160 protein-coding genes and 1 pseudogene are annotated in these 193643 nt (G+C 56.4%); 65 read left to right on the forward strand and 96 right to left on the reverse strand.

The window, feature by feature from the left end; translation table 11 throughout:
• Positions 1 to 288 precede the first annotated feature (288 nt).
• Complete coding sequence (locus LAO21_08675) at positions 289 to 2793, forward strand: ABC transporter permease (protein MBZ5552778.1); 2505 nt, start codon at positions 289 to 291, stop codon at positions 2791 to 2793.
• A gap of 1005 nt (positions 2794 to 3798) precedes the next feature.
• Here the strand turns inward: LAO21_08675 and LAO21_08680 are convergent.
• The 3 genes from LAO21_08680 to LAO21_08690 all read right to left on the reverse strand — a co-directional run bounded on the left by LAO21_08680 (position 3799) and on the right by LAO21_08690 (position 7293).
• The gene (locus LAO21_08680; GenBank protein ID MBZ5552779.1) at positions 3799 to 4224 is read right to left on the reverse strand and encodes a putative toxin-antitoxin system toxin component, PIN family; all 426 of its coding nucleotides are present in this window, start codon (positions 4222 to 4224) and stop codon (positions 3799 to 3801) included.
• Positions 4221 to 4526 carry a type II toxin-antitoxin system Phd/YefM family antitoxin gene (locus LAO21_08685; protein MBZ5552780.1) on the reverse strand — a complete coding sequence of 102 codons (306 nt, stop codon included), beginning with the start codon at positions 4524 to 4526 and terminating at the stop codon, positions 4221 to 4223. The genes LAO21_08680 and LAO21_08685 overlap by 4 nt, the downstream gene beginning before the upstream one ends.
• Positions 4527 to 4800: 274 nt before the next feature.
• Entirely contained in the window at positions 4801 to 7293 is a 2493-nt protein-coding gene (locus LAO21_08690; protein MBZ5552781.1) for an ABC transporter permease, read from the reverse strand.
• Positions 7294 to 8225: 932 nt separating this feature from the next.
• On the opposite strand from LAO21_08690, the gene LAO21_08695 reads away from it, so the two are divergent.
• Positions 8226 to 10853 carry a serine/threonine-protein kinase gene (locus LAO21_08695; protein ID MBZ5552782.1) on the forward strand — a complete coding sequence of 876 codons (2628 nt, stop codon included), beginning with the start codon at positions 8226 to 8228 and terminating at the stop codon, positions 10851 to 10853.
• 278 nt (positions 10854 to 11131) lie between these two features.
• Here LAO21_08695 and LAO21_08700 read toward each other — a convergent pair whose 3' ends face one another.
• The 7 genes from LAO21_08700 to LAO21_08730 all read right to left on the reverse strand — a co-directional run bounded on the left by LAO21_08700 (position 11132) and on the right by LAO21_08730 (position 21039).
• Positions 11132 to 13972 (reverse strand): TonB-dependent receptor, encoded by a 2841-nt coding sequence (locus LAO21_08700; GenBank protein ID MBZ5552783.1) that lies wholly within the window; start codon positions 13970 to 13972, stop codon positions 11132 to 11134.
• Positions 13973 to 14195: 223 nt separating this feature from the next.
• Complete coding sequence (locus LAO21_08705; protein ID MBZ5552784.1) at positions 14196 to 14516, reverse strand: hypothetical protein; 321 nt, start codon at positions 14514 to 14516, stop codon at positions 14196 to 14198.
• A 122-nt stretch (positions 14517 to 14638) separates the two neighbouring features.
• Complete coding sequence (locus LAO21_08710) at positions 14639 to 15301, reverse strand: isoprenylcysteine carboxylmethyltransferase family protein (GenBank protein MBZ5552785.1); 663 nt, start codon at positions 15299 to 15301, stop codon at positions 14639 to 14641.
• Positions 15302 to 15551: 250 nt separating this feature from the next.
• Positions 15552 to 17483 (reverse strand): alpha/beta hydrolase, encoded by a 1932-nt coding sequence (locus tag LAO21_08715; GenBank protein MBZ5552786.1) that lies wholly within the window; start codon positions 17481 to 17483, stop codon positions 15552 to 15554.
• A 40-nt stretch (positions 17484 to 17523) separates the two neighbouring features.
• Positions 17524 to 18591, reverse strand: a complete 1068-nt coding sequence (locus LAO21_08720; GenBank protein ID MBZ5552787.1) for a hypothetical protein — start codon at positions 18589 to 18591, stop codon at positions 17524 to 17526.
• Entirely contained in the window at positions 18592 to 18966 is a 375-nt protein-coding gene (locus tag LAO21_08725; GenBank protein MBZ5552788.1) for a GntR family transcriptional regulator, read from the reverse strand.
• A 135-nt stretch (positions 18967 to 19101) separates the two neighbouring features.
• Entirely contained in the window at positions 19102 to 21039 is a 1938-nt protein-coding gene (locus LAO21_08730; GenBank protein ID MBZ5552789.1) for a winged helix-turn-helix domain-containing protein, read from the reverse strand.
• A 310-nt stretch (positions 21040 to 21349) separates the two neighbouring features.
• Between LAO21_08730 and LAO21_08735 the strand changes: the two genes are divergently transcribed.
• Entirely contained in the window at positions 21350 to 22039 is a 690-nt protein-coding gene (locus tag LAO21_08735; protein ID MBZ5552790.1) for a hypothetical protein, read from the forward strand.
• A 395-nt stretch (positions 22040 to 22434) separates the two neighbouring features.
• Here LAO21_08735 and LAO21_08740 read toward each other — a convergent pair whose 3' ends face one another.
• The 5 genes from LAO21_08740 to LAO21_08760 form a co-directional block, all read right to left on the reverse strand.
• Entirely contained in the window at positions 22435 to 22812 is a 378-nt protein-coding gene (locus LAO21_08740) for an ACT domain-containing protein (protein ID MBZ5552791.1), read from the reverse strand.
• A gap of 422 nt (positions 22813 to 23234) precedes the next feature.
• Entirely contained in the window at positions 23235 to 24752 is a 1518-nt protein-coding gene (locus LAO21_08745; protein MBZ5552792.1) for a hypothetical protein, read from the reverse strand.
• A 408-nt stretch (positions 24753 to 25160) separates the two neighbouring features.
• The gene (locus LAO21_08750; protein ID MBZ5552793.1) at positions 25161 to 28484 is read right to left on the reverse strand and encodes a CHAT domain-containing protein; all 3324 of its coding nucleotides are present in this window, start codon (positions 28482 to 28484) and stop codon (positions 25161 to 25163) included.
• Positions 28485 to 28529: 45 nt separating this feature from the next.
• Positions 28530 to 29501, reverse strand: a complete 972-nt coding sequence (locus tag LAO21_08755) for a hypothetical protein (GenBank protein MBZ5552794.1) — start codon at positions 29499 to 29501, stop codon at positions 28530 to 28532.
• A gap of 34 nt (positions 29502 to 29535) precedes the next feature.
• A complete protein-coding gene (locus tag LAO21_08760) occupies positions 29536 to 30147 on the reverse strand; it encodes a hypothetical protein (GenBank protein ID MBZ5552795.1) in 612 nt (203 codons plus the stop codon).
• Between the two features lie 381 nt (positions 30148 to 30528).
• Between LAO21_08760 and LAO21_08765 the strand changes: the two genes are divergently transcribed.
• Positions 30529 to 30954 (forward strand): methylated-DNA--[protein]-cysteine S-methyltransferase, encoded by a 426-nt coding sequence (locus LAO21_08765; GenBank protein ID MBZ5552796.1) that lies wholly within the window; start codon positions 30529 to 30531, stop codon positions 30952 to 30954.
• 131 nt (positions 30955 to 31085) lie between these two features.
• Here the strand turns inward: LAO21_08765 and LAO21_08770 are convergent, their stop codons facing one another.
• Both LAO21_08770 and LAO21_08775 read right to left on the reverse strand, forming a co-directional pair.
• Positions 31086 to 31667, reverse strand: coding sequence for a carbonic anhydrase (locus LAO21_08770; protein MBZ5552797.1), 582 nt, complete (start codon positions 31665 to 31667; stop codon positions 31086 to 31088).
• Positions 31668 to 31874: 207 nt separating this feature from the next.
• Positions 31875 to 32288 (reverse strand): cupin domain-containing protein, encoded by a 414-nt coding sequence (locus tag LAO21_08775; GenBank protein ID MBZ5552798.1) that lies wholly within the window; start codon positions 32286 to 32288, stop codon positions 31875 to 31877.
• Between the two features lie 334 nt (positions 32289 to 32622).
• On the opposite strand from LAO21_08775, the gene LAO21_08780 reads away from it, so the two are divergent.
• The 3 genes from LAO21_08780 to LAO21_08790 all read left to right on the forward strand — a co-directional run bounded on the left by LAO21_08780 (position 32623) and on the right by LAO21_08790 (position 38181).
• Positions 32623 to 34026 carry a hypothetical protein gene (locus tag LAO21_08780; protein MBZ5552799.1) on the forward strand — a complete coding sequence of 468 codons (1404 nt, stop codon included), beginning with the start codon at positions 32623 to 32625 and terminating at the stop codon, positions 34024 to 34026.
• A gap of 368 nt (positions 34027 to 34394) precedes the next feature.
• Positions 34395 to 35795, forward strand: a complete 1401-nt coding sequence (locus tag LAO21_08785; GenBank protein ID MBZ5552800.1) for a hypothetical protein — start codon at positions 34395 to 34397, stop codon at positions 35793 to 35795.
• A gap of 262 nt (positions 35796 to 36057) precedes the next feature.
• Positions 36058 to 38181, forward strand: a complete 2124-nt coding sequence (locus LAO21_08790) for a sigma-70 family RNA polymerase sigma factor (GenBank protein ID MBZ5552801.1) — start codon at positions 36058 to 36060, stop codon at positions 38179 to 38181.
• A 239-nt stretch (positions 38182 to 38420) separates the two neighbouring features.
• Here LAO21_08790 and LAO21_08795 read toward each other — a convergent pair whose 3' ends face one another.
• Both LAO21_08795 and LAO21_08800 read right to left on the reverse strand, forming a co-directional pair.
• Positions 38421 to 38585 (reverse strand): zinc ribbon domain-containing protein, encoded by a 165-nt coding sequence (locus tag LAO21_08795; protein ID MBZ5552802.1) that lies wholly within the window; start codon positions 38583 to 38585, stop codon positions 38421 to 38423.
• 270 nt (positions 38586 to 38855) lie between these two features.
• Positions 38856 to 39320, reverse strand: coding sequence for a hypothetical protein (locus LAO21_08800; protein ID MBZ5552803.1), 465 nt, complete (start codon positions 39318 to 39320; stop codon positions 38856 to 38858).
• Positions 39321 to 40400: 1080 nt separating this feature from the next.
• Here LAO21_08800 and LAO21_08805 point away from each other — a divergent pair.
• Both LAO21_08805 and LAO21_08810 read left to right on the forward strand, forming a co-directional pair.
• Entirely contained in the window at positions 40401 to 41735 is a 1335-nt protein-coding gene (locus tag LAO21_08805; GenBank protein ID MBZ5552804.1) for a hypothetical protein, read from the forward strand.
• A 403-nt stretch (positions 41736 to 42138) separates the two neighbouring features.
• Positions 42139 to 43290 carry a hypothetical protein gene (locus tag LAO21_08810; protein ID MBZ5552805.1) on the forward strand — a complete coding sequence of 384 codons (1152 nt, stop codon included), beginning with the start codon at positions 42139 to 42141 and terminating at the stop codon, positions 43288 to 43290.
• Between the two features lie 361 nt (positions 43291 to 43651).
• On the opposite strand, the gene LAO21_08815 is transcribed toward LAO21_08810, so the two are convergent.
• A complete protein-coding gene (locus LAO21_08815; GenBank protein MBZ5552806.1) occupies positions 43652 to 44287 on the reverse strand; it encodes a hypothetical protein in 636 nt (211 codons plus the stop codon).
• 213 nt (positions 44288 to 44500) lie between these two features.
• On the opposite strand from LAO21_08815, the gene LAO21_08820 reads away from it, so the two are divergent.
• From LAO21_08820 to LAO21_08830, 3 genes are read left to right on the forward strand one after another with little or no spacing between them, the layout of a single operon-like run.
• On the forward strand, positions 44501 to 45508 hold the full coding sequence (locus LAO21_08820; GenBank protein MBZ5552807.1) for an NAD-dependent epimerase/dehydratase family protein: 1008 nt from the start codon (positions 44501 to 44503) through the stop codon (positions 45506 to 45508).
• 47 nt (positions 45509 to 45555) lie between these two features.
• Positions 45556 to 46389 (forward strand): OmpA family protein, encoded by an 834-nt coding sequence (locus LAO21_08825; GenBank protein MBZ5552808.1) that lies wholly within the window; start codon positions 45556 to 45558, stop codon positions 46387 to 46389.
• 24 nt (positions 46390 to 46413) lie between these two features.
• The gene (locus LAO21_08830; GenBank protein MBZ5552809.1) at positions 46414 to 47202 is read left to right on the forward strand and encodes a hypothetical protein; all 789 of its coding nucleotides are present in this window, start codon (positions 46414 to 46416) and stop codon (positions 47200 to 47202) included.
• Between the two features lie 27 nt (positions 47203 to 47229).
• Here LAO21_08830 and LAO21_08835 read toward each other — a convergent pair whose 3' ends face one another.
• A complete protein-coding gene (locus LAO21_08835; GenBank protein ID MBZ5552810.1) occupies positions 47230 to 47652 on the reverse strand; it encodes a hypothetical protein in 423 nt (140 codons plus the stop codon).
• Between the two features lie 326 nt (positions 47653 to 47978).
• On the opposite strand from LAO21_08835, the gene LAO21_08840 reads away from it, so the two are divergent.
• Positions 47979 to 48695 carry a hypothetical protein gene (locus tag LAO21_08840; GenBank protein ID MBZ5552811.1) on the forward strand — a complete coding sequence of 239 codons (717 nt, stop codon included), beginning with the start codon at positions 47979 to 47981 and terminating at the stop codon, positions 48693 to 48695.
• A 38-nt stretch (positions 48696 to 48733) separates the two neighbouring features.
• On the opposite strand, the gene LAO21_08845 is transcribed toward LAO21_08840, so the two are convergent.
• Together LAO21_08845 and LAO21_08850 are read right to left on the reverse strand one after the other, a co-directional pair.
• Positions 48734 to 50101 carry a hypothetical protein gene (locus LAO21_08845; protein ID MBZ5552812.1) on the reverse strand — a complete coding sequence of 456 codons (1368 nt, stop codon included), beginning with the start codon at positions 50099 to 50101 and terminating at the stop codon, positions 48734 to 48736.
• Positions 50102 to 50337: 236 nt separating this feature from the next.
• The gene (locus LAO21_08850; protein MBZ5552813.1) at positions 50338 to 52140 is read right to left on the reverse strand and encodes a hypothetical protein; all 1803 of its coding nucleotides are present in this window, start codon (positions 52138 to 52140) and stop codon (positions 50338 to 50340) included.
• Between the two features lie 1030 nt (positions 52141 to 53170).
• Here LAO21_08850 and LAO21_08855 point away from each other — a divergent pair.
• The 3 genes from LAO21_08855 to LAO21_08865 are packed head-to-tail and all read left to right on the forward strand — an operon-like array spanning position 53171 to position 57188.
• Positions 53171 to 55705, forward strand: coding sequence for a hypothetical protein (locus LAO21_08855; GenBank protein MBZ5552814.1), 2535 nt, complete (start codon positions 53171 to 53173; stop codon positions 55703 to 55705).
• 10 nt (positions 55706 to 55715) lie between these two features.
• Positions 55716 to 56204 carry a hypothetical protein gene (locus tag LAO21_08860; GenBank protein MBZ5552815.1) on the forward strand — a complete coding sequence of 163 codons (489 nt, stop codon included), beginning with the start codon at positions 55716 to 55718 and terminating at the stop codon, positions 56202 to 56204.
• On the forward strand, positions 56205 to 57188 hold the full coding sequence (locus tag LAO21_08865) for a glycyl-radical enzyme activating protein (GenBank protein MBZ5552816.1): 984 nt from the start codon (positions 56205 to 56207) through the stop codon (positions 57186 to 57188).
• A 284-nt stretch (positions 57189 to 57472) separates the two neighbouring features.
• On the opposite strand, the gene LAO21_08870 is transcribed toward LAO21_08865, so the two are convergent.
• Together LAO21_08870 and LAO21_08875 are read right to left on the reverse strand one after the other, a co-directional pair.
• Positions 57473 to 59434 (reverse strand): M56 family metallopeptidase, encoded by a 1962-nt coding sequence (locus tag LAO21_08870; GenBank protein ID MBZ5552817.1) that lies wholly within the window; start codon positions 59432 to 59434, stop codon positions 57473 to 57475.
• Positions 59431 to 59805: a BlaI/MecI/CopY family transcriptional regulator gene (locus LAO21_08875; protein ID MBZ5552818.1), complete on the reverse strand. Its 375-nt coding sequence runs from the start codon at positions 59803 to 59805 to the stop codon at positions 59431 to 59433. Before LAO21_08875 ends, LAO21_08870 begins: the two co-directional genes overlap by 4 nt.
• A gap of 597 nt (positions 59806 to 60402) precedes the next feature.
• On the opposite strand from LAO21_08875, the gene LAO21_08880 reads away from it, so the two are divergent.
• Positions 60403 to 61470: a hypothetical protein gene (locus LAO21_08880; protein ID MBZ5552819.1), complete on the forward strand. Its 1068-nt coding sequence runs from the start codon at positions 60403 to 60405 to the stop codon at positions 61468 to 61470.
• Positions 61471 to 61594: 124 nt separating this feature from the next.
• On the opposite strand, the gene LAO21_08885 is transcribed toward LAO21_08880, so the two are convergent.
• The 10 genes from LAO21_08885 to LAO21_08930 all read right to left on the reverse strand — a co-directional run bounded on the left by LAO21_08885 (position 61595) and on the right by LAO21_08930 (position 75565).
• Positions 61595 to 64462, reverse strand: coding sequence for an aconitate hydratase (locus LAO21_08885; protein ID MBZ5552820.1), 2868 nt, complete (start codon positions 64460 to 64462; stop codon positions 61595 to 61597).
• Positions 64463 to 64485: 23 nt separating this feature from the next.
• Positions 64486 to 65466 (reverse strand): SpoIIE family protein phosphatase, encoded by a 981-nt coding sequence (locus tag LAO21_08890; protein ID MBZ5552821.1) that lies wholly within the window; start codon positions 65464 to 65466, stop codon positions 64486 to 64488.
• Positions 65467 to 65867: 401 nt separating this feature from the next.
• Positions 65868 to 69023 carry an efflux RND transporter permease subunit gene (locus LAO21_08895; protein ID MBZ5552822.1) on the reverse strand — a complete coding sequence of 1052 codons (3156 nt, stop codon included), beginning with the start codon at positions 69021 to 69023 and terminating at the stop codon, positions 65868 to 65870.
• Positions 69020 to 70228, reverse strand: coding sequence for an efflux RND transporter periplasmic adaptor subunit (locus LAO21_08900; GenBank protein MBZ5552823.1), 1209 nt, complete (start codon positions 70226 to 70228; stop codon positions 69020 to 69022). The genes LAO21_08895 and LAO21_08900 overlap by 4 nt, the downstream gene beginning before the upstream one ends.
• Before the next feature lie 236 nt (positions 70229 to 70464).
• On the reverse strand, positions 70465 to 71073 hold the full coding sequence (locus tag LAO21_08905) for a TetR/AcrR family transcriptional regulator; helix-turn-helix transcriptional regulator (GenBank protein ID MBZ5552824.1): 609 nt from the start codon (positions 71071 to 71073) through the stop codon (positions 70465 to 70467).
• A gap of 312 nt (positions 71074 to 71385) precedes the next feature.
• A complete protein-coding gene (locus LAO21_08910; protein MBZ5552825.1) occupies positions 71386 to 72036 on the reverse strand; it encodes a hemolysin III family protein in 651 nt (216 codons plus the stop codon).
• 189 nt (positions 72037 to 72225) lie between these two features.
• Entirely contained in the window at positions 72226 to 73701 is a 1476-nt protein-coding gene (locus tag LAO21_08915; protein ID MBZ5552826.1) for a DUF4173 domain-containing protein, read from the reverse strand.
• A gap of 96 nt (positions 73702 to 73797) precedes the next feature.
• Complete coding sequence (uppS, locus tag LAO21_08920) at positions 73798 to 74529, reverse strand: di-trans,poly-cis-decaprenylcistransferase (GenBank protein ID MBZ5552827.1); 732 nt, start codon at positions 74527 to 74529, stop codon at positions 73798 to 73800.
• 24 nt (positions 74530 to 74553) lie between these two features.
• Positions 74554 to 74961 carry a transcriptional regulator gene (locus LAO21_08925; GenBank protein MBZ5552828.1) on the reverse strand — a complete coding sequence of 136 codons (408 nt, stop codon included), beginning with the start codon at positions 74959 to 74961 and terminating at the stop codon, positions 74554 to 74556.
• Complete coding sequence (locus LAO21_08930) at positions 74951 to 75565, reverse strand: hypothetical protein (GenBank protein MBZ5552829.1); 615 nt, start codon at positions 75563 to 75565, stop codon at positions 74951 to 74953. Before LAO21_08930 ends, LAO21_08925 begins: the two co-directional genes overlap by 11 nt.
• A 256-nt stretch (positions 75566 to 75821) precedes the next feature.
• On the opposite strand from LAO21_08930, the gene LAO21_08935 reads away from it, so the two are divergent.
• Positions 75822 to 76904 carry a redoxin domain-containing protein gene (locus LAO21_08935; protein ID MBZ5552830.1) on the forward strand — a complete coding sequence of 361 codons (1083 nt, stop codon included), beginning with the start codon at positions 75822 to 75824 and terminating at the stop codon, positions 76902 to 76904.
• 61 nt (positions 76905 to 76965) lie between these two features.
• Here LAO21_08935 and LAO21_08940 read toward each other — a convergent pair whose 3' ends face one another.
• The gene (locus LAO21_08940; protein ID MBZ5552831.1) at positions 76966 to 78453 is read right to left on the reverse strand and encodes an amino acid decarboxylase; all 1488 of its coding nucleotides are present in this window, start codon (positions 78451 to 78453) and stop codon (positions 76966 to 76968) included.
• Between the two features lie 372 nt (positions 78454 to 78825).
• On the opposite strand from LAO21_08940, the gene LAO21_08945 reads away from it, so the two are divergent.
• The 3 genes from LAO21_08945 (at position 78826) to LAO21_08955 (ending at position 81072) form a co-directional block, all read left to right on the forward strand.
• The gene (locus LAO21_08945) at positions 78826 to 79584 is read left to right on the forward strand and encodes a hypothetical protein (GenBank protein ID MBZ5552832.1); all 759 of its coding nucleotides are present in this window, start codon (positions 78826 to 78828) and stop codon (positions 79582 to 79584) included.
• Positions 79577 to 80125 (forward strand): reverse transcriptase-like protein, encoded by a 549-nt coding sequence (locus LAO21_08950; GenBank protein MBZ5552833.1) that lies wholly within the window; start codon positions 79577 to 79579, stop codon positions 80123 to 80125. Before LAO21_08945 ends, LAO21_08950 begins: the two co-directional genes overlap by 8 nt.
• Before the next feature lie 167 nt (positions 80126 to 80292).
• Complete coding sequence (locus tag LAO21_08955; GenBank protein ID MBZ5552834.1) at positions 80293 to 81072, forward strand: hypothetical protein; 780 nt, start codon at positions 80293 to 80295, stop codon at positions 81070 to 81072.
• A 138-nt stretch (positions 81073 to 81210) separates the two neighbouring features.
• Here the strand turns inward: LAO21_08955 and LAO21_08960 are convergent, their stop codons facing one another.
• On the reverse strand, positions 81211 to 82263 hold the full coding sequence (locus tag LAO21_08960) for a glycosyltransferase (protein MBZ5552835.1): 1053 nt from the start codon (positions 82261 to 82263) through the stop codon (positions 81211 to 81213).
• Positions 82264 to 82575: 312 nt separating this feature from the next.
• On the opposite strand from LAO21_08960, the gene LAO21_08965 reads away from it, so the two are divergent.
• On the forward strand, positions 82576 to 83478 hold the full coding sequence (locus LAO21_08965) for a glycosyltransferase family 2 protein (GenBank protein MBZ5552836.1): 903 nt from the start codon (positions 82576 to 82578) through the stop codon (positions 83476 to 83478).
• A complete protein-coding gene (locus LAO21_08970; GenBank protein ID MBZ5552837.1) occupies positions 83471 to 83980 on the forward strand; it encodes a dTDP-4-dehydrorhamnose 3,5-epimerase family protein in 510 nt (169 codons plus the stop codon). Before LAO21_08965 ends, LAO21_08970 begins: the two co-directional genes overlap by 8 nt.
• Positions 83981 to 84127: 147 nt before the next feature.
• On the opposite strand, the gene LAO21_08975 is transcribed toward LAO21_08970, so the two are convergent.
• The 3 genes from LAO21_08975 to LAO21_08985 all read right to left on the reverse strand — a co-directional run bounded on the left by LAO21_08975 (position 84128) and on the right by LAO21_08985 (position 87830).
• On the reverse strand, positions 84128 to 85735 hold the full coding sequence (locus LAO21_08975; GenBank protein MBZ5552838.1) for a zf-HC2 domain-containing protein: 1608 nt from the start codon (positions 85733 to 85735) through the stop codon (positions 84128 to 84130).
• Positions 85735 to 86361, reverse strand: a complete 627-nt coding sequence (locus LAO21_08980) for an RNA polymerase sigma factor (GenBank protein ID MBZ5552839.1) — start codon at positions 86359 to 86361, stop codon at positions 85735 to 85737. Before LAO21_08980 ends, LAO21_08975 begins: the two co-directional genes overlap by 1 nt.
• Before the next feature lie 68 nt (positions 86362 to 86429).
• A complete protein-coding gene (locus LAO21_08985; protein ID MBZ5552840.1) occupies positions 86430 to 87830 on the reverse strand; it encodes an amidase in 1401 nt (466 codons plus the stop codon).
• A gap of 817 nt (positions 87831 to 88647) precedes the next feature.
• Here LAO21_08985 and LAO21_08990 point away from each other — a divergent pair.
• The 3 genes from LAO21_08990 (at position 88648) to tsaD (ending at position 91736) form a co-directional block, all read left to right on the forward strand.
• Positions 88648 to 89007, forward strand: a complete 360-nt coding sequence (locus LAO21_08990; protein MBZ5552841.1) for a hypothetical protein — start codon at positions 88648 to 88650, stop codon at positions 89005 to 89007.
• 544 nt (positions 89008 to 89551) lie between these two features.
• Complete coding sequence (gene mtnA, locus LAO21_08995) at positions 89552 to 90607, forward strand: S-methyl-5-thioribose-1-phosphate isomerase (protein MBZ5552842.1); 1056 nt, start codon at positions 89552 to 89554, stop codon at positions 90605 to 90607.
• 40 nt (positions 90608 to 90647) lie between these two features.
• Positions 90648 to 91736, forward strand: coding sequence for a tRNA (adenosine(37)-N6)-threonylcarbamoyltransferase complex transferase subunit TsaD (gene tsaD / locus LAO21_09000; GenBank protein ID MBZ5552843.1), 1089 nt, complete (start codon positions 90648 to 90650; stop codon positions 91734 to 91736).
• Positions 91737 to 91765: 29 nt separating this feature from the next.
• Here tsaD and LAO21_09005 read toward each other — a convergent pair whose 3' ends face one another.
• Entirely contained in the window at positions 91766 to 92170 is a 405-nt protein-coding gene (locus tag LAO21_09005; protein ID MBZ5552844.1) for a DUF309 domain-containing protein, read from the reverse strand.
• Positions 92171 to 92366: 196 nt separating this feature from the next.
• The gene (locus LAO21_09010) at positions 92367 to 92780 is read right to left on the reverse strand and encodes a hypothetical protein (protein ID MBZ5552845.1); all 414 of its coding nucleotides are present in this window, start codon (positions 92778 to 92780) and stop codon (positions 92367 to 92369) included.
• A 418-nt stretch (positions 92781 to 93198) separates the two neighbouring features.
• Between LAO21_09010 and LAO21_09015 the strand changes: the two genes are divergently transcribed.
• The 7 genes from LAO21_09015 (at position 93199) to LAO21_09045 (ending at position 99617) form a co-directional block, all read left to right on the forward strand.
• Positions 93199 to 93873, forward strand: a complete 675-nt coding sequence (locus tag LAO21_09015; GenBank protein MBZ5552846.1) for a site-2 protease family protein — start codon at positions 93199 to 93201, stop codon at positions 93871 to 93873.
• A gap of 127 nt (positions 93874 to 94000) precedes the next feature.
• Positions 94001 to 95002 (forward strand): tryptophan--tRNA ligase, encoded by a 1002-nt coding sequence (gene trpS, locus LAO21_09020; GenBank protein ID MBZ5552847.1) that lies wholly within the window; start codon positions 94001 to 94003, stop codon positions 95000 to 95002.
• A 14-nt stretch (positions 95003 to 95016) separates the two neighbouring features.
• A complete protein-coding gene (locus LAO21_09025) occupies positions 95017 to 95811 on the forward strand; it encodes a segregation/condensation protein A (protein MBZ5552848.1) in 795 nt (264 codons plus the stop codon).
• An 87-nt stretch (positions 95812 to 95898) separates the two neighbouring features.
• Positions 95899 to 96594: an SMC-Scp complex subunit ScpB gene (gene scpB / locus LAO21_09030; protein ID MBZ5552849.1), complete on the forward strand. Its 696-nt coding sequence runs from the start codon at positions 95899 to 95901 to the stop codon at positions 96592 to 96594.
• A 178-nt stretch (positions 96595 to 96772) separates the two neighbouring features.
• Positions 96773 to 97510, forward strand: coding sequence for an rRNA pseudouridine synthase (locus tag LAO21_09035; protein ID MBZ5552850.1), 738 nt, complete (start codon positions 96773 to 96775; stop codon positions 97508 to 97510).
• A gap of 182 nt (positions 97511 to 97692) precedes the next feature.
• Complete coding sequence (locus LAO21_09040) at positions 97693 to 98133, forward strand: CoA-binding protein (GenBank protein ID MBZ5552851.1); 441 nt, start codon at positions 97693 to 97695, stop codon at positions 98131 to 98133.
• A 164-nt stretch (positions 98134 to 98297) separates the two neighbouring features.
• A complete protein-coding gene (locus LAO21_09045; GenBank protein ID MBZ5552852.1) occupies positions 98298 to 99617 on the forward strand; it encodes a diguanylate cyclase in 1320 nt (439 codons plus the stop codon).
• Positions 99618 to 100123: 506 nt separating this feature from the next.
• Here the strand turns inward: LAO21_09045 and LAO21_09050 are convergent.
• From LAO21_09050 to priA, 8 genes are all read right to left on the reverse strand, one after another.
• Positions 100124 to 100711: a hypothetical protein gene (locus tag LAO21_09050; protein MBZ5552853.1), complete on the reverse strand. Its 588-nt coding sequence runs from the start codon at positions 100709 to 100711 to the stop codon at positions 100124 to 100126.
• Positions 100712 to 100738: 27 nt separating this feature from the next.
• Positions 100739 to 102523: a hypothetical protein gene (locus tag LAO21_09055; GenBank protein MBZ5552854.1), complete on the reverse strand. Its 1785-nt coding sequence runs from the start codon at positions 102521 to 102523 to the stop codon at positions 100739 to 100741.
• A 47-nt stretch (positions 102524 to 102570) separates the two neighbouring features.
• Positions 102571 to 103002: an FtsX-like permease family protein gene (locus LAO21_09060; protein ID MBZ5552855.1), complete on the reverse strand. Its 432-nt coding sequence runs from the start codon at positions 103000 to 103002 to the stop codon at positions 102571 to 102573.
• Between the two features lie 4 nt (positions 103003 to 103006).
• The gene (locus tag LAO21_09065; GenBank protein MBZ5552856.1) at positions 103007 to 104617 is read right to left on the reverse strand and encodes an ABC transporter permease; all 1611 of its coding nucleotides are present in this window, start codon (positions 104615 to 104617) and stop codon (positions 103007 to 103009) included.
• Positions 104618 to 104627: 10 nt separating this feature from the next.
• Entirely contained in the window at positions 104628 to 106322 is a 1695-nt protein-coding gene (locus LAO21_09070) for a carboxypeptidase regulatory-like domain-containing protein (protein ID MBZ5552857.1), read from the reverse strand.
• Between the two features lie 1059 nt (positions 106323 to 107381).
• The gene (locus tag LAO21_09075; protein MBZ5552858.1) at positions 107382 to 109829 is read right to left on the reverse strand and encodes an ABC transporter permease; all 2448 of its coding nucleotides are present in this window, start codon (positions 109827 to 109829) and stop codon (positions 107382 to 107384) included.
• Positions 109830 to 110155: 326 nt separating this feature from the next.
• Positions 110156 to 110620: a hypothetical protein gene (locus LAO21_09080; protein MBZ5552859.1), complete on the reverse strand. Its 465-nt coding sequence runs from the start codon at positions 110618 to 110620 to the stop codon at positions 110156 to 110158.
• A gap of 374 nt (positions 110621 to 110994) precedes the next feature.
• Positions 110995 to 113508: a primosomal protein N' gene (gene priA / locus LAO21_09085; protein ID MBZ5552860.1), complete on the reverse strand. Its 2514-nt coding sequence runs from the start codon at positions 113506 to 113508 to the stop codon at positions 110995 to 110997.
• A 146-nt stretch (positions 113509 to 113654) separates the two neighbouring features.
• On the opposite strand from priA, the gene LAO21_09090 reads away from it, so the two are divergent.
• Both LAO21_09090 and LAO21_09095 read left to right on the forward strand, forming a co-directional pair.
• Positions 113655 to 114068: a secondary thiamine-phosphate synthase enzyme YjbQ gene (locus LAO21_09090; GenBank protein MBZ5552861.1), complete on the forward strand. Its 414-nt coding sequence runs from the start codon at positions 113655 to 113657 to the stop codon at positions 114066 to 114068.
• Positions 114068 to 114511 carry an NUDIX hydrolase gene (locus LAO21_09095; GenBank protein ID MBZ5552862.1) on the forward strand — a complete coding sequence of 148 codons (444 nt, stop codon included), beginning with the start codon at positions 114068 to 114070 and terminating at the stop codon, positions 114509 to 114511. Before LAO21_09090 ends, LAO21_09095 begins: the two co-directional genes overlap by 1 nt.
• Before the next feature lie 93 nt (positions 114512 to 114604).
• Here LAO21_09095 and LAO21_09100 read toward each other — a convergent pair whose 3' ends face one another.
• Together LAO21_09100 and LAO21_09105 are read right to left on the reverse strand one after the other, a co-directional pair.
• Positions 114605 to 114967, reverse strand: coding sequence for a zinc ribbon domain-containing protein (locus LAO21_09100; GenBank protein MBZ5552863.1), 363 nt, complete (start codon positions 114965 to 114967; stop codon positions 114605 to 114607).
• A 96-nt stretch (positions 114968 to 115063) separates the two neighbouring features.
• Complete coding sequence (locus LAO21_09105) at positions 115064 to 115675, reverse strand: HDIG domain-containing protein (GenBank protein ID MBZ5552864.1); 612 nt, start codon at positions 115673 to 115675, stop codon at positions 115064 to 115066.
• 471 nt (positions 115676 to 116146) lie between these two features.
• Between LAO21_09105 and LAO21_09110 the strand changes: the two genes are divergently transcribed.
• From LAO21_09110 to amrA, 8 genes are all read left to right on the forward strand, one after another.
• On the forward strand, positions 116147 to 117781 hold the full coding sequence (locus tag LAO21_09110; GenBank protein MBZ5552865.1) for a tetratricopeptide repeat protein: 1635 nt from the start codon (positions 116147 to 116149) through the stop codon (positions 117779 to 117781).
• Between the two features lie 68 nt (positions 117782 to 117849).
• Complete coding sequence (locus LAO21_09115; protein ID MBZ5552866.1) at positions 117850 to 119163, forward strand: nodulation protein NfeD; 1314 nt, start codon at positions 117850 to 117852, stop codon at positions 119161 to 119163.
• Between the two features lie 143 nt (positions 119164 to 119306).
• Entirely contained in the window at positions 119307 to 120077 is a 771-nt protein-coding gene (locus LAO21_09120; protein MBZ5552867.1) for a slipin family protein, read from the forward strand.
• A gap of 21 nt (positions 120078 to 120098) precedes the next feature.
• Positions 120099 to 120770, forward strand: a complete 672-nt coding sequence (locus tag LAO21_09125; protein MBZ5552868.1) for an SPOR domain-containing protein — start codon at positions 120099 to 120101, stop codon at positions 120768 to 120770.
• Positions 120771 to 121095: 325 nt separating this feature from the next.
• Positions 121096 to 121980, forward strand: a complete 885-nt coding sequence (locus tag LAO21_09130) for a hypothetical protein (GenBank protein MBZ5552869.1) — start codon at positions 121096 to 121098, stop codon at positions 121978 to 121980.
• Between the two features lie 130 nt (positions 121981 to 122110).
• Positions 122111 to 124360 (forward strand): tetratricopeptide repeat protein, encoded by a 2250-nt coding sequence (locus LAO21_09135; GenBank protein ID MBZ5552870.1) that lies wholly within the window; start codon positions 122111 to 122113, stop codon positions 124358 to 124360.
• A 305-nt stretch (positions 124361 to 124665) separates the two neighbouring features.
• Positions 124666 to 125301 carry a CDP-diacylglycerol--glycerol-3-phosphate 3-phosphatidyltransferase gene (gene pgsA, locus LAO21_09140; protein MBZ5552871.1) on the forward strand — a complete coding sequence of 212 codons (636 nt, stop codon included), beginning with the start codon at positions 124666 to 124668 and terminating at the stop codon, positions 125299 to 125301.
• The gene (gene amrA, locus LAO21_09145; GenBank protein MBZ5552872.1) at positions 125285 to 125845 is read left to right on the forward strand and encodes an AmmeMemoRadiSam system protein A; all 561 of its coding nucleotides are present in this window, start codon (positions 125285 to 125287) and stop codon (positions 125843 to 125845) included. Before pgsA ends, amrA begins: the two co-directional genes overlap by 17 nt.
• A gap of 183 nt (positions 125846 to 126028) precedes the next feature.
• On the opposite strand, the gene LAO21_09150 is transcribed toward amrA, so the two are convergent.
• From LAO21_09150 to LAO21_09160, 3 genes are read right to left on the reverse strand one after another with little or no spacing between them, the layout of a single operon-like run.
• Positions 126029 to 128032: a tetratricopeptide repeat protein gene (locus LAO21_09150; protein MBZ5552873.1), complete on the reverse strand. Its 2004-nt coding sequence runs from the start codon at positions 128030 to 128032 to the stop codon at positions 126029 to 126031.
• An 11-nt stretch (positions 128033 to 128043) separates the two neighbouring features.
• The gene (gene lpxB, locus LAO21_09155; GenBank protein MBZ5552874.1) at positions 128044 to 129276 is read right to left on the reverse strand and encodes a lipid-A-disaccharide synthase; all 1233 of its coding nucleotides are present in this window, start codon (positions 129274 to 129276) and stop codon (positions 128044 to 128046) included.
• A 56-nt stretch (positions 129277 to 129332) separates the two neighbouring features.
• Positions 129333 to 130178, reverse strand: a complete 846-nt coding sequence (locus LAO21_09160) for a lysophospholipid acyltransferase family protein (GenBank protein ID MBZ5552875.1) — start codon at positions 130176 to 130178, stop codon at positions 129333 to 129335.
• 257 nt (positions 130179 to 130435) lie between these two features.
• On the opposite strand from LAO21_09160, the gene LAO21_09165 reads away from it, so the two are divergent.
• Positions 130436 to 132076: a glycosyltransferase family 39 protein gene (locus LAO21_09165; GenBank protein ID MBZ5552876.1), complete on the forward strand. Its 1641-nt coding sequence runs from the start codon at positions 130436 to 130438 to the stop codon at positions 132074 to 132076.
• Positions 132077 to 132135: 59 nt separating this feature from the next.
• Here LAO21_09165 and LAO21_09170 read toward each other — a convergent pair whose 3' ends face one another.
• The 6 genes from LAO21_09170 to LAO21_09195 form a co-directional block, all read right to left on the reverse strand.
• Entirely contained in the window at positions 132136 to 132474 is a 339-nt protein-coding gene (locus tag LAO21_09170) for a DUF2203 domain-containing protein (GenBank protein MBZ5552877.1), read from the reverse strand.
• Positions 132475 to 132581: 107 nt separating this feature from the next.
• Positions 132582 to 133016 carry a hypothetical protein gene (locus LAO21_09175; GenBank protein MBZ5552878.1) on the reverse strand — a complete coding sequence of 145 codons (435 nt, stop codon included), beginning with the start codon at positions 133014 to 133016 and terminating at the stop codon, positions 132582 to 132584.
• Between the two features lie 415 nt (positions 133017 to 133431).
• Positions 133432 to 133791 carry a hypothetical protein gene (locus tag LAO21_09180; protein ID MBZ5552879.1) on the reverse strand — a complete coding sequence of 120 codons (360 nt, stop codon included), beginning with the start codon at positions 133789 to 133791 and terminating at the stop codon, positions 133432 to 133434.
• Between the two features lie 657 nt (positions 133792 to 134448).
• Positions 134449 to 135093 carry a response regulator transcription factor gene (locus LAO21_09185; GenBank protein ID MBZ5552880.1) on the reverse strand — a complete coding sequence of 215 codons (645 nt, stop codon included), beginning with the start codon at positions 135091 to 135093 and terminating at the stop codon, positions 134449 to 134451.
• A gap of 38 nt (positions 135094 to 135131) precedes the next feature.
• On the reverse strand, positions 135132 to 136871 hold the full coding sequence (locus tag LAO21_09190; protein ID MBZ5552881.1) for a HAMP domain-containing histidine kinase: 1740 nt from the start codon (positions 136869 to 136871) through the stop codon (positions 135132 to 135134).
• A gap of 197 nt (positions 136872 to 137068) precedes the next feature.
• Positions 137069 to 137698 carry a hypothetical protein gene (locus tag LAO21_09195; GenBank protein ID MBZ5552882.1) on the reverse strand — a complete coding sequence of 210 codons (630 nt, stop codon included), beginning with the start codon at positions 137696 to 137698 and terminating at the stop codon, positions 137069 to 137071.
• 235 nt (positions 137699 to 137933) lie between these two features.
• Here LAO21_09195 and LAO21_09200 point away from each other — a divergent pair, with 235 nt between their 5' ends.
• The gene (locus LAO21_09200; GenBank protein ID MBZ5552883.1) at positions 137934 to 138233 is read left to right on the forward strand and encodes a DUF962 domain-containing protein; all 300 of its coding nucleotides are present in this window, start codon (positions 137934 to 137936) and stop codon (positions 138231 to 138233) included.
• On the opposite strand, the gene LAO21_09205 is transcribed toward LAO21_09200, so the two are convergent.
• Entirely contained in the window at positions 138234 to 139247 is a 1014-nt protein-coding gene (locus LAO21_09205; GenBank protein MBZ5552884.1) for an NAD-dependent epimerase/dehydratase family protein, read from the reverse strand. It abuts the gene before it with no gap.
• Positions 139248 to 139482: 235 nt separating this feature from the next.
• Here LAO21_09205 and amrS point away from each other — a divergent pair, with 235 nt between their 5' ends.
• Positions 139483 to 140547, forward strand: a complete 1065-nt coding sequence (gene amrS, locus LAO21_09210) for an AmmeMemoRadiSam system radical SAM enzyme (protein MBZ5552885.1) — start codon at positions 139483 to 139485, stop codon at positions 140545 to 140547.
• The gene (locus tag LAO21_09215) at positions 140537 to 141403 is read left to right on the forward strand and encodes a DUF72 domain-containing protein (GenBank protein ID MBZ5552886.1); all 867 of its coding nucleotides are present in this window, start codon (positions 140537 to 140539) and stop codon (positions 141401 to 141403) included. The genes amrS and LAO21_09215 overlap by 11 nt, the downstream gene beginning before the upstream one ends.
• Before the next feature lie 88 nt (positions 141404 to 141491).
• Here LAO21_09215 and LAO21_09220 read toward each other — a convergent pair whose 3' ends face one another.
• The 9 genes from LAO21_09220 to LAO21_09260 form a co-directional block, all read right to left on the reverse strand.
• Complete coding sequence (locus LAO21_09220; protein MBZ5552887.1) at positions 141492 to 141752, reverse strand: TIGR04076 family protein; 261 nt, start codon at positions 141750 to 141752, stop codon at positions 141492 to 141494.
• A 222-nt stretch (positions 141753 to 141974) separates the two neighbouring features.
• A complete protein-coding gene (gene ttcA, locus LAO21_09225; protein ID MBZ5552888.1) occupies positions 141975 to 142850 on the reverse strand; it encodes a tRNA 2-thiocytidine(32) synthetase TtcA in 876 nt (291 codons plus the stop codon).
• 222 nt (positions 142851 to 143072) lie between these two features.
• The gene (locus LAO21_09230) at positions 143073 to 144020 is read right to left on the reverse strand and encodes a DinB family protein (GenBank protein ID MBZ5552889.1); all 948 of its coding nucleotides are present in this window, start codon (positions 144018 to 144020) and stop codon (positions 143073 to 143075) included.
• Positions 144021 to 144124: 104 nt separating this feature from the next.
• A complete protein-coding gene (locus LAO21_09235) occupies positions 144125 to 144823 on the reverse strand; it encodes a hypothetical protein (protein ID MBZ5552890.1) in 699 nt (232 codons plus the stop codon).
• A gap of 37 nt (positions 144824 to 144860) precedes the next feature.
• Positions 144861 to 146999 (reverse strand): dehydrogenase E1 component subunit alpha/beta, encoded by a 2139-nt coding sequence (locus LAO21_09240; protein ID MBZ5552891.1) that lies wholly within the window; start codon positions 146997 to 146999, stop codon positions 144861 to 144863.
• 51 nt (positions 147000 to 147050) lie between these two features.
• Positions 147051 to 149087, reverse strand: a complete 2037-nt coding sequence (locus tag LAO21_09245) for a 3-isopropylmalate dehydratase (GenBank protein MBZ5552892.1) — start codon at positions 149085 to 149087, stop codon at positions 147051 to 147053.
• A gap of 155 nt (positions 149088 to 149242) precedes the next feature.
• Positions 149243 to 150511 (reverse strand): Xaa-Pro peptidase family protein, encoded by a 1269-nt coding sequence (locus LAO21_09250; GenBank protein MBZ5552893.1) that lies wholly within the window; start codon positions 150509 to 150511, stop codon positions 149243 to 149245.
• A gap of 181 nt (positions 150512 to 150692) precedes the next feature.
• A complete protein-coding gene (locus tag LAO21_09255; GenBank protein ID MBZ5552894.1) occupies positions 150693 to 151859 on the reverse strand; it encodes an acyl-CoA dehydrogenase in 1167 nt (388 codons plus the stop codon).
• A 232-nt stretch (positions 151860 to 152091) separates the two neighbouring features.
• The gene (locus tag LAO21_09260; GenBank protein ID MBZ5552895.1) at positions 152092 to 152937 is read right to left on the reverse strand and encodes a transglutaminase-like domain-containing protein; all 846 of its coding nucleotides are present in this window, start codon (positions 152935 to 152937) and stop codon (positions 152092 to 152094) included.
• Between the two features lie 229 nt (positions 152938 to 153166).
• Between LAO21_09260 and LAO21_09265 the strand changes: the two genes are divergently transcribed.
• Positions 153167 to 153592, forward strand: a complete 426-nt coding sequence (locus LAO21_09265; protein MBZ5552896.1) for a thioredoxin family protein — start codon at positions 153167 to 153169, stop codon at positions 153590 to 153592.
• A gap of 36 nt (positions 153593 to 153628) precedes the next feature.
• Entirely contained in the window at positions 153629 to 153829 is a 201-nt protein-coding gene (locus LAO21_09270; GenBank protein MBZ5552897.1) for a thioredoxin family protein, read from the forward strand.
• Positions 153830 to 154021: 192 nt separating this feature from the next.
• On the opposite strand, the gene LAO21_09275 is transcribed toward LAO21_09270, so the two are convergent.
• Positions 154022 to 155932: a B12-binding domain-containing radical SAM protein gene (locus tag LAO21_09275; protein MBZ5552898.1), complete on the reverse strand. Its 1911-nt coding sequence runs from the start codon at positions 155930 to 155932 to the stop codon at positions 154022 to 154024.
• 632 nt (positions 155933 to 156564) lie between these two features.
• Between LAO21_09275 and LAO21_09280 the strand changes: the two genes are divergently transcribed.
• From LAO21_09280 to LAO21_09295, 4 genes are all read left to right on the forward strand, one after another.
• Positions 156565 to 157062: a hypothetical protein gene (locus LAO21_09280; GenBank protein MBZ5552899.1), complete on the forward strand. Its 498-nt coding sequence runs from the start codon at positions 156565 to 156567 to the stop codon at positions 157060 to 157062.
• Between the two features lie 157 nt (positions 157063 to 157219).
• Positions 157220 to 157576: a TraR/DksA family transcriptional regulator gene (locus LAO21_09285; GenBank protein MBZ5552900.1), complete on the forward strand. Its 357-nt coding sequence runs from the start codon at positions 157220 to 157222 to the stop codon at positions 157574 to 157576.
• Between the two features lie 101 nt (positions 157577 to 157677).
• Positions 157678 to 158466, forward strand: a complete 789-nt coding sequence (locus LAO21_09290) for a ComF family protein (protein MBZ5552901.1) — start codon at positions 157678 to 157680, stop codon at positions 158464 to 158466.
• 88 nt (positions 158467 to 158554) lie between these two features.
• Entirely contained in the window at positions 158555 to 159064 is a 510-nt protein-coding gene (locus LAO21_09295; protein MBZ5552902.1) for an HNH endonuclease, read from the forward strand.
• A gap of 63 nt (positions 159065 to 159127) precedes the next feature.
• Here LAO21_09295 and LAO21_09300 read toward each other — a convergent pair whose 3' ends face one another.
• On the reverse strand, positions 159128 to 160150 hold the full coding sequence (locus LAO21_09300) for a SurA N-terminal domain-containing protein (protein MBZ5552903.1): 1023 nt from the start codon (positions 160148 to 160150) through the stop codon (positions 159128 to 159130).
• 406 nt (positions 160151 to 160556) lie between these two features.
• Here LAO21_09300 and rpmB point away from each other — a divergent pair, with 406 nt between their 5' ends.
• Positions 160557 to 160748: a 50S ribosomal protein L28 gene (gene rpmB, locus LAO21_09305; protein ID MBZ5552904.1), complete on the forward strand. Its 192-nt coding sequence runs from the start codon at positions 160557 to 160559 to the stop codon at positions 160746 to 160748.
• A 179-nt stretch (positions 160749 to 160927) separates the two neighbouring features.
• Here the strand turns inward: rpmB and LAO21_09310 are convergent, their stop codons facing one another.
• The 14 genes from LAO21_09310 to LAO21_09375 all read right to left on the reverse strand — a co-directional run bounded on the left by LAO21_09310 (position 160928) and on the right by LAO21_09375 (position 175836).
• Positions 160928 to 161305: a RidA family protein gene (locus LAO21_09310; GenBank protein MBZ5552905.1), complete on the reverse strand. Its 378-nt coding sequence runs from the start codon at positions 161303 to 161305 to the stop codon at positions 160928 to 160930.
• Between the two features lie 62 nt (positions 161306 to 161367).
• Positions 161368 to 163560, reverse strand: coding sequence for a bifunctional (p)ppGpp synthetase/guanosine-3',5'-bis(diphosphate) 3'-pyrophosphohydrolase (locus tag LAO21_09315; GenBank protein ID MBZ5552906.1), 2193 nt, complete (start codon positions 163558 to 163560; stop codon positions 161368 to 161370).
• Between the two features lie 334 nt (positions 163561 to 163894).
• Positions 163895 to 164698: a tetratricopeptide repeat protein gene (locus LAO21_09320; GenBank protein ID MBZ5552907.1), complete on the reverse strand. Its 804-nt coding sequence runs from the start codon at positions 164696 to 164698 to the stop codon at positions 163895 to 163897.
• A gap of 127 nt (positions 164699 to 164825) precedes the next feature.
• Positions 164826 to 165254 (reverse strand): biopolymer transporter ExbD, encoded by a 429-nt coding sequence (locus LAO21_09325; protein ID MBZ5552908.1) that lies wholly within the window; start codon positions 165252 to 165254, stop codon positions 164826 to 164828.
• A gap of 261 nt (positions 165255 to 165515) precedes the next feature.
• Complete coding sequence (locus LAO21_09330; GenBank protein MBZ5552909.1) at positions 165516 to 165977, reverse strand: ExbD/TolR family protein; 462 nt, start codon at positions 165975 to 165977, stop codon at positions 165516 to 165518.
• 60 nt (positions 165978 to 166037) lie between these two features.
• The gene (locus LAO21_09335; GenBank protein ID MBZ5552910.1) at positions 166038 to 166679 is read right to left on the reverse strand and encodes a MotA/TolQ/ExbB proton channel family protein; all 642 of its coding nucleotides are present in this window, start codon (positions 166677 to 166679) and stop codon (positions 166038 to 166040) included.
• A gap of 199 nt (positions 166680 to 166878) precedes the next feature.
• Positions 166879 to 167637: a TonB family protein gene (locus LAO21_09340; protein MBZ5552911.1), complete on the reverse strand. Its 759-nt coding sequence runs from the start codon at positions 167635 to 167637 to the stop codon at positions 166879 to 166881.
• Between the two features lie 375 nt (positions 167638 to 168012).
• Positions 168013 to 169218, reverse strand: coding sequence for a protein translocase subunit SecF (secF, locus tag LAO21_09345; GenBank protein MBZ5552912.1), 1206 nt, complete (start codon positions 169216 to 169218; stop codon positions 168013 to 168015).
• Between the two features lie 107 nt (positions 169219 to 169325).
• A complete protein-coding gene (secD, locus tag LAO21_09350) occupies positions 169326 to 170942 on the reverse strand; it encodes a protein translocase subunit SecD (protein ID MBZ5552913.1) in 1617 nt (538 codons plus the stop codon).
• A 165-nt stretch (positions 170943 to 171107) separates the two neighbouring features.
• A complete protein-coding gene (gene yajC / locus LAO21_09355) occupies positions 171108 to 171431 on the reverse strand; it encodes a preprotein translocase subunit YajC (protein ID MBZ5552914.1) in 324 nt (107 codons plus the stop codon).
• 132 nt (positions 171432 to 171563) lie between these two features.
• Complete coding sequence (gene tgt / locus LAO21_09360; protein MBZ5552915.1) at positions 171564 to 172709, reverse strand: tRNA guanosine(34) transglycosylase Tgt; 1146 nt, start codon at positions 172707 to 172709, stop codon at positions 171564 to 171566.
• 139 nt (positions 172710 to 172848) lie between these two features.
• Positions 172849 to 173586 (reverse strand): YIP1 family protein, encoded by a 738-nt coding sequence (locus LAO21_09365; GenBank protein ID MBZ5552916.1) that lies wholly within the window; start codon positions 173584 to 173586, stop codon positions 172849 to 172851.
• 38 nt (positions 173587 to 173624) lie between these two features.
• Positions 173625 to 174626, reverse strand: a complete 1002-nt coding sequence (locus tag LAO21_09370; GenBank protein MBZ5552917.1) for an ABC transporter ATP-binding protein — start codon at positions 174624 to 174626, stop codon at positions 173625 to 173627.
• A 175-nt stretch (positions 174627 to 174801) separates the two neighbouring features.
• Positions 174802 to 175836, reverse strand: a complete 1035-nt coding sequence (locus LAO21_09375) for an ABC transporter ATP-binding protein (protein ID MBZ5552918.1) — start codon at positions 175834 to 175836, stop codon at positions 174802 to 174804.
• Positions 175837 to 176234: 398 nt separating this feature from the next.
• Here LAO21_09375 and LAO21_09380 point away from each other — a divergent pair, with 398 nt between their 5' ends.
• A complete protein-coding gene (locus tag LAO21_09380; protein MBZ5552919.1) occupies positions 176235 to 176786 on the forward strand; it encodes an NADH-quinone oxidoreductase subunit B in 552 nt (183 codons plus the stop codon).
• A 176-nt stretch (positions 176787 to 176962) separates the two neighbouring features.
• A complete protein-coding gene (locus LAO21_09385; protein MBZ5552920.1) occupies positions 176963 to 177400 on the forward strand; it encodes a peroxiredoxin in 438 nt (145 codons plus the stop codon).
• Here LAO21_09385 and truA read toward each other — a convergent pair.
• The 5 genes from truA to LAO21_09410 form a co-directional block, all read right to left on the reverse strand.
• A complete protein-coding gene (truA, locus tag LAO21_09390) occupies positions 177397 to 178236 on the reverse strand; it encodes a tRNA pseudouridine(38-40) synthase TruA (GenBank protein MBZ5552921.1) in 840 nt (279 codons plus the stop codon). The genes LAO21_09385 and truA overlap by 4 nt on opposite strands.
• A gap of 105 nt (positions 178237 to 178341) precedes the next feature.
• The gene (locus tag LAO21_09395) at positions 178342 to 178605 is read right to left on the reverse strand and encodes a Smr/MutS family protein (GenBank protein ID MBZ5552922.1); all 264 of its coding nucleotides are present in this window, start codon (positions 178603 to 178605) and stop codon (positions 178342 to 178344) included.
• Between the two features lie 162 nt (positions 178606 to 178767).
• Positions 178768 to 180366 carry a methylmalonyl-CoA mutase family protein gene (locus LAO21_09400; GenBank protein ID MBZ5552923.1) on the reverse strand — a complete coding sequence of 533 codons (1599 nt, stop codon included), beginning with the start codon at positions 180364 to 180366 and terminating at the stop codon, positions 178768 to 178770.
• 93 nt (positions 180367 to 180459) lie between these two features.
• Positions 180460 to 180717: a hypothetical protein gene (locus LAO21_09405; GenBank protein ID MBZ5552924.1), complete on the reverse strand. Its 258-nt coding sequence runs from the start codon at positions 180715 to 180717 to the stop codon at positions 180460 to 180462.
• 162 nt (positions 180718 to 180879) lie between these two features.
• Entirely contained in the window at positions 180880 to 182397 is a 1518-nt protein-coding gene (locus LAO21_09410) for a tetratricopeptide repeat protein (GenBank protein ID MBZ5552925.1), read from the reverse strand.
• A gap of 159 nt (positions 182398 to 182556) precedes the next feature.
• On the opposite strand from LAO21_09410, the gene LAO21_09415 reads away from it, so the two are divergent.
• On the forward strand, positions 182557 to 183132 hold the full coding sequence (locus LAO21_09415) for a type II secretion system protein GspG (GenBank protein MBZ5552926.1): 576 nt from the start codon (positions 182557 to 182559) through the stop codon (positions 183130 to 183132).
• Between the two features lie 159 nt (positions 183133 to 183291).
• Here LAO21_09415 and LAO21_09420 read toward each other — a convergent pair.
• From LAO21_09420 to LAO21_09430, 3 genes and pseudogenes are all read right to left on the reverse strand, one after another.
• A pseudogene (locus tag LAO21_09420) lies at positions 183292 to 183618 on the reverse strand (peroxiredoxin).
• Between the two features lie 3 nt (positions 183619 to 183621).
• Complete coding sequence (locus tag LAO21_09425) at positions 183622 to 183867, reverse strand: redoxin domain-containing protein (protein ID MBZ5552927.1); 246 nt, start codon at positions 183865 to 183867, stop codon at positions 183622 to 183624.
• A 110-nt stretch (positions 183868 to 183977) separates the two neighbouring features.
• Positions 183978 to 184988 carry a potassium channel protein gene (locus LAO21_09430; GenBank protein MBZ5552928.1) on the reverse strand — a complete coding sequence of 337 codons (1011 nt, stop codon included), beginning with the start codon at positions 184986 to 184988 and terminating at the stop codon, positions 183978 to 183980.
• A gap of 382 nt (positions 184989 to 185370) precedes the next feature.
• Here LAO21_09430 and moaD point away from each other — a divergent pair, with 382 nt between their 5' ends.
• From moaD to LAO21_09460, 6 genes are all read left to right on the forward strand, one after another.
• Positions 185371 to 186075: a molybdopterin converting factor subunit 1 gene (moaD, locus tag LAO21_09435; GenBank protein ID MBZ5552929.1), complete on the forward strand. Its 705-nt coding sequence runs from the start codon at positions 185371 to 185373 to the stop codon at positions 186073 to 186075.
• A gap of 410 nt (positions 186076 to 186485) precedes the next feature.
• On the forward strand, positions 186486 to 187301 hold the full coding sequence (locus tag LAO21_09440) for a VWA domain-containing protein (protein MBZ5552930.1): 816 nt from the start codon (positions 186486 to 186488) through the stop codon (positions 187299 to 187301).
• Positions 187302 to 187383: 82 nt separating this feature from the next.
• Positions 187384 to 188166, forward strand: coding sequence for an inositol monophosphatase (locus tag LAO21_09445; GenBank protein ID MBZ5552931.1), 783 nt, complete (start codon positions 187384 to 187386; stop codon positions 188164 to 188166).
• A gap of 292 nt (positions 188167 to 188458) precedes the next feature.
• Positions 188459 to 188821, forward strand: a complete 363-nt coding sequence (locus LAO21_09450; GenBank protein ID MBZ5552932.1) for a hypothetical protein — start codon at positions 188459 to 188461, stop codon at positions 188819 to 188821.
• 254 nt (positions 188822 to 189075) lie between these two features.
• Entirely contained in the window at positions 189076 to 189813 is a 738-nt protein-coding gene (locus LAO21_09455) for a uracil-DNA glycosylase (protein MBZ5552933.1), read from the forward strand.
• Positions 189814 to 189990: 177 nt separating this feature from the next.
• Complete coding sequence (locus LAO21_09460; GenBank protein MBZ5552934.1) at positions 189991 to 191127, forward strand: radical SAM protein; 1137 nt, start codon at positions 189991 to 189993, stop codon at positions 191125 to 191127.
• 123 nt (positions 191128 to 191250) lie between these two features.
• Here LAO21_09460 and LAO21_09465 read toward each other — a convergent pair whose 3' ends face one another.
• Positions 191251 to 191853, reverse strand: a complete 603-nt coding sequence (locus LAO21_09465; protein MBZ5552935.1) for a DoxX family membrane protein — start codon at positions 191851 to 191853, stop codon at positions 191251 to 191253.
• Positions 191854 to 191956: 103 nt separating this feature from the next.
• Between LAO21_09465 and LAO21_09470 the strand changes: the two genes are divergently transcribed.
• Together LAO21_09470 and LAO21_09475 are read left to right on the forward strand one after the other, a co-directional pair.
• Complete coding sequence (locus LAO21_09470) at positions 191957 to 192946, forward strand: YpdA family putative bacillithiol disulfide reductase (protein MBZ5552936.1); 990 nt, start codon at positions 191957 to 191959, stop codon at positions 192944 to 192946.
• Positions 192947 to 192949: 3 nt separating this feature from the next.
• The gene (locus LAO21_09475; protein ID MBZ5552937.1) at positions 192950 to 193399 is read left to right on the forward strand and encodes a GatB/YqeY domain-containing protein; all 450 of its coding nucleotides are present in this window, start codon (positions 192950 to 192952) and stop codon (positions 193397 to 193399) included.
• Positions 193400 to 193643: the final 244 nt, after the last annotated feature.

The raw sequence follows: 193643 nt of genomic DNA on the forward strand, positions 1-193643 counted from the left end.
TTCAGGCCTCGAAGTCTGGCAGGTGTGCAAAATTGATGGGCAGTGGAAGATCTTGTCCGTTGCCTGGACGATCTATCCATAGTCACAGCTGACAGCCAACAGCGCTCCAGAGAACAAGGCGAGCTTATGCCTGGTGATTGCGCCGGACCGCTGAAGAAAAGTGAAATCGGACTGAAATCAGTGAAATCTGGGACAGACGGAAATGACCCCAACTGATTCGTCCCAAGTCCACGTCGGGAAATTCGCCTTTCTGTGATTCTGTGATTTCGAACCGAGAGGAGCGTCTTCATGGAGACTTTATTTCAAGATATTCGCTATGGTTTGCGCATGCTGGTCGAGAAGCCCACATTCACGATCGTGGCTGTCCTGACGCTGGCTCTGGGCGTGGGAGCCAACACGGCCATTTTCAGCATCGTGAACGCCGTGCTGCTCCGTTCTCTTCCGTTCCCCGACCCCGACCGTCTCGTAAGGATCTACTTTAACAACCCAGGGGTAGGATTGCGGGGCGTTCGGTTTTCCGTTCCGGAATTCGACGATCTTAGAACGCAGACGGATGTGTTCGAAGATGTGAGTGTCATCGTTTCGGGCCCCACAAACCTGACCGGTGCCGAACAGCCCGAACATTTGGAAATGGTCGAGGTTTCTCCCAACTATTTTTCCATGCTCGGCGCCACTCCCGAACTAGGACGCTTATTTGGTCACCAGGACTTCGCGCTCGGTTTCGCGCCCGTGGTCGTGATCAGCGATGCCTTGTGGCGCCGATCTTATGGGGCTGATCCTGGCGTCCTCGGCCGCAGCCTCCGCCTCGATAACGATCTATACACCATTGTAGGTGTACTTTCTCCCGGATTTCGCCACCCCGGACCGACCATTCCAGCCGTGGAGGTGTGGATTACCTGCGGATTCAGTGGCGATCCGTACCCAGCGCCGGCGCGTGGCCTGCGCATACTACCAGGGGCAATCGGTCGTCTCAAACCGGGCCTCACCCTAGCGCAAGCTCAGGCGCGGCTTGATGCCCTGACTGCTAATTTGCGTCGCGAATTTGCGAATGATTACCCTCCGCAAGCCAAATGGACGATTGAGATTGTGCCGTTGCAGCAATCGTTGGTGGGTAAGGTTCGGCCGATGCTGGTCGTGTTGATGGCTGCCGTAATCTTAATCGTTTTCGTCGTGTCTCTAAACATTGGCAGCCTGCTTCTGGCGCGCGCCTCTGGACGACAGCAAGAGATGGCAGTGCGCTCGGCGATGGGAGCGAGCGGGGGCAGAATGATTCGGCAGATGCTCACCGAATCGCTGTTGCTGGCTTTCATCGGGGGAATCGCAGGGCTCACGACGGCGGCGATTACGCTGAAAATCGTCTTGCGATTTGTGCCTGCGAATCTTCCGCGGCTGGGCGAAGTAAACATTGATTGGCGGGTGCTGGGATTTGCGTTACTGATTTCGGTCGCGACCGGGCTACTGTTTGGCCTGGCTCCCGCGATTCATTCCTCGAAGGCGGGACTTGCGAGCACGATGCGCGAGGGCTCGCGCGGCTCGGGCTACAGTGCGAAGGCCGGGCGCATGCGCGATGCGCTGATGGTGTCGCAGCTGGCTTTTGCGGTAGTGCTGATGGTCGGCGCGGGGCTCTTATTGGAAACACTGCGCGATTTGTTGCGGCAGAATCCGGGCTTCAATCCATCGCAAGTGGTCACGGCGAATATCTATCTGCCGCACCCAAATAATCCGCAGCTCGATCCATATCTCACCTTCGCGCAGCAGATTCCGTTTAATCGCGAACTGCTGCGGCGCGCGAACGCGATTCCCGGCGTGGAGTTGGCGGCGATTACGTCCAATTTGCCGGCCGCCGACACAATTAACAGCGATTCGGCGGCCTACGGCGCCACGAATCACAATTCGCTGGCCATCGAAGACCGGCCCACGGAATCCTCGGGAGATTTGAGCGCCGAAATTATCCGCATCAGCCCGGATTATTTTCGGGTGATACAAACACCGCTGGTGGAAGGCCGCTTTTTCAGCGAAGCCGACGAGAACGGCAAATTGCCCGTGGTAATCATCGATGAGGCGACGGCAAGACGCTACTGGTGGCCGGATCATGATCCGGTGGGCCGGCGCCTGCGTATCCGGTTGCGTTTCGGGCAGAATCCTGTGAATCCGTGGAGCACCGTGGTGGGCGTGGTGAAAGATGTCAAGCACGACGGGCTTGATGTCGATGGCGTGCCGCACCTCTATGTTCCGCTGAATCAATTTGTCGGGCGGACGTTGAGCTTGGCGCTGCGAACTTCGTTGCCAACGAGCACGCTGGAGGCGCAAATTCGCGGCGCGATTCAGAGCGTAGATCCGGGGCTGCCGGTGTTCAACGTCACCTCGATGGATGAAGTACTGGATGCATCGCTGGCATCGCGCAGATTTTCGGCGAATTTGGTGGCGGGATTTGCGGGGGGGGCGCTCTTGCTGGCCTCGATCGGAATTTACGGCTTGCTGGCCTATATGGTTGGCCAAAGATCACGCGAGATTGGTCTCCGATTGGCGTTGGGTGCCCAGCGAGCGGATATCTTGCGACTTGTCATGGGAAAAGGTGTAGTCCTGGCTGGCCTCGGAATTGTGGCCGGCATGATATTTTCCGCTTCTACCGCCTCGATGATGGCAAGTTTGCTCTACGGCGTTCGCCCGCATGATCCGGCTGTGTTTCTGATCGTGCCTCTGCTTTTACTTGCAGTGGCCGTGCTGGCTAGCTACCTCCCAGCCCGGCGCGCGACGAAAGTGGACCCGATGAATGCCTTACATGAAAGCTAAAACTGCGAGGCTGGAAACGTAACCGACTGCCAAGGAGAAGAAAGTGTCCGTTTACGAAAGGCTAGAGGCTCTCAACATCGGAAGATGCGGCGTCGATGCTAGTCAACCGCGAAACTTTAGCATAGGCGTTTGCTACTTGAAAAGCGTATGTGGCCGCAGAATTGGTCGTCTACTCGATACTCTACGAATGCTGGAGTTGCCGCAAAGCGGTCTGGATATAACGCTCACCATTAGGATGGGTGATACGCGCCGGGCGCCAAATTCCAATCGGAGCGGATGACGGGCAATCCAGAAGCAACCCGAGTCATGGGCCCAAATCTTTTGTGCCAGCTTAGGGGGTCACCCCAACCAACTGGGAACAAATCGAGAACAAATTGGGAACAAACTATCGAGGAACACCCGTGAAATAAGTCGATCAACATATACGTAAGTCGTTGAGAAGCAAAGACGGGCTAGTATTTCATCCGGCTCATAACCCGAAGGTCGCCAGTTTAAATCTGGCCCCCGCAACCAAATTCAAGAGCTCAGTCTCCCCCATCCGGAGCTGGGCTTTTTTGTTGGAGTAACGTAAATCGGGGTGCCGCAGGCATCTCGGGCTTTGCGATGCCTGCGAACTATAACCCACCCTGGTAAGGCCGGCTCATGATCCCGCGAGGTCCCGCCTCAGACACCGTGCCTTCCATCTGCCACAACGAATCCGAAGCGATCGCTTTGGACGCTCTTAACGTCGTCTCGGCGTGCATACATGCGCCACTCCGCCCAAAAATGGATTATGGAGATGCGACCCCAGTTTATAGCTCCAGGAAATTTGGGGTCACGTCATTCCAATCTCCAAATGAGACCTGGCGTTCTGGAAGATCTCGGCCAATTGCTGGTCTGCCTCATTTTATCTTCGAACCGACGGATGGTGCCAGAGAAGGTGACCTACTCCAAATATATCGCATCGCTGAAATGGAGATTGGAAAGACCCGAATGGCGCTTGTATCGCTGTTCATCATGTGTTCTCTATGTTTTCCCCCGCCTCAGGTTGAGCACGATGCCCTCAATCAACTGCCGGGCAGTCACCACCCTAGTCGCCTTCCATTCCTTGGGAAAATGTCGGGTGTTGCCTGTAACCAGGAAGTTGGCTGAACCAGCCTCAGCACACTCAAGGAACCGATTGTCTGGATCATCTTTCGAGGCGGAAACTATTCTTGTCGGCGTAACCAATCGGGCAATATGGCGGATTTGGGTGAGGGCATGATCTATGTGTTTGGGATCAAAACCCAGCTTGCGACGGTGCAGAACCTGGGCGTACTCGTCCAAAATCGGCTCAGAAAGGATCAGCGACAGCCGCCTATTTAGCGCCAAATCCAACACCGCCGCCTCCAGACCGCCCTCGTTGAGGAAGGCCGAGACCACAATGTTGGTGTCCAGCACGACCGCGATCATTTGGCGGCGGCTTTACTGGTCTGCTTTGCCTGCGCACGCCCTTGCTTCCGGACGGCTTTGATCTCCCGGCTGATCTCCCGAGCAGTCAGCTGATTGAGACCTTGGCGCTTGGCCTCAGCCCGGATGGCCTTCAGCCACTGAGGGGCTGGGGCCAGAGCCTTAATGTAATCCCGGATGCCCATGATGATCACCTTGGGTTCCCCCCGACGGCCAACGACAAAGCGTTCGTCTTTTTGGCTGGCCCGCTTGATGATCTGCCCGAGTTGGGTCCGGGCGGTGAGTGCTGAAATGATATTTGTCATCGCTGCAGTGCTTTTAATGGTAAATCCTCCATTGAACTAATTAATTAGTTCATTTATATTCTATAGTTACGCGCAAGAAATGTCAAAAAATTCGTGGGGTCCGACCTTTCCAATTTCCATTTGCGAATGGAGACTGGAGAGGTCTGACCCAAAATTCTGTCTTCAAAAAACAGGGGGTGTTGCAGCAGAATCAATTGATTGCACCTGACCCGAGTCTTTGCTTTTTCATGTCGCCAAGTGCGACGGGACGTCGCACCGTCCGAGACTTGCGACCTTACTCGTATCTCAGCGCCTGCATCGGATCGATCTTCGTTGCGCGACGTGCGGGAAGATAAAGTGCGAGCAGCGCTACACCGGCGAGAGATGTCCCAACGACCAGGAGGGTCACGGGGTCACTCGGCTGCACTCCGTAAAGGAGTTTCGAGACGAAGCGACTCAGAAGGCTCGCGACCAACCATCCGAGCGTCGCGCCTATGCGCGTGAGCGCCGCGCCCTGTCGCACAACCAGTCCCACGACATTGGCACGTCGGGCTCCGAGAGCCATCCGGATCCCAATCTCGTGTGTTCTCCGTTCCACCGCGAAGGCAAGCACACTGTACAAACCGATTGCCACGAGCACCACGGCGATGATCCCCGCCCCAACCAGCAGGAGGGCGGAAAGCCGTTCCTGACCGAGCCCCTCATCTCGGAAGGATTTCAGCGTCCATGCGTCGGTGACGGGCAGGTCCATGTCAAGCGCTTGGATTTCTCGGCGGATTGGGGCCGCCAGCGTCAAGGGATTTCCGACCGTACGTGCCTCCAGGCTTACGTCGCTGCGGTACATTTGTGATAAGGGGACGTAGAAGCAAGGATTCAGGGGAGCCCGGTAATTCCGAAATTTACCATCCCGGACCACTCCGATGATTTCCGCCATCTGGTTGTCGCGCGTTAGCCGGAACTTCTGTCCCACAGGATCCATTCCGGGCCAGAATTGCCGTGCCATCTCTTCATTTATGACTGACACGGCGGGCGCACCTGCTCGGTCGTCGTGGCTGAAAACCCTCCCGCGCAGCAGGGGAATTCCAATGGTCTTGAAGTATTCTTCGGAGACTATGTTGAAGTCCGTCTGTCGGGGTTCATCGCCAGGGTGAATGGCCACATCGGTACCTCCCCGCCGGCCGCCCATCGGAACCATCCACACAAAAGCCGTGCTGTTTACTCCCGGGAGTGTGCGGACGGAATTCAGGAGGTTCGAATAGAACCGCATTCCGCGCGCCTGGTCATACTTCTGGGTGGGGAGGTTCAATTTCAGTAGAAAAACCTTCCCCGGGTCCAGCGTGACGTCCGCCGATTGAGCGTTGAGCAATGTGCGTACAAACAGACCCGCTCCAATCAAGAGGACGACGGATAAAGCCACCTGGGCCACTATAAAAATCTGTTGCATTCCGAGCCGAAATCCTCCCGACAGAGAACTCGATTCGCCCTTGAGAGTGGAGACGAGATTCGTCCGAAAGCTTTGTCGAACCGGGATGACACCAAACAAGACGCCTGTCAAACAGGCGAGCACCAGGGAGATGGAAAGAACACGAACATTCAAGCTCGTTTGAAGCAACAGGGGCATGTTGAACGGTCGATGAAAGCTCGAGAGAAAGTGTGTGGCGAGGAGGGCCATCACCAACCCTGCAGCAGCGGCCGGTAATGTTATCATCAAGCTCTCGGTGAGAAGTTGCTGAAACAGACGCCCTTTACTCGCACCCAGCGCCAGGCGGACCCCGAATTCGCTTTGCCTTTTGACCCCTCGGGCCAGCATAAGGCTCGCTACATTTGAACAGGCAATGAGGAGCACCAAGACAGCGATCGCCATGAGCATCATGAGGAACGCAAGAGCCTCCTCTCGGGAATCGGTTCTGAGACGCCCCTCGTTCGCGGACACGAGCATTGCCGCCCGGTCGTTTGGACCATTCGGCCAATTCTTCCAGACATTCACCCACTCTGTTTGTTTAAGCTGTGAGGTGAGATTCACAAACTCAGACTCGGCTTCGGCGAAATTCACCCCGGGCTTCAATCGCCCGGTCACCGAGATCCACGTGTTGCCTTGGTAGTGCTGGAGATCCTTGCCTGCGGCATACGTCGCAAGGACGGGGTACATCATCACAGGAACCCAGAAGTCAGGCTTGGCATCGCGATCCAGCCGTAACCCCGTGAATTCCGGCCCTGCAATCCCGATAATAGTAAAGCTCACGCCATTGATGACCACCTGTTGACCCAGAGCGCCGCGATTCGTAGCGAAGTATTGCTGCCATGCTTGGTGAGCAAGCACCACGACGGGGTTCCGCCCGGGAACGGCATCCTCCTCGGCAAGGAACGTTCGTCCTGCGACGAGCCTGGCTCCCAACACGGAAAAATAATTGGCGCTGACCATTTCCCCGGAAACTCTAACCATCTGGTTGCCGAAACGGAAATTGGCATCCACCCCGCTGTATGCGGCCAGGCCTGAAAAGGTTCGGTTACGTTCCTTATAAAAGAGGTAGTCCGGAAAGGACATTGCGTCGAACACGGAGGAATTACGTGGGGATCGGTAAAACAACGAGACGAGGCGATCGGACTGGGGAAGCGGCAAAGGCTGCAAAATGAGCACGTCCAGAAAACTGAATATTGCCGTGTTTGCACCAATTCCGAGCGCCAGTGTGATAATGGCGATAGCAGCCAACCCGCGATCCTTCGCCAGTCCGCGGAGGGCGTAGCGCATGTCTTGGGTCACTTGTTCGAGCCAGTTCAAACCTGACATGATCGGTTCACTCTTGCCTCGTTGTCATAGGCTTACAATGGTTGCCGGCCAACCGAGCGACGCCGTGCCCCAAGGTCAAGGCTCCATCGTATATTGTATACCCAACCCAAAGCACCACTGGGGAAAAGGCAAATCCACCGATGAGGGTCTGGTCTTTCCGATCTCCAATTGAGATTTTGCGCTCTGGCCGGGTGGCGCATACATGCGTTCTTTGTCCGCCCAGGCGGATGAGATGCAACCCCCCAGCCCCTGCTATGTTTTTACTCCCTTTTTCTGAAACCCTTCCCCCGCGTAATGATCATCATGTCCAAACTCCGCCGCTTTTATGAAGAGAGTAATCTTCACTACATCACCTGCAGCATCTATCGGCGCACCCGCGCGTTTGATTCCGATGGGTGGCACACCCTATTCGTCACAGCACCCCGATTCATCGGGGTGACAACGAGTCCGGCAGAACAAAAGGGAACCGTTTCCAACGGTTTCCTGAGAGCGGCCCAGTGCAATGGAAAGGCAGCCATCCTATGGGCGACTCGATCCAACCATAGGAAACCAATAAATCGGTTCAAAGAACGGCAGAGGAGGAGCCGCGAACACCCCGATGAATCGGGGTGCTCTGAAGATTTGAGCGAGTAAGATTTCAGAATGAAGATAATCGAAGTGCGCGCCACCCCGCTCAATAAAAATGTTGCTTGGGGCCCTTTGGCGGTGCTAGGATTCGCCCTTCCCATGAACAACAGGGTAGCTTCCACAGCGTTCGCCAAGAACGGCTTTCCAGGCGTCAGCCCTCCGCCTTGGATTGCGAAAACTCGCAGGAAAAACCGTGAAACGGTGCCGGTCAACGAAGCCGGGCCGGCACGGGCGCTCTGTCAGACAAGATAAAGCCGGACTGGCCGTCTCAACTTCTTTCGCAACGCGCGGAACCGGGAGACACCATGGATGCCCCTCGCTGGCAACGAATCCAAACGTTATTTCACAAAGCCGCCGAGCTTCCGGAGTCGGAGCAGGAAGCCTTTCTGAAGTCATCCTGTGCCGGCGATGACGCGTTGATCTCAGAAGTCCTGGCGATGCTGGAAGCCGACCACCGGAGCGGCTCGCTCCTCGACCTCGACATGGCTCACGTGGCGCACCAGATGCTCACGGGCGCAGATCCGCTGCCAAGCACCAGAGAATTCGGACCCTACCTTATTAAAGAAGTACTCGGGGAAGGCGGGATGGGCGTGGTGTACCTTGCTGAACGCAAGGACCTCGGGAACCAGGTCGCGATCAAGATTCTGCGGGATGCCTGGCTTTCACCGGCGCGCCGCGAGCGTTTCGCCAGCGAGCAGCGAATGCTGGCGCAACTCAATCATCCGTCGATCGCGCGCCTCTACGACGCCGATACGCTGGCCGATGGCACGCCCTGGTTTGTTATGGAGTACGTTGACGGGCTGCCGCTCACCGATTATTGCCAGAAGCAGAACTGCTCCATCGAGCGCCGGTTGCAGTTGTTCCGCCAGGTCTGCGAGGCGGTGCAGTATGCCCACGGGCACGCCGTCATTCACCGCGATCTGAAGCCCTCGAACATCTTCGTAAAGGAGGATGGCAGCGTCCGTCTGCTCGATTTTGGAATCGCGAAGCAGCTCGAAAGCCTGGACACCCCGGTGGACCACACGCGCACCGTGGTGCAGCTCATGACGCCGGCCTATGCGGCGCCCGAACAGATGCGCGGCGAGAGCGTCGGGGCGCACACCGATGTCTACTCCCTGGGGGTGATTCTTTATCAGTTGCTGACCGACCGGCTGCCTTTTGAGTTCTCCCGTCTCACGCCACTTGAGGCCGTCGAGGTCGTGACGGAGCAGGAAGCGGGGAAACCGTCCACCGTCGAGAGCCAGTTCAGATCGGCACTCAGCCGAACCGCCTGGGCTGATCTTGATGTGCTGTGCCTGACGGCAATGCACAAGGATCCGGCGCGTCGCTATCGTTCGGTCGAAGCGCTCATGCGCGACATTGACCATTACCTGAAGGGCGAGCCCTTGGAAGCGCAGCCCGATAGCCTGCCCTACCGGGTGGGTAAGTTCGTCCGGCGCAACCGGCGCGCTGTCTCCGCGGCCGCCCTGGTTTTCTTGATCGTTACGGGGCTGGTAGTTTTCTTTACCCTCCGCCTCGCAAGAGCCCGCAATATCGCGTTGGCCGAGGCCGCCCGCGTCGAGCGCATCCAGCACTTCATGATGAACCTGTTCGAGGGCGGTGATGAAGCGGCCGGGCCTGCCGATTCCTTGCGGGTGACCACCCTGGTCGACCGGGGCGTGCAAGAGGCAGAGACCCTGAACACCGATCCCAAGGTGCAGGCCGAGCTTTTCGAGAACCTTGGCAGCATCTACCAGAAGTTGGGCAAACTCGACCGGGCGGACTCCCTGCTGCGGCGCGCCCTGGAGCAGCGAAAATCCCTGTTCGGCGCCGACAGCCTGGAAGCCGCCGAGAGCCTGATTGAGCTCGGCCTGCTTCGCGATTCGCAGGGAAAGTTCGACGAGGCGGAGCGCCTTGTCCGTCAAGGACTCGATATCGACCGGCGTAAACTCCCTCCGAATCATGCCGCCGTAGGAAGGGCCACGGCCACTCTAGGGAGAGTCCTGGAAGACCGGGGCCGCTACCCACAGGCCATTGAGGTGCTGGAACAAGCCGTTCGGATGCAGTCCCAGGAGGGCAATGCCCCTTCTGATCTGGCGGAAACGCTTACGGAGCTGGCCAACTCCCATTTCTACGCGGGTCATTACCAGACCTCCGAATCCCTGAACCGCCGCGTGATGGCCATGGACCGTCAGCTTTACGGCGAACGGCATCCCCACGTGGCCGACGACCTGATCAATCTCGGAGCCATCCAATTTGACCTGGGCCACTACAAGGAGGCTGAGCAATACGACCGCCAGGCGCTCGATATTGTCCGTTCGTTTTACGGAGAAGATCATCCCGAGACCGCCTCGACGCTGACTCTGCTGGGCCGGGCCCTCGTGGCGCAAGGTCGCGACGGGGACGCCGCCGCCATCCTCGAGCAGGCGCTTGCGGTCCAGGAGCATGTTTATGGGAAGATCCATCCGCGGGTCGCCTCCGCGCTCAACGAGCTCGGCAATGCCGCGAAGCAACTGGGAAACCTCGATGAGGCGGAAGCCGACTTCAAACGCGCGGCCGAGATTTATCGTTCCGTGTACGGAGGCAAGCACTACTACATCGGCATCGCTGTGGCGAACCTGGCCGGAGTGTACGTGGAGCGGAAACAATACCCGAAGGCGGAAGCGCTTTTCCGTGAGGCCCTCGGCATTTACAGCCAATCGCTTTCGCCGGACCACTTGAACGTCGGCATTGGCCGGGTCAGGTTGGGGCATGTGCTCGTGCTGGAACATCGCTATTCGGAGGCGGAAGGAGAGAGTCGGGCCGGTTACGAGATTTTGATGAAGCAGTCGAGCTCCCCCGCCAAATGGCTGCGCATGGCTCGGGAGGATTTGGCCGAAGAATACGGCGCGCTCAAACAACCCGAGAAGGCCAGGGAATTCAGCACCGAACTCACGGCGGCTGCGAAGAATTAGCCACTGGATCAAGCGGGGACAGACACCTGCTTTTACGACTCCCCCCAATTGATTTCAAAAAAGGTGTCAGTCCCCTTCGTCCGATCAAGCGGGGACAGACACCTGCGTTTATGACGGCCTCCAATTGATTTCAAAAAAGGTGTCAGTCCCCTTCGTCCGCCCTTCGTCCGATCAAGCGGGGACAGACACCTGCATTTATGACTCCTTCCAATTGATTTCAAAAAAAGGTGTCAGTCCCCTTCGCCCCCTTCGCCCAAGATGGGTGGCTGTCCATGGTCTCAAAACTCAAAATCCAGGGAAAACTGGACCCGCCGGGCGCCGGCACCTTCAATCGGCTGGCCCAAGCCTGCCAGAGGAGCCTGGTTCGATCCGAAGACCGGGTCGATCTTCAAAACATTGGGGTGATTGAACAGATTGAACGCCTCCGCAACCAGATCGAGGCGGGCGGACTTGCCAAATGGAAAGTACTTCAGCACACGAAAATCCGTCGTGGCGAGTCCCGGTGTCCGGAGCGAGTTTCTTCCCTGCCCGAGCGGTCTCGTGGAGAGCGGGAATGCGTGACTGCGATTGGAGTCGAGCCCGGTGAGCGGGTCGACCGGCCGGCCGGTCCCTAAAGTGACAATCGCGGCCACTTCAATGTGACTGAAAATTCGTGAGGCCCAGTCGTGATGGGCCCCCTGCATGCTCCCCTCTTCCTTGTCCTCGCCGATAGGCAGGTCCCAGAGGGCGTTGAAGACAAAGCGCTGGTGCTGGTCCAGATTAGAAAGCGCCCGTTCCGCCCGGAGATTGAAAGGATTTTCAGGTTGCTCTTCGAAATCTGACGCATCGTCAATCGTCTTCGACAACGTGTACGCCGCTGAGAACTCCAACTCGTCAGACATTCTCCGATTGAACGAAAACGAGACGCCCTGGTAGGTCGAACTGGCCGAATCTTCGATCTGGTAGATCCCGTCAAAACGCGGGTCGACGCGGCCCGGACCGAAAACTTCCCTCCCCACCTGTTGTGGCGTAGGATCAAGGATACCGAGGCGGGCGGCGTTGGCAGGCGTCAGGGCGACTGGTGACAGAAGATTGATGTTTCGTGTGCGAGACAGATGGACCCCGCGCACCATAAGGTAGTCGGCGCGGAGTGTTAGGTGGCGGGCCAATTGATACTCCGCTCCGGCACTGGCTTGTAGGCTGTAGGGAGTGGCGAGATTCGGATCGGGGCGGAAGATTGAAGGTGCAATACCCGATGCAGGAGCCAAGAGCGGCCCTCCCCCTGCCGCCGCGAACAGACTTGCTGCCTGGGGACCATCGGCAACCTGCTCAAACGCGTGCGTGCCGTCCTTTTCAACACCCCGAACCAGATTCGCCAGAACGTACCGATCGAAGAAGATCCCCCACCCTGCCCGAATAACCCACTTCGGAGAAGGGCTCCAAGCCAGGCCAATCCGAGGACTCACGTTACCTGTGTCCTGATTGAACCCCGAGGGGAGATGCTCGAAATCAAAGCGCACGCCCAGATCCAGCGTGACCTGTGATGTCAGCGACCAGTGATCCTGCACGAAGGCGCCGAAGGTCGCCACCGGGAAATTAACATTGGTACTTCCAAAAGCCTGACGAAACTGGTCCGGTTGGCCGTTCAGAAAATCGCTGAGATCCCCAAAAAGATAAACGCCCCCAAAGCCGTCTCCTACCGACGCATCCAGGTCGACCCGACTCGCCGTCCCGCCTGCTTTGAAGAGGTGCTTACCGCAGGTGCGCGCATAGGTGTATCCCGCCTGGTAGTGATTTTCGTGGCGCGCGCTTGTGCCGCCATACGGACGGCCAAAGTCGCCCAGCCCAGCGATGACAATCTCCGGGCCTAAGGAATCATTCGTACGCAGCGCGGCACGCCGTGTTGAAACCTGGAACCGCAGGTCACCCACCGCTTCCGAACCGTACACCGAGGTAAGCGAGCCGGAAAGCGACTGATCGCTGGTAAAGCTGCTGCCACGCCCGCTCGCATCCACAAGGCCCGCGGTGTTGAATGCATCGCTTGACTCTTTATTATTCGTGAAGGCATAACGCAGCATGAGCGATGTGTTTTCCTTGAGCTGGTGATCGAGTCTGCCGGCGGCTTCAGTCTCGGCGCGGGCAATTGGAAAGAAGTTTGTCGCGATCGGCCGGGTACTGAGCCGGGAAAATGCCCCGGTGGCAAGGAGTGCGTTGATTGCCAACGCGAGGTCCGGGCTGATGTCCGTGCTGCTTTGGCCGCGGTTATGTTCCTGCTCGATGGCGGCGTAGTAGAAGGTGCGGTTTTTGACGACCGGTCCGCCGAGTGCAAACCCGGTGCGGTAACGTCGGAACGCCGGCCTGCCCGGGGTCGTCTCGAAGGGATCCCGTGCGTTCAACGCGCTATCCTGCGCAAAAATAAATGCGTCCCCGTGAATCGTGTTCGTCCCGGACCGCGTGATCACGTTGATCGAACCCCCCGAGGCTCCGCCCGATTCCGCGGAAAGACCATTGTTGACGACCTGAAACTCCTGCACGATTTCCGGCGAAAGCTCAATGCGGCTCGAACCCGTGTACTCATCGTTGTTGTCCAGGCCATCGATCGAGACATTGTTGCTCCGGGTCCGCAGGCCGCCAAACGTGAAGCCGCTCCCCGCGAGGGGTGTGCCTCCACTGGCGCCCGATGCCGGAGGCGAGCCCGAGACACCGGGCGCCAGCAAGACGAAATCCAGGTAGTTGCGAGTTCGCACCGGCAACTCTTCGATTCTTTCTTTGTCCACCGACGAAACAACCGAGGTCTGGGAAGGATCAATGGAGGACGGTTGCGCGTTTACTGTGACCTCGGAAGACGCGGACGCGAGAACTAGGACAATATTCAGGTGAACGGTCGCGCCGAGAGGCAATCCCACGCCCGCCAGCCGATAAGGTGCAAAGGCCGGATACTCGATGCGCACTTCATAAGTCCCCGCGGGGAGTTCTCCCGCATGGAAGGCCCCCCGATCATCGGTCGCAACCGTGCGCATCTGATTTGTTTCCGTGTTTCGCAGCGCCACCTTGGCATTGGATATCGCGCCTCCGCTACTGTCGCGGACGGTACCCTCAACCGTCGCCCCTACTTTTGACACTTGAGCACTTGTATCCATACCCCTCACAAAAATTAGAAACAATGCCGTCAAGACAATAAAACCCGTTCGTGCATGAAGCGAATTCCCTTGCAGAAACATATCAGTCCACCTCTCCGGAAATAAGAGCACAGTCCCGGCGAACTTCATCGAGCGTGAGGTTTGCGACAAATCTTTACGCCGATCGGGAGACACCGGGTCAATGGAGCATGAAAAGGAAGCTGAAGGACCGCCGAAGGGAGGATCAAATACGCAGCACTACAACCTGGGGACCCGGAGACACAGCAGGCGTTGAGAAAGGGGTGACTTGAAGCCGTTCGGAAAAACTGCTCACGACTGGAAGTAGCCGAGACGCGACTGCGGACCAGTAGCGGGCCGCTCGGACGTAGACACCGGGCATTGAGAAGGCAAAACCCACACACAAGGCAAGCACCACGAACGTGTACTCAGTGTCGTTACCCGTCTGAAGCGTGTGATCCCAATAATCGAACAATTCGATCACGGGACAGACGATACAGACCATCAGAGCGATGGTAGCCGTTATTCGTGAAATTCTTGACCGCATCGACCGAATCATAGTTCTGAGCGTTCCCCCAGTCAAGCCACAGGTCACTGCCAGGGAACGCCTGTAGGACAACGCCGCCCCTCTTCATAGAGGCGCCCGCCAGCCGTGCAGGCGCGATGCCTCTAAAACAGCAAGGGCACCAGCGCCCAGGTGTCCCGCCGGTAAGCATCATAATCAGCCCCAAATGCTTCGCCCAAGGCCTGCTCCTCAAGGCGGATTTTGCGCCAGTACGCCAACGTTACCAACACCAGCGCCAATGGGGCGTGAATCTGCGCGGAGACGAGCGCGGTTCCGCAATACATGCCAAGCACCGCCGTGTAAATAGGATGACGGAGGATTCGGTAGGGACCCGACCGCACCAACTGGTGCCCTGTCGCGATCCTGACCTCACCGCTCCAGTTGCTCCCCAGGTGCCGGCGCGCCCAGACAATAAGGAGCAAGAAAGCGATTTGGATGAGCAGGCCGGCGGCGACCAGGAAGTGACTGGCAGGCAGAATGCGCCGCGTCAGTCCCGGAACAGGGAGCACGAGCAACAACACCGCTCCGTTGACCACAATCAGATGAAGCCGGCGCGACCACACCGATTCCGACGTCTTTGCGGGCGCGCTGTCCCTGGCGGCAATGCTCCAGTAGATCGTGAAGAGAAGCCAAAGGGCCAAGGAGAGACGCATCCCCACTGAAAATTCCAGAGGGAGGCGAAACGTCGCCGGGAAGCGCCGAACAAGGAGCGCCGCGGCAATTCCAACCGCTACCATCCTCACCAGCCCCTTCGTCGATTTTGTCATAATCCTCCTCGGTACGTTGCGACGGGTCGATTCCCCTGCTCGTGGGTCAAGTCTGTGCGAACAGGCTTAAGGGGGTCATTCGCGCAAGAAGGAATTGGATGAAGCATTGATCAGCGCCGCTCCTTGAAGGCGGAGCTTGGGTCACCTGGACCGTGTCATTTGGAGTAAACGCGCATGGGGATCGGCACAACATTTCCATTGCCGGCCCATGACGCGAGCATCACGGGCGAAGCGCTAAAACCCTCCGGACTTATCTCACCTCTCCTCCTCTCGACTGCTTCGCCTTCTGCTGAGACTGGCTGGCTTGCGCCTGCGTGAAGAACGGCGGCAGATGGATCTGGTCAGCACACGAGGCGTCGAGGCCTGCGGCCGAGCCTTGCGCCACAAATTCCGAAATGAGTCCGTCGATGCACAAGGAACCGGTTCCATGGGTCCCGTCTTTCACAACAATCACGCGGCTGTGGCTCAGATCATGCGCTGCCTGCGCCGAGGCTTCAGGGGGCGTGGCCGGATCGAGCGCCCCGGAGATCAGAATCGCGGGCACGGCGGAACGGATGGGCGCGTAGAAGTCCCGGGGGATGCCGCCTCGAACCCATTCGCCGCAGGCTTTCTGATACAAACGCACCTGGAAGTCGCCCAGGTAGGTGCCGGCCGTTTCCCGCCGAATCGTCGCCTCCGTCAGCCCGGGGATATCTTCCGCGCAGATCACGGAAAGACTCATGCCCCGATCGACCTGCTTGTCAATGGCGTTTCTCACTGCCATCGTGCCCGCCGCATAAATACTCCAATCGCCCTGGGAGGCACGGTGGATGAGGTTGGGAAACTGGCTGATCAGCCCCGGTATATAGAGCAGGGGCCGCAGGGAGGCGACAAACATGCCGCGGGAAAGCGTGACCGGCTGCGTTCCTCCGCCCGGGTTGTTCACCTTAAAGTGCGCCGGCGATTTCTCCAGTTGGTCCACCAGGGTCTGAAACTCTTTCTTCAAATCGGGAAAGGCCTTGTGGCAGCCCTCGTCTGCCCCACAACGGGCGATCAAATGATCCACCGAGTCTTGGGTGGTCCGCGAGAAGGCCAAAGGAATCCGATACTGCGGGGGGGCGACTGCCTCCAGCGTCAGGGTGCGAACATGCTCTCCGTGCCGCCGCAGGTACACCAGAGCGGCCCGCGTGCCGTACGAGCCGCCGAACAGATTAATCTTGTCGTAACCCATGGCTTGCCGCACGTCATCGAGATCATCGGCGGCAATGGAGGTGGTGTACTGTGTGAGGTCTGCCTTTTTTTCAAGCGCCGCGCGGCAGGCGCGCACCTTCTCAACAGAGAGGGCTTCGCCGATCAATTCCTGCGCGTTGTTGGGATCGCGTACCTCGCACGGCAATGGATTGGATGCGCCCGTCCCTCTCTGGTCCACCAGCACCACGTCCCGTTGTTGCCGCACTTTCACCGTGAAGCCTGCCTGCGGAAAGGCTTCTACGGCACTCTGTCCCGGACCTCCGGCCAGACCGAACCAGGGGTCGGCCGCCGGTTTGCCGGAGAGCGCCGGCAAGACCATGATGTTCAGTGCGATCTTGCGACCGTTTGCCGACGTCCGGTTCTCATACACCTCGTACTTTCCGCACAGCCCCTCCGTGTTGCCGTCTTTTGTACGGCACGGCTCGAGCGGGATACTTCCCACCGTCCTCGGTTGGAGCGTAGGCTTGGGTGCGCCCGCACCGGCACGGTGCAGCGAGAGAGCGATGGAATTGCCACCCTGCTCCCACGTTCCCGCGAACTCGCTTCCGTCGTCGTTCAGCTTTCCTTCGAAAACCGCGCCAATGCTCTTCAGGTCCAGTCGCAAGCCGCTGCTTGGCGAAAAAGATACGGCGTCAATCGGGAGAGTGACATTCCCCTGATCCAAACTGGTAAGTTTTCCCGTGAAAGTGCCGTCGGCGGCCTGCTCAATCTTCACAATCAAGTGCAGGCCAGCCACCACTCCCTGCCACTCACCTGAAATGTTGTGCCCATTGGCGGTCTGCAGCCGCCCCGCCGGCGCGGGGGCTGCCTGAGATTGCGCCCAGGAACCGGCATTGGAGGGCGACGGGCCAAGCGGACTTGTGTGTGCCGGCTGCGCTGCGGCGATCGAGAGCCAAGCTGCGGTCAGCAGTGATTGCAGAATATAGGCACACTTCCCCCGTCTTGTTTTCATCGAGTTTCTCCTCTTCGATCTGTTTTCCAGAGTTGTTTCGTTAGTAGCCTGTCCGCAAGAGGACAAGCAGGACCATCAGGCCGGCCATGTAAGCCGCCCCAAGATGGGCGAGCGTATTCGCGAGATTCAACGAATAACCACGCGCGCCTTTCAGCACCAGCAGGGGTGAGGATGGCTGATAGCACAACGGCCATCTCGTGACTTCCGCCTGGTGCAGAAGGTCCGGCAGCTTCACAGGACGCACGCTCAGCGCCATCGTCACCAGTTGCTTCCTCTTGATCTCTACCCAAACGGCGGCTACAACACCGATCACCAGCCAGCTCGCGGTCCAGACATTGGAGAGACGGGTCAAGCGGGCCGGAGATGCACTCAGCAGGATCGGCCAGAACAGGATCCCCGCAGTTGCCGCGGCACGGTTCCAATCACACATCCTGAGGTAATACTTACGCGTTTCCTCGCGCGCCTCCATATGCTCGGCGGCCTGGGTCCGGGGCACCGGATTACGCCAGGCCACCACCACACGCTTGACGAACAGCAGGCCGAGTTGGATGTAAAGGCAAAGGACAGGAACCCCGAAGACATGGCGCAGGCTGTGATGATCAGCCGTCGCGAAGTAGTAGCGAATGAGCCATAGCAGGGCCACCGCCGAGGATAGCGCCAACGCCCCTTCTACCTTGGAATGGGTGTAGTCGCGCAGGCGCCGCGCGTGCAGGGAACAAGCCACGGCGGCTGCCGGTTGCTCGGATTCCGGGAGCACGAAGCGCCGCGCCTGACGCTCTGCCCGGTCCACCGAAAACACATGGTTGATGTGGATCAGGGCCGCCTGCACCACCATCAGCCAGGGCATGTACTGGATATGGCCGGGAACGAATGCGGCCATCGCGATGGGGATGTCGAGCACGCAGGGAATGAACATCCGCATCCAGTAGCGATGGAGGACCCTCCGCCCTGCCCCCGTGTAAAAATCGGGCTGCACCGACACACTGAAGAACCATGCCCGGCCGCGAAGCAGCGGCTGTCGCCATCGGCGGAAGTATCCACGGATACGGGTCCCAAAGAACAAAAGGTACAACAGCACGATGTATTGGAGAGAGTCGTTGCCGTGCATCTACTTGCTTCCTTTCTCCACCAGGCGCAGCTCTTGTGCCGCCATCTTCAGAATCTTGCTCGCCGGCAAGCCGGCCAGGACCATTTCCGTGAGCGCGGTGCGCAACGGGCGAACGAGTTTCTTCCGACTGCGCTCCGTCATGGTGCGCGAGGCCACCACCGAACCCGACCCGCGCTTGATGACGATTAACCCGTCCTTCTGCAACTCGCGATAGGCGGTGGCAATGGTGTTGAGGTTGATCCCCAGGTCTGCCGCCAGCTGCCGGACGGGCGGCAACGGCGCGCCTTCCGCCAGTTTCCCACACGCGATCAGTTCCTTGATTCCATCAGCTACCTGCTGATAAATCGGGCGAGGATCGCTCGTATCAATGGTCACCAACATATGAGTGTACTGCGTATGTATACTCCATACACTTCTACGTCGTCAAGGAGAAAATCGGGCGAAATTTCTGTCCATGCGAACAGGGATTGTGGCCCGACCCTGCCGCAGCCGGGAATTGGAGAGGATTCTTTAGAAGAATGTCGCTTTGAAGGCGTCGTGGCGTCGGCGCGCCACACTCATGAGCTCGGAAAATTCATTTTCGTTGCGAAGGGGGTCCAGAAGCGGATCCGCCGCAAAATAGGGGTAAGGAAAGAATCCATTCTCGATGCTCTGCTTCAAGACGCGCAGGGCCGACGGTTTGTCGCCCAGCATCGCGTAGGCTTGCGCTACCTTGTAGATCGCTTCGGGATCCCCCACGCGGCGTTCATTGATTTTACTTTCCACGGAACGCAGCATTTCCGCGGCCTCCGAGTCCTGGTGGTGAATTCCGAAGCTGATCGCCTTTCCAATTTGGGCGTGCAGGAGAGAACGGTCCAGCTCAAAGGTGTGATCAAAGTCTTTCGCGGCCTGGGCGAAGTTCTTCTTGTAGTACTCGCCGAACCCGCGATAGAAAACGATCAGGGCGGAATCATCGGTTGCCGGGAGACTCCCGAGGAACTTGTCGTATTGTCCAAGGTAGAGATAGCTGTTCAGCGTCGAGCTATTGAGCTTTACGCCCGGGTCGAGTTGCCGCGCCCGTTCGGATTCCGAAACGGATTGTTGCAGCATGCCCGCGAAGCGGTAGGCATAGCCCAATTCCCAATGAATTTCCGCGTGATTGGGATTTGTTCGGAGGGCTTCCCGCAGCAACGGCACGGACTTTTCCACTCTGCCCGTGTCCGTAAACATGTTGGCCATGTAGATACGGGCGTCGATCAAATCCGGTTGGAGCGAGAGGGCATGTTCGAATGCGGCCTGGGCCTTGCGGTATTGCTCTCCCCCGCCAAATTGAAACGAGGCGTTCGCCGTGTAGGCCCTGCCCAGGTTGGCCCAGGTCAGTGCGTAGTCCGGAGAGAGTTCCGCCGACTTCTCCAACATATTGATCGCCACGGGAAAATCATTCTTCGAATAGAGGTCAATCCCGCGCAGGTAATATTCGTAAGCAAGAGGGTTGACGGCCGGATCGGGCTTCAGTCGTTCCACTTCCGACGGCGAGAGGGTCAACTCCAATCCCTTAATGATCTGCTGCGCGACGCTGTCCTGAACGCTCAGAAGTTTTTCGTATTTCAGATCGAACGTGCCCTTCCATATAAGGTTTTGCGTTTTGACATCGATGAGCTGGCTGGTGATTCTCAGGGCGTCGCCTTCGCGGAGGAAGGTACCGGTGAGAAGTGTATCGACGTTGAGGTCCGCGGCGACTTTGGGAATATCGATGGTTTGCGAATTGTATTTCTGGACGGCGTAGGAAGGCCGGACGGCAAGTTCACTGACATAGTCGAGCTTGGTGATGACCGCGTTGGCAAGTGAGAATCCGAGAAAATCATCATCGGGACTCTCCCGCAGGTTCTGAAAAGGAAGGACCGCCAGGCTTCGCGGATGTGCCGCGGGCTGCAATCGGGTGGATCGGCCGCGATAGATCATGTAACTCAATCCAAAAAGGACGACGAGAACCAAGGCGAGAGTCAACACACTCGAACGAGACCAAAACCCTTCTCTGTCGATCCTTCCCGAAGGTGTTCGATTGCTAGGAGGAAGATTTTCGCTTTGCGCTGCAATGGGCGGGGCAGCAATGTCGCTTCTCAAGGCCACCGGCGGCCTTGGAATTTGTAAACTCTTGTCTCGCACTTCGGTAATGGGGACAACAAAACGGTAGCCCTTCTTAGGCACCGTCTCGATGTAGTGCTGGCCGTCGGGTGTCTCCCCCAGGACCTTGCGCAGGGCTGAGATATTTATGGTCAGGTTGGCTTCCTCCACAAAGCTGTCCGGCCAGACTTTGCTCATCAACTCTTCTTTAGTTGTGAGCCGGTTCCCGTTCTGAACGAGCACAACAAGGATGTCGAACGCCTTGGGGGTGAGTGAAATCGGGGTGGCGCCACTCAAAAGCAAGTGGTCGGCGGGGTCAAAGTGGAATCGGCCAAATTCGTACAACGCTTTAGTCTCCAATGTGATCTCCGCTCGCGCGGGGCACTTGGAAAATCCTTGCAATTTTCTTGAGACTTCTTAAGGACTCTTGAGAGCACCTCGACTAGAGTGGGCACGTTGCCGACAGGAATGAATGGCAGGGCGGCTGAAAAAAGCGATGCAATCGAAATCAGAGCACTTCGCGATTGCCGGTCATTTCGACCTTCCCTCATCCTGAGCCGGGCAACACTCCTCTCTTGCGGGAGAGGAACCACGGGTGGAGGATCTCATCAGGGTCCTTCACTTAATTTAACTTAATTGACAGAAAAGGAGAACAGTGAAAAATAACAAACTTTTACATTTCTGGAATCGGGTCGTGCTCGACGCGATCCTGTTCTTGGTGGTGGTGATTACGGGGGCTACGATCCTTCCATCTGTAGCTTCGGCTCAGAATAAGAAGGACGAAATCAGCTTCCGCCTCGTTGCAAATCCACAATTTGTGGATTGCCTGCGCCGGTCGTCACTTGAAGAACCGAAGGCTCGCGCCACGGTCATTCGCGGCAAATTGAATGACACGCTCATCCTGGATCTCGACGGGATCAAACCCGGCCTGGCCTTCGACCTGTTCACCGTGCAGAACAGTCCGTTCCTCTCAGATGGGACCTCCGATCCGAACTTCAAGAATTTCGGTCTCGCCTGGTATCAATCGGACATTCAGATCGGGAATCGTACGGATGACGGCCATGTCAGCATCAGGACGGTTCTGCTGGACGACATTTTTGGCTTCGATCCCTCCGTGGGACTGCCGCCGACGAATACATTCCATGTGGGCTTCTGGTTTGACAATCCCCAGGACGCCGCCGCGTGCGGTTTCCCGGCCAACGATCCGACCAAGCTCACACCGTTCAACGGCGAGCACAAGGCCGGCCCGATGGCGATGATTAGCTTGCCTGACCCGGTCTCGAAGCTGGGACCGCTCTGCACTAATCCGGACACTTCGCACACCCCCGCCACCTGCAACCCCTGAGGTGTCGCGGTCGAGTTAGAATCGGGGCGGCCATCAGCTGCCCCGGTCCCCCATCGGCTCGTCAGGTTCCTAATTTGACAATCCCCCCAATCCGTCACGACGGATTGGGGGATCCTTCAAGTTCAGCCTACTGGCGCCTCCTATTTTCTTCCTTTCAATCCCGCCGATCCGCCGCGGCGGAGGGGATAATTCAGATACCACCTTCCCGACCCAAGGCGCACGCCCGTTGAATCGGCTCAACCGAGTTGCCGCGGGGATTCAAGAATTGTTTTTCTGATTAAGCCGCGCGGATTCGGTGGGGTGTGCCGACTCAGAGCTGAGCGAAGGGCCCGATCTGAAATATCCCCTACCTGCCGGTGGGAGGGATTATGGAAAAAGAGATCTAGCGAGGACCTTCACGCCCCCAACACCTCATGACCTGCTGCGCGAAGAGACTCGATCGCTCGGCCCATGGCCTCGCCCGGGACGAGGACGTAGTCGGTGTCGTACGTGGAAATAGCAAAGATGCTCACCTTGGCGGCCGCCAAGGGCCCAACGATGGAGGCGAGGATTCCCGTTAGCGAGAATTCGAGGCGCCCCATGACCCGAAGACACCTCCAGCCTCGCTCGGCTTTCACACCCGGGGGAATCGCCCCGGCGTCGCAAACCACGGAGAGCTCTTCGTCCGTACGAGTGACCGAGGAGATGAGGCCCTGTGTTGCCCAAGCCGGCGTGGCCTCGTTGGCGTCGAGGCGGGCAGCGCCGAATTCACCTTGGATTACTGCCAGTCGCATCCGTAACCTCGAGCTTCACTATGTGCGGTCACACCTGGACATAGGACAAAACTCATTGAGGGGGTGTTGCTTCGACCGAGAGAGGTTCTTTCGCGCATTACACCGGGTGCCGCTGGTATCGGCCGCCCCAGCAGACGATGCTTGCGAAGTCGAACTGCCCTCTGGCCCGTCGAACTCCCAATCGGAGTCCCTCCCGCCGCAGACCGCTTTCGAGAGGGGCGAGGACGAAGGGTGAGGCGGGAGCGAAAACCTTTTTGGGATAGCATCCACCATCGACAATTCATTCCCCAATGCGACGAAATGCCCCCACCACAAAAACCGTGCCGGGGCTGCCAAACCATCGAGTGTGGCGACGACGAAGGGTGCCGCAGGCATCATCCGCCCCAGCGGACGATGCCTGCGCAGTCGAGCTCCCATTGCGATCAGAGGGAGTTCAGGAATGCGACCAGCTGCGACTTCTCTTTGTCACTGAGATTCATCTGGAAACGCAGGTTGTAAAAGTTCACTACTTCGTTCAACGTTCGCGCCGCGCCGTTATGGAAATAAGGCGCCCGGGCAGCCAGCCCGCGGAGGATCGGGCCCTTGGTCCGATTCACATCGCTGCACTGCCCCGAAAGCAACGCCTTGCCGGGATCGGTTGTGAAAATCACGAAAGGCGCATGGGGCTGTTTGGGATCGGGGAATGGATTCGGGCACCCGGTAATTTCAAAGACCGGCAGATCCGGAAAGCTGAGTTGAGAGAGTCCGCCTGCAATTTGGATGTCGGGCTCGTTGGCTGCATCGTGACCCGTGCCGATGTCGAGGGGCAAAGGAAACGAGTGGTTACCGACATTGGGGGTGTTGTGGCACGTGGTGCACGTTCCCTGGAAGGGAGCGATGGGCAAAGACGCACCCAGCGCGGAGTTATCATTCAGGCCCCTCACATTCGAAATGGTCAGGGGACGGGTATTAAAGAGGGCCTCGCCCGCTGCGATCCTCTGCCGGGCCTCTGCATGGTCCTCGCCGTCCGAATCATGCCCGGCGCGGTTCGCCCACGCCCCAAAGATTGTGAACACTGTCGGATTAAACGCCTCCCCTTGCGGATCGTGTCCGAGCGAATCATTGATGCCCGGATAGTACGTCTGCTGGGACAGCTTCAAGGGGCCGCCCTGGGCGCCATGAGCGAACAACAGGCCCGCCCGATTATCGAAGACCTGGGCGCTGAAGAGCCCCAGTTCGAAATTAACAATCGCCGTTTGTTGTTCCGTGGTCGGCGCGTTCGCTGCCTGCGCGTGTCCCAGGGTCGCGTCCACGGCCTGGTGCATCAGATCGGTCACAAGATTTGCCGGGAACGTTTGTGCGTTATTGAGCGGCTGAATCGTTTCGCGGCCGTCGAACATGACGGTGCTCAGGAATCTCAAGTTGGTGGTCGGCAGCGGGCGACGGTAGATAGAGATGGTCTGCTGGCCGGAAACCGGGTCGGTCACGCTGGCGCACCCGTAGGGATCGTGCACGGCGCGGATAGTGAACTGAGCATTTGCGGGCATCGGAAGGGCGACGCGGATCAGGCCGTTATTCAGCAAGAGGCTGTGACCTGACGGATCGCCCGGGCTGGCGGTGGGGCAATTAGCCCCGTCCACTGCGGCGAATAGCGGATCGCGGCCCCGGGTCGCCCGGAAACGCGCCTGCGCATGCTGGGCGCTCAGCCCGAAAGCGTTACCCGCAATATGGCAGGTAGCACAGCTGCGGCCGTTGGTGCCCAGGCTTTGGAAAAAGGCGTTGCTCTCGTCGATGGGGCCGTTGATGTTGTAGGTGGTGACGAGACCGGCGGAGTCGAGAAACGGGAACAGGTTCGGGATCATGGCCGCAGAAACGGCACAAGCCAGAACCAACACCCCGATGATGATGCTCCACTTACGCGCTCCGATCCCGGGTATTGCCAATCGTACCTTCAGTTGCATGGGATTCCTCCTTGATTGGGGCTGGTAAACTGCGCGGGCCCAACCTGAGCGTACTCCTCCCTTGCCCGCCTCCGGGCTCCAACGTACGCAACGGGCTTGGCAGCCCGAATCACAAGTTGATCCGCGATTCACTTAGATAAGACTGCGAAGAGCAAAACATTTCATCGTTGTTCGAGTTTTGATGCAAGAGAAGTCGGAAGTCAGAGGAAGGAGGACTGAAGCCGGAGGCCAGAAACCGGACGCAAGAAGTCAGAGGCCAGAAGTCGGAAGTCGGAATCTAGAAGTTAGAAAAACCACAGCTTCTCTGTCGTAAAACCCTCGAATCAAAGAGTCAAAAACTTGACCTATCATATCCGCCCTCTGACTTCCGGCTTCTGAAGTCCGACTTCCGACTTCACCTTCCGGCGCTTATCTCTTGCCGTCGAGACTGGCCCATTCGCCTGATTGGATGAAGCTGGCCCAATAGAACGGATGCTGGTGACCTTTGCGCTTATGCATGGCCAATTGCGCCTGCCGCAGCGCCTCACCCCGCCCCAGGCCCTTTTTCAATCCTCCATAATAATCACTCATCAATTCCCGCGTGACGTAGTCACTGACCGGCCACAGGCTCATGACCAGGGTTTCCGTGCCGGCCAAGAAAAACGCCCGCCGGAGTCCGTACACGCCTTCCCCGTTCTTCACCTCCCCCACTCCCGTATCGCAGGCGGAAAGCGTCACCAGCTTTGTCCCCCAAAGGTTGAGGTTCGCGGCCTCCAGGGCGGTGAGAATGCCGTCATCGCCACCGCCTTTGTTCAGATTCGCCCCCGCCAGAGCCAACCCCGAACGCAACAGCGAGTTCTCGATGTTGACCCTCGCCTGAATGGCGCGGGTGCCGCCCTCTGCAGGGCCGGGCGTCGTCGGCCCGGTGTCACTCCCCTGGTCTTGCAGAAAGAATCCGTGCGTCGCGATGTGCAGGATCCTGGGCGCATCAACCCCCTTGAGGGCAGCTTCGGTCGCTCGCTCTCCAGTGAGGACTCTGGCCTCGGGGAAGAGGGAGTGAATAGTGTGAGCTTCCTGGGCCGTGCCGATGAGCGGGGCAAAGTAGACGGTGGACAAATCCTGCCCGGTGGTGATGCTCCGGCGCGCTGAGGCGGTCTTAGTATGATTCACCTTTAGCGAGCGCGCCTCTGCAATCTGCCTGCTCCCTGGCTCACCGAAGAACGGGTCAGCCACCACAATGGGTTTACTCCGACTTTCCCTGGGCACCTGCATTCGGAGCAAGTCGCGTCCGGCAGTCAGGTAGGTGATCGAGTAGCGCTCCAGCAAATAGCGGCCATTTTCGTCCACCAGGGCTTCAAAAGGGATGAGGTCGAGCTCCCCATCCGGTGAAACGAGCAGGTGGGTGGCATCCCCGATCAGGCTGCGCACGGGCCGCATGACCCTCTCGTCCACGGCACGTGCGAGTTGGGTGACATCATTTCTTTTGGAATCGCGCAGCGCCTGGCGGAAGGCATCGATCGCTCGGTCGAGAACCTTGCTCTCGCCCAGCTCTCTCCACTGCACGTCGCCGGTGGGGCGGATAACGTAGACGACATAGCGCGACTCGCCCACGCGATCCTGGTCCGTTACTCCTCCGGGAAGGTATCTCCTGTATGCCATGAATTCCAGCAAGGCGGTGTTCCCGGGCAACGCGCTGCGCACGGCTTCTAACGTGACCGGTTGTGACACGGCGAGGAACTCGGCGCTGCGCTTGCTGATCTCGGCCTCAAGATGTTCCCGCTCTTCCTTCAACGCATTGACGCGCTTCTGATGTTCCTCGCTAGTTGTGTTTGCGGGGCCGCCCAGAACCAGCCGGGCCAGCCGAGATGTGACGTCATCCACCGCATCGAGTAATTTTGCGTCCTCGTTATTCAGGTGCTGTCGCAGCACTTGAAGATTGTCGGAAAGGAGATCCTGTACGCGGCCTTTACGTTGCAACACGGTCGTGGCCGCCAGGTCGCGGGCGGCGGCCTGTTCAGGCGCAAGACTCGCATTCAGCGTGATCGCTTGATTCAGCTGGGGTGACAACAGTTTCAGATAGGCCAGCTTCTGCCGTTCCGAGCCGGCAAGGAGATTCAGATCGGCGTTGTGCTCGCTGATAGCGATGGCCTGCGACAGGGACCCTTCCGCTTCCCCGAAGTTGCCCATCGCCATTTGAAGGGTAGATAAGTTGGTGAGAGTGTTGACCACATCGGGATGCTCAGGCCCGAGGGCCTTTTCGCGAATCGCCAGCGCCCTCCGGTAGAAATCTTCTGCGCGGCCGTAATCCCCTCGATCTCGGAAAAGCGTTCCGAGGTGCTCGAATGAAAGCGCCACGTCGGGATGGTCGGCCCCCAGCTTTTTTTCTCTGATAGCGAGTGCTCTCTGGTAAAGCGCCTCCGCGGTTGCGAAATCGCGGCGGTCGTGATCGATGTCGGCCAGATTCGTCAGAGTATCCGCGACGAGCGGATGCTCGGGTCCCTGCGTTTTCTCGAAAATCTTGAGCGCGCGCTTGTAGAGCGGTTCCGCTTTATCAATAGCCCCTTCCAAACGGTACGCGTCGGCAAGATTCTCCAAGGGGACTCCAAGCCGGCGATCTTCGGGCCCGGAAGTCCTCTCCAGGATCGACACTGCACGCTGACCAAGACTCTCGGCCTTCAGATAGTCGCCTTTTTCAGAGTACACCCCGGCAAGGTTCGCGACTATAGTGGCGAGGCCGGGATAATCCGGACCAAACGTCTTTTCTGCGATCGCCCTTGCCCGTTCATAATAGATGATCGCCTTGCTGTAGTCCGCTTTCATATCATACACATCCGCGAGATTTACAAGTGAGTTCGCGAGGGCTGGAGCTTCCACGCCGAACATCTTTTCTCCGACATCCAATGCGCGTTGCAAAGACAGCTCGGCTTTGTCAAATTCTTCCGTTTGTGCGTAGAGAACCCCCAGGTTGTTGAGGGTTTTGAAAATGCTGTCACTTGCCGGGCCGGTTGTTTTTTCCTGGATCTTCAGCGCACGCTGGTAGACCGCTTCGGCCTTTGGAAGCTCGGCCGTGGCTAGATAGATGTTTCCGAGTAAATAGAGCGGAAAGGCAACCGAAGCATCCTCCGGCCCCAGCTCCCTTTCCCGCAGCTCCAGAGCCTTCTGCGCGGATTCCAGCCCTTCAGCGTACTTTCCGGCGTCACTAAGAACGCTGGCATTAAAGGCCAGGACCCGGGCCTGCTGGAGCTGATGCGACTTCTCGGAGGCGGGGCGCGGTTCTGAAAGTTGAGCTGTGCAGGCCTCTGTCGAAGGTGGCAGCGACTTATTCTCGACTTCCAGGCCGTAGCGACCTGGTGTTTCCGCCACGACCTCAACTGTCTCTTTGACGGATTGCGCATTCACAAAAGACCCGTCGATCGCAGTGCCTGCAGTGTCAAGGAGTCTGATCGTTGCAGACGCGCCTCGGCAATCAATGGCAATGGTGGCGTACTGCCCTTGGCTCAGTTCGAACCTATAACTGTACTTCTGTCCACGAGCTATTTCGCGTTCCAGTGGCTTGCCGGGTTCGAGGAGCGTGATTTCCTGCTGATTTTGTGCAGGTGCGGCTTGTGTGACAGGCAAAGATCCGTTGGGAAGGGGAGGAGAGCTTACAGCCAGGGAAAGCGGCGATAGGGCGCACGTTGCGACAAACACAGCGCTCGCCCTCCGGGCGATAAGACCGATAACGAGGGAGTAAGAACGGATGCTTCGCGTCATAGTGAATACACCTGCGTGAATGATTTGGAATTCGTTCGGGTGACGCTATTTTAGCATAGCGCGGAAGGGATAAGTGCTGATGAATTCCGGGGCGCCTCGAGAGGGTACTCCCGTGAGCTCCACGAGGTAATTCTGGGGCTTCAACACGTCGGCGCGGAAGCTGATTGAAACAGCTTTGTATTCGCCACCGGACGTGCTCTTCAGGTTTCCGCTACGCCATATCAGGTGATGGTTTGCAGGGTCCTTTAACTCAGCCCGATAGGCCGGGAAGTCGTCCGACTCGAGCGCCAACAGCAATACCGCCAGGTCCGTTCCCGTGGGCACGGAAATCGTCGGAATCTGGCCTGCGCCTCGGGTCGCCGGCAGCAGGAAAAGAGAAATGGTCCTGAGCTGGTCAAGGTTCACCTGAGGTTCACGGGCCTGTTCTAGCTCTTTTAGAGTTCTGGCGCTGGCTGAGCGTTGTTCGGTGAGCTGCGTCTTCATCTGCTGCTCTCGTTCGCCAAGCGCGGCACGACCTGCCTCTGCCTCGGTCACCTGCTTACGCAGTCGCAGGTTATCCATGAGTAGAAGCCCGCCAGCAAGAAGCATCACCAGCGCCAGGCCTGCAAGTGTCCACTGGGGAACTAAGGGCGGGAGGGGGAAGAACCTCCGCCGGGATGACTGTTGTGAAGGGCCTTCCGACGGCGCGGACCTGAAAGGGCTCAATGCTGGGGCGATTTGAGCGTCCGCTGTTCTGTTTTCATACCCGAGAAGGGTCTCGGCGAAACGCACCTTCTCGCGTCGATTCATCGAGGATAGATAGAATGACTTAAACCGATCCTGCGTCTCCCCGGAAAGATCGCCTCTCGCGTAAGCGTCCACGAGGTCGTTTTCGACCGCATTCAACCGCAACGCGAACTCGTCATCCGCGATGCTCAACTCATCCAGGTGCTCGGCCTCTTCATTGGGCAGAGAACCAAGAAGATACCGTACCAGGAGCTGATCATCATATCCTTGCTTGTCTGATAGAGACATCATCCCACTTATATAAGACAGAATCCGGTAAAATCCTTCATTTTCGCCTGGCACACGTACTAACACAAACTTCCAGCTTGTTGCGGATCCGGCAGGCCCGGATGCTCAGGGCATTCATCGAAAGGCCGAAGCGGGCAGCCAGTTGGGCGCGGCGCTCGATCTTTACCCGCTGTTCACCCTGATAATACTCCAGGATGAGCTCTTGCTCGCTCGAGGGCAACTTCCGCAGGCATTTTTCCAGGCAGTCGAGCAGCTTCTCCCGGGTCTCAATCACCATCTCTGGCCCCGACGTCACCGTCAGGTCCGAGACTGCATGACGAGGTTCTGATAATTCGTCGAAGGTTGTCGGGCCTTGTTTGGCCGCGCGCACGTATTCCAGGAAAACGAACTTGGCGACGATGTAGCAATAGTGGGCGGGCGAGACGTCGGTAATCGCGCCCTTTTCCCCGAGCTTGCGTGCCACCCGGTTCAGTGTTTCATCCGCCAATTCATCCGGGGAGAGGCAGTTCCTCCGGTCGAAGTAAAGCAGCAGCCGGTGGCGCATTTCGAGATACCTCTCACCGCTGGTATCGACCCCCTCGTCCAGCCAATTGAGAAACTGGTGGAAGGCTTCAGCGTTCAGTGTCCAGTCCTTCTTCAGGTCTGTCATGGCCGCGGGCCCTTCTACGCTTTCGTCAACCGCGATTCTACTCCCGCACCCAGACATACCTCAAGGACACAACCAAGACCATGGCGTAACCCGCGGATGGCGCCAGATCACAAATCTACATGTCGACAACGAGTTCTTGACATGGGTCACACGGGTTAATATAAAAGCTCAATATCTCGGAGTGGAAGACGTAAAACGGAGTGAGTTCCTGTGGATCGACAACACAGTAACCGAAAACCCCGCGTGGAATCTCGCGGTGAACCTATGACGCTTTTTGCTTACGCTTTCACCACGCCTGTGGGTGAAGTGTTTGCGGCCGTGAATGAAAAGGGCGCCCTGGTGCAGCTGTACTTTCTCGGTAAGCACCGATCGGAGGAGATCATGGAGAAGCTCGAAGGGGCAGGTCATTCAGTCACCTGGGAGGCCCGGGCGTTGAGCGAGGTCCAGCACCAGGTCGACGAATACTTTACCCGGCGGCGAAGGAAATTCGAGATTCCTCTGCATCTCGTGGGCACGGATTTCCAAATGCGGGTGTGGGAGGAGCTTCTGCAAATCCCCTACGGAAAGACCCGGAGCTATGGCGAGCTGGCAGTGCGCATTGGCCATCCACACGGCTCGAGAGCCGTAGGCCGGGCGAATGCGACCAACCCGGTGTCTCTCATCGTTCCTTGCCATCGGGTCATCGGGGCCGATCGGAATCTCACCGGCTACGGGGGAGGCATTGATATTAAAAAGAAACTGTTGATCCTGGAGGGGGCATTTTCAGGGTCCGAGCAGTTTTCCTTCGGATCCTGGGCGGATCGTTGATTGCATCACTCACATGGTGTGTGTGGGCCTGCCGATTTCACTGGTCGTTCGCCGCTACTCCAGATAATTCCCTGAACCATGAACCGGGGATCGCCGCCTCACTCCGTTTTGTCCTGGTGAATCGGGGGCGATTATCTTGCCCTGCCCGCGGCTGTGGCCTCGGGAACCTCTCTTAGTTTTCCTGTTGCGACATCATAGACATACCCGTAGATCGGGATATCGCCCGGAACCAGAGGATGGCTTCGAATGCGCTGGACATCGGCGATGACGCTCTTCGATTGGTCTTTGATCGTGAGCCAATCGATGAATTGACCCTCAGTCGACCCGGGTCCTGCACCCGTATCGCGCCAGGTCTTTCCATCGAACGTCGCGGTCTTCAGGCTGTTTCCGAGCAAATCCCGCATGATTTCATCCGTGAACACTTCCATCCCGCAGTTGGTGTGATGAACAACGAACCACTCGCGCGTGCCGAGCAACTTGCAGGAGATCACCAGGGACCGTATGGCGTCATCGCTGGCCCGGCCGCCGGCGTTCCGAATGACGTGGGCGTCCCCTTCTGCAAGTCCCGCAAACTTGGACGGGTGCAGCCGTGCATCCATACAGGTGAGAATTGCGAACTTGCGGGCCGGCGGCATCGCCAGCTTGCCCTTGTCACCAAAGCCTTCGGCATAACGGGCATTCGCTGCTAGAACCTCTTCCAGTACTTTGCTCATTGTTTCTCCTCTTTCGAGATGAGTTTTTGACTTACAACGCGTTCTTTGCGCCGAACCGTGTTCTAGTGACCCGCGCCCAGTTTCAATGCCCAACGAAGGGGAGCACAGGGGCGAACACGCCGATTCTGCGTCAGCGAGGGGTCGATCATTCCCCGGGAGCAGGAAAGTATAAGTCGGTCTATCAGCCGTCTGGAGCGAACTGCGCCTCTACTTGACCTGCGTCGTGAGAGGCTTGCCCTTTTCGGCCACGAACACTGCCGACAATCTCGCTGTGACGCTGCCGGTATTCGTCGCCTGGTGAATCTTGCCCGGGGCGATATGAAAGACATCGCCGGCCTTCAGCGTTACCGTGGGACTGCCTTCATTCTCGAGCGAGATCGTGCCTTCCTGGACGAATGCATACACCTCGGCGGGGTGGGTATGCCTTCCCTCCGCCGCACCGGGGGGCAATTCAACCAACGCCATCACGGCCTCCCGGCCTGGAATACTCATGTCCTGCTTCATCAGGATGGTCCGTTTGACGGCGGGGGCTTGCTGGGCGTAGAGCGCCAGCGCCCCGGCGATTCCAAGGACTGCAAACACAACGAGGGCTCTGGCAACCTTTGAGTTTAGACAGTTCATAGCTTCTCCTTTTCCATTGAAAGAGATTTCGACTGACAGCTGATCGTTGAGAGGTCGCCCATATTACTGGAAGGCAGGTGGTGAGTAAAGGGGGAAACGAAGGACACATCCAATTTGGCTAGCCTTACGCATTGCGCCTCAGGGGAAGGCAACCTGCCGCGGGCAGAATCATGTCACTGAATTGAAGTTTGGAGAGCTCCGCCTACAACGGTGCGACTCTCTTTGATCATGATGGGAAAAGCGTCGTGCCCTAAGCGTGTAGATCCGAGGAGAGTTCTTATTTGACTTGGACAGGCGTATATTATGGCCAATTTCAATGACCTCAGGAGGCCCGGTGAAACATCTATTTGGTTCGGCTTGCTCGAAGCTGCTGATATTCATACTTTTTTCAAGCCTCACTTTTTCCCAGACCCTCACGGGCACCTTCACTCATGTGACGGATTCCGACGGCACTCATCCCGGCAAAGGCAAGACAGTCACATTGATTTTCCACCCGGATGGCAAGTGCCACATACAAGCGACTGATACGAGCGGACAGAACACAACGCTCAATGGCGACGGCACCTACGGCACCCGTGCCGGTCGCATCACCCTTTCACTGCCTGTGCTGGAGCTTTCCGTTTCGAGCCGGCCGTACTCCTTCGAAGGGGACCATCTGACGCTCCCCTTTATGGTGTTTAACGAAGGTGCGGGCACCTCCACGTGGAAGAAAGTTGCGGACGCCTGGTCGGGGGCGGCCACCGGCTCCGGCAAGAACACTCCCCCGCCAGAAAATGCTCCTCCGCCTCCTCCCCCTCCACGAAGGATCGGAGGGGGAATGCATGGCGAGCTGTTGTGCACCTGTACTGATAAGGCCTACGACAAGCCGGTCGACGTTCTTCCCAAGTGCACACGCCCCGCATTGGGACGACCCATGTGTGGCGCCGTCCTTAGAAAAACAGGCCAGCCGTGCCCCGCTTTCCGCACTTCCAATGGCTTCACGACGCTTTATGACCAGGTTGTCCTGGGACGCCCGGGGCCGCTGGGCGGTATGGGCGCCGCCCTGCCTGCGGGCATCGTCACCATACCTTCGGGAAGCGCTGCCAATCCCAGGGACCCGCATACCATCCTCGTCGGCACTTTGATCGGTACCTATTTCAAGCCGTGGGGGCCTGCAGACTTCTATATGACCGTACAACCGGGCGGAGTGGGTGGGGTCGAATATGCTCATGTGGAGGCGCACCGTGGTCAACAATACTACCTGGTGGTTCGAGGTGCGGCTTTCACTGAGCTCTCGCCTGCCGGGATGGTCTCCTCTCTTGGACATGAGATGATTCACGCCGAGCAACTGCGTCGACCCGGAAACCTCCCCAAGGCGACCGGTCTCAGCGCCATTACTGCCGCTGTGAATGAGCTTGAAGCCTCCAGTTGGGAGACCATGGTCAGCAGCTTCCGATGGCAGATCGGCCCGAACTCGACCTGGAGTTGTGAAACCCCGCTGGAACGAGACCGTTCCGAAGCCCTGCGCTCCTGCCGCGAATGGCAGATCCGAGAGTTGCTGGTGGGCGTCAACCTGAAGTCCACGACTCAAGCCGCCTTTGAAGAATGGATCCGCCAGAACCCATGGGCCAGTACCAACTGGTTGCCGAAGAACCCGCGCTGGAAACAGGTCCGGACCAACGATCTGCCTTCTCAAGTGCCTTTTCCGACCGACCCGGATCACGGGATGGACTGCCACGACGTCTTGGCGGGCCGGTAGCTATCCCCGCTGAATCTTGAAACAGGGCGTCATCATTGGTTGTTGGCAGAGGTCAACTGTTCCCCTCCCGACCGCTCCCGGGGCCGGCGCCTGCTGGTTGACTTTCTTTCTCGCTGTGCTAGAGTGGGCTTAGTTCCAGTGAATCTGAACGAATGCAAAATACCTATCCGGGCTTTCTTAATAGGTAACTCTTGAAGTTGCGGTGCGCGGATGTTACCGCGTGCGAGCACCGAGACCATGCTGCCGGATCCTCATCGCACTGAATTCGGGCGGTGTTGCCTGCGCCGGATTTGACTTGAGGGGATGCGCGTTCTTGTCCTGGGAATGCGCGCTTTCGGCGGCATGGCGACTGGCGGAGAATTCCGACTATGAAGCGGCCCAAAAAGGAACATTTCACGAAGGGTTTCACCAAGGAGCATGGCGCTATCGCTTTGCTCACCGTAGGCCTCGGAAACATCGCCGAGGTACTAGGTTCCCTTCAGAAGGTGAATGAATCGGTCCTCTCGCTGATTGGATACCAATGGGCACGTCACGCCTTTTGGGCAGTGGTGATTGTCATCTGCGCCGGTTATTTCTTCGGCTACCTGTGGTTATACAAGAGGCTCGTGGCCCATCATGTCGGCACGAAGAAGATCCTCCTGGCTTCTTCGATCCTCCTGTGCGCGGGGATTGCTTTTGCCGGAAATCTCGTGCTCCTGCCGAAACCGCCGTTGCCCATCTGGAAGGGAGTTGTCGGACAGTGGCGGGACCTGATCATGCGCACGCAGGATAACGGCAGCAAGGGGTTTCGGGTCGAGGTGAAGGACCCGGGTGCCCATTCCCAGGTTTTTGCCACCGCACAGGGTTTGACCGCTGTTTTGGCGGTCCCCGGTCTACCCCCTCAGGATGTTGAGCCGCTGAAATCGGCGTTCGTCTACCTGGAGAGCCTGCGAAATCAAAGCGGAGAAGAGGGGTGGGGCTACTTTGACAACTCCAAGCCGACTATCACAGAAATTTCCGCGTGGGCGGGTATGGCCAAGATTGAATCCGTTCAGAACGGCAGCTTGTGGACTGACCAGGAGCTGCCCGCCGTCGTCGAATCCATTCTTCGCGATCTTCAACTCCTCATTCGCCGGCAGGACCCGGGAGGTGGATGGAGCCCGATCCCGGAAGTGTCCCCGCCAGCCACGAGGACCTACTCCAGCGCGTTGGCACTTTGGAGCCTGGTCGAGGCCTATCGGACCCCGTCCCTTCGAAACAAGATGCAATCGCCCTATGAGGACAGCATCCGCCGAGGGACCCAGTGGATCTTGAACACTTACCGCAGTCCCCAGGGCTGGGTACCCAATCCCAATCGTCCCAACCAGACGGAATCATATCCGGGATTGACCGCCCAAGTATTGTTCGTCCTGTCCCGCGCTGAAAAGGACTTCGCTTACTTGCGGGACGACTCCACGTTCAAGACCGCCAAGCAAGACTTCCTGAAGGACACAGGACTTGTCGAGCGATCGGTCAGCGACGACAGTCATCTCTCGGACCGGGACCAGTACATATCCCCCTCGGATGTGCAAATCGAAGGCATGACGTATCTTTGGGTGCCGTGGTCGTTGCTCGCCTATCGGAGCCTCTCCACGGACGACTCCTTGTCCAAGGAAGAACGGAAATTGGCCGCGAAGAACCTTGCCACGCTGTACTCGAGGTACGTGGAGGTCTTCCAACGCATCGAAACGGGGGCGACTTATAATCTCGCGGAAAATCTCTTTTGCATTTCCAACGCGTTGAGAGAATAGAATTCCTGCCGCCGCAGTATTCTTTCCCTTGCGGTCTGGTCCGGGCGGGAGGTAACCCCCGGGATGAATCAAAGAGCGATTCATCCCGGCTACCAGGCCAATTTGACGCACTCCTCTTGTCCTTTCCATGTCTTTGAGCTCTCCGACCCGCCGAGGGCCAAGCAAATATCCCTGGTTATTCACAGGAATGAAAACTGGTATATTTCCCTCCGAGCCATCACACCCTGGTCACACAATTCGGGTCTTTATACATGGAGGGAATTTGCCGGACAAGGAACGGATAACGTCGTTAGTGATCGCGGCGCAAGCGGGGGACGACCTCGCTTTTGCAGAGTTGGTCCGTTCGTATCAGGACATGGCGGTGGCTTATGCTGCTTCTATTCTGGGGGATTATCAGCTTGCGGAAGATGCGGCGCAGGAAGCTTTTGTCGAGGCATATCGAGAATTGCGTTCACTGCGCGAACCGGGCGCTTTCGCGGGGTGGTTTCGCACCCTCCTCTTCAAACACTGCGACCGTTTGACGCGCCGGAAGCGGTACCCCATCACTGGCTTAAGTGCGGCGATGGAAGTGGCCTCCCCGCAGCCCTCCCCGCACGAGACCCTCGAGGCGAAGAATGCGCAAACCGCTATCCGGAACGCCATCGCGACCCTTTCCGATGCCGAGCGCGCCGCCGTAATGCTGTACTACCTGGGTGAACACTCGCATGCGACGATCGCCGAATTCCTGGGAGTGACTGCTAATGCCGTCAAGACCCGGTTGTACTCGGCCCGCCAACGATTAAAGAAACACATGAGACACCTTGAGGAAGGGTTACGGGCCGCCCGGCCGTCGAGCGGCCCACACTTTGCCGGGCGGGTCATGAGCGCCTCCTTGACCTTGCAACTCTACTTCGTCGACGTTGACGGCAGCAAACTAGCAGCCGGCAGCACTGTCGCATCCCGGACCGCGGAAGTGCCCCCTGCGCAAACCTGGTTGATCGAGCCACGCCAGACCCTGACAGAAAAAGACTGGGACACGGTCGTTGGCCTGGTGAGGGAACTGCAAATTCCGGGTCTGGGCGCCTCTGGGCAGATGACCGACGCCTTGCTTGAACGGATCTGCCAGCTCGATCACCTGACCTATCTCGACCTGCATGATTCGCCGGAAGTGACCGATGACGGCCTCCGCCACCTGGCGCACCTCCCGCGGTTACAGCATCTTAATTTGAGTTGTCACCGGATCACCGATCAAGGGCTTGAGGTCTTACGCCAACTTCCGCAGCTCAAGACATTTGAGCTTCATCACCAGGGACAAGTGTCAGACGCAGGCTTGGCCCATCTGGCGCAATGCGATCGTCTGGAGCGGGTAAATCTGATGGGGACGCGGACCGGGGACGGCGTCATTAAGGCCCTGACGGGCAAGGCGAGACTCCGGCAATTTTTTGCCGGTACCAATGTCACCGATGCCGGCCTCGAACTGCTCCACCAGTTTCCGGTGTTCAAGACATGGAGGGGCGGCCGGGCACAGATGTCACTTCTGTCCTTCATCGCCCATCCGAACTATCTCTGGCTGAATCTCAAAGCGCCGCTGACGAACAGGGGACTTCGAAACCTGGCGGGCCTCGACGGGCTTTACGCAGTGAACCTTTTCGGAACGATGGGACATGCGCCCTTCGACCCCATCAACTCCGCGATCACACCGGAGGGTTTGAGTCATTTGGCGAGTCTTCCCCATTTGGGCTGGCTGGGTTGTTGCGCCCAGCTTTGCACCGATGAAGCGATGCATCACATCAGCAGTATCCCTCGTCTCCGTTTCCTGATGTGCCAGGATGCGGTCGCGGGCGACAAGGGTTTTATGGAGTTGGGCCGTTCGCCTTCTATTGAATACATTTGGGGACGGCGCTGCTACAACCTCACCGGGCACGGGTTTGCCGCCCTCCAGGCGATGCCGGCGTTGCGCGGACTTTCGGTGAGCTGCAGAAACGTCGATGACGAGGGCTTATCGACGTTGCCTCGCTTCCCCGCGCTTCGGGAATTCATGCCGATGGACGTCCCCGACGACGGATTTCGTCATGTGGGCCGCTGTGGACAGCTTGAAGCCCTGCACTGCATGTATTGTCCGGAAATGACCGACGCTGCAACCGCGCATATCGCCGGCTTGTCCAAGCTGAAATCCTATCAAGCTTGGAGCACCCGGATGACGGATCGCAGCCTGGAGATTCTGGGAAGGATGTCGTCTCTCGAACATCTGCGCTTCTATAAGTGCGATGGCATCACCCAGGCAGGCCTGGCCTCCCTGGCTGGCCTTCCCCGGCTACTTGAGGTCGATCTCGAGAGCTTGCGACATACTACGCCCGAAGACGCGGCTGTTTTCCCCGCCCATGTCCGTGTGAACTATTCGGCGTAGATTCCTTGTCACGTGTTATGGCCACTCCGCGGGCCGACAAATGCACCTCGACCTCGTCGCTCGAAACGCTCCGCGAACACGGCATGTCACCCGAAATGCGCAAGGGAAATGTGATCGCCAAGTCGCACGCAGACTCACACCCCAGTTTCTGGTTCAGCCCGGTTGAGTCCCTGCTGAATTTGAAATTGGTGGAACACGGGTCGGCGCGCATCCCGAAAATGGGAGTTGACCCCGGGGAGTCAGCTCTTCTTGGAGGTGACAGCGTAAAAAGCCTCGACCACCTGCTCCACCTGCTTGCTTCCACACTTGGGGCACTCGGGCTTTTTCTTTTCGTATTCGGTCAGGGACATAACAAGCGAGAATATCTTCTTGCACTTCAAACATTCGAATTCATAGATGGGCATGGGAGACCTCCACGGAATTCTCAGCTTTGTTGAGGTCTATTATACGGCATTTGTTTGTAAGATGGAATCCAGCGAAGGTTTGGGAGGGGGAACCGGGATGCCAGGGTTTCAAAGAGGACGGCCTCCACGCCAAAATCCCGGGGCCAAGTTGTGGATCTAGCTTCGCGGGCAGGGTCCTCGGCGCTCCCTGTTTGGGCCACCGTCCGTCAGGATTCGGAGCCTTCCGTGCACATCGAACTGCATTCCCTTGGAGCCTCAGTCAAGGTCAAATCATTGCTGCGGCCCTGGAAAATTCAAAGAGGCTTGCCTTGCCTTTCGGATTGATTTGATCGATCCTCCGTTCTCCAGCTCGTGTATCGCCGCTCTCAGAGTGTCATCAATCTCGTTTCTCGGCACGGCAATAACCGAATCTTCGCCTGCCCGACCCGACTCTCCATCGTTGGTTTGGAAGCGAACTCTTGGTATCAGAATGCAGTAAGGTAAGAGTTCGGGAAGGTACGGAAGCACTTCGGGTATGAAACTCAGATACCTTGCCAGATCCTCCGGGTCATTCAGGCTCAGAATCATTAGATCGAAATCGGCTCCGAACAGATTGGCATAGAGGCCGTCGTCTCTCAGGCTGATATGCCGGACCGTGCAGCGATACTTGAAGAACAAGTCAACCCAAAAAAGTGACGGGTGGGGGTCAGAGTTGACCAGGAGCACTTTGATTCGGTTGTCTACGAGGTGAGTCATGGTCCACCGCCTTATCCCAGCGTCAGGGGTTCTCTCGTTGAATTTAACTTCCCCGGTCAGAGTTCAAGGTTTTCTGTCCACCCGTTCGATGTTGAATGGCGGGAGCATAAATGCCGCCAAAATCCCACCGATCCACCCGCATTGGAATGTCGTCACCGGCACCTGGAGGAAGGGGTCAGTTCCGGAATTCATTGGATTTCAGCGGAAGCACTCCTGTCGACAAGAAAGTATGAATGGACGGTGAGGGGGAGGGGCCAACTACAATCCAACGTTGACAGCGGATTGGATTCCAATCAGCTCTCAGGCGTCGGGAGAGTTCAACAGGTTTAACGTCGCGTCGGCGGGGCGCGACTGATCAGGCCTCCTCAAAACCCCGGCCACCGTTCGTAAGATCAAATGGAACCATTCCTACGAACCGATTGCCCCACCGGTCAACACCTGGGTTTGCTTTGTCGAGAACCCTCTACTCTGGCTCTAACGGGGGAGAGTCCGGATTCTGGCAAAAACAAATGCCCCGGAGAAACACTTTGATTTTCCAAGTTAAACCAAAGATTCAAAATCCTTACCAGTGGGGGTCGCTACCCGACAACCAGTATACGAATCCTCCCATATAAATTCAAGGAGATTGATGCAAGCGAAACAATTCACAAAGAAGTAGTCCAGGAGGCAACCGTTGGGATAAAATTTACTAACACAAGGAGGAAGATCAAGCGGGGATTTGGACCGGGAAATCCACCCCTGGAGGAAAGGAGGGCTGCAAATGACGACATTCGCCGCATGCGCGAGCACCTGGGATCCGCCACGGGGCGCACGCCGCCGGGAAGGACTGCGACGGTGGTTCTGACAATGAATGAGTACACACGGTACTGGGCTTCGGGTGTGGCAACGGCTGCGCGCGAAGGATCAGCCACCGAGCTTGTCATATTTAAAGACCCTTCCGTGCCGCCTTACTTCTGTGACCATCCAGCCCTTCAGAAACGCTTCAAAAAACCCCCGGCCTAAACCGGAAGCGGTGGTAGGATGAGGACGTTTTTATCGGCCCCCCCGTGGTAAGGGACATCTTCTGATTCGGAGACTGGAATGATGAGGCGTGCCTTCCTGTTGGTTCTTTTTCTTGTATCCGTACTTTGCGTCAGCGCGGCGCAACGTGCCGTTGATGCGCTCAGCGTCATTCAGGAGTTCAATCGAATCGCCGCTCAAGACCTCTGGCCGGGATTCGAGCCTGCGAAAACGCCAATCGAATTCTACGATGGCACCCATACCTATCTTTGCAACCATCCTTCCCCACCGGAGGGATTCCGCCCCGTCCCGGGTCGAAAGAACATCTTTCTCTATCCAGGCCAACATGACACCGTGCGCGCCAATACCGGGACGGAAGTCAGCGGCTTCCCCACCGCCACGGCCGATCTCTCGAATCCGAGGAATTCTTCCGCGACGGAACTCGCCGCTTTGCTCCTTCACGAGGCGTTCCATGTTTTTGAGCACAAGCGCTATCCGAAGTGGGGGGCCAATGAAGTGGACCTGTTTACTTATCCCATCGACAACGCCGAACTCCTGGCCGAGAGGCGTCTTGAGAGTGGTTCGCTGGTTCGAGCCTTGGGTTCAAGTGCAGAGACGGAAGCGGTATGCTGGTCCCAGAAGGCCCTCGAAATTCGCGCGAAACGATTCGGCGCGATCCCGGCGAATGCCGCGACCTATGAACGCCAGTCGGAATTATTCGAAGGACTGGCGCAGTATGTTCAATTCAAGTCAATCGGGAAAGCTGCTGCCCTCACGGCGGAGGATTTTCCACCCGACCAGGGACAGGTTCGCCAGCGCGGCTATGCGACGGGACAGGCGCTGGCGTTGTTGCTGGAGCGCCTCGAGCCCGCGTGGAAGTTGAAGCTTGGCGCTGAGACCGGAGGATCGTTGGATGAGCTTCTCAGCGACCGCTTGCGCACGATGACGGTGCCGGCGCAATGCGACTTTACCGCGCGGGAATCCGAAGCCGCGGTCACGCGCGCCCGACAGGATATTGCCGAATCGGCCGCCAACCGGAAGCGACAGAAGCAGGAATTTCTCGATGCCCGGGGCACCCGCCTTGAAATCATCGCTGGCAAAGAGCCCCTCTGGCCGCAAGCTTTTGACCCTTGGAATGTCGTAAATCTCGGCAACCGCGAAATCCTGCACACGCGCTGGATCAAGCTGGGCAACGGCAGCGGCACCATCGAAGTCCTCGGGCATCGGGCCCTGACGGAGGCGGCGGGCGCTCACCCTCTCTTCAACGGAGTCCGTCGTCTGATCGTGACCGGGCTGGCCGAGCCCAAGGTCTCCGCCAGCGAAGGAAAGGTGACCCTCGAAGCGAGTGGCATTAAAGCCAACTTTACGGGAACGGTGCAGCGAGAATCAGAAGTCGTCCGCATTGTCCTGCCATGAGGCCGGATTACGTACAACGCGACGAAGCACTGCGGCAATTTAGACAAAGGGGCTTCTCCCCTTGCTTCCTTTCGATAAAGGCTGAAGTGACAAAGAATGAGCACGCATGCCCCCCCATTCTGTGACAAAATTGTGACAATCGTCTTCTACACTGTCCCCGTCGAATGTTTGTGATTTGATTGGCCAGCTGAATTTGAGTCCTCCGGGTGCGGGCATCTACGGAGACTGTCTTGCAATCTCGCAGCTCACCGTATGGTTTGGCTTCCCTCCCGCCAAAATTTTCCCCGATTCAGACCCTTTCAATTGCGGATGATACTGGACTTGCGCACCTTGAGTTCACGTTCTTGTTACCTACTGTGATGTCCGGCCGATCCTTGCGCCGGCCACAGAACATGGAGGCAATATGCGGAATAAGATCGTCCTAGTGTCGACTCTTCTGGGACTGCTTGTCATAAGCTCTTCCCTTTTTGGCCAGACCTTTTGGACCCACAAGGACCTGGTGTTCGGCCAGGTGGCTGCCGGCGGCGGATACGAGACCGTGCTCAACGTCACCAATCGCGGCTCTGTCACGTATCCCGGGGTAATGTGGCTTCTCACGGGCAACGGGGTCGCCTGGACCCCATTCGTCAATGGCGTCCTCTCAAGTGGCACCACAGCCATATCCATCCCGCCAGGCGTCACGCAGAGCTTTCACATCACGGTGAATGGTGGCGTTCAAACCGGAACGGTGTTCGTTTACAGAGGCAGCTCAGTGAACGACAATTTCCTGGAGGGAAATCTTACCTACTTCATTCGTTCAGGTTCCACGATCACTGACAGCGTCGGGGTTCCTCCCTCCAACGAATTTTATGTGTCCACAGTTGCATTCGAGGATTTTTCAACCATCGCGCTCGCCCTCAACAATGGAGATTCCGCTTCGGGCCATATCGCGCACCTCACCCTGAGGCTTTTCAATGAGAACAATGGAAATGTGGCAACCAGAACCATGGACCTTTGTGGGCACGCGTGCCATACCGCGCAATTCCTGAGCGAAATATTCTCGGGAACCAGTTTAGGCCGGGGCCGGCTTGAGATTTCGACTGCGGACTACCCCGTCTATGGAACCGCCCTGACCTTCGTGAACAATCAATTCTCTTCCTTGCCGTTGGAAGGTGCCCCACGCGCTTACAGATTTACCACCAACACCCCTGCCTTCGGCATAACAACGGCGGGCGATGCCAGTCTGTGGGTGGATGGGTTCTATGTCGGGGGATACGTCCGATTCACTACCCTTAATGGATCCCCCCTCAGTGTCCCGGAGGTGTATTTCCTGGGTGGGCGCCTCGTCGGGACCGCCTTGAGGCTATCGTTCTATGCGGATGGTGGAAATGTGGCCTTCGGCGGGGTGTCAGCGAATGCCTATATGAGAATTACGAACTTCAATTTTTCATCAAATACCCTGAATGACTTGAATAACGTTTTTGTGGTGACCTGGGTAGACCCCTTTTACTCGGGTGGCTCTTACGCTTACGGGACCTCCCGGACGGGGACGATGACGCTGACCCGGACCAATTGATTCTGTTTTCAACACAATGAGAGCTGCTCATTGCTGGATGGATATTGAGGCTCTACGCATTAAAACCGCACACCCCGATTCATCGGGGTGTGCGCCAACCCGCCAATAATCATCGGCCTGCAAAATCTGAAATTTCTAATTTGAGATCGGAGGGTCCCCTTCAAGGGGCCTGAACACGGGTGTTAAGAAGGGCTTCCACGCCAATCCAGAACCTTGAACTCGACTTCGTGTCAAGCCTTCCAAGAAGAGGGGGCAGCGGTCTGGAGCTCTTTCTCGGCTTCCATCATCCTCACCTCACAAGTTTCCAGACGGAAGGTCGAGCCTTGACGCCAGAAACGCGCCTTCAATTTCGGAATCCGGGCTAATAATTCAGGAACCGGGCAACGCGATCTCGAAACCAATTGTGTTTTTTTCCCAGTTCATCAAAAGTGAAAACCATGAGCACCCTTTCCCCGCCTTCCTTCGGCGTGATTCCTCGATGGAGCATGCGTCCTCCGGACATGAACAGCAGGTCACCCGGCTGGAGAATGATTTGCCGATGAGGAAAAACGGAAAACACCTGGGGAATGAAATAAAGCGGATAGAGAAGGAATTTCAGAAATCGAGTGAGTTGTGGGGAGATCACATGGAGCTGGCCGTCATTGCTGTTCTTTAAGGCAAGGAGGATGACCCAGGAGTGTCCATCCAGATGCCAGCGAAAACCATCGCCCCGCCGCGTATAGCGCTGAACGCGCATGCTTCGCCGGGGACTGTCCAGCCACTGGAGGCGCTGGCCTGCCATTTCCTCCGCAGTGGCGAGAAGGCGCCGCTCGCCGAATGAGAGGACTTCCGGCAGTCGAGCCCGGATGCTTTCGCCGTCAATCACCTGATATTGCGGTCCTAATCCCCCTCGGCCGCGCGTCTCGACGAAGAGTCCCTGGTTCTCCAGAAGCAGTTCCAGGAAATGTTGAATCTCTTCCGGGGACAGGAAGTTCTTGACCACAATACAGGGCTCCACCCGAGATCCTCCCAGACTGGCTTTTTGATGCGCAATTTCCTGTGAAAAACCTGATTCGTGCCCCCAAGGGTCGAGGATAGAAATATTATTCGGATCAGATTGGGGAACAAGACAAACCGGGAACAGGCTAAGGATTGTCTTTCTCCCGAATGTAAGCTCAATTTAACCCTAATTTATGTAAAATAACAAACTCCGGAAGGGAATGGTCCTTCGATGAAATATTTTATCACGGGAGCGACTGGCTTTATCGGTTCGCGCGTCGCTGCTCAACTGATTGAATCCGGCCACCAGGTTATCGCCTTGGTTAGAGACCGGGAGCGCGCAAAAGGCCTCGTCGCCCTGGGCGTGAAACTCTTCGAGGGGGACATCGTCAACCGGGATAGCCTGCGCACCCCCATGACCGATGTGGACGGGATTTTTCATCTGGCGGCATGGTACAAGATCGGGGCTCGTGACAAAGGCACCGCTTATTGGACCAACGTTGTGGGGACTCGCCACGTCTTGGAGATGATGAAGGAATTGTCCATTCCCAAGGGAGTGTATACGAGCACCGTGGCCGTCTTTTCGGACACGCACGGAAGCCTTCCGGATGAATCGTATTGCTACGAGGGTCCCCACCTCAGCGAATACGATCGGACCAAATGGTTGGCGCATTACACCGTCGCGTTACCGAGGATGCGGGCGGGCCTTCCCCTGGTCATCGTGCAACCCGGCGCAGTGTACGGTCCGGGGGACCCGAGCATCCTGGGCAACACCTTGCGTCAGTATCTGCGTCGGCGGCTCCCCATGATCCCCCGCGCCAGCGCCTTTTGCTGGGCCCACGTGGACGATGTTGCGAGGGGTCATCTTCTCGCCATGGACAAGGGGAAGCCCGGGGAGAGTTATATCATTGCCGGGCCGAAACACAGCCTGGTCGAAACTTTCGACATGGCAAGCGCCATCACCGGAATCAAGCCTCCACCGGTTCGCGTTCCGTCGACCTTGATGAAGGGGATGTCCCTCCTTGTGCGACCCGTTGAGCCGTTTCTCCCGTTGCCCGAGGCGTACACCTCGGAAGGCCTGCGGGTGGCGGCCGGCGTGACCTATCTGGGCAACAATGAAAAAGCACGCCGGGAACTGGGATATAACCCTCGGTCTTTAAAGGACGGGCTGCGCGAGACGCTGCTTGGGATGATGAATGAATTGGGAATCCAGCTTGGAGCTGAACTCCACCGGCGATAGAATTCAAAAGATACGATTTACTCACATTGATTTTGGAGGGAGTTCTCATGAAATGGTATTTCAAGGCACTCGTACTGGTTCTGGCCGCATTCATATCGGTTACCTGGGCTCAGGAGGAGAAAGACGTCGAGGGAGGAAAAGATCATCCGTTGTTCACGCGAATGCCCGGTTACTATCTCTCCAGCTTCGAGGAGAAAGACTTCGACAGTTATGAGCCCTCCTATCTCTCAGGCAATGAGGCCCGCTGGGAAGGCAAGACGACAAAATTGGAATACACCCTCAAGGCCGGCGCGAAGCCCGTCAGCATGATTCAGATTGTAAGGAATTACCAGAATGCCGCCGGCAGCATCGGAGGCAAGATCCTGTCCAGTGAAACGCGCGTCACAAATTTAAAAATCCAAAAAGGGGGAGCGGTGACCTACGCGCACGTGGAGGCGTTCAATGACGGGCGGAACTACGAACTCGTCATCGTGGAAACCAAACCCATGGCCCAGGAAGTGACGGCCGATGCGAATTCACTTAACCGGAGTCTCGCGGCCACAGGAAAAGTGGCTGTCTACGGAATCTACTTTGACACTGGAAAATCGATACTCAAGCCGGAGTCCGACCCAACGCTCGAAGAAATCGTAAAGCTCCTCCACAACGACGCGCGTCTCCAATTATATGTGGTGGGGCACACGGATAGTGTCGGCACCCTCGAGTCCAATTTAAAACTTTCTGCGGAGAGGGCCGCCGCCGTGGTGAAAGCGATGGTCGGACGCGGGATCGAGCCCACGCGCCTGAAATCGGCGGGAGTCGGACCCTACTGCCCGGAGACATCGAACAAGACGGAGGAGGGTAAGGCGAAGAACAGGAGAGTGGAGTTAGTCGAACAGAACTAAGCCGAAAACCAAGGAGCAATGATCATGATCATCTCAGTCATCAACCACACGAATGGCCAGATCCCCGATGAAGAAATCCAGCGGGTGGTCCAAGCCATCAATCGGCAGATCGCCGGGGATTTCGAACCCTACTGGAGCCTGGGGGCGAGGCTGCGGCTGGAGGGCCGGAGCGGCAAGAGACCGAGCAAAGTGGACCTGGCCGACATGCGCGGCGATGCGGTCCTCTACCTCTGGAATGGGGCCGATGTGTCGGACGCCCTGGGTTATCACGATACCAACAATCGCGGAATCCCTTATGGCTTTGTCTTCACTCAGCTCTCCAAAGAGCTGGAGGAGAACTGGACCGTCACCCTTTCACATGAAGCGCTGGAATTGATCGCCGATCCTGAGGCCAACCTGCTGGTGCAAGGCCCTCATCCCGCTCACCCCCATCGGGCCGTGTTCCACTGGTATGAAATGTCCGACGCCGTGCAGGGAGACACTTACAAGATTGATGGGGTGGAAGTTTCCAATTTTGTGTTGCCCCTGTACTTCACCGGCGGGGACGAACTCGGCAGCCGCAACGACTTTCTGGGCCGGAGCCACAAGGGAAAGACCTTGCAGTCGTTCGGTGTGAACCCGGGGGGCTATATCGGTTTTTTTGACCCGCACACCGGCAAACACAGCACCTTCTCGATGAAGGACGACGCCCGGGCGGCGAAACGCCTCGCCCTGAAGCTCAAGACCAAGAGCGCGCGCAGTTATCGCCACCAGTACTTGACTTCGAGCAGGAACAAGACGGCGGACCTGATTGCGGTTCCGCGGAACCGTTGAGAAGCCCGGGGGTGCTCCACGCTGGCTTTACTCTTTCTTGAAAAGGTTGTCGAAGGCCTTGCGGGGATCGACAGACCGGGAGGAAGCTTGGGAGGTCTCGCGCTCGACGGTTACGCGGGGCGAGTAAAAAGTGCAGCTGTTCCGTGCGTCTTTCTTTGCCACCCGCTCTTCAATGGGGCGACTGCACTCGAAATGCGCAGAGGGTTCAAAGTAATTGCACTGTTTGCAGCTGTGGAGTTCGAAGCCGCAACGTATACACTGCCCGGAGAAGTCCGGTTCGCCGGGAAGGATGGCGCCGCATCCGGCGCAACGGACCACAGAATGCGTCGCGGGCATATTCGGCGTTCGCGGCCCAAAAATGTCGGGCCTGGCAGCAGGCGATTGTCCGGACCGCTTTTCGCTCCGGTTGGAATCCTGATAACCTCGCTGTCGGTACTTACGGTCTCCCATCGGTTCTCCTGTTTTGCCCGGCCACGGAACCGGGGAATTGAATGATCAACTGACCAACTTCGCGCCAAGCTTCTACTATTAGAACAACCCACCAGTCCAAGAGGTTCCAACGCGGCGATTGCTTGAAGAAAGTGTAGAGCCGGGAAGGAGCGAATTCAAGGAGAATGTATCATGGATTCCGGATGCAAGATAGTTTGGAGGGGAGAAGGTCTAACGCTCGCGCACTCTCGAGGAGATTGGCGAATGATGAGTTCTGCACTCTGCCCCGATCAGAGTTCTTAGACGAAAGGTCATGGCCCGACATCCTGCTAGGCGGAGATCAACATATGGCATCTGGTCTTGACACGCTCAGTTTCAAAGGGCAGCAGAACATCCTGGTGGTGAACGGGCCTCCCCGCTTTGAGCGTGAGTTGTCGCGCCTCAAAGCCGTGGTTATTCACCGAAGTTCTAACGCGATGAAGGAGGTCTCCTATTCGTCGGAGTTCGTCCCAAAGAAGCGAGCGGTTGACGCGCTTGCCGAAGCGGTGGCAGCCAAATCAAGTGATGATGCGATGGAGGCACATTCGAGGCGTCGAAAGGATCAACGGAGGACAACAGTGAGGAGACCTGGTTTAGTCGCGCGTCAGCGACCGTTTGTGTTGTGCCTGGTGGTTCCGATTCTGTGGCTTACTGCGGTCGCTCGGGCAGATACCGCACAAGACCAAATTGTCGGGAAGTGGCGGGGTTCTTCGACCTGCATGAATCGGGAGGCGGCTCCGGCTTGCACAGATGAACAGGTCGTCTATCGAATCAAAGGGACGCCGGGAAAGACGGATAAGGTGACGGTCGAAGCTGATAAGATCGTGGACGGCAAAGCCGTGCCCATGGGGGTCCTCGAGTTCACATACGACCCGGGAGACGGGAGTTGGACGTCAGAGGTCCAGACCCCACGATTCCATCAGCTGTGGAGACTCGCAGTTCGTGGCGCCCTGATAACGGGCACGCTGAGCCTCCTGCCCTCCAAAACCGTCGTACGAAACCTAGAACTCCACAAGGAAAAGTGAGCGTCAGCCGGCATGATCCAAGCCACGCCACAAGGCTCTCACGACCTGCCGAGCGTTCCTGACCACGCCTCAAATCCGCGCCCCTTTCGTTCACCCTCCTTGAAGAAAGCCAGATAGGTCATGACGCGGTAGCCCACGAATTCCTGCTGGTCGGGTTGAAGCTGGGCCAGTTCATGAACGGCCCGCCAGGTGCCCGCATTGATATAGATTTGTTCCAACAAGCCCGAATCCATTTGCACGGTATCCAGGGGAATGACCTCATGATGGTGGGTGTGTCCGTAAACAATGTAGCGCGCCCGGCGGTTCTTGAATTCCGCCTCCGTGAAGGCGTTTTGATAGAAGGCCCCTTCCTGCATCCCGAGTCTTTCCTTGCACCAGGCCACGATGGCGCTCAGATTGTTCAGAGATACGCCCTTCGAGAACTTCAACGCCCATTCCAGCTTTGTCACATTGTCGAAAAGCTGCTTGACGGAGTGGTGCCCTTGGACAAACTCGAGGCCCAGGAACCTGTCTACCAGTTCATCCCAGATCGCCTTGACTTGCTTTGCCATGGGATCCGGACAGGTCCGCCGGAGAAGACCCGTTATCCAGACCGGGGTAATCAGGAGGGGGAGCACATTGTCGATTTCCTTGAGTCCCCGTGTGCAATCCTCCGGCAATTCGCCGCCCAGACGCTTCTGAACCTCATCAGGAAATCCATTCAGAAGCTCAACGACGATAGCGTCACCCAGGGAAGAGGCATTCCGGTCCTGGTCATAGTTGAATGAATCGAAGATATCCCCATGCCTGGCATATACGCGATGTGCCCGGAAAACCTCTCTGAGCGCATCGGACTCAAAGGGGTCATGCGGGAACGGCGCGTCGGCGGGTTGATCCAGCCCGATTGCGTCCACGATGGACTGTCGGATGGAATTGTGAGCCGGTCCGGGCACATGGAAGAACCAGTCATGGTTGCCGACAACATAATAAAGATGAACCTTGATCGGTATCCGCTCCGGGGCGAGAGGGTCCCGGGATACGACAGCTGGGACGCCGGCCTTCGTTGCGGGCGGAAGTGTCATCACTCGCCCGTCACCCAGACTCTTCAGAATGGCAATGGACTTCTGATTCTTATCGAGGATGGCCCGGGTAATTTCTGACACCCGCAGCATGAAATTGGGATCCTCGGGGCTTGACCATGGGCGCACCGTACCGGTCAGCCATTTACTCGATCGAATCACATCGAGGACATCCCCCAGGAGCACAACATGAAGCTCCTGAATCGGCACGTATGTGCCATCCCTTCGCCAGGACGCATCGTAGGCCATGTCCCTCAGGCGTTCGCGGAAGGCGGCAAAGGCCCCGGCATGAATGGTCTCTCCCGAAGAACCATCGGTTAGATGCAGGTCACTTACAAAGACGATCATAATCAGCCTCCTTGGAAACCCTCAAATTGCTACTTCCAACTTGTCCGCTTCCCCTTCCCAGATCGGCCATCAGCGAAGCGGACCAAACAAGGTCCAATCCCGGGCTGGATGTAACTCTCACTCGGCAACTTCGTGGAGGGAAGCCCCCGGTTTTCGCTCGCACGATGTTTTCTCCCAGTAACTGGGTGCGGGAACGAAAACCCTTGCCCCACGCTCCTTCTGCGATAAGGGAATCTCTAAATGTCATAGGGATCGAAACCGATTTCCATTCTCCTTCGTTGCCATTCCTCATCCATCAGAAGAAAATATCCAAACAGCCGATACTGGTAGGCCGCAGGGTCTTCCCGGGGGTCATAGGTCTTCAGGAGCTCGGTCGCGTAGATCAGTTGACCCAGGTACAAGCCCTCAGCGATTTTCACCAACTCGTCGATACAGTAATTGTCCGGTGGAAGGGTCTTGAGCTTTGGCCAACGGTAATTGAACAGGAAAACCTCCTTGCCCTGGTTGTCTTCGTTAATGGAGGCGCCCTTTCGAGCGATAAAGAAAAAGCACTTGGCGTCATACCCCCAGTGTTTGGATTCCTCGACAGGGACCTCTTCGGTCCAAACCCCGGCGAGTTTCATCATCTCCCCGATAAACTTCTGCTTGGTGGTCTTGAAGGATTGAGTGTTGGTCCCCCAGAAGGTGGGCACCAATCCCTGTTCAAAACCGTCAGTAATTTCCTTTAACCGATCCAGGCTGATCGGGTCAAAGGTCTTGCCCGTCCAGGGGGTGAATCGTCGACCTAACAACCAGCCCACATTCAGTGTGTTGACATTGAAGAATTTGTAAAAGCCTTCGGCGTGGAAGGTGACGACCGCTCCACGGAAAAAACCTCTCACTTCATCCGGGCCGACCCCACGGTTGAAGAGCTCATGCAGTTTCAGAAAACAGGGGGAGTGGTTGTCGAAGTTCTTCATGAGCTGATCGGAGTAATCCTTGAGAAGGTCGAGTATGGTTTCGAAGCGTTTCATGTCCTCGTGGATCTCGGCGAGCACATTGTCGTTGCAGTTTCCATCGACAGGGTCGGCAAAGGTGAACGTGGTGAATTTCGGCAGTGTAACGCTGACGAGCGGCCCTCCCGGGGCCCTCCCCTCCGCCTGTTTTGGAGCTTCGAGATGGGCCGTAGTACGGCCGGGCTTAATATTGGGGAAGACTCTCCGGGTCTCGCTCGCCCAACTGTCATCCATGAGCAGGAAGTAACCGAAGTGCTGGTAGTCGTACTTCTCAACCGGAAGGTCAGGGTCGAATTGCCCAAGCATGTTCCGGGTCGCAAACAAAAGCTGCCCTAAGTAGACGCCATCCGTCACCTGCACCAACTCGTCGATGAGGTAGCTGATCGGGGGGAGGCTCCCCAGGTTGTGCCAGCGATAGTTCAGCTGAAAGACCTCACGCTTTGATCCAGCATAAACAGATTGAGCGCGCCGAGCGATGAAGAGGCCCCCGTTTTTGTCATAACCATAGAGGTTTCTCTCCTCGAGCGGAGCGTCCTTTAAATGCATCAGGAAGGTAACCATCGAGAGGCTGATCTTGTTGAGGATGGAGTCTTCCACTTTCTCGAAATGATTTATACCCAGATAGGTGGGAGTTTCTCCCTGCTCGAATCCGGCGGTGTAATCTCGAAGTTGGTCTCTGGTCACGGGATGAAAGGATTTCCCCACCCATGGCGCGACCGGCCCCACGGTGGTACCCCACACGAACCCGATAAAATTTCCATAGGAGGCCAGAAGGTCATGCTCATCGCCCGTTCGAAGGCCTACAGCCACGCCATCATGATGGCCCACCACCTGGGTCGGCGTGAGCCCTGCCTCGAAGAGGCGCGAGATCTTCTGGTACGGGCGGGCGTTGTTATCGAGTTTGCCGCGGAGTTCATCGATGTAGGATTTCATCGCTTCGAGAACCGAGTTCGCCTGGACGTCCCTTTGAATTTCATCTAGAAGTGGATCCAGGCCTGTCTTTCCTTCCAGGCATCTAAGAGTCTTGAATTTGTTATCAACCATGGTCAGACCTCCCGGGGATCAACCCACGAGTGCAACACAGGAGCATTTCACCGGGATCAGTACCCATACGCATCCAGCGAAATAGCTCCGGGAGTGTGAAATCAGTCGGTGGAAAACCTGGGGCTTGATTTCGAGCATTAGAGCCGAGGACACTTCATACGGGGATCTGCAAATGTGAAGGGTCGGGGTGCAGTTAACACAGGCATTCGAACGTTGGGAACACACCCCGCTCCTCGTCCAAAGGGATTGCACGAACCTATGGAACTCCGGGCAGTCGTGTGAATGGAAAGTCTCAGCAAAGATGCCAAGGTTAAATAACCGACCAGGAAGAGAATCGTCAGGGACCATTTTGAGATCCCTTCTCCGAAATCCCGCTACAGAACTCCCGGGAGGAAATCGTTAAGCCTCATGTGCTCTTGCTACGCCGATGAATGGCACTTGTCAAGTGTAATCTCCAAGCCTGGGCGGCCTCAAATCACCCCGGACGAGGACCATGGGCTATTTCAAATGATGGTGTCAGGGTAATAAAGATCGCTGTCTACCAATGCCCCGCCTGGCAACCTCCCATCGCGGCGGATCACCCGGTCAACCCAGGCCAAATCACCTCTTCCCGTCTTCTCTTGACAATGCTGAACAGCAGGGGTAAACATGAATCAACTTATCAGTGCGGTCTGGCCTGGATTGAAAGAAGGGGGCACAGACGCACCCAGGCTGGAGATGAGGAGGCGCAAGGGATTCTGACTCGATCTCTCGTGCAGCAAGTAAGACTTTTTACACTACTGTTCTTTTGCGAAGGCCCTCCTTTTTTGCTCTCCCGTTTCATCAAGTAATCGACGGGTTTCTGGTAGCAAGAGTGATGTTCCTCTTCCTGTTTTTTCAGGGGATGGATTTGCGACCGGCCTCCCGGAACCACGATCCGAGCGCGATAACATCCTGGCCCGTTCACACCGCAAGGGCTCAACCCTTGCCTTTCAATATTTAGGTAGATTGCGTTTGAACCGATGCAACAGGTCTTATGGGAGGACTGGCGATGACCACCCTAATCAACCGAGATCTTTCCTTACGGGATGTCAAGCTCGCGCCTCAACTGGAGGCCTTGCGCGAGGCCTATTTCCGCGCTGTGCCCGAGGTCTGCTCCGAGCGGCCGATGTTGATCACAAAATTCAGCCGGGCCGCAGGCCTTTTTGGCTGTGAGAAGATCACAGTCCTGGAGAAGGGCCGCCTCTACCGAAAGGTATTGGAGAACCGATCCCCCATTGCGTGTCACACCTGTGCCCATGAGCAGACCGCTGAAGGGATGAAGGAGTTTCGCTTCGAAGACAGCTCTCCTTTCGCAGGTTCCACCACCAGCAAGTTCAAAGGGGTGCCGATGTACCCGGAGTTCATGGCACTGTCCCTGTGGCCGGAACTTTGGACGTTGTCCCGACGCAAGAGCAATCCTTACTACATCAGCGATGGTGACGTACGAACGCTTAACTTCGATGTCTTTCCCTATTGGATGAAAGAGAACATCGTGGAACTGGCGCGCGCCCGCGGAGGCGATGCCGACCGCAACCGGATCCAGCTTCTGCAGAAGTTTGTTCTCTTCCTCGCCAGCAAGCCCAATTGCATTTCGCACACGATCCCCGACTTCTCCCGGGCCTTGAATGAAGGCCTGCGGGCGGTGATCGATGACGCCCAGGGGCGACTGGGCCCCACCGAAGAGGGTTCCCGGAAGGAGTTCTACCAGGCGATCATCGAGGTGATGGAGGGGGTGATCGCGTATGCCCACCGGTTGGCTGATGCCGCCGCTCAGATGGCGGACCAGGAAACCGATCCCGGCAGGAAGATGAACCTGGCGGAGATCGCGCGGATTTATCGACGCGTCCCGGAGTATCCCGCCGAATCGTTTCGCGAAGGATTGACCACGGTCTGGATTTGCTGGACAGCCCTTCACCTGGAAAATCCAAATGTCGGATTGAGTCTGGGCCGCCTGGATCAGATCCTCTATCCCCTCTATGACCGGGACCTCCAATCCAACCGCCTGACCGTGGAACGGGCGGTCGAACTGCTGGGTTATCTGTGGTTGAAGATTGGGGACCATGTCCCGATGATCCCGAGCGCCGGGGAGCAATTGTTTGGGGGGACCGGCTCCAACCAGGCGATTACCATCGGCGGCGTGAATGCGGATGGTCGCGATGCCGTTAACGATCTCACCTACGTGATGCTCCGCGCCATCGAACTGATGATGCTGCGGGATCCCAATCTCAATGCCCGCTACCACCCCGAGGTCAATGAGGACGCCTACCTCCGGAGGCTATGCGAAGCAAACCTGAACACCCGGGCCACACCTGCGTTGCACAATGATCGAGCGGTCATTCTGGCGCTGACTCAAAGTGGACACACCCTGGCGCAGGCCCGTGATTACGGCGTTATCGGGTGTGTCGAACCGGGAAGTAACGGTCGCTTTTATGGTCATTCCGGCGCCCTGTTGTTGAATCTTCCGTCCGCCCTGGAGCTGGCGCTGTTCAACGGACGGCACCGGCACTTCGGCATGGAAACCGTCGTCAGCCTGGAGACAGGCGCCCCGGCGACTTTTACATCGTTCGAGCAATTTAAGCAGGCCGTCAGGAAGCAGATTCTCTGGGTTGTTGATCAGGCCGTGGCCCTCAACGAGCTGCTCGGAAAGATTCATCAACAGTTCTACCCGACACCGATCCTCTCGGCGCTCTTTGAAGGTCCGATGGAAAAAGGCAAGGACTTGATCGAAGGTGGCGCCACCCTGAATGCGTCTGGAATCGCAGTGATCGGGCTGGCGGATGTGGCCGACTCTCTGAATGCCATCGAGAGGCTGATTTACCAGGAGGGACGGATCCAGTTCTCCGAGTTTCTCAATGCCCTTTGCCGCAACTACGAAGGATACGATTGGCTCCTGACACGGTTGAGGGATCCGGACAGGACACCCCGTTTCGGCAACGACGATCCCCGGGCAGACCGCAACGCCCTCTGGTTGACCGAAACGCTCCATGAGACTGTAAAGGGCAGGCAGAACTACCGGGGGGGAAGATACCGGGTTGGATACTGGACCATGACCAATCATGCCGGCTTTGGCCGTCTCATCGGGGCCACGCCGAACGGACGAAAGGCCGGGGAAAACTTTTCGAGCGGCCTGACTCCCAATTCCGGAGTGACCCCCTCTTTAACCGCAGCGCTGCATTCGGTGGCCAAGTTCCCCCCGCATGTCATCACCAACGGAATGGCGGTGAACCTCAAGTTCACACCCGACGATGGCGATCCGGAGAAAATGTTGGACACTTTCGTCGCTTACGTTAAAGGATATTTCGATGCGACGGAGGACGAGCCCGCCGGTGGCATGGAGATCCAGTTCAATGTTACGTCTCACCAGGACTTCCTGGAGGCAGTGAAAAATCCCGGCCGGTTTGACAAGCTCCTGGTGCGCGTCTCCGGCTACACAGCCTACTTCAAGGACCTGAACCCGCAGATGCAGAAAGAGATCATTGATCGGACGGAATATTTGCTCTCGACCGGTCGGGCAGTACCGTACGAACCATTCCAACTGCCCTGAGGAGGCGATCATGGCTTCGACGATCAGGAAACTTGCTCTCCGTTTGGTTTCCGCCATGTCTTCTGAAGGGACCCAGAGTTCGCTGGTGCGGCGATTCTCGAGGCCCCTCGCGGACCAGCTGTGCGGGAAGGTCACTGATGACTTCATGGAGCTGCTCCTTCGAGGCATGGAATTGTCATTCTGCCTCTCGAAGGGCTACCGGGAGAACATCCGGGGCTTCGAGGGGACCTATGTTTTCAGGACTGACGACGGAAAGGTGGGTTGTACAGCGGTGTTTCACGACGGTGAGATGGCGGTCGACTCCGGCGTCCGTACTCCCTATGAGGTTCGGGTCTCCTTCAAGGACCCCAAGGCACTCTGGAGATTCCTCCTGGCGGAAAACCAGGATATCCTTGATTCCATTTTGGCAAATGAGGTCGAGGTGGATGGGAACCTGAATTACATTTACCGGTTTGGGTTCCTGGCGAGGGACCTTCAGCATCGCCTGGGAGTGGCATGAATGGAAACCCGCCGTCCACTTATCATCGACATTAAACGCGACAGCCGGGAAGACGGCCCGGGCATTCGCAGCGTGGTGTTTTTTAAAGGGTGTCCCCTGCGTTGCGTCTTCTGCCACAACCCCGAGGCGCAACAGTCGGGACTCGAGATCGCATTTGCTGAGGAGCATTGCGTCAGGTGTGGGGCGTGCCAGGAAGCTTGCCCGCGCCTGGCCATCGATCTTGACCGCGCCTCGCGCATCGACCGGGAGAGTTGTGACCATTGCGGACGATGCGTCGAGGCCTGCCCCGAGGGCGCCTTGCGGATGATCGGCACGTACTGGCCGGTGGAAAACCTGGTGCCTCTGCTGCTGCGAGACGTCTCCTTTTATCGGCATTCCGGCGGCGGTGTCACGCTTTCGGGAGGCGAATGCACGATGTTTCCCGATTACGTGCGTTCCCTCTTGCAGAGACTCAAGGCTTGCGGCATTCACACCGCCCTGGAGACGTCAGGCTATTTTGACTACGAGGTGTTTGCCCGCAAGATCCTTCCCTACCTGGACCTGGTCCTCTTTGATATCAAGATCATTGACCGCGAAGAGAGCCTCAGGTATTTGGGACGATCGAACGAAAGCATTCTCAACAACCTTCGCCGGCTCTTGGCGCAGGACACCGTAGAGGTCCGACCCCGGGTCCCGGTGATTCCGGAAATCACCGATTCGCGCGACAATTTCAGCGCGGTGGTCAATTACCTTTGCGAAGCCGCGGCCAGGGAGATTTCTCTGGTTCCCTATAATCCTCTCGGCGCAGCCATGTACACTCGTCTCGGCAGGGCGATTCCCGATGTGCCATCCGGCTTCATGAAACCTGAGCGCGAGGAACAGACCTTCAAAATGTTCCGCGAGATCATTGAGAGAAAAAGGGGGCAACGCCGGCAAACCGAAAACGCCGAATTACCAGGCATCCCGGTGCCTCCTGCGGTTAAAACAGAGGAAAAGCATCCATGAGTAGTTCGGGTGGCAGGGATCCTACACTCATATTCCTCTAATACGAAAATCATTGAAATTGTTACAAAATCGCACATCATTCATTGTAGGGGCGCATCGCTATGCGCCCCTACCGCGAAGATTCCACAATTACCCCATGTGACTCCAAATCCAACGCTTGTATTAGTCCCAATAGTGCCGTCCCGCACCGACCACGTTCCCGAGCACTCTTCACGCAATTAGCTGCCAGTCATCCGAGCAGTCGGACCTGAATGCTACGGGTGTGACAACTGGCTGTGCCCCCATCAGGGCAACCTGAAGTTCACATCCACCGTGGTCACGACCTCAACTGGCGCGCCGTTGAGCAGGGTGGGTCTGTATTCCCATTGCTTGACCGCGTCCGTCGCCGACTGCACGAGCAGCGGGTGACCACTCACCACCTGGATATTGACAACTTTCCCATTGCGATCAATGAGGACACCAAGGACCACCGTACCTTGAATGCGTGCTTGCTTGGCGAGCGGCGGGTACTCGGGTGGAACCTCGCGAACAAGGTTGCGTGACTGTACTGTGCCACCGACGCGGATGCGCTGGACTCCAGGCGCCGCTGGCGGAAAACCTTCCTCAGGTCGAACCGTTGTCATGGGCGGGATCTCGCCGGGTGAGAGGTCCCCCCTCCCCGGTCCGGGCAGGTAAATTCGAACCACCATGACGTTCTCCCCACCGGGGGGGGACAGGGCGATGCGTAAATGCTCGTCGAATTCCCGCACGACCTGCAGCAGGCGGTCCATCTCTCCAGATGTTGCCAAGCTGCCTGCATGAATGGGCAGTTTGCTGAGCAGCGCGTCGCGTGCTGAATCAGTCAATCCTTCAACAACGATGTGACTGACGGTGCGAGGGGTCCCGATAGCACTGTCTGGAGCAGCGGAAGGGTGTGGCGGTAGCTCACCCTTCGATGGTGCAGGAGGGGGAGGGGGTGGCGCCGGGACGGCTTCAGACTTGCCAGGTCCGGGAACACTCGGAGGTGGAGGCTGACTTAACTGAAACTGGATCGAGACTTCGACCTTCTTTCCCTCCATACCCCGGGCATAGTGCCATTGCAGGACGGACTGCAGCGCGGTGCGGCGCAGTTCCGCAGGTCCACCGACGACGGTGGCGTCATTCACAGTGCCGTCGTTGCCGACGAGGACGTTAAGAACCACCGTGCCCTCGATTCCCTTCTCTCGCGCTGCCTGGGAGTATTTAATACGAGCGCGATGGATGAGGTTGGCCTCGCCACTCATCACCTTGACTCCTTCCGCGTCCGTCACCAGCTGGGGGGTGGCTTTCAGCGGCAGCGACCCGACGGCGAACCATCCGGCGATTGCGAGCGCGGCTACGCCCGCGCCGAGCGATAACCACCACCTTCGTTTGGACATTTTAACCTCCTTGACGATACTGGCCACTCGCGCGGCGAGGTGATGCTTTTCAAGAAACAACGGCGCGGGCGCCATGTTGAGCCGTTCTCGGATACCGGAAACTGCCAACAGAGCATCAACGTACCCATCGCGCGCCTGAGTGCACTGAATGACATGACGATCCACCGTCTGCTCGCGGGCAAGCTGGATTTGGGCGAGCAGCCACCACAGGGCGGGATGGAACCAAAACACGGTGCCGACACATTCCTCAAACACGGTAAACGGCCAATCCCGACGCCCGACGTGGACCAATTCGTGCCAAACGACCAGGGCCTGTATCTTCGGTTCCAGTTCCAGAAACGTGGGAGGAAGAAGCACCACCGCTCTGTTGACCCCAAAGGTGACTGGTCCGGCCAGATCTTCGCAAACCCTCAGATGGGTCCAGTTGCGCAAACGGAATTGAACGGCCCGAACGGAATCGGAAACCGGATCAAGCGCAACCGAGACACCTCTTAGCCGGCGTAGACGATAGAGACCCAGAATCAACCACCCCGCGCGGATCCCCATGCCGGCGATTAAGGACGCCAAGATAAACTCGCGCGTCGGGAACGACCGACGGGCCGGACTCACCGGAACGGACACACTCTTTGTTACTCCCGATACGATTTCACCCGAAACGGCTACCACGGCACGCCGCCACGGTTGGATCAGCGGGAGGAGCAGGCACGCCGCCAGTGCGATTTGCCAGTAGACGAGGCGGGCCCGGGGGTCGTGCATTCTCAACACAAAGGGCGCCAGAGCAACGACCGCCACCAGCAAGGCAATTTGCCCGTTGTAAGACCAAAAATTGCTCCAGGCCAGTTCGGTCATGACTTCTTCCCGATCAGCCGCGAGATCTCCTCAAGATCCCGGGAGGTTAGTTTCCGGTCTCTCACTAAATGCAGGAGCAAGGGTGCTGCAGACCCATTAAAGACCCGCTGGAGGAACTCCCGGACCATCGCCTGCACCACCTGTCGCTGCGGCTGGGTCGGACGGTAGAGGTACGCCCGATCGACCAGGGTTCTCTTCAGGCGCTTCTTCTGTTCCAGGATCTTCATCATCGTCATCACCGTGGTATAGGCCACCTTGCGGCGTTCCCGGAGGGTTTCATACACGTCACGGACGGTCGCCTGTCTGCGTCCCCACACGATCTGCATGATCTCCAGCTCCAGGTCGGTCAACGTCGATGTCTTGGGTTTCATACTAATACTTTAGTACTAAGTAATTGGTAATGTCAAGAACACAATGATTTCCCCGTTGGGTCTGTTCAATTGTATAAAAGTTCAGACCTGACCCGAGGAATCGTTGCGGATGAGGGATGTCTTTCTGTTGGAAAGGTCTGACCCGAAAAGCCTTCCGAGGGCTTCCTGCCCCGGGGTGCCGCAGGCATGTGTTCTGTACATGCCTGCGGCTGCCAGAGTCCTGGAGGCCGCGGTTGGTCGTGGCCCTTGGGGGATTTGCCGGTGGCCTCACCGGGGGGAGTAGAGGCGTCATGGATCACTCTTCGCAGACATGCACAAAACGCATGTCTGCGGCACCCGCTATTTTCCTTGAGTGCAAACTGGAATAGTAGCGAAAGAACACCATAATTGGGGTCTTTCCAATCTCCATTTCAGCCAGCGACATGATATACTGGGTGCCGATTCCCCCCCTGTAATCCCCTTCAACGTTCCCCCGTCCAGGAGAGTCCATGGCCAGACCGCTGCGAATCGCATGGGAAGGAGCATGAAGACGTGACCCCAATCATTGGATTTTGATTATAATGGGCCGATTCAAACCTGACCTCAAATCCGGAGAGAATGATGAAATCATTCCCAACTGTCCTTTTCCTTGGAAGCGTTCTGCTCGCGACTCTTGTGGCCTCTCGACCGACGGCGATCCCCTCTGATCAGGACCCCCTCCGATTGCCGGAGGAAAAACACCTGCACAACCTTCGCCAGTTGACATTCGGGGGGCAAAACGCCGAGGCCTACTTTTCGGCGGATGACAAAAAACTGATCTTCCAGTCCACGCGTGACGAATATCCGTGCGACCAGATTTTCACCATGAATATCGATGGGTCAGAGGCGAAGAGGGTCTCCACCGGCCACGGGCGCACCACCTGCGCCTACTTCGCTCCGGATGGAAAGCGAATCACCTTCTCATCGACTCATCTTGCCAGCCCGGAATGCCCGCCTCGGCCCGACTACTCGCGCGGATACGTGTGGCCGGTTTATCCGGCTTATGACATTTTCAGCGCTCGGCCCGATGGGTCTGACCTGAAGCAGATGACCCATACCGCCGGCTATGATGCCGAGGGTGTCATCTCCCCGAACGGAAAGCGAATGGTCTTCACTTCCATTCGGAATGGAGACCTGGACATCTATACCATGGACCTCGACGGAAGGAACGTGAAACAACTCACCCATGAATTGGGATATGACGGCGGGCCGTTTTTCTCTTACGATGGCCGGTGGATCGTCTATCGCGCCTACCACCCGGAGTCCGGGAAGGATATTGCCGAGTATCGCGAGCTGTTGAAACAAAGCCTGATCCGCCCCACCACCCTCGAGATTTGGATGATGAAGGCGGACGGGACAGCAAAACGGCAAATCACTCACAACGGCAAGGCCAATTTCGCCCCGTGTTTCTTCCCCGACGGAAAGCGGATCATTTTTTCATCAAATATGCAGGACCCTAAAGGAAGGATCTTTAACCTGTACTCCATCAAAGTGGACGGTTCCGGGCTCGAACGCGTCACATACAGTGACGCCTTTGACAGTTTTCCAATGTTCAGTCATGACGGGAAGAAACTGGTCTTTGCCTCGAATCGGAATGGCAAGGTCCCACATGAGACGAATGTGTTCATTGCGGACTGGGTTGAGTGAGGGGAAGTTGTCGGTTCTCGGTTGTCGGTTCTCAGTTGTCAGTTCTCAGCGGTCAGTTGCAAGTTCCTCGCTTTCACTCCGCAATCCGAAATCCACATTCCGCAATTCAGAAGACCCGCAGGGCTCAAGCTTGGGCGATCAATTGCCGCAGCATGTAGGGAAGAATTCCGCCGTGCTGGTAGTATTCGACTTCGATGGGGGTATCGATGCGGGCGGTGACCGGGACCTCTTCGCTCTGGCCATTGGCGCGATGAATGGTCAGGGCCATCTCCTGGCGCGGCTTGATGCCTCCTAAAAAACCCGTGAGGTCGAACGTTTCCGAACCGTCGAGGCGCAGAGACTGAGGGCCCACGCCTTCCTTGAACTGACACGGCAGGACTCCCATCTGGACCAGGTTGCTGCGGTGGATGCGCTCAAAGCTCTGCGCGACGACCGCCCGGATGCCCAGCAAGCGCGTGCCCTTGGCCGCCCAATCGCGGGAGCTGCCGGTCCCGTACTCCTGGCCGGCGATCACGACCAGCGGTTTGTCTTCGGCCTGATACTTCACCGCGGCGTCGTAGATACTCATCTCTTCCCCGTCCGGCTGATGCACCGTGACGCAACCTTCTGTGCCCGGTACCATCAGGTTTTTGAGCCGCACGTTTGCGAACGTCCCGCGCGTCATCACCCGGTCATTGCCGCGGCGCGAACCATAGCTGTTGAAGTCTTCCACAGACACGCCCTGCTCATTCAGATACAAACCGGCCGGAGAATTCGGTTTGATCGCGCCGGCGGGGCTGATGTGATCGGTGGTGACCGAATCTCCAAAAATGGCCAGGGCCCAGGCCCCGCGGATCTCCGCGAGGGGGCCAGGCTTCATCCCAAGGCCGGAGAAATAGGGGGGCTCCTGGATATACGTGGACTCCGGATCCCACTCGTACACCTCGCCTCGAGGACTGGGAATCTCGTTCCAGAGGGGGTTCTGCGCGGCAAAGTTGTGGTAGAGTCTTCGATAGGTTTCAGGATCGACCGCTGAGCGCATGGTATCGCGGACCTCTTCGAGGCTGGGCCAAACATCCCGGAGGTAAACACTGGTGCCGTCCTTGCCCTTTCCTAAGGGCTCTTTCGTCATGTCGATCGCCACCGTGCCGGCCACCGCAAAAGCGACCACCAGCGGCGGGCTCATCAGGAAGTTTGCCTTGATGTTCTGATGGACTCGCGCCTCAAAATTGCGGTTGCCGCTCAAAACGCTGGCGGCGATCAGGTCATTCCGGGTGATCACCTCTTCGAGGTGCGGCTCGAGGGGGCCGGAATTTCCAATGCAGGTCGTACATCCATAGCCGACGAGGTGGAACCCCAGGCGGTCGAGATAGGGCTGGAGCCCGGTCTTCTGAAGATATTCTGTCACTACACGGGACCCGGGGGCGAGCGAGGTCTTCACCGCCGGACGGACTGAAAGTCCTCTTTCAACAGCCTTCTTCGCCAAAAGCCCCGCGGCCAGCATTACACTCGGGTTGGAGGTGTTGGTGCATGAGGTAATCGCCGCGATGAGCACGTCGCCGTGGCAGAGATCCACCGGTGCACTGGAAAACTCCTCTTCGGGCACCTCTTCGATCCGATCGGGCGTGGGATGCTCGTTAATCATCTCCATTTCGTCCAGCGTAGCGGCGGCGCTCAGGTTGGGGCCCCCGCGGGGGGCCAATTCCTGCACTCCGGCCGCTGCCACAGGGTGAGGGATTCGCTGTGCTTCGCTGCCCATCGCTGTGCTGAACCGGCGATTGATCTCCTCACTGGATTTGTTATAACCGCCTTCCTGGACCGGTTTCCGCATAAGTTCGAGGAACCTCTCCTTGATCTTTGGCAGATCGATTCGATCCTGCGGCCGTTTGGGACCCGCCACCGCCGGAACCACATCCTGGAGATCCAGTTCGAGCACCTTGCTGTATTGGCAATCGCCCTTTCCCGGTATGCCAAACAGTCCCTGAGCCTTGAAGTAGTTCCGAACCAACTCCACCTGCTCGCTGCTCCGTCCCGTCGCGCGATAGTAGGCGCACGTTTCCTCATCCACAGGAAAGAATCCCATGGTCGCCCCGTACTCGGGCGACATGTTCGCAATCGTGGCGCGATCCGGCACCGACAGTTTTGCGGCTCCCTCGCCGTGATATTCCACAAATTTCCCCACCACCTTGGCCTTTCGCAACATCTCGGTGACATGCAGGACGACGTCGGTCGCGGTCACTCCTTCATTCAGCTGTCCGCTCATGTGGACGCCGACCACATCGGGCGTCAGGAAGTAGACGGGCTGGCCAAGCATGCCGGCCTCGGCTTCGATTCCGCCGACGCCCCATCCGACGACGCCTAAGCCGTTAATCATCGTGGTATGAGAATCGGTCCCCACCAGGGTGTCGGGATAATAAACGCCGTCTCTTTCGAGCACCCCCTGGGCCAGGTATTCCAAATTGACCTGATGGCAAATCCCGATGCCCGGGGGAACGACCTTGAACTTGTTGAACGTCCCCATGCCCCATTTCAAGAATTGGTAGCGCGCCCGATTGCGTTTGAACTCCATTTCCATGTTGAGGTGGAGGGCCTCAGCGATTCGGGCAACATCCACTTGTACGGAGTGATCAACCACGAGATCCACGGGAACTGAAGGTTCGACCCTTTTCGGGTCCTTGCCCAGCCGGGCCACCGCCGAGCGCATCGCAGCCAGATCGACAAGTAAAGGAACGCCCGTAAAATCCTGCAATAGAATCCGCGAGACAACAAAGGGGATTTCTTCGGTGCGTTCGGCCACAGGACGCCAACGGGCGAGCGTCTTGACATCATCCTCCACGATTCGCCGGCCATCGTAGTTGCGAAGCACAGATTCCAGGACAATGCGGATGCTGACCGGCAAATTTGAAATGGGCCCGACCCCTTCCCTCTCCAGCTGAGGGAGCGAATAGAATTTCCCGGCCCGGTCACCGGCAATTCTGAAGGATTGGAGCGAATTAAATAGATTGTGAGCCATTGACGGTGAGCCTTCCTTCTTTGCTATTTCAAACGGCGAACGGCCAGCAGCGCCAGGTCGTCCGTCTTCGGAACACCGGCCCGGAACATCGACAGGTCTTTGAGGCAGGCACTTACCAGTTCCTTCGCCGCGAGGGCGTGGTTGGCGCTGGCCAATCTCGACAACCGTTCAAACCCATATTCATCGCCTGCCCCATTCTGGGCCTCCGAGACTCCATCCGTGAAAAGAAGGAGGGTGTCGTTGGCAACGAGGCGCAGCCGGGTCGATGAGAATTGCTGATCGCAGAATACGCCGACCGGGAGGCCCGTCGCGCTGATACGGGTGACGTCACGGCCATGAACCAGCAAAGGGGGCAGGTGGCCGGCATTGCAGATTTCAACTTCCCCCGAGTTGCTGGCTCTTCCACAGACCAGGGTCGCATAATGTGTCGGGAGCGTGGTTTCGCAGAAAACTCGACTGGCCCGCTCAACGAGCTGACCCAGAGGCAATCCCAGGGAAATCAGGGTCCGAAACATCGCATGAAGCTGCGCCATAAGCATCGAGGCCGCGACCCCTTTTCCCGACACATCCCCCAGGATGAAATAGAGGTCTCCCCCTTCCACACGGACCAGGTCACTATAGTCGCCGCTGATGGGGCCGGCCGGTTCGTAATGATAGGAGGCGTCCCACCCATCAAAACTCATGCTCTGTTTCGGGAGCAATCCACTTTGGATGAGCGCTGCCAACTCGAGGTCTTTTTCGAGGGCGCGCTGCTGGCCCGGGGTGAGGTGATCCAGGCAAAACTGGGCGAGCGGATCTGCCACCAACCGCTCCGTTTCAATGGGGTCATGACAGACCTCGCACAAACCGTATGCACCGGTATTCATGCGCTCCAGGGCGGCATCCACTTCTTGCAGGAGGTGGGAGAGGTTCTCTTGCACCGGGGCCCTCAGCGCTGCGGCCTCAAGTTTGTGACGCCGGTCAAGCAACTGCCCACGCATCATATTCTCCATGTTAGTCGCCATGATCTTCCCTCTCAATCCGGGTAAACCACCAGTGATGGATTATCCTGCCGGAGAGACGGCGTTTCCCGGGTTCAAGCCGGACACTTGATCATGAGGGTCTCTCCGGATACGATCATCAATTCGTCCGTGCTCTCTTGAATGTGCAGTCCAGCAGAAAATGCCCCACCCCGCCCCTTCGGCGCCATGACGAGCCGCTCGGAATGCCCCGGTCTTGCACGTCCTGATCATTTGAACAGCAGAGTATACCCCTGCCGGGCAGAGGCGGCAAGATGGCCCATTCAAAAACCAGTGCGGGTTAGAGGGGGTCAGAATTCAGAAACGATGAGAGGGGGATTTCTGCTTCAGAGACGAGAAACAAGGCCTGCCACCACATCGAAGCCATCTGACCCGTCGAGAGGCCTTCAGCGCCGGGTCATGGTCGAAGCCTCTTCCGCCGATAGCGATTCTTCCTGAGTGACGGATTCCTCTGCGGGGCGTTGCCGCACATGAAACAGTCTTCCCACCCACGAACGCAATTCTTCAAGATAGAGGAAATAAACCGGCGTGATGTAGAGAGTCAGGAGCTGGGACACCACCAATCCGCCCACCACGGCAAGGCCCAATGGCCGGCGTGATTCCGCTCCCGCGCCCACTCCCAGGGCAATCGGCAGCGTGCCCATCAATGCCGCCATCGTGGTCATCATGATGGGACGGAACCGGATCAGGCATCCCTCGTAGATTGCTCCGAAAGCGTCCTTCCCTTCTTTCCTTTGGGCCTCCAGGGCAAAATCAATCATCATGATGGCGTTCTTTTTGACGATGCCCACCAGCATGATGATTCCCACGAAGGCATAAATACTCAGGTCCACCTTGAAGATCATCAGGGTCAGCAAGGCTCCAAATCCCGCGGAAGGAAGTCCCGAAAGAATCGTGACGGGATGGATAAAGCTCTCATATAAAATTCCCAGCACGATGTAAATCACGAGGATGGACATGATCAACAAAAGTCCCAGGCCCTTGAACGAGGCCTCGAAGGCCTGGGCCGTCCCCTGGAAGCTTGTGCTGATGGTGGCGGGCAGGGTTTCTCGGGAGACCCGGTTGACCTCGGTGACGGCATCTCCCAGCGAAACACCCGGTTTGAGATTGAACGAAAGCGTAACGGCGGGGAGTTGCCCAAGGTGATTTACCGTCAGGGGACCCAAATCTCTTGTCAAATCGGCGACCGCATTCAAGGGAACCAGTTGTCCGCCCGAAGACCGAACATAGAGCAATGAGAGGGCGCTGGGATTCCTCTGATATTGCGGCTCCAACTCCATAATGACCTGGTACTCATTGTTCGGAGCGAAGATCGTGGAAATCTGGCGGGAACCGTAAGCTGTGTAGAGGGCATCCTCAACCTGTTGGGCCGTGACCCCGAGCGCCGAAGCCTTGTCCCGGTTGATCACCACGTTCAGCTGAGGGTTTTTGATCTGCAGGTCACTGGCGATGTCCTGGAGGCCCGGCAGTTTGCGCAGCTCCGCCTCCAGGTGCGTGGCGCCCTGATAGAGCTCATCGGTATCCGGACTCTGAAGGGTGAATTGGTATTGGCTCTTGGTGAGCTGTCCCCCAATCCGAATCGGGGGAAGATTCTGCAGATACACGCGCATCCCGGGGACCACGGCCAGCTTCGGGCGCATCTCTTCGATCACCTCATCGGCGCTGAGCTGTCGATCCTTGCGGGGCTTCAGACGCATGAAGAGTCGGCCCGTGTTGCCGGCGGTGTTGGGTCCTCCGGCTCCAACGCTCGACATAAATGAATCGACGTTGGAATCCTGGGCAACGATGGCGGCCACGATCTTCTGATGCTGGGCCATGTCATCAAAAGAAATTCCCTGGGCCCCTTCTGTGAATCCAAAAATCTGCGAGGTGTCCTCACTGGGGAGAAAACCCTTGGGAACGATGACGAAAAGATATCCCGTCGCCACCAGCAAAATGAGCGACACCACTAAGGTGACCAGCCGGTATCTTAGGACTTTCTTGAGGCTCCAATTATAGACTTCACGCATGCCGTCGAACACCCGCTCCGACGCCATGTAAATCCGGTTGTGTCTTTCTTCGCGGGGAGGTCGGAGGAAGCGGCTGCACAGCATCGGGGTCAGGCTGAGAGAGACAAGACCCGATACAAGGATCGCCGCAATGATGGTCACCGCGAATTCATGAAGGAGCCGGCCAACGATGCCGCCCATGAAGAACACCGGGATGAACACCGCGGCGAGCGACAGCGTCATGGACACAATCGTAAATCCAATCTCCTTGGCGCCGTTCACCGCCGCCTCACGGGCGCTTTCCCCCATCTCCATGTGCCGCACAATATTTTCAAGCATGACGATGGCGTCGTCCACCACAAACCCGACCGAGAGGGTCAACGCCATCATGGAGAGATTGTCGAGACTGTAATCCAGAAGATACATCACCGAGAAGGTCCCGATGATCGACATGGGGAGCGCCAAGCTGGGAATGATCGTTGCCGAAACATTGCGCAAGAAAAGGAAGATGACCAGAACCACCAGAAAGACGGTGAGCTTCAAGGTGAATTTTACGTCATTGACGGAATCGCGAATGGAGAGAGACCGATCGTAGAGAATGCCCAGGTTCACTGAGGCCGGCATCAACTCCCGGAAGCTGGGCATGAGGCTCTTGATGGAATCCACGACCTCGACCGTGTTGGTTCCGGGCTGGCGCTGGATGGCCAGCACAATCGCCCGGGTGTTATTGAACCAGCTGGCCACCTTGTCGTTTTCCACACTGTCGATCACCCGGCCGAGTTCGCCCAGACGGACGGGCGAACCATTGCGGTAGGCCACAATGATGGGCCGATAGGCTGCCGCATCCATGAGTTGTCCGTTTGCCTGAACCACGAAGGCCTGGTGGGTCCCCCACAGGGTTCCGGTGGGCAGATTCACGTTGGCGTTCTGCACGCTGCCCGAGACTTCGTCGATCCCGATTCGCCGAGTGGCCAGGGCCTGCGGATCCAATTGAACGTGAACCGCATACTTCTGCGAGCCAAACACCTGGACTTGCGCTACCCCGCTGATCATCGAGATCCGCTGGGCGATAAAGGTCTCGGCATACTCATCCACCGTGGAGAGCGGCAGAGTCGGTGAATTGAGCGCCAGGTAAATAATGGGCTGGTCGGCCGGATTGACCTTCTGATAGATGGGCGGTGTCGGCATATCGGGCGGCAGCTGGCGGGAGGCCTTCGTAATCATGGACTGCACGTCCTGCGCCGCGGCGTCAAGACTTCGACTCAGATTAAACTGGAGCGTAATTGAAGTCAGCCCCTGGGCGTTGGTCGACGACATCGAATCCAATCCCGCAATCGTGGAGAATTGACGTTCGAGCGGCGTCGCCACTGCCGAGGCCATCGTCTCAGGACTGGCACCCGGCAGATTGGCCGTTACCTGGATGGTTGGGAAATCCACATTGGGAAGATCGCTCACCGGCAACAATCGGTACCCGATCAGTCCAAACAGCAAAATCGCCAGCATGACCAGCGTCGTCATGACCGGCCGATGAATGAAGATTCCAGCAATACTCATGAGCTCTTTTCCTCAGTGGCTTTCAGACCGCCCTTGATTTCCACCCGGGAGCCCGGCACAAGACGGAGCTGGCCGTCCGTGACCACCGATTCACCGACCTGCAGTCCTTTCTCGATGACGGTGTCTGCATCGAACGCCGCACCCACCACGACGGAGCGCGACTCGACGGTCCGATCCGGCCTTACCACAAATACAAACTGTCCCTCCTGGCCTGTTTGGATGGCCCGGGTGGGAACGATCACCGCGTTGGGTCTAGCGCTGAGGGTCAAGACCACATTGACGAATTGACCCGGCCACAAACGGCGGCGCGCGTTGGGAAAGGTCCCTTTGAGGAGGATCGTCCCGGTGTTGCTGTCCACGGTATTGTTCACAAACGTGAGGACACCGGATTCCGGCGATCCCTCATCGTTGGGGATAACGGCCTTCACTCCCAACTTTCCCGCCGCCATGTGTTTCTTGATCTCCGGCAAAAACTGCTCGGGGACGGAGAAATCAACATAGATCGGGGTAATCTGATTGATCACGACCATAGACACGGTGTCATTGGCCTTGACGACGTTTCCTTGATGAATGAGGAGGCTTCCGGTGCGCCCGTCAAGGGGAGAATAAATGGAACAATAGGAAAGCTGGACCTTGGCATTTTCAACGGCGGCCTTATCGGCCCGGATCGCCTCCTCCAGGGTGTCATAGGTGCTTTGATACTGGTCGGCCAGCTGTTTGGGGACAATTCCCTGCTGGTATAGGTTCGCGTACCGCTGAGCCTGGTCCGAGGTGTACTTTACCTGGGCCTGGTCCCGGGCCAGATTGGCCTCCGCCTGGTTCAATGCAGCCGTGTAGGACCGTGAATCAATGGCGAATAGCAGATCCCCTTTCTTCACATCCTGACCTTCGACAAAGTTGACTCGGGTCATCTCACCATTCACCATCGCCTTCACGGCGACTGTGGAAAAGGATTCCCCGGTTCCGATGGCACGAATTTCAACCGGAATTGTCTTCTGGACCACAGCAGCAACTGTGACCGGAACCGCACTCCTTATCTGAGGATCGGGCATTTTTCCGGGGGAGCCCTTGCCTGAACAACCGGAAAACATGACGCCAACCAAAAACACAGACGCCAGGGACCCAACGACCCGGGTCCTGGGCCTTGAGAGAACTTTCAGGCCAAGATAATTGCAGTGGAGGTGTTCCATAAGACGATTTCTCATATGTTTAGATTCCCTGGGAGCCGCCACCCAACCTCGGCGGCTTTCCTCCTGATGATAATCAAGCGTACCCACCGCGCCAAGCGAGCCCTCTCACCTTCTTGCTCCCGGCGCCACCTCCGCTTCACCGGATCCCTTTTATTAAATCATCCGGCGAAATCAGAGACGAGAGACGCCCTCTGAGGCTACCACGTTACGAGAGCGCCCTTTGTAATAACTTGTGCCGATACCGATCCAGTTCACCGCCGCTTCGTCCTTCCTCCCGCCTTGAGAGGCTTCCTCGCGCGTGCCTCCATCCCCTGCAGCCAAATATCGGTCAAGACGTCGCTCACCTGCTTGCGATCAAATTTCTGATAGTGCTTGCCACCAAACAGTTCCTGAATCAAGAAGTGATAGATCACCATCCCCAGGAAGCCGCGAGCTGCCAGAAGCGGATCCACTCGCCGGAACCTCTTCTCCTGAATTCGTCTACGAATGTGGGCTGCCACCGCTTCGTAATTTTCTGCCACATAGGTCCGGAAGAAGCGGTGTGACAACCGGTGATTTTCCAGGGCCGTAAAGAGGAGGAGGCGGCTCAGGGTGGAGTCCTCGGTGTTGCGCCGCAGGATATCTTCGGCAATCGAGGCAAAGATGACACGGTCATCCCCGCTCGTGCGCAACGCCGCTTCCAGCTTTTCGCGCTTCCCGGCCATCCGGCACTTGTAATCAATGACAGCCCAGTAGAGGTCTTCCTTGCGCGGAAAATGCCGGAAGATAATGGCTTCACTCACTCCGGCGCGCTGCGCAATCTGCCGCGTGGTTGTGCCCTCGAACCCCTGGAGGGCAAACAGGGCCATGGCCACTCGCATGATTTGTTCACGGCGAGCGGCGGAAGCAATTCGATTGGAGCTTCGAACCATAGTAAGTAAGCACTTACTTTGTACCTGTCGGTGATGGTTGTCAACGAGAAGCGCGCGAAGGCCATAACAAGAGAAAGATCTCACAAGCCGGACATGAGAAGGAGGTCACGCTCACTCGACTCGGGAACGCAGGCAACCCCCGGAAACTGGAGGACACTCGCCTTACAGCTCAGGTGCGAATGGAAAGGGCGTTGGGACTACCGTCAGGGAGATTTCCTTCGGGGAGTCGGGGGGGATGTCGTGTCGACAGCGCGGGCCTTCTTAACTCTTCCGGGGCAACACGTAAAACATCACCGCAAAAAAATGACACGCGCTTCCGGCCAGGACGAAGAGATGCCAGATGGCGTGGTTGTAAGGAATCTTCTTCCAGACATAGAAGAGAATCCCGGCGGTGTAGATCAAGCCTCCCATGACGAGCAGCCGGACTCCGCCCGTTGGAACGAACGTCAGCATGGGTTTTATGGCAACAATCGCCATCCAACCCATCAGCAAATAAATTGACACCGAGGTGACCTTGAAGCGATCCACGAAGAAGATCTTGAAGACAATCCCGAAAACCGACAGCCCCCAGACGACGCCGAACAGGGTCCATCCCCACCCCCCATGAAGGAGGACCAGGGTAAAGGGGGTGTAGGTCCCGGCGATAAGGAGGTAGATCGAGCAATGATCGATGACCTTGAGGGCGTGTTTCAGGCCAGGGGATTGAACGCTGTGATAAAGGGTGGAGGCCGCGTACAGTCCCACCAGCGTGATTCCATAAACTCCGCAGCTCACAATATGCAGCCGGGTCCCATACATGAAAGCCAGCGCCACCAGCACACACAATCCCGCCAGACTTAAGACAAGCCCGAGGCCATGCGTCAACGCGCTGGCAGCGTCTTCCGGGGTTAGAGCTCTCAACACCTTCGTCATCTTCTTAGAATCCCTGCACTGAAACCCGGTCTCAGTCCTTGCTCCCCTCCACGGGAGCGGAAAACGGAATTCTCCGTCCGCTGCATCCTAATCGGAGATTAAATGTCAGGAGAATTCTAATCGAAGCCCGATTGAGATGTAAACCCCCTTTTTGGCGGAAGGTGTCGAAGGGACGTATTCATGCTGGATTTAACCGGGAGGTCGCAGAATGGCTTGGTTTCGGCGGACCGCTTCCACGGCCCGGGATCGGGCCCAACACCAAGTGCGCCAGTCCGCGTATTCTTGCGGCGACCATCGACGAAGGATTCTTGGAACCAACAGGTCCCGATGCGCCGGGGTCAAATTCGGAAGCGCCCTGATCATCTCCGGAACCGCGTCCGCACTCAAGGAAGCGACATATTCGGCATCCAATGGGTGTCCTGTGTTCTCACGGGACAAATTGACGCGGGCGATGAACTGATCGGGATTCACGATGTGGAGAGTGAGAACGATCAGGAAGCCGGCCGTCATGGCGCCAAAGATAAAGTGCTCTCGCCGGCCGCGGAGCACCGTGACCGAAAACCAGATAAACACGACTGCCAGCCATCCCATGAAGGCCGTCGTATAGAAACGCTGTTCCGTTAGACCGTATTCTTGTTGGTACAGATACATGCGCTCCAGCGCTGAAATCATAATCACCGCCACAAGTGCCAGCTGGAACCCCGCCAGCCACCCGAAAATTCGCCGGTGGGATGGCTGCTCCTTGGGCATGAGCCAATGAACTACAAGAAGCAATGGAAGGACCAGTGCCGCCACCGCCACCAATTCAAAAAACCCCCCGCGCGCATACTCCGCATAGGTCAGCCCGGGAGAGACCTGAACCCATTGCGCCCCCCCAAACAGGTAGCGAACCTGGACGAGGACAAAGGACAGGAAGAGAACATTCAGAGACGTCAGGACAATACCGATTTCAATGATCCCCAGGGAATGGGCCGGTGCATGCCATTCTTTGACCCTGCGAATTTCTGTCCCAAAGATCAGTCCCCTCAAGAAACCGCCCACCGTCCAGGCAAACAAGACCACCAGAAAAAGGTGCGAAAACAAGCTCCTGAGATTGATCCGGATGATGTCCTCTACAAAATGGCTGAAGACGGCGTCGGCCCCCGTCAGAAGTCCCCCGAAGAGCAGCAGCAGGGGGATCGTGATGAGCACACCTCGCACCACCGCAATCTTCTGCTGCGAACTTCGATCCCTGACGGCATCCCGCCATGAGACATCGCTGAAGAGAAGCGCGATGGAGCCAAAGGCCGCGTTCAGCCCGGTCATGACCGCTCCCAGACCGTACTCGACCAAGCTGGAGCGAAGGACGGTTCTGCCCTGGGCCCGGAGCATCAAGAGCGAAAGGGCGACCAGCAATGAGAAGATATCGAGAAGGTTCAGAGAAAGCGCATCGCGCCAGGCCATCCCGATGGAAGAAAGTACCCCGGTTAAAATCAGCCAAAGATAGCCACTGGCAAACGCGTCATCACGCCATCGCCGCACCGCAAAAACAACCGCACCGCCACCCAATATCCAGAGGGGAAAATTCAGCCCCCAGGGGGTTGCCCGCAGGAGGAGGTCTCCCCCCAATCCCATCGTCAATGCCAACATAATCAACATCAGTCCCTTTGGCGTCTTTTGATCCATGATCATTCTCCTCGAACATGTACCGGGCCCATGCTCTGCTCGAACGCCCTCATCCCTGGTATGGATCTCTGCGGGCCATCCCACACTGAAGATCGTTCAGACGGCCGCCGATTCCGGGAGGCGGCCAAAGCGTCGTTGGCGGGCGTGAAACTCTTCAACCATGCATTTGAGATCTTCCACTTTGAAATCCGGCCAGAGCACCCGGGTGAAGAAGAATTCCGCATAGGCACTTTCCCACAGGAGAAAATCGCTCAACCGCTGTTCACCCCCGGTGCGAATGATCATATCGACGGGCGGTGAGGACGGTTCAGCGTGCATGACCCGGGACAGTACGAGGGCAAAGGCGTCCGGGCCCGTGCCGTCGGCTCCCCAGAATTGCAGGGCGGCCTGCCGCAGGGTCTCCCGGGCAGAGTAATCGATGGCCAACCGGAGCAGGAGCCGGCTGCCGTCATGCGTCTCCCGTTCCACCGACTCGATGGCGGCCCGCAATGCCCGGGGGAGCCGGTCTTGGCGGCCGATCACATTGATACGAACCCCTGCCTCGGCAAAGGACGCCGCCTCGGTCCTGAAGAAGTTCTCGAAGATTCCCATCAATCCCTTAATTTCAGCAGGAGGGCGCCGCCAATTGTCCGAAGAAAAAGCAAACAGCGTGAGGGTTCCGACGCCCAGGGCCGGCGCCGCAAGAACAAGCTGTCGTACCGTTCGGGCGCCCGCGCGGTGACCGGCCGTGCGCGGCCACCCCCGTTGGGCAGCCCAGCGGCCGCTGCCATCCATGATGAGGCCCACGTGCAGGCCGGCAGGGTTCGATATGCGCAAACTACTTTGCATCATAAAGTCACAATCCAAAAAAAATCAACCCGCGGGCGGACGGCCCCGCGTCGCCTGGATCAAGGCCTCCATATGGTTGAGATACCGATCGAGGGCGCGCCGGCCTGCGGCCGTGAGCCGATACTCGGTTCTGGGAATCCGCCCCTCAAATGATTTGGAGCAGGCCACGTAATCCGCTTCCTCCAATTTGCGGGCATGCACACTCAGATTCCCGTCCGTGGTGTCCAAGAGCTTCTTCAATTCGTTGAAGGTCAAAGATTCATTCACGGCGAGCGCGCTGACAATTCCCAACCGCAAGCGCTCATGGATAAGGCGGTCGAGCTCGGGCGCCCCCTTTCCCGCCTGGCGGCCGGGAAGGCCGCGCAGCCGATGTTTTTCAACGCCTGGCTTGGACTGGCGCCATGAGGAGAGCGCGCTGGATTTAGCCACCATACCTCCTGGCAATGAGGGTCCCAAACAGAATATGCAAACCCCCGAAGCCCCCCGCCAGGAACGCATTGGACCACGCGGGGGGACTGAGAAGCGCGATGATTCCCAGGAGGGCGAAGCAGAGCCCCATGACCGGGACGATCCGGATCGAGAAGGCCCCTCCCGTCATCACGCCCGTGCCATATATCAACAACCACAGCCCGGGAATCACCGCGATCTGATCCGCCCGGTAGAGCACCATGGTCAGCACCGCTCCCGCCAGCATGGGCGGGGTCAGGCTGAGGGCGAATTTCCGCCCCGGCACGGAAAAGATCGGCAACTGCGCCTTGCGGGCCTTCCAAAAAATCGCCACAACCCCGATGCTGAGAGCCAACAACGCCTCCATCAGCCAGCTCGCCATCCACACCTCGGCCGACGAACTCCGGGACGCCACGTAGGCGGCGACGAGCGCCGTGATCCCCATGACCACGCCCCCCTTGCCGGGCACCGCGGTAAACGACGAGGAGCGTTCCATCGTCTCGCGAATAAACTGCAGGTTCTCCAGGGCATGCGTGTGCAACCCGGGGGGGTCGGCGAGGTACGGGCGATGCTGGGGATTGACCGTCATCGGCAACATCCTAGCCGATTGTTCTGTTTTGTCAAGTACTTTGTGTCGCAAAGCATAGAATGCCCGCTGAGGTACCAGGAAGACCCGATGCCGTTGCATCCGGCCCGGTTCGACGCGTGGGATAATTGACAACCCACAAAGGGGAGGAGTATGTTGTCGCAGTGCCGTCACTGAATCGGATCGTTGATTCCCCATCCGCACAACCATTAGGTTATTTTATTCGGTGACTCCCTCGCCCGAAGTCCCGGAGACGATTGTGAATTTGAGGAACCACCCAGCTCCATGCCTGTTGTTGGTCTTCTTCCTGGGCGTTGCCCTGGCCCTGCCTTCGAAACCCTCCGCCGCACAAGACGGCCCAAAGAGTTACGGGGAGGAGCTCAAACGGGCCCAGGCGGATCTTGCGGCCCAGCAATACAATGATGCGATCCGGGGTTTCATGCGGGCCAATAAGCTGAAGGAAGACCGCTCGTCGGAATGCTATTGGGGCATAGCGCAGGCCTATTTTGAATTGGGCGCCTTCCCCATCGTGGTTGAGAACTGCGACCAGGCGCTGAAATACGCCTCCGACGATTCCACGCGCGCCCAGGCCCATTCTCTGAAAGGAAATGCGCTCGAGGAGCTGGCGGGCGAGAAGACCGGAGCACTGGCCGAGGCCGAGGGGGAATACCGTGCCGCCCTGGGCCTCAAGCTCAGCCCCCCCCTGCCGGTTCTGCACTTCAGCTTGGGAACTGTGCTTTTGAAAGAGGGGCGAGTGGCCGCCGGGATTGAAGAGTTGAATGTCTACTTGCAGCTCGAGCCGCAAGGTCCGATGGCCGCAAAGGCGCGACAGGCGATCAACGACGCGCGCCAATCCCCCGCGCCATCCTCCACGCCATCCCCCGCCTCCATCCCCAAAGCCGTGGCTCCAAACTTCTCCTTTCGGACTCTGCAAGGACAGCAACTTTCCAGGGAGACATTAGGGGGGAAGATTGTGTTGCTGGATTTCTGGGCTACCTGGTGTGCCCCCTGCCGGGCCGCGCTGCCCGGACTCGAAAAACTGCATCAAAAATTTGCAGGTGAAGACCGTTTCGTTCTGATCAGCATCAGCGCGGACCGGAGTGCGGGGGCCTGGAAAGAGTTTGTGAAAAATGCCGGGATGGACTGGCCACAGTATCACGATCGCGATGAAAAGGTTCAACGCCTCTTCAGTGTGCGCAGTTTTCCCACCTATGTGCTGATCGGGCCGGATGGGGTCATTCTTCAGCGTTTTTCGGGATGGGGTGGAAGTCGCGACCGTCTGCTCCAGGACGACATTAACCGAATGTTGAATTCGCTGCCCCGCAAGCCTTCGGGAGGTTGAAAACTCCGGACGGAGACAAATCGCAAACCTTGGTAGCCCGGAACTGCCCTCGCGATTTGCTTCAGCGAACCTGCTTTAAAGTCTCATTCAACAACGCCCACGTTTCCCGGACACGCTCTTCAGTCGTTCTCAGATTGCCTATGGCGAGTCGGAGGGTGAACTTTCCATCGAGCTTGGTATGGGAGAGAAACGCCCGGCCCGTCGCATTGACGCCCTCGAGAACCCGTTCGTTCAGCGCATCGAGTGTTTTCCCGTCCTCCAGGCCGTGAGGATGAGCGCGGAAACAGACCGTGGAAAAGGGGGTCGGGGCGAGCCGTTCGAAATCAGGGCTGGCATCGATCCAGCCGGCCAGGGTCTGGGCCAGGCGGAGGTGTTCCCGAATGCGCGACTGGAGCCCATGCACTCCGAACGCGCGAACCACAAACCAGAACTTGACGGCGCGGAATCGCCTCCCGAGGGACACCCCGTAGTCCATCAGGTTTTTTACCTCCTCGTCCGCGCTCGTGCGCAGGTATTCCGGCACCAGAGAAAACGCCCGCCGCAGGATCCCGGGCTGGCTCGTATAAAAAGCGCTGAAGTCCACCGGGGTGAACAGCCATTTATGGGGATTGGTCACGAAAGAATCCGCATGTTCGCACCCCGCCAGGATATCCCGTTTCTCAGGCAGGATCGCCGCGCTCCCGGCATAGGCGGCGTCCACATGCAACCAGAGATGATGGCGCCGGCAGATCTCGGCGATCGCCGGCACGGGATCCACTGAAGTCGTCGAAGTGGTTCCCACAGTGGCGCAGACACAGAAAGGCCTCCACCCGGCGGCAATATCCTCCCGAATCGCTCTCTCCAGGGTCGCCGCATCCATCCTGAATTCTGAATCAACCGGGATTTTCCGGACTCCCTGCTGGCCCAGCCCCAGCACGATGGCCCCTTTTTCAATGGAAGAATGGGCATGCTCGCTGGTATACAGCCTCAGGCGCGGAAGATCGGTCCGTCCCGCCATGCCCTCCTCGCGAATCCTCAGGTCGAGCGACTCTCGCGCCGCCGCGATGGCGCACAACGAGGCCACGGAGGCCGTGTCGTGAACCATGCCGAACCAGTTCTCGGGAAGACCGAGCATCTGTCGCAACCAGCCAAGCACCACCTCTTCGAGTTCTGTGGCTGCCGGCGAGGTCTTCCACAGCATGCCATTCACGTTGTACGCGGCTGCCACCAGTTCACCCAGGATCCCGGGCATCGATCCTGTAATTGAGAAATAGCCGAAGAACGCGGGATGGTTCCAATGCGTGTTGGCGGGGGTGATGATGCGGTCCAGGTCGGAGATGGCCTCCGCCAGTGATTCCGCTTCCAGGGGAGGAGCAGGAGGCAGCTGGGAACGGACCCAGCCGGGCTTCACCGGCGGCAGAACCGGAAGCGTGCCCACGGTGTCCAAATAATTCGCCGCCCAGTCCACAAGCTTGTATCCCATTGTCCGAAACTCCTCCGTATTCAGGTCGCCCAAACCGGAGGCCGAAATCCTGGAAGACGTTTTCGCGGGAATCTTAGGAACACTCATATAGAGGCCTCACCGAGAGTAATGGAAGAATCGACTCTGAATTCAACGACGAGTCATCGGCAAAGTCAACAGAGAAGATGAAGAGGTGGACGTCGCTCACACCCCCCCTGGAGCCCGTCGTGTCCAGAGGGTTGCGGGTAATGTTCCGGGGGTGGACCTTCTAACCAGGAAGAAGGCATCCTTGCTACATCAACAGAAACGCGCCGGCCCTCCCAAAAAGAATTTCAGGGGCCTCGATGGGCAATGCTATAATCCCCCCTCGACGAAAACGGGTTGGTCCTATTCGGCGCGCCGAAGATGAACCAACAGTTGCAGCAGCCACTGGATCATCAGCCATGAAAAAATCTTCCGGGAATCAAGACCGCTCAAACAATGAATACCGAACTGCAATCAGTTATACGTCTTCAAGAGCTCGATAAGCAGATCTCCGCCCTCCAGGAGCGGATTGCTGCGCTCCCCCACCATTTGCGAGAAATCGAAAAACAACTGAGCGACATCACCGAAGCCCATGCCTCGGTGAAGCAGCGCATGGCGACCAACCAGCAACAGCGCCGAAAGTTCGACGGGGACATTCAGGCCCTCGAGCAGAAAATCTCGAAATATAACAACCAGTTGCTCGACGTGAAAACTAACGAGGAATATCGCGCGTTCCTCACTGAAATTGAGTTCAACAAGAATGAAATCCGGAAGATAGAAGACCGGATTCTGGATCTCATGGTGGCCGCCGAGGCGGATGAAAAAGAGCTCAAGGAAACAGAAGCCGAGTCCAAGAGGCAGCAGCAGGACGTCGCGCGGGAGAAACAGCAGGCCGAAACCGAGACCCAGGGAAAACAACAGGAACTCGAATCTCTGCTTGCCACCCGGCATCAGGTCACGCAATCCCTGAGCGACACCGTGCTGGATCTTTACACCCGGACCGCCAAGCTGAGAAACGGGGTAGTGATCGCTGAAGTGCGCGACCAGATCTGCACCGTATGCCACGTCATGTTGCGCCCCCAAACCTACAACGAAGTCATGCGGAACCAGGGAATCCTCCAATGCGACAACTGCAGCCGGATCCTTTTCTGGATCCCGCCCGCCCAACCCGCCGCCCCTCCCACCCCATTGAGCGGGGAGCCCGCCCGTGAATAAGAGAAAAGTCGAGGAGCCGACGATCTTTTTTATCGATGGCGGATCCCGGGGAAATCCCGGGCCGGCCGGTTATGGCGTCGCGGTCAAGAATGCCGCCGGCGATACGACCGATTCTCTTTCCGAGTATCTTGGCGTCGTGACGAACAACGTCGCAGAGTACTCCGGCTTGTTGGCGGCGCTTGAGTACGCCACCTGTCATCACCTGTCCTTTGTTCGGGTTTTCTCTGATTCCGAGCTGCTGGTCCGCCAAATGACCGGACGATACCGTGTCAAGAGCCCGGACCTGCTCCCCTTGTTCAACCGCGCCCAGGGGCTGGCGGCGCAGATCCCTCGATTTGAGATTGAACATATCCGCCGGGAGTTGAATGCTGCCGCCGATGCCCTGGCCAACGAGGCCATGGACCGGGGAGAAGGCGTGGAACCTCAGCTTCGGACTCTCCGGTTTGATGCCATCATTGAGAATGGACTGCTGAAGCCCCTCGGTGCCGTTCCGTTGCCGGAAAAGAAAAAAGTCGAATGTTCGATACGGTTCAAGGACTAGACCGATCCCGAGCCTGGGGCGGGCCAGTCATTTTGCTTGCTGCCCTGGGATTTTGTTGTCCTCAATGCCTTCAGGGCCAGGGAACAACCCCGCGAGCGACGACGCCCAGGCGTTCTCCTCAGCCCCGAAAACCTGTTTCCAGCAATGCGCGAATTGAATTGACCGCGATGGCGGCCTTGCCGAACGGTCAATCGAAACCGGTCGCCGGCCGTGACTTTCTACTGTTAGCCGTCGATCCCGACCTTCTCAAAGCACAAATCGAAAAAGAAATTCCCCTTCCCGAAGACCAGCATCCGCAACAAGAAAAATCTCCGGCGGCTCCTAGCCTTGGCCGAACTGACATTCAGCGGGTGGCTCAGGAGTTCAACGTCTCACCCGAATTTGTCGCGCTGGCGCAAAAAGCGCCGCAGGACGGGTCGATTTATCTTGATGAACCCAAGTACCGCCGCCTTGAGGATTATGCTCAGGTCGATGAACTCAGGAGGGCCTACGATTCGCTGCTCAAGAAAAAGGGGAAGAAAGGAAATCTCTCCAACCTGACCGACAGCCAGAAACTGGAACTCGTGAAAACGCTCGATGCCGAGTTCGACCGGCGGCTGCCGTCGGATAAGACGGCGATCGCCGTGCGCCTCGCGCACTTGGTGGTCGACCGGGAGAATCTTGCCTTTGCGGAACGACGCCGGCAAGTCGAGCAGAGAAACGCGGCGCTGGCGCAGCGGGCCAAACGAGAAGAGGAGTTGTGGAAGGAGCTGGAACAGAAAAAGAAATTATTTCGCATCAGCAGTGACGCCCGGGGCCTTGTGCGGTTTTCGAAGTTACCCCCGGGTAATTACTGGGCCTATGCGCACAATTTCACCTTCGAAGGGATTACCACCTCCTGGAACATTCCCATCCCCCTGCACCGCAATGAAGTGAAGCGCATCGAGCTGATGATTGGAAACAATTAGTCCCCCCACCAGGCGACACAGGCCCTCCCAATTGAAAGAGCGCCCGGCAGACGGAAAAGACTCATCCCCTCGGTCTTTCGGAAGGAATTCCCCAAGGAATTCCTCAAGGATCGATTTGCCCGGTGGAAGCCTCGAATTCTACCTTCGAGTGCTCTCCTGGCGTTTCCATGGGAAGGATTGCCCTTTGAACAGGAACCTGTAGATTCCACCCAGTATTGCAAAGTAGATCGTTATGAGATAAAGACAGAAGATGAGCGCACTCTTGAGAGTATTCGTCCATACGGCAATGACAAGGGAAACGGCCGCCGCTGCGCTCAATGAGAAAAGGACAAGTTCCCTCCTCAGCATAAAGCAAAGAAGCACCCCCGGGATGAAGGAGAGGGCCGCCAGGCAAGGAAGAATAATGCTCAGGACGATGACCATCGCGGAGCGAAATTCCAATTTTCTGATCAGGGACGTATTGTTAGACAACCCCTTCAGAAGTCCATACGTCGACCTGGCCTTCCGCTCATACAAATCGAGAAAGGTTGCCGGGGCAGGCTCTGAGACTCTTGCCTGAGGGCACAGTTTGACCTGGTAGCCGTGAGCGACAAGGAGTACCGTCATTTCAAAATCTTCCGATACCGCTTTTTCCGGAAATCCCCCCACCCTTTTCACCGCGTCGGTTCGGTAGGCGGACAACTCCCCAATTGAGGTTCGCACGTTCGAGTATTCGCTCTGTTTCCGTCTCAGGGAGGTATCGATTCCCCAATATAGCGCTTCGCCCTTCTCGGCGACGCTCCTGGGTTTCGGCACGGTTCGCGCCCCACTGACGCAGGCAATCCTGTCATCGGACTTCAAGGCATGGACAAGTTCGGTCAAACTGCCTTTGTCAACCGATGCATTGACATCCGTGGACACAAATATCTCACCCTCCGACATTGAAAGGGCGACGTTCAAGGCATGTGCCTTGCCCAACCTTCTTTCCAGGTGAAGGATCTTCATCCTCTTCTGCAGACCATTCTTCTCGGCAAACTCTCCGGCAATTTCACAGGTTCTGTCATCGCCATCGTCGACGACGATGACCTCGAAAAAGGCGGGATAATCGAGGGCAAAAGTATCCTCAAGTTTGCTCCGGATCATCCAGCTCTCATTGTTCACCGGTATGACGATGGTTACGCGCGGATACGCAATAGATTCATGAAGCGGCATTTGAAGTCGGTTGTTCTCTCGAAATTGTAGTGGAGGACTCGGAAGGCAAAACCTCTAGTCGATTTCGGTGGAATGATAACCGGATTGATGACAGGTTGTCGAACAATTTTCCCCTCTCGGATGGCCCGGTTTCAGTGCGGTCAAGAATCGCAACTCGGAGTCGAACCGGGGAACCCCACCTTCTACCGGGGGGTCCTCCTGATTCCTGTACCCTGGAGGACGGGCATTTGTATTCTATTGACAGTTGCCGCCCATATCCATATGATTTGTCCAGCTCGCAAAACCATCCATAAGTGTAAAAGTGTGCAGGCCATGCACAGAGCCGTCGACATTATATTGCCAACGCATCGACGCCCGCATACTGTCGGCTATTCCATTCAATCGGTCTTGCTGCAAACTTACCCTTCGTTCCATTTGCACGTCGTCGGCGACGGCTGCAGCCCAGAAACCGAATCGGTCGTACGCTCGTTCCGCGACTCCCGCGTCCACTTCTATCCGTTTGGAAAGGGCAAAGGTTTCGGATATGTCCATCGCAATGCCGTTTTGCGACAGACCTCAGAAAAATATGTCGCCTACATCGCCGATGACGATTTGTGGTTTCCGGATCACCTGGAGCGGGGGGTGGCGGCATTAGAGGGCCGATCTCTCGGTCTGGTCGCCTTCCGCGCCTGTCATGTGCGGGCCCCCGATCGAGTCGACGCCCACTTCTTTGCCTTCGACTGGCAGATCGGATTCGTGTCGAAGTTCCTCCGCCATTGGTTCACGGGGATGGCGGAGTACATCCATCGTCGGGACCTCTTTGAGCAGGTCGGCTATTGGGATGCCGGATTGTCTCGATTTGGAGACCGTGAGTTCTATAACCGATTGAGGACCTCCGGTGCTCCCTCCACCTACCTCGATTACATGACCGTGTTGCGCTTCTATGCTCAAGATTGGGACGACCAATATTCCTCCCTGGAAGAACCGCCCCAGAAGCGGTATTTGGCGAGGTTACAGGATCCGGGATGGTGTGAGGCAGTGCGCAATTCAGGGGAGACGAGCGTTCGGGGTTTTCGTTCAAGGCAACAGCAATGGAGAGACTTCTTCGCTTTTGCGGTACGTTCCGGCCCAAAGTTTTTGCGGTTTGGCAGCGAAAGATTATCAACTTATTTGCAGCGAGAGGAGGGGCACAATGCTACAGGGAGCCAAGAAAGACCCTCAATTGATTATGAGTAACTGGCAAATGCCGCAGGATCTGATCGAGGGGGTTGTCCTTCGCGAGGTCCTCCACGTGCCGGGAGATCGTGGTGTCATTACCGAGATGTTTCGATTTGATTGGGACCCTTCCGGCCAGCCGGTAACGCAGGTCTACCAGTCACGCGTCTTCCCCGGGCTGGTGGCGGCGTGGAGTTGTCATCGGGAGTCAATTGACCGGCTGTTCGTGAATCAGGGTCACATGAAGTTTGTCTTGTACGATGATCGTGAAGAGAGCAGGACCTATGGTCAGCTGAACGAATTTCACATTGGGGACGCCCGCCCGGCGCTCCTCATCATCCCGACCGGCGTTTGGCATGGGCTCAAGAATCTGGGCCCGTCCGATTGTCTCCTCACCAACTTGCCGACCAAGGCATATAATTACGAGGATCCGGATCATTACCGTTTGCCGAAGGACACCCCAAAGATCCCGTACCGTTGGTTCCCCGCGCCCCCCTCCCCTCCTGACTCGATCAAGAGTTAGGATCGCTGTTCAAGGGGGGCCGGCTTCCCGGCGTCATCAGCCTACCCGTCAGAGGGTAAGGCGCCGGATAAGTCAATCATCGGTCTCACCACGCCCGAGCAAGAGTCTTCCCTTCTATCCGTCGCATCCCGGGACTCCCTGATAATCTCAATTTGTTTGGGGACGAACCGATCGATAAAGCGCCCAGGAAAAGCCCCCCAAACCCAGACAGAAAACGGCCAGGCGCAAAATGGCTCCGACCCCGTATGGAATTTCAAAGACAATAAGAAGGATCACGAAGCCGAGGAGCAAGGCCAGGACCGTCTGGGACATCGTCGCGGAAGAAGACCGCAAGATGACCCGCCCCAAAAAGGCGCCCACAAATATTTCAGCAAAGTAGAGAGAGGCGACATAGAACACCAGGACGAGCAGTCCCAAAGGGAGACCCACCAGCGTAATGCAAGCAATAATCACGGCGATCGGGGTGGCCACCAGGACCGCAAAGCCCAGCCCCAAGCTTCGCCCCAAAGATCCGGTCGCCTGGACTGTCGTATGGAAGAATTTTGGCGCCAGCACAAGCATCAGCCAACCTACCAGGAGGGCCCCCACCAGCTTGACGACTTTCCAGAAATAGAATCTAGGCCGCACAAACCGGTTCTCGTGGACATTGAGGATCGTCTCGGTCTTGCCGCCCACGGCGACCCCGGGGGCGATGTGAACGCTATTTGGTTTTGACACATGGGCCGTGAGATCTCCGCCCATGCTTGCCGGAGGAAACAGGTTCAACTTCCCTCCGAAAAACGAAAAGTCATGTCCGACGTTTCCCCGAATATCCGCAGCCCCCGAGAAAATCCAGGCGCTTTGGGTCACCTTGCCGTCGAGGCTTGTATTCGCGGAGCCTACCACGACGTCCCCGCCTACGACACCTTGCCGTTCCAGACGGAAAGTTTGGATCCAACTATAGATGTTGCGCGTCACATGACCGGTGAGGTTCAACGACTGGCTGAAACCAAAAACATTGCCTTCCACGGTTCCACTAATGTCCGTCTCCTGAGCAAAGCCGACGAGATCTCCTTTGACGGTTCCGTGGATTTCGACACGACGGGCAAAAACGATCAAATCGCCATTGACAACCCCATCGACCAATATGGTGTCCCCCGTGGCCAGGAGATTGTCGTTTATGGTCTCGGTGCTTCCAATCATGACAGTGGCCTTGTCGCTGCGCCTCTCCAAAGCCAGCCCGGGAATCACCAACACCAACAGCATGACCACCCCGATGCCCCAACGTAAGAACCCTTTGTGATGACGCCACAGCAACACCCCGCCCGTGATCACCAGGGTTGCAGAAACCAGAACACTTACAATGGTAACAATCTGTGACATGATGGCCGCTCCTATATTGGTCAGGTAGAATACGATAGTGAACAAAAGGTTTGATTGGCCGGGCAAATGCATGGGATTCAGCCACTCCGTTGCCGGGGGAAGTCGCTGCTCCACCCAATTGACCAGAAAACTCAGCAGGACGGCAAGGATGCTCACCGCCGCTGCCTTCCCCACCAGATCGAGCAGGCGGGCGGGCTGTTCGCCCGTTGACGCCCAGTCTTCTTCGACTCGTTGCAGCGCATTCGTCAGGACACGATTTTCGACCCGCAGCGAATCCACCAGCGCCTGGCAGCGCGAACACCTGCCCAGATGGAGCCTCACCCGGCGGGCTTCATCCTCCGGGAGTTCTTCGTCCACAAAGATGGCGCAGGTCATTTCTGGAAGACAACTCATCAGGATGTTCCCTTCCCTTTCCTTCTTGTCAGAATCTGTCGCAGTTCCAGTTTCCCCCGAAAGATCAGTGTCGCCACATGCGCCCGCTGAAAGCCCAGCTGCCGTGCAATCTCATCGTAGCTGAAGTCGCTGTAGTAGCGGAGCACCAGCGGCAGGCGGTATTTTTCGGGCAGAAGTCCGATCGCCTTCCTCACTTCCGCATTTTGTTCCGTCATCATCGCCTCATCCAGGGGTGAAGTCGCTCCACCCCCCGCCGGTTGGGCTTCGGTGTCCCCTTCAACGATGAATCTCTGCTCCACCTGCCGCTTACGTATCAGGTCCACACAGTAATGGCTGGCGATGCTGTACAGCCAGCTCAAAAAGGGCACTGAGCCGTTGTAGCCGGCTAGACCGCGTTTCAGGCGGACAAACACCTCACTCGTCGCATCCTCGGCAGCTTCTCTCGAACCCAGCATATGTCGGCAAAGCCCCAGCGTCCGTGGCTTGAACTGGCGGTAGAGCTCGGCGAAGGACTCAGAGTCTCCAACGATGGCCCGCTGTATGACGGCGTCTAAGTCCAAAGGTTCGCCCCGGCTCTTCCGGCCATCCTGATTCGGCCCGTTCGCGTGGTTGCTTTCAGTCCCCATAGAGTAATACGCCGGTGGATTCAAGAAATTTCAGTTTTCGCAGAGAACCGATGGGGCGGGAGAGATCCTTACAGCGGAGGCCGTTGATGGTGCCAATCGGTGGCCTCCTGGTAAGCATGGGCCAGTTGAAGCAGCCTCGCCTCCGACCAGGCCGGACCGGCAATCTGCAGTCCGATGGGAAGGCCCGAGCGGGTAAAGCCGCACGGGAGAACCAGGGCGGGAATGCCGGTAAGATTGAACAGGCGCATGAACCGGGTGAGCCGGCCCCTTGCCAGGGGCACTGCTTCGCTCTCGGCAATGGACGTCGCCGGCTGGGGGGTCGCCGGGAGAACCATGAGGTCGACGCTTTCAAACACCTTTGACATCTTTCTCTGCCACTGAACCTGGATCTTCCGCGCTAAAGCGTATTCTGTCCCTGTCACTTCCAATCCTTGGCGCAAACGCTCCAGCACGTCAGCTCCGATTTTGTCCGGATGATTGTGGATACGGCCGGAGTGATATGCCGCCGCTTCGGCCAGCAGAATGCGGGCGCTCGCATCCATGGCGGTCTCATATCCTTCGAATGACACCTCTCGCACTTCGCATCCGAGGTCAGGAATTATAGAGACTGCCTTCTCCACTGCCGCCCTCGTTTCGGGATCGTTGCCCCCCAAGAACAACTCATTAGGAAATCCCACCCTAAAAGGGAGCGGGATGTGGAGGGTTGACACGGCCGATGCAAAATCCTCCACCTCGTGGTCGACAGAGGATGGATCCTCCGCGTCATAACCGGCCACCACGGCCAGGAGTAATGCCACATCTTCAACAGTCCGGGCCATTGGCCCGGCATGATCCTGGGAAAACGACAACGGCACTACGCCGCTCAAGCTCAATCGCCCGTAAGTCGGTTTTAGTCCGACCACCCCGCACAGCGAAGCGGGGATTCGAATGGACCCCCCCGTGTCGGTCCCCACCGATCCAAGACACATCCCGGCTGCAAGCGCGGCTCCGGAGCCTCCACTTGATCCGCCGGAAATGTACTCCAGGTTCCAGGGATTATGGCAGGCCCCGAAATGCGGGTTCGTGGTCGTTACCCCAAGCGCCCATTCGTGCATGTTCAGCTTGCCCAGGAAAATGGCCCCCGCACGTCGCAACCTTTCAATGATGAAGGCATCGTCCGCGGCCATCTTGTCCTTCAGAAGAATGCTGCCAGCAGTCGTAGGCATTCCACGGACATCATACAGGTCCTTCACACCAATCGGGATCCCATGAAGCAGACCCAGTGGCTTCCCCTGCGCCACCGCTTCAGTGGCAATTCGTGCGTCATGAATCGCGGCCTCGGCGGCGACGTGGAGGTAAGCATTGACCGCGGGATTCAGCGCTTCAATGCGTGCAAGGTAGGCCTTTGTCAACTCCAGCGGCGACAGCCGCCCCGCACAAATCTCGTCACGGGCATTCGCGAGGGAGAGACTGATCAGGGAATCATCCATACGCATAGGGCTCCCAGCAGCTCGTCCGATCAAACCATTCCACTTTGTATGGCTATCTTTTGAGGACGATGATTGATGATGACGAAGGCACGCCGTCTCAAGGCAGTTTGCCTGGGGCCGTCGCTGCAACCCAGATCACGAGTCTTTGTGGCCGGTAGGGAAATGTCCAAGAGCCTTCCGAAATAAGGTCGTGGCAACTGGCACCAGTGCGAGCCAATCTTAGCGCAAGCAAAGCAGCAACTCTAACTTGAATTTCTCCAGAGAAGAACCGGCCCCCAAAAAGATTGGACGCCTCAGTTCGCTACCCAAGGACATAGAGACTCGAACAAGCGGTACTTCCTTTAAAGCATACGCTATTGGACTTTTCGAGGCAAGTTGAAGACCCCAGCCCGATGAGGAGAACCCCATCGATAGGCGTCTGCCGTCTAAGAAAGCCTCCCAAGATTCATGGTGCGTTGTTCGTTAGCATTATTCAACTGGACTCCAAAAGGATTCTCCCTCTCGACGTCGTCCCGACGCCAGAAACCTCACGAGAAAGTCACTTTAGAAGGCAATCAAGCCCTCAATTTCAAAATTGACAAACTCGCAGGATGGAGTTGGCATCTATGAAGATGTGTGATAAAAGAGGAGGGCTTGAACGATGAATGCCTTCCCCGGGGTTGAACCAGCTGAATGATTCTCTCGCGATTCGAGGCGCACATTCCGCTTCATCTGACGATCACTTTTTCAAATCCATACTCCGAGCGCCCGTTATCAGATAAGCGTAGAAGGCAGTCAACTTTTGCCACCATTTTCCAGCCAGGAGGAAATTCACAAAATGAAGAAGCGAACGCAGATTATTCTGATTCTTGCAATCCTTGCGTCGATCTGTCTCGCATTGAACCTGTTCGGGCAGGCCGCGAAAAAGACGACTGCCAAGGCCCCGGACAAGATCGTCTTCGAGGCAAAACCAGGAAAAGTCACTTTTGACCACGCCAAGCATCTCGAGCGTGAGAAGAATGACTGCAAGGCATGTCACGACAAGCTGTTTCCTCAATCCAAAGCCCCCTTGAATTTCGCCGCGGGGATGCACAAGCCCGCGGAAGCGAAAAAGGCATCCTGTGCTGCCTGCCATGTAGCGGGCGGAAAGGCCTTCGAGAGCAAAGGAAACTGTAACAAGTGTCACGTGAAGGCGTAGGGGGGAGAGTGATCCTCCTCCAGGGACCTCGTATCATTCAATGATCAGTGTGAAGGTCGCTTAAGAAAATGGTCCTGGGGGGACAAGCGGGCCTGTCTTTGAGACCGAGCGTGAACACCCCACCGGTATCCACAGGGATGCCCGAGAGGGTGAGGACCTTAGTCCGCCAATCGAACGACCGCCGCGAGGGAATCGCAATCGCTCGAAACCCGGCTCGCATGTCCCCTTCCCTTGATCCTCAAAATGAGATTCCCCGGCACTCTCAGCATAGAGCCTTGAATATTTCATCTCCATCCTTCCGCCTTTGACTGAGTCAAGCGCATTCCTCCGTGAAAAGCACCCTGATCCTGGTGCGGGATCTGCTTGGACTGTCAAATTCGAACCCGACACGACGGTGGAGCCTCATTCACTGTTCAGACTGCGTCTTAGCAGTATTGTATTGATTTTTCCATGCTTTTGACTATTCTGGGCCATTGTAGCAACTGCGGGGTGCCCCCGAGGTTACAGGGCGGAAAATCAGGCATCCCAAGAGGTATTCTTGCTCATGATCAAAACGGTGGAATGGCTGGGTGATGGGGTTCGAATGATCGATCAATTGAGACTCCCCGCCGAGGAAGTATATCCCGTGCTGAAGACTTATGAAGAGGTGGCTGACGCCATTCGTCGGATGGTGGTGCGAGGCGCACCCGCGATCGGCGTGACGGCTGCCTTTGGGATCGCCTTGGGAGTCAAGCAGCAGAACACATCCGATCGGATGAAATTCATTGAATCCTTCAGCACCATCTGTGAGGTCATGGCCAAGACCCGGCCCACGGCGGTGAATTTGTTCTGGGCCATCGACCGGATGAAGAAAGTGTTTGACCATTCGATCCGCGAGGACAATCGCGACTTCGACCCCTCTCATTTTGCCCAGATCCTTGAAGCGGAGGCGCTGAAGATATATCAGGAAGACATTGCCTGTAACAAGGCCATGGCTCAACACGGAGCCCGGCTCATCCCGAAGGACGCCATGATCCTTACCCATTGCAACACCGGAGCCCTGGCCACCGCGGGGTTTTATGGAACCGCGCTCGGAGTCATCAAGGCCGCCCATGAGGAGGGGAAAAACATTTCGGTGTGGGTCGACGAAACCAGGCCCTATCTTCAAGGGGCGCGGTTAACGGCGTGGGAATGTCAAAAAGAAGGTATTCCCTACACCCTGATCACCGACAGCATGGCAGGACATTTCATGAGGCTGGGCAAGGTGCGGTGCGTGATTGTGGGCGCCGACCGTATTGCCGCGAATGGCGATACGGCAAACAAGATCGGGACCTATTCGCTCTCGGTCCTCGCCAAAGAACACCACCTGCCGTTCTACATCACCGCCCCGACGTCGACCATCGATCACAAGCTGGCTTCGGGGGATGAAATTCCGATTGAGGAACGCAGTTCCCGCGAAGTCACCCACATCAAGAACATTCCGATCGCCCCCGAGGGAGCCCATGCAGCCCATCCGGCCTTCGATGTCACGCCGGCCCGAAACATCCACAACATCATTACCGAGCGGGGCATTCTTTATAAACCATTCGACGATGCCATTCAGTCCTTAATTGCGAATTGACGGGTCCACAGAGTTCGCAGATTGCGCAGATGTCTCAACCATGTTGATCTTGGGAATCGAATCCTCTTGTGATGAAACGGCTGCGGCGGTGGTGGAAAATGGCGTCCACATCCGATCCAACGTGATCGCTTCCCAGGTGGCGCTTCACAGGAAGTATGGCGGCGTGGTGCCCGAACTGGCGGCCCGCGAGCATGTCATGTCGATCGGACCCACCGTACGGCAGGCCTGCGAGGAAGCCGGGGCCCGCTATGGCGATTTTGACGCCATCGCCGTGACGCAGGGCCCGGGACTGGTGGGTTCCCTGCTGGTCGGAATCTCCTATGCCAAGGCGATGTCCATGAGCATGGGAACACCCCTGGTGGCTGTGAATCACATCGAAGGACACATCTACGCGGCATTTATGGAGCGCCTGGCAAATCCCTTGCAAGAATCCGGGACACCCGCGCTGCCGGCCCTGGCGCTAGTCGTCTCAGGCGGGCATACCAGCCTGTTCCTGGTGGAGCGGCACCCTTCGGGCACGGGGTTCCAATACCAACTGATCGGCCGAACGCGCGACGATGCCGCCGGCGAGGCCTACGACAAGGTGGCAAAATTGCTGGGTCTCGGGTACCCTGGCGGACCGGTCATCGACCGCCTTGCCCCCTTTGGAAATCCCAAGGCCGTGCCTTTCACCAAGACAAAAATCTCGGACCGTTCCCTCGACTTCAGCTTCAGCGGCATCAAGACGGCGGCCCTGCGTTATGTTCAAAAGAACAATATCCGCCCCCTTGATCCTCGAGTGCATCACGATGAGAAAGATGTTCCACCGATCATGGTCGATCTGGTTGCCAGTTTTCAGCGGACCGTCGTAGAAATTCTGGTCCGATCCCTTCAAAGGGGAATGTTGGAGTACCGCCCGGAGTCCATTTTGTTATCAGGGGGTGTCGCCGCCAACAGTGAACTGAGGTCAGCCGTTGGAAACTTTTGTGCGGAACATAAGCTTGAGGCCTATATCCCCCCGCCCTACCTGACCACTGACAATGCTGCCATGATCTCCGCTGCCGGGCATGACCATTTTCTACGACAGGAATTGGCGGACCTGGACCTCAACGCGGAAGCCAGCCTCCAACTCGCAAAGAAGATTCAGTGAGACGGGCCTTGAGCACTTTCGCGGCAGTATCACCTCAATATTTGCTTCCGTGAAGCCCTTTTCCGAGGGGTCTCACGAGAGATGGAGGGGGGTTTGATTTCTGCAAGGGGACGGTCGGCGGCAAGCAGCGCGGAAGCGGCACCGAGGTCCTTCTGCAGCTGTCGAAGATTGACCCGGCAAAACTGCCCCGGGGCGCCCGAAAATTTACCAAGCGCATTTCTGAAGAGTGACTGAGCCCCGTGCCGGTTCCCTTTTTGAAGGTGATGGGCGCCGACGGCTGTTTGAATCAAGCCTTGCATCACTCGTTTGGATTCACCGGCCAGGAGACGCCAGAGATCCTCCCACACCTCATGGGCCTCAAAGAATCTCCCGAAATTAAAATGCGTGACTCCTTGATCGAATTTCTCTCGAAAGTCCCTGGTTCTCACGGTCATCTGCCACACCCTGTCTGCTGAGCTGTCGTAGGCCCCCCGGGCTCAAGATCAGACTCTTACCAAATTCCAGAGCAGAATCACCCGCCAGCGGCCAAAATGGCGGAACGCCTTCGAAGCCCTAAAACAAAACGGGACTCGCTTCCTTTGACAGAAAAACGAGTCCCCATCAATTTCGTTAAAATTCGATTCGGAGATTTTACCTTCTCCGACCCTTCTTTCCAGCCTTTCTAGCCTTGCCTTTCTTTTTCGAAGCTTTCGCCTTTGACTTCTTCGCGGCTTTCTTGGGCTTGATTTTTCTTGGCTTGATCTTTCTTGGCTTAATCTTCCGCGGCTTGATCTTCTTCTTCGCTGCCACTTTTTTCTTGGGAGCGACCTTCTTTGCTTTCGCCTTGGGTCGGGGCTTCGGCTTCGGTGAGACATAGGGCGCCGGCTGCGGAGGAGGGGGAAGCGGAGGTTCGGGGATGGTCATCTCGGCTTCAACGGTTTCTTCGAACTCTTCTATGATTTCTTCGGATGGCTCCTCCAGTTCAGCGGCTTCCTCCAGCGACTCTTCCCGTTCGTCCGGGAATCCTCCTTCCATCTCCTCTCTCTCATCATCACCCTCGAACATGTCGGGCTCCTTTCTCGCGTGGAAAATTACCTACTGAAGAATGGGCGGGTTTGAATCCTGTGCACACAGCGCGCCAAGCGAGGCGATTATAGTCAAATTGCCTACCTGAAGCAAATATCCCGGCAATCAATTTCGAACGGATTCTGGATCGGGCGGATCAGCCTGCTGAAACGCTCCGGGGCCTCAACCCACGGCTCCCCCTGGACTCACCCAGCGGCCCTGGCACCCCCTTATGCGTCACTAAACGGAGGGCTTATCCCGGGCTGTGGATTTCACATTGAACCCCCTTAACGTGCCTTGACACCCCCTCCTCCCTGTGTTACAAACACCTGTGAATTGTGGTGCAAGCAGTGACTTGCCCAATATCTTGTTGATAAAATGGTGATGGCGTCTCTTCGGGGTACCTTCTAACCAACTCATGCCCTTTGACCCAGAGCGAATTGCTGTATTTGCAGTCTTCATGCTGGTCCTCCTGCTGTCCCTTTCCTGGCATGAGTCTGCGCATGCATGGATGGCGGACCGACTGGGGGACTACACGGCCCGATATATGGGACGGGTATCTTTGAACCCGCTCGTTCACATCGATATCATAGGAACCATCGTATTTCCAGCCATCAATTTCTTTTGGGGAGTTCCCCTTCTGGGATGGGCAAAGCCCACGCCGGTCAATCCACTTCACTTGCGGGATAAGAGATACGGTCAACTCCGCGTTGCTGCCGCCGGGCCCATCAGCAATTGTATTCTCGCGGTGATCTTTATCATTGCCGACAAGGCACTGGTGATTCTGAGCCCGCTTTTCAGTACCAATGTGCTTACTCCGATGTTTCTCTTTTTTCAGCTTGCGATTTATTTGAACATCGGACTTGCAGTGTTCAATCTGATTCCAATTCCTCCGCTGGATGGGAGTCATATCTTGGAAGCCCTCCTTCCTTACGAAGCGGCGCAGAAGTTTCAAGGTATTCAACGCTATGGCGGGATTCTGTTAATGTTGATGGTTTTCACGCCAGTATTTAGCATCATCTATTCGCCCGTGCTTATTTTTTTGCGATACCTCTTCTACTGGTTCAACCTGCCTATGCCCGTGAGATGGTAATCTTGTGAGAGGTCGGGCAGACAGCGACCGCAAACACAAGCAATGGAGCGTCGCCTCGGATCGCGGAGTATTTGATTCATGAATTTCGAACAGGAAGCGTTGTTATAACGTGGATGGCAGCCAACAGGTGGGTAAAAACAAGCGCGTCCTCAGCGGCATGCGGCCGACGGGCCGGCTCCACATCGGTCATCTCGTCGGGGCCCTGCAGAATTGGGTGAAACTCCAGAATCAATACGAGTGCTTTCACTTTATTGCTGACTGGCACATGTTGACGACGGACTACTCCGACACCTCGAACCTGGAAGACAACCGGTTCCAGATGATCCTGGACTGGCTGGCCTGCGGGCTCGATTCAAACCGATCCACGCTGTTCATGCAATCTTCGATCAAGGAGCATGCAGAGTTGCATTTGCTGCTTTCCATGATTACGCCGCTCGGCTGGCTGGAGCGCGTCCCCTCTTACAAGGAGATGCGGGAGAACCTGGCGGACAAGGATCTCAACACATACGGCTTTCTGGGGTATCCCCTTTTGCAGTCAGCCGACATCCTGATGTACAAAGCCGATTTTGTGCCGGTGGGCGAGGACCAAGTTCCCCATGTCGAACTCACCCGCGAGATCGCGCGACGCTTCAATTTCACGTATGGCCGGAGCGGGGCCGGGCCGGTCTTCCCGGAGCCACAGGCGCTCCTCACTCCGGTCCCGCGATTGCCCGGAACCGATGGTCGGAAGATGTCGAAGAGTTTTGGTAACGATATTAAACTCAGTGATGATCCGGCCCTCGTGGAGAAGAAGATTCTCCCCATGGTGACGGATCCGGCGCGAAAGCGGCGGCAGGATCCCGGCAATCCCGATCTCTGCCCCGTGTTTGATTATCACAAGGCCTTTTCGACGGACGAGACGCAAGGGTGGGCGGCGCACGGCTGCCGCACCGCCGAAATCGGATGTATCGATTGCAAGCGCGGACTTTTGAAACATCTGCTTCCCGTCCTCGAGCCGATTGCCGCCAGGCGCCGCGAGCTGGAGGCCCACCCGGACGCCGTTCGAGAAGTCCTCGACGCCGGCAACCAGACGGCCCGGCAAGTGGCTCAAGCCACAATGGACGAAGTCCGGAAAACCATGTTGTTGTAACCCGGGACACCGAAATGCAACTTGAGCTCAAATTCCAACTCCCCGCCTACGAAGGACCGCTCGACCTCCTTCTTGATTTGATTCGCAAGCAGGAGATCGACATTTACGATATTCCCATCGCCCGGATCACGCGCCAATACCTGGATTACATGCGCGCCCTGGAAGAGCTCGACATCAATTTGGGGGGGGACTTTATCCTGATGGCGGCGACCCTGATTCACATCAAATCCAAAATGTTACTGCCGCCGGATCCGGAGGAAATCCGCGAGGGCGAACCCGGGGACCCCCGCGAGGAGTTGGTACGGCAACTGTTGGAGCATGAGAAATACAAGAACGCGGCCGAGATGCTTCAGCAAAAAGGAATGATCGAGGGAGCCACCTACAGCCGGGTGGAACTGGAGAAATGGATTGACGAATCGGGGGAACCGGAAATTTCGGTCACGCTTTACGATCTTGTCATGACCTTTCGGGCGGTCATGGAGCGCGCCAAGTTACGCACGCCCCTCGAGATTGTCCACGACGAGATGACGGTCGGGCAGATGATTGCCCACCTCCGGATGCTCTTCGAAGATTCCACAAAGCCGATTCTGTTGACCCAGATCTTTGAATCCTACACTACCCGTCGGGCGCTGGTGGTGACTTTCCTGGCGCTGCTGGAGTTGGTGCGGCTGCATGCCATTCAGCTCTCGCAGAAAGCCACGTTTGGTCCCATTTACGCCCAAAAGAAGGACAACTTTGAGAACGCCGTTGCTCATCTGAATACTGCATATCTGGAGTCGGAGGAGAGTCCGGAGCCCACGATTCAATAAAGTTGTGGATGGAGGTTGCGGGAGCGGGAACCTGTTCCAATCCGGCAATCCCCCCACAGGAAAGCCAGACCTGAAAGAGAAGGAATCATGACTGAACAAGAATTAAAATCCGTAGTTGAAGCCATTGTCTATATCGCCGCCGAACCGGTCCCGCTGAAGACGCTCCGCGACCTGTTTCCGAACGAGCCCACGGAGAAGATCGCCGCGGTGGTCGATGAGTTGACGGCGGAATATCAAGCCTCCCACCACGGCATTGAAATCCGGGAGGTGGCGCACGGCCTGAAGATGTCGACCAAACCCGAGCACTACGACATTCTCAAACAGTTTGCGCGGTCGCAACGACCCCCCACCCGGCTCTCCCTCTCCGCCCTTGAGACCCTGGCCTGCATTGCCTACAAGCAGCCGGTGACGCTGCCGGAGATCCAGCAGATTCGAGGGGTGAATGCGTCCAGTGTGATTCACACCTTGCTCGAGAGAAAGCTGATCACGGCGGCCGGCCGCAAAGCGGTGGTCGGCAGGCCCATTCTGTACCGAACGACCAAGGAGTTCCTCGTTCATTTCGGACTGAAAGACCTTTCGGAACTCCCCACGCTCAAAGAATTTGAGGAGATCGCCAGCCACGCTGCATTCTCCCCCGATAATTCTTCGGGGCATTCCGACCCCTCCTCGCTCGACTCGTCGGGGGCCATCCCCGGTTCATCGGGGACAGGTGGTCTTGCTGATCCGTCAGCAGAGTCGCTGCAGATTCTCGACGATCCCGCGGAGGATGGACCGTTCTATTGACAGACGGAATTGAGCTGCAACGAGAACCTGCATAACCTCATTGAAGACCGATTGCCGGGGCAGACAAGCAAGCGAAGGGACAGACGACAACTGTTGGGAACTTTCGACGTGGACGAGCGATTGGTGTCTGTCTCTGTAATTATTGTAAGATGAAGTTTTCCCGAGTCACCTCCGACCCATGCGAGAACGAATTCAAAAGATCATCGCCGAAGCTGGGATTTGTTCGCGTCGGCACGCGGAGAGCCTGATCCTTTCAGGCTGCGTGTCGGTCAACGGCAAAATGGAGACGACCTTGGGAACCAAGGCTGACCCGGAAGTCGACTACATCAAGGTCAACGGCAAGCTCCTGCACACCCCCCCGCAACACATTTATGTCCTGCTCAATAAACCCAAGGGCGTCGTTTCCACGGCCTTCGACCCCGAAGGACGGACCACGGTGACCGAGTTGATTCGGGGGGTACAGCAGCGGATCTACCCGGTGGGCCGTCTCGACTACAACACCGAGGGGTTACTCCTGCTGACCAACGACGGCGATTTTGCGCAGATTGTCATGAAAGCGGGAGTCCATTGTCCCAAGACTTATCTCGCCAAGGTGCGCGGTACCCTCGGGGACGAGGCTCTGGAACGGCTTCGCAAAGGGATCGTCCTTGACCGGGTCAGAACCGCACCCGCCCGCATCATCCCCGTGAGAAAAGCTGACAATAGCTGGTACGAAGTTACCCTGACTGAGGGGCGAAACCAGCAAATCCGGAAGATGTTCGAGTTTGCGGGGCATCCTGTGGAAAAACTCAAACGCACCCGGATCGGGTTCCTGGAGGATTCAAATCTGCGGCCGGGAAAATATCGGTCCTTAACCCCGCAGGAGGTCGCTCGATTCAAGAAAATGAGGATGAAGTCTTCACCCGGGCCTCCGTAATGATCGAGGGACCGATCCTCTCCGCGGACTGGCCATTCCTCAAGTCGGAACTGCGGAGCTCAGAAGATTGGCCCTTGCCGCCTCCCCTTTGTCGAATCACATGGAGTTTTCGCCTGCGGGCGTGATAGGATGTTTGTTGTTCGGGCACCTCAGTAAGTGTAAGAGCGATCTTCAGGGCTGAGATGAACCTCTACGACAAGATCTTTGCCGATTCCAAAACCATTGCCGTTGTGGGGCTGTCGTCCAATCCGTCTCGTCCGAGTTATGGCGTATCGCGCTACATGCAGTCGGTCGGATATCGCATCATCCCCATCAATCCCAACGAAACTGAAGTTTTGAATGAAAAATCCTATGCCCGTTTGGAAGACGTCCCTGTCCCGGTGGACATTGTAGATATTTTCAGGCGCTCGGAGTATGTCGAGCCCCTGGTGGACAGTGCCTTGAAGATCGGCGCCCAAGTGATCTGGATGCAGGAGGGGGTGTTTCACCGCCAGGCGGCCGAACGCGCCCGTCAGGCGGGGTTGATTGTCATCATGGACCGATGCATCTTAAAGGAGCACATGAGTTGGGTTTATACCCATCAACATGCCTCCCCTTTACAACCCACCAGCGAAGTGTTCTAATACGACGGCTTTTGGGTTGGATTGAAACGCCTTCATAATTAATTAGTTTTTCAAAGATGCATCTTCCGGCAACACTTCCCAAAAGGCCATTGTCTAACTTTGAATGAGAGGCTAGCGGACGCCACAAGCTTGATCTCTTTAATCCGTTTACCCATTCTGTGCCCATGACGAAATTCGATACCACCCCCCGAGTCCTCATCGTGGACGATGAAGTGCGCTTGACGGAGAGTCTCGAATCGCTCGCCCTGGCGATGGGGTTTGTATGCCAGGTGGCGCATTCAGGGTACGACGCCCAGGAAATGCTGATGGCGGAAGAGTTTGACCTGATCATCACTGATCTCCTGATGCCCGGCGTCAGTGGATTTGATCTCATCGATTTTGCGCGCGGGCGCGGGCTCTGGACCCCCATCGTGGTCTTAACCGGGCAGGGAACCGTCAATGCCGCCGTCCAGGCCATGCGGCAAGGGGCTTACGATTTTGTGGTCAAGCCCTTCGACCCCGATCGATTCCGGACTGTCCTGATTCATGCGCTTGAAAGGAGCTCGTATGAGCGCAAGCGGCTGGAACATATTCGGCACGAAGAGCAGCTCCAGGCCGAGGTTCGGGAGTCCAAACAGTATCTGGAGCTGGTTCTGCAAAGCGCGGAAGATGTCGCCATCATCACCACCAACCGCGAGGGCAAGATCAAGACCTTTAACACGGGCGCCGAGAAGCTTCTCGGGGTGCCCCTCGACCAGGTCCTTGGGCAGCCCATTGATCTCTGGTTTCCAAATGCAAAGATCATCAAGCACGCCCATGATTTTCTGAATGGACAGCGTCGCGAGGCGTGGCGGGAGGAATTGGCGTTTGAGAATCTGCATGCCACCCAACTCTGGATCCACGTCGTCATGCGCTGGATGGAGTCCCCTTCTCCTTCACTCGCCGGATTGATTGTGGTGGCGACCGACATTACCCAGCGGCACATCCTCCGGGAGAAGCTGAAACTTCTCTCCATCACCGACGACCTGACCGGCCTATATAATCAGCGCTATTTTTACGAATCCCTGCGGAGGGAAATCGAGCGCTCCAACCGTCGAAGCGCCCCGTTTGGACTGGCCATGTTTGATATCGACCATTTCAAACGATACAACGATGAATTTGGACACTTGAAGGGCGATGAGATTCTGAGCCGCCTGGGGGAAATCGTCCGATCGACCATCCGCCGGATTGACTACGGATTCCGGTATGGCGGCGATGAGTTTGCGGTCCTGCTGCCGGAAACCGAACTGGAACACGCCGTCTTGATCACGGAGCGCATCCGCGCCAACACCAAAGTGGAGTTCAAAGGCCAAGTCACCCTGTCGATCGGGGTGGTGCAAGGCAAATCGCCCTGCGATGAGCGACGCCTGATTGAGGCCTCTGACCGGGCCATGTATGAATCCAAGCGCGCCGGCGGCGATTACGTCTCCTTCATCAGTAAGCCCATGACGCTCACCCAACAATAAACGTGGCCATGAGAGGTTGCCGGCTTCACCTCAGCGGAAGAGGGGCTTCAATCCTGTTCCCAACCTCAATTCCCGTTCCCTCGATCAGCTTGACCAATCTGCAATTTCAAATTAAAGATACAAGAGCGTGATGCTGGCGGGCACGAGAACAGTATCCTGGAGAGGGCTCGGACCGCCTTCAGTTCCATGCGCTCATCCAGCTCCCGGCGAAACGCTTCGGCTCACAAGCATCCGCCGGTCGAAGATCGGTTTGCCTATTAACCGGACTGTGCGACGGCAGCCTCCCACCCTGACAATTCCCTCGACAACAGTCGGAGGATCATTCAGATTCGGCCTACTGAGGCGCTTCCCCACTCCTCTTCAATTCCCCCGACGGCAGTCGGGCGATGGTTCAGGTTCCACCTCCACGACCAGAAGCCCGCACTTTTCGAAGAGCTTCAACCGCTCCACTGCTATCATCGCGCACCGAGCCGGCTGCAATTATGCTGATTCACCATCATTCCGGATTACTTCGCGAGTGCAACGACACGATCGAGAATTGCTTTCGCCTCGAATGGCGCACTCTTCTCAGTCGTGTCATCCCAAAAAACAAAGTAAGCCCGTTCCTTGCCATCGGGTTCGCGACGGCGCAAGGCGAGCAAGGTCAGGTAGCAATCCATGCATTTGCCGACCGTTGATCCGCCCCAACTGGAGGGCTTGGCACGAGTGATGAATTGCGTCAACCCCTGCAGGGCCTCACGAGTGAGTTCGTTCCTGCATTTCGTGTGAGGAGCGTTACATTCGACGCTCCCGTTTGAGGTGATCGCAATGTCGCCCCTGCCGGCCCCGTTGAATCCGCCGCGCGTGATCACCTGCACGACCCATCCATTCTCCGCCTCCGGCACCTTCACCGAATTAATGGCATCAGCAAAGAAGGTTGGAACCGGAGTGCCGTCAATCAGAATTGCATCCTCTCCGGAGGACAGAGTGTGTTTATGAGTAGAAGCGGAGGGAGACTGGCCGATCAGGCTCATCGGCACAAAAATCAGCAGAGGTACAAATGCAACCCCGCTCTGAAACCCTCGAATAAATCTCCGCATTCGTCCAAGAATCATCTTGTTGTCCTACGTCGCTATCACCTTTCATGGACTGACGGCAGGTGAACCGCTTGATGCTGACATCATCCCGCTCAACACCGCATTGAATGCCTGGACCCGCATGCGAGTATTCTTGATCCCTTTGGCGATTGCCAGGACATCATCCAACCTTCTGTTGGCCAACCATTGGAGCACCTCCAAATACTGCTTTTCAATTTTTGAGTTCGGTTCAAAGGGCTGGTCCGCATCAGGACGGACCTGTTCGAACTCATTGAAAAGCCGCTGCATCCTTTCGGGAATCCTCTCAGGGGCCACCGTACCCGACACTTGGAGAATCAAGAAGAGAAACTGAATTCGCCAACTGGCGTACGCGGTGATCTTCCCTGACGACGAACGACCACCCGGAATCTTCTGGAGGTGTTCTTCGGCCTCGTCAAGAAGCTTGGCGGCCACGTCGGGATGAGTATCCTGCAGGGTGCGCGCCAGTGTGATATGTTGGACGAAGTTCCCGCTTGGATCTTCAATTCTATTGACGAGTTCATAAGCGCTTTCATATTCCTTCTGGTTCATCGCCTCATAAAAATCCCGGAACGTTTTTGGCGCGCTTTCCATCACCCTTCGAGTGATCTCCTCATTCGACTCCTTCTTGGGAGGAGGGTACTTCTTCAATAGTTCGGCGATATGTTCCGCAACGGCTTCGTCGGCAGGCCTAATGGCGACCTGGAGCTCGGCCAGCAGGACGGCACTGATCTCGTGTTGCGCCATGCGCGGAGTACCATACGGGCCCAGTGTTCCGGCTTCAGCGAGACGGGATTCACACTCCCGGAGGCGCTCGGAGAAGGTCAAAATCGCATCCGCCATCGTCGGAATCAGCTCCGGATAATGTTGGGCCGTTTCTGGAATCAGCGCTTTCAACCCGTCGATCGCTGGACTGGCAATGCTGACCGATTCTGAAGGCTGGAGCTGTGTCTTTTTTAGATCCCCATAGGCCTCCGCCAGTTGGAGCAATCCATCCTCTCTTCCCTTTTCACGAACCTCCTTGATCCATCCGGGGAGGAATTGGAATTTAGCAAAATCGTTCGGAGGAATCTTCCGGGTCACCAGCTCCAGGGCACGCTTGGGATCTTGTTTCAACTGCAACCTGGCTACGGTGAAAACCGCGTCGTAGAAGTCCGCCGGGTCTGTATAAACAATCTGACGTGGCGTCCTGTCGGGAGAAGACTCTTCGACCACACCAAAACGTCTTGCAAACGAGGGGGGAGGCTGGATGCGGCCCAGCAAGGCAGTCGCTTGAAAAAGGTCAAGGGGCGCCAGAGACCGGACAATCCTGGACTGGATTTGAGTTTTTGAGATTTTTCCTTCTTCCACAAATTGTTGTCCGATCCACTCCTCAAAAACATCCTCATCCACAGAGTCTTCCGACATGGGGGGAGGAGGCTTCAGCGCCGGATACTCTTTTTCCGGCATATCGACGGACATTTCAAAAGCCATTTGAAAAAGCCGGACTGCCTTCCCGGGATTCCTTTTCGCGACGATATCCGCCACCTCCGTCAGCCCGAGTGCCCGCGTGACCACCGAATCGGCAAGGATGTTCGAATAGGACAGGAGGGCAACATTGCGTTGGGCTTTCGGCAGAAATCCGAAAAGATCCTTTTCTGCTGCGACCTCCTTTCCCGAAGTATTCTGCACAGGCGTACCGCGTCGCGCCTTATCTGATGGGTTCTGAGCAAAGGTACGGCCATTGATCACCCCCCAGAACACCGCCCACAAGATGACCGTTGTGCTTAGTGAACGAAACCGGGGACTCCGGCTGTTAATGGATAAGAGCATAAGGTGCTCCACTCGAGCCCGATACATAAATGAACCGGTGCCCAGAGCTACTCACATCGCAACGCCACCATCGGATCGACTCGTGCGGCCCGCTGTGCCGGGAGGTAGCAGGCAAGAAGCGCCACCACGATCCAGAGGAGAGAAACCCCTGCATAAGTGAACAGATCTGTGGTGGCCACCTGAAAAACCATGCTGGCAATTACCTTGTTCAATGCCAAAGCCCCGGCCAGTCCAATAACTTCGCCTACAAGGACCAGCAGGAGCGCCCGACCGACGATCAGAGAAACGACGTCTATTCCCTCGGCCCCCAAGGCCATGCGGACGCCTATCTCGTGCGTCCGCAGGCTCACCGAGTAAGACACGACTCCGAAGACCCCAACCGATCCAAGAACCAGCGCCAACACGGCAAACGATCCGAACAAAAGCATATTGACTCTCCGGGGACTGAGGGATTTCGTTCTGCGTTCCTCCAAGCTCATCAGATCAAATGACGGCTCGCCCTTGTCGATACTGGCAATCTGGCTTCGCACCGCTGCGGCCAGATCCATCGGATCCCCCACCGTTCGTGCCAGGACTGTCATATGGGGTTCGCTGGCCTGCAAGAGGGACGGCGGAACTTGCGCTGACCGACTGGACGCCGCTCAGGCCCTTGATCCGCTCCAGGACATGCTGAAAGAACGATGCCTGATCCACAGGCTTAGGATACATGGAGAGCGTAAGGTCGATGTTCAAGGTCAGAATACGTTCTGATTTGAATCCTGGATCAATGCCACGAAGCCGGAGGAAGCTCCGCACGAGCAAACCGGCGCCGATTAACAGCATCATGGTCAGGGCGATTTCACCGACGACCAGGCCGCCGCGGAAGAGGCGGCCCGACCCGACCTCGGTTGAACTGCGGCCTGCCTCTTTGAGGGATTCATTCAATCGAATCCCGGATGCTTGTAGGGCGGGGGCTAGACCGGATGCGAGGCCGGTGAGCAATGTCAGAACCAAATTGAACCCCAGAACCCGATAGTCGAGATGGATGGGATCCATAGCCGGCAGGTTCGTGGAGATAAACGCAACCAGAAGATCCTTTCCCCAGGTGGCGAACACCAAACCTAGCATCCCTCCCACGAAAGCCATCAACAGAGTTTCAGTGAGAAGTTGTTGGATAATTCGGGCCTTGCCGGCACCCAGGGCGAGCCGCACAGTCACCTCCTTCTTCCGGGCGGCGGCACGCGACAGAAGCAGGTTGGCGATATTGATGCACGCGATCAGAAGCACGAAACCCACGGCAGCGAGGAAAGTGAACAAGGAGCGCTTCACTCCGTGGGTGATTTCCATGTGCCAGTCGCTCACCACGGCATGCCTCTTTAGCCCTTTCCTTAAAACGGATTGCATGATCGTATCCAACTCCGCCCGGGTTTGCTCAAGGCTTACTCCGGGCTTTAGCCGGCCAATCACACGTAACAGCAAAACCTTCGTCTCTCCAGCCTCGGATAGGGAAAGCGGCGTCCACAGGTCATAATCAGACGAATATTGATCAGGAATCTGAAAGGAGGCTGGAAGAACACCAATAACCGAGTAGCTCGTGGCATCCAGGGTCAATGTCCTGCCTAAGACCGAGGGATCGGACTTGAAACGGCGCTTCCAGAAGGCATGGCTCAGGATCACAACCCGAGGAGCACCGGGACGGTCTTCCTCGGGAGAGAAATTTCGCCCCACCACGGGCTGAACACCCAGAAGGGGCATAAAGGATGAACTGACGATGCCACAGGTCACTCGCTCTGCCTCATCGCCAACGGTGAGGTTACCTTGAAACCCCATGTAGGCCGCAATGTGACTGAGTATCTGGCTACGATTTCTCCATGCGAGATACTCGGCCCTCGTGGAAAATGGACCGTATGTGTTCCCCCGGATATAGACAAGCCGCTCGGGTTTGGGGTAGGGCAAGGGGCGAAGAAGCACCCCATTGACTACCGTAAAGATCGCTGTCGTGGCTCCAATGCCCAAAGCAAGTGTCAGAACCACGGCCGCAGTGACGCCGGGGCTTCGGGCGAGCATCCGAAGGCCATAGTGGACATCCTGGATAATATCTTCGAAGAATCTCATACGGTTAGGGTCATCGTTCAACAAGGTTTTTGATCAGCTTCAATTGCACGGCTTCCTTGCTGTTCTCCGAAACTTGAACGGTTCGACCCACTTCTTCAAAGGGTTTGAGGTACCCCGGATCATAAAGCACACCCCCCTCATCCACGGTGTCCCAGGCAAACAACTTGTAGCTTCCCGGGGCAATGCCATCGATGAGGAATCGGCCTTTATCGTCAGTCATGGCCATTTTGAATTGATACGCCGCCCGTCGCGGATTAGAAGAGGCTGCCGCGGAAACCAACGTCACCATCGCCGATGCGGCCGGCTCCGCTCTCTCGTCCAGAACGGATCCTTCGATATGTCCCCCGTTGGCGCCAAGCACTATACTGAGGTCTCCTGGGACCGTGCCGGTGAGGTCGAGGCCCGACTCTGTGATGTCTGTGTCCGCCAGGCGGATAGCCTTCACGTAGAGGCCCTGCAGGTTCATCAGTGAGACTCGATAGAGATCGGGTGCCACGTTCTTGAGCTCAAACGTTCCATCTTCCTGCACTCGACCTGGTGCCTGGTCATTCGAGTCTGCGATCAGCGAGTGCAGTCGCACGTAATGGGGGAGCCTGCCATCGGCGGCGCCCTCGACTCGAATCTGGCCCTTGATGTCGCGGGGTGGCAGAGGGCGCAATTCGATTCCCTCAATATCGGCCGACCCCACCTCAATCAGACGGCGGACCGAATACCGCTTGTCACCCACCATGCTGGTTGCGGTCAGAACATACGGCCCTGGAAGCAGGCCCCGAATCACGAAGTTACCATTCGGGTCAGCCATTCCCATGCCTTGGCCTGCATTTCCTTGGAATCCCGGGATGATGACATTCGTTGAGACACTCGTTGAGCCCGCAGGTTTGATGGCAGCGCCGCGAACGGTCGCCAAATGCCCCTTGGGGAGGGTCATATTGACGTCTCGAAGCTGCTGTCCGGCACTGAGGTCAATGGGCTTTGCAGTGCCGAGGTCGTGGCTGCTTGGATAATAGGCCGCCGCAAGTGAGTCATTCGCGAGAGAGGGCCAAGCGGCTCCAAACCCCTGCGCCGAAAACGGCTTGGCCTGTAAGTAGTATCGACCCGGTTCAACGTTGGAGATACGATATTCTCCGAGATCGTTGGTCGATCCCCCGATTATTGGCGTCAATCTCCGTCCGTTGGGGGTGTACTGGTAAATCATCAGACTGACGTCCACATGTTCGATGGGATCGCCATCTTCATCCAGAATACGCCCAATGACGGCAGCAAGTGGCGTCAGCGGCATCTTGATGTCGCGCCTAAAGTCGCCTGGCGAAAGCTGGATCGGGTCGCCCATTCCATAACGTCCCTTGACGCCGTAGTTCTGAGAGCGAAACCCAGTGTGTTGTGCCCATAACCTGTAGGTTCCGGGTTCGACATCGGAAAATGCGAAGCGTCCGCCTGCATCGGTCACCGCAGTGGGTGCTGTTTCGTCCGCAGACCGATTCGCCACAGCGCGATTGCCACTTACCTTCAACAGCGCCAGGTAAACTTTTCGCAATGGTTTACCCGTCGCGGAATTGAGCACTTGTCCTTCGAGCCGGCATTTCTCCGATTGAGGAGAAGACGGTCTCGCCTCCTGGCCGCCAGTGGCACTCTCAATGATGAAAAGCAGGGCGAACACACCAATGAATAGAAGAATTTTCAAAGCCACCCGAAATTGAATTCGCATGAGTCCAACCTCCCGGTGAATAACAATGCCGTCAAATCGTCTGGAATTGATATTCTCCCTCTGCCGTTTTGAACATAGGCCTCGTGTTTTCTACTTAAATGTCTTTTGCAGAGTCCTGACATCGCTTTCGTGAAAAGCGGAAGCCCGACCCTGCGAGCTCGCGCTCCTCGAGGACAAAGTGGAAACTACTTGCTACCAAATCGGACCACGACGCCGGTCGAAAAGCGGAAGTTGTGCTGCGTCTCTCCAAAGGATCGAGTCAGCATGTATTCAGCTTGCGCCGCACGGATTGCCACGCTCCTGCTGACCTTGATGTCCACACCACCTCCCACCGTCAGGGCAAAGGCATTGTCCTTTAACCCGGAAAGGTTGGTATGAACTCCTCCGAACAACGTCTGAAAGAAAGGTGTTGCCCTCTCATTCTTCCGATAAGAGAGGCGAGGACCGAACAGATAGGATACCGCATTGACGGGTACAACGAATCCCGATCAACGATAGTATCCAAGGTCGGCAACCACGCCCAACCACTCGTTTAGATTGCCCGAGACAGAAAGATCGGCGCCGTGCAGATTGATAGTCGGGGGTACACCAGTTCTGGGATCAGAGGAGATACCTCCGATATGGATATATGAGTAACCCACAGAGACTTCTGCTTGGGGAGTATCCTGGGCACAAAGGAACGACGGAATCACCAGAAGTATTACAATGACGAACAACAACAATCTAACACTCTTCATTAATGGCCTCCTTTTGTTATCTCTGATAATCATGGAAAGCACGCTCCAAACTGTTTCAGATTGATTGAGACGATCGAACCCATCAATCGAATGGATCCGATAGGCACGAAGGGCCCGCGGAGAGAGACTCCTAGAACTCTCAAATACACCATTGTTACCCCACACGCGGCTGGACCTGGAAAGGTGCCGACCATCTTCAATTGTCAATCGCTTTCTGCTAAGTTGAACACACTCGACTCACGCTTTGCTCGAATGTCGTTTGCGGAGACCTGACGCCCCGTTCGCTTTCTGACGCCTCCTTGAATTCTTTACGCACGACAATCTATTCATGGCGTAACGCCACCATGGGATCGACGCGAGAAGCGCGCCACGCGGGGAGAAAGCTCGCGAGGGTCGCCACGCTGACCAGCACCAGAATCGAGAAGGCAATGGTCGCCGGATCAGCGGGAGTGAGTCCAAATAACAGGCTCCGGACAAACCGCGAACAGGCCAAAGCGACGGGTGTTCCGATCGCTGCGCCGAAGGCAACAAGCGACAAAGTCTCTTTCAGCACCATCCAGAGGACGTCCCTGCGCCTGGCTCCGAGCGCCATTCGGAGCCCGATTTCGCTGGTACGGCGTGCAACTGAATAAGTGGCGACACCATACAAGCCGATGCAGGCCATCCCCAGCGCCATCACTCCGAAAAGCATGGAGAGCGTGGCGAACATGCGCTCGTGCCTGAGGGTTTGGTTCACCTGATCGGTCATGGTCCTGACGTCGTACAGCACCAGGTTCCTGTCGATGGATTGGATCACCTGCCGGATGCTCGCCGTCACTGTTGACGGATTGCCTGTTGTGCGGACGTGCAGCACGAATGGCCTGTTTTCCGGAAGCTGCCCCAGTAATTGGAATTCGGTCGGCCGTGAACCTTCACGGAGATTCCAGAACTTGGCGTCCTTGACTACACCGACGATTTCGTATTTACCCACCGAGCGGGACCCCTCATCGCCAAATCGCTTGCCGATGGGGTTTTGATTTGGAAGGTACTTATGGACCAGGGCCTCATTGACAATGGCCACAGGCGAAGCGTTGATGCGATCCTGCGGGCCGAAGTCGCGGCCCAACAGCAGGGGGATCCCCGCATTGGCGAAAAAACCTGGGCCAACTGAATTAAAGGAAACAAACTGGTTCTCATTGGGAGCGTAGTTGTAGCCCTCGACCCAGAGGGTCTTTTGCCTGTAGGTTGAGCCCATTAGCAAGGGGGCATGCGCGAGTGCAGCGGAACGAACACCGGGGATTGCCTCAACCTGCGCTGTAAGTTCGTCAAACAGGGTGTTCAGGCGTTCGTTCTTGAACCGCGATTCCCGGGGGTCGAGGGTGAGCAGCAGGATGTGTTGACGCTCAAACCCAGCGTCGAATGTCCGGAGGTTGCGGAGTGTGCGGACAAACAGGGCTGCCCCGACCAGCAAGATCAGGGACCCTGCCAGTTCGACCACCAGCAACGAGCGCGCCGGACCCAGCCGCCGTTGTCTGGTCGTAAGAGGCATGGCACCCTTCAGGGAGCGAGCCACCTCCACTCGCGTCGCGTGCAATGCCGGGGCCGTGCCGAATAGAATCCCCGTGAGCATCGAAGCGACTGCTGTGAACACGAGAATCCGCCGGTCGAGCAGGAACTGGACGGAAGCCGAGGCATCGAACGGCAGGAGAATTTTCAGCAAATAATGAGCCCAGAACTCAAAGAACAAGCCGATCATGCCGCCCACCAAGCTTAACAGGATGCTCTCCGTCAGCAATTGGCGTGTAATCCGCATGCGCCCAGCTCCCAGCGCCAAGCGAATGCTGATCTCTCTGGATCGCACTGCCGCCCGCCCGAGAAGCAGATTTGCTACGTTCATACACCCAATCAGCAGTAACACGCCGGCCGAGAGGATCAATATGGGGAGTGCTTCGGCCAACATTAATTGCATGCCCCAGTTTCCAGATCCCGCACGCATGAGATCGACCCTGAGGTCGAGCACCAGCTGGCGATCGCGCGGCGTCCAATCCCTCATCTGAGCGCTCATCTCATTCACGGCCTGATGAAGCAGCACTGCCAATTCGGCGCGTGCTTGTGTTAGAGACACGTCGGGCTTTAGACGTCCCAGGCAGTGCACGGATCCCGGCAGTGGAAGCGTCGCCAGAGGAACGGTGATGTCGGGCACCGAGAGGCGATCGGTGCCGAAGAAACCGGGCGGAGTCACTCCCACAATCGTGAACGGCAAGTTGCTGATATAGACCGTTTTGCCCAGGACTGCGGGGTTCCGTGCGAACCTGCGTTCCCAGAATGCATAACTTAGGACCGCGACGGGTGAGGCGGCGCCGCGATCGTCCTCTTCAGTAATCGTCCGTCCGACGAGAGCGTCTACTCCTAAAGTCGAATAAAAGGATCCGGATACCAGATGGGCAAGGATGCGCTCTGATAGGTTGTCACTGCGAAAGTTCAGCTCCCGCTCGCCATAGATCAAAACACTGGAAAAACTCTGGCGGTTTTCTGTGAGGGAGCGGAATTCCGAATAGTCCAAATTTGAGCGGGAACCTCCCGGCCAGGCAAGCAGGACCTGGACGAGTTCCTGAGGGTTTTTGACCGGGAGCGGCTCGAACATCGCCTGATTCAGCAGACTAAAGATCGCAGTACTGGTCCCAATGCCGAGCGCCAGCGAGAGGACGGCAACCGCCAGAAAGCCTGGACTCTTCGCGAGCATTCGAATACCGAACCGAACATCCTGAGCGATGTCGTCAGAGTATCTCATCGGAATCGAAGGAATCGACCGTCGAACTAACGGCCGGATTTCCACCCGGCGCCACGTTTCCCGGCCTGTTTGCCGGGCTGACGTGCCAGCGCCTATTTGGATGCATCGTTATTTCATTCTCGATTGATGCATGAACGCAACAGCAATCACGAGGACAGCGATGAGGAGATCAATAAACATCAGCTGGCCCCTTCCGTATGCCATGGGTAGAATGATTGCGCTGGCCCCGATATACCCATAGAGGCCCCAACGTCGCATGCGCCACAATCGTCCAACAACAACTCATGTCACCGATCTCGCATAGCGGAAGCGTCCTCACGCTCGGCTCAGGTGCCACTGACCGGATTGGCATCCACAGTCATTGGAGCCATGGGCCCGAATAATGCCGCGACGGATGCTCGCGTCAACACGATGAAACTGAATACCCCGAGCACTGTGCCATACGGAATCCCGAGACACGATACGCCGGCAACAACGAGGCAAAACCCACGGGCTCTCCTCCTTTTTATGCACAGGCCGGCATAGACCTTGAGCCCTGCCAGAACGATCAGCATCAGAAAGATCCCCAAGCCGACCCCAGCGATAAGCAGGCCGATCCCTCTGGGCGGGGGTCCCTGGGAACTTGAGGGGGTATGTACGACCGCCCACTCAACGAAAAATCCCATGGCGACATACATGAGGGCAAACAGGGAAAAGAATGCGGTGGTCGCACCTGAGATCCAGTAGCCTATCGAAAGAAGCCGGAGATGCTCATCATCCAGTATGTATTGTCGCAGATCATTGTCTGTCATCAGTTTCTCTCCGTTGAGTTAGCCCCATGACTGGGGCGTCACCCGCTTGCCCCGTGACCCTTCATCGGACCTGACGCGGCATGAATGCGTGTGGGTTGCAGGCAAGAGTCAAACACACCCTTGCGATAATTGAGAACACACTGCCACTTCTACAGTCCGTCAGAAAAGACGCCAAGAGCTTGATGGTAACTTAGGGAAACCTAAACTAAAGCCTCGAATGGCCAGCAGATCGTTTCAGGGTGACGAGGGGCCGACGGGGGGAGCTGGCCAGGAAAAGTCTAGAACTAGCGCGGCGTGAATTCAAGGGAAATGTTTCACTTGTTGAGGATGATCCAGACAATAAAAGACATCCCCCAGTGTTAAACCCTGTACCTTCACATCATATTGGTGGGATCGACGTCGATGAAAACATTCGGCTCCAGTATATTTTTGCTCTCGCAGAACTCCACACAGCGCTCGATCATCTGCTTGAGTGGTTGGCGGCGGCTCGCTTTCAGAAGCAACTGCCAGCGATAATCCTGCTTCAACCGGGCGAGCGGGGCGATGGCGGGGCCCAGGACCCGCACCTCTGGCAGAGGATTTGCCCGAAGATGTTCCCCCAGCGCCCGCGCCAGTTTCATCGCTTCGTCGAAATTCCGGTGCCGGATGCCGACCAGCGCGAGCTGGCCGAACGGGGGGTAGTGCATCATGCGCCGGAAGTGGATCTCCTTGTTATAGAACTCAATGAAATTCTGCCGCGTGGCACAGCGAATGGCGTAATGCTCCGGATAAAAAGCCTGGAGCAGGACTTCTCCCGGCGTGGTGCCGCGACCCGACCTCCCCGCCACCTGCGTGAGTAACTGGAAGGTCCGTTCAGCGGCGCGAAAGTCGGGGAAGCTGAGCGCCCCATCCGCGTTCAACACCCCCACCAGCGTTACCCGGGGAAAATCGTGTCCCTTCGCAATCATCTGGGTCCCCACCAGGATGTCGGTCACCCCCTCGCTGAATTCGCCCAGGATGCGATGGTAGCTGCCCCGGCCCTGTGCGGTATCCCGGTCCAGGCGTGCGATACGCGCCGGAGGGAAGATCTCCCGCAGCTTCTCTTCAATCTGCTCGGTTCCTCCCCCCACGAAATAGAGGTGTTCGCTCTCGCACTTCCAACACTTCTTCGGAACCGGGGCGGCTGCCGCGCAGTAATGACACAGCAGGATATGCCGGCGCTTGTGATAAGTCATGGTGATGGAGCAGTTGGGACATTGCCGGGTCGCCCCGCAGGAACGGCATAGCACGAACGAGGAAAACCCCCTGCGGTTCAGCAACACCAGAACCTGCTCGCCGGCGTGGAGTCGCGCTCCAATCGCCTCCACCAGGTCGCGCGAAAGCATCTCGTTTTTCTTGGACTCCTTGAACTCCGTCCGCATGTCGACGACCTTGACCTCGGCCAGCGCGCGGGATTCGACACGATGCTTCAAGGCGATCAGTTGGTACTTTCCTCGCTGAGAGTTGTAAAAGCTCTCCATGGAAGGCGTGGCCGAACCCAGCAGGACAACCGCCTGCGACTTCTTTGCGCGCACCACCGCCACGTCGCGGCCGTGATAGCGCGGCGATTCCTGCTGCTTGTAAGAGCCGTCATGCTCTTCATCCACCACCACTAATCGCAGGTCCTCGAGGGGAGCAAACACTGCCGAGCGGGTTCCGATGACCACTCTCGCCTCGCCGTTCTTGATCCGCCACCATTCGTCGTACCGTTCTCCTTCAGAAAGGGCGCTGTGGAGAATCGCCACGCGGTTCGGAAAGCGGGCGGCAAAGGTGCGTGAGGTGACCGGGGTCAGTGCAATCTCAGGAACCAGCATCAGGGCGGTTCCGCCTTCGGCAAGCACACGCTCGATGGCGCGAAGGTAGACCTCGGTTTTGCCGCTTGCCGTCACACCATAAAGCAGCACGGTGCTGAAACTACGGCGGCCGACCGCCTCTTCAATGATCCGAAGGGCTCTCTTCTGATCGCCGTTGAGTTCCAAAGGCGGCGATTGAGGGAGGGCCGTTCCGCGATCGGCCCCAGGAAGGACGAGTTCAAGCGGGGTTCGATCGGTGTGCCTTGATTCGAGAACGACGAGATTCCGTCCGGCCAGGGTCCGGATCGTGGAGGCAGAGACACCCGCTTTTGAGATCAGTTCCGTTACAGGGACAGCCGCTTGGTGTTGATTCAGATATTCGAGGACGTTGCGTTGCCCTTCCGATAATCGGACTTTCAGGCGTTCAGTCTGCCCTATCGGGGAAATGCAAACGTAGAGCCGTTCCTTTTCCCTGACCGGAGATCTTGTCTTTTCACTCGAAATGCGGAGTTCCCCACTGGCCTGTAACCGATTTACAATCTCTTCCCACGGGGGTCCGTTGAACTTCCGCAGCAAACTGCGCCGATCCATCACTCCCTTGCTGGCGACGGCCTGCAGGATCTGCAAATCATAAGGCTCTTCGGGATGCTCTTCGAAAAGCGTCCCGGTCCGGGCGACCTGTTTGACAGTTTCAAGTCTCAGGCTCCCTTTCGGCGTCAGATGCACAAACTGCCGTGTGGTGCTTGTGAAGGCCAGTGGGCACGCCGCCCGCAGCACCTCACCGATGGGCGCGAAGTAATAGTCGGCGACCCAGAGGCACAGTTCGTACATGCTGTTTGAGAGAACTGATCCCCCATCCAGCACCTCAACAATGGGCTTGATTTCAAAGTCCGCCTGATCGGCCGCTTTACCATGCAGCGCCGTCACCACCCCCACCACCCGGCGTTTGCGAAACGGAACGATCACCCGTGAGCCAAATTGTATCTGTAGGCGTGAGGACTCCGGCACTTCATAGGTGAAGGAGTGTCGAAATGGAACCGGGAGCGCCACTTCAATGGTGAAATCGGGGAGGCCCATGGGAAAGTATTAAGGAATTACTTCCTCTCGACTATAATGGAATGCTTGGAAAATCGGGGTCCGATCCCTTCCTCTCATGACCCTCGAAGGCTCTTGAAAGTCGGCGTCTGTCCCCACCGATGCTAGAACGAAGACGAGGTCAAGCCATGCAATTCTACACAGAATATCTTTGGTTCAGCACAAAAAAGCAGCGCGAGTTCATCAACATCACCTCGCAAGTTGATTCCGCGCTCCACAAATCGGGCATCCAGGAAGGAATGATCCTGGTATCGACGATGCACATCACTGCGGGGGTCTACATCAACGACGCCGAGGACGGCCTGATCCAGGATATTGAGGAATGGATCGAGAAGCTGGCCCCTTACCGAAAAGACTACCGGCATCATCGCACGGGGGAGACCAACGGCGACGCCCATTTGAAGAACCTGTTGATCGGCCACGAGGTCATCGTCCCGGTGACCCACGGGACGATGGATTTCGGGCCGTGGCAGCAAATCTATTACGCGGAATTCGATGGCCTGCGTCGAAAGCGAGTCATCGTGAAAGTGATGGGTGAGTGATGAAGCGCGGATTCCCGACGCGGCCCATTGTGGGCGTGGGCGCGGTGATCGTCCGCGGGGATTCGGTCCTGCTGGTCCAGCGCGGAACTCCGCCGCTCGTGGGCGAGTGGTCGTTGCCGGGCGGGGCGGTGGAGATCGGGGAAACTCTGCAGGAGGCCGTCAAACGGGAAATCCAAGAGGAGACCAACCTCGAGATTCGGGTCGGTCCACTCGTGGAGCTCTTTGAGCGCATCCAGCGCGATGGCGGCCGCGTGGCGTACCATTATGTGATTGCGGACTATCTGGCCTGGAAGATCCGGGGGCGACTCAAGGCCTCGTCCGACGTCCGGGCGGCACGCTTCGTCTCCAGAACGGAACTTGTACCGTATCATCTGACCGAAACCGCGCAGCGAGTCATCGCGCGAGGGTTTGAACTGGCAAGGAAGAGCCGGCCTAAACCGTAAATCCACGCGGTGATAAGACCTCGGCAATCCTGGCCTTTTCTAATCGGACTTTGCGGTGAGCTCTTTAGACACACAAATTCGGGATTCGTTGTTTCAGGAAGACTTTTTAGAATCCTTGCTAGAGGAGGTTTTAGATTCGGAGGGCGTCGTGCTTGACTCACCGGCTTTGGTTTCACCTGTCTTGGTCTCACCTGTCCTGGTCTCACCGGCCTTGGTTTCACCGGCCTTACTTTTTACGTTCGACTTTGCTTTTTCAGAGCCCTCACCCACCGATCCTCTGCCGTAGTCGTTAATATACCAACCCGATCCTTTGAACTGGATCGCGGGGGCAGAGAGCAGTTGGGACACGCGCCTGGCCCCGCACTGGGGACAACGTGAGACCGGGGGGTCAGACAGTTTCCGCAACCGTTCAAATTGAAAACCGCACTTCAAACACTCGAACTCATAGATGGGCACGACTCTTCACCTCATCGTGGGGCAGATGTCCCGTCTGCCGTACTTCGTTTCACCCTTGGGCAGACGGGGCGTCTCCCCCACTTGTCCCCCGCTCCTTCAAACTGAGGGCCCAGAATTTCCAACCGCTGCTGAATCTCCCGCCGTGTTCAATCCACCCAGCCCGATTTCTTTTGCGACGGGTTTAAGGGAGTCGATCACAAAGGCGATGTGATCGTTCAAATCCACACCCAGTTCACTGGCGCCATTCAAGATATCGTTCCGGTTGACACTGCGGGCGAATGCCTTGTCTTTCAGTTTCTTAAGGACGGATTTCGGCTCCACTTCAAAGATGGACTTATTAGGCTTTACCAGCGCCACCGCCGTCACAAAACCTGTGAGTTCATCGCAGGCGAACAGGACTTTTGCCAGAAGCGTGTCTCGGGCAACACCCGTGTACTCGGCGTGACCGAGAATGGCGCGACGCAGGTCCTCCGGATATCCTTTCTCGCAGAGGATTTCAGACCCCTTGAGCGGATGATCCGGCGCGTTGGGATAACGCTCGTAATCAAAATCGTGGAGCAATCCGGTCAGCCCCCACTTGTCCTGATCCTCGCCGTGCTTGGTGGCGTAAGCACGCATGACGGTCTCCACCGCGAGCGCATGCTTTCGCAGGCTCTCAGATTGAGTATACTCGCAGAGCAACGCCCAAGCCTCTTCACGATTTGGCATCAAATTTTCCCCCGCGACACAGTGGCTTCCCCCTCCGACACCCGTCGGGCCGCAAACTAACTTAATAATATCGGGTCGAATGAATGTCAACCCCTATTCCTTCAGGACAGAACATCCTCCGTGCCCTCGAGCGGTCATGTCAGTAACCCATCAAGAATATTTGACGCTACAAGGGCTTAAGAATTCATTATTAGGAGGCCATGAATAGAGGAAGTTAAAACCCTTTAATCCAAAGGGTAGGTGATTCTCCCGCCGTCGCGCCCTTTCCATCAATAACCGATTCCCTGGTTTCATGGCTTCCTAATAAAATCCGGTTTGGGCTCCGGCTCGGTCGGATGAGGAGAGCATAAGGCTGTGAAAGGACAGGAATGCGGCATAGAGGCTTTATGGCGGACTCAGCTCACTCACCCCCATACCTCTCGACCCATGTTATAATACGCCCCAGCATGAGGTAGAGAGTGGGGACTTGTTTTGCTTCGTAAATCTCTGTTTTGGTTACCTATACTCCTGCTTGGCCTGATAGGGCTGGAAGGCCTCTGCTTTTCCGCCAAGTCGGTAGTCGTGTTTCCGTTTGAAAATAACACCAAGAATCCCACCATGGAATGGATCGGACAGAGTTTTGTCGAAACGCTGAATGAGCAATTGGCGTCGAGCTGGCTCAGCCCTGTTACTGAGGAACAACGCAACGCCATCTATGACCGGCTGGGGCTCCCCTTTGACGGAGATTTCAGCCGCGCCACGCTGATCAAAGTAGGAGAGGACCTGGATGCCAATTATGCTGTTTTGGGCTCTTTTCATTATGAGCAGTCCGAATTCTCTGCGGCGGCGGAGCTCGTTAACGTCGACACCTCACGCCTTGAGGCAAGGTTCGTGGAAAAGGGGCCCTTGGACGCGCTCAAGAAAATTCAAAGCCGGATTGCATGGCGGATTCTGACTCACTTCGACTCCACGTTCCCATACAATCAGGAAGACTTTTACAAGCAGTTCGGAGAAGTGCCTCTCAGTGCTTTCGAGAATTACGTGCGCGGCCGCCGGGCGGTCGACAGCAAGTCTCAACTTCAATACTTCCTGAAGGCTGAACGGATTGACCCGAACTATTCAAATGCGATTTTTCAAATTGGAAGGATCTACTTCCTGCAAAAAGACTATGCCACCTCCCAACTCTGGCTTCGACGGATCACCAAGGAGGAGCGGCATTTCCACGAGGCTGCGTTTTACCTGGGGCTCGATTACTACTTCATGAAGAATTTTGAAAAAGCCTCGGCGGCATTCAGCTCAATCCTCACCGATCTGCCGTTGAACGAAGTCTTCAATAATCTGGCGGCGGCCCTGAGCCGAATGGGGGCTTCGACCCAGGTAGTGCGCAACTACCAGAAAGCGATTGAGGGCGACCCGGGAGAAGCCGATTTCTATTTCAACCTGGGCTATCACTTCTGGAAGTCGGGCGACCAGGCTCCGGCCGCGCGCTACCTTCGCGAATCGCTCCAGTTGAATCCACAAGATGCAGAGGCAGCCTACCTGCTGGCGAACTCGCTGGAGACCTTGAAGCAGGCGGACGAAAGCTCACATTATTTCCGGTTAGCGTCGCGACTCAATCCCAAGGCCGTCAGCTGGACCGTTGCTTCCCTGCCTCCCTTGGAGCGGGTCAAACTCAATTTTGACGCCATGGCGTTTCGGGAGCTGAAAGCCACTCTCGACTCCCTGCAGGAGCAGAAACTTAAGAACCGCCCTCCAGCAGAGCAGATCTCGGAACATATGAGGCGGGGGTCTGAGTACTTCGAGGAGTTAAGGAACCAGGATGCGGCCCGGGAATTCGAACGGGTCCTGGCACTCGACCCGAATTCCAGTGAGGCGCACGGTTATCTGGGTCGAATCCACGAGCGGGAGGGCGAGTTGGAGGAGGCGATCGCGGATTGGAGGAATTCGCTTCGGGCCGCGGATTCCGCCATGGCGCACACGGCGCTCGCTCATCTCTATTACACCTTGAACCGGCCAAAGGAAGCAGAACAGGAGATCGCGGCGGCGTTGGTCCTGGAACCGGAGAATCGCGAGGCCATCGAACTCAGGGCTTTGTTACTGGAGAAACCATCACCCGGGAAACGATAGCCGGTCTTGTGTTAATCTGGAGAGGCCATTTCGGCAAACTGATAACCCTTCACATCCCCAATACGGCCATGAAACGACACCGTTACATCAAGGTATTGCTCACCACCGCGCTGCTTCTCAGCGGATGGCTCTTTGCGGCAACTGGACGGGCTGAGATAGTCCGCATCACATTAAACGACGAAATCATCCATCCCATTACCGCGGAATTCATCACCCGCTCGATTGATTATGCCGTCTCCCGTCACGCCGACGCGGTGCTCATCAGCCTGTCGACTCCGGGAGGGCTGGAATCCTCCATGCGCGAGATCATCGAGAAGATTGTGGCCTCACCGGTCCCGATCATCATCTATGTCAGCCCTAGTGGGGCCCGGGCTGCTTCGGCGGGCTTTTTCATCCTCCTCTCAGCCGATGTGGCGGTTATGGCGCCCGGGACGAATACCGGCGCGGCCCATCCCGTGGCGCTGAACCCCATTTCAGGAGGCCCGATCCCCATCGACGAATCGATGAAGAAGAAGATCGAGGAAGACAGTGCGGCCTACATGCGCAGTCTCGTCCAAAAACGCGGCCGCAACGTGGAACTCGCCGAGAAAGGGGTCACCGAGGCCAAATCGTTTTCAGATTCCGAAGCGCTGGCCGGTAACTTGATCGATGCGGTCTGTAACACCCCCCAGGACATTTTTGACCGGTTCGACGGAAAGACGATCAAGCGGTTTGGCGGGGGGACAACGGTCTTGCATCTGAAGGGCCAGCCAGTTACCGATGCGGGGATGACCATGCGCCAGCGGTTTCTCGACAAGGTGTTGAATCCCAATATCGCCCTGGTGCTGGGGGCCATTGGCATTCTCGGGCTTTACGTCGAATTCAGTCATCCGGGTTTGATCTTCCCCGGCGTGGGCGGGGCCATCGCGTTCGTCCTGGCGCTTTTCGCCTTCTATCTGTTGCCAATCAACTATGTCGGCGTGATCATGATCCTGTTGGCCGTTGTCCTGTTCGTTCTCGAGGCCAAAATCACCAGTCATGGTATCCTCGCGTTGGGCGGCATCCTGTCGGGGGTGATTGGTTCCCTGATCCTGGTGGACTCGCCTATCCCGGAGATGCAGATTCACAAGTGGACGGCCCTCTCCGTGTTTTTGCCGCTGGCGATCATCACGGTCTTTCTGCTGCGGCTGGTTTTGATCGCGCGGAAGCTCAAGGCTGAAACGGGCGAGCAAGGAATGATGGGGCTGGAGGGCATCGCCTACACAAATATCGATTCCATGGGAAAGGTGTATGTTCGCGGCGAATACTGGAACGCCTCGGCCACGGAACCGATTGAGAAGGGCAATTCTGTCATCATCACAGCGGTCGAAGGACTGAAGTTGAAAGTCCGGCAAAAGAAATAAGGACCTTTGCCGAAGGCCGGTCGGGAGTGTTTTTTTCACTTGTTGGAGGAGGGCTGGGATCCGAACGACCCTCGGACCACCCCTTGAGCATGAAACCATCGCGCACCCTGCGCTCAACCTGAGCCTTACCTGAAGGAGGATCTATGTCATCTTCATTTGAACCCAATTTCATTTTGGTCCTGGCCGTCATCATTGTGTTGTACTTTATGAGCTGTATCAAGATTCTGGCCGAGTATGAGCGGGGTGTCATCTTCAGATTGGGCCGGCTATTGCCCCAAGCCAAGGGACCGGGGATTATCTTTGTCTTCAAGCCGATTGACCGCATGGTGCGCGTTTCGCTCCGCCTGGAGACCCATGAGGTTCCTCCGCAAGATGTCATCACCCGCGACAACGTGGCGGTCAAGGTCAACGCGGTCGTTTATTTCCGGGTGATTGAGCCGCGGCAAGCTATCGTTGAAGTGCGGGATTACTATTTTGCCACCTCCCAGCTGGCCCAAACGACCTTGCGCTCCGTCCTGGGCGAAGTGGAGCTGGACGACCTGTTATCCCAGCGCGAAAAATTGAATGAGCGCTTGCAGGCCATTATTGACCAGCACACCGGACCGTGGGGGATCAAGGTGGCGCTGGTTGAGGTGAAACAGGTGGATCTCCCCCAGGAGATGCAACGAGCCATTGCGAAGCAAGCCGAAGCAGAGCGCGAAAAGCGTGCCAAGATCATCCACGCCGAAGGGGAATTGCAGGCCTCGCAGAAGCTCATGGAGGCCGCCCAGATCCTTTCCTCTCAACCGACGGCGATTCAGCTCCGCTACCTGCAGACCCTGACCGAAATCGGCGTTGAAAAGAACACCACCATCGTCTTCCCCCTCCCCATCGACATCATCAGTAAATTGACGGAGGGCTATAAAAAGAGCTAGTTCTGAATCCGGAGCTTAGACATGGCCACGAAAAGATCCGCGGGACAGTACGAATTGGTGCTGGAGAACCGGCAACTTGTCTTTATCCTTTTTGGCGCTGTGCTCCTGTGCGGTATTTTCTTTACCCTCGGTTTCCTTGTGGGCCGCGAACAACATGACCTGAGCGGACGCAATGACACCAGCAAGCTGGAGGGCGAGGAGTCTGCCGTCCCTACAAATAAGCCAGCCGCAAAGAAGGAAGTCTCACCCCCCGATGCTTCGAAACCCAAGAAGGCCGATCAAGACGCCATCAACAAGGAGCTTACCTTTTACAAGACCGTCGAAGGAAAGTCAGCGGGAAATCCGAAGGTGAACCCCAAAGAGGAATCCAGTGCGGGGGACAAAGGGAAGAACCAGTCCCCCAGCCGAGCGTCGAAAGAACCTCCAAAGACCGTGCCGGTCACAACGGCGACTGCCGCACCCAACACCATCATCTACCAGGTCGCCGCCTTGTCAAAATCAGACGATGCTCAAGCCCTGGTGCGCAAGTTGAAGGAAAAAGGATTTCAAGCGTTCCTGGTTTCCCCTCCCGGGGATTCCGGCTCCGACCGGCTGTTTCGAGTTCAAGTGGGGCCATTTTCGGATTCAAATGTGGCGGAACAGATCAAGGCCAAGCTGGTGGCCAATGGGTACACGCCCATTACAAAGAAATAGGATTCTCCGCTCCCGGAATTTTGGGAAGCGCGGCTGACCTGCCCCGTCGCGGGGCTCTCTCCCGATCTCAAATTTGAAATTTGAGATCGCTCAGTTCGATCACTAATAAATTCCCCTGGCCCTGGCCTCCCCGTGTCCTGATTTCCCTCCTCCCTCTGAGGTGGGTTGAAACATTCCGTGGCCGCTGAGTGCTCAGGAGAGCTCTTGCTTGTTTCTGAGGTTCCTGAGGACAAGCGAGGTTTTGCGTAGACGGGCACTGCCCCGTCTGTTGTCACCTCTCTCCATCGAGTATACAATACGAGGCGTTTATCCTAATTCGTCCGATATGCCGAATCTGCCGACCGATCAGCAGCTCATCGAATTGCTAGAGCGCAAGCCGCGGGAGGGGTGGCCTCTTTTCCTGGAGACCTACGCACGCCTGATTTATTCGTACTCCCTAAAGTCATTTCATGACATCGACATGGTTTCGGACTTCAATCTTTTTGTTTACGAATCCCTGGCCGCCAACAATTTCAAGAAACTCAAGTCTTTCAAGTTCCGCTGCAAGCTGAGCTCCTATCTCGTGACCCTGCTGGGCAACCTGAAGTCCGATTTCACACGCACCAAATTCGGGAGGAAAACCCTTCCCGAGAAGATCAAGCAGCTTCCGCAGTTTGCCCAAACCTTGTTCAAATTCCGCTATTGGGAAAACCTGTCCCTCGAAGAGGCCGCGTTGAAAATGAAATCGGCATTGGGGGACCAGGCGAGCGACGAGGCCATTGAGGGGGCCATGGATCAAATCAATGAATGCCTCAGTATCAAGATGCGGGGGCGGATCCAGAACATCAAGCAGCGTAAGGCGCTGGTCGATTACCAGGCGACCACCTCTGCCGCCGCATCTCCCGCCCTGGATCCCGACCCCATGATGCAATTGCCGGACTTGTCGCTGAATCCGGAGGTTCTTCTTCATCAGTTCGAGAGAGAGGAGCGGTTTGTAAAGCTGGTGGGCGATTTTCAGGAGCTGGTCGACGCCCTCCCGTACCAGGAACGGCGACTTTTCATGTTGCGATTCGATCAGGGGCTCTCGGCCAAGGAAATCTCCCGAAAGATGAAAATCCACCCGTCCGAACGGGTATACACCCTGTTGAATCAGATTAAAGATCGCCTCGGGGCCGAATTGCGCCGACAGGGCTATAACGCAAAGATCCTGGAAGATACTTTTGGAGATTAGGCCGAAAGTGCCAGAAATTTCCGTCTAAATGCTTTGGATTAGGAGTGGTACAGGAATTCTCGTGTTGGGGGCGGGCATTTGAAAGCATTGCGTTTGTCCTGAAGGAGTTAAACGAGAATCTTCACAATTTATGAATTGCATTGACCTCGCGAAGATCGAAGGTTGGCTGAAGGGCGCGGATCCGGACGCCTTGGACAGGGAGGCTCTCGCGCACCTGAAAAGCTGCCGAAACTGCCTCCAGAGCCTGAAGATTGCCGTTGCGCTTAAAGCTTCTGCCGCGATCCCCGCTGCGGAATCCTATCTTAGCTCCTCTTTACCCTGTGTGGCGCACATCGAGGATGAAGTCCGCCTTGCCTATCTCGACGAGAGCATGGGGGAGGGGGAAAGAGTCGCCTTTGAAGATCACTTGGGGGGATGCGCAGCCTGCAAACAGGCGCTCCTTGAGTGGGAGTACGAAATAGCCGACCTTGAACAGAGTAAGGTGGAAGTGCCTGCCTCCCTCCTCGCCAAAGCCCGCCGCGTCGGGGAAACCGAGATCGCTCGGCATGAATCGGCCGGGTGGGTGGAATCATTTCTCAGAGGCTTGTCTGGGGTCAGTTCGAAAAGGCTGCAGCTACGCTGGGCTGCTGCGCTGGCAATCGTCGTGATTGTCGCCATGACCTCCATTTTCTACTTCCGGTCCCACAACGGAATCCACCCGAATCAAGTCGCCCGGGTGAATGTAAATGTTCCCCCCTCCACCGGTCAATCGCCGCAAACCCAGGGTTCTGGACAGACGACAGGGAAAGCCGGCGGAATCGATCCTGGTACGGTTGAACGGATCCAGAATATTCTGAATCAGGTGGAGCGAGCGGCGGATGCCCTGCCCCCGCGGCAGATCCGGCTGAATATCGTCGATTCCAACGAGTACATTGCCCAGGTTTCGCCCGCAGGGGAGTTGACCCTCTCGACCCAATATATTGCTGCCACCCAGAATGACGATGAATTGGCGTTCCTGCTGGCACATGAGGTGTCTCATCGCCAACATCCGACGACCTGTATCCTCTCCTTCTCCACTTCACGTGACCAGTCGGCGAAGACGCTCAATTCTTCGGTGCAGAAGCAGGGGGAACTTCAGGCCGATCGAATGGGGGTATTTCTCGCCTCCGTTGCCGGATACCAGGCGAATGCCGCTGAAAGCCTTCTTGGGCGAATCCAGAATATTCCGAATATTTCCGACAATTCTCATCCCGAATTCAATGCTCGTTTGAAAGAAACCGCCGACGAACTGCGTTCCATTGTCCGGTCCGTCGAGCTTTTCCGGGCCGGTATTTCGTTTTTCAACACTGAGCAGTACAGCAGGTCGGTGGCGGTATTTGAAGCCGTAGCAGCGATATTTCCAAGTCGAGAGGCACTCAATGATCTCGGGTTGGCGTATCACAAATTGGCCATGGAGTATTCGCCTCAGAACTGGGGCTTTAAGAAGTCTGTGATTCTTGATCCGGTGGCCCGGGCGATTGAACCGGTCCGGGAGGATTTGCCGGAGGCCAACTTGTTTACAGAGTTTTTGAACAAGGCGATCGAGAACTACCGACAGGCAATATCGCGGGATCCTTCCTACGTCGCGGTGCGTATCAACCTTGCGAGTGCGCTGGACGAGGAGGGGGATTATGCAGGGGCCCGCAGGGAACTTGAAGGGGCCCTGAAAATGAACGCCGCGTCCGAGGAACGGGCAAAGGTCCTGAATAACCTCGCCGTGATTGCAGCGAAGCAATCGCAGTGGGAGGAGGCGTCCGTGCTGTTGCGGCGCTCGGTCGATGCCGACAGCACATTTCCTGACCCTCACTTTAACCTGGCCCGTGTTTGGGAGTTGCAGGGCAATGCCAAGGATGCGAGCAGTGAATACGGCCGGTACGCCCGATTGGCCGAGAACCAGCGGGACGGTTGGCTCCGGATGGCCTATAACAAGTTGAACAAACCCTGGGTGGGAATGGCAGCAGAACCTTCAGAGGTCCTTCCAAAGCTGGGACGGGTCCAACTGGGAGCTTCTCTGAGGGTGATCTCGAAGGCACTGGGAGCGCCCGCCGTGACCTGGCAGCTCAAGACCCCCACACATTTTGACGTCTTTGTCAGCCTTTATGAGGCTTCTGGCCTGCTGGTTTCAGGCTCCGAGGACGTCATTGACTTTGTTCAAACCACGTCCGCCTATTCGGGGACCGATCCTGCCAATCAGCTCTCCCTCGGCATGACCCGCGACGAGTTGGCCACCCGGCTTCGGAATGCGACGCGGGTGCCCGTCTCCACCACCCGCGAAGGCTACATCAACTTCGGACGTGGCTTGGGGATCAACTTTCGCAACGAGAAAGTTGATACCTGGTACATCTTCGAACCCATCGTCTGATTTCAACCCTCAAAGCACGATTCGCCCGCCGCCCCTTGATGTGTGACCTCGGAAGTCCCCGCTTGCAGCCACCCCGGAGCAGCACGCGAGACGGCCCCGGCTCTCAGATCTGAGATTTCAGCGGCAGACAGCGGCCCGACGTGAATGGTCACAAGCTTCTTCAGGGACGCGGGCCGCGCGTCGGTTGACACCCATCATTCCTCTAGGCTATAGTCAGGTTCGGCATAATTGAGCGGCGCGTCAACACTCGTCCCTGACTCAGCATTAAACCCCTTAAAGTTGCATTTTGCTCTGATTCGGCCAGCATGAACCTTCCTATTGCACTAACACTCTCGCGAATTTTTCTGGTCCCCGTCGTGGTGGTGGTATTGCTCTCCAGCCGATTCCCGATCTTTCCGGACCTGTACGCCCAGTATCAGGAGTTCATCGCGGTCACGCTTTTTCTGGCGGCGGCCATTACCGATTCTCTCGACGGCTATTTTGCGCGGAAGCGGGGCCAAGTCACGACGCTGGGAATTCTTCTCGATCCCATTGCGGACAAACTCCTGATCTCCGCCGCCCTCATCTCCCTGGTGAAGACGGTCCCGTGGGTCCCCGCCTGGTTGGTGGTATTGATTATCGGTCGTGAATTTGTCGTGTCCGGCCTTAGGAACATCGCCTCCGCGGAAGGGTTCACGATTGATGCGTCGGAATTGGGGAAGATCAAAATGATCCTCCAGGTGATCGCGATTACGCTGATCATCATCGGGAGCAAGCACAAGAACTTTGAGCTGTTGGGACGGGTGGCGCTCTATCTGGTGGGGTTCTTTGCCGTGGTTTCCGCGGTCCAGTATTTCCGCCGGTTCTGGGGCAAAGTGGACAGCAGTATCAAGGAGCGTCAGCGTCGTCGCCGCTCGATCCTGCTTCGCCGAAAGATGAGACGGGATGTGGAAGTTAAGTAACGAAGATCAGGCTTTTCTGCTCAGGCTCGCGCGGAAGACGATTTCCGACCATCTTCACAATCAGCCCCTGTCCCCTCCCGAACCGCTCCCCGTCGGTCCCCTGCTCGAGAAGTGTGGTGCCTTTGTGACCCTGACCCAGCATAACGAGCTCCGCGGGTGCATCGGTTACACCGCTGCTCTGAAACCGCTCTTCGAGACGGTCATGGATTGTGCCATTTCCGCAGCCACCCGTGATCCGCGGTTCGTCCCGTTGAAGGCGGAGGACCTTGCGCGCACCCACATTGAGATTTCAGTGCTTTCACCCATGTTTGAGGTCAAGGACGTGAATGAAATTGAGGCGGGAAAGCACGGTCTTATGATTTCACGAGGCAACCGGCGGGGCCTGCTCCTCCCGCAGGTCGCTACTGAATACAACCTCAACCGGGAGAAATTCCTGGACCAGACTTGCATGAAAGCAGGACTGCCTCCGAAGTCCTGGAAGGAGCCCGGGACACGCATCGAGGCGTTCACCGCGTTCGTATTCGGTGAACCCGGAATAGAATAAGTCTCGGGAATTTCACCCCCCTCCGCAATTGCCCTGAATTCCGAAATCAAGAAACACGAGGTGGGTGTCTTCGATTACCTCGGTAATCCAAAATCCAGGCTTGAGGGGAGGCCACCCTTCCGAGGAAGGTCGCGGGGGTGGGTGGTTGTTTTGATGCAGGCAGAATGAGTCTGTTGCGATCGTTTATTTGAATTCATCGGCCGATTCCTTGTAAGGTTGGGCCATGTACTTCCTCGCCTCCTCCTGAGCGCCTTGGGTATTGTCGTTGGTGTCGATGGCCTTTCGATATTCCTGGACGGCGCGTTCTCTCTGGCCCAGGGCATCATAGACCTTCCCCAGGTTGATGTGGCTGAACACCTCTACCCACTTCGGATCCAAATCCCCATTGAGAGCCTCGCGGAAGGCATTGGCCGCAGAGTTGTAGTTTCGCTGGGCCAAAAATGCCTCACCGATCCGAAAATGTGCCAGGGAATTATGTTTGTCGAGGTCCAAGGCCTTTTTGTACGCATCCACAGCCTCGACGTACTCGCCCTGATCGTAGAGCTCCTTGCCCCGTTGAATCGCGGTCAGGATACGGGTCTTCGCATCGTAGCGGAGGAGGCGGTGATGAGGGTCGAGGTCCACTCGCACCGGTTGGCCGAAGGTTTCGATTTCGAAGTCCGAGCTGGTGCCGGACAATTCCACGGTCTTTGACTCGGGTTTCCCTTGCGTTTCGATGGAGACTTCCACCGGCATTCGCAGCGTGTCCATGTCCTGTTCCACGTGTCCTTGCACCCGGAATCCCTTCTGAGTCCGGAAGACCGTATATTTCAGTCGAAAATCCGGCGCCCCTGTCGAAAGGACCCATTCCGCGAAAAAGTAAGTCAGATCCTGGGCTGTCACCTGTTCAACCACCGATTTGAAATCGGCCGTGGTGACGGGCTGATAGGCAAATTTGGTTGCAAAGGTCTGGAGCGCCGTCGAGAACTTGGTGTCGCCAATAAGATAGCGCAGCATGTGCAGGACAACGGCGCCCTTGTATTGCACCACCGAGCGATATTCGTCCGTCTCCTCGGTCAACCGGCCGGCATTCGAGATGGAAGCTGCACTCTCGTGCACCAGGGCCTTGATGCTGAGATCCTTCATCTCGTCCTCATAAGCGCCTTCGCCCGCATAGTTTTCCATGAACAAGGCCGCGGAATAGCTCGCAAACCCTTCGCTGAGCCAGTAGTCGCTCTTGAAGCGCGGGTTGAGCCGAAGACCCCACCACTGGTGCCCAATTTCATGGGCGAGGAGTCGGTAATTTACCTTCGTGCTCAAGGTCCGGCGGGCCAGCAAAGTCAGTCCCGGTGCCGAGTAGCCTCCCACCGTGGAGTCGTCAATCTCCGCAATGGAATAACTGGCGAACGGATACAGCGAGAAACGGGTGTTGTAAAACTCAATGATCTTGCCGGCCATTTCCCCGTAATCTTTCGCCAGTTTTGCGTTCGACTCGCTGAGGTAAAGGGTGACGGGAATGGATTCGGTTTGGACCGTAGTCTGCACGTATTTCCCTGCGGCCACGGTGAACGGGAACTGTTGCCCGTCTGCCTGCCAATGAAACACATCCTCCCGGGCTCCCTTATCCACTCCCGTCAACTTCCCCTGAGAAACCACGACGATCCCCTTGGGAACTGTCAGGTTCAGCTGAACCGCAGCACGATCAAAGTTGTAGCCGTTCATCGGCACCCAGAAGGAGCGCGCCAATAGATACGAGCCCGCCTCATCGATGTTGGCAAGCTTCACGTCTTCGACCGGGCTGCGGTCGGATTTGTTCAAAGTGCCGTGATACTCAAAAACCAGTGAGCCTTCTTGCGGCTTGCTGAGCGGCGCGTCGAGATCGACTGACAGCTTGGAGGTATCGACATCCTGGTTGAATCGAACCGGTCGATTCTTTTCATCCAGGACATGGGCCGGCGAGAGATTGGCGTTAAAATCAAACTCCAGATGTGAGATATCGCTCTCGAGGGCGGCAAACTGTATTTTGACCTTCGCCTCGAGTTGGTGTGTGCCGGGGTTGAGCGAGGCATCGATGACGTAACTCTTGATGTCGATTCGCCCCCGCGGATCGGCCACCTCCTTGGCGTTCATCAGGGCGGCCCCCTGGAAACAGAGGGAGAGACAGACTGCTGCCATCGCGCGCTCATGCCACAATCGATTCAAAAACATGGACCCTTCCTTCATTCCGGAGGACCCGACACTACCACGGCCGGCTCCAGAGTCACCTGCTTGGATTCAACTTTACCCGTTTGAGTTTCCAGATGGGACAAAACAATTTGAGCCGCCTTCTCCATGGGTGAATGCCCCGTCGAAAGAATTGCCCTCAGGGCGGCTACCCCCTCAATCATGGTCTGGCGTGCGGCACGGTCATCGAGCAGCTTCAGAACTTCCCTTTCCAGGACCCGGGATGAAAAATCTGACTGGTAAAGCTCGGGGACCACCCCTCGCCTCAAAATCAAATTTACAAGACAGTAGTAATCGACGTCAATCAGCTTTTGCCCGAGCCACCAGCTCAGGGGGGCCACTTTGTACACGCAGATGAGGGGCACCTCCAGGAGCGCCGCCTCAAGGGTAGCTGTCCCCGAGGAGACCACCGCCATGTTGGAATACTTCATGATCTCGCGGGTGTACCCCTCGATCACTTTCACCGGGGCGACCTGATTCCCCGCGCGCTGCCATTTTTCGATTCCCCGCACAATGAACGATCTCCCCACCGTTGTTGAAGCGGCCAGAAAAAACTGGATTTCGGGCCGGTTCGAGTGAAGGCGCATTACCGTGTCCAGGATGGGAAAAAGATTATGCCGGATCTCGTTTTTGCGGCTCCCCGGCAACAGGGCCACGCGCGGACGGTCGGGATCAATTTCAAACCGTAAGAATAACTCCTCCTGCCCGCATACTACCTCCAGCATTTCGACCAGCGGATGGCCAACGTATTTGGCTGGAATGCCCATGTGGTCGTAGAACCGCTTCTCAAAAGGAAGAATGCAGATCATCTCGTCGATCAATTTTCGCAGGACTTTGAGCCGGCCTCGACGCCAGGCCCAGAATTGCGGGCTGATGAAATAAACGATGTGCACGCCGAGGGATTTCAGACGAGCGGCCAGCCGGATATTGAAATCCGGGAAATCCACCAGTATCACCAGGTCGGGTTTCCTCCGTTCTGCCGCCGCTAGAATTTTCAGAAATCCGTCAAAAAGAAATTCCAAATGGGATAGAACTTCAACAAAGCCGTGGACCGATATCTCTTCTACCGTGACGATTGCCTCCACCCCCGCCTGTCGCATCGCCTGCCCGGCGCAGCCAAAGAAAGACACGGGCTCCTGCGCCTGCCTTTGAATCTGCCGGACCAGTTGGGCGGCATACATTTCGCCCGAGGCTTCCCCGGCCACGATCAAAATCCCGCGTTCCTTCATGAATCCAGCCTGTCTTTCCTGCTCTACTCCGGCGGGGGTCTTCCCCCGACTCCCCTTCAATTGTAGAGGGCCGGTTCGCCTTCCGGACGTGTCTTCCACCGACGATGAACCCACAACCACTGGTCGGGATGCATCCGGATCTTCTCCTCGAGAATCCGATTGAAACGGGCAGTGTTGCTAACCACATCGGCCTGAAAATCTCCCGTATCCTCCAAGGCCACCGGAGGCTCAAACCGGAGACGATGCTTCTTGATTTGGTCGTCCCAGATCAGCAGTCCGGGGACTACGGCAGCCCCGGTGCGCATTGCCAGGGTGGCCAGCCCGGCCGTGGTCGATGCGGGAATCCCGAAGAAATCCGCAAACACCCCCTCCTCACGGGAAGCATTCTGGTCGATCAGTATGCCCACCGCTTCGTTCTGACGCAACGCCCGAAGGACCTCGCGCATGGAATTGCGCTTGTCGATTCCGACGTTGCCCGCCAACTGACGGTAACCCATAATCAGGGCGTCAACCCGCGGATTGTCGAGAGGCCGAACCAGGAACTTGAGAGGATGCCCATAGACCGAGTGCGCGAACGAAGCCAGTTCCCAGGCCCCAAAATGAGCCGTCATGATCAGGATACCCTTCCCTCGCTTCTTCGCCTCGGCAAAATTCTCAAATCCGTCGTAAACAACAATCCGATCAATGCCCTTCAGGGTAAACTTGGGAAACTGGCTGAATTCTGCAAGCAAACGGGAGAGATTCCTAAAGACACCCTTCACAATCCGGCGATGCTCAGCTCCGGAAAGGTGAGGAAGCGCAAGGCTCAGATTGTAATAAGCAATGTGCCGCAGCCGTCCGGCAAAACAATACCCCAGCCGCCCGATCATGCGGGTGACGAACTTTGCGCAAGGCCGAGGCATCCAGGTTAGGGACTTCAACAGCGTCGCGGCCAGAAAAAATTCGAGTCGTTCGCGCAATGGGTACCCCGAACGAAGATGATCTTTCTGGATTAGGTCACAGACTGCGGCTAGCGATTTGAGCGATATGTGATGACAGCATCCCCAAGTGTGGCGTTCAGTCTCGAGACAGGATAGTATAGTATCATTACTCCGCCCATCGTGGCACGGATGAACGCTTCCCGAGAACCGCAGTCAACCGGCTTGATGAGAAACCGAACATGCTCAACCGTCCGACCCGCCTGATCTTCCTGACCATGGGGTTAGGGGTAATCCTCCTGCTCTGTTTTCTCCGGCTGGACGCCATGGGGCTGACGGGCCCTGATGAGCCACGCTACGCCGAAGTAGCCAAGGAGATGCTGCAATCGCACGATTTCATCACTCCACGGCTCCTGGGGCAGCCGTGGTTTGAAAAACCGGTGCTGTATTACTGGCTGGCGGCTTCGGCTTATTCCCTTTGGGGGGTGAATGAGACTGCGGCCCGGCTCCCCTCGGCGGCAGCCGCCCTCCTCTTGACCCTGACCTTGTTCCTGGGGACCCGGCCGATTCTTAACTTTGAAACCCGGTGGCTGAGTTCCATCGTGTTTGCCACCAGCCTCGGCGCCATTGCTTTCTCCCGCGCTGCCTCGACGGACATGCTTCTGACCGCCACATTCAGCATCGCCATGATCCTCTTTTGGGTGACGCTCTCGGACCCGTCCGCTACTCCATCGATCTCCAGGGCCACCCTGGCCTACCTGTCTCTCGGCTTATCAGTCCTGGCAAAGGGCCCGGTGGGCGTCGTGCTCGCCACGGCCATCCTGTTCGGCTATTTCTGTATCTCCGGGAGATGGAGGGAGATCGGGAAACTTCAGATCCCCCTGGGAATTGCACTGATGGCTGCCGTCGATCTTCCATGGTTTTTGCTGTGCTATCGGGCGAATGGATGGGCATTCGTCGATACCTTCCTTATCCACCATAACCTCTTGCGGTTTGCGACCAACGAATTCCAGCACTCGCGCCCTTTCTGGTTCTATGTCCCCGTCATTCTGGGGGCGATGCTTCCGTGGACCTTTCTCCTGCTCTTGCCCGGGGGTCGAACCCGTGAACTCTTCAATTTCAATAGCTGGAGAAGCCATCCTCAAAGGGCCTTTCTATGTCTGTGGATGGCCATTCCCTTTGTATTTTTTACAGTCGCCCGATCCAAGCTCCCCGGATACATTCTTCCGGTGCTGATTCCCCTCTCCATCGTCCTGGGCAGTTCCCTCTTCTCCGTAAATCAGCAAGCCCCTGCTGCTGGGTTCAAAAGGCGAAACCCGTGGCCCCTTCGGGGCGCCCTGACGTTCGAAGGATTATTTTTCACAGCCCTCCTGATCTTTTCACACCAGATCATCTCCCGGTTCGGGCTCGCCCTGAACAGCCTGAGGTGGACCATTGGAATCACCGCCGCCCTCATGATTGTCATCCTGACGGGCTGTCTTATTCACAGACGCGGTCTGGCAATCGCAATCGGCGCCCATGTGCTGGTGATGACCATTCTGGTGATCGTCTCCACCTCCTACTTCCTACCCCGCCTTGATGGAGAGATCTCAACACGCCCCGCGGCACAAGCGATACATCAAGTCGCCCAATCGCCGCGTGTGTATGTCTTCGATGTTCCTCGGGCTGCCCGCTACGGACTTGATTTCTACCTGGCACCTCCGCCCGTACCGGCAACCTCGGTCGAAGAGGTCTTGCGCCAGAAGTCAGAGGATGCTGTATTCCTCGTTCTGCCGTCCCGAACATCGAACAACCGCGGAGCCAATGTCTCGCCGCTTGTGGGTGACTTGATATATCAATCCAGAGAAATTACGGTCTTGAGGATCAGACGTCAATCGGAATGAGCGGGCATCACAAAATGAGTAAGGATGAGGGGGAGGGCTTCCTTGGGGACATCACGAGTTTAGTTAATTCTCATCCGCCCTGTAAAGCCGTCTTCATAGGTGTGGTAGTGGTCCAGCGCCTTTTCGGGATATTTCCAGCAATAATACCCCTTGCCATTATCAAAATCGACGAGCCAGAGCCCTTTGATTTCACACCCCAGCTTCTTCATCTGGTCCGCCCAGGAAGTGACGATCATTTCGTATCGTTCTTCCAGTTCGGTCCGATGCTCTTCGGCCGCAGCAGCGCGCAACTCCTCTGTAATTCCGTTGATCTGTTGGAAAGCATCGTGAGTTACCTTCCAGACGTACGGGATCAATTGCCTGGCTTCTTGATAGGTAAAGATCTTCTTTTCGGTCATAGGGATGTAACGGCGGTTGGTCCTTCTTCTCGGGGCTGATGGATGATCGAAGGGAGCGCCCGGGAAGTTCCTCTTTCTCGGGCACGCAGGGTCTGTTCAGGAATACGTCACGATCCCGGCGACGGCCTTACCGCCGGCTTCTTTCGGAGAAAGGATTCAAAATAACAGGTCGATTGACGATGAATAATGGAATCGGAGTGCGGATTCTCGATCTGTCGGGTGGTAACGTTGAAGACCAATTCCCCGTGCATATAGGGTCGATGATTGTCTTCCAAAATGTAGCTGGCCACCATTCTTCCGTTCTTGTCATGAATCATCGCGAAGCGGACCGCCTGGTAGGGATGTCTTTCGGGGAAATGCGGGCATCCTCCAGGATAGCCAAAATTGCAGAACTCCTTCTGGATTGAATCCTCCGGAGTGAGGGCAGCCGCACTTTCGGCACGACACTCTCCCACAAATCCGTCTCCCAGGGGGGACTCCGGTCGGCCAGGCCATCGCCGGTGGTCCATCGGCTCCAAGGGGAAAAAAAAGGGACATGCCATGTTTGCCTACCTTTTGACGCTTAAGGGCTGGTTTGGGCGTGTCAACGCACAGCTTCACTGGGCCCACGAGGCATTATACCAAACTTGTAGAGGTCTTCCCCAGCCTTAAAGTCAGTGTGTAAACAGCAGAGGGGCCGTCGAGCGTCGCCCTGCAAAAACCATTCTGAAAGAAAAAGCCTCAGGATCGGGGAATTGACAAAGGGCCCCTGGGATGGGGTGATTTTGGAAGGAATGGCGGGAATCTCTACCCTGGCGAATGCGCCGGGAAGAAAACTTATCGACGGGAGGAGAGGCTCAGAAATCCCTTTCATGCCGCACTCCACCTGTGCCGAACTTACCCCGGTACAAACGGGGGAGAGATCCGTATCTTCCAAACAACACCCAGCTCTTCAGCTCTCCCCCCCTCGCACTGGTCCTATTGTGCAAAAACCAGAGCCTGTTTGGTTCCTCCAATGCGGATTTCGAGAAGGGTTCGAGTTCCGTCGCTGTTGTTTTGATAAACAACCGCACTGGTGGAATACCTCTCATCGCGATCCACAAGGCGGGCATCCGCTGTGACCGCAACCTTGTCGGAGTGCTTGAATGTCACAGTTGCATCCGGGCTGTGTGTCACCCAGCTTACCTTGTAATCCCCAGGAGCCACCTGACCGCCGTGAAATGAGAGTGGATGGGTCACCGTTACCGTCACAGAATCCTTTGCTAAGGCTGGAACACTGGCCATCAAAAGAACAGCCAAGGTCAAAATTGAGATCTTCCATTTCATTTGTTTTTTCATTTTTTTGTCTCCCTTCACATCCAGTTAGCGATCCAAATGAGCAAGTTGGCAAAACGCCAGTCGTTCACTTTCTTAAACGGGAATGTCTCGATTGACCACCCCCTTTATCTTGAGTTATTTCTCGCGCCATCGAACATACCAAGGTCTTTACCCGAGACGAATTTCAAACAGGGGATTCGCTTTCGACTCACACCGGCACCGGGACCACCCTTGGTTCCGGCCACCCGATTGACAGAGAAGAATCCGCATCGAGCCCACCCCATGGATTTCGTGTTCATTTGATTAGACGAAATATCATTCCAATTGTTTCAAGAGGCAGGGAGATCTCGTGTAATTGTTTGTCTCCCGAGTGAACCTGGATCTTACCGGCCCATCCTCGCCGGAAAATATTGACTCCCCTCCTGAGTCGGGCCGGCACCGCTGGTGGGCGAGGCGTCCGGATTCGTCGGCGAATCAAAGCGTCGATCGGACTGAGGCGTTCAATAAATTGGACCTGGCAGGATTGGCTGCTTCTCCTGATGGGACCTCTGCGGTTTCAAGTTTGAGGTCCGGGTTCATACGGCAGGAAAGCCGACTCGGGGAACCCACGCTCGGACATAAGGACCGAGCGGAGCTGGTCCGGAGGAGGAGGTGAGTGGACACGGGGGAGGCAAAAAGCTAGCCGAGAAACTTGTAGCCGGTCCCGTGGATGGTGATGATGAATTTCGGTTCGGATGGCTTCTCTTCGATTTTCTGCCGAACCTTCGCCACATGGTTGTCCACCGTTCGCGTGGTCGGATACTGGTCATAACCCCACACATCGTCCAGAAGCCGATCGCGACTGAGTGTTTCGCCGCGATGTTGGACGAAGTATTTCAGGAGTTCAAATTCCTTTGTGGAAAGGTCGAGAGGGCGTTTGTTCCGGATGGCCTGGTGCTTCACGAAGTCGAGTTCGATATTACCAAAGCGATACTGTTCGATCCCCTGGTTGCGGCCCTCGATCCGGCGCAGGACTGCCTTCACCCGGGCCAGCAACTCCCGGATGCTGAACGGCTTCGTCACGTAGTCGTCGGCGCCCAGCTCGAGGCCGACGACCTTGTCGATTTCCTGTCCGCGCGCCGTCAGCATCACCACCGGCATGGTATAGCCCTTGGCCCGCAGCTCTTTGCAGACGTCCAACCCGCTCTTTTTCGGCATCATGATGTCGAGAATGACCAGATCGGGTTTTTCACCCATGGCCTTACTCAGACCGGCTTCTCCATCGTTGGCGGAGATGACCTCGTAACCCTCCAGCTCAAAGTTGTCCGTAAGGCCCATCACCATGTTCGGTTCGTCTTCTACAATGAGGATTTTCGGTTTGGTCACGCTACATTCTCCGTGTGGGCTGCAGTTGTTGAATGCGATTCCTCGCTCTCGTCCGAGGCGGACCACTCCCCTGTCCCGGGTTCCGGCAGGGGCAGTTGGATGACAAATCGGCTCCCCTCTCCGACCCGGCTCTCGACTTTGATCGTGCCCCCGTGGGCCTTGACAATATGATGAACCAGCGACAGGCCGAGACCGCTTCCCTTAGTGTCGTGCACTAGGCTGTTTGAAGCCCGATAGAATTTCTCAAATATCTTCTTCTGGTCCGCTCGCGCAATGCCGATGCCGCGATCCGCGACCATGATCTTTGCCATCTGCCCTTCCCGGCTGACGGTCACGGTAATCGATTTCTCATCCGTGGAGTATTTGAGGGAGTTGTTGAGAAGATTCAGCATCGCTTGCGAAATGGCATCCCGGTCGATTCGCATCGGGGGAAGGGTGTCGTCGGTGTCCATCTTGAGCGTAAATCCCTGCTGCTCCACATGGAAGCGGTAGGACTCAATGGTTTCGCGAACGACCTCAGAAATCGACTGCCGCACAAACTTATATTCCTTCTTCCCCGCTTCGATTCGTGAAAAGTCCAGGATGTTGTTGATAAGCTGCGTCAGTCGCTCACTCTCTTTCCGGATAATGCTGAAATACTCCCGCTGCCGTTCCGTGGACTTCACCCGGTCCAGTTCCAGAGTCTCCGCAAAGAGCCGGATCAAGGCAAGCGGCGTCTTAAACTCGTGAGAGACATTGGACACGAAGTCAGATTTGAGTTGAGCCAGTTGCATCTCCCGGGCCATGTTCCGCAAGGTCAGGAGCATGCCTCCGATCAGCACCACCACGAGGAAGGTGACCAGCAAAAAGTTCCAGCGGATATAGTGGTCCGCGATCCCCTCGATCGTGACCCCTTTGGGCTTGATGGCGGCGACGAAGAAGCGCCACGCGCCATAGCCCATGATTCGTTTCACCTCAAAATTGTAGGAGTCAATCGGCTGGGAGCTGGCAATGATGTTCTGCTCTTCGTTGATATAATGGATGGCGATGATGGTCGATTTCAGGTTGCGGCGATCGCCCGAGGTCGACTCGCTTTCCATTTCCCGGAAGATCCGAGGGAAAAACTCGTTGGCCAAAAAGGGCGTATCCAGGATGTAGCCCCCGATTCGGTAGCTGTCATCGTCGTACGGAGGGAGGACAAAATACACCACAATATTGACGTCGTCATGCTCATTTCGCCGCACCGCCGTGGGGATGAGCTTGAACTCCCCCCTCAAGGCATACTCCTGCAGTTTTCGTACGCTCTCGTGAAATTGTTCGGTCCTCAACATCTCGACCATCAGGGCCTTCTTGTAACGCAGGAAATCGCATTCCATGTGCGTTTCCAGCGATTGCCGGTCATTCATCACCAGACCACGCCTGCTGTCAAAATAGAAGATTGCATCGGTAAACGGAAAATGTTCCAGGGTGGCATCGACCTTCGCATGGATCGCCGCATCGGGGGTCTGGCTTAAGTCCGTTGCCCCCAGCTCATCCGCCACGGAACGCGCATATATTTTCAACTCGGCCGACGACTTTCGCTCCACCACTTCCAGAGTCTGCATGAAATCCCGTTGAATCACGGCATCGATGGCGTGTGTGCTCTTGATGTTGGACAGGGAGATGTACTCAAAGACGATTAAAATGATGATGGGCAGGATGATAGCAAGGGTCCAGATGACGATGAGCTTTCGTTTTGGCGAGAATTGCCTTTTCATCGGATGGCTACCCCTTGCCGTCATTCGAGCATGAATCTAGCAGAGCCCTTCCGCTCACATGTCACCTGATTGTAAAAAAATGTAAAATGGAACAGGGAACCCGCCCCCAGAACCCCATTGTCGAGCGTTTCGCTCAAACCCTGCCCCCCCCCGAACGACACACCCCGAGGGCGACGACCCCAATGGTGCCCGCGAGGTCACAGCCGAATACCTTTTCCCAGAAAAGCGAAAATCGTATTGTAACCAATGAAGAGTGTGATGACAAAAATGACCATCGCCGCCCACGTCGTGACACGCTGGGCCCGCGGCCCGGACGCTATCCCCCAGGTGATCCCAAAGGTCCAAAGTCCGTTGGCAAAATGATATGTGACGCCCAAAATGCCCAACAAGTAAACAATGAGCGTTGCCGGTTCTTTCATCCCCTCGGTAAAATGATCATACTGGCTGGTGTAATGGTAAATGCGTGGCGCGATCTGGGTCATATATACATGGGCGAAGGCAAACAAGAGCACCCCGATTCCGCTGATTCGTTGCAGGGCGTATCGCAAGTTGCTGAGATAGGGATTGCGGATGTTGTTGTATTTAGCACGAAGGCCCAGCCACAAGCCCAGAAAGCCGTGAAACAGGATCGGTACATAAATAAAGACGATCTCAAAGGGAAAGACGTAAGGCAGGTTGTCGAGTTTCTTTAGATGCGCGTCAAAGGCTTCGCGCCCCGCAAACACATAGGAACCATTGTAGAAATGAACCAGCAGGAATAAACCGAGCGGCACAACGCCCAGCAAGGAATGCAGGCGTTTCCAATAAAAATAGGATCGATCGCCCATATGATGAACTCTCCGGAATCTGGTTTAATCATCCGAACGGGGATTTGTTCCCTGCGACCCGCGGGCCGGGAAGTGCGAAACAGCGAAGATTTCAGAATCAGTCTGTCATCATAGCACAAGGAAAAACGATATTGAACCCCGTTTCCATGGATCTCTGCCAGAAACCGTTTGACACCCCGCGGCAGCCTTCCTATGATGTTGCTCTCCATCGGAACCCGCGATTCCGGAGGGAATCATGAGCCCATCTTTCATGGAGAATTACCGGGCAAAACACCAGCACCCTCTCAATCGGCTGACCCACTATATCGGCATCCCGATGATTGTCGCCTCTCTCGTTTATCTCTTCTTTGACTGGAAGATCGGAATGATCCTCTTTATCACCGGATGGATTTTCCAGTTTGTGGGCCACTTCATCGAAGGGAATCAGCCCGCTTTTTTCAAGAATCCCATTTATCTCCTGGTAGGGCCTCTGTTCGTGCTCAAAAAGGCCGGGTCAGCGCTCAGAAATCTCCTCACGCCACGGCCCTCCCCTTGATCAGCGGTTGGCGGCCGGAAGATACCCCGCTGCCCTGAGCCACTCTTCGGTCACTCTCATTCCTTTTTCCAGGGAAATCCGGGGTCGATAGCCGAGGTCCTGTTGCGCTTTTTCGATGCTGAATCGCGCGTGGCGGGTCAGAAACCGAATGGCCTCGCGACTAATCTTAGAGGGCTTCCCCGAGAGCTTTGAACCCATCTCCATACCGAGTGCGATGAGCCGGGCGACCCATTCGGGAACCGAGCGGATTCCCGACTTTCCAGCCATAGCGGCGTAATACCCAAAAAACTCTCTCCAGGTTACAGCCGTCCCGTCGCTGACCAAATAAACCTGACCCACCGAGTCGTCGCGCCTGGTCGCGGTCAAGGTGGCGTCAAGCAGGTTGTCAATGAACACGTAGTTACAGAGACCGCTCCCTCCGTTAATGAGGATCATTTGGCCCGAATTGATCATTTCGATGGGCCGGATGGTCCAGGGGTTCGAGTGCGGACCGTAAACATTGGCGGGCCGAATTACCACCACCGGCAATTTGGCCTCGCGATAGGAATCCCAGACGGCCTCTTCGGCAGCAATCTTCGTGTCACAATAGAGATTGCCGCAGGGCTGGTACGGAGTGCTTTCATTGGCTCCGTCTGGCGGATCGAGGCCATACACTGCAACGCTGCTGAAGTGGATGAACTTCTTCACTTCCGCCTCGGAAGACACCATGAGAATATTCTGGGTCCCTTCGACGTTGGTCCGCAGAAACTCGTTCCGTTCTCCTCCTTCCCGGACTACCGCCGCACAATGAAATACCAGGTCGCAATCTGCAGCGGTCCGGCGCAGCGACGGGACATCGAGGAGATCTCCTTCGACCGTTTCCAGGGGGAGTCCTCTCAGCCGGCCAGCTTTCCCGGGGCTCCGAACCAGGGCCCGAACGTGAACATCCTCCTCAATCGCCAGGCGCTCCGACAGCCGTCCCCCAATAAAACCCGACGCTCCTGTCACCAAGGCTCTTAGCCCGCGAATCTCCATGACCCCTCCGGGCCCCCTCTTGCCCAGTGAAAATGAAGAACACCTGAGTCCAGCAAGTGTTCGTAAGCTTTTATCACGCCCGCCGGTCCTTTTCAATCTCTCCATGCGCACCCTCAAGGGAACGCTCCTGGGCATTGCTGGGACCACGCCGATTCACGAGCTTGCCACGGGTTCCGGCGAGGAGTAGCATACCCATCGAAGCGTGGACAACGGGTCGGAAAGGAAGCCTGGTGTGATGGCCGCGGTTGAAGCGCGATGGTGGACCCCTCTCAACGACCATAAGGTCGTCTGCACCTTGTGTCCCCGCTCCTGCAAGATCGGGGACAATCAAGCCGGTTTTTGCTACATCCGCCGGAACGAAGGAGGGAGACTGCTCACCCTCGGCTATGGTCAACCCGCTGCGATCCATGTGGATCCAATTGAGAAGAAGCCCCTTAATCACTTCTTGCCCGGGACCCAGATCTTCTCCATGGGAACGGCGGGGTGTAACATGGGATGCTTTTTTTGCCAGAATTGGAATATCTCAAAAGCCAGATCCGACCAGGTGAACTCCTCCCTGCTGTCCGCGGAGGCCGTCGTGGAGTCCGCCCTGTACAGCGGCTGTTCATCCCTCGCGTTTACTTACAACGAACCGACCATCTGGGCGGAGTATGTGATTGACATCGCCAAGGTCGCGCGCGAGCATGGCTTGAAAACAGTGATGGTGACCAATGGATACATCTCGCCCGAGGCGTTTGACGAGGTTTACCAGTGGATCGATGCGGCCAATGTGGACTTGAAAGCCTTCACAGAGCATTTTTACTCCCATCTCACCCTGACGCATCTCAACCCCGTCCTGGAGACCCTGAAGCGGTTGAAACAGGACACATCGGTGTGGTTCGAGATCACCAACCTCATGATTCCCACGCTCAATGATTCTGAGGATGAAACGAAGAAGCTGGCAGACTGGATTCTGGAGAACCTGGGCGACCATGTGCCGCTGCATTTCACCGCATTCCATCCGGACTTCAAGCTGCGGGACAGACCCCGAACCCCTCATAGCACGCTCCATCGCGCCCGCCACCTGGCGATGGAGCGGGGGATGAAGTTCGTGTACGAGGGCAACGTCATGTGCGAGGAATCTCACACTACGTATTGCCCACATTGTCGGAAGGCCTTGATTCGGCGCTCGTGGCACGATCTGAAGGCGTATGAGCTGACCCCTGAAGGGGCCTGCCGATACTGTGGGACCCAGATCCCCGGTCATTTCTCTCGAATCACAAGAGCGAGGAGGGCGACTTCTCGATTTGATGTCCAGTAATCTACCATCCACACTTCACCTGGGAACGTCCAGTTGGTCATCCACCGACTGGGTCGGCGTATTCTATCCTGCAGGTACCCCATCTGCTGAGTTTATTGAAGAATATGCCCGGCATTTCCATACCGTTGAGATCGATTCCACCTGGCACCACATGCCGGGGCCGCGCATGATCGACTCCCTCAACCGCAGGACCCCCGAGGGGTTTATCTTTTCGGCCAAGGTGCCGGAGGTCATCACCCACAAGAAATATCTCGTGGATTGCGACGCGGAAATGAAGCAGTTTCTGGAGGTCATGGCCCCCCTGGGTGAAAAGCTCGGCCCGCTGGTGCTTCAGTTTGCGTATGTGGCCAAGGGAAAAGACGCCCACGAGTACAAGACCGGTGAGGACTTCATTGGACGGCTTCGGGATTTCCTGCCCAAGTTGTCAAAGGACTTCCGGTATGTCGTCGAGGTCCGCAATGGGAATTGGCTGAAGCCCCCGCTCCTGGACTGTCTCCGAATGCATGGGGTCGCCCTCGCCTTGACGGCGTATTACACCATGCCGGCGCTCGACGAGATCCTGAAGATGGGGATCGAGCCGCTCACCGCTGACTTTGCATTTGTCCGGTTTATTGGAAACCGCAAGGAGATTGATGATTTGATCAAAACGAAGATTGAAAGCGGCGAGAAAAAGAAGGAATTTGATGAACTCGTTCTCGATCGGACGGCCGAGATGCGGCGCTGGATTCCGCCGCTGGCGAGCCTGCTCCAGAAAGGAATTCCCGCCTATCTCTACTTCAATAACCACTATGCCGGGCACGCCCCGGCTTCGGTGAGATTGTTTGAGAAACTTTGGTTGGAGATGATGGGGGCCTGAAAAACACTCGGCCCTTTCGGATTTCGGAGTGCAGAATTCGGAGTGCGGATTGACCTGCTCCTGAAAACTGACGAGACAGCAGCTCGGTTTATTCCTTGATTCGCTTCAATTCATATACTGCCCGGTTGGTGGCGTCCGGACAGGCGACTACCGAGAGTTCCTTGTTTTCCGCCCAAGGAAGGGAACCGCCCGTCTGCATCATGACCAGGGTTGGATAAATTGTATGGAACGCCGAGGCACAGAAATTCGCCGGCGTTTTCCCCTCGCTGATCGTCCAGCTGTCCCCCACTTTGAATTCTTGAGGGCATTTCCCTTCAATTGACTTGATACTCACAACAACCTTGTGCATAAATAGCCTCCTCCAAAAAGTACACCTATTTTCTTCTATTTCAGAGGAGTCGTAAACCTGTTTGTGAGGAGGAGAGGGGACAGATCCCAAGAATCTGCAGGTGTCACTTTAGTGGAAGAGCCCTGCAAGGACTGGATGGCAAGTCATTCAAGGGGGCTTTCTTATGGAAATCAAGATCCTGCTTCAATCGAATGAGTGAGCAACGAGAACGAACCCAATCGATCATTTTTCCTGAGCCTGAGTGGTTTTGTGAGGACCCATCTCCGTCTGCGGATGAGCTTCAGCGGCCCTGGAGTCGAACAGGTTCAGATCCATCAAATGTCTTGGATGTACGTTGCCCAAGGCCCCCAACAGACTCTTTTTAATCATCGGATATTCCCGTTCGAGATCCAGCAAAAGCTTCTTCATTCGCCGCCGCTTCAAGGAGTCATCTCCGCACACCGGACAATTACAGCACACGATGGGATACCGCGGCCGATGTGTCGCCGGGTCGACTTGATAAGCGTACGTGGCAAGGTCCTTTTCAGCGACGTAGATCAAGGGACGAATCACAACGGATTCGCCATTATCTGCGACGAGCCGGGGCGGCATGGAGGCCAGCCGCCCCTCAAAGAAGAGGTTGAGAAGCAGAGTTTCGACGGCATCGTCGGCGTGGTGTCCCAGGGCGATCTTATTGCAGCCCAGTTCCCGGGCTGCTCGATAAAGCACGCCGCGCCGGATCCTCGCACAGAAAGAGCAATAAGTGACTCCGGGCTCGATTTTTTCCTCGATCATTTGATACGAGTGGGAATGATAGACCTTATATTCAAAACCACGGGACTCCAAGTAATCAGCCACCCAGTCGTAACGAAAATCCTTGAACCCCTGGTCCACGTGGATGCACACCAATGAAAACTTCACGGGCGCACGCCGTCGGAGCAGTTCGAGGACCTCCAGCAGGGTCCAGCTGTCCTTGCCCCCGGAAACGGCCACGCCGATGCGATCGCCATCCTCAATCAACCGATAGTCCCCGATCGCCTTCCCGACCAGGTGGAGCAGTCGCTTCTCGAGTCTGCCCCGGTTCACGTTTCTTTCAGGACGAATGAGAGTGCAAGTCATCGCTCTTCGTTCTCACAATCCACAGATTTATCCTCTTTCGGGGGGGCGCTCCTTTGCTCAATGGGTCAAGGGAGCGCCCGGACGAACCAAGGGCCTGAAGCCAACTCGATCGGTGCTTGCCGGCCCACCATCTGTATTCATCGAGCCGTTCGAGACATGACCCGGCGGACAGGGCCCCGAGACCACTGCGGTTCTCTTGGACGGACCTGATTGGGGCTGATCTCAGGCCGATGCAGTTTGGGCCTTCCCGGACTTTTCTTTCAGAGCACGGATCTCGTCGGCATGCGTCGAATCGTGGTCCGTGTGAACCTTTGCCAAGCCTTCGATTGTTATCTCGCCGCGCTCTGCATCGATCCCTGTCCGCTGCCAGCTCTTTTGTGGAAGAGCGCGGAGCAGGGTCAAGGTATCGGCTCGAAGGCGCTTGAACTCTTTCAGGGTGTTCGTCAGGTCACGTTCGTTGTATCGCAGCTTGACGGCCAGCTCTTGGCTGTCGACGGCCGCCAGCGCGGGCTTGTCAGCATTAGCGATCCTGACATAGCGAGTAAGAAAGACCTGCTCGGTGTCTGCCAGATGAGCGAGGAATTCCATAATCGACCATTCTCCGGGCGAGGGCTTGCGGCGGAGCACCTCCTCGGAGACGCCCCTAACTTCTGACTCGATACGCTTCCCGCCCTCTTCAAACTTCTGGAGAACCTGGTTGCGAACCTTGATGTGCTCAATCTGGCCCAGGTGCGCCTCATCATTCCCGACAGCCTGGCGCCGGAGAACGATCTCGAGGGTCAATGGGCCATCCGTCTCGTGGACTCCAGCCCGCTCCCATTGTTCATCCTTTACGGATTTCAGTAGTTTCAAGGTGTCCTTGCGCAACCGTTTCCAGTCCCGGAGCACATCGCTCAACTTCATCCTGCGATATTCCGACTCGAGGGCATAGGCATCGCCATCGATATTCTTGAGTGTCGGATTCTCCTCGTCCAGGATCCGTCGATACCGGGCAATATATGCGTCTCGCTCCATGTCGCGCATATGGCAGACGATCTCCTGGATTGACCACTTGCCGGGGGAAGGGGTCCACAATAAGAGTTTCCGGGGAACCCCTTTCAGGCTCGCCGTGAGTCTTTCAGGGGTCTGCTTCACGATCTCAAAATAGCGTTCATGTTCACTGGTGTCCATGATGACCTCCGTTGATTAGTCTAAATTCCATGGCGGGGTACCTTAAGGGATTCACACCTCAAGTGAAACCTTCAAGGATACGAACGTTGCCCCGCCCGGGCTCACTAGATTCTGGCCTTCAGCCACTGGGCGATGTGTGGAATCGAGCGGACGGGGAACTTGTGTCCGCCTTTGTACACACTGAATTCCACTTCGGCTGCGCGCTCGGCAAGCATCGGCTCAAAAGTCCGGGACCGCTCCAGGGGATAAAAACGATCATGCTCTGTGGCAATGTGCAGCACGTCCGTCCTCGATTTGTGATACCCCCCATCGACCCAGTTTCCCGGAATCCCGCCACACACAGCGACAATACCGCGCACGGTGTCAGGATTGGAAAAAGCAAAGCGATAGTTGAGAGACACGGGCTGGGAGAACCCCATCAAAAAGACCCTCGAACGATCCACAGGAACTTCGCTCGAAACGGTCTCGATCAATTTCCGCAAATTGCAATGATGCAGCGCGATGGATTCGACGTCCTTCCATCGGGTAGCCCAGCAGAAACCGGTTCTTAGTTCCCCGCTCGTTTCGACCGCAAACCCGTCCACCCCGAACGGATAACTGAATTGGTAGGGCCCCTGGAGGGAGGCGATTGCCACATCGCGGTCGTTAATCTGCTTCGCGATGTCCATCATGGACTCCTTGTTTCCGCCATACCCATGGAGTGCGATCAAGAGAGGCAAACCCCGGCCGTTCGATCGGGACTCTTGCTCCGGAAGATGAAGGTCATAGTAGATCCGGATCGATTGTTCAAAGGACTTTTCCAAAAGAGACCTCAATCCGTCGGGCGCCCTCGGCCGGGGTTCAATACATCGCCAGCTCCATGATCTTCCTGTACAGGGTGTCGACTTGAGGAAGGATGACATCCTCGAGCGCCGGGTTATAAGCGACAAAGGTATCCATGGCGCCCACCCGCTGAACGGGGGCATCCAGGATCTCAAACAATTCCGTCCCGATGCGTGCGGCAATCTCCGCGCCATATCCAAACGAGAGGCAATCTTCATGGGCCACAATCACGCGGCTAGTCTTGGAGACTGAGGTGGCGATGGTTTCCCAATCATAGGGACTGAGGGACCGCAGGTCGATCACTTCCACGCTGACGCCGCTTTCTTCCGCCTTTCGTGCGGCCTGTACGGCGCGAACAACCAGAGCCCCATAGGTGATGAGGGACAGGTCGGAGCCCTCCCGAACAACCCGGGCCTTTCCCAGCGGGATCATGTAGTCCGGGCCGGGATTGATTCCGCGGTTGTGGCCCTGCCGATAAAGATGCTTGTGTTCGAGGAAAAGCACGGGATCATCGCATCGAATCGACGTCCGTAGCAGCCCGTTGGCGTCCTCAGCGGTCGAGGGCATGACGACCCGCAGCCCCGGGATGTGCGTGTACAACACCTCGCCCGACTGGCTGTGATACACCGCCCCACCCTGCAGATACCCTCCGATAGTGACCCGGACAACGACGGGACACTTGAAACTGTTGTTGGACCGCCACCGGATCGTGGCCAGCTCGTTGCGAATCTGCATGTAAGCAGGCCAAATGTAATCAAAAAACTGGATCTCTACCACCGGCTTCAACCCTCGCGTCGCCATCCCGATCGCACGGCCGACGATGTTGGCTTCAGCGAGCGGTGAATTGAAAACTCGATCCCCCCCAAACTTGCGTTGAAGCCCGTAGGTCACTTTGAAGACACCGCCCTTGCCCTTCAACTGCTCCAGTTTTTCCTCGTGGCTGCAATCGGCCACATCCTCTCCGAAAACCACGATCCGTTCATCCCGGGACATTTCCGATTTCAGGCAGGAGTTGAGCAAATCGACCATGGTCTTGGGCTCACCTGAAGGGCGCGGTTCCGTGCTAAACACCTCGGATGTGGGATCGACATCCGGCGAATAAACGAAGGAATGGACGGAATCCCGGGAGGGCATTTCCGCGGCCAGGGCCCGATCGACATCGGTTTGAATCAAGCTATCGACCTCGTCCCGGACCGCCTCAATCTCAGCTGCTACTAAAACGCCTTCATCGATCAATCTCATAGCCAGCCGGGTAATGGGATCCCGTTGCGCCTCCTCGGAACGCTCCTGGGAAGTCTTGTAAGCTTGCTCGTCGTCTGAGAGCGAATGGGAGTATGGCCGGACGACGTGGGCGTGCACAAGCGAGGGCCCCCGGCGTTCCCGCGTATAAATGACCGCACGCCGCATGACGTCGTAACAGGCCGCTGCTTCACTCCCGTCAACCTCCTCAACATAGAGGTTGGGAAAGTCACGAACCAGCCGCGAGATGGATCCGCCGGCGGTTTGTACATCCACCGGGACCGAGATCGCATAGCCGTTGTCCTCAACCAGATAGAGGACCGGGAGCTTCAGATTGCAGGCTGTGTTCAACGATTCCCAGAACTCCCCCTCGCTGGTGGTTCCCTCGCCTAATGAAACGTAAGTCACCTCATCAGAATGAAAGGTCTCCATGCGCGATTTTAAATCACCGATCCGGGGGATACGGTAACTCGCCTCGGCACAGCCGACGGCCTGCAGGCACTGGGTGCCGGTCGGGGAGGATTGGGAGACGATGTTCAGCCGATCGCTTCCCCAGTGGGATGGCATCTGCCGCCCCCCCGAATTCGGGTCGTCCGCCGCGCCGACGGCCCCCAAAAGCATTTCATAGGGGGTCATTCCCAACGCCAGACACAAGGCACGATCACGATAATAGGGATAGAACCAGTCGTAACCGGCACGCAAATGCAGGGCCGCCGCCACGAGGGGTGCTTCGTGCCCGGCGCCACTGATCTGAAAGTAAATCTTTTGCTGCCGCTTCAGCTGGATCTCCTTGTCATCCAGGCGCCGGGACAAAAGCATGGTCCGATAGAAGAAGAGCCACTGCTCCCTGTTCAATCCATTCCACGAGCCGCCGCGTGATTTGGCCTTCGACTGGGGTTCGATTGAGGCTTTCGACATTCCGCTCCTCACACCCGGGCGACCCGACAGGTCGCCCCTCATTAGATTCCCTTACTTTGTCCTGTTGGAGATCTGATATTCGACGATCCGACCCGCAATAGCACTGGCGGCGACCGTATAAGGACTCGCGAGGTACACTTGTCCGGGGCCACTGCGGCCCGGGAAATTCCGGTTCTGCGAACTCACACTGACCTCTTCCTTGGACTTTGACGCGCCGGGACCTGCATTGATGCAAGCCCCACAACTCGGTTCAATGATCTCGGCCCCGACCTCCTGAAAGAGCCGAGTGTAGCCCATCTGCTCGGCGTATCGCCGCGTCTCCTGGGAGCCAAATTGGATGTAACACCGTACTTCCGGGGCCACATGCCTGCCCTGAGCAAGCGCCTCTTTGAAAACCCTGGCATACATGTCCATGTCTTCGTTCTTACCGGCCGTACAGGAGCCGCCGTACGCAATGTCAATTCTCACTTCCTCCTGCAACTCATCAATAAAGATCCCGTTTCCGGGATCTCCCGGCAACGCCACCATCGGACGAAGCCGACTGGCCTCGATTTCGATGACGGTGGCATACTGAGCGCCCGGGTCACCGGACCAACCTTCACAGTACCTTTCAGCTTGCGAACGCGGCATTTCCCGCCGCTCCACCAGAAAGTCCACTACTTTTTGGTCAGGCGCTACGATTCCCGTGAAGCCTCCGACTTCCGCCGCCATGTTGGTCAATGTTGCCCGTTCGTCAACCGAGAGGGCCTCAATCGCCTCGCCCGCATACTCGATTACTTTGCCCAGGGCTTCTCCGTTTTTCACATAGGGCATGCGGAGGATTTCGAGAATCATGTCCTTCGCCGTGACGTTGTCCGGTTTCCTGCCATGAATGACGATCTTCACGGTTTCCGGGATGCGAACGCGAACATCCTTCGTAATCCAGGCGTTGAACACATCCGTCGTGCCGATCCCAAAAGCGATACACCCGATTGCCCCGCTGTGTGGAGTGTGACTGTCGCTGCCCACCACGACCTGACCGGGGAGGGCATAGCTCTCCAAAACCTTGCTGTGGCAAATCGCCTCGCTCCCCTTTCGATCACTTAATTCCCCATGGACGCGAATCCCCTGAACCTCAGCAAACAACTGTTGTTTCCGCTTCAACTCGAAGGCGAGGTCCAATAGCCCCATCTTGACCCGTTCCACCGGCATCACATCATCCAGAAAGGTCAGATGATCACGAAAGAAAAGGATCGATGAAGGGTCGTTTACTCTTTCGTTTTTCCCGACCAACTGCTCAAAGAAGATTGCGGCCATGGGAGTGACATACTCATGGCTGAACCGCAAATCGGCTCTCACAAATCCCGAATCACCCGGCTTCACCGCAGGGACCCCAATGTCATCCTTGGCCAGGTCGACAACCATGTGCCTTGCAAAAATCTTCTCAGCAAGCGTCATTGGCCTCGGCTGCGTTTCGAGGTTCGGAAGGCGCACCCGGCCCTGGATGCGCGCCACGTTAAAGTTAAAAAGCCCTCCGTATTCGACAATCTGGCGGGTGATCTCATCCTCACCGCGGGTGAACTCCTCGAGCGGAATCTCCTCTCCCTGCCGGATCTTCTCAATGACATCAAAATTGGTGGTCACGTACAGTCCAAGGTTCTGACAATTCTGCTTGTAGATGCGCTCGATATTTTCCGCCACGATCACACGGATTCCTGCACACATCTCAGCATAAGGGGATTGCTCCCGGCTGGAGCCTTTTCCGCGGCGCTTCCCTGCCACTGCAGCGACAAATCCGCCTCCCTTTACAGAACCCCGGGTGACTGGAAATTCTTCACGATTGACGCCACCCTCCGTCGCAGTGCATTTCAAACCCAAATAGGGAAAATCTCCCAGGGTCTCGTCAAAGTAATAGCAGATATAGGCCGGAGTAATCTCATCGGTGGAGATGTTGTCTCGCAGCTTAATGGAAGGGTCCCAAGCCAGGTCACTGCCCCCCAGCTGCTTTTTCAAGAGCTTGGAGTCCTCAGTGAGGAAAAGAACTCGCCCGCTCAGCCGGACTCCTGGAGGGCGCCGGTTCACCTCACGGGTGAGTAATGAGGAAATCATCGTGATAACCCTTTAGATGGAAACCTGGTCTTTTCTCAAACCCCTATTATACCCAATCCGCTGAAAACCGGGATGATTTGCCGGGGCCCGCGCGGCGTAGCCGGCGAACAGAGACCGCTGGAGAGAACGGCAGGAACCGTGTCACGCCCGAACGATTAACCGAAGGGATGGTCGAGGGACGGGCTCGGGGGTGTAAACATCCGGGCGCCTTCCGCGGTCACGAACATACAGTCTTCGAGTCGGATGCCAAACTCGCCCGGCAGGTAAATGCCGGGTTCATCGCTGAACGTCATCCCTGCCTCGATCTTTCTCCGATTCCCGTTGACGAGGTAGAACCACTCATGACCATCCAGCCCGATGCCGTGTCCCACGCGGTGAGTGAATTCCTTATACCCCGGACCGAATCCCGCATCCACGATCACTTTGCGGGCGGCGGCGTCCACGGCCTGACATTCGACACCGGGTTTGGCCGCCTCGAGGGCTACCTGTTGGGCCTTCTGGACAATCCCCCAAACTGTTCTCTGCTTGTCGGAGGGCTTACCAAATACCACTGTCCGGGTGATGTCCGAGGAATAGCCTTCGACACGACACCCGCCGTCGGCCAGGACCGTATCCCCCGGCTTCAACCTCTGGGGCGCTGAAGATCCGTGGGGGAAAGCTGAGCTTTCACCAAACAGAACTAATGCTCCTCCTGGTGCGCCCAGGGCTCGATGAGCTGCCGCAATGGCGGAGGATAGTTCGCCGGGCGTCATGCCTTCATGTAGTGTCTTGAATGCCGTTTCAAATGACTTCAATGTGATCCGATTTGCCAGGGTCATCAGCTCCAGTTCATGCCGGGACTTAACACTGCGGCATCGAGCCGTCACCTCGGAGGAACAGGGGACGAGTCGAAGGGCCGGAGCTGCTTTCGATATCCCGTCGCTCTGAAAAAAACGCACCTGTTCTTCGATGCCAAGCGTTCCGATCGAGGCATTCCGTTCCTTCAAAATCTGCACGATCAACGCATAGGGAGATTCGTCTTCCTGCCAGGAGCGGATGTCCTTCCCAAATCGAATGAGCTCCTCAGCCCGCGCCCGTTCAAATGCCGGTGTCACCCATGCGATCTCCCCTTTGGCGGGGATGATCAATCCAAACGTGCGTTCGCTTTGGCCCCATTCCATACCGGCGAAGTAGCGCATGGAAGATCCACCGGCGATGTACATGGCGTCGATCTTGGATTCACGCATGTACTCCCGGGCCCGCTCGTGTCGAGCCAGATACTCTTCCGTATCAATACCCTTGACGTCTGTCGTCATTGGCTTGAGATTCTTAATTTCATCTTGGGCAGTCTGCGGCAAGGGGGAGGCTTCGAATTGACCACTCATCGAGGCCCAGGCGAAGGCGCCGGCACTCAACTTGAAGAAATCACGACGGTCCAGGCACATGTTTGGATGTCTCCTTGGAAGCCCTTCCGAATCCGGAGGAAATGCAAATGCAGGCCGACAATCAGGCCTCATCGATTGGCTCTTAACGTCTTGGTACCCGGGACAACCGTTACTTCCCTGCCAGCTCCGCCTCCGCACGGTGTAAACACCCCGGAGGAAGGCAAAATGGGAACACCATGGATTATTCGCTCATCGCCAGCTTCGCTATGGTCTGAAGTTGCATGTTGGAGGTTCCCTCGTAAATCTGTCCAATCTTGGCGTCGCGATAGAATTTTTCAACCGGGTAATCCTTCGTGTATCCGTACCCTCCATAGAGTTGAACAGCCATCGAGGTGACCCGCTCGGCCATCATCGAAGAAAAATACTTCGCCATCGCGGCTTCTTTCACGAAGGGGATGCCTGCGTCGCGCATCCGGGCCGTGTTATAGGTCAGGGTGCGGGAACACTCGATGTCGATCGCCATTTCGGCCAACTGAAACTGGACAGCCTGGAATTGTGAGATCGCCTTTCCGAAGGCGTTGCGCTCCTTGGTGTACGCCAATGCGGCCTCATACGCTCCCTGGGCCAACCCGGTCATCTGCGCACCAATTCCAATCCGCCCTTCATTCAAGGTCTCGATGGCTATCTTGTAGCCGATGCCCACCTTGCCCAACACGTTTTCCTTGGGAACGATGCAGTCGTCGAGCAACAACTCGCACGTCGACGAGGCCCGAATACCCAGCTTGTCCTCTTTCTTCCCCACGGAAAATCCCGGGAAACCCTTTTCAATGATAAAAGCAGTGATCCCTTTGTAGCCGGCGGCGGGATTCGCATTGGCAAAGAGGATGAAGACATCGGCCTCCTTGGCATTGGTAATCCAAAGCTTCCGCCCATTGAGGATGAAATGGTCGGGACGTTCCTCGGCCCTCGTGGTGAGGGCAAACGCATCGCTGCCTGAAGTGGCTTCACTCAGGGCATACGCGCCAACACTCCCTTTGGCCAACTGCGGAAAGTATTTCTTCCTTTGGGCCTCGGTGGCCCAGCGCAAAAAAACGTTATTCACCAGGGTGTTCTGAACATCAACAATGACTCCGATGGACGGATCCACTCGAGACAGCTCTTCCACCGCCAGGACCGCCATGAAGAAGGACCCACCGGCGCCGCCATATTCTTCGGGAATCTCAATTCCCATGATTCCAAGCTCAAAGAACTCTTTCAGCAGGTCCCTTTGGAATGCCCCTTCCTCGTCCATCTTTCTGGCCAAAGGCTTCAGGCGGGCTTCCGCAAAGTCTCTCACCGTGGAGCGGAACAGCGCCTCCTCCTCTGAAAACGAGGTCACTGGCGGCCGAGCTGAAATATTTTCCTTCATGGCATTGGTTGACATAGGCTCTATCCTTTGAATGAATATCCTGGCACAAGCCGACGGCCGGTCTTTAACCAGGCGCTTGCACAAAATTAAGAAAATCTAATGGAAAGCATATCGAATGGCAAGGCATTTCCGCGAACGATCCGCGTGATTCATGGCGCCTGCAATCTGTCCAAGGAAGCGCCGGCGCGGGAGGTGTCATACATCGGGAACCTTTTTCCGTTCTGCCAAGAGGCTAATTCATGCGCGCCATTCCATTCTCCGCAGAATACAACCAGAACACCAACTGGTCCCGGTCGGGTCCATCCGGTTCCAGCGCAAGACACTTTCGGAGGCCCTCCGCTGCCTTACGGTACTGTTTGAGTTGGAGGTGCATTAAAGAGAGATCGCGAATCTCGGTAGCGCTCTCCGGGGAGATGACAAGCATTAATTCGATGATCGCCAGCGACTTCTCGGCGGCCCCGGTGCGGGAAAAGATGTGTTTCAGGTTGTTGAGCAGCCGGAAGAGAATCTGCTTCTTGCTGACCGGGTGAAGAAAGGCGGGGTGAAACTCTCCGGGTCCGCTGGACATCTCCGCCCAACGAGTCCGGCAGTCATCCACGGTCATGAATGTTCCTCCATGGTAGGGATCGATGAAGATCTCAGTCAGGGGATCGCCAAGTTTCACCACGAAATGGCCCGGTAAACCCACGCCCACCATATCCAAACCGACGCGCTGTGCTAGCTCCATGTAAACCAGGGAAAGGGTAATAGGAATTCCCGTTTTCCGGTCCAATACGTCGTTCAGATAACTGTTCCTCGGGTCATAGTAATCGTCCTCGTTTCCCGTGAAACCATTCTCATGGAAGATAAAGTGATTGAGGGCCTCGATGACCTTCACCGGGTGGGGGCATTCACGCGGAAGACGGCGACTGGCTCGAACGCCCATCTCGTCCAGGCGATTTAGATAGTCCTTTATCCGCAGTGCGGGATACTCGCTCTGGGCGATCGTCAGGGCTGCCAGCGCAAGGTCGATCGGCCCTTCATCGAGGGAGACTATGGATCGAAACGAATCGACCACATTTTGTTGTTGAAGAGACATTCGCTGTTATTGTAACAAGTTTTCGAATTTCTTGCAGTGACCTCAGGAAATGAGACCTAAAGTGGCGTCACGGGATGCTCGGACTACCCGGCACTTCCCGCAAAGGCATCCCAGATGACAAGAAAGGGAAACGGGGGATATAATTGCGGACGAATCACATCTGAGAAACATCCGGGTGGACGACATCCACTGAACGCTCCAGAAACGAACTCAGGAGGGCTTCACCGATATGTCGATGTTAGGTGAGAAGGAACGGGGAATCGTAAGCGAGCAATTTCAAAAGCTCGAGAGCCCTGTGAAGTTGATTCATTTTACCCAGGGCTTGATGTGTGATACATGCCCCGAGACCCAGCGGCTCCTTGAAGAAGTAGCATCGCTGTCCGACAAAATCACCCTTGAAGTGCATAACTATGCGATTGAAGGAGATTTGGCGGCGCAGTATCGGGTGGCCCGTGTCCCTGCGACCGTAGTTCAGACGGAGAAGGATTTTGGAATCCGGCTCTACGGGATGCCTTCGGGTTACGAATTCGTCTCGCTACTGAATGCTATCCTGGCCGTATCTCGCTCCACAACCGATTTGACAGAGGAATCCAGGATCCAGCTCCAGTCCATTACCGCTCCCACGCACATTCAGGTGTTTGTTACGCCCACTTGACCGTACTGCCCCGCGGCCGTGAAGCTCGCGCATGAAATGGCTATCGAGAACGATTTCATCACCTCAGACATGGTGGAAGTGAACGAATATCCGGATCTGGTCCGCAGGTATCAGGTTCGAGGAGTTCCAAAAACCGTGGTGAACGATACCGTTGAGTTTGTTGGCGCTCTTCCGGAAGCGGAGTTTGTCGCGCAGGTCTTGAAGGGCATATCCCCCACCAGCTTGGAAATCAGGTAGAGGAAAGAGAGGGGAGCCCAGAGAATCAGGATCATCCCCCCCTGCTGCTGCCTTCATTTCCCAGTTCATGGAATGAGGCAGTCGACGATTCCCTCTCTGTCTTCCTGCTTCCTGTGCTGAATGTCCTTCCAGTCCCGCGCCCGGGAGGGCACAGGATAGCCCCCGGAAAAAAGGACATTTTCCAACCCCGTCTTATTCACTGGCCGGCGGTTGATCCTCTGAAAGGTGAGATTCATAGCCGGTCATCAGCGGGAGGCCGGGAAGCGTCTCCAAAGGCACAACATCCGGCTTGACCTCGTAGTAGCCATCAGGGAGATCGCCATTGTCGGGACGAAAATACCGCCAAAGGCTGGGACGCACGGATGCGATCAGCTCTTTTCTCGTTTTGGTTTTGAGCGGCCTTCCGATGTAGATTTTGCCCATCCGCTCCAGGATCTTTTCCGGGATGGCGCCGGCAAACATGAACAAAGGATATTTGAAATTCGGCCCGTTCAACCTCCTCAATTTGACTAGCCACATGATCAGCGCACCGAGGCGCCATGCCGTAGGGGCCCACCAACTGTAATTGCCCGGCCGTACGTTCATCTTCCAGCACTTCATCATGAGCTGCCATTGCAGGGGTGAAAGCTGACGTGTTTCAGTCACGCCTTGCTTATCTGCCATCCGGGTGTCATGCAACGGGGTAAAGATCGAGGGGATGAGAAAGGCAAAGACGTGGCGTCGCTCCATCTCGTAAACCAGGTCGAGCGTTGCTTTGACATCATCGTCCGTTTCCCCCGGGTTACCCACGATTAAGGTCATGGCCGGAAACCAGTTGTTCTCGTTCAAGATCCGAAGTCCTTCCAGGATAATGCTCGGCCAGTCCTCAATGGCAAAAGGGACGGCCTTGCTCGGCATGATCTGTTTTGCCATGCGAACTGACCCTGTCTCCAGCCCAATCAAGGGGATCAATGCCTTCTTCTGAGGATGGCTGCTGAGGTACGGGAAATGGATGGGGCTCTTGGGGAGCAGGAGATTCGACAGTTCATTGATCAGGATCGGATCGACAACCGCCGGGGCAATGGTGCTATGACTCAGCAGATGATACTCGACCCCAGGCGTGTTGACGACATCGCGATAGAGGCTGACCAGGGCTTCCCGATTCGGGAAGTAAAACGGGGTATCCGTGTGAACCTGCCCCCAGATGAACATATCCTCGGTGGCGAGCGAAATCTGCTTGTTCCCGTTGCGGACATTTGCCCGGACTGCTTTCAGGAGATTCGCCTTGGGAACATCTATCTGCGGATTGAGATCGGGGACACAGAACTGGCATCTTCGGCCGCAGCCGGTGGTCATCTCGACCACACCAAAAGTCGTCCGTTTGTCCGGAGCGAGAATTTCATCGCGTCCTCTCGGATGTGCGACCTCGATTTGTCGGGGGAGGGGATCTCCGCGCAAAGCCTTTCGGAACAACTCCATTGTGTCCATCGATTCGCTGCGCCCTTCGATAACGCAGTCCACCCCCAGGTCCTCGTAGGAATCGGTCTTTACGATTTGCCAACCGCCCGATCCGCCCACAATGACCTTGAAGTGGCCTCGATAGGGGTTTCCCTTGATCTTCGCAAAAAGGGCTCGCGCATAGTGGGAGTTGATGGGCATCTTTGAGGATCCGAACATGGAGGTATAAACCCCGGCTGCAAAGGTCACTCCCAGGGGATTGTGCGTGGAGACCGCGACGACACGGGTGTTCGGGCCGATGAATTTTTCCAGATCGTCAGGGTAGCATGCGACCACATCCTCCGGGCGGTAGCTGCGGAGCAATGCGGCCTCCACCAGCCTTACGCCTGCAGGCATAGTTCGGGCGGATCCATCTTCGTTGTGCTCCACCTCGCGCCAATGGGGATATTTGTCGTTGAGGAACCGCTCCATCCAGATGGGTAAGGATGCCATCATCATCTGAATAAAGTAGCCGGCATGGTCAATGGTCTCAGACAGGGGTGCTGTCAGGACAATCAGCTTCCCTCCATCAACCGGGGCCGATGATTGAAGGGCCTGCGGCGATTTGTCCCCGACCGTTTCGCGTGGCACGCCACTTCCGTTGCTCTTCCCAGTCTTTCGATCCATTTCATCTCCTTCAAAGGCATGGATTTACAAGAGAACCCGGTTCACCGGTCGTAGGATAATAAGTAACCAGGAAACGGTAGAACTGGACTTCCCTCGAAGTTGCCAGAGGGAACGGCGTAATTCCCATTAAGAATTGGGGAATCTTACCTTCTTTTCCACACGAAAGCACGGAAAATCATCACAAGGAGGGGCCAGTGCAAAGTATGTATTCCTGGGGACGAATTCCACACGGTCATGCGTCGCGTTTGATTTGAAGGATTCCTTCACGGCAACGTGGCCTTGACTCCCACTTGGATCTTTTGCTACCTTGGGCAACGGACAAGGGCATCCGGAGGCCCCCCCCAATACATTATTCTCGAGCGCGACACGCAGGATCTAAACGTGAAGAAATGCAAGCTCCCTTCAGCTTTGCTGGGTATTTACTATGATTTCAGGGTGGCCCAATGAACCCATCTCATCGAAGGGTCTTCAGCCCTTATGCAGTCCCCTCTCCACAAACTCCTGGTCCACAGAGGTTTACTCAAAAGGAATGGGACATAATCCAAAGGTGTCGCACCCCTCGTCAGGTTCAGGGGTTCCTGAGGAATCTCCCTTACAATTGGGAGAAGAAAACCCTGCGCACCTTTCGACAGGTGGCTCGCCATGGATCGGCCCATTGTCTGGAAGCCGCCTTGGCAGCGGCCACGATCATGGAACAGCACGGTTATCCTCCCTTGCTGCTCGATCTGGAGTCCAAGGACAATCTGGATCACGTCTTGTTTTTGTACCACCAAAAGGGACGATGGGGGACGGTTGCCAAGTCTCGGGATGCCGGACTGCACGGACGCCGGCCGGTGTTCCGCTCGATCCGGGATTTGGTCATGAGTTACGTCGAACCTTATGTCGATTTCACGGGGCGTATCACGGGGTTCGGAGTGACGGATTTGAATGAATTGGTCCCCCGTTGCAATTGGCGCCTTTCAAGAAAGAACGTTTGGGTGGTGGAACGCGCGCTCATCGACATGCCCCATCAAAAGATCAAAACCTCCACGGCACGTTTCAGGCGCGCGTTGAAGCGCTATCTCAATTTCAAGAAGCGATTTCCTCACCGCCAAGCAACCTATTATAGGAACCGGCATCACTGGTTGTGAGACGGGTGAACTGTCGTCCCGGAACAATTCGAGCCCCTCGCCAGAGCCCGGATCAGGAAAACCTCATGAGGAGCACGCTGTGATGGAGGATACCTTGACAGGTGGCCCAGTTCATGTAAAATATCACCCTATTTTTGAGGGGGGGCGTGCATACTGAATGGAAAAGAAGCGTCTCGAGTATTACAAGAAGAAACTTGAAACCAAGTATTCAGAGCTGACCCAAACCGTCTCGAAAGTGGAGCATTACGGACGAGAAGTGGATGAAGAACCGAGCCAGGATATTGCTGACAAGGCATCCAATTCGTACGAGAAGGAATTTCTATTTAGTTTGACAAACAATGATCGTTACGTCCTCCAGCTTGTCCAGGAGGCGCTCGGGCGGATCCGCGAAGGATCCTACGGCCACTGCATTGTTTGTGAAGAGGAAGTGCAACAGAAACGCCTTGAGGCGGTCCCGTGGGCGCGTCACTGCATTGAATGTCAGGAAAAGCAGGAACAGGGACTCTTGAATTAACCTCACTCAGCCTCAAGGTTGCACGTGGAGGTTGCCGGTTCACGGCAAAGGTAATTTGGAGGGTCGTCTTCGAATCCAGTCGTGTTTGGACTCAAGATTCATTGCAAACCCCGCTTTGGAGGGCCACACTCTCCCCCATCCTCGATTCCCTCTTTTCGGTTCTACTCCCCGCACACTGCGACCTTTGTCACGAATTGATCACCCGGGCCTTTGACTCTACGGTCTGCGCTCAGTGCTGGTCGACCCTGCGACCGCTGAATGATAATGTCTGCTCCCTTTGTGGCGATCCCATCATCACATCGAATGTGCCTCCCGGGTGGCGCTGTGGCCGATGCCGCCGCGGCCTCTACGAGTTTGATTTTTGTCGCTCCTACGCGCTGTACGAGAACAGGGTGCGGGAAGTGTTGCATCGGTTTAAGTACGGCAGGCGGGCGAGATTGGGGGCGCGACTGGCGCAGTTGCTTTCACAAATCTGGGCTCACTATCCCCTCCTTCAAGAGGCTGAAGTGATCGTCCCAATGCCCCTTCACCGGCGACGGGAGAAAGAGCGGGGTTTCAATCAATCCGGAATTCTGGCAAAATGTCTGTCTGGAATGGTCGGAAGGCCGCTGGCAGCCAAGGCGGTAGGCCGGGTTCGAAATACCCCCTCGCAGACGGGCTTAAGCCATCGACAGCGCCGCCTGAATGTGGCGCAATGCTTTGAGGTCAGACAACCCGCAGCCATCCAGGGAAAGGCATGCCTGGTCGTGGACGACGTCTTTACGACCGGGGCCACATTGAACTCACTGGCCCGGGTCTTGAAGGAAGAGGGGGCCGCCAAGGTTTTCGCCCTGACGCTGGCCCGAGTTTCACCGCTCGCGGCGATCGGGACGGCAGAGAGGGCGGCATGACCAGCGATTTATGATGAACGCAAAACCCCATGACCGGGTCCATGGAGAAATTCACGCACCCCGGACCGAACCAACCCGTTCGACCTTTATGCACACCCCTGTTCTGGTCCTGAATGCCACCTATGAACCCATCAATATCTGCGCCGCCCGGCGAGCGCTGGTGCTCGTCTTAAAAGGCGTGGCTCGAGCCGAGGAGGAACACCCTCGATTCATCAAATCTCCAACCTTCAGTATCCGGGTTCCTTCTGTCATCCGGTTGTTGGAGTTTCGTCACATCCCCCGTCAGTCGCGCGCCTTGTCAAGAAAGAACATCCTGCTGCGCGACCGGAACACCTGCCAATACTGTGGAGGCGTGTTTCCACCCAACGAACTGACTCTCGACCATGTGATCCCCCGATCGCGAGGCGGTGCGTCCACCTGGGAGAACCTGGTCGCCTGCTGCAAGGGATGCAATCATAAGAAAGGCAACTCAACCCCCGCGGAATCAAGCCTCCATCTGTTTCGTGAACCCCGCTCCTTTAATCTCCACACGAGCCGCCAGCTGATGCGAATGATCGGTCCTTCGGATGAGCATTGGAGAAAATACCTGTTCTATTGACCGGCGAGGCCTGTGAGGTTCAATTCTCACCGGCCGGCTAGCATTGGGGTCCTAAAGGTTCGGTCACTTGGCGGGTGAAGGCGCGGAGGTCTTTGACGCATTCTCAAGAATACGTTTCGCGAAGTAATTTGTGATTTTCGCTTCGTCCCGAGTATCCTCGATGAAGGCATCCGTGAGCAGGCGATCCTTCTGCTCGAAGAGGTCATTTCGGACAGAGGTGGTCACCCGGGGATCCGACAAATCGTGTTGTCCTCCCTTTTCGATTTCGAACAGCTTGATGATCAGGTAACCCTGTTTTGTCCTGATCAAATCGGAGGTTTCGCCCACCTTCAACGCCGTCATTGCGGCCTTGAATGCGGGATCGGTCTTCGCCAGGTCGGCATCGGACACAAAGGTAATCTGTCCGCCCGGGGAATTGGGCGTGGAGTCATCGGACCGCTGCTGAGCCACGGTGGTAAATTCCTCACCTGAACGGATGCGGCTGAGCACCGCTTGGGAAAGCTCTTTCAGCTTTCCTTCATCAGGCGCGTTCGCGATGAGGATGTGGGCAAAACGGTATCCCGGGGGAAAATTGAAGTTCGCTTTGTTCTTCTGATAGTAATCCGCGATTTGAGCATCGGTGATCGAAATCTTGGCGGTGATTTCCTTGTTCTTCAACTTATCGATGGTGATTTTCTTCTGCAAATCGTGCTTCAGCTCATCCATCGTGTAGTCCTGATCCTTCAGCGACTTTTGAAACTCCTCCTCGGTACTCCTGCTTTTGAGCTCGGTCAGGCGGTTTTCAACCTCGGTATCCGTGGCGTTCAACCCCAACTTGGCGGCCCGCTCCAGGAGGATCTGGTCATTGACCAGACTTGTCAGGATATTCAGTTTGAGACTGTTGATCTGATCTTCAGAGTATTGGACCGTCTGGCCTTTGATGCTCCGTTGATACACGCGATCGACTTCGTTCTCGCTGATTTCCTTTCCATTAACCGTGGCCAGCACTCCCCGGCCCGGACTGCTCTTTCGATTGCACGCAGGAATTAATATCATTAGGACAGCGACCAAGGCCGCCAAAATGAATTGCCACTTTAATCGATTCACAGGCATCTCCTTCGGAATTGAATCCCACACCACGATGGCGGCGTCTCATAACGCAAACAAACCTGCCGATGTTACCATGCGACATTCCATCCATAAAACAACTTTTTAGTCCGCAGTGGCTGGCCGGTCCGGTGATTGCCCGCTCCTGACGCAACGGTTAGCGGCAAGCACAAGCGAGTCTCCTGGGGGGAATCCAGATTCGAAGCGCCGCCGTGTCCGGGGAATAACCCTCTGTCTCTTCAGAGCCAGCGGAACCCTTTCACGAAGCAGGGAACGAGAATTCTGGCCCTGTTTCGCAGGGGGCTTTTGCCCCTGTCTCCACTGAGGAATGCAAATTTCCGGTTGTCAAGGGACCTGCTTCTCGATATAATGGCGGGCTTTTGATGGTTCCTCGGAGGTTAGCTGTATGGCCAGAGTTTGTGATATCTGCGGCAAGAAACCCGTGTCCGGGCATCGGGTCAGTCATGCCCACAATCTGACGAATCGACGGTGGTTGCCAAATCTGCACCGGGTCCACGCTGTTGTTAACGGGGCCCGTACCACGGTCCGGGCCTGCACCCGATGTATCCGCTCCAACCGTGTAGTCAAAGCAGCCTGATTACATCCCGATTCTCCTGCCTCGTTTGAATCGGCTGCGACCCCGTCATTCTGAGAGTCAGCCTTGTCCCCCCTCAGTCAAGCAGGCGGGGATTCAATACCCGTTCAAGTCTTCATCCCACCCGGACGAGCGCCTGTCACAGCTTCCCACCACACTGAAATCCAGGGTGCACCTCCCTGTCAGGCCAACGCAATGACATCAATCTCCACGCGCGCATCCTTGGGAAGGCGGGCCACTCCAACGGTTGAGCGAGCCGGTCGATTCTCCCTGAAAAACTTCCCGTAGACTTCATTCATCTTGGGAAACTCACCGATATCTGCCAGGAAAACGGTTGTCTTGATGACCTTATCCAGGCCGCTTCCCGCCGCTGCGAGGACCCCTTCCAGGTTTCGCAACACCCGTTCGGTCTGGGTGGAGATGTCCCCCTCGATCATCTGCTGCGTTTGGGGATCCAATGGAATTTGTCCGGAGGCGAAAACCATCCCGTTCACTTTTATGGCCTGGGAATAGGGGCCGATCGCCTGAGGAGCGTTCTTTGTTTGGATAACTTCTTTCATGCCCTGTCACTCCTTTGAAGGAAAATAGAATCCCTGAGAGGAAACCGCTTCAGCGTGCGGGATCATCCGGAGGGCCGGTCGGAGGCGGCAAAACCGGGTTTCAGGATCCGTTCCACCTCAAAAACATTGTCAATCTTCTTCAGCGATCCAATCAGTTTCTCGAGATGGCGCTTGTCACTGATATCCAGGGTCACATCGATGGTGGCGTTCTGATCCGGATAGGTCCGGGCCTCGATGTTCCGAATATTGGATCTCGTATCGGAAATGACGGAAGTGACTTCAGCCAGCAGGCCCTGTCGGTCTTCCCCGTGGATGGCCAGCCGGACGGTGTACGCTTCCTCGGCCGTCCCCCGCCACTCCACATCGATCTTCCGTTCCGCATCGTAGATCAGGTTCTGGACGTTCGGACAATTCTTGGCATGGACCGCAATTCCCTTCCCTCGCGTGATATATCCGACGATCTCTTCGCCGCGGATCGGATTGCAGCATCTCGCGCGATAGACCAGCAGGCCATCCACCCCCTTCACCTCAATTGAATCGGAGCTGGAAATCCCGAATACCTTCTTGACCACGGAAGTGAGCTTGGAGTCTTTGACCGCGGTCTGTTCGTCAAAGGCACGGTTCGGGAGCAATTTCGCAAGCAGGTTCCGAGCCGAGATCTTTCCGAACCCCATCCCCGAATAAAGGTCATCCACGGAGTGACATCCGTATTCCGCGGCAATGGGACCGATGTCGATTTCATCAATCGTCTTCTTGAGGTTCACGCTGAAATTGCGGGCCTCTTTTTCGAGAAGGCGCTTGCCGACGTCGATGGCCCGCTCGCGCTGCTGAACATTCAGCCAGTGGCGGATTTTGTTGCGCGCTTTGGAGGTCTTGACCCAGGAAAGCCAGTCCCGGCTCGGCATGTGTCCCGACTGAGTGAGGATTTCCACGATGTCTCCGTTGCGCAGCTTGTACCGCAACGGCACGATCCGCCCATTGACCTTCGACTGGACGCACTGGTTTCCCACGTCGGTGTGGATCGCATAGGCGAAGTCGATGGGCGTGGCCTCGCGCGGGAGAATGACGACCTTCCCTTTGGGGGTGAAGGTGTACACCTCCTCCGGGTAGAGATCGATTTTAAGGGTGGAGAGGAACTCGCCCGGATCCCGCATATCCTGCTGCCATTCCACCAGTTGACGCAGCCAGTTGATGCGCGAATCCTCGTCTTGATCTACCGTGCGCCCCTCTTTGTATTTCCAGTGGGCCGCAATTCCCATCTCCGCGATGCGATGCATCTCCTGCGTTCGAATCTGGACTTCGAAGGCCTGCCCGGTCGAACTGATGACCGAGGTGTGCAACGACTGATACAGGTTGGGCCGGGGCATGGCAATATAATCCTTGATCCGTCCCGGCACCGGCCGCCACGCGTTGTGAATGATACCGAGGGCGGCGTAACAGTTGCGAACGGAGTCGGTGATAATCCGGACCGCCAGCAGATCGTAAACCTGATCCAACGTGATGCGTTGCCGCTTCATTTTTTGGTAGATACTGAAGATGCGTTTGATGCGGCCTTGCAGCTGAACGGGAATGTCACTCTCCTTCATCTTCCCTGCCACCATCGATTGCACTTCCGCCAGAAACGCCTCATTCACCTTCCGTTTCTTCTCCACCTGATCTTTCAAATCCCCGTATATGCTGGGTTCGAGAAAGCAGAACGACAGGTCCTCCAACTCGCCGCGCATCTTCCCCATGCCCAGGCGATGGGCGATAGGACCATAGATTTCCATCGTTTCCCGTGCGATACGCTCTTGTTTTTCCTGTGGAAGATGCTGCAAAGTGCGCATGTTGTGCAGACGGTCGGCGAGCTTGACCAGGATGACGCGGATGTCATCGACGATCGCGAGCATCATCTTCCGAAAATTCTCCGCCTGCCGTTCCTCGGCCGAGGTGAATTGGATCTTGCTCATCTTCGTGACCCCATCCACGATGTGAGCCACCTCGGGGCCAAACTTCTCCTCGACGACCTTAAGAGGGGTCCCTGTATCCTCGACGATGTCGTGAAGCAGCCCGACACAAACGCTCTTGGGGTCCAGTTTCATCTCCGCAAGGATGGCGGCCACCGCCAGGGGGTGGGAAAGATAGGGGTCTCCTGAGGACCGCTTCTGGCCCTGATGCTGCGCGGCGGCAAACTCATAGGCCTTTTGAAGCAGGGAAAGGTCGTCGCCGGGACGATACTCCCGAACCTTGCCCAGAATGTCGTCGAAGGATGTCATCTGTGAATTATACGCAGTTTATCGAAGAAATTCCAAAATGCAAATACTTGGACCAAAATCCAATCGTCAAAATCCAAATTTCAAACAAAACCCTAATTCCAAAAGCCAAAGACACAGAGAAGAGCGGATAAACGCACTAGTTGGACTGCAACAACGTTTGGTTTCCTTCAATCACACTTCGATGGCGCGAAGGCAAGTGCTCCATAACCCGGAGGATCTGGTTCTCGGCCTCCGTCTGAAATCATGTTCCTGCTTGGAAATTGTCCGATAAAAAAAGCCCCGGTCCACTGCTCATGCTGTGGACCAGGGCTCTCTTAAGTGCCGGGGTGTCTGATTACTGTGCGGGTTGTGCGGGTGCTGTCTGCTGTTCTTTCTTGAACTTGATGTCCTTGGCTTTCTGAAACCATTTGTCGGCTTCATTCAAATCCGTTTCGCGTGCCGTCGCATCCGATTCCATGTCTGCTTTCTGCCGGTAGAGCAAGTTCAAATAGGCCATCGCGTCGTCGTATTCCGGATTGATTTCCACGGCCTTTCTCAGTGCGGCGAGCCCATCATCCACCGCCGCTCCAAATTGCTCCCGGAAGGGATCGCGCTCCTTCGGGGGCAAGGGTTCTTTCGCAGGCAGGTTATTCAGCCGATTAACGCGGGCCTCCAGGTTTGCCTTATAAGTTAAGGTCCAGTCGACCACCCCGATTGAGTAGTAGGGTTCGGCATTGCCGGGCTCGATTTCAGTCCGCTTCTTGTACCACTTCTTGGCCTCGTCAAACTTCCCCATATTGAAATAGATTGAGGCGATTCCGGCGATACTGCTGCCGTTCTGGGGGTCAGAGTTCAGCACCTCCTGAAAGGCTTTGATGGCCTCTTCGCCCGTCCGTTTATTCTCTTCCGACTCCACCCCGGGGACATACTGCGTGGCATAGGCCGTGGCGAGATAAAGCTTTGCGTTGGTCAAAGAGGGATCCAGCGCGACCGCCTCCTTGAAAAAATCGACCGCCGCCTGGTATCTCTGATCACGATAAGCCCGGACACCCTTGTTCAGTCGATCGCGGGCCTTGAGCCGACTGCAGGCCATGGACCCGAACATGAGGGCAATAATTCCCAATAAGATTGCAGTTTTCTTCCAATTCCGAGAATTCATCCGACTGCCTCCGGTGTATGAATGGTTAGCCTTCAAAGAGGGCCGCATGGGCATTGATTTCGCCCTTCTGAACAGGAAGGTACAGGAGATTGGGAAGCACAAAAAATTGCACCTTCTTCCCTTTCTGCTACTGCCCCATCTGGATCTTCTCAGTGATCAACCCGATTTTGTCGACGCCCGCCCCCTTGGCGATATCAATGATGCGGATGATCTTGTCGAACAAGGTTGCGTCGTCGCCTTTGACAAACATGACGCGCTCACTGCGGGTCTTGAAAATATCATCCAGCCGGGGACCCAGCGTATCCCAGGTCGTGGGCTCCTGATTGATTTTCAGCAACCCATCCTTGTCGATGACCACAATAATAGTCCGGATGTCCTTGGGATCCGCCGCGGGCTGGTCCTTCTTCGGCGGCTGGGGCACTAGCGCGTCTAACCCTTTCGAGATGATCGGCGTGATCACGAGAAAGATGATGATCAGGACCAGCAGAATGTCGATCATCGGCGTCATGTTGATATCCGACTTCGGGCCGTGGCCCGTTCCAACTCCCATTGCCATGGCGTTTCCTCCAGCAAAAATAAGTTCTGGTGGGCACCAAAGTCAGTGCATCTACTTGAACTGATCCCACTGACTGCCGGATGAGCCCTTTAACCTCTCCGGCATGCCCCCCTCATCAGCTCAGTCTATCGGGAGGCCCTTAATTCAACCTTGAGCGCTCACCTCATTGATTATTACGGTCTCAAAGCTGTCCCTGACTGCTTTAGGATAACCTGAAAGAGGGACCGCGCCGTAACAGCAAAAAAACGATCATCCTGCCCTTCACTGACCTCCGGAAGGTGGTTTACTCTTTCTCTCTTCTTCCTTCTCCGTTATCAATCCCAGCGAATCGACACCCGCCGCACGCACTTCATCGACGACGGCAGCCACATCTCCATACTTTGCGCGGCGGTCGCTCTTCACATAAACGGTCTTGTCGCCCGCTTTTCGCTCGAGCAGGTCTTTGACTTTCTGCGTGATGGCATCTTTCTTGACCTCATCCGAGCCCAGGAAATAACGCCCGTCGCGCTGGACCGCGATGAGAATGGCGTCGTCCTTGTCGCCCTCCTTCATTTCGCGGGGATTCTTGGCCTTTGCTAAATCGACCGACACGCCGTGTTGCAACATGGGCGTCACCACCATGAAGATGATCAGCAGCACGAGCATGATGTCAACCATCGGGGTGACGTTGATATCGCTCTTGACCGAGCTCTCCCTTGTTTCTGCACCACCCAGGAAAGGCATAGTTAACCTCCTCAAAAAGATGTCAATTCAAAGCCTATGCTGCATCATCTTCCGAGAGGCCTAATGCTTCCCGCCGCGACGCTTCAGGAAAAAGTCAACGAGTTCGGATGAGGAATTGTCCATCTCAACCGCGAAGGCTTCCACCTTGCCAGTGAAGTAATTGAAGGCCATTACGGCCGGAATCGCAACCAGCAGACCGAATGCGGTGGTCACGAGGGCTTCGGAAATTCCTCCGGCGACTGCCGACAGACCCGTTGCCTTTTCCGTCGAAATCCCCTTGAAGGCGTTGATGATGCCGACGACCGTTCCGAACAAGCCGACGAAGGGAGAGACCGAACCGATGGTCGCCAGGCCGGACAGTCCACGCTTCAACTCCGCATTCACAATGGCGGCCGAGCGCTGGAGGGCCCGCTTTGACGCATCAATTTCCTCTCCCGGGATTTCTGTACTGGCCTGATGGGCCTCGAATTCCTGCAACCCGGTAATGAGCACCTTGGCCAGGTGGCTCTTCTTGTTCTGCTCGCAGACACTGATCGCCTCTTCGATTTTGCCTTCCTTCAGACAGCCTGCCACGGCCGGCGCAAAATCACGCGACTGCTTGCGCGCCGAGGAATACGTAAACCAGCGGTCAATCATTACCCCAATCGACCATGCCGACATGATAAAGAGGATCACAACGACGGCCTTTGCGGGAACCCCCATCTGCTTCCACATACTGACCAGATCAAAGCCTACCTCACCCTGCATGAGCAGGAGCGCTAACAGATTAAGTTTGGAAAAGACGAAAAGCATAAATTAACCTTCCTCCTAAAGATGTTGAGAACGATTGGTTGTTGGCGCCGGCTCCGCGCATTGCCCTAGTATGGGTCCCGATGCGCCGGGCCGGCAACGATTTCTTTTTCTAACCACCGGTCAGGGAGAAATTCACAGTAATCGTCGTGATGACCTCGACCGGCTCTCCATTCAACAGGGTGGGTCGGTACCGCCACTGTTTGACGGCATCCAAGGCCGACTGAACCAGCAAGGGGTGTCCCTGGATCACAGTCAAATTCTCGACCGTCCCCTGCTTGGAGATGACGGCTTCCAAGACCACTGATCCCTGGATGCGGGCCGATTTCGCCAGCGGGGGATAAGCCGGCCTCGGCGAAGAAATCAAATTCGCCTGCTGGACATTTCCACCTACCCGAATCCGCTGCACCGGCTTGGGAGCCTCGATCCTGGGAGGCGGCGGGGGAGGGGCTGCGGCGCTCTTGGAGATCAATCCTCCGATCACGCCTCCAACCGAACCGCCAACCATACCTCCTTCAACACCCCCGACTACACCGCCCGTGGACGGCGGGGGCGGGGCATCTTCCATGATTTTTGCAATTTCTTTTGGAATTTCTTTTGGCGTCTGAAGCTGTCCCTCAACAATCTGGGAAACGACCTTCTGCACCTTCACCATCGTGGCAGCCGGTGGTGGCGGTGGCGGTGGTGGCGGCGGTGGGGCCGTCAACAGGAAGGTCAGCAGTTGTTGTTTAGGGAGCGCTTCGGTGTAAATCAGTGGGATCAGGATCAAGATCGCAATCACCACTGTGTGGATAACCATCGACAGGACAACCGTAACAGGTTTTTTCGTCGCCTCAGCGGTCCCTCCCGATTCGACGAGATGCTCAAACATGCGCTCTCCCTCCCTTCAAATCAAAAAATACACGCAAAAAAATGTGTCAATCCAAAAAAGTTCAAAAACAGCGCCCGCCTCGGGCCTGACGACGGGAGATGCATCGAACGGCGAAACCTATGATTACACGCGTACCGAGTCTCTTCTAAACCTTGGAAAACAAATCGTATGGGTATACTTCGAGGAAACCTGGCTTCGCGAATGAATAAGATGCTGGAACTACGCCCTCAGATTTCAAATCGTATGCCTTTCAATTTGGCTTGTCAATCGTGTTCTCCACCGGTCGGGCAGCCACTCCGACCTGATCCTTTTCGCCCCCTCCGGCCCTCTCGGCTCCTCCCGAAGGGAGATGCCTATGGGGCGCTCATTCCCGAATCACCGGGCCGCCGCGGCCGCCTTGACGGCTTGCTTCCTGCCCGCACGATACTCCACCCACCCCAAGACAATAGGGGCCGCAATGGCGATGGAGGAGTATGTCCCAATCAAGATGCCCACCACGAGGCAGAATGCAAAACCGTGAATCACTTCCCCTCCAAACAGGAACAACGACATCACCGTCAGGAAGGTCAGCCCGGAGGTCAGAATCGTCCGGCTCAGCGTCTGATTAATCGACAGATTGACAATCCGCGCCAGCGGCTCGCGCCTCATGAGTTTCACGTTTTCACGGATCCGGTCAAAAACCACGATGGTGTCGTTCATGGAATAGCCAATCAGGGTCAAGAACCCCGCGATCACCGTCAGGGTAATTTCCTTGTTAAACAGGGAAAAGAACCCGATGGTGATGATGACATCATGAAATGTTGCAATGACTGCGGCCACCCCATAAATGGTTTCAAACCGGAATGCAATATAGATCAGCATTCCTGCCAAGGCGTACAAGGAAGCCTGTAATGCTTGCCGTCGCAGGTCCTTGCCTACCTTGGGACCCACCACCTCCGAGTTCTTGATGGCGTAGTCAGAAAGGTAGAAGCTGTTGCTGAGGACCCCGGCCAGTTCCCTGGTGATGCCGGCTCCTGCCACCAGCTCATCCACCGAAGCAATCAACCCGCCATGCAAATCCCGGTACTTGACGATCCGATCAGCCGCATCCTTATAAAAATCTTGCGCCTGGGTCTGTCCCTTGGAAGGCGCCAGCTTCAGCGGATCCAGGGCGATCATCCGGTCGGCGAAGGTGGCCGGTCCCACATTGTTCAAATCCAGCTTACCTTCTCCCGCGGCAGTACTCGGGTAAACCACTTTCAAAGTCGCCAGTATGTCCTGCCTGCCGGTATCGAGATCCTGTTGAGACTCACCCGAGAGGTCGAGTCCAATCATTACCTCATGGTTTGATTGCAAGCCGAACTGCTGTATCGAATTCTCTCCCGACACCCGCCTTTTCAATTCAGCACGGATACGTTCGATGGGCGGCTTATCCTTGAATTTGACATAGACATTTGTTCCGCCCCGAAAATCGATGCCGTACCGGGGGCCGCCCTTCGCGATGAGGGAAATGATCCCGGCCACACTCAAGACCAACGAGAGACCGATCAAGACCCACTTGTACTTGAGAAAATCAAAATTTGGATTATGAAAAAATTCCATCGAGCCTGAGACTCCTTCGCCGGTCGAGCTTCCAAACTTCGATCATCTCACTGAATATAGACACCGATCGAAATCTGGAAGTTCCAAAATTTTCAAAGATTAAGAATCTAAATACTCAAAGTGGCACTGCGCGGCTGGTTACTGACATGCCAGTCAAAAATCAATCGGGACACATAAACTGCCGTAAAAACGTTTGCGGCCAGACCAACGGTAAGGGTCACGGCGAATCCCTTGACCGGGCCGGTCCCGAACAGAAACAGGAAAAGAGCAGAAACAATGGTAGTTACATGGGTATCGATGATCGTCCGAAATGCGTTGGAAAAGCCGCGATCGATGGCGGAAACCACGTTCTTTCCCAAGCGGAGCTCCTCACGGATCCGTTCAAAAACAAGAACATTCGAGTCCACCGCCATACCGATGGTCAAAATAACTCCTGCGATCCCGGGCAGGGTCAGGGTCGCCCCAAAATAAGCCAGGGCGGCAAGAAGGATAATCAGATTGAAGAGCAAAGCTGTCACCGCGTTCACACCAGATAACTTGTAATAAATCACCATGAAGACCACCACCATGGCAAGCCCCACGATCGAGGCCAGGATACCCTCGCGGATAGAATCGTTGCCGAGTGATGGTCCAACTGTGACTTTTTGCAGGTACTTGAGGCTTGCCGGCAGAGCTCCGGAACGAAGCACCAAGGCCAACTCCTCAGCCTGGACCTGGCTGAAGTTGCCGGTAATCTGACCCGAATCGCTAATCTGGCTTTGAATCTCAGGAGCGGATTGAATCTTGTGGTCAAGAACAATGGCAAGCTGTTTGTGGAGGTTTTGCTGGGTGACTTGAGAGAATCGAACCGCCCCGGCATTGTTGAGGGTGAATCCCACTGCGGGCCGGCCATTTTCGTCCAGTTGGGGTCGGGCTCCCTTCAAATCGCGGCCCGTGATCGAGGCCACGCGGTCGACGAAGTACCATTGTTCTGTGGAAGGCTGGCCGGGTGCAGATTTCTCCACTGATTTCAAGAGTTCCAAATCGGGGGGGACCGTGTTTCCGTGACCCGCCAAAGCGGCTTGTTGAGTCGGGAAGGGACCATCCTTGACGATTTTCAATTCCAGGATCGCGGGTTGGCCGATCACGCGGTCGACCTTTTCGGGATCATCCATCCCAGGCAGTTGTACCAGAACTTCATATGAACCTGCAGACCGTTCTTGAATGACGGGTTCGGTGACTCCCAAGGCATCGATCCGGTTGCGAAGCGTCTGGACCGTCTGCTTTACGGCTTCCGTGCGCAACTCGGATTCCACCGACGGCTTCATCCCCAGGGTAAAGCCACTGACATCGCCCGCCAATGAAGAGAGGTCCCACGAGCCGGTAAACTTGTCGTTGAACATCTCCCGGAAATCGGCGGCACGCGAAGAATCAATCCCCCGGACCTCGACGTGGTCCAGATCGCGCTTTCGCAGGTCGGCCGAGGTGATTTGCCGGTTCAACAGTTCCGTCCGAATCAATTCAATGGTCTGATCCGTCTCAGCATTGATCGCATCATCCGTCATGACCTGGATGATGAGATAAGTGCCCCCTTTCAGATCCAGGCCGAGCTGAATGCGCTCGGAGAAATTCTGCTTAATCGCGCTCCATGACCCCGGGACGTGGGGATACCCAATAAAGCCATAGAGGCAGCCGATAATGATCAAGCCGTAAATAAGGGCTTTCCATTTCAAATTCTTGTCCATGGGGCAATTCTACCTTCCCTTAACAATCTCTCGAAGTTCAACCTCTGACTTGCTTTGTCCTTCTGTAAACACAACTCCGCCGTTTTTGACTTCGGCTGTCTTGCGAGTCGGAGGGGGTCACTCGTGAAGTCTGCCACCCGGTGCTGTGGACCTTCCACTGTCCCACTACGACTCTTTGGCATCCTCGGGAGATTGCATGCCCACGACCGCACTCTTGAGCATGCGCACTTTGACCTGATCGGCCACGCGAAGCGACACCGTGCTATCGTCCAGGCTCACAATGGTCCCGAGCATTCCGCCCGAAGTGACCACCTTATCGCCCGACTTGAGGTTTGTGAGCATTTCGCGGGTTTTCTTTTGTCGTCGCTGCGCGGGAAGGATGAGGAGGAAATAGAAAATAAAGCCAATTGCGATCAGTGGAAGAAAACCGACTAGCGTAGAACTGCCCCCTGACGCCTGGGCCAGTAAATTCAAGGTCGCACTACTCAATGGGCATTCCTCAAATCAGATGGGTGTTGGGATTTCAAACAGGACTGTTTCGGGTCGTGTGCGGGCAATGCGCTTCGCAGCCAATCCCTGGGCGGAACCTGTCGTCTCCCCCGAAACGGAAACAGCGGAACCTCAATCCGATGTTCCTGATTGTCTCCACTCCGACAGGAATTTCATCGCAAACTCTGCGAAGCGAGAAGACGCAATAGATTGCCTGATTCGCTCCATAGTGTCAAGATAAAAGTAGAGGTTATGGTAGGTGTTGAGGACCGCGGAGAGCACTTCATTTTGATGAAACAGGTGGCGCAAATAGGCCCGAGAATATCTTTTGCAGACGAAGCACTCACACCGGTCATCGATCGGCTTTTCGCTCTCTTTATGAACCTCATTCTTGATGACAATATGCCCGTCGTGGGTGAACAGCCATCCGTTCCGGGCATTCCGCGTGGGAAGGACACAATCGAACATATCAATGCCACGGCGGACGCCCTCGACCAAGTCGGCCGGAGTCCCCACCCCCATCAGGTACCGGGGGCGGTCCGACGGCAGCAGCGGAGCAGTGGCCTCGACCATTTCAAACATCTTCTCTTTTGATTCTCCGACGCTGAGCCCCCCGAGGGCGTATCCGGGGAATTCCATTGCGAGCAAGTGGTCCACGCAATCCTTGCGCAAATCGGCATAAACGCTGCCTTGCACAATGCCGAACAGCGCCTGGTCTGCCCTCTCATCCGACCGCTGACGCTGCTCGAGGTAATTCTTGCATCGTTCCGCCCAACGCACCGTCATCAACATCGACTGGTTAGCATGTTCGTGAGAGCAGGGAAAGGGGGTGCAGTCATCAAAACACATGATGATGTCGGCGCCGAGGTTCATCTGGACTTCCACGGAACGCTCCGGCGAAAAGAAATGCGAAGAGCCGTCATAATGGGACCGGAAACGAACTCCCTCTTCCGTGATTTCACGCAAGTCGCTCATGGAAAAAACCTGGAATCCCCCGCTGTCGGTCAGCAGGGCTCGCGGCCAGGAAATGAACCGGTGGAGGCCTCCTAACTGGCGGATGAGCTCGTCGCCGGGCCGCAGATACAGATGGTAGGTGTTGGCCAGAATGACCCGGACATCCAGGTCCTCGAGCTGTTCCTGCGTGAGCGACTTCACGGTCCCCGCCGTACCCACCGGCATGAACACGGGCGTCTCGATCTCCCCGTGAGGCGTGACAAGTCTCCCCAGGCGCGAGGCCCCGTCGGTATGAAGAATCTGAAACTGGAGGGGTGAAGTCATGGGAGCGAGGATACTTGAGCCAAATCAAAGAAGGGCCACCCATCCGGGCGCCCGGCGTTCCAGAAAAAAGCGCCCCGACTCGCCGTCGCGAATCCAGAGCGCTCCCTCGGAATACAATTGTACACGAGCCGAGATAGTTCTATTTCCTTATCGCCGCCCATCCAACCACACACGCGATCACGATAAGCCAGAGAATGATGATGGTCGTGAGCGACTTCTTAAAGGTCAGGTTCTTCGAGACCCCCGCGACACCCATCGCCAGCACAACAAGGGACCAGATGGTAAAAATATCGATCGATTTCCCGAAGGCGTACAACGCCTTGTTGCTCGGATCGAATAAGATCGATAAATTGGACTGGACGACATCGGCCGGGTTGCCAAACTCGGTGGGCTGTTTGACAAACAAAATGGGAATCGCGATGATCGACTTCAGCAGACTCGGCATGGAGGCATAGGCGTTCGCCGCAAATATCTTCTTAAACGTCGTCTCCGCCCCCATGATAAAACTGAATACAGCGAAAAGAACCCCCGAAACCACTACCAGAGCGAGGGGAACGACCACCAGGACCGAGACGTAACTGATGATAACACTGAACTTTAGTCCAGACTGCAGGGCTTCATCAGACGGCACCGGACGTCCCGATTTTTCAATCTGAGCCCGGATCAACTCAAGCATGTCCGCGTGGGATAGAAAGACATACGTGACGGCCAAGGCCACAAACACAATCAAAATCGCGGGCACAAGCCAGTCCGGCTTGCGGTTGATGTCTTCAAAAGTGGCCTTCGGCGAGACGAACACCCCGATGATTCGCTCCAGGGGGCTCTTGGTTGGTTCCACTGAAACAGGTGATGTGCTGCCCGGCATTTCCTGACTCATAGAACTCTCCTTTTGAGAATTGTGATTCACGGAACTCTTCACTTAATTGCAAGTTGGGTGGCATCTTTGAATTTAAAGCAGGCCGACCAGTGGCTTGTCGAAATGGTTTCCCGGGGAGGCTCTGCCGCCGCACAGGCTGCATCGGCAATCGGGCAACGCGGATGAAATCGACAACCACTGGGAACTCTGACCGCGGAAGGTATCTCTCCCCGTAATACGAGCCGGCTCGATTTTGGTTTCGGGTCGGGTTCCGGGACGGCCGAGAGCAGGGCCCGTGTGTAAGGATGGGCGCTGCGGGTAAAGACCTCCTCGGTGGTTCCTTCTTCGACGATCTTCCCGAGATACATGACGGCGATCCGGTCACACAGGTGCGCCACCACCGGCAGGCTGTGAGAGATGAAGAGAAAGGTGAGTTGAAACTGGTCTCTCAAATCAGCCAGCAGATTGATGATTTGTGCCTGGACCGAGACATCCAGAGAGGAGACCGGCTCGTCGGCGACAACAAACTTCGGCTTGAGCGCAATGGCGCGCGCAATGGCAATGCGCTGCCGCTGCCCCCCGCTGAATTCGTGCGGAAAACGATCCAGCACCTCCGGCTCAAATCCCACCGTCTCGAGCAACGACCTCAAGCGCCCTTCGATTTCCGTCTTCTTGCAGATACGATGGACAATGAAAGGCTCGGCCAGCGTGGTCCGAATGCGCAGGCGCGGATTGAGTGAGGAGTAAGGGTCCTGAAAGACAATCTGCATGGACCGGCGTTTTCGGCGGAGGCTCTCGCGATCGAGATGGAACAGATTCTCTTGATCGAAAATGACCTCCCCCGAGGTGGGCTCAATCAAACGCAACACAAGCCGACCCGTGGTCGATTTCCCGCATCCCGACTCCCCCACCAGCCCCAAAACTCCTCCGCTCCGGATGAAGAAGTCGATGTCGTCGACCGCATGGACAAATTCCTTCCCCCTTCCGAAGAGCAGGCGATTGTCCGCAGGAAAGTATTTCTTTAGATGATTGACCTGGAGCAAGACGTTATTTTCTGCCATCGAGTTAGTCGTCGTGAATCATTCCGTTTGTTGCACTTCTGACAATCTGTTTTTGACTCACGCTGAGTCGCGAAGAAGCCAGAGGGTCAGCTCCGGCTCATCCTGGCCCCTGACACCCGACACCTGGCACCGGATCTCCTCGCTGCCCACTGCCCACCGCCCACTGCCCACTCTTCTACCGGCACAAGACACACCGCGCCCGATGTCCTTGTCCAACCGGATAGAGGGGGGGATCAAGCTCCTTACATTCCTCCAATCGAACCGAGCATCGGGGCTCGAATTTGCAGCCCCGGGGCAGTGCCAGCAGATTCGGAACGGTCCCGGGAATAGCATCCAATTTCCGTGTCGGCAGCGTGCCCGGCCGGATCGTGGGGAGCGAGCGCAACAGCCCCTGCGTGTAAGGGTGACGCGGATTCGAGAAAATCTCCGACACGGGGGCCTGTTCCACAATCTTCCCTGCATACATCACGGCCACATCATCCGCCACCGCGGCGATGACTCCCAAATCATGCGAGATGAAGAGCATTGAAAGGGCGAACCGCTCGCGCATGGATCGAAGCAATTCCAGGATCTGCGCCTGGACCGTGACGTCCAGCGCCGTGGTGGGTTCGTCGGCGATCAACAGTTGAGGATGGCACACCAGGGCCATCGCGATCATGACGCGCTGGCGCAACCCTCCGGAAAGCTGGTGCGGATACTCCCGGGCGCGACGAGCAGCATCGGGAATAGAAACGGCTTCCATGGCTCCGATGGCCTGGTCCCAAGCCTCACGGCGCCGCACCCTCGCATGGGCCCGTACAGTTTCTGCGATCTGCTCGCCCACCGTGAAGACCGGATCCAAGGCCGTCGAGGGCTCCTGAAACACCATAGCAATTTCAGCACCCCGGACCTTGCGCATCGCTCGCTCCGGGATCGAGAGCAACTCCACGGCCCGTGATGGCGCGCCTTCTGTGGATTCGGCGGCGTCGGAATCTCCCCCCAGCTTTCTGGAATGAAATAGAATCTTTCCACCCTCGATGCGCGCCGGCGGCTGCAACAATCGCAGAATGGATAGAGCCGTTACCGTCTTGCCGCATCCCGATTCTCCCACCAGTCCGAGCGTCCGTTGGGCGGCGATTGTAAAGGACACGTCATCCACCGCCCGCACCGTTCCCTCCGGGGTGTCAAACACCGAGCGCAGATTTTCCACGGCAAGCAGATCGGAATTCATTCAATAATTGGAAGTATCCTGTCACCCCTTCGAGCGCAGGAGGCACGCGTTATCTTATCGCGAATTGGAAGCCCTGCAAGGGAAATCTCGCCAGCAATTGAATCCGGGATAGCTTATCAACCGAGTCTGTGCCGACAAGCGCAGGAAAGGATCCATCATTAGGAGGCCAGGAATACAGGAAGGTGAAAACCTTAAATCAGAACAGAATTTGAGATCCCGCAGGGAAAGGAACTCTGTCGGCGTCCATTTTCATGGTTTCCTGGCTTCCTAATAAATTCTGGTCTTGGTTCCGGCTTGTCTGGAGAATGGTAATCTCTTCTGCATTTCCCGTAGTTTTTCTGTCTTCATGAGTGAATCTTTGGTAGAATCACCCTTCACTCAGGAAAGAAAAAGAGGAAATGGCAACAATAACAACGCAAGAAAAGAAAATCGTGCCCGCAGGAAATCCGTTTGTCGAGCAAAACACGGAGTTTGGGGCCGGGGTGGTCACCACTTCGTTTGACAAGGTGGTCAATTGGGCGCGCAAGTCCTCCATTTGGCCGATGACTTTCGGCCTGGCCTGTTGTGCAATCGAAATGATGGCGATGGGCGCATCCCGTTATGACATTGCACGATTTGGCGCCGAGGTCTTTCGCGGCTCACCACGACAATCGGACCTGATGATCGTGGCCGGCCGGGTCTCAAAGAAAATGGCACCGATCGTGCGCCAGCTGTATGATCAAATGCCGGAGCCCAAGTGGGTCATCTCCATGGGAGTGTGCGCCACAGCGGGCGGCATCTTCAACAATTACGCCATCGTGCAGGGAGTCAACCAGGTAGTGCCAGTGGATGTGTATATCCCCGGCTGTCCTCCACGACCTGAACAGCTTATTTATGGCATCATGAAGTTGCAGGAAAAGATCGATCGCCAGCGAGGAAGCTTCAAAGGGGTTCTTCCTTTTGGGCAGTGAGCCCCTCAGTTGATTGCTCAGGCCGTAGGCGCCGCGGCGACTCCTCGTTTATGGCTGCTCTCCCTTGTCCGATCTTAAGTAGAATCCCTCCTTCCGATCGATTCCCATCTGTTATAATCCGTTCGCGTTCTCACTACCATTTCCAGTTCTGACCAGAAAACCCAGGAGGGATTTCTATGCTGTCACCCGGAGAGAAGGCACCTGACTTCACTGTGAAGACCCATGAGGGAAAAGAAGTTTCGTTGAGCCAGTTTGGGGGGAGCAAAGTGGTCCTGTGGTTCTACCCCAAGGCGGACACCCCCGGTTGAACCAACGAAGGCAAAGGATTCCGTGACCGAATCCGAGAGTACGAAGCAAAAAACGTGAAGATCCTTGGCATCAGCTTTGATACGGTCGAAGAGAACGCTGCATTTGCCAGGAAGTTTCAGTTTCCGTTCCCCCTCTTGTGTGACACTGACCGCAAGATCGGCCTGGCGTATGGAGCTTGCGAATCGCCCCAGGATGTATACGCCAAGCGGATTAGTTACGTGATCGGCGAAGATGGGAAAATTCTTCTGGCCTATCCGAAGGTCGATGCCGCGCGCCATCCCCAGGAAGTGCTGGAGAAGGTCTAGTAGAATACCTTTTCGAGGAACAAACCGAACGGGGGCGCTGTCCATTCGGCCGGCTTTGGAGAGGGTTTGTAGAAGAAAGAACTGAATTCATCCCGGGTGCAATTCCCTGCCCCCAATTCCACCATGCTTCCGACCAGGCGCCGGACCATTTTCCACAGAAATCGATCGGCACGGATGTGAAAGGTCAATAGCCGGGCGTAACAGGGCCGCGTAATGCGGATTTCCCGCCATTCACACTCTTCCACAATACATTGGAAGGAACGTTCTTCCTCCTCATCCGGATCACAAAAAGAGCGGAAACTGTGTCTCCCGACGACAAGTCTTGCGGCCTCCTGGAGGAGGGGGAGTTTGATCTCGCGCCTCGGGCACCAGACGTGACGCCGCAGGAAGGGCGAGTAAGTTTCAACGATCTGATAGCGGTAGCTGCGGGAGTGCGCATCATGGCGGGCATGAAAATTCAGAGGAACGAAAGCGGCCTGAGAGACCGTCAGGTCAGCAGAGAGTCCGTTGTTCAGCTCCCGCATGATCTTCTCCGCTGACCACAGGCGCGGATCTTCCGCGTGATCCCCTGCATGAAAGGGGGCTTTCAAAAGCGGGATATCGCGGGAGGCGGTCCTGTCCACCGGAGGATCCCCGTGGATGACCGCATTCACAACCTGCGCCTCGGCGTGAACCCCGCGGTCGGTACGTCCCGCCGCAATGATCCGCGGCTTTTCTTTCAGGACATCAATCATTGCCGACAGCAATTGGCCCTGGACCGTGCGAACGTCCTTCTGGATCTGCCAACCATAGAACCGCGTGCCTTCATAGGCGATCGTGAGCTTCAGGTTTCTCATTGCATGCAAACTTTCCGTTTCACTGGTGCGTCCGCCATAGCGGACCCCCCTGCGGTCCCATCTCCGGCTTCCGACTTCTGGGCTCTGACCTCGTTTTCCAATGCTCTAAATTCGTGATCCCCCGATCAACACCGCCCACGTCGCCCCCCAACCTCCTGCTTCCGGCCTGGCATCCTTAAACGACACGACCAGCGGATGCTTGGAGAGCACCGATCGGACAATCTCGCGCTGCACCCCCATCCCGCGCCCGTGGATGATTCGTACTGTCTGAAAACCCCTTTCGTGAGCCTCACGGAGATATTCTTCAAGGACGACTTTTGTTTCTTTCGACGAAAAGGTATGCAGATCGATGGAATCTTCGATAGGAATGTGGACAGGTTCTCCCGAGGACAAGACCTCATCCTCATGATTTCGGAGTTCTGCATTCCCGCCTCCGGCCTCCGGCTTCTGACTTCCGACCTCCGGCTTCCGACTTCCCCTTTCAGTGGGAGGAGAACTTTGCGGTCCGGGTTTCCTGTCCAAAAGCGCTCCTTAAATCACAATCGCTTCCTGGTACTCACCGAACACGCACCGCATGGCGTCGGAGATCTCCCCCACGGTGGCGTAAGCTTCCACGGCATTGAGGATCGGTGGCAGCAGGTTCTTCAGGGGATCACGGGCAGAGGTCTCGATTTCCCGCAAAGCGCCTTCCACCTTTCTTGCGTCCCGCTCCGCTCTCAAGGTGGCGAGGCTCTTCTTCTGCTGCTCTTCCAGGGCGGGGTCGATCCGGAGGAGGGGAATCGGCTTTTCGTGCTCCGCCACAAAGGCATTGATGCCCACCACCGTCTGGTCCTTCGATTCGATGGCTCGCTGGTACTGGTATGCCGATTCCTGAATTTCCTTCTGGATAAATCCCGATTCAATGGCCCGAAGCATGCCTCCCATCTTCTCGATCCTCGCGATATATTCTTCTGCGCGCCGTTCGATCTCATTGGTCATTGACTCGATGAAATAAGACCCGCCCAGGGGATCGACGACATCGGCGACGCCGCTCTCCTGGGCGATGACCTGCTGGGTGCGCAGGGCCAGCAAAGCGGATTCTTCCGTGGGCAGGGCCAGCGCTTCATCGCGGGAATTGGTATGCAGGGATTGCGTGCCTCCGAGCACGGCGGCCAGCGCCTGCAACGCCACTCGGACCACGTTCACCTCGGGTTGCTGTGCCGTTAGCGTCGCTCCCGACGTCTGAGTGTGGAATCGCAGCATCCAGGATTTTGGCTTGCGAGCCCCAAAGCGGTCGCGCATGATCCTCGCCCACATCCGGCGTGCCGCCCTGAACTTCGCCACCTCCTCCAGAAGATTATTGTGGGCGTTAAAGAAAAAGGAAAGCCGGGGAGCAAACAGGTCCACGTCCAGACCCGCCTCGACCGCCGCTCCCACATAAGTGATCCCGTTCATCAGGGTGAAGGCCACCTCCTGAACCGCCGACGAGCCGGCCTCGCGGATATGGTACCCGCTGATGGAAATCGTGTTCCATTCCGGCAAGTGCCTGGCACAATATTCAAAAATGTTGGCGACCACCCGCAGCGAATGCCGGGGTGGATAGATATAAGTCCCGCGGGCGATATATTCCTTCAGGATATCATTCTGGACCGTGCCGGAAAGTCTTGCGGGCGCCACGCCTTGTTCCTTTGCCACCCCGATGTAGAGCGCCAGCAGGATTGCCGCCGTGGAATTAATGGTCATGGAGGTCGAGACCTTGTCGAGCGGGATGCCATCAAACAAGATCTCCATGTCGCGCAGCGAATCGATCGCCACTCCCACCTTCCCCACCTCGCCGGACGCGAGGGGATGATCCGAATCGAGCCCGATCTGAGTGGGAAGATCGAAAGCCACCGACAGGCCCATCTGACCCTGCGAAAGGAGAAACTTATACCGCCGGTTGGATTCAGCGGCCGAGCCGAATCCGGCGTACTGGCGCATGGTCCAGAATCGCCCCCGGTAAAGGTTGGGTTGGATGCCACGGGTGAACGGAAACTCGCCCGGCGGTGCCAGGGATTGCCCGACATCGAATCCTGACACATCGTCCTCGGAATAGAACCGTTTCAGCTCGATGTGGGAAGTGGTCTCAAATTTGGGTTTGCGTTCAGTCATTGCTGGTCCCAGGTCAAAATGAGAAGACGTCAAATCCTTACTCTTCCAAAGTGCCCCCCGGAGCGTCCGGAATGTCCAGCGGCGAAGGGCGGACTACTGTTTCTTCCTCACGGCCCGAGCCCGCAAAAGTGAGCTCACCGCAAAGGTCAGTAAGAGGACGGCAAATCCCGCGGAGGTGTAAAACCGAATCCCGGACGAGGGGATTTCCGGAGTGTAGTCCTTGTATTCTTTCCATGCCGCAATGGCGGCGCTGAACCCCAGCATGAAAAAGAAGAGGCTCATGAACTGATGAAAAATGACCTTGAGCGAGCGGATGAAGCCGGCAAAGGAGTGCTTGAGTATCCTCCACATAATCCCGCGTATGTTAGGGAGAAAGCGGAGGGAAGTCAAATAGCGACATCGGGAGGGCAATTGCCGCCACGAGCCTGACCGGCCTGTCCAAATGCTCGCATGGACAATTCAGATCTTGGTGAGATCGACGATGACCGCTACAGGGCTGCCTGCCGACAAGGCTTATTTTTCAGGTCGCAGCTTTTCCCCAAAAGGCTTATCGAGCCCGCGCTTGGCGGCGGCGAGGGCGCCACGGGTATCCTCGCCTAACTGAACCGCGGCGGCATACTCCCGGAGAGCGCTCTCACGCTCTCCCTCCAAGTCAAAGAGGCGCCCCAGGTACACGTGCGACCAGGCCTTGGTGGCACTGTCGGCATTCTTGTCCGCAATCGCCTGCTCAAAATAAGACCTGGCGTCTTCAGGATTTCGCTGCAAGCTGCATGCGACACCCAAACCGTAGAGCGCTTTCGACCGCAAATCCGCATCCGAGTCGGCAATCTGTCTAAAGATCTTCTTGGCCAACTCGTACTTTTCTTCGCTGATCAGGTCTTCCGCTTCATCCAGCTTCTTTTCATTCTCGGTCCGGGGACGCTTGGGAGGGGCCGGCGTGGGGGGGACGGTGACCAGGGGGAGGGAGGCCGCATACTTCTTCTCGGCTTCCATGTCGATGGACTCCACCATATCTCCCAACGCCTCCCGGATCCCTTGTTCCCCCTTTTCAAATTCTTGCAACTGATTATAGAAGTGTTTGATCAGAAAGAAACCCGTGGCTGCATTCCGGGTGAGCTCGTCGTCGGCTTTGGCCGTCGGCAGTTTCCGCATACGGAGCTCCGCCGCACGAATGACGCACTCGATCGCATAAAGCATGAAATCTTTCCTGAATTGGGGATCGAGGTTGGGATTCTTCGCCGCCACCTCCATCAGGGCCTGCTTGTGATAAAACCGATTGGCGTACTTCAAGCTCAGAGGATCGAGGACAAAATGGAGGAACTGATGGCGGATTTCATCCAGATTCGCTCGTGGCGCGGGACTAATGACCAGATAGTAATCCTCACCGTAATTGCGCGCCAAAGCCGCTGAGCTCGCGCCGAGCATATCAATCGCGATCGAGTAGCGGCGCCCCAGGTAGGAGGAAGACGGCAACCGGAGGTAGGCCTCGGTCTGCTGAATGGTCCGCATGATGGGAACCTGTTGCGTCTCGATATAAGATTCCAACGCCGGCTGGGTTTGTCCCCAGAGCTTCTCCAGGTGGGTCGCTTCGTAGAATTCCTTTACCAGAGGCTGGAATTCCTCGATGGGCAAGACATCGGGAGGCAGCTTATCATGGCTCCACACGAACCCCCATTTCGGAGGCTGGTCCAACACCAGCGCCAGCGACATGTACTTGGACAGCTCCGCACTGCGGTCGGTCCCCTCCTGATGCGACGCATAAAACTGTTTCAGCTTCTCACGCAGCTCGCTCGGAACGTCCTTGTCGATCGCGTCTTGTACCCGCTGACGGACCGCGTCGACGCCGGGGGAGGCTGCCGGGCCGAAGCTCAACCCCGCGGCGTGGAGTGCAGAGAGCACCGCAAACAGACGGACATCGCCGTCCAGGGTAATCATCGACTGCTGCGCCCAAAGCGGAGAAACCAGCAGCAATCCGAAACAAGCCATCCTCCCGATCAATCGAGTGGTCCGTTTAAAGGTTCGTGAAGTCATTCGAGCTTTCCATCCCCCCCAGGCATTCATTCAATATCTTGTGGCGACGATTACAATCTGAACAGCCTCGCAAATATTCCATGAAATTGCAAGCCTCGCCTCCACCCCATCTATTCCAGAAGTCGAACGCAAGGTCCGATATGGTAAGATAACCCGGGTATGCCAAACGTCTTAAAACCCACGCTGGTCCTACTCGCCCTCACCCTGCTCATCTCATGTGGAGGGAGGCAGGAGAAAAGGCTCGCCCAAAACCTTGACAACCTCCAAATCGCTAACCTGGCAGCCGAAGACCTGAAAGTCAGTTCGTTCCATCCACACGGAAAAGACGAAGCCATCCTGGTGGCCGATGTTCACACGGCTTTTCTCATGAAGAAGAATTCGCGGGGGGAATGGGAGATTCAATCTGTCCGTCTGGGCGATCGCAACTGGGAAGATGCGAAGGATTTTGCCCGGGCACTTCACCAGGTGAGGCTTGAACGCGTCAAAAGTGATTTCGAGAAAATCGCGAATGCCCTTGAAAAATATCAGGCCCAAACGAAGGCCTTGCCGGCCGTCGTAGGGATCGGCCCTCTAGTGGATCTCTTGTTCCCGACCTACCTGGCGGAAGCCGTGCGGGTCGATCCCTGGTCATCCGAATATAACTACCGCCTCAGCACCCCCACTTCCTACATCCTGATTTCCGCCGGGCCGGACCGCAAGTTCGGGACGGGCGACGACATCCGGTTCGAGCGTTGATGGGACACGGACAAACACGGACGACACAGAGACCTAACAAATGGCGTCCATGGATTTGAACCTCGTCCTCGCAAGGACCAGCCAAAATGAAAACCGGCTGGCAATGACAAGACTCTTGTCAGGCCAGCCGGAAAAACGTTCTCAATCCCCGCCAGAATCTCAAGGAAACTTCGTCACGGCATCCACGACCTGCTGATCCGGCAACAGCTTCCCTTCCACGTTTTCCCAGAGGATTTTCCCGTCTGTCCCCACTAGAAAGTAAGTCCTCTTGGCCACCACCGAATGGATGCCCGGGACGTTGACTTCCAGTTCAATGTGATAGTCCTTGATCACCTTGCGTTCCATATCACTCAGCAAGGGAAAAGGCAGACTGAGGCTTGCCTTGAATTTATCCTGGGAAAAGGGCGTATCGGTGCTGATTCCCCACACTTCGATGTTCTTGGCCTTTAACTTTTCATAGTTCTCTCTGAACCCAGAGAGCTCGGTCGTTCAACCGCCGGTGAAATCGAAAACATAGAAGGCCAAAAGGACCTTTTTCTTGCCGCGCATGTCACTCAATTTCATTGGAGCGAGTTTGGGTCCCGAGGGGAGGGTAAAGTCCGGAGCTGTGTCCCCCACCTTGGGGGGTTGCACCCCGGCACCCGCGGGAGGAGAGGTACTTTGAGCTGTCAAGGAAACTGTGCCCATGAGCAGTAGCGCCACAAAAAGGGACAGAACAAGAAACGTTTTATTCATCGCTTCCTTCCTCAAAAAATGAGATTTCGGACCGATTTCAGTTTGGGTCACCGCACTATAGCCAATCTCCCCGCAACATGCAAGAGACGAATGTGAGGCGTCCTTCTCCTTCATCCTTTGGTGGCGATGCCTTCGAGCCTTCTGAGGTTGGAGGGATCTCCCATCGCAATCAGGCAGTCGCCGGCCCCGATGCGGGTCTCCGAAGTGGGGTTGAACACCATGTTTCCATCCGCCTTCTTCATCGCCAGCACAATGACATTCATTTCCTGGCGGATTCCGGAATCCTGCAAGGTTCGATTGGAGAGAGGGCAACCCTTGCCGATGGGAATCTCTTCAATCGCCAGGTTCAACTTCTCGGCACCCATGGTCGAGGTCGCCACGTCGAGGAAATCATAGACGTTGGGTCGGAGCATCGCCTGGGCAATACGGTGGCCTGTGAAAATGTAAGGGGAAATGACCTCAGTCGCGCCGGCTCGCCGCAATTTCTCCTCGGCGTCTTCTTCGCTCGCCCGTGCGATGATGGGCAGATCCTGTCTCAGGCCGCGCGCCGTCAGGGTGACATAGACGTTGTCGGCATCGGAGGTGATGACACTGATGAGTCCCCTCGCCCGTTCGATACCGGCATCCCGCAACACCGTCTCCTTGGTTGAATCGCCGAGGATAACCAGGGCTCCTTCTTCACGCATGCGGTTTGCCTTGGCCTCGTCTCTTTCGATGACCACAAAAGGGACGGAGTGTGACCGAAACTCCTTCGCCACCCTCCGACCTACTCGCCCGGCTCCGCATATGATGAAATGATCCTTGAGCTGCTGAATTTCCTTTTCCATGCGCCTCCGTCCCAGTATTGTGTGAACTTCCAGGCTGATGAAATACTGCACCAAACTGGTCACCGTAAAACCGGCGGCCCCAATCCCGAGCACCACGATGATCACGGTGAGCAATTTGCCCGCCGGGCTGATCTCAAGAATCCCGTCGTAACCCAGCGTGGTCACGGTGATGACCGTGACATAAAAGCTGCGACCATAGCTCCAATGTTCAATGAAATGAAATCCCAGCGTCCCGATGCTGTTTACGATCAGCATCAGGAGGAGGATAAGGTAGATTCGGTATGATAACTTCAAGGTTGGATCCCGGCCTGATGAACTGCCTGATGAAAGGGATGGTAAGGGAAGGCCTCCCCTGCGTCAACCCAAAACTCGAGGCGAGGTTGCTTGCACTTCGGGGCTGTGCTATAAACGGGTTTAGGTGTCAGGTGTCAGGTGTCAGGTGTCAGAAAGTCGAAAACAGAAGTCAGAAGTCAGAGGTCGGACGTCAGAGGCCAGAAACCAGACGCCGGAAGCCGGAAACAGACGTCGGAAATCGGAGGTCGGATGTCAGAGTTGAAAAATGAAGGATTGGGACCCTAGACATTGAACTTTGAATATGCAACTGGATTCTTTGGACCTTGGACTTTGGACCTTGGACTTTGAACTTTGAACCTTGGACTTTGGACTCTTCTAAACCATGAAAGTTCAAGTTCTTTACTTTGCCTATTGTCGTGACTTGACGGGCCGCGAACGCGAGTGGCTGACCCTGGAGGACAGTGCCCGCGTTTCAGATCTGGTGGCAAAGTGTCTTTCTGAGAAACCCGCCCTTGAAGGGCTCCGACGGAATCTGCTCGTTGCGGTCAACCAGGAATATGCACAGTCCGACCAGCTTCTGGAGGACGGAGATGAGGTGGCCCTGTTTCCTCCCGTCAGCGGGGGCGCCGTCGAGGTCGAGGCCCTCCGTGATTTTTATGCCGTGACGCACTCCCCGATCGAATCTGCGCAGATCCTGCAGGCGCTCAAGCGGCCGGAAGACGGCGCGGTCGTGGTCTTTGAGGGGATGGTTCGAAATAACTCCCGCGGCAAGCGCACGCGGTATGTGGAATACCACGGTTACGAGCCCATGGCGCTCAAGAAAATTCGTGAAATCGGCGAACGCATCAAATCGATGTGGGAAATCGACGGGGTGGGCATTACCCACCGGCTGGGCCATTTGGAGATTGGGGAATCGAGTGTGCTGATTGTGATTACCTCAGCCCACCGGAAGGCCGCGTTTGATGCCTGCCACTACGCGATCGACCTCCTGAAGAAGACCGTGCCGATTTGGAAGAAAGAGTGCTTTGAGGACGGCGAAATGTGGATTGAAGGCGAGGTGCCTGTCAAGGCCTGCCGCGAGCACTGATCGGAGGGGCCGGCTTTCTTCCGCAAAATTTTCTGCCCTTCGGGGTCATCCGTCCCTTCGACTGAACCAACGCTCCCCCAATATACGGCATCCAAGGTGAATGAAAAAAGCGATGAGTGGTGGTCGCGGGCAGGGGGGGAGTCCGGCGTTTCTGCCCCAGGCGACTCTGAAGAGGTCCCCCATGGAGATAGAAAACGACGGCAATGATTAGTCCGCCTGCACCTTTCCTCCCGGCACCCGAGCCAGTAAACCGCCCGCTCGGACGCACTTCCTTTCTTGTCGTCATCCTTTCATTGTTCTGTGTCCCCGGGCTCCTTCTGAGTGCCCCCCCACAAACCGCTCCAGTAGGCGCCAGGCAGGTGCAGGAAAAGCCGTCATCTGGCCAGGAACCTCCGGCGGCTCGATTCAAGGTGGACGTCAACCTGACCGTCATTTATGCCACCGTGACCAATCCGAACGGGTGGGTGGACCGGAGTTTGACGCGTGAGGACTTCGACCTCAAGGAGAATGGCCAAAAGCAGGAGATTGCATTCTTCAGCCGCGAGTCCGAATTGCCGTTGCGGGTCGCTTTGCTGGTGGATTCAAGTCTGAGCACAGCCCGCGACTTGAAGTTTGAATCTGAAGCGGCAATTCGGTTCTTCCGGTCGGTCCTGCGGCCGCAGGATGGAGGCTCCGTCTTCGATTTCTCTTACGATGTTCACCAACTTACCAACTATACCAATGACATCGAGGCCCTATCCCGGGGAATCCGGGCCATTGCCCCGGAGACCGCCACTTCTCTTTTCGATGCCGTTTACCTGGCCTCCGGAACGCTGAAGTCACGCAAGCAGAAGAAGGTCATGGTCATTGTCTCGGACGGAGCAGACACCACCAGCCGGGTCAGTTATGCCGAGGCGCTTCGAGCCGCCAATGAAGCCGAGGCCATCATCTTTTCGATCATCATTATGCCGGTAAAGAGTGACGCGGGAAGGGCACTGGGGGGTGAGCACGCCCTGATGACGCTTTCGGAAGAGACGGGCGGGTTGTCATTTTTCCCAAACACCGTTACCGAACTGGACAGTATTTACTCCAAGATCAGCGAAGAATTGCGCACGCAATACACGCTGGGATTCTATTCCACGGTCACCGCCCCCTCAACTCAACTGCGACACATCACGCTCACCACCCGCAACCCCCGTCTCCTCGTCCGGACTCGTCGAGGGTACTTCCTCAAACCCGCCGCGTAATTTCAAGAATCCCGCAAATATTTTTCCTCGAGGAAGGTTTCGCGGCTATAATCCAGCTCTCAATCGAGACGGTTATTCAACCATGCTTCCCTATCTTGAAACGGCGTTGGATGCGGCGAGGGCGGCCGGCGATGTCCTCCTCCGTTCCTATGAAAAACCCAAGAATATCGAGTACAAGGGTGATGTCGACCTGGTCACGGAGGTCGATCGCGCCTCCGAACAACTCATCCTTGAAAAGATCCTGGGGCAGTATCCCACCCACGCCATCGTGGCCGAAGAAAGCGGCGGCCGGAAAGCCGATTCCGAATATCGATGGATCATTGATCCCTTGGATGGCACGACGAATTACGCCCACAATCTGCCTCTGTTCTCAGTCTCCATCGCCCTGGAATACCGCAAAGAGATTATCGTGGGTGTCGTCTACGACCCCGTCCGACCCGAGCTTTTCTACGCCGAGAAGGATCGTGGCGCGTACCTGAACGGCAAACCCATTTCGGTTTCCACTGTAAACGATCTGGCCCGTTCCCTGCTCGTGACCGGTTTCCCCATCCGCAAGCGGGAAGAGGCGGAAACCAATTTGCAGGTTTTTCGGGCGTTCACGATGCGCGGGCAAGGGGTGCGCCGGCTCGGAAGTGCCGCGCTCGATATCTGCTATGTCGCCTGTGGACGCTTTGAAGCGCACTGGGAGTTCCGCCTTCATGCCTGGGACACCGCCGCAGCCAGCCGGATCCTCGCAGAAGCGGGAGGACGCATTACCGATTTTGGGGGTCAACCGTTCGATCCGTTCGGAAGCGAAACCCTCGCAACCAACGGTAGAATCCATGAGTCCATGATGCAGGTCCTGGCGCCTTTTCGAGATAAATAAGAAGTCCAAAGTTCAAGGTTCAAAGTTCAAGGTTCAAAGTTCAAGGTCCAAAGTCCAAGGTCCAAAGTTCAAGGCCCAAAGTTCAAGGTCCAAAGTCCAAGGTCCAAAGCTCAAGGTCCAAAGTTCAAGGTCCAAAGTCCAAGGTCCAAAGTCCAAGGTCCAAAGTCGGCAATCTCATTGTAATTTGGCGATTCTTGTTTCTGGCTTCCGGCCTCTGGTTTCTGGCCTCTGACGTCCGACCTCCGACTTCGGACTTCCGCTCCCCATGCACTGACAACTGAGGGCTGAAGAAATGGCCGACCGAATCCTCACCCTGATCCCGGACATGTTCTTTGCAGCCAAAGTGGAAGAAACTGCGAAGCACCTGGGGATTTCTCTCGTGAAGCTCCTTTCGGAGGAATCCCTGATTACGGAAGCGCGACGAGAGGGCCCATCGATAATCATCATCGATCTCAACTTCGACGCTGCCAGATCCCCGGAAGTCATTAAGACGGTCAAGGAAGCATGCAGCCCCAACCCCGTCCGGGTGCTGGCCTTTTATTCTCACATTCAGGAAGATCTGGCCGAATCCGCCCGGCGGGCCGGCGCCTTTGCGGTGGTCCCAAGATCCTACTTCTCCAAACACCTCCCTGAAATACTCCAAGGAAATTTCTAATCCGGGATTTTTGAAGTTTATGTGGCCTCTGATTCAGTCGGAAAGATGTCCTTTGGATAAGGAAGTCAGAAACCAGAAGGCGGAGGTCGGATTGAGATATCCCGGGTCGAGACGCCCTCGCCGGACCGAGTGCCTTTATTCTGACCTCTGTACGCTGACTTCTGACTTCGGCAGCATCGTGGTCAAAGGTTGAATTTCTTCTGCTCAAATTTAACAAATCAAGATTAAGCAACTAGCCGGAAAGATACGTTTCCATGTCTCCCTCGCGACGCCGCGTTCCTAATGAAAAAGCTCGTATCCTTGAGATGATTCAAGAAGAGGTGATTCGATGCCGGCGCTGTCCGCGTCTGGTCGAGTGGCGGGAGAAGGTGGCACGGGAGAAGGTGGCGCGTTATGCGGATCAGCAGTATTGGGGGAAGCCGATCCCGAGTTTTGGGGATCCCAACGCCCGTTTATGGCTCATCGGTCTTGCCCCCGCGGCCCACGGAGGGAATCGGACCGGTCGGATGTTCACCGGGGACCGCAGCGGCGACTGGCTTTACCGCGCCCTCTATAAATTTGGATTTTCAAATCAGCCCACGTCAATCCTTCGGACCGACCAGTTGAAACTCATCAACTGTTACATCACGGCGTCGGCACGCTGCGCCCCTCCCTTGAACAAGCTGCTCCCGAAGGAACTGGAAAACTGCCGGCCCTTCCTGCGAAGGGAAATGAGTGTCCTGGGAGCAACTACTCCGGGAATGGATCGAGCCGTCGTGATTGCTTTGGGGAAAATTGCCTTCGATACCTTTTTGAAAACCTTCCGCGACCTGGGTGGAGAGCTCCCGCGTCCCCGTCCAAAGTTCTCGCATGGCGTCGAACTTCGGCTCTCCATGAAGTTGACCCTCATGGCCTCATTCCATCCGAGCCAACAGAATACCTTCACGGGCAAGCTGACCGAGCCCATGTTCGATCAAGTCTTTAAAAGGGCCCAGGAACTGGTTTTGACCTGACATTTCGCTTTTCCTCCCAACCCGACCCCTTATCCTACACCTGAGCCGTGGATTGAGGTCCCAATCGATGGCTCGTAAAAAACCTCCCGGAGCGTCCTGCGGCCAGGTGCAGCCTGTTTACCATTTACCGGTTTTCCCTTGCTCCAGGAGTTTGTTTCTGCCTAGAATGCCGCCACTGTGGAAACATTTCAACGTGCGGCCGACCTGCTGGGTCGGATCAAGAAAGAGAAACGACTGAACACGGTCGTGTTCTTTGTGACCTCCATCTGCAATGAGAAATGCCGCCATTGTTTTTACTGGGAAGAGTTGAACCGGAGGGGAGATCTCACCCTGGATCAGATCACGAAAGTCTCGCAGACCATGCCCCCGATCACCGATCTGTGGATTTCGGGGGGCGAGCCCTTCATGCGAAAGGATCTCCCCGAGATCATCGAGACCTTTTATCGAAACAACGACGTCCGCTGGGTCAATCTTCCGACCAACGGCCTTTTCAAGGACCGGGCGCACCAGTGGCTCGACCGCGTTTTGCGACGATGCCCGCAGTTGCATATCGACCTGAATGTCAGTCTGGACGGATTTCGAGAGACCCACGAACGGATCCGAGGTGTCCCCGGCTGTTACGAGAAGACGCTCGAAATGATCCGAAGTCTCCCCCCGCTCGTCGGGGAGCACCTCTCGCAGCTTCGCGTCAATGTGAACACCTGCTTGAATGGCGACAATTGCGCGGAGTTGATCGGCTTCATGAAGTTTGTGTTCGAAGAACTCCCGGTGGACGGACAATATCTTCAACTCATCCGTGGAAATCCGATGGATCCGGAAATGAAGGCCATCCCGCTTCAGGCCCTCCGGGAAATTTATGACTTTGCCCGGGTATTGTATGAGAAATACTCGGAGCGGATGTTCAGTCATCTGGGCGGTCTTTCGAAGGGATTAGCCCAGACCGCTTATGTGGGCACGCTGGCGCTTCACAACAAAATCCAATATGCCAACTACCTCGAGTCCACCCGATGGCCCATGGCGTGTACTGCGGGCGAAACATTCTGCGTTATTGATTATAACGGAGACGTCCGCGCCTGCGAGCTCCGCGGCAAGTTAGCCAACCTACGCGATTACGACTATGATTTTTCGAAGTTCTGGTCCGACCTGAGTCGGCAAAAGGAGCTGAATCAGATCGTGTGCGATCAGTGCTGGTGCACCCACGTCTGCAATATTCACGATTCCCTCCGATATGCGCCCAAGGTCCTTCTCTATGACATCCCCACCACGTTCATTGAGACCCACCCGGGCGCGGCAGCCCACAAACACTTCCAGTAGTCGGACGCCTGCCCAAATTCAGGAGATGAACAGGAGCGAGAAGAGAGATGGACAGTCTCCTGCCCAACCTTATTCATCCCACGAAAGACCAGGATTCTCTATTAAAGACGGATTCCCAACAATCTAGAAAAGAATTTTGCGGGAAGAAAATCGTTTGTGGAGAAATGAATCGAGCCCCCAGCTTCGGCCGGCATGCGCTGAGCAAAAGATCATAAAGAGCAGGGCGGGACAGAAGTGTTCCAGGTTGACGCCGAAATATCTCCACAGCGGCCAATGAGGTTGATAGCCCGTGGAGAAGGCCAAGGCCATCATGTAAACGAACCCAATCATCGATGCCAGACCAACGCATGCCCCCAACACGAGGGAAAGACCGATCAAGGTCTCACCGACCCCTACAAAGTAACCGAAGAAGCTGGCATGGGGGAGCACCAGGATCTTAAGGACCGGTCTGAAGAACGGGTAGGCGGAGTCATTGATGAAGGTATGGAGGTATTGCTGCAAGCCGCCATGCGCAAAAGCCGGCGTGGCCAGCTTATACTGGCCAAAGAACAAGAAAAACGCTCCAAGGATGACTCGACAAAGCGCCAGAGTTTTCCGACCCGCCCCTCGCTCCATACACGCTCCCCTCTTCAAATCTGTGCTGCCTTGAATCCGGCACCCGGTGACCTTCCACCCCCCCGGAGACCAGCCGGGTTTCTCACTGAAGACTACGCATAAACTGGCCACGATTCAAGATCTATTGGGGCGGCGTGGTCATCCCCCAATTTCGATCGCGAGGGCTTTACAACCTCACGGGGCACAGCTAGAATGATTTGCTCAAGAAACGCTTATGACCTCGACCTTGTTTGACGTGGGCATTATTGGCGCTGGACCTGCGGGCCTCGCCTGCGGCATCGAAGCCAAGAAATCAGGACTCAGTCACATCATCTTTGACAAGGGTTGCGTCGTCAATGCCCTCGCCCATTTTCCGGTCAACATGATGTTTTTTACGACCCCCGAACTGCTCGAAATCGGGGATTTGCCGCTGGTATCCTCGCATGAAAAGCCCTCCCGGCTGGAAGGTCTGAAGTACTACCGGCGCGCCGTGGAGACCTACCACCTCAACGTGCATCAATATGAAAGAGTAGAGGGAGTGTCGGGGAGCGATGGAGACTTTAGTATTCACACCCGGGAACGGCTGGGTCATAGCAGCATGTACAAGGCCCGCAAAATGATCGTGGCAACAGGTTACTACGACAATCCGAACCGGCTGGGGATCCCCGGCGAAGACCTCCCCAAGGTGTCGCACTATTACACGGAAGCCCACCCCTTCTTCAACCAGGAGGTGGCCGTGATCGGAGGCCGCAACTCCGCGGTTGAGGCGGCCCTGGATTTGTTTCGAAATGGCTCCCATGTGACCCTGATTTACCGCGGCGCAGGGTTCAGCAGCTCAGTCAAGTACTGGATCAAACCCGACATCGAAAACCGCGTGAAGCGGGGTGAGGTCAAGACCCATTTTAATACTCAGGTGATCGCCATCAAGCCGGACGCTGTCGTCGTCGAGAATTCCAATGGGCGAGAAGAGCTCCCAAACGATTTCGTGTTTGCCCTGACGGGCTATCGGCCGGACGAATCCTTCCTGCGGTCTCTGGGGATTGAACTGAACCCCCTCGATTTGAAACCCACGATCGATCCGAACACATTTGAAACGAATGTCCCCGGCATCCACATGGCGGGAGCGAATGTCGCGGGACTCAAGAACAATGAAATCTTCATCGAAAACGGACGGTTTCACGGAAAAATGATCCTCCAATCCATCGCCCGTTCACTGCGAGGCTGATCGATGACATTACAGGAACGCATTCAAAAAGACATTCAGGACGCCATGCGCGCAAAGGATTCTCTGCGGCTGGATGCCCTGCGCATGATGAAGTCGGCCGTCAAGAACAAAGAGGTCGAAAAAATAAAGCCCCTCGACGAGAATGAATGTCTCCAAGTGTTCGCCACGCTGATCAAGCAACGCAAAGACTCCATCGAGCAGTTTACCAAGGGTGGACGGCTGGATCTGGCCGCCAAAGAGGCCGCCGAAATTAAAGTCATCGAGGAGTACATGCCCGCCGCGGCGACCGCGGAGGAGGTGGAGAAGGCAGTGGCAGAAGCGATCGCGGAAACGGGTGCTTCTTCCATCAAAGACATGGGTGGAGTGATGAAAGCGGCGATGGCGAAATTCACGGGTAAACCCGTGGACGGAAAAGTGGTAAGCGAGCTGGTGCGCCGGAGATTGAGTTCCTGAAGACGACTAAAGTCGTCACTACACCCCTCATCGCCACATCCTCCCCCGTAGTAACGACTTCAGTCGTTACCTTTCTTCCATCCCGACTCACGGGTTCTCCCAACTTCGAGGAACGACTGAAGTCTCCACTACACCCCTCATCGCTACCTCCTCCCTCGTAGTAACGACTTCAGTCGTTACCTTTCTTCCATCCCGATTCACGGGTGCTCCCAACTTCGAGGAACGACTGAAGTCTCCACTACAC

Source organism: Terriglobia bacterium (assembly GCA_020073085.1).
Classification (GTDB): Bacteria; Acidobacteriota; Terriglobia; order JAIQFV01; family JAIQFV01; genus JAIQFV01.

Coding starts and splice junctions, on each gene's coding strand:
- LAO21_08745 (MBZ5552792.1), bottom strand. CDS start 24,752: ATGCAACTGAAGGTACGATTGGCAATACCCGGGATCGGAGCGCGTAAG.
- LAO21_09070 (MBZ5552857.1), bottom strand. CDS start 106,322: ATGCGAATTCAATTTCGGGTGGCTTTGAAAATTCTTCTATTCATTGGT.
- LAO21_09260 (MBZ5552895.1), bottom strand. CDS start 152,937: ATGTCTCTTCAACAACAAAATGTGGTCGATTCGTTTCGATCCATAGTC.
- LAO21_08765 (MBZ5552796.1), top strand. CDS start 30,529: ATGGAGAAGCTCGAAGGGGCAGGTCATTCAGTCACCTGGGAGGCCCGG.
- amrA (MBZ5552872.1), top strand. CDS start 125,285: ATGTGGAAGTTAAGTAACGAAGATCAGGCTTTTCTGCTCAGGCTCGCG.
- LAO21_09450 (MBZ5552932.1), top strand. CDS start 188,459: ATGGCCGACCGAATCCTCACCCTGATCCCGGACATGTTCTTTGCAGCC.
- LAO21_09455 (MBZ5552933.1), top strand. CDS start 189,076: ATGTCTCCCTCGCGACGCCGCGTTCCTAATGAAAAAGCTCGTATCCTT.
- LAO21_09470 (MBZ5552936.1), top strand. CDS start 191,957: ATGACCTCGACCTTGTTTGACGTGGGCATTATTGGCGCTGGACCTGCG.
- LAO21_09115 (MBZ5552866.1), top strand. CDS start 117,850: ATGAAACGACACCGTTACATCAAGGTATTGCTCACCACCGCGCTGCTT.
- LAO21_09075 (MBZ5552858.1), bottom strand. CDS start 109,829: ATGAGATACTCTGACGACATCGCTCAGGATGTTCGGTTCGGTATTCGA.
- LAO21_09180 (MBZ5552879.1), bottom strand. CDS start 133,791: ATGAAAAAACAAATGAAATGGAAGATCTCAATTTTGACCTTGGCTGTT.
- scpB (MBZ5552849.1), top strand. CDS start 95,899: ATGACTGAACAAGAATTAAAATCCGTAGTTGAAGCCATTGTCTATATC.
- LAO21_08885 (MBZ5552820.1), bottom strand. CDS start 64,462: ATGGCTCACAATCTATTTAATTCGCTCCAATCCTTCAGAATTGCCGGT.
- LAO21_08710 (MBZ5552785.1), bottom strand. CDS start 15,301: ATGACAAAATCGACGAAGGGGCTGGTGAGGATGGTAGCGGTTGGAATT.
- LAO21_08980 (MBZ5552839.1), bottom strand. CDS start 86,361: ATGGGGACTGAAAGCAACCACGCGAACGGGCCGAATCAGGATGGCCGG.
- LAO21_08970 (MBZ5552837.1), top strand. CDS start 83,471: ATGAGTAACTGGCAAATGCCGCAGGATCTGATCGAGGGGGTTGTCCTT.
- LAO21_09080 (MBZ5552859.1), bottom strand. CDS start 110,620: ATGACAGACAATGATCTGCGACAATACATACTGGATGATGAGCATCTC.
- LAO21_09265 (MBZ5552896.1), top strand. CDS start 153,167: ATGTCGATGTTAGGTGAGAAGGAACGGGGAATCGTAAGCGAGCAATTT.
- LAO21_09445 (MBZ5552931.1), top strand. CDS start 187,384: ATGCTTCCCTATCTTGAAACGGCGTTGGATGCGGCGAGGGCGGCCGGC.
- LAO21_08965 (MBZ5552836.1), top strand. CDS start 82,576: ATGCACAGAGCCGTCGACATTATATTGCCAACGCATCGACGCCCGCAT.
- LAO21_09005 (MBZ5552844.1), bottom strand. CDS start 92,170: ATGACCGTGAGAACCAGGGACTTTCGAGAGAAATTCGATCAAGGAGTC.
- LAO21_08700 (MBZ5552783.1), bottom strand. CDS start 13,972: ATGGATACAAGTGCTCAAGTGTCAAAAGTAGGGGCGACGGTTGAGGGT.
- LAO21_09325 (MBZ5552908.1), bottom strand. CDS start 165,254: ATGGCAATGGGAGTTGGAACGGGCCACGGCCCGAAGTCGGATATCAAC.
- LAO21_08910 (MBZ5552825.1), bottom strand. CDS start 72,036: ATGACGAAGGTGTTGAGAGCTCTAACCCCGGAAGACGCTGCCAGCGCG.
- lpxB (MBZ5552874.1), bottom strand. CDS start 129,276: ATGAAGGAACGCGGGATTTTGATCGTGGCCGGGGAAGCCTCGGGCGAA.
- LAO21_08845 (MBZ5552812.1), bottom strand. CDS start 50,101: ATGATCGTCTTTGTAAGTGACCTGCATCTAACCGATGGTTCTTCGGGA.
- LAO21_09065 (MBZ5552856.1), bottom strand. CDS start 104,617: ATGAGATTCTTCGAAGATATTATCCAGGATGTCCACTATGGCCTTCGG.
- LAO21_09150 (MBZ5552873.1), bottom strand. CDS start 128,032: ATGTTTTTGAATCGATTGTGGCATGAGCGCGCGATGGCAGCAGTCTGT.
- LAO21_09250 (MBZ5552893.1), bottom strand. CDS start 150,511: ATGTGCCTGGACCGTCGTGATTTCTTCAAGTTGAGTGCCGGCGCCTTC.
- LAO21_08785 (MBZ5552800.1), top strand. CDS start 34,395: ATGAAGCGGCCCAAAAAGGAACATTTCACGAAGGGTTTCACCAAGGAG.
- LAO21_08945 (MBZ5552832.1), top strand. CDS start 78,826: ATGAATACCGAACTGCAATCAGTTATACGTCTTCAAGAGCTCGATAAG.
- LAO21_09175 (MBZ5552878.1), bottom strand. CDS start 133,016: ATGGCATGTCCCTTTTTTTTCCCCTTGGAGCCGATGGACCACCGGCGA.
- LAO21_09130 (MBZ5552869.1), top strand. CDS start 121,096: ATGCCGAATCTGCCGACCGATCAGCAGCTCATCGAATTGCTAGAGCGC.
- LAO21_08805 (MBZ5552804.1), top strand. CDS start 40,401: ATGATGAGGCGTGCCTTCCTGTTGGTTCTTTTTCTTGTATCCGTACTT.
- LAO21_09170 (MBZ5552877.1), bottom strand. CDS start 132,474: ATGACCGAAAAGAAGATCTTTACCTATCAAGAAGCCAGGCAATTGATC.
- LAO21_09370 (MBZ5552917.1), bottom strand. CDS start 174,626: ATGGCAGAAAATAACGTCTTGCTCCAGGTCAATCATCTAAAGAAATAC.
- LAO21_08930 (MBZ5552829.1), bottom strand. CDS start 75,565: ATGACGGTCAATCCCCAGCATCGCCCGTACCTCGCCGACCCCCCCGGG.
- LAO21_08925 (MBZ5552828.1), bottom strand. CDS start 74,961: ATGGTGGCTAAATCCAGCGCGCTCTCCTCATGGCGCCAGTCCAAGCCA.
- secF (MBZ5552912.1), bottom strand. CDS start 169,218: ATGGAATTTTTTCATAATCCAAATTTTGATTTTCTCAAGTACAAGTGG.
- LAO21_09320 (MBZ5552907.1), bottom strand. CDS start 164,698: ATGAATTCTCGGAATTGGAAGAAAACTGCAATCTTATTGGGAATTATT.
- LAO21_08775 (MBZ5552798.1), bottom strand. CDS start 32,288: ATGAACTGTCTAAACTCAAAGGTTGCCAGAGCCCTCGTTGTGTTTGCA.
- LAO21_08955 (MBZ5552834.1), top strand. CDS start 80,293: ATGGCGGCCTTGCCGAACGGTCAATCGAAACCGGTCGCCGGCCGTGAC.
- LAO21_09015 (MBZ5552846.1), top strand. CDS start 93,199: ATGCCCTTTGACCCAGAGCGAATTGCTGTATTTGCAGTCTTCATGCTG.
- LAO21_08915 (MBZ5552826.1), bottom strand. CDS start 73,701: ATGGATCAAAAGACGCCAAAGGGACTGATGTTGATTATGTTGGCATTG.
- LAO21_08690 (MBZ5552781.1), bottom strand. CDS start 7,293: ATGTCAGGTTTGAACTGGCTCGAACAAGTGACCCAAGACATGCGCTAC.
- priA (MBZ5552860.1), bottom strand. CDS start 113,508: ATGGGCCTCCCCGATTTCACCATTGAAGTGGCGCTCCCGGTTCCATTT.
- LAO21_08695 (MBZ5552782.1), top strand. CDS start 8,226: ATGGATGCCCCTCGCTGGCAACGAATCCAAACGTTATTTCACAAAGCC.
- LAO21_09185 (MBZ5552880.1), bottom strand. CDS start 135,093: ATGGTGATGGGCCTTACGGACAACTTTGAGCTGGAGGGTTACGAGGTC.
- LAO21_08865 (MBZ5552816.1), top strand. CDS start 56,205: ATGGAAACCCGCCGTCCACTTATCATCGACATTAAACGCGACAGCCGG.
- LAO21_09205 (MBZ5552884.1), bottom strand. CDS start 139,247: ATGGAGATTCGCGGGCTAAGAGCCTTGGTGACAGGAGCGTCGGGTTTT.
- LAO21_09010 (MBZ5552845.1), bottom strand. CDS start 92,780: ATGTTCGAGGGTGATGATGAGAGAGAGGAGATGGAAGGAGGATTCCCG.
- LAO21_09255 (MBZ5552894.1), bottom strand. CDS start 151,859: ATGAAGGAAAATATTTCAGCTCGGCCGCCAGTGACCTCGTTTTCAGAG.
- LAO21_08720 (MBZ5552787.1), bottom strand. CDS start 18,591: ATGCACGGCAACGACTCTCTCCAATACATCGTGCTGTTGTACCTTTTG.
- LAO21_09285 (MBZ5552900.1), top strand. CDS start 157,220: ATGGAAAAGAAGCGTCTCGAGTATTACAAGAAGAAACTTGAAACCAAG.
- LAO21_09270 (MBZ5552897.1), top strand. CDS start 153,629: ATGGCTATCGAGAACGATTTCATCACCTCAGACATGGTGGAAGTGAAC.
- amrS (MBZ5552885.1), top strand. CDS start 139,483: ATGGCCGCGGTTGAAGCGCGATGGTGGACCCCTCTCAACGACCATAAG.
- LAO21_08820 (MBZ5552807.1), top strand. CDS start 44,501: ATGAAATATTTTATCACGGGAGCGACTGGCTTTATCGGTTCGCGCGTC.
- LAO21_09310 (MBZ5552905.1), bottom strand. CDS start 161,305: ATGAAAGAAGTTATCCAAACAAAGAACGCTCCTCAGGCGATCGGCCCC.
- LAO21_09315 (MBZ5552906.1), bottom strand. CDS start 163,560: ATGACATCCTTCGACGACATTCTGGGCAAGGTTCGGGAGTATCGTCCC.
- LAO21_09050 (MBZ5552853.1), bottom strand. CDS start 100,711: ATGATTCTTGGACGAATGCGGAGATTTATTCGAGGGTTTCAGAGCGGG.
- LAO21_08825 (MBZ5552808.1), top strand. CDS start 45,556: ATGAAATGGTATTTCAAGGCACTCGTACTGGTTCTGGCCGCATTCATA.
- secD (MBZ5552913.1), bottom strand. CDS start 170,942: ATGGACAAGAATTTGAAATGGAAAGCCCTTATTTACGGCTTGATCATT.
- LAO21_09330 (MBZ5552909.1), bottom strand. CDS start 165,977: ATGCCTTTCCTGGGTGGTGCAGAAACAAGGGAGAGCTCGGTCAAGAGC.
- LAO21_09375 (MBZ5552918.1), bottom strand. CDS start 175,836: ATGAATTCCGATCTGCTTGCCGTGGAAAATCTGCGCTCGGTGTTTGAC.
- LAO21_08855 (MBZ5552814.1), top strand. CDS start 53,171: ATGACCACCCTAATCAACCGAGATCTTTCCTTACGGGATGTCAAGCTC.
- LAO21_08800 (MBZ5552803.1), bottom strand. CDS start 39,320: ATGACTCACCTCGTAGACAACCGAATCAAAGTGCTCCTGGTCAACTCT.
- LAO21_09055 (MBZ5552854.1), bottom strand. CDS start 102,523: ATGCTCTTATCCATTAACAGCCGGAGTCCCCGGTTTCGTTCACTAAGC.
- LAO21_09045 (MBZ5552852.1), top strand. CDS start 98,298: ATGACGAAATTCGATACCACCCCCCGAGTCCTCATCGTGGACGATGAA.
- LAO21_09425 (MBZ5552927.1), bottom strand. CDS start 183,867: ATGAATAAAACGTTTCTTGTTCTGTCCCTTTTTGTGGCGCTACTGCTC.
- LAO21_08680 (MBZ5552779.1), bottom strand. CDS start 4,224: ATGATCGCGGTCGTGCTGGACACCAACATTGTGGTCTCGGCCTTCCTC.
- LAO21_09335 (MBZ5552910.1), bottom strand. CDS start 166,679: ATGGGGGTTCCCGCAAAGGCCGTCGTTGTGATCCTCTTTATCATGTCG.
- tsaD (MBZ5552843.1), top strand. CDS start 90,648: ATGTTGATCTTGGGAATCGAATCCTCTTGTGATGAAACGGCTGCGGCG.
- LAO21_08880 (MBZ5552819.1), top strand. CDS start 60,403: ATGATGAAATCATTCCCAACTGTCCTTTTCCTTGGAAGCGTTCTGCTC.
- LAO21_08760 (MBZ5552795.1), bottom strand. CDS start 30,147: ATGACAGACCTGAAGAAGGACTGGACACTGAACGCTGAAGCCTTCCAC.
- LAO21_09060 (MBZ5552855.1), bottom strand. CDS start 103,002: ATGAGCTTGGAGGAACGCAGAACGAAATCCCTCAGTCCCCGGAGAGTC.
- LAO21_08840 (MBZ5552811.1), top strand. CDS start 47,979: ATGGCATCTGGTCTTGACACGCTCAGTTTCAAAGGGCAGCAGAACATC.
- LAO21_08755 (MBZ5552794.1), bottom strand. CDS start 29,501: ATGATGTCTCTATCAGACAAGCAAGGATATGATGATCAGCTCCTGGTA.
- LAO21_08990 (MBZ5552841.1), top strand. CDS start 88,648: ATGAAGAAGCGAACGCAGATTATTCTGATTCTTGCAATCCTTGCGTCG.
- LAO21_09160 (MBZ5552875.1), bottom strand. CDS start 130,178: ATGCCTCGGCCTTGCGCAAAGTTCGTCACCCGCATGATCGGGCGGCTG.
- LAO21_08860 (MBZ5552815.1), top strand. CDS start 55,716: ATGGCTTCGACGATCAGGAAACTTGCTCTCCGTTTGGTTTCCGCCATG.
- uppS (MBZ5552827.1), bottom strand. CDS start 74,529: ATGCAAAGTAGTTTGCGCATATCGAACCCTGCCGGCCTGCACGTGGGC.
- LAO21_09365 (MBZ5552916.1), bottom strand. CDS start 173,586: ATGAGTCAGGAAATGCCGGGCAGCACATCACCTGTTTCAGTGGAACCA.
- LAO21_09215 (MBZ5552886.1), top strand. CDS start 140,537: ATGTCCAGTAATCTACCATCCACACTTCACCTGGGAACGTCCAGTTGG.
- LAO21_09220 (MBZ5552887.1), bottom strand. CDS start 141,752: ATGCACAAGGTTGTTGTGAGTATCAAGTCAATTGAAGGGAAATGCCCT.
- LAO21_08835 (MBZ5552810.1), bottom strand. CDS start 47,652: ATGGGAGACCGTAAGTACCGACAGCGAGGTTATCAGGATTCCAACCGG.
- LAO21_09415 (MBZ5552926.1), top strand. CDS start 182,557: ATGCCAAACGTCTTAAAACCCACGCTGGTCCTACTCGCCCTCACCCTG.
- pgsA (MBZ5552871.1), top strand. CDS start 124,666: ATGAACCTTCCTATTGCACTAACACTCTCGCGAATTTTTCTGGTCCCC.
- LAO21_09340 (MBZ5552911.1), bottom strand. CDS start 167,637: ATGTTTGAGCATCTCGTCGAATCGGGAGGGACCGCTGAGGCGACGAAA.
- LAO21_09475 (MBZ5552937.1), top strand. CDS start 192,950: ATGACATTACAGGAACGCATTCAAAAAGACATTCAGGACGCCATGCGC.
- LAO21_09120 (MBZ5552867.1), top strand. CDS start 119,307: ATGTCATCTTCATTTGAACCCAATTTCATTTTGGTCCTGGCCGTCATC.
- LAO21_09200 (MBZ5552883.1), top strand. CDS start 137,934: ATGAGCCCATCTTTCATGGAGAATTACCGGGCAAAACACCAGCACCCT.
- LAO21_08890 (MBZ5552821.1), bottom strand. CDS start 65,466: ATGGCGACTAACATGGAGAATATGATGCGTGGGCAGTTGCTTGACCGG.
- LAO21_08740 (MBZ5552791.1), bottom strand. CDS start 22,812: ATGCGACTGGCAGTAATCCAAGGTGAATTCGGCGCTGCCCGCCTCGAC.
- LAO21_08940 (MBZ5552831.1), bottom strand. CDS start 78,453: ATGAGTGTTCCTAAGATTCCCGCGAAAACGTCTTCCAGGATTTCGGCC.
- LAO21_08895 (MBZ5552822.1), bottom strand. CDS start 69,023: ATGAGTATTGCTGGAATCTTCATTCATCGGCCGGTCATGACGACGCTG.
- LAO21_08900 (MBZ5552823.1), bottom strand. CDS start 70,228: ATGAGAAATCGTCTTATGGAACACCTCCACTGCAATTATCTTGGCCTG.
- LAO21_09125 (MBZ5552868.1), top strand. CDS start 120,099: ATGGCCACGAAAAGATCCGCGGGACAGTACGAATTGGTGCTGGAGAAC.
- LAO21_08850 (MBZ5552813.1), bottom strand. CDS start 52,140: ATGGTTGATAACAAATTCAAGACTCTTAGATGCCTGGAAGGAAAGACA.
- LAO21_09400 (MBZ5552923.1), bottom strand. CDS start 180,366: ATGACTGAACGCAAACCCAAATTTGAGACCACTTCCCACATCGAGCTG.
- LAO21_09410 (MBZ5552925.1), bottom strand. CDS start 182,397: ATGACTTCACGAACCTTTAAACGGACCACTCGATTGATCGGGAGGATG.
- LAO21_08685 (MBZ5552780.1), bottom strand. CDS start 4,526: ATGACAAATATCATTTCAGCACTCACCGCCCGGACCCAACTCGGGCAG.
- LAO21_08975 (MBZ5552838.1), bottom strand. CDS start 85,735: ATGAGTTGTCTTCCAGAAATGACCTGCGCCATCTTTGTGGACGAAGAA.
- mtnA (MBZ5552842.1), top strand. CDS start 89,552: ATGATCAAAACGGTGGAATGGCTGGGTGATGGGGTTCGAATGATCGAT.
- LAO21_08870 (MBZ5552817.1), bottom strand. CDS start 59,434: ATGACCGAACTGGCCTGGAGCAATTTTTGGTCTTACAACGGGCAAATT.
- LAO21_08770 (MBZ5552797.1), bottom strand. CDS start 31,667: ATGAGCAAAGTACTGGAAGAGGTTCTAGCAGCGAATGCCCGTTATGCC.
- LAO21_08985 (MBZ5552840.1), bottom strand. CDS start 87,830: ATGGATGATTCCCTGATCAGTCTCTCCCTCGCGAATGCCCGTGACGAG.
- LAO21_09295 (MBZ5552902.1), top strand. CDS start 158,555: ATGCACACCCCTGTTCTGGTCCTGAATGCCACCTATGAACCCATCAAT.
- LAO21_09105 (MBZ5552864.1), bottom strand. CDS start 115,675: ATGCCAAATCGTGAAGAGGCTTGGGCGTTGCTCTGCGAGTATACTCAA.
- LAO21_09035 (MBZ5552850.1), top strand. CDS start 96,773: ATGCGAGAACGAATTCAAAAGATCATCGCCGAAGCTGGGATTTGTTCG.
- LAO21_08750 (MBZ5552793.1), bottom strand. CDS start 28,484: ATGACGCGAAGCATCCGTTCTTACTCCCTCGTTATCGGTCTTATCGCC.
- ttcA (MBZ5552888.1), bottom strand. CDS start 142,850: ATGACTTGCACTCTCATTCGTCCTGAAAGAAACGTGAACCGGGGCAGA.
- LAO21_08905 (MBZ5552824.1), bottom strand. CDS start 71,073: ATGCGAGTGGCCATGGCCCTGTTTGCCCTCCAGGGGTTCGAGGGCACA.
- tgt (MBZ5552915.1), bottom strand. CDS start 172,709: ATGACTTCACCCCTCCAGTTTCAGATTCTTCATACCGACGGGGCCTCG.
- LAO21_09275 (MBZ5552898.1), bottom strand. CDS start 155,932: ATGGATCGAAAGACTGGGAAGAGCAACGGAAGTGGCGTGCCACGCGAA.
- LAO21_09165 (MBZ5552876.1), top strand. CDS start 130,436: ATGCTCAACCGTCCGACCCGCCTGATCTTCCTGACCATGGGGTTAGGG.
- LAO21_08875 (MBZ5552818.1), bottom strand. CDS start 59,805: ATGAAACCCAAGACATCGACGTTGACCGACCTGGAGCTGGAGATCATG.
- LAO21_09245 (MBZ5552892.1), bottom strand. CDS start 149,087: ATGATTTCCTCATTACTCACCCGTGAGGTGAACCGGCGCCCTCCAGGA.
- truA (MBZ5552921.1), bottom strand. CDS start 178,236: ATGAGAAACCTGAAGCTCACGATCGCCTATGAAGGCACGCGGTTCTAT.
- LAO21_09195 (MBZ5552882.1), bottom strand. CDS start 137,698: ATGGGCGATCGATCCTATTTTTATTGGAAACGCCTGCATTCCTTGCTG.
- moaD (MBZ5552929.1), top strand. CDS start 185,371: ATGAAAGTTCAAGTTCTTTACTTTGCCTATTGTCGTGACTTGACGGGC.
- LAO21_08675 (MBZ5552778.1), top strand. CDS start 289: ATGGAGACTTTATTTCAAGATATTCGCTATGGTTTGCGCATGCTGGTC.
- LAO21_08795 (MBZ5552802.1), bottom strand. CDS start 38,585: ATGCCCATCTATGAATTCGAATGTTTGAAGTGCAAGAAGATATTCTCG.
- LAO21_08705 (MBZ5552784.1), bottom strand. CDS start 14,516: ATGCGGTCAAGAATTTCACGAATAACGGCTACCATCGCTCTGATGGTC.
- LAO21_08810 (MBZ5552805.1), top strand. CDS start 42,139: ATGCGGAATAAGATCGTCCTAGTGTCGACTCTTCTGGGACTGCTTGTC.
- LAO21_08715 (MBZ5552786.1), bottom strand. CDS start 17,483: ATGAAAACAAGACGGGGGAAGTGTGCCTATATTCTGCAATCACTGCTG.
- LAO21_09190 (MBZ5552881.1), bottom strand. CDS start 136,871: ATGAAAAGGCAATTCTCGCCAAAACGAAAGCTCATCGTCATCTGGACC.
- LAO21_09025 (MBZ5552848.1), top strand. CDS start 95,017: ATGCAACTTGAGCTCAAATTCCAACTCCCCGCCTACGAAGGACCGCTC.
- LAO21_09135 (MBZ5552870.1), top strand. CDS start 122,111: ATGAATTGCATTGACCTCGCGAAGATCGAAGGTTGGCTGAAGGGCGCG.
- LAO21_09380 (MBZ5552919.1), top strand. CDS start 176,235: ATGGCAACAATAACAACGCAAGAAAAGAAAATCGTGCCCGCAGGAAAT.
- LAO21_09240 (MBZ5552891.1), bottom strand. CDS start 146,999: ATGTCGAAAGCCTCAATCGAACCCCAGTCGAAGGCCAAATCACGCGGC.
- LAO21_08830 (MBZ5552809.1), top strand. CDS start 46,414: ATGATCATCTCAGTCATCAACCACACGAATGGCCAGATCCCCGATGAA.
- LAO21_09405 (MBZ5552924.1), bottom strand. CDS start 180,717: ATGTGGAGGATACTCAAGCACTCCTTTGCCGGCTTCATCCGCTCGCTC.
- rpmB (MBZ5552904.1), top strand. CDS start 160,557: ATGGCCAGAGTTTGTGATATCTGCGGCAAGAAACCCGTGTCCGGGCAT.
- LAO21_08960 (MBZ5552835.1), bottom strand. CDS start 82,263: ATGCCGCTTCATGAATCTATTGCGTATCCGCGCGTAACCATCGTCATA.
- LAO21_09230 (MBZ5552889.1), bottom strand. CDS start 144,020: ATGGACACCAGTGAACATGAACGCTATTTTGAGATCGTGAAGCAGACC.
- LAO21_09040 (MBZ5552851.1), top strand. CDS start 97,693: ATGAACCTCTACGACAAGATCTTTGCCGATTCCAAAACCATTGCCGTT.
- LAO21_09095 (MBZ5552862.1), top strand. CDS start 114,068: ATGAAGCGCGGATTCCCGACGCGGCCCATTGTGGGCGTGGGCGCGGTG.
- LAO21_09090 (MBZ5552861.1), top strand. CDS start 113,655: ATGCAATTCTACACAGAATATCTTTGGTTCAGCACAAAAAAGCAGCGC.